The 230,686-nt window shown below is 37.2% G+C and carries 205 protein-coding genes and 1 tRNA gene (2 of these 206 only partly in view); 100 read left to right on the forward strand and 106 right to left on the reverse strand.

All coding sequences use genetic code 11. The features are described from left to right. From ACKWCD_RS01455 to ACKWCD_RS01515, 13 genes are all read right to left on the reverse strand, one after another. A protein-coding gene (locus ACKWCD_RS01455; RefSeq protein ID WP_413982143.1) for an amidohydrolase crosses the window boundary here: on the reverse strand, positions 1-1,231 show its 5' portion. It extends 497 nt beyond the left edge of the window; 1,231 of the gene's 1,728 nt are visible here — the first part of the coding sequence; the start codon lies at positions 1,229-1,231; its stop codon lies beyond the left edge, outside the window. A gap of 199 nt (positions 1,232-1,430) precedes the next feature. Beyond that, a complete protein-coding gene (locus ACKWCD_RS01460; RefSeq protein ID WP_413982144.1) occupies positions 1,431-2,540 on the reverse strand; it encodes a serine hydrolase domain-containing protein in 1,110 nt (369 codons plus the stop codon). Between the two features lie 129 nt (positions 2,541-2,669). Next, positions 2,670-3,224, reverse strand: a complete 555-nt coding sequence (locus tag ACKWCD_RS01465; protein ID WP_413982145.1) for a DUF4252 domain-containing protein — start codon at positions 3,222-3,224, stop codon at positions 2,670-2,672. 135 nt (positions 3,225-3,359) lie between these two features. Continuing rightward, the gene (locus ACKWCD_RS01470) at positions 3,360-4,058 is read right to left on the reverse strand and encodes an RluA family pseudouridine synthase (protein WP_413983001.1); all 699 of its coding nucleotides are present in this window, start codon (positions 4,056-4,058) and stop codon (positions 3,360-3,362) included. 23 nt (positions 4,059-4,081) lie between these two features. Continuing rightward, on the reverse strand, positions 4,082-4,435 hold the full coding sequence (locus ACKWCD_RS01475; protein ID WP_413982146.1) for a four helix bundle protein: 354 nt from the start codon (positions 4,433-4,435) through the stop codon (positions 4,082-4,084). A 44-nt stretch (positions 4,436-4,479) separates the two neighbouring features. After that, positions 4,480-4,965 carry a signal peptidase II gene (gene lspA / locus ACKWCD_RS01480; RefSeq protein WP_413982147.1) on the reverse strand — a complete coding sequence of 162 codons (486 nt, stop codon included), beginning with the start codon at positions 4,963-4,965 and terminating at the stop codon, positions 4,480-4,482. Position 4,966: 1 nt separating this feature from the next. Next, positions 4,967-5,785: a 3-methyl-2-oxobutanoate hydroxymethyltransferase gene (panB, locus tag ACKWCD_RS01485; RefSeq protein ID WP_413982148.1), complete on the reverse strand. Its 819-nt coding sequence runs from the start codon at positions 5,783-5,785 to the stop codon at positions 4,967-4,969. Between the two features lie 186 nt (positions 5,786-5,971). Continuing rightward, positions 5,972-7,306, reverse strand: coding sequence for a Gfo/Idh/MocA family oxidoreductase (locus ACKWCD_RS01490; RefSeq protein ID WP_413982149.1), 1,335 nt, complete (start codon positions 7,304-7,306; stop codon positions 5,972-5,974). A 14-nt stretch (positions 7,307-7,320) separates the two neighbouring features. Continuing rightward, a complete protein-coding gene (locus tag ACKWCD_RS01495; protein WP_413982150.1) occupies positions 7,321-8,079 on the reverse strand; it encodes a 3-keto-disaccharide hydrolase in 759 nt (252 codons plus the stop codon). Between the two features lie 31 nt (positions 8,080-8,110). Continuing rightward, a complete protein-coding gene (locus tag ACKWCD_RS01500) occupies positions 8,111-8,482 on the reverse strand; it encodes a VOC family protein (RefSeq protein WP_413982151.1) in 372 nt (123 codons plus the stop codon). Positions 8,483-8,527: 45 nt separating this feature from the next. Next, the gene (locus ACKWCD_RS01505; RefSeq protein ID WP_413982152.1) at positions 8,528-9,955 is read right to left on the reverse strand and encodes an L-serine ammonia-lyase; all 1,428 of its coding nucleotides are present in this window, start codon (positions 9,953-9,955) and stop codon (positions 8,528-8,530) included. Positions 9,956-9,994: 39 nt separating this feature from the next. Further along, positions 9,995-10,894 carry a 3-keto-disaccharide hydrolase gene (locus ACKWCD_RS01510; RefSeq protein WP_413982153.1) on the reverse strand — a complete coding sequence of 300 codons (900 nt, stop codon included), beginning with the start codon at positions 10,892-10,894 and terminating at the stop codon, positions 9,995-9,997. 51 nt (positions 10,895-10,945) lie between these two features. Next, complete coding sequence (locus ACKWCD_RS01515) at positions 10,946-11,380, reverse strand: DUF1801 domain-containing protein (protein ID WP_413982154.1); 435 nt, start codon at positions 11,378-11,380, stop codon at positions 10,946-10,948. A gap of 127 nt (positions 11,381-11,507) precedes the next feature. Between ACKWCD_RS01515 and dnaK the strand changes: the two genes are divergently transcribed. Further along, entirely contained in the window at positions 11,508-13,409 is a 1,902-nt protein-coding gene (dnaK, locus tag ACKWCD_RS01520; RefSeq protein ID WP_413982155.1) for a molecular chaperone DnaK, read from the forward strand. Positions 13,410-13,596: 187 nt separating this feature from the next. Then, positions 13,597-14,517: a hypothetical protein gene (locus tag ACKWCD_RS01525; RefSeq protein WP_413982156.1), complete on the forward strand. Its 921-nt coding sequence runs from the start codon at positions 13,597-13,599 to the stop codon at positions 14,515-14,517. A 2-nt stretch (positions 14,518-14,519) separates the two neighbouring features. Here the strand turns inward: ACKWCD_RS01525 and ACKWCD_RS01530 are convergent, their stop codons facing one another. The 3 genes from ACKWCD_RS01530 to ACKWCD_RS01540 are packed head-to-tail and all read right to left on the reverse strand — an operon-like array spanning position 14,520 to position 16,307. Further along, entirely contained in the window at positions 14,520-15,083 is a 564-nt protein-coding gene (locus ACKWCD_RS01530) for a GNAT family N-acetyltransferase (RefSeq protein WP_413982157.1), read from the reverse strand. Continuing rightward, positions 15,083-15,661, reverse strand: coding sequence for a GNAT family N-acetyltransferase (locus ACKWCD_RS01535; RefSeq protein ID WP_413982158.1), 579 nt, complete (start codon positions 15,659-15,661; stop codon positions 15,083-15,085). The genes ACKWCD_RS01530 and ACKWCD_RS01535 overlap by 1 nt, the downstream gene beginning before the upstream one ends. A gap of 1 nt (position 15,662) precedes the next feature. Then, positions 15,663-16,307 (reverse strand): alpha/beta hydrolase, encoded by a 645-nt coding sequence (locus tag ACKWCD_RS01540; RefSeq protein ID WP_413982159.1) that lies wholly within the window; start codon positions 16,305-16,307, stop codon positions 15,663-15,665. Between the two features lie 70 nt (positions 16,308-16,377). Here ACKWCD_RS01540 and ACKWCD_RS01545 point away from each other — a divergent pair, with 70 nt between their 5' ends. From ACKWCD_RS01545 to ACKWCD_RS01585, 9 genes are all read left to right on the forward strand, one after another. Next, complete coding sequence (locus ACKWCD_RS01545) at positions 16,378-16,800, forward strand: PaaI family thioesterase (RefSeq protein WP_413982160.1); 423 nt, start codon at positions 16,378-16,380, stop codon at positions 16,798-16,800. Positions 16,801-16,807: 7 nt separating this feature from the next. After that, positions 16,808-17,917: a chorismate-binding protein gene (locus ACKWCD_RS01550; protein WP_413982161.1), complete on the forward strand. Its 1,110-nt coding sequence runs from the start codon at positions 16,808-16,810 to the stop codon at positions 17,915-17,917. Between the two features lie 47 nt (positions 17,918-17,964). Then, on the forward strand, positions 17,965-19,704 hold the full coding sequence (menD, locus tag ACKWCD_RS01555) for a 2-succinyl-5-enolpyruvyl-6-hydroxy-3-cyclohexene-1-carboxylic-acid synthase (protein WP_413982162.1): 1,740 nt from the start codon (positions 17,965-17,967) through the stop codon (positions 19,702-19,704). 35 nt (positions 19,705-19,739) lie between these two features. After that, positions 19,740-20,078, forward strand: a complete 339-nt coding sequence (locus tag ACKWCD_RS01560) for a DUF2853 family protein (RefSeq protein ID WP_413982163.1) — start codon at positions 19,740-19,742, stop codon at positions 20,076-20,078. Positions 20,079-20,176: 98 nt separating this feature from the next. Then, the gene (locus ACKWCD_RS01565; protein ID WP_413982164.1) at positions 20,177-21,013 is read left to right on the forward strand and encodes a CvfB family protein; all 837 of its coding nucleotides are present in this window, start codon (positions 20,177-20,179) and stop codon (positions 21,011-21,013) included. Between the two features lie 187 nt (positions 21,014-21,200). Next, positions 21,201-21,803 carry an SPOR domain-containing protein gene (locus tag ACKWCD_RS01570; RefSeq protein WP_413982165.1) on the forward strand — a complete coding sequence of 201 codons (603 nt, stop codon included), beginning with the start codon at positions 21,201-21,203 and terminating at the stop codon, positions 21,801-21,803. Between the two features lie 2 nt (positions 21,804-21,805). Further along, positions 21,806-22,708, forward strand: coding sequence for a 1,4-dihydroxy-2-naphthoate octaprenyltransferase (menA, locus tag ACKWCD_RS01575; protein WP_413982166.1), 903 nt, complete (start codon positions 21,806-21,808; stop codon positions 22,706-22,708). A gap of 36 nt (positions 22,709-22,744) precedes the next feature. Next, positions 22,745-23,503, forward strand: coding sequence for a LytR/AlgR family response regulator transcription factor (locus ACKWCD_RS01580; RefSeq protein WP_413982167.1), 759 nt, complete (start codon positions 22,745-22,747; stop codon positions 23,501-23,503). A 496-nt stretch (positions 23,504-23,999) separates the two neighbouring features. Further along, positions 24,000-25,967 (forward strand): histidine kinase dimerization/phosphoacceptor domain -containing protein, encoded by a 1,968-nt coding sequence (locus tag ACKWCD_RS01585; RefSeq protein ID WP_413982168.1) that lies wholly within the window; start codon positions 24,000-24,002, stop codon positions 25,965-25,967. Positions 25,968-25,970: 3 nt separating this feature from the next. Here ACKWCD_RS01585 and ACKWCD_RS01590 read toward each other — a convergent pair whose 3' ends face one another. After that, the gene (locus tag ACKWCD_RS01590; RefSeq protein WP_413982169.1) at positions 25,971-26,759 is read right to left on the reverse strand and encodes an SDR family oxidoreductase; all 789 of its coding nucleotides are present in this window, start codon (positions 26,757-26,759) and stop codon (positions 25,971-25,973) included. A gap of 48 nt (positions 26,760-26,807) precedes the next feature. Here ACKWCD_RS01590 and ACKWCD_RS01595 point away from each other — a divergent pair, with 48 nt between their 5' ends. From ACKWCD_RS01595 to ACKWCD_RS01605, 3 genes are read left to right on the forward strand one after another with little or no spacing between them, the layout of a single operon-like run. Beyond that, complete coding sequence (locus tag ACKWCD_RS01595) at positions 26,808-27,860, forward strand: o-succinylbenzoate synthase (RefSeq protein ID WP_413982170.1); 1,053 nt, start codon at positions 26,808-26,810, stop codon at positions 27,858-27,860. Continuing rightward, positions 27,851-28,861, forward strand: a complete 1,011-nt coding sequence (locus ACKWCD_RS01600) for a CPBP family intramembrane glutamic endopeptidase (protein ID WP_413982171.1) — start codon at positions 27,851-27,853, stop codon at positions 28,859-28,861. Before ACKWCD_RS01595 ends, ACKWCD_RS01600 begins: the two co-directional genes overlap by 10 nt. Then, on the forward strand, positions 28,848-29,933 hold the full coding sequence (locus ACKWCD_RS01605) for an AMP-binding protein (protein WP_413982172.1): 1,086 nt from the start codon (positions 28,848-28,850) through the stop codon (positions 29,931-29,933). The genes ACKWCD_RS01600 and ACKWCD_RS01605 overlap by 14 nt, the downstream gene beginning before the upstream one ends. A 16-nt stretch (positions 29,934-29,949) precedes the next feature. Here ACKWCD_RS01605 and ACKWCD_RS01610 read toward each other — a convergent pair whose 3' ends face one another. Next, positions 29,950-30,702 (reverse strand): DUF4886 domain-containing protein, encoded by a 753-nt coding sequence (locus ACKWCD_RS01610; protein ID WP_413982173.1) that lies wholly within the window; start codon positions 30,700-30,702, stop codon positions 29,950-29,952. A gap of 64 nt (positions 30,703-30,766) precedes the next feature. On the opposite strand from ACKWCD_RS01610, the gene ACKWCD_RS01615 reads away from it, so the two are divergent. From ACKWCD_RS01615 to ACKWCD_RS01645, 7 genes are all read left to right on the forward strand, one after another. Next, positions 30,767-32,113: a M24 family metallopeptidase gene (locus ACKWCD_RS01615; RefSeq protein WP_413982174.1), complete on the forward strand. Its 1,347-nt coding sequence runs from the start codon at positions 30,767-30,769 to the stop codon at positions 32,111-32,113. A 57-nt stretch (positions 32,114-32,170) separates the two neighbouring features. Continuing rightward, positions 32,171-34,396 carry a TonB-dependent receptor plug domain-containing protein gene (locus ACKWCD_RS01620; RefSeq protein WP_413982175.1) on the forward strand — a complete coding sequence of 742 codons (2,226 nt, stop codon included), beginning with the start codon at positions 32,171-32,173 and terminating at the stop codon, positions 34,394-34,396. A 113-nt stretch (positions 34,397-34,509) separates the two neighbouring features. Then, entirely contained in the window at positions 34,510-36,381 is a 1,872-nt protein-coding gene (locus ACKWCD_RS01625; RefSeq protein ID WP_413982176.1) for a carboxypeptidase-like regulatory domain-containing protein, read from the forward strand. 119 nt (positions 36,382-36,500) lie between these two features. Further along, entirely contained in the window at positions 36,501-38,252 is a 1,752-nt protein-coding gene (locus ACKWCD_RS01630; RefSeq protein ID WP_413982177.1) for a hypothetical protein, read from the forward strand. Between the two features lie 128 nt (positions 38,253-38,380). Next, on the forward strand, positions 38,381-40,123 hold the full coding sequence (locus ACKWCD_RS01635) for a DUF2135 domain-containing protein (RefSeq protein WP_413982178.1): 1,743 nt from the start codon (positions 38,381-38,383) through the stop codon (positions 40,121-40,123). A 7-nt stretch (positions 40,124-40,130) separates the two neighbouring features. Then, positions 40,131-41,885 carry a carboxypeptidase-like regulatory domain-containing protein gene (locus ACKWCD_RS01640; RefSeq protein WP_413982179.1) on the forward strand — a complete coding sequence of 585 codons (1,755 nt, stop codon included), beginning with the start codon at positions 40,131-40,133 and terminating at the stop codon, positions 41,883-41,885. Next, positions 41,885-43,021 (forward strand): carboxypeptidase-like regulatory domain-containing protein, encoded by a 1,137-nt coding sequence (locus ACKWCD_RS01645; RefSeq protein WP_413982180.1) that lies wholly within the window; start codon positions 41,885-41,887, stop codon positions 43,019-43,021. Before ACKWCD_RS01640 ends, ACKWCD_RS01645 begins: the two co-directional genes overlap by 1 nt. A gap of 6 nt (positions 43,022-43,027) precedes the next feature. Here ACKWCD_RS01645 and ACKWCD_RS01650 read toward each other — a convergent pair whose 3' ends face one another. Then, positions 43,028-44,656 carry an acyl-CoA carboxylase subunit beta gene (locus tag ACKWCD_RS01650; RefSeq protein ID WP_413982181.1) on the reverse strand — a complete coding sequence of 543 codons (1,629 nt, stop codon included), beginning with the start codon at positions 44,654-44,656 and terminating at the stop codon, positions 43,028-43,030. Between the two features lie 287 nt (positions 44,657-44,943). Here ACKWCD_RS01650 and ACKWCD_RS01655 point away from each other — a divergent pair, with 287 nt between their 5' ends. The 3 genes from ACKWCD_RS01655 to ettA all read left to right on the forward strand — a co-directional run bounded on the left by ACKWCD_RS01655 (position 44,944) and on the right by ettA (position 47,959). After that, on the forward strand, positions 44,944-45,927 hold the full coding sequence (locus tag ACKWCD_RS01655; protein ID WP_413982182.1) for a Gfo/Idh/MocA family protein: 984 nt from the start codon (positions 44,944-44,946) through the stop codon (positions 45,925-45,927). An 83-nt stretch (positions 45,928-46,010) separates the two neighbouring features. Further along, positions 46,011-46,193 (forward strand): CAL67264 family membrane protein, encoded by a 183-nt coding sequence (locus tag ACKWCD_RS01660; RefSeq protein ID WP_413982183.1) that lies wholly within the window; start codon positions 46,011-46,013, stop codon positions 46,191-46,193. Positions 46,194-46,267: 74 nt separating this feature from the next. Beyond that, entirely contained in the window at positions 46,268-47,959 is a 1,692-nt protein-coding gene (ettA, locus tag ACKWCD_RS01665; RefSeq protein ID WP_413982184.1) for an energy-dependent translational throttle protein EttA, read from the forward strand. A 130-nt stretch (positions 47,960-48,089) separates the two neighbouring features. Here ettA and ACKWCD_RS01670 read toward each other — a convergent pair whose 3' ends face one another. Together ACKWCD_RS01670 and ACKWCD_RS01675 are read right to left on the reverse strand one after the other, a co-directional pair. Continuing rightward, on the reverse strand, positions 48,090-48,908 hold the full coding sequence (locus ACKWCD_RS01670) for an MBL fold metallo-hydrolase (protein WP_413982185.1): 819 nt from the start codon (positions 48,906-48,908) through the stop codon (positions 48,090-48,092). 13 nt (positions 48,909-48,921) lie between these two features. Next, on the reverse strand, positions 48,922-49,392 hold the full coding sequence (locus ACKWCD_RS01675; RefSeq protein WP_413982186.1) for a GNAT family N-acetyltransferase: 471 nt from the start codon (positions 49,390-49,392) through the stop codon (positions 48,922-48,924). 174 nt (positions 49,393-49,566) lie between these two features. Between ACKWCD_RS01675 and ACKWCD_RS01680 the strand changes: the two genes are divergently transcribed. Further along, positions 49,567-50,454 carry a hypothetical protein gene (locus ACKWCD_RS01680; protein ID WP_413982187.1) on the forward strand — a complete coding sequence of 296 codons (888 nt, stop codon included), beginning with the start codon at positions 49,567-49,569 and terminating at the stop codon, positions 50,452-50,454. Between the two features lie 155 nt (positions 50,455-50,609). On the opposite strand, the gene fumC is transcribed toward ACKWCD_RS01680, so the two are convergent. Continuing rightward, on the reverse strand, positions 50,610-52,007 hold the full coding sequence (gene fumC / locus ACKWCD_RS01685) for a class II fumarate hydratase (RefSeq protein ID WP_413982188.1): 1,398 nt from the start codon (positions 52,005-52,007) through the stop codon (positions 50,610-50,612). A gap of 146 nt (positions 52,008-52,153) precedes the next feature. On the opposite strand from fumC, the gene ACKWCD_RS01690 reads away from it, so the two are divergent. Beyond that, positions 52,154-52,327, forward strand: a complete 174-nt coding sequence (locus ACKWCD_RS01690) for a hypothetical protein (protein WP_413982189.1) — start codon at positions 52,154-52,156, stop codon at positions 52,325-52,327. 121 nt (positions 52,328-52,448) lie between these two features. Here ACKWCD_RS01690 and ACKWCD_RS01695 read toward each other — a convergent pair whose 3' ends face one another. From ACKWCD_RS01695 to prfB, 4 genes are all read right to left on the reverse strand, one after another. Continuing rightward, on the reverse strand, positions 52,449-54,968 hold the full coding sequence (locus ACKWCD_RS01695; RefSeq protein ID WP_413982190.1) for a TonB-dependent receptor: 2,520 nt from the start codon (positions 54,966-54,968) through the stop codon (positions 52,449-52,451). A gap of 1 nt (position 54,969) precedes the next feature. After that, positions 54,970-55,506 (reverse strand): hypothetical protein, encoded by a 537-nt coding sequence (locus tag ACKWCD_RS01700; RefSeq protein WP_413982191.1) that lies wholly within the window; start codon positions 55,504-55,506, stop codon positions 54,970-54,972. Between the two features lie 123 nt (positions 55,507-55,629). Beyond that, the gene (gene arsC / locus ACKWCD_RS01705; protein WP_413982192.1) at positions 55,630-55,971 is read right to left on the reverse strand and encodes an arsenate reductase (glutaredoxin); all 342 of its coding nucleotides are present in this window, start codon (positions 55,969-55,971) and stop codon (positions 55,630-55,632) included. Positions 55,972-56,084: 113 nt separating this feature from the next. Next, positions 56,085-57,186, reverse strand: a protein-coding gene (gene prfB / locus ACKWCD_RS01710; protein WP_413982193.1) for a peptide chain release factor 2 whose coding sequence is annotated in 2 segments (ribosomal slippage) — positions 56,085-57,119 and positions 57,121-57,186 — 1,101 coding nt in all. Because the reading frame shifts where the segments join, the coding sequence is not laid out codon by codon here. 94 nt (positions 57,187-57,280) lie between these two features. Here prfB and ACKWCD_RS01715 point away from each other — a divergent pair. Next, positions 57,281-59,683, forward strand: a complete 2,403-nt coding sequence (locus ACKWCD_RS01715; RefSeq protein WP_413982194.1) for a zinc-dependent metalloprotease — start codon at positions 57,281-57,283, stop codon at positions 59,681-59,683. Positions 59,684-59,773: 90 nt separating this feature from the next. Further along, entirely contained in the window at positions 59,774-60,796 is a 1,023-nt protein-coding gene (locus ACKWCD_RS01720) for a threonine aldolase family protein (RefSeq protein WP_413982195.1), read from the forward strand. Between the two features lie 12 nt (positions 60,797-60,808). Here ACKWCD_RS01720 and ACKWCD_RS01725 read toward each other — a convergent pair whose 3' ends face one another. Next, a complete protein-coding gene (locus ACKWCD_RS01725) occupies positions 60,809-61,114 on the reverse strand; it encodes a YegP family protein (RefSeq protein ID WP_413982196.1) in 306 nt (101 codons plus the stop codon). 217 nt (positions 61,115-61,331) lie between these two features. Between ACKWCD_RS01725 and ACKWCD_RS01730 the strand changes: the two genes are divergently transcribed. Then, complete coding sequence (locus ACKWCD_RS01730) at positions 61,332-62,432, forward strand: OmpA family protein (RefSeq protein WP_413982197.1); 1,101 nt, start codon at positions 61,332-61,334, stop codon at positions 62,430-62,432. Between the two features lie 70 nt (positions 62,433-62,502). Here the strand turns inward: ACKWCD_RS01730 and ACKWCD_RS01735 are convergent, their stop codons facing one another. Next, the gene (locus ACKWCD_RS01735; protein ID WP_413982198.1) at positions 62,503-62,955 is read right to left on the reverse strand and encodes a thioredoxin family protein; all 453 of its coding nucleotides are present in this window, start codon (positions 62,953-62,955) and stop codon (positions 62,503-62,505) included. A 116-nt stretch (positions 62,956-63,071) separates the two neighbouring features. After that, positions 63,072-63,398, reverse strand: coding sequence for a YbaB/EbfC family nucleoid-associated protein (locus tag ACKWCD_RS01740; protein WP_413982199.1), 327 nt, complete (start codon positions 63,396-63,398; stop codon positions 63,072-63,074). 71 nt (positions 63,399-63,469) lie between these two features. On the opposite strand from ACKWCD_RS01740, the gene ACKWCD_RS01745 reads away from it, so the two are divergent. From ACKWCD_RS01745 to ACKWCD_RS01755, 3 genes are all read left to right on the forward strand, one after another. Next, a complete protein-coding gene (locus ACKWCD_RS01745; protein ID WP_413982200.1) occupies positions 63,470-65,596 on the forward strand; it encodes a S9 family peptidase in 2,127 nt (708 codons plus the stop codon). A 76-nt stretch (positions 65,597-65,672) separates the two neighbouring features. Next, entirely contained in the window at positions 65,673-66,713 is a 1,041-nt protein-coding gene (locus tag ACKWCD_RS01750) for a PLP-dependent cysteine synthase family protein (protein ID WP_413982201.1), read from the forward strand. Positions 66,714-66,831: 118 nt separating this feature from the next. Next, positions 66,832-68,091, forward strand: coding sequence for an aminotransferase class I/II-fold pyridoxal phosphate-dependent enzyme (locus ACKWCD_RS01755; RefSeq protein WP_413982202.1), 1,260 nt, complete (start codon positions 66,832-66,834; stop codon positions 68,089-68,091). An 83-nt stretch (positions 68,092-68,174) separates the two neighbouring features. Here ACKWCD_RS01755 and ACKWCD_RS01760 read toward each other — a convergent pair whose 3' ends face one another. Continuing rightward, positions 68,175-69,296, reverse strand: coding sequence for a GTP cyclohydrolase (locus tag ACKWCD_RS01760; protein ID WP_413982203.1), 1,122 nt, complete (start codon positions 69,294-69,296; stop codon positions 68,175-68,177). A 90-nt stretch (positions 69,297-69,386) separates the two neighbouring features. Further along, positions 69,387-70,496 carry a transporter gene (locus tag ACKWCD_RS01765; RefSeq protein ID WP_413982204.1) on the reverse strand — a complete coding sequence of 370 codons (1,110 nt, stop codon included), beginning with the start codon at positions 70,494-70,496 and terminating at the stop codon, positions 69,387-69,389. 86 nt (positions 70,497-70,582) lie between these two features. Between ACKWCD_RS01765 and ACKWCD_RS01770 the strand changes: the two genes are divergently transcribed. Genes ACKWCD_RS01770 through ACKWCD_RS01785 form a run of 4 tightly spaced genes read left to right on the forward strand, consistent with a single transcriptional unit; the run spans position 70,583 to position 76,055 of the window. Continuing rightward, complete coding sequence (locus ACKWCD_RS01770) at positions 70,583-70,846, forward strand: DUF4834 family protein (RefSeq protein ID WP_413982205.1); 264 nt, start codon at positions 70,583-70,585, stop codon at positions 70,844-70,846. 33 nt (positions 70,847-70,879) lie between these two features. Then, on the forward strand, positions 70,880-73,327 hold the full coding sequence (locus ACKWCD_RS01775) for a YfhO family protein (protein ID WP_413982206.1): 2,448 nt from the start codon (positions 70,880-70,882) through the stop codon (positions 73,325-73,327). Continuing rightward, on the forward strand, positions 73,327-74,598 hold the full coding sequence (locus ACKWCD_RS01780) for a glycosyltransferase family 4 protein (RefSeq protein ID WP_413982207.1): 1,272 nt from the start codon (positions 73,327-73,329) through the stop codon (positions 74,596-74,598). The genes ACKWCD_RS01775 and ACKWCD_RS01780 overlap by 1 nt, the downstream gene beginning before the upstream one ends. Further along, on the forward strand, positions 74,598-76,055 hold the full coding sequence (locus ACKWCD_RS01785) for an oligosaccharide flippase family protein (RefSeq protein WP_413982208.1): 1,458 nt from the start codon (positions 74,598-74,600) through the stop codon (positions 76,053-76,055). Before ACKWCD_RS01780 ends, ACKWCD_RS01785 begins: the two co-directional genes overlap by 1 nt. A gap of 123 nt (positions 76,056-76,178) precedes the next feature. Here ACKWCD_RS01785 and ACKWCD_RS01790 read toward each other — a convergent pair whose 3' ends face one another. Both ACKWCD_RS01790 and uvrA read right to left on the reverse strand, forming a co-directional pair. After that, the gene (locus tag ACKWCD_RS01790; RefSeq protein WP_413982209.1) at positions 76,179-77,378 is read right to left on the reverse strand and encodes a hypothetical protein; all 1,200 of its coding nucleotides are present in this window, start codon (positions 77,376-77,378) and stop codon (positions 76,179-76,181) included. A gap of 122 nt (positions 77,379-77,500) precedes the next feature. After that, positions 77,501-80,281, reverse strand: a complete 2,781-nt coding sequence (uvrA, locus tag ACKWCD_RS01795; protein ID WP_413982210.1) for an excinuclease ABC subunit UvrA — start codon at positions 80,279-80,281, stop codon at positions 77,501-77,503. Between the two features lie 355 nt (positions 80,282-80,636). Between uvrA and ACKWCD_RS01800 the strand changes: the two genes are divergently transcribed. Both ACKWCD_RS01800 and ACKWCD_RS01805 read left to right on the forward strand, forming a co-directional pair. After that, positions 80,637-81,218 carry an RNA polymerase sigma factor gene (locus ACKWCD_RS01800; protein WP_413982211.1) on the forward strand — a complete coding sequence of 194 codons (582 nt, stop codon included), beginning with the start codon at positions 80,637-80,639 and terminating at the stop codon, positions 81,216-81,218. Positions 81,219-81,844: 626 nt separating this feature from the next. Continuing rightward, positions 81,845-82,426 (forward strand): RNA polymerase sigma factor, encoded by a 582-nt coding sequence (locus ACKWCD_RS01805; protein WP_413982212.1) that lies wholly within the window; start codon positions 81,845-81,847, stop codon positions 82,424-82,426. Positions 82,427-82,657: 231 nt separating this feature from the next. Here ACKWCD_RS01805 and ACKWCD_RS01810 read toward each other — a convergent pair whose 3' ends face one another. Further along, positions 82,658-83,320: an endonuclease III domain-containing protein gene (locus tag ACKWCD_RS01810; protein WP_413982213.1), complete on the reverse strand. Its 663-nt coding sequence runs from the start codon at positions 83,318-83,320 to the stop codon at positions 82,658-82,660. A 56-nt stretch (positions 83,321-83,376) separates the two neighbouring features. On the opposite strand from ACKWCD_RS01810, the gene bcp reads away from it, so the two are divergent. Further along, entirely contained in the window at positions 83,377-83,829 is a 453-nt protein-coding gene (bcp, locus tag ACKWCD_RS01815) for a thioredoxin-dependent thiol peroxidase (RefSeq protein ID WP_413982214.1), read from the forward strand. A 76-nt stretch (positions 83,830-83,905) separates the two neighbouring features. Here the strand turns inward: bcp and ACKWCD_RS01820 are convergent, their stop codons facing one another. After that, on the reverse strand, positions 83,906-85,360 hold the full coding sequence (locus ACKWCD_RS01820) for a TonB-dependent receptor (RefSeq protein ID WP_413982215.1): 1,455 nt from the start codon (positions 85,358-85,360) through the stop codon (positions 83,906-83,908). Positions 85,361-85,526: 166 nt separating this feature from the next. Here ACKWCD_RS01820 and ACKWCD_RS01825 point away from each other — a divergent pair, with 166 nt between their 5' ends. After that, positions 85,527-86,303 (forward strand): MBL fold metallo-hydrolase, encoded by a 777-nt coding sequence (locus tag ACKWCD_RS01825; RefSeq protein WP_413982216.1) that lies wholly within the window; start codon positions 85,527-85,529, stop codon positions 86,301-86,303. Between the two features lie 53 nt (positions 86,304-86,356). Beyond that, positions 86,357-86,851, forward strand: a complete 495-nt coding sequence (locus tag ACKWCD_RS01830) for a hydrolase (protein ID WP_413982217.1) — start codon at positions 86,357-86,359, stop codon at positions 86,849-86,851. On the opposite strand, the gene ACKWCD_RS01835 is transcribed toward ACKWCD_RS01830, so the two are convergent. The 11 genes from ACKWCD_RS01835 to ACKWCD_RS01885 form a co-directional block, all read right to left on the reverse strand. Then, on the reverse strand, positions 86,848-87,507 hold the full coding sequence (locus ACKWCD_RS01835) for an alpha/beta hydrolase (protein WP_413982218.1): 660 nt from the start codon (positions 87,505-87,507) through the stop codon (positions 86,848-86,850). The genes ACKWCD_RS01830 and ACKWCD_RS01835 overlap by 4 nt on opposite strands. 6 nt (positions 87,508-87,513) lie before the next feature. Then, a complete protein-coding gene (locus tag ACKWCD_RS01840) occupies positions 87,514-87,840 on the reverse strand; it encodes a hypothetical protein (RefSeq protein WP_413982219.1) in 327 nt (108 codons plus the stop codon). A gap of 90 nt (positions 87,841-87,930) precedes the next feature. Beyond that, complete coding sequence (locus tag ACKWCD_RS01845; protein WP_413982220.1) at positions 87,931-88,248, reverse strand: DUF4870 domain-containing protein; 318 nt, start codon at positions 88,246-88,248, stop codon at positions 87,931-87,933. A gap of 47 nt (positions 88,249-88,295) precedes the next feature. Then, positions 88,296-89,549 (reverse strand): dihydroorotase, encoded by a 1,254-nt coding sequence (locus tag ACKWCD_RS01850; RefSeq protein ID WP_413983002.1) that lies wholly within the window; start codon positions 89,547-89,549, stop codon positions 88,296-88,298. Next, positions 89,549-91,468, reverse strand: a complete 1,920-nt coding sequence (locus ACKWCD_RS01855; RefSeq protein WP_413982221.1) for a BatA domain-containing protein — start codon at positions 91,466-91,468, stop codon at positions 89,549-89,551. The genes ACKWCD_RS01850 and ACKWCD_RS01855 overlap by 1 nt, the downstream gene beginning before the upstream one ends. Before the next feature lie 74 nt (positions 91,469-91,542). Beyond that, on the reverse strand, positions 91,543-92,550 hold the full coding sequence (locus ACKWCD_RS01860; RefSeq protein ID WP_413982222.1) for a glycosyltransferase: 1,008 nt from the start codon (positions 92,548-92,550) through the stop codon (positions 91,543-91,545). A gap of 8 nt (positions 92,551-92,558) precedes the next feature. Next, positions 92,559-93,644, reverse strand: a complete 1,086-nt coding sequence (locus ACKWCD_RS01865) for an aromatic ring-hydroxylating oxygenase subunit alpha (protein ID WP_413982223.1) — start codon at positions 93,642-93,644, stop codon at positions 92,559-92,561. Continuing rightward, entirely contained in the window at positions 93,637-94,938 is a 1,302-nt protein-coding gene (locus ACKWCD_RS01870; protein ID WP_413983003.1) for an amino acid permease, read from the reverse strand. The genes ACKWCD_RS01865 and ACKWCD_RS01870 overlap by 8 nt, the downstream gene beginning before the upstream one ends. 213 nt (positions 94,939-95,151) lie before the next feature. After that, positions 95,152-95,775: a response regulator gene (locus ACKWCD_RS01875; protein ID WP_413982224.1), complete on the reverse strand. Its 624-nt coding sequence runs from the start codon at positions 95,773-95,775 to the stop codon at positions 95,152-95,154. Between the two features lie 513 nt (positions 95,776-96,288). Then, positions 96,289-97,935 (reverse strand): PorP/SprF family type IX secretion system membrane protein, encoded by a 1,647-nt coding sequence (locus tag ACKWCD_RS01880; RefSeq protein WP_413982225.1) that lies wholly within the window; start codon positions 97,933-97,935, stop codon positions 96,289-96,291. A gap of 76 nt (positions 97,936-98,011) precedes the next feature. Then, a complete protein-coding gene (locus ACKWCD_RS01885) occupies positions 98,012-99,265 on the reverse strand; it encodes a TolB family protein (RefSeq protein ID WP_413982226.1) in 1,254 nt (417 codons plus the stop codon). 254 nt (positions 99,266-99,519) lie between these two features. Here ACKWCD_RS01885 and ACKWCD_RS01890 point away from each other — a divergent pair. From ACKWCD_RS01890 to ACKWCD_RS01930, 9 genes are all read left to right on the forward strand, one after another. Then, a tRNA-Ser gene (locus ACKWCD_RS01890) sits at positions 99,520-99,604 on the forward strand. A 228-nt stretch (positions 99,605-99,832) separates the two neighbouring features. Further along, a complete protein-coding gene (locus ACKWCD_RS01895; RefSeq protein WP_413982227.1) occupies positions 99,833-100,234 on the forward strand; it encodes a hypothetical protein in 402 nt (133 codons plus the stop codon). 14 nt (positions 100,235-100,248) lie between these two features. Continuing rightward, complete coding sequence (locus ACKWCD_RS01900) at positions 100,249-100,857, forward strand: hypothetical protein (RefSeq protein ID WP_413982228.1); 609 nt, start codon at positions 100,249-100,251, stop codon at positions 100,855-100,857. A gap of 33 nt (positions 100,858-100,890) precedes the next feature. Beyond that, positions 100,891-102,126: a phospholipase effector Tle1 domain-containing protein gene (locus ACKWCD_RS01905; RefSeq protein WP_413982229.1), complete on the forward strand. Its 1,236-nt coding sequence runs from the start codon at positions 100,891-100,893 to the stop codon at positions 102,124-102,126. A gap of 80 nt (positions 102,127-102,206) precedes the next feature. Further along, positions 102,207-104,294, forward strand: coding sequence for a phosphate acetyltransferase (gene pta, locus ACKWCD_RS01910; RefSeq protein WP_413982230.1), 2,088 nt, complete (start codon positions 102,207-102,209; stop codon positions 104,292-104,294). Positions 104,295-104,299: 5 nt separating this feature from the next. Then, the gene (locus ACKWCD_RS01915) at positions 104,300-105,490 is read left to right on the forward strand and encodes an acetate/propionate family kinase (protein ID WP_413982231.1); all 1,191 of its coding nucleotides are present in this window, start codon (positions 104,300-104,302) and stop codon (positions 105,488-105,490) included. A 130-nt stretch (positions 105,491-105,620) separates the two neighbouring features. Further along, positions 105,621-106,283, forward strand: coding sequence for a hypothetical protein (locus tag ACKWCD_RS01920; RefSeq protein WP_413982232.1), 663 nt, complete (start codon positions 105,621-105,623; stop codon positions 106,281-106,283). A 9-nt stretch (positions 106,284-106,292) separates the two neighbouring features. Then, complete coding sequence (locus tag ACKWCD_RS01925; protein ID WP_413982233.1) at positions 106,293-107,303, forward strand: S1C family serine protease; 1,011 nt, start codon at positions 106,293-106,295, stop codon at positions 107,301-107,303. 403 nt (positions 107,304-107,706) lie between these two features. After that, positions 107,707-108,102 carry a hypothetical protein gene (locus tag ACKWCD_RS01930; RefSeq protein WP_413982234.1) on the forward strand — a complete coding sequence of 132 codons (396 nt, stop codon included), beginning with the start codon at positions 107,707-107,709 and terminating at the stop codon, positions 108,100-108,102. A gap of 99 nt (positions 108,103-108,201) precedes the next feature. Here ACKWCD_RS01930 and ACKWCD_RS01935 read toward each other — a convergent pair whose 3' ends face one another. The 9 genes from ACKWCD_RS01935 to ACKWCD_RS01975 all read right to left on the reverse strand — a co-directional run bounded on the left by ACKWCD_RS01935 (position 108,202) and on the right by ACKWCD_RS01975 (position 117,274). After that, on the reverse strand, positions 108,202-109,188 hold the full coding sequence (locus tag ACKWCD_RS01935; RefSeq protein WP_413982235.1) for a lipid A-modifier LpxR family protein: 987 nt from the start codon (positions 109,186-109,188) through the stop codon (positions 108,202-108,204). 98 nt (positions 109,189-109,286) lie between these two features. Continuing rightward, entirely contained in the window at positions 109,287-110,435 is a 1,149-nt protein-coding gene (locus ACKWCD_RS01940; RefSeq protein ID WP_413982236.1) for an acyloxyacyl hydrolase, read from the reverse strand. A 30-nt stretch (positions 110,436-110,465) separates the two neighbouring features. Continuing rightward, the gene (locus tag ACKWCD_RS01945) at positions 110,466-111,080 is read right to left on the reverse strand and encodes a trimeric intracellular cation channel family protein (protein ID WP_413982237.1); all 615 of its coding nucleotides are present in this window, start codon (positions 111,078-111,080) and stop codon (positions 110,466-110,468) included. Positions 111,081-111,107: 27 nt separating this feature from the next. Then, a complete protein-coding gene (locus ACKWCD_RS01950) occupies positions 111,108-112,235 on the reverse strand; it encodes a porin (protein ID WP_413982238.1) in 1,128 nt (375 codons plus the stop codon). Between the two features lie 14 nt (positions 112,236-112,249). Next, positions 112,250-113,320, reverse strand: coding sequence for a type II asparaginase (locus ACKWCD_RS01955; protein ID WP_413982239.1), 1,071 nt, complete (start codon positions 113,318-113,320; stop codon positions 112,250-112,252). A gap of 43 nt (positions 113,321-113,363) precedes the next feature. Further along, positions 113,364-114,785, reverse strand: a complete 1,422-nt coding sequence (aspA, locus tag ACKWCD_RS01960; protein ID WP_462037253.1) for an aspartate ammonia-lyase — start codon at positions 114,783-114,785, stop codon at positions 113,364-113,366. Between the two features lie 17 nt (positions 114,786-114,802). Further along, complete coding sequence (locus tag ACKWCD_RS01965) at positions 114,803-116,104, reverse strand: anaerobic C4-dicarboxylate transporter (RefSeq protein ID WP_413982241.1); 1,302 nt, start codon at positions 116,102-116,104, stop codon at positions 114,803-114,805. Positions 116,105-116,159: 55 nt separating this feature from the next. Continuing rightward, positions 116,160-116,579 carry a hypothetical protein gene (locus ACKWCD_RS01970; protein ID WP_413982242.1) on the reverse strand — a complete coding sequence of 140 codons (420 nt, stop codon included), beginning with the start codon at positions 116,577-116,579 and terminating at the stop codon, positions 116,160-116,162. 173 nt (positions 116,580-116,752) lie between these two features. After that, complete coding sequence (locus ACKWCD_RS01975; RefSeq protein WP_413982243.1) at positions 116,753-117,274, reverse strand: DUF4251 domain-containing protein; 522 nt, start codon at positions 117,272-117,274, stop codon at positions 116,753-116,755. A 416-nt stretch (positions 117,275-117,690) separates the two neighbouring features. Here ACKWCD_RS01975 and ACKWCD_RS01980 point away from each other — a divergent pair, with 416 nt between their 5' ends. From ACKWCD_RS01980 to ACKWCD_RS01995, 4 genes are all read left to right on the forward strand, one after another. Continuing rightward, a complete protein-coding gene (locus ACKWCD_RS01980; protein ID WP_413982244.1) occupies positions 117,691-117,894 on the forward strand; it encodes a hypothetical protein in 204 nt (67 codons plus the stop codon). A 22-nt stretch (positions 117,895-117,916) separates the two neighbouring features. Further along, the gene (locus tag ACKWCD_RS01985; RefSeq protein WP_413982245.1) at positions 117,917-118,558 is read left to right on the forward strand and encodes a hypothetical protein; all 642 of its coding nucleotides are present in this window, start codon (positions 117,917-117,919) and stop codon (positions 118,556-118,558) included. A gap of 130 nt (positions 118,559-118,688) precedes the next feature. Beyond that, positions 118,689-119,810, forward strand: coding sequence for a sensor histidine kinase (locus tag ACKWCD_RS01990; RefSeq protein WP_413982246.1), 1,122 nt, complete (start codon positions 118,689-118,691; stop codon positions 119,808-119,810). 5 nt (positions 119,811-119,815) lie between these two features. Next, complete coding sequence (locus tag ACKWCD_RS01995) at positions 119,816-120,577, forward strand: LytR/AlgR family response regulator transcription factor (protein ID WP_413982247.1); 762 nt, start codon at positions 119,816-119,818, stop codon at positions 120,575-120,577. Positions 120,578-120,621: 44 nt separating this feature from the next. On the opposite strand, the gene gltS is transcribed toward ACKWCD_RS01995, so the two are convergent. Genes gltS through ACKWCD_RS02010 form a run of 3 tightly spaced genes read right to left on the reverse strand, consistent with a single transcriptional unit; the run spans position 120,622 to position 123,371 of the window. After that, complete coding sequence (gene gltS, locus ACKWCD_RS02000; RefSeq protein WP_413982248.1) at positions 120,622-121,824, reverse strand: sodium/glutamate symporter; 1,203 nt, start codon at positions 121,822-121,824, stop codon at positions 120,622-120,624. A gap of 3 nt (positions 121,825-121,827) precedes the next feature. Then, positions 121,828-122,484, reverse strand: coding sequence for a hypothetical protein (locus ACKWCD_RS02005; RefSeq protein ID WP_413982249.1), 657 nt, complete (start codon positions 122,482-122,484; stop codon positions 121,828-121,830). Between the two features lie 50 nt (positions 122,485-122,534). After that, positions 122,535-123,371 (reverse strand): MBL fold metallo-hydrolase, encoded by an 837-nt coding sequence (locus tag ACKWCD_RS02010; RefSeq protein ID WP_413982250.1) that lies wholly within the window; start codon positions 123,369-123,371, stop codon positions 122,535-122,537. Positions 123,372-123,480: 109 nt separating this feature from the next. Between ACKWCD_RS02010 and ACKWCD_RS02015 the strand changes: the two genes are divergently transcribed. From ACKWCD_RS02015 to ACKWCD_RS02025, 3 genes are read left to right on the forward strand one after another with little or no spacing between them, the layout of a single operon-like run. Continuing rightward, a complete protein-coding gene (locus ACKWCD_RS02015; protein WP_413982251.1) occupies positions 123,481-124,176 on the forward strand; it encodes a hypothetical protein in 696 nt (231 codons plus the stop codon). Continuing rightward, on the forward strand, positions 124,176-125,291 hold the full coding sequence (locus ACKWCD_RS02020) for a BamA/TamA family outer membrane protein (RefSeq protein WP_413982252.1): 1,116 nt from the start codon (positions 124,176-124,178) through the stop codon (positions 125,289-125,291). The genes ACKWCD_RS02015 and ACKWCD_RS02020 overlap by 1 nt, the downstream gene beginning before the upstream one ends. 10 nt (positions 125,292-125,301) lie before the next feature. Beyond that, positions 125,302-125,940 (forward strand): outer membrane protein, encoded by a 639-nt coding sequence (locus tag ACKWCD_RS02025; RefSeq protein WP_413982253.1) that lies wholly within the window; start codon positions 125,302-125,304, stop codon positions 125,938-125,940. A 34-nt stretch (positions 125,941-125,974) separates the two neighbouring features. Here the strand turns inward: ACKWCD_RS02025 and ACKWCD_RS02030 are convergent, their stop codons facing one another. The 14 genes from ACKWCD_RS02030 to ACKWCD_RS02095 form a co-directional block, all read right to left on the reverse strand. Further along, the gene (locus ACKWCD_RS02030) at positions 125,975-126,343 is read right to left on the reverse strand and encodes a DUF7009 family protein (RefSeq protein ID WP_413982254.1); all 369 of its coding nucleotides are present in this window, start codon (positions 126,341-126,343) and stop codon (positions 125,975-125,977) included. A 12-nt stretch (positions 126,344-126,355) separates the two neighbouring features. Next, positions 126,356-127,603: a sulfate reduction electron transfer complex DsrMKJOP subunit DsrP gene (gene dsrP, locus ACKWCD_RS02035; protein ID WP_413982255.1), complete on the reverse strand. Its 1,248-nt coding sequence runs from the start codon at positions 127,601-127,603 to the stop codon at positions 126,356-126,358. Between the two features lie 16 nt (positions 127,604-127,619). Further along, positions 127,620-128,843 carry a 4Fe-4S dicluster domain-containing protein gene (locus ACKWCD_RS02040; RefSeq protein ID WP_413982256.1) on the reverse strand — a complete coding sequence of 408 codons (1,224 nt, stop codon included), beginning with the start codon at positions 128,841-128,843 and terminating at the stop codon, positions 127,620-127,622. 19 nt (positions 128,844-128,862) lie between these two features. Continuing rightward, complete coding sequence (locus ACKWCD_RS02045) at positions 128,863-129,480, reverse strand: cytochrome c3 family protein (protein ID WP_413982257.1); 618 nt, start codon at positions 129,478-129,480, stop codon at positions 128,863-128,865. After that, positions 129,477-130,172 carry a nitrate reductase cytochrome c-type subunit gene (locus tag ACKWCD_RS02050; RefSeq protein ID WP_413982258.1) on the reverse strand — a complete coding sequence of 232 codons (696 nt, stop codon included), beginning with the start codon at positions 130,170-130,172 and terminating at the stop codon, positions 129,477-129,479. Before ACKWCD_RS02050 ends, ACKWCD_RS02045 begins: the two co-directional genes overlap by 4 nt. A 2-nt stretch (positions 130,173-130,174) precedes the next feature. Then, on the reverse strand, positions 130,175-132,505 hold the full coding sequence (locus tag ACKWCD_RS02055) for a molybdopterin-dependent oxidoreductase (protein WP_413982259.1): 2,331 nt from the start codon (positions 132,503-132,505) through the stop codon (positions 130,175-130,177). A gap of 4 nt (positions 132,506-132,509) precedes the next feature. After that, a complete protein-coding gene (locus tag ACKWCD_RS02060) occupies positions 132,510-132,746 on the reverse strand; it encodes a hypothetical protein (protein ID WP_413982260.1) in 237 nt (78 codons plus the stop codon). 5 nt (positions 132,747-132,751) lie between these two features. Beyond that, positions 132,752-134,014, reverse strand: a complete 1,263-nt coding sequence (locus ACKWCD_RS02065) for an alginate export family protein (RefSeq protein WP_413982261.1) — start codon at positions 134,012-134,014, stop codon at positions 132,752-132,754. A 292-nt stretch (positions 134,015-134,306) separates the two neighbouring features. Beyond that, positions 134,307-134,720 (reverse strand): hypothetical protein, encoded by a 414-nt coding sequence (locus ACKWCD_RS02070; protein WP_413982262.1) that lies wholly within the window; start codon positions 134,718-134,720, stop codon positions 134,307-134,309. Between the two features lie 75 nt (positions 134,721-134,795). Continuing rightward, a complete protein-coding gene (locus ACKWCD_RS02075) occupies positions 134,796-135,479 on the reverse strand; it encodes an ion channel (protein WP_413982263.1) in 684 nt (227 codons plus the stop codon). A gap of 3 nt (positions 135,480-135,482) precedes the next feature. Further along, positions 135,483-138,593 (reverse strand): efflux RND transporter permease subunit, encoded by a 3,111-nt coding sequence (locus ACKWCD_RS02080; protein ID WP_413982264.1) that lies wholly within the window; start codon positions 138,591-138,593, stop codon positions 135,483-135,485. Positions 138,594-138,614: 21 nt separating this feature from the next. Beyond that, complete coding sequence (locus tag ACKWCD_RS02085) at positions 138,615-139,730, reverse strand: efflux RND transporter periplasmic adaptor subunit (protein WP_413982265.1); 1,116 nt, start codon at positions 139,728-139,730, stop codon at positions 138,615-138,617. Continuing rightward, positions 139,720-142,062, reverse strand: coding sequence for a TolC family protein (locus tag ACKWCD_RS02090; RefSeq protein WP_413982266.1), 2,343 nt, complete (start codon positions 142,060-142,062; stop codon positions 139,720-139,722). Before ACKWCD_RS02090 ends, ACKWCD_RS02085 begins: the two co-directional genes overlap by 11 nt. A 9-nt stretch (positions 142,063-142,071) precedes the next feature. Beyond that, positions 142,072-142,482: a hypothetical protein gene (locus tag ACKWCD_RS02095; protein ID WP_413982267.1), complete on the reverse strand. Its 411-nt coding sequence runs from the start codon at positions 142,480-142,482 to the stop codon at positions 142,072-142,074. A 387-nt stretch (positions 142,483-142,869) separates the two neighbouring features. Here ACKWCD_RS02095 and ACKWCD_RS02100 point away from each other — a divergent pair, with 387 nt between their 5' ends. The 3 genes from ACKWCD_RS02100 (at position 142,870) to ACKWCD_RS02110 (ending at position 145,576) form a co-directional block, all read left to right on the forward strand. Continuing rightward, a complete protein-coding gene (locus ACKWCD_RS02100) occupies positions 142,870-143,628 on the forward strand; it encodes a sulfite exporter TauE/SafE family protein (protein WP_413982268.1) in 759 nt (252 codons plus the stop codon). Positions 143,629-143,705: 77 nt separating this feature from the next. Next, on the forward strand, positions 143,706-144,344 hold the full coding sequence (locus ACKWCD_RS02105; protein WP_413982269.1) for an NAD(P)H-dependent oxidoreductase: 639 nt from the start codon (positions 143,706-143,708) through the stop codon (positions 144,342-144,344). Between the two features lie 35 nt (positions 144,345-144,379). After that, the gene (locus ACKWCD_RS02110) at positions 144,380-145,576 is read left to right on the forward strand and encodes a DegT/DnrJ/EryC1/StrS family aminotransferase (protein WP_413982270.1); all 1,197 of its coding nucleotides are present in this window, start codon (positions 144,380-144,382) and stop codon (positions 145,574-145,576) included. A 67-nt stretch (positions 145,577-145,643) separates the two neighbouring features. Here the strand turns inward: ACKWCD_RS02110 and ribB are convergent, their stop codons facing one another. The 8 genes from ribB to ACKWCD_RS02150 form a co-directional block, all read right to left on the reverse strand. Beyond that, a complete protein-coding gene (ribB, locus tag ACKWCD_RS02115; protein ID WP_413982271.1) occupies positions 145,644-146,786 on the reverse strand; it encodes a 3,4-dihydroxy-2-butanone-4-phosphate synthase in 1,143 nt (380 codons plus the stop codon). Next, complete coding sequence (locus tag ACKWCD_RS02120; protein ID WP_413983004.1) at positions 146,783-148,237, reverse strand: LptF/LptG family permease; 1,455 nt, start codon at positions 148,235-148,237, stop codon at positions 146,783-146,785. The genes ribB and ACKWCD_RS02120 overlap by 4 nt, the downstream gene beginning before the upstream one ends. Before the next feature lie 31 nt (positions 148,238-148,268). Beyond that, entirely contained in the window at positions 148,269-148,913 is a 645-nt protein-coding gene (locus ACKWCD_RS02125) for an outer membrane lipoprotein periplasmic chaperone LolA1 (protein WP_413982272.1), read from the reverse strand. Positions 148,914-148,917: 4 nt separating this feature from the next. Beyond that, positions 148,918-151,287, reverse strand: coding sequence for an FtsK/SpoIIIE family DNA translocase (locus ACKWCD_RS02130; RefSeq protein WP_413982273.1), 2,370 nt, complete (start codon positions 151,285-151,287; stop codon positions 148,918-148,920). 63 nt (positions 151,288-151,350) lie between these two features. After that, on the reverse strand, positions 151,351-151,719 hold the full coding sequence (locus ACKWCD_RS02135) for a diacylglycerol kinase (RefSeq protein WP_413982274.1): 369 nt from the start codon (positions 151,717-151,719) through the stop codon (positions 151,351-151,353). Continuing rightward, positions 151,712-152,218, reverse strand: coding sequence for a thiol peroxidase (tpx, locus tag ACKWCD_RS02140; RefSeq protein WP_413982275.1), 507 nt, complete (start codon positions 152,216-152,218; stop codon positions 151,712-151,714). The genes ACKWCD_RS02135 and tpx overlap by 8 nt, the downstream gene beginning before the upstream one ends. A gap of 96 nt (positions 152,219-152,314) precedes the next feature. Continuing rightward, a complete protein-coding gene (nhaC, locus tag ACKWCD_RS02145) occupies positions 152,315-153,787 on the reverse strand; it encodes a Na+/H+ antiporter NhaC (protein WP_413982276.1) in 1,473 nt (490 codons plus the stop codon). A 68-nt stretch (positions 153,788-153,855) separates the two neighbouring features. After that, complete coding sequence (locus ACKWCD_RS02150; RefSeq protein WP_413982277.1) at positions 153,856-155,076, reverse strand: aminotransferase class I/II-fold pyridoxal phosphate-dependent enzyme; 1,221 nt, start codon at positions 155,074-155,076, stop codon at positions 153,856-153,858. A gap of 156 nt (positions 155,077-155,232) precedes the next feature. Between ACKWCD_RS02150 and ACKWCD_RS02155 the strand changes: the two genes are divergently transcribed. From ACKWCD_RS02155 to ACKWCD_RS02170, 4 genes are read left to right on the forward strand one after another with little or no spacing between them, the layout of a single operon-like run. Beyond that, the gene (locus tag ACKWCD_RS02155) at positions 155,233-155,691 is read left to right on the forward strand and encodes an Lrp/AsnC family transcriptional regulator (RefSeq protein WP_413982278.1); all 459 of its coding nucleotides are present in this window, start codon (positions 155,233-155,235) and stop codon (positions 155,689-155,691) included. Positions 155,692-155,741: 50 nt separating this feature from the next. After that, a complete protein-coding gene (gene lpdA, locus ACKWCD_RS02160; RefSeq protein ID WP_413982279.1) occupies positions 155,742-157,148 on the forward strand; it encodes a dihydrolipoyl dehydrogenase in 1,407 nt (468 codons plus the stop codon). 16 nt (positions 157,149-157,164) lie between these two features. Beyond that, a complete protein-coding gene (locus ACKWCD_RS02165) occupies positions 157,165-157,959 on the forward strand; it encodes a zinc metalloprotease (RefSeq protein WP_413982280.1) in 795 nt (264 codons plus the stop codon). Positions 157,960-158,007: 48 nt separating this feature from the next. Continuing rightward, complete coding sequence (locus ACKWCD_RS02170) at positions 158,008-158,934, forward strand: hypothetical protein (protein WP_413982281.1); 927 nt, start codon at positions 158,008-158,010, stop codon at positions 158,932-158,934. 46 nt (positions 158,935-158,980) lie between these two features. On the opposite strand, the gene ACKWCD_RS02175 is transcribed toward ACKWCD_RS02170, so the two are convergent. Together ACKWCD_RS02175 and ACKWCD_RS02180 are read right to left on the reverse strand one after the other, a co-directional pair. Continuing rightward, positions 158,981-159,232, reverse strand: a complete 252-nt coding sequence (locus ACKWCD_RS02175; RefSeq protein WP_413982282.1) for a CDGSH iron-sulfur domain-containing protein — start codon at positions 159,230-159,232, stop codon at positions 158,981-158,983. Between the two features lie 66 nt (positions 159,233-159,298). Next, positions 159,299-160,474 (reverse strand): acyltransferase family protein, encoded by a 1,176-nt coding sequence (locus ACKWCD_RS02180; RefSeq protein WP_413982283.1) that lies wholly within the window; start codon positions 160,472-160,474, stop codon positions 159,299-159,301. A 149-nt stretch (positions 160,475-160,623) separates the two neighbouring features. Here ACKWCD_RS02180 and ACKWCD_RS02185 point away from each other — a divergent pair, with 149 nt between their 5' ends. From ACKWCD_RS02185 to ACKWCD_RS02260, 16 genes are all read left to right on the forward strand, one after another. Next, positions 160,624-161,157: an NADPH-dependent FMN reductase gene (locus ACKWCD_RS02185; RefSeq protein WP_413982284.1), complete on the forward strand. Its 534-nt coding sequence runs from the start codon at positions 160,624-160,626 to the stop codon at positions 161,155-161,157. 5 nt (positions 161,158-161,162) lie between these two features. Continuing rightward, positions 161,163-162,464 carry an aminodeoxychorismate synthase component I gene (gene pabB, locus ACKWCD_RS02190; RefSeq protein WP_413982285.1) on the forward strand — a complete coding sequence of 434 codons (1,302 nt, stop codon included), beginning with the start codon at positions 161,163-161,165 and terminating at the stop codon, positions 162,462-162,464. Positions 162,465-162,557: 93 nt separating this feature from the next. After that, positions 162,558-163,379 carry an alpha/beta hydrolase gene (locus tag ACKWCD_RS02195; protein WP_413982286.1) on the forward strand — a complete coding sequence of 274 codons (822 nt, stop codon included), beginning with the start codon at positions 162,558-162,560 and terminating at the stop codon, positions 163,377-163,379. Positions 163,380-163,391: 12 nt separating this feature from the next. Next, complete coding sequence (tilS, locus tag ACKWCD_RS02200) at positions 163,392-164,699, forward strand: tRNA lysidine(34) synthetase TilS (protein ID WP_413982287.1); 1,308 nt, start codon at positions 163,392-163,394, stop codon at positions 164,697-164,699. Beyond that, entirely contained in the window at positions 164,696-166,669 is a 1,974-nt protein-coding gene (locus ACKWCD_RS02205; protein ID WP_413982288.1) for a protein-disulfide reductase DsbD family protein, read from the forward strand. The genes tilS and ACKWCD_RS02205 overlap by 4 nt, the downstream gene beginning before the upstream one ends. A gap of 96 nt (positions 166,670-166,765) precedes the next feature. Next, positions 166,766-169,159 (forward strand): penicillin acylase family protein, encoded by a 2,394-nt coding sequence (locus ACKWCD_RS02210; RefSeq protein ID WP_413982289.1) that lies wholly within the window; start codon positions 166,766-166,768, stop codon positions 169,157-169,159. Positions 169,160-169,388: 229 nt separating this feature from the next. Beyond that, on the forward strand, positions 169,389-172,166 hold the full coding sequence (locus ACKWCD_RS02215) for a TonB-dependent receptor (RefSeq protein ID WP_413982290.1): 2,778 nt from the start codon (positions 169,389-169,391) through the stop codon (positions 172,164-172,166). A gap of 17 nt (positions 172,167-172,183) precedes the next feature. After that, positions 172,184-173,497 carry a DUF4249 domain-containing protein gene (locus ACKWCD_RS02220; RefSeq protein WP_413982291.1) on the forward strand — a complete coding sequence of 438 codons (1,314 nt, stop codon included), beginning with the start codon at positions 172,184-172,186 and terminating at the stop codon, positions 173,495-173,497. Positions 173,498-173,501: 4 nt separating this feature from the next. Then, positions 173,502-174,785: a DUF4249 domain-containing protein gene (locus ACKWCD_RS02225; protein ID WP_413982292.1), complete on the forward strand. Its 1,284-nt coding sequence runs from the start codon at positions 173,502-173,504 to the stop codon at positions 174,783-174,785. A gap of 7 nt (positions 174,786-174,792) precedes the next feature. Further along, positions 174,793-176,043 carry a DUF4249 domain-containing protein gene (locus tag ACKWCD_RS02230; protein WP_413982293.1) on the forward strand — a complete coding sequence of 417 codons (1,251 nt, stop codon included), beginning with the start codon at positions 174,793-174,795 and terminating at the stop codon, positions 176,041-176,043. Between the two features lie 7 nt (positions 176,044-176,050). Then, positions 176,051-177,298, forward strand: coding sequence for a DUF4249 domain-containing protein (locus ACKWCD_RS02235; RefSeq protein WP_413982294.1), 1,248 nt, complete (start codon positions 176,051-176,053; stop codon positions 177,296-177,298). Positions 177,299-177,311: 13 nt separating this feature from the next. Next, entirely contained in the window at positions 177,312-178,577 is a 1,266-nt protein-coding gene (locus tag ACKWCD_RS02240; RefSeq protein WP_413982295.1) for a DUF4249 domain-containing protein, read from the forward strand. Positions 178,578-178,583: 6 nt separating this feature from the next. Beyond that, the gene (locus tag ACKWCD_RS02245; RefSeq protein WP_413982296.1) at positions 178,584-179,843 is read left to right on the forward strand and encodes a DUF4249 domain-containing protein; all 1,260 of its coding nucleotides are present in this window, start codon (positions 178,584-178,586) and stop codon (positions 179,841-179,843) included. Between the two features lie 25 nt (positions 179,844-179,868). Further along, positions 179,869-181,614 carry a hypothetical protein gene (locus tag ACKWCD_RS02250; RefSeq protein WP_413982297.1) on the forward strand — a complete coding sequence of 582 codons (1,746 nt, stop codon included), beginning with the start codon at positions 179,869-179,871 and terminating at the stop codon, positions 181,612-181,614. Positions 181,615-181,685: 71 nt separating this feature from the next. Further along, the gene (locus tag ACKWCD_RS02255; RefSeq protein WP_413982298.1) at positions 181,686-183,221 is read left to right on the forward strand and encodes a YifB family Mg chelatase-like AAA ATPase; all 1,536 of its coding nucleotides are present in this window, start codon (positions 181,686-181,688) and stop codon (positions 183,219-183,221) included. 66 nt (positions 183,222-183,287) lie between these two features. After that, the gene (locus tag ACKWCD_RS02260) at positions 183,288-184,733 is read left to right on the forward strand and encodes a TIR domain-containing protein (protein ID WP_413982299.1); all 1,446 of its coding nucleotides are present in this window, start codon (positions 183,288-183,290) and stop codon (positions 184,731-184,733) included. Positions 184,734-184,752: 19 nt separating this feature from the next. Here ACKWCD_RS02260 and ACKWCD_RS02265 read toward each other — a convergent pair whose 3' ends face one another. From ACKWCD_RS02265 to ACKWCD_RS02290, 6 genes are all read right to left on the reverse strand, one after another. Continuing rightward, positions 184,753-185,412, reverse strand: a complete 660-nt coding sequence (locus tag ACKWCD_RS02265) for a class I SAM-dependent methyltransferase (protein WP_413982300.1) — start codon at positions 185,410-185,412, stop codon at positions 184,753-184,755. Between the two features lie 511 nt (positions 185,413-185,923). Continuing rightward, positions 185,924-186,748 carry a hypothetical protein gene (locus ACKWCD_RS02270; protein ID WP_413982301.1) on the reverse strand — a complete coding sequence of 275 codons (825 nt, stop codon included), beginning with the start codon at positions 186,746-186,748 and terminating at the stop codon, positions 185,924-185,926. Between the two features lie 109 nt (positions 186,749-186,857). Further along, entirely contained in the window at positions 186,858-187,970 is a 1,113-nt protein-coding gene (locus tag ACKWCD_RS02275) for a pyridoxal phosphate-dependent aminotransferase (RefSeq protein WP_413982302.1), read from the reverse strand. A gap of 84 nt (positions 187,971-188,054) precedes the next feature. Beyond that, on the reverse strand, positions 188,055-188,462 hold the full coding sequence (locus ACKWCD_RS02280; RefSeq protein WP_413982303.1) for a hypothetical protein: 408 nt from the start codon (positions 188,460-188,462) through the stop codon (positions 188,055-188,057). 124 nt (positions 188,463-188,586) lie between these two features. Beyond that, positions 188,587-189,150 carry a hypothetical protein gene (locus ACKWCD_RS02285; RefSeq protein ID WP_413982304.1) on the reverse strand — a complete coding sequence of 188 codons (564 nt, stop codon included), beginning with the start codon at positions 189,148-189,150 and terminating at the stop codon, positions 188,587-188,589. Positions 189,151-189,165: 15 nt separating this feature from the next. Next, on the reverse strand, positions 189,166-189,609 hold the full coding sequence (locus tag ACKWCD_RS02290; RefSeq protein WP_413982305.1) for a hypothetical protein: 444 nt from the start codon (positions 189,607-189,609) through the stop codon (positions 189,166-189,168). A gap of 274 nt (positions 189,610-189,883) precedes the next feature. Between ACKWCD_RS02290 and ACKWCD_RS02295 the strand changes: the two genes are divergently transcribed. The 20 genes from ACKWCD_RS02295 to ACKWCD_RS02390 all read left to right on the forward strand — a co-directional run bounded on the left by ACKWCD_RS02295 (position 189,884) and on the right by ACKWCD_RS02390 (position 215,387). Beyond that, a complete protein-coding gene (locus ACKWCD_RS02295; protein ID WP_413982306.1) occupies positions 189,884-190,993 on the forward strand; it encodes a DUF2891 domain-containing protein in 1,110 nt (369 codons plus the stop codon). 1 nt (position 190,994) lies between these two features. After that, on the forward strand, positions 190,995-192,188 hold the full coding sequence (locus ACKWCD_RS02300; RefSeq protein WP_413982307.1) for an Nramp family divalent metal transporter: 1,194 nt from the start codon (positions 190,995-190,997) through the stop codon (positions 192,186-192,188). After that, the gene (gene pxpA, locus ACKWCD_RS02305) at positions 192,189-192,935 is read left to right on the forward strand and encodes a 5-oxoprolinase subunit PxpA (protein ID WP_413982308.1); all 747 of its coding nucleotides are present in this window, start codon (positions 192,189-192,191) and stop codon (positions 192,933-192,935) included. Further along, on the forward strand, positions 192,928-193,665 hold the full coding sequence (gene pxpB / locus ACKWCD_RS02310; protein WP_413982309.1) for a 5-oxoprolinase subunit PxpB: 738 nt from the start codon (positions 192,928-192,930) through the stop codon (positions 193,663-193,665). The genes pxpA and pxpB overlap by 8 nt, the downstream gene beginning before the upstream one ends. After that, entirely contained in the window at positions 193,658-194,503 is an 846-nt protein-coding gene (locus tag ACKWCD_RS02315; protein ID WP_413982310.1) for a 5-oxoprolinase subunit C family protein, read from the forward strand. The genes pxpB and ACKWCD_RS02315 overlap by 8 nt, the downstream gene beginning before the upstream one ends. A 347-nt stretch (positions 194,504-194,850) precedes the next feature. Then, positions 194,851-198,363, forward strand: coding sequence for an SdrD B-like domain-containing protein (locus tag ACKWCD_RS02320; protein ID WP_413982311.1), 3,513 nt, complete (start codon positions 194,851-194,853; stop codon positions 198,361-198,363). Between the two features lie 415 nt (positions 198,364-198,778). After that, entirely contained in the window at positions 198,779-200,455 is a 1,677-nt protein-coding gene (gene ilvD, locus ACKWCD_RS02325) for a dihydroxy-acid dehydratase (RefSeq protein WP_413982312.1), read from the forward strand. A 55-nt stretch (positions 200,456-200,510) separates the two neighbouring features. Continuing rightward, positions 200,511-202,244, forward strand: coding sequence for a biosynthetic-type acetolactate synthase large subunit (gene ilvB / locus ACKWCD_RS02330; RefSeq protein WP_413982313.1), 1,734 nt, complete (start codon positions 200,511-200,513; stop codon positions 202,242-202,244). Positions 202,245-202,260: 16 nt separating this feature from the next. Next, complete coding sequence (locus tag ACKWCD_RS02335; RefSeq protein WP_413982314.1) at positions 202,261-202,704, forward strand: PaaI family thioesterase; 444 nt, start codon at positions 202,261-202,263, stop codon at positions 202,702-202,704. 4 nt (positions 202,705-202,708) lie between these two features. Further along, on the forward strand, positions 202,709-203,290 hold the full coding sequence (locus ACKWCD_RS02340; RefSeq protein WP_413982315.1) for an O-methyltransferase: 582 nt from the start codon (positions 202,709-202,711) through the stop codon (positions 203,288-203,290). Positions 203,291-203,322: 32 nt separating this feature from the next. Beyond that, entirely contained in the window at positions 203,323-203,847 is a 525-nt protein-coding gene (gene ilvN / locus ACKWCD_RS02345) for an acetolactate synthase small subunit (protein WP_413982316.1), read from the forward strand. A 138-nt stretch (positions 203,848-203,985) separates the two neighbouring features. Then, entirely contained in the window at positions 203,986-205,455 is a 1,470-nt protein-coding gene (gene ilvC / locus ACKWCD_RS02350; protein WP_413982317.1) for a ketol-acid reductoisomerase, read from the forward strand. A gap of 229 nt (positions 205,456-205,684) precedes the next feature. Further along, a complete protein-coding gene (locus ACKWCD_RS02355; RefSeq protein ID WP_413982318.1) occupies positions 205,685-206,377 on the forward strand; it encodes a hypothetical protein in 693 nt (230 codons plus the stop codon). Between the two features lie 10 nt (positions 206,378-206,387). After that, the gene (locus tag ACKWCD_RS02360; protein WP_413982319.1) at positions 206,388-207,500 is read left to right on the forward strand and encodes a helix-turn-helix domain-containing protein; all 1,113 of its coding nucleotides are present in this window, start codon (positions 206,388-206,390) and stop codon (positions 207,498-207,500) included. A gap of 1 nt (position 207,501) precedes the next feature. Next, positions 207,502-208,323, forward strand: a complete 822-nt coding sequence (locus ACKWCD_RS02365; RefSeq protein WP_413982320.1) for a DUF2911 domain-containing protein — start codon at positions 207,502-207,504, stop codon at positions 208,321-208,323. A 259-nt stretch (positions 208,324-208,582) separates the two neighbouring features. Beyond that, complete coding sequence (locus tag ACKWCD_RS02370; protein WP_413982321.1) at positions 208,583-209,824, forward strand: serine hydrolase domain-containing protein; 1,242 nt, start codon at positions 208,583-208,585, stop codon at positions 209,822-209,824. 154 nt (positions 209,825-209,978) lie between these two features. After that, the gene (locus ACKWCD_RS02375; protein ID WP_413982322.1) at positions 209,979-211,355 is read left to right on the forward strand and encodes a hypothetical protein; all 1,377 of its coding nucleotides are present in this window, start codon (positions 209,979-209,981) and stop codon (positions 211,353-211,355) included. 141 nt (positions 211,356-211,496) lie between these two features. After that, positions 211,497-212,870: a family 4 glycosyl hydrolase gene (locus tag ACKWCD_RS02380; RefSeq protein ID WP_413982323.1), complete on the forward strand. Its 1,374-nt coding sequence runs from the start codon at positions 211,497-211,499 to the stop codon at positions 212,868-212,870. A gap of 37 nt (positions 212,871-212,907) precedes the next feature. After that, on the forward strand, positions 212,908-214,704 hold the full coding sequence (locus tag ACKWCD_RS02385; protein ID WP_413982324.1) for a sodium:solute symporter family protein: 1,797 nt from the start codon (positions 212,908-212,910) through the stop codon (positions 214,702-214,704). Beyond that, positions 214,701-215,387: a galactosamine-6-phosphate isomerase gene (locus tag ACKWCD_RS02390; RefSeq protein WP_413982325.1), complete on the forward strand. Its 687-nt coding sequence runs from the start codon at positions 214,701-214,703 to the stop codon at positions 215,385-215,387. The genes ACKWCD_RS02385 and ACKWCD_RS02390 overlap by 4 nt, the downstream gene beginning before the upstream one ends. A gap of 7 nt (positions 215,388-215,394) precedes the next feature. On the opposite strand, the gene ACKWCD_RS02395 is transcribed toward ACKWCD_RS02390, so the two are convergent. The 18 genes from ACKWCD_RS02395 to ACKWCD_RS02480 all read right to left on the reverse strand — a co-directional run. Further along, positions 215,395-215,808 carry a ribosomal protein L7/L12 gene (locus ACKWCD_RS02395; protein WP_413982326.1) on the reverse strand — a complete coding sequence of 138 codons (414 nt, stop codon included), beginning with the start codon at positions 215,806-215,808 and terminating at the stop codon, positions 215,395-215,397. 36 nt (positions 215,809-215,844) lie between these two features. Continuing rightward, positions 215,845-216,666: a tetratricopeptide repeat protein gene (locus ACKWCD_RS02400; protein ID WP_413982327.1), complete on the reverse strand. Its 822-nt coding sequence runs from the start codon at positions 216,664-216,666 to the stop codon at positions 215,845-215,847. A 3-nt stretch (positions 216,667-216,669) separates the two neighbouring features. Next, a complete protein-coding gene (locus tag ACKWCD_RS02405) occupies positions 216,670-217,176 on the reverse strand; it encodes a hypothetical protein (RefSeq protein WP_413982328.1) in 507 nt (168 codons plus the stop codon). An 82-nt stretch (positions 217,177-217,258) separates the two neighbouring features. Beyond that, positions 217,259-217,828, reverse strand: coding sequence for a hypothetical protein (locus ACKWCD_RS02410; protein WP_413982329.1), 570 nt, complete (start codon positions 217,826-217,828; stop codon positions 217,259-217,261). A gap of 68 nt (positions 217,829-217,896) precedes the next feature. Further along, positions 217,897-218,370, reverse strand: a complete 474-nt coding sequence (locus ACKWCD_RS02415) for a hypothetical protein (RefSeq protein ID WP_413982330.1) — start codon at positions 218,368-218,370, stop codon at positions 217,897-217,899. Positions 218,371-218,471: 101 nt separating this feature from the next. Beyond that, entirely contained in the window at positions 218,472-219,014 is a 543-nt protein-coding gene (locus tag ACKWCD_RS02420; RefSeq protein ID WP_413982331.1) for an SRPBCC family protein, read from the reverse strand. Positions 219,015-219,037: 23 nt separating this feature from the next. After that, positions 219,038-219,418 carry a DUF1428 domain-containing protein gene (locus ACKWCD_RS02425; RefSeq protein ID WP_413982332.1) on the reverse strand — a complete coding sequence of 127 codons (381 nt, stop codon included), beginning with the start codon at positions 219,416-219,418 and terminating at the stop codon, positions 219,038-219,040. Between the two features lie 136 nt (positions 219,419-219,554). Continuing rightward, positions 219,555-220,106 carry a DUF6090 family protein gene (locus ACKWCD_RS02430; RefSeq protein WP_413982333.1) on the reverse strand — a complete coding sequence of 184 codons (552 nt, stop codon included), beginning with the start codon at positions 220,104-220,106 and terminating at the stop codon, positions 219,555-219,557. Between the two features lie 185 nt (positions 220,107-220,291). Next, on the reverse strand, positions 220,292-220,735 hold the full coding sequence (locus ACKWCD_RS02435; protein ID WP_413982334.1) for a nuclear transport factor 2 family protein: 444 nt from the start codon (positions 220,733-220,735) through the stop codon (positions 220,292-220,294). A 166-nt stretch (positions 220,736-220,901) separates the two neighbouring features. Beyond that, entirely contained in the window at positions 220,902-222,803 is a 1,902-nt protein-coding gene (locus ACKWCD_RS02440) for an Ig-like domain-containing protein (RefSeq protein ID WP_413982335.1), read from the reverse strand. 537 nt (positions 222,804-223,340) lie between these two features. Further along, positions 223,341-223,841 (reverse strand): hypothetical protein, encoded by a 501-nt coding sequence (locus ACKWCD_RS02445; RefSeq protein ID WP_413982336.1) that lies wholly within the window; start codon positions 223,839-223,841, stop codon positions 223,341-223,343. Between the two features lie 135 nt (positions 223,842-223,976). Next, entirely contained in the window at positions 223,977-224,846 is an 870-nt protein-coding gene (locus ACKWCD_RS02450; protein WP_413982337.1) for a DUF5694 domain-containing protein, read from the reverse strand. A 230-nt stretch (positions 224,847-225,076) separates the two neighbouring features. Continuing rightward, a complete protein-coding gene (locus ACKWCD_RS02455; protein WP_413982338.1) occupies positions 225,077-225,967 on the reverse strand; it encodes a hypothetical protein in 891 nt (296 codons plus the stop codon). Between the two features lie 121 nt (positions 225,968-226,088). Beyond that, on the reverse strand, positions 226,089-226,772 hold the full coding sequence (locus tag ACKWCD_RS02460) for a hypothetical protein (RefSeq protein ID WP_413982339.1): 684 nt from the start codon (positions 226,770-226,772) through the stop codon (positions 226,089-226,091). Between the two features lie 69 nt (positions 226,773-226,841). Next, a complete protein-coding gene (locus tag ACKWCD_RS02465; RefSeq protein ID WP_413982340.1) occupies positions 226,842-227,681 on the reverse strand; it encodes a hypothetical protein in 840 nt (279 codons plus the stop codon). A 143-nt stretch (positions 227,682-227,824) separates the two neighbouring features. Continuing rightward, positions 227,825-228,274, reverse strand: a complete 450-nt coding sequence (locus ACKWCD_RS02470; protein WP_413982341.1) for a hypothetical protein — start codon at positions 228,272-228,274, stop codon at positions 227,825-227,827. Further along, positions 228,267-229,133 (reverse strand): hypothetical protein, encoded by an 867-nt coding sequence (locus tag ACKWCD_RS02475; protein ID WP_413982342.1) that lies wholly within the window; start codon positions 229,131-229,133, stop codon positions 228,267-228,269. The genes ACKWCD_RS02470 and ACKWCD_RS02475 overlap by 8 nt, the downstream gene beginning before the upstream one ends. Before the next feature lie 210 nt (positions 229,134-229,343). Then, positions 229,344-230,686 carry the 3' portion of a mannitol dehydrogenase family protein gene (locus ACKWCD_RS02480; protein ID WP_413982343.1) on the reverse strand. Its footprint extends 142 nt past the window's final position, so 1,343 of the gene's 1,485 nt are visible here — the last part of the coding sequence; the start codon falls outside the window, past its right edge; the stop codon is at positions 229,344-229,346.

Consider the following 230,686-nt stretch of genomic DNA (forward strand, 5'->3'; position numbering starts at 1 on the left):
AATGTTGTGCGTGCTCTATACGAAACCGATGGTCTGTTTTTAAGTCAGGTAGTTCTGTAAAAGCTGCTTCATAACGATCTAGAATTTCTTTGTTAGCACGATCGCCGATAGCATGAGCGCAAACTTGAAAACCATTTCGTAATCCATTTAGAGCGGTTTCTTTGACAACTTCCATGGGAAGTGTTTCATGTCCGAAATGTCCTGGTCGGTCAGTATATGATTCTAATAGCCAAGCACCACGGGAACCTAAAGCCCCATCACAGTTTAGTTTTATCGATCGAATCGTCAAAAGGTTATCTGGATCGACCATGGGGCCTTTTTTGTACCACTCCTCAATCAATTCCGGGTCCCATCCGGTAAGCATGGCATACAAACGCACATTGAGTTTGTTTTCTGCTTTCATTTGTTCGTAGAGAGCAATGGTTTCTTTTCCTATGCCAGCATCATGAAAACCGGTAATACCATGTCTATGGCAAGCTGCCACTGCTAGTTCAAATGCTTTTCTGTCTTTTTCTGGAGTGTTCTCGGGAATATGCTTTCGAATTAAGCTTTGGGCACGCTCATTAAAAATACCAGTGGGTTGGCCTAGTTTATCACGCATGACTTCGCCACCTTCTACTTCAAGTTTGTCAATTCCATCTTTCGCTAGTACTTGCAAGCCTGCAATTTCCATTGCTCTCGCATTAGCGAAACCTGCATGGCCACTGGCATGACTCAAGTACACCGGATTATCAGGAGAAACCTGACTTAATTTGTAATGTGTTTGAAAACCATTAATAGCATCTTCAGGCAGCGCATCCCATTTGCTTTGATGCCATCCTCTTCCTAGAATCCATTCGCCTGGTTCAGCTGTTTTGACAGCTTCAGCGACGATATCTACAATTTCTTGATAGCTGGTGGTATTGATTAAATCGACGTTCAATTCATTATAACCCAGACCCATAAAATGTCCATGCCCTTCAATTAAACCGGGGGTCATGGTTTTGCCTTGTAAATCGATGATTTCAGTTTCCTCAGTTTTATAGGCTTCAGCTTCTACCAGACTTCCTGCAAAAAGAATGGTATAACCTTTTGTAGCTACGGCTTCCACTGTAGTTCGGGTTGAGTCCACCGTATAAATGGGACCTCCATGAATTAATAAGGTAGCGGATGTTTTCTTTGGATTTGAACAGGAACATAAAATAAGAAGCCCTAGGAATAGGGCATATAAGCTGGAAATTCGTAATTGCATGTGTATTCGGTTTTAGGAATGCCTGAATTTACGATTTTAAAAATGTATTGGAAAGTTAGTTCGGGTTTTGAGTAACGTCTAGGCTATGAGTAGTTACGTGGGTTAACACTTAACTTGGCAAGTACAGACCAAGTTGGAAATTCCGCAGGAATTTCCAAAGTAGGCAAGAACCAGCAATTACTTATAGCCATTGTTGTGCCTAGTTGCTCCTGTTAATATATCTAAAAAGGTCGAATCCAAAATCATAAACTTCATTTGCGTTATTGAATTGAATCATACCCCATTTTTTATCCTTGTCAAATAGAAAAAGGGCATTAAACCCATCATTATTCCCTTCATGTCCTAAGACTACATGGTTGGAAATATCATACTTGGCAAAACCTAGGGTCCACCCAATAGCACCTTCTTCTGATAAGATAGTTGGGGCAGTTGATACATTGATTTCCTCTTTTAACAGGGCTATGGAAGTATTTTCTGAAAGTAGTTTATCTCCCATAATAGCCATCAACCATTTTGCGAATTCTTTAGATTCGGTATGTAAGGCAGAAGCGGTATTAAATTCCTTAGCTGCCCAGTAATTTTTTTCATTTTTTATACCATTGAAATGGGGATAAGCCTTATTATTTCTGTTGTATTCATCTTGGACAAACTTAGTGTGAATCATTCCTAACGGTTGTGCGATGTGTTTCTGAAAATAACTTTCTAAACCCTGATAATCGGTTTGTAAAATTGATTCTACGACTTTAACTAAGAATTGATACCCTTCTCCAGAATAACTAAAATCAGTTCCAGGTTCAAAAGATATAGTCAATTCCCCATTTCCTCGCCAATTTGGGAAACCTGTCGTATGAGATAACACCATTCTAGCCGTAACTTTTCGATATCTGTCATCATAATCAAAATTATCTCGAGCATCTTCATTAAGATAAGTATAGAGAGGTGTGTCCAAATCTAATTTTTTGTCTTCTACCAATAGCATTACCATTGAAGCGAATACAGGTTTTGAAGTCGAAGCAGCTTCGAAAATAGTCTCGCTGTTTACGAGTTCTTTAGTTTCCAAGTTCGTATAGCCCAATGCATTGTGAAACACTAACTGCCCGTTATTAATAATGGCATAGGAAACCGCTGGAATGTTCATTTCTGACATTCTGTATTTTATATACGAATTTACTGAGTCAATTGACACTTCTTTGTTGTTTAAGTTTTGTACGGTTTTGACATCACTTTGCAACGAATTTTGTTTTGGCTTTTTATTGCAGCAAATCATTAATACCATTATTGGCAATAAGAGAATGTATTTAATTTTCATTGAAGTATTGTTTTATTCTTTAAGGACAAAATCAAAATTAAATTGTTACAGTATGTTTCGAGTTCAATTAGGCACAACAATTGCCTAAGAGTACCTAGGTACTCTTATATCTTTTTTACCCGTAATTATCTAATTCTCCTTATTCTCTTCCTTTACCTGATTGATACCTGGTGTACTTCCCATGTTAAATTGGTTGATGAGTCCATCGCCTAGTTTTTGGAAGTCTTCGTTTTTTGCCATTTCACGCACTTTTACAGGGTCAAAATTGCCATTGAAATAGAGGAAAGAACCTCGTGTAGTATTGTTGTTGTAAATCAAAATCTCTTTGACGGCGTCTCGCTTTTCACGAATAGAGACTACGTTGCGTTTTTGATTGTCATTCTTACGGTAGACTTCGATAAAGGAGCTGCCCGTCATGTTGTTCATTGAATTGTTTAAGAATTTTGTACGTTCGGGAGTAGCGCTTGGAAACTGCATATAACGCAAGTCTTTGGTGTTACCAATAAGAGAATTCATTTCGGGGGAAATGTTTCCAAGAAGTGAAAGCATAAATCGAGGTACTCGAACGGCGGTTACCTGGTCGTCGTTTTTATGTGCTTCGTAAAAGGAGTCGATAGAGTTGTAACTTCCGCAGGAAGAAAGTAAAATAAGGCTCAATAAAAAAAGTGTTCTCTTAATCATCATGTAGTGTTTTGGTTTCTAAATATAAGTATTTTATGAAGGCTTAAGAGCCTTCGGAATTTAACTTGAACTGGGTTTTTTGGAATTTGATATTTGTTCTTTGGAATTTTAATATGCTTTGATTTTCTCAAAGTATATTTAGCAACAAGCATTCCAAACTGAATCATGGGGTGGGGGAGCAACAAATTCAAGCATTTCCTTTTTTACAGGATGAACGAAAGAAAGGCTCCGCGCATGTAAATGAATGCTACCATCTTTATTACTTCTGTCAAAACCATATTTTAAATCTCCCTTGATGGGACAACCAATCGCAGTCAATTGCGAACGGATTTGATGGTGCCGCCCCGTTTTTAAATCTACTTCGAGTAAATAAAAGTTATCTAACTTTTTGATGACTTTGTAGTCTAGAATTGCCTTTTTACTGTCCGGCACTTCTTTTTTATTGGCGTACGATTTGTTTTGTTTTGGATTTCGCTTCATCCAATGCGTCAATGTATCCTCTTGCTTTTCGGGCATATTTTTGACCACCGCCCAATACGTTTTTTTTGCTGCCTTTTCGGCAAACAACTTATTCAAGCGAGGTAAGGCTTTTGAGGTTTTAGCAAAGACTACAATTCCTGAAGTAGGGCGATCCAAACGATGGGCAACTCCTAAGTAAACATTACCAGGTTTGTTGTACTTTTCTTTGATGTATTGTTTTACAATTTCGCTCAAGGGAAGATCTCCCGTTTTGTCTCCTTGTACAATATCACCTGGGCGTTTGTTAATTACAATGAGGTGATTGTCTTCGTAGATTACTTGAAGATTTTTTGAAGTAGAATGTTTGTTATTTTTGATTGTTAGATTTTTAGATTATTGGATTATTTGAGTGTGGCCTTAAATTTAGAAGTCATTTTTACAATCTTGTTTAGTTTTTGACTTAATTCAGCCAACTGATTATCAGATATGAACCCTAGGTCATTGGCGATAAGTAATTGTGTTTCAATTTCATACAATGACCCTACAGCAATTTCTAAAAATCTACTGAAATCTTTGTTTGATTTTCTGGAAGAGCCCTCCGCAATATTTGAAGGAATGGATACCGAAGCGCGCCGCAGTTGATTGGTCAATCCAAATTTTTCCTCATCAGGAAAAGTGGAAGTAGATTCATAAATATCAGAACAGTACACTCGACTTAATTTCCAAATTTCCAAGTCTCTAAATCGATGTGCCATAAAACTCTAATAATCCAACAATCCAATAGTCTAAAAGTCCAAATTTATAATTCCAATTTACGGTACCGGATACTAAGAAATAGAATTAATATAACTCCCATGGTAACAGAAACGTCAGCCATATTGAAAATACCTGTTTTAAAATATCCACCTAGATCAATATGGAAAAAGTCGGTTACTTCACCGTAAGCAATACGATCAATGAGGTTTCCAATACCTCCTCCAATAACACAGGCAAAAGCAAAAACCAACCATTTATTCATATCTGATCTGCGTAAAATTCTAAAAAGCAGTACTAACAATACCAAGACAGGTAAAGCTTGAAGAAAAATGAGTTTTAAAATAGGGGAGAGTTCTGAGCCAAAACCTAACATCGCTCCGCTATTTTCTACCTTTGTTAAAATGAAGTTTTTGCCAACTAATTCTATCTGTTCGCTCGCGTCGATGTTATTGCGAACCATGTTTTTTGAAACCTGATCACAACCAATATTCAATAGTACTAAAGCGATTATGGCAATTTTCTGAATCATATTAGTATTGTTCATCGTCATTTGGAAAGTCCCGACTTTTTACATCAGCAACATACTGCCCGATAGCAGTTCCCATTTCTTCGTATAAGTTCATATACCTTCTTAAAAATCTAGGATTGAACTCATGCGTCATTCCTAAAAGGTCGTGAATAACTAATACTTGACCGTCTGCGTGTTTACCTCCTCCGATTCCGATTGTGGGAATTGAGATACTATCGGATACCTCTTTAGTCAATTCTGCGGGAATCTTTTCTAATACCATTCCGAAGCATCCTAATTTTTCTAAGAGTTTAGCATCTTCCTTGAGTTGTTCAGCTTCTTCCTCTTCTTTGGCGCGAACGGTATAGGTTCCAAATTTATAGATGGATTGTGGGGTTAGACCTAAATGCCCCATAACGGGTATACCTGCTGCTAAAATCCGCTTAACAGATTCTTTTATTTCCACACCACCTTCAACTTTAATGGCATGTGCGCCACTTTCTTTCATGATGCGAATGGCAGAGCGCAAAGCTTCTTTAGGATCACTTTGATAACTGCCAAAAGGAATATCAACCACCACCAAAGCGCGATTAACGGCCCGAACAACAGATTGTGCGTGATATATCATCTGATCAAGGGTAATGGGTAACGTAGTCTCATGACCAGCCATTACATTACTTGCGGAATCACCAACTAATATCACATCTACATTGGCAGCATCTACAATTTTTGCCATGGAGTAATCGTAAGCGGTAAGCATGGAGATTTTCTCTCCATTTTTCTTCATTTCTACAAGGGATTTTACGGTAACCCTTTTATACTCTTTCTTGGCAGTCGACATTTGTGCTTTGTAATGTTTAGTTCAGGGATAAATGTAAGGAGATTTCCTCAGAATGTTGAAGTATTAGATTTTTCGATTTCTACAATATTTGATATTTCTTTTGTTTTCAAGAAAATTAAGCCACAGCTAATTTGAGCTTACTTCTGGTAAGCTCAAATAGTTCTGGCATTCAAGATGTAAGTCCAATTAAAACTCTCGATAAGGAGAATCTAAATATTGATTTGCTTCCTCCTCTACAAATTTGGCATTTGCACTGTCCCAATGTAAGGTTTGATTTGGAAAACGACCAGCAATTACGCCTAGAAGAATAGTCTCTGTGAGTCTAGAAGCGTATGAAAAAGGAGCCGTAACCTTATCTTTGCCCAAACAAGCATCAATGAATTGATGATAATGTTTTGGACTTTCCGCTGCATAATCACGAACGGGTTCCCCTAAATTTTGAGCAGCAATTTGTTCACTAATATCAATGAATTCTCCATCAATAATCAACTGTGGTAACTTTTGAAAGTGTGGTAAATAAAATCTTCCTTTTTCCCCAATGAACATTGCTCCTTGGTCATTTAATTTTTCACCGCCTGGTAGCATCAAATCTTCACGTTGCTTATCGGCATCGACACCATCATACCAAACCCATTTTAAAGTATCGGCGGTGTATTTGGTACCTGGGAATTCATAGGTAACCATATTCTGTTCGGGATACCCAAAGCCATTTGGTTTTCTACAATTTGTGGTAATGGTTGTGGGTACATCTAACTGAAGTGCATTATATGGAGTGTCAAAAATATGAACACCCATATCCCCGAGCGTTCCACAGCCATATTCTACTAGCTTTCTCCAGTTGCCAGGATGGTATACGTCTTCTTTATAGGGTCTTTCTGCTGAAGTACCGAGCCAAAGATTCCAGTCTAAAGTCTCAGGTACTGGGTCACTTCCTTCAGGAGCAGGTCCGTCATAGCCCCAGTTTTTAGGTGACCAGGCGCGGACGGTATGTACTTTTCCTATGATTCCGGATTGAATCAATAGCGTTGCCAATTTATAATCGTAAAAGGAATGCACTTGGATTCCCATTTGGGTAACCAAACCTTTTTCTTCAGCTATTTTACGCATCGCTCTTGCTTCACTCACATGGTGGGTGAGGGGTTTTTGGCAGTATACTGGTTTATTCATTTTCATAGCCATCATTGAAGCTGGGGCATGGGTGTGGTCGGGAGTGGATACAATAACGGCGTCAATTTTCTTGTCCATCTCCTTGAGCATGACCCGATAATCAGAAAATGTTTTTGCCTTTGGATGTAGTTTCAAAGCAGCAGCTAAATTACTTTTATCAACATCGCATAAGGCAACCACATCGACTTGGGCGTGCGAAGAAATAGCACCTAAATCTTCACCACCCATATTGCCAACACCAATGTGGGCCGTACGTATCCGTTTATCTTTTTTTGAAAAAGCCAAAGTTCCGGCGGGAAGCAAAGCGAATGAAGATGCCATAGCTGTTTTTTTTAAGAATTCTCTTTTATTCATTTTCGTATGATTGGTTATAATCTTTTGATTTTTATGTTGCGAAACCATAAGGGACTATCATGATCTTGAATCGCAATATAGCCTGATTTAAAAGTACCATATTTTGGAAAATCTTTCCACTTACCTGCTTTTTTTCGATTTTCCCAGTCTTCAGACCAGGGAACAAATTCAAGTAGTTTCTTGCCGTTTAGCCAATGTTCTACTTTTTCAGCGGTGAAAATGATTCGAGAAGTATTCCATTCCATAGCTGGTTTGACATCTTTTTGAGTATCATCAGGAACATACATAGCGTAATCAGCACCTGTTTTCTGCCATGGTTCTAGCGTTGCATTATTGATTTCTTCCCATTTCAAATCGTCGAGCATTTGGTATTCAGGAGAAACCTCTGGTGGACCCCAATCTCCTTCCTTCAGATGATACAACATTCCACTATTGCCACCTTCAGGAAGTTTCCATTCCCAATACAATTCAAAATTATCAAACTCTTCGGCTGCATAAATAATATCTCTACCGCCCTTGCGATTTGCTTCCGAACGTTTTTCAGTGTCAAAAGTGAGTTCACCATCTTTTATGATCCATTGGGGAGGTAAATCTTCACCATTATAGGCGCGCCAACCTTCAGTGCTAGTTCCATCGAAAAGAAAAAGCCATTCGTTGGTAGTGGTAGCAACTTCGGTTGTATCAGTTTTATTTTGAGCTATTTCTTTTCCTTTGTTCTCTTTACAAGCCGACAAGACCAAAAAAAGAAGCAGTATTCCTATTTGTTTTTTCATTTGAAGTGATTACTAGGCTAACGATTGATGATTAAACATGTTGGTCAATGAGAATAGTATTTCCATCAGGATCAGTCAAAACGATACTAGCAGGCCCGGTAGAAGTAGTATCTGCTTCTCGATCTAGTTTCATTCCTTTTTGCACCAGCTCTTTTTGAATATCGCGTACATCATCAAAAGAATCTAATTGGTTTGCGTTTGCATCCCACCCGGGATTAAAAGTCAATATATCGTGTTCAAACATGCCATGAAACAGTCCGATAAGGGAATCTTCATTTTTCATGATGAGGTAATTCTGTTCCATGCTTCCAGCAAAAATTGTAAAACCAAGGTTTTCGTAAAAATTTTGAGAAGCTTTTAAATCTTTTACTGCAAGACTAACGGAGAATGCGCCAAGTTTCATTTTTGTATAGGTATTGGTTGTTCCTATAAATATAGCGATTTCTTGTTAGCAATCACTTAAGAAAACTCCGACTGCAAGTCCACCTTCTGAAGTTTCTTTGTATTTGGAGTTCATGTCTTTTGCAGTTTCCCACATGGTTTGAACTACTTTGTCTAAAGGTACTTTAGCATCTGCAGGGTCAGAGTCTAGAGCTAATTCTGCGGCATTGATTGCTTTGATAGCGCCCATAGAGTTGCGTTCGATACAGGGAATCTGTACTAGCCCGCCAATAGGATCACAGGTAAGACCTAAATGATGTTCCATAGCGATTTCAGCCGCCATTAAGACTTGTTCAGGTGTACCACCTAATAGTTCTGTTAAAGCCCCCGCAGCCATGGCTGAGGAAACCCCGATTTCTGCTTGACACCCACCCATAGCGGCTGAAATCGTAGCACCTTTTTTAAAGATGCTACCTATTTCTCCTGCAACGAGCAAGAACTTTTTGATATGTTCGAAATTCGCTTTATGGTTTTCGATAACCATATAATACATCAAAACGGATGGAATAACTCCTGCACTGCCATTTGTAGGGGCCGTAACAACCCTACCTAAAGAGGCATTCACTTCATTAACGGATAGAGCAAAACAGCTTACCCATTTTAAAATCTGTCGGAACTTGACTTCGGTTTTTCGAATGGTCTGCAACCAGTTCTCAGGTGTATCATACGAACCAGCTGTAACCATTAAATTTTGATGTATTTCAAAAGCTCTGCGCTTTACATTTAATCCACCAGGTAGTTTGCCTTCTGTATGACATCCAATATACATACACTCAAGCATGGTGTTCCAAACTTTTTGAAGTTGACTGTCTATTTCTTCAACTGTTCGCAATGATTGTTCGTTTTCAAGAACTAATTCAGAAATTGATTTTTGTTCTTTTTGGCAGTAAGCCAAAAGTTCATCGCCTCTATGAATCGGGAAGGGGAAAGTATTGAAAGATTCAATTTTCTTTTTGGCATTTTTACGCTCTTCTTCAACCACAAAACCACCACCGATGGAATAGTATTTTTTAGACTTTTTGGTACCCTCTTCAAGGGTTGCTTCGAATTTGAGCCCGTTAGCGTGAAATGGTAAAAATTTTCTATGGAAAAGAATATCTTCAGTTGAGTTGAAAGGCAGTTGCTTTTCGTTCCCAAAATGCAGCAGTCCATTTTCTTGGATATCGGCGACAATCGTTTGAATATTTTCCACAGGAATTTCTACAGGATCTGCACCAGAAAGGCCAAGCATGATGGCATAATCAGTAGCATGGCCTTTTCCCGTCAGGGATAATGAACCGTAAACATGCACTTGAATTTTTTGAACGGATTCAAATTGCTCTTTGCTTTTTAAGTCAGCAATCCAGCGCTCAGCAGCTCTCCACGGGCCTAATGTATGCGAACTTGAGGGTCCGATTCCGATTTTCAGCATATCGAAGATACTGATACACTCCATTGATTTGGTTTTGGTAAATTAAAGGTAAATGTTTTTCACTTAGAAATACGCTGTAAATTCATTAGAAAGTTTTTCAAGTGGCCGAATCTTGATGTCCTTATAAAATAGCTCCGCCGCTTCACTTTGAAGTTGGATCTTACCTGAGGTTAAGGGAATGTTTTCACCCTTTTCATTTAGATATCTGGAGTTTTTAAGAATCATTACTACTTCACCATTTACAATATGAAGGCTTTTCCCCTCGAAACAAATTAAATCTAAGGTATTCCATTCGCCATGCGCGTTCTCGTTATTGTTACTTCGCAAACAATAGTTTTTATTTAGTTCATTGTCACCAACCGAAACAAAATCTTGACTTTCATGTGCCATTAAGTTCATGCCAGATTCTTGATTATAGGCTCTAATATCAATTGCAGATGTGGCTTGGCTCCAAAAATCGCCTGTATGACCTTCCATGATTTGAAATTCCTGAGATAACATCCATGAACGCCAATATTCTGCTCCCATTGGGCCAATAGAGTGGTATAGTACGCCCGAGTCTTTTAGTTTGTCCAATCTTGGCACCCATTTCTTTTCACCCCATTTGAATTTTAGTTGGAAATGATAATTTGAATATTCCTCCTTTGTGATGATACAACCATAGTACTCTCCACTGACTTTGATGATAGGTTGTTCATCTTCTTCAATGGTTGTAAAAACATCATAACCTGTTTTGTTTAAACCTATAGGTTGGATTAAGTTTCCTTCTTCATCTTTAGGTGCAGTACCGTCATATCCTACTTGATGTTGAAAACTTAAATAAGTATCCCAATTCGAGAGGTCTTTATCAATTAGGTTTGTCCAATTTTTCTCTTCTTTTTGCTCTGTTTTCGTTTGGTTTTTGCATGCAAAAAAAACCGAAAGAAGAACTGCGCTAAGTACTACATTTTTTAGTGTTTTCATAAGATTCTTTGTGGAATAAATTTAGTGCAAATTACGTTTTCGAAGATAGGGTTACTTACCCAATAATGGCAAATGTTTTAGCGAATGATAATTCAATGCCAACCGAATACATTCTTTTAATTCTTCCTTTGGAATTTTATCCTCAAGGTTAAACAGAATTGCCCGATTCTTCTCATATTTAAAAGTATCCCCATAGACTTCCCTAATGGTTTCAACTAATTTAGAGGTGCATTTAAAATATAGGGCATATTGGTCAGGAGTTTTTGCTTTCCAGTCCATTCGCAGCGTACTTCCCTTTTTTGCCAAATAACTGGGTTCGCCCCATTTTAGGGTTTCTTCGAGTTCTTCGATTGAGTCTTCGTTGGCAACCTCGAGAATCAGCTTCCGAAGATAATTTAGTTTGGGTTTTATTTCTTTTGGATAGGCATTAAACTTAAGTTCCACGGAAGGATCCTTCTTTAAGACAAGTTTAGCAACGATATTCATATCGAACAAGTTATAAAAACTTTAGCGGATGGAAATGACATCCTGTCAGTTTTATATCCTTGGCATATTGTTTGTCATTCCCTTAGCGATTGTAAAAAATTAATACGCACAAATAAATACATATAGAATGAGTAAAATTATAGGAATAGATTTAGGTACGACCAACTCTTGTGTCTCTGTAATGGAGGGTAATGAGCCAGTGGTTATCCCTAATGCGGAAGGTAAAAGAACTACGCCATCCGTAATCGCATTTGTTGAAGGTGGTGAGATTAAAGTGGGTGACCCTGCCAAAAGACAGGCGGTGACTAATCCACATAATACCATTTATTCCATCAAACGATTTATGGGGAACAAGTTCTCGGAGTCTAAAAAAGAAGCCGACCGTGTTCCTTACAAAGTAGTAAAAGGAGATAATGATACCCCAAGAGTTGATATCGACGGGCGTTTGTATTCTCCGCAAGAATTATCAGCGATGATTCTTCAGAAAATGAAGAAAACAGCTGAGGATTATTTAGGTCAAGATGTGACAAGAGCTGTAATTACAGTTCCTGCATATTTTAACGATGCACAGCGTCAGGCTACGAAAGAAGCTGGTGAGATTGCAGGTTTGACGGTAGAACGTATCATCAACGAACCAACGTCAGCGTCATTAGCTTACGGAATGGACAAAAAGGATACCGACCAGAAAATCGTTGTTTTTGATTTTGGTGGCGGCACACATGATGTTTCTATCCTAGAATTGGGAGATGGGGTTTTTGAAGTATTGGCTACAGACGGAGATACGCACTTAGGTGGTGATGATGTTGACCAAAAGATTATCGATTGGTTGGCTGATGAGTTCAAGAAAGATGAAAGTATAGACCTTCGAGATGATGCAATGGCATTGCAACGTTTACGTGAAGCTGCTGAAAAAGCAAAGATTGAATTGTCTTCTTCTGCACAAACAGAAATCAATTTGCCATATGTTACCGCAACGGCTACAGGACCAAAGCACTTGGTACGTACCTTGTCAAGAGCAAAATTCGAGCAATTGATTGAAGACTTGGTAAAAAGAACAATCGAGCCTTGCCAAACTGCAATGAAAGCTGCTGGTTTATCAAAGAGCGACATTGATGAAATTATCTTGGTAGGTGGTTCAACACGTATTCCGGCAGTTCAGGAAGCCGTTGAGAAGTTCTTCGGAAAAGCACCTTCTAAAGGAGTGAATCCTGATGAGGTAGTTGCCGTTGGTGCTGCTATTCAAGGTGGAGTTTTAACGGGAGATGTAAAAGATGTTTTGCTTCTTGATGTTACCCCACTTTCTTTAGGAATCGAAACAATGGGTAATGTATTCACCAAGTTAATTGAGGCGAATACAACCATTCCAACAAAGAAATCACAAGTATTCTCTACGGCAGCGGATAATCAACCATCGGTTGAGATTCATGTATTGCAAGGAGAACGTCAAATGGCTGCGGATAATAAAACTATCGGACGTTTCCATTTAGATGGAATTCCACCAGCACAAAGAGGAACACCTCAGATTGAAGTAACTTTCGATATCGATGCTAACGGAATTATCAAAGTTTCTGCAACGGATAAAGCAACAAATAAAACGCAAGATATTCGTATCGAAGCATCTTCAGGATTGACCGAAGAGGAAATCCAAAAAATGAAAGCAGATGCTGAAGCTAATGCGGAAGCGGATAAAGTCGCAAGAGAAACTGCAGATAAGTTAAACGAAGCAGATAGCATGATTTTCCAAACAGAAAAGCAATTGACGGAATTCGGAGATAAACTTTCAGATGACAAGAAAAAGCCAATCGAAGAAGCTTTGGAAGAGTTGAAGAAAGCATATGAAAGCAAGGATGTTGCTGTTGTAACTCCTGCTTTAGAGAAAATCAACGAGGCATGGAAAGTTGCTTCAGAAGAAATGTATAAAGCACAAGCTGAAGCACAGCAAGGTGGAGCGGCTCCTGAAGGAGATGCAACAGCCGATGCAAGTGAAGGTGATAATGTTGAAGACGTAGATTTCGAAGAAGTGAAGTGATACTTTTCTAGAATATATTTTTAAACCCGCAAGTCGAAGACTTTGCGGGTTTTTTGTTTTTATGACCTAAGTAATTGTTCCTTCCCCTTTCTGGTGAAGGACCAGTTACACTAGTTTTATTACTGCGGTACATCGATTTGGCATTCCTTTTGTTCATAGTTGTTAGATTATCAAGTAATTTTGTGTCATGGTAAAAAACTACGTTATCTTATTTCTTATCGCATTGATTTTCCTTCCGTTAGGAATGACATCTCAAGAAATTAAAATTTTTACAATTGAGGATTTTGATTTAAAGGGAAAAGTCAAATCCTGCTTGGTAAGCACCAAGTACGGAAAAGAAGAGTACGAGTTTAATGAAGAGGGGTTACTAACCAAATCTGTAACGCGCTATAGTGATACAGATTATGACATTACCTATTACAAGTATTCACAGGGAATGTTATTAGAAAAACGTTTGGAGAATTATCGAGATAACGTTTTTGAAAAGACCACTTCACTGGCGAACTTCTATGTTATTGATTCTTTATTGAATTTAAAAATTACTGAGAAGATTATTTCGTATAGCAAGGAATTCTTAGATCAGTATGAATATTTCTATAAGCATGATTCCATTTTTAAAATTGTTCGTACGAATGATAGCGGTATTGATGAAACACTAATTTCCTATACTAATGTAAAAGGAGAGCAAACCAAAACCTATACCTTAAATGGCGCAGTATATCAATCTATTAGGACATCAGAAAAAAGGGAAAATGATAGCCTACTTTCGAGAAATGTATTGACGAAAAAGTTTCTCGATGGAAGGGTTAATTCTGCTTTAGAAGAAAATTTTGATGGATTAGGTAAATTAATGTCATTTACCAAATTCTTTGCAAGTCAGTCAACAAAAAAGCTAACAAAGGAAGAAACGGCTATGTTTTCCTATGATGAGGCCGGTGTATTGTCAAAAAAAGATATACAGGTTGGAAAAAACTCTGAAACAAAGGAGTACATCTATCAATTCGACGAAAAAGGAAATTGGATAAAAGAGATAATCACGCCTGACAATACCTACAAGACAAGGAGAATAAGTTATTATGAGCGAATGGATGAAGTAGATGAGGATTAATTTTATCCTTTAATAGCTTCCCATTCTCTTTTCAGTAGCCCATAACAGCATGTATTTCTTTTGAAACCATCTAAGAGATAAACGTTCTCACGAAGAATTCCCTCTAAGGTAAATCCCAGTTTTTCCGCGGCCTTTCTTGAGGCAATATTCCGTTCATCGATTCGAAATTCGACTTTTTCAAATCCCATTGTATTAAAAGCATGATTCAACATTAAAAATTTCATTTGGGTATTAAGTCCTGTTCCTTGAAATTCTCTACCAATCCATGTAGAGCCGATTTCCAAAGTCTTGTTTTTAACATGAATATTCATATATCTCGTACTTCCCGCATATGTCTTTTTTTCTTTATCGAATATGATAAAAGGAATGCTTGTACCTTTGTCCTTTTGGTTTAGAGCAATCTCTACATAGTTTTTCAAGCTTTCTAGAGTTTCTATATCTGAAGGTGAATACTGCACTAATTTTTCCTGCGACGCCACTGGAATTAGCTCATGGAAGTTATCCATATTCAAAGGCGAAAGTTTTACAAAATCATTTTCTAAAGTAGGAGTGTAGTCGATTTTCATTAGCGTTCAACTTTGAATAATTCATATTCGCTCTTCAAAAGACGGTATTGAATAAGAGAAACATATTTTCCGTCTGCAATCGTATGTCCCCTTTTGACATCATGGTCCTTGAATTCCCCTTCTTTAATCATTCCGTTTTTAACCATCACCTTGCCTGAGGCCTCATTTGTGGTTAGATATACCGCTATAATTTTGTTGAGGTCGATTTCTTCGAATCCAAATTTTAAAATGCTCTGCACTGCCTCTGTAGTATAACCATTGTTCCAAAAAGGTTCTGCTACCCAATAGCCCAATTCAGCTCTATTATCTGCTACCTCTAAAGTCAAACCAATACCACCAATGAATGCTTTTGATTCTTTCAGACGTATTGCGAACATAAATAGATTCATTGCTTTAAACCCCTGATTTGCCATATTCATCCAGGCAATAGCATCTTCTTCAAAGTAGGGGTGGGGCATAGTTCGAGTATTGTCGGTGATATTTGAGTTTCCCGCATAGCTTACAATTTCAGGTATATCGGCCGGCTGTATTTGGTTGAGAATCAAACGTTCGGTTGTGAGTGTAGGATAATTGAGCATGTTATACTTGTTTGTTTACAATTTCTTTTTTCACTTCGTGTCCGCCTTCAAAAATCTGTTGTTTGGCATTTCCATGGAATAATTCAATAATTCTGTGATTTTCAGAATTCATGACCTCTGGAGTTAAATATTGATCTTTATCCCCAACGATAACGGTAACTTTTGTTTTTGTATAATCCAAAAAATCAAAATCTACAGCATTAAGTTCTTTGGGAATTCCCCCTGCATAGAGAATAATATGGTCACATCGTAATTTTCGAGAAGCGATCCATCTTGTCGCAATAGAAACACCCTGAGAGAATCCGAAGATGATTAGATTACAACCTGAAGGAAATTCCTCAGCATCATAGACTGCATCTAAATAATTCAAAACGTTCGTAGTTTCTAAAACCCGATTTTCTTTTGTCAACCAGCTAGCACCAACATATTTATATTCATTTTTCAAATAGTATTTGGCAGGCGCTTGAGGAGCAATAATATAATTTTCATCAGCGTTTAACTCATCAAAATAGCGTATAAAATACTTGCTGAGGTAGCCTATACCGTGAAGAACAATCCAAATATTCTTTGTTTGGGTTGTTAAAGTATTTAAGGTTTCGTAGGTGTTTGTTGTCTGGTAAGTAGCTCGTTTTTCTTGTTTGTTCATGATTTGAAATCTAATATAAAGTAAAACCTTTTGTTGGAAACCAATTGCTTAATTTTACAAAAAAACTTTCATGAACGAATACAAAGAGAAAATTCTTAAGGTGTGTAATGAATCTTCAAAAAATACTTTAATGGAGACATTGGAGATTGAATACATAGATGTTGGAGAGGATTTTTTAGTAGCAAAAATGCCTGTAAATCCTCGAGTACATCAACCAGATGGGGTTTTACACGGTGGTGCAACGGTAGCTCTTGCCGAAAGTGTTGGAAGTACTGCTTCTTATATTTTTATGGATGCTCAGAAAGTATTCGTCCGCGGAATTGAAATTGCTGCCAATCATGTAAAAAGCATCAGACAAGGCGAAGTGTTTGCAAAGGCCACTTTCATACATAAGGGGCGAACGACTCAGCTTTGGGAGATTAAGGTTACCGATGCTGAAGACAATCTTATTTCGCTTTGCAAGTTGACTACTATTTCTTTACCTCGAAAATAATATATCTTTGGAATTGCTTCAACAGGTTTCTAGACAATACACGAACAAATTACCTTTTGTGGTGTATCGAAAACCTAAAGAAACTTCGGTTCAGGCAATTCTTCAAAAAGATACTGTCGTTCATTATGTAAAAGACTTTACGGAAACAGGATTTGTATTTGCCCCTTTTGATGATCAGAATGCTGTTGTTTTAATTCCGGCTGATACCTTTATGTTAGAGCCGTATTTGCCTGATGTTAGAACTACTTACAGTTCTGAAAACCCGATTGCTATCTATAATTCTCAAAAGGAATTTCATATGAATTTGGTGGAGAAAGGAATCAGCCAAATTCGCCAAGGTGACTTCAAGAAAGTTGTGTTGTCCCGAAAAATCGAATGGGAATGTTCGACAAATCCACTAAATATATTTAAAGAACTTTTAGACTCGTATCCCACAGCTTTTTGTTACCTATGGCATCACCCTGAGGTGGGCACTTGGTTAGGTGCGACTCCTGAGATTTTATTGAAAGTAAAAAATCAACAATTTACAACCATGTCTTTGGCAGGAACACAGAAATATGCTGAAGATGTCATTCCCGAGTGGGAAAGTAAAGAGCTCGATGAGCAGCAGTTGGTAACTGATTATATATCAGACATCCTACAGAGTTCGGTTTCAAATTTGAATATAGGAGAGAGAGAGTCTATTCGAGCGGGTAATTTGTGGCATTTGCGAACAAAGCTCACAGGAAGACTTGAAAAGGGAAGCTTAGGGCAAGTAGTAAAGGTATTACATCCAACACCGGCAGTATGTGGATTACCTAAGGATGATACAAAGAAATTCATTTTAACGAATGAGAACTACAACCGCGAGTACTATACGGGTTTTTTAGGAGAATTGAATTTTATAACTGAAAAAGATAGAACTTCAAATTCTAGAAATCAGGAGAACAAGGCTTATCGTTTGGTGCGAAAGGCAACGACACTTTTTGTAAATCTACGCTGTATGCAACTCAAAGATTCTAAAGCCTTCATCTATGTGGGTGGGGGAGTGACTCAAGATTCAGATGCTGAAAAGGAATGGCAAGAGACTGTAGCAAAAAGTAAAACCATACTTCGTGTACTAAGAACTGATTCATAGTCTATTTTATTGGTTTAAGAACCCATTGCTTCGTATTTTTGTTCGCGATGAAGTACTCCAGTATTCCTGCTGCACAAACCGTTGTTGCGCATTGTAAATCAAAAGGTGTTCAGAATATTGTGATATCACCAGGCTCACGTAATGCTCCCTTGATCCTTGGTTTTACTGAAGACCCGTATTTCAATTGTTTTAGTATCGTTGATGAACGTTGTGCTGCTTTTTTTGCCTTAGGAATAGCGCAACAACTTCGAGAACCTGTTGCGGTAGTTTGTACCTCAGGTAGCGCTTTACTAAATTATTACCCCGCAGTTTCGGAAGCCTTTTACAGTGATATTCCCCTTTTGGTAATTTCTGCTGATAGACCTAGCTATAAAATTGATGTTGGTGATGGACAAACCATCCGGCAGGATGATGTTTTTCATAGACATATTGGGTACTCTGCCAATCTAAAGCAAGACGTTAATCATGCTAAAGATAGAATTGAACGTTACGCACCAGAACTCTTGAAAGATACACAACAAGATATTCAGTTGTATAATGATGATGAATTGAATAAGGCACTCGAAAAAGCCATAACCACAGGTTTACCAGTACATATTAACGTTCGGTTTGAGGAGCCATTATACGATACCCTACAACAAGCTTCGGTTGTGCCTAGCACCCATAAGATTCAAGAACCTGAAATTAAGGGTATCGAACATATTTCTGAATGCGCAGAAATCTGGAATGCTTCCTCAAAAAAAATGGTTTTGGTGGGTGTAAATGACCCCAACAAAGTAGAACAGAAATTTTTAGATAAGTTAGCTAATGACCCTTCAGTTATCGTGTTTACTGAGACAACCTCAAATTTACATCACGCTAACTTTTTCTCAAGTATTGATAGCATAATAGCGCCAATTGAGAAATCCAACGAAAAAGAAAAATTATTCACCGCCTTGCGACCAGATGTACTTTTAACCTTTGGTGGGTTAATTGTTTCAAAAAAAATAAAAGCATTCCTGAGGGAATATAAACCGAGGCAGCATTGGCATATTGATGCGGTAAAATCGTATAATACTTTTTTCTCTTTGTCGCATCATTTTAAGATGGATGTCAATACATTTTTTGGAAATTTCAGCGAAGAAATCAAAGGTGTACAAAGTGAATATTTTTCCTTCTGGAATTCAAAACAGAATGCTTATGAGCTTAAACGGAAGCAATATATTCAGCAAATCGATTTTTCAGATATGCTTGCTTTTCAAGTTATAAGTGAGAATATTCCTGAGAATTACCAGTTACAATTGGCAAATAGTTCAACGGTAAGATATGCTCAACTTTTCGATTTGAAACCAAGTTTAAAAGTGTTTTGTAATCGCGGAACAAGTGGTATCGATGGCAGTACTTCCACAGCAATTGGAGCATCAATTTATAGTGAAAACCCTACTTTGTTCATTACCGGTGATTTAAGTTTTCTATACGATAGTAATGGGTTATGGAATAATTATGTCAGGCCAGACTTTAGAATAATTGTAATTAACAATGACGGTGGAGGTATCTTTAGAATACTTCCGGGGAAAGAAGATACATCGAAATTTGAAAGATTTTTTGAAACTACACATAATCTTCAAGTAAGAAAATACTGCGAAACATTCAATTTTGAATATTTATTTTCTGACTCTGAAAAAAGCCTAAAGTTTGCCATCTCTGCTTTTTACGAACCTTCCGAACGCCCCAGAATATTGGAGGTTTCAACTCCTAGATTATTGAATGATAAAATTTTGCTTGGTTATTTCGATTTTATATCTTAGAGTTTTATTAACCATTATATTGAACACTAACTATTATGAGTAAAAGAGACGATTTAATCGTAAAGTACGTTGCGGACATTAAAGAAAAGTTTGGAGAATCCCCCAATATGGATTTACTTACAAAAGTTACCATAGGATTAGGACCATCTATCTACAATTTAGATGCTTCTAAAGTTTCAGGAGCTGATGAAAAAGAATTAGAAACTGTAAAGAACAATTATCTTATTAAGAAGTTGGGAATGAGCGATAGCCCTAAGCTTATGGATGGTATTAAGTCTGTAATGGATAAGTACGGTTCATCTAATAAAAACAAGCATAGAGCCGTTGTTTATTATATGTTATGTAAACATTTCAAAAAGGAATCTGTTTATTAATACGCTCCCTCTTTAAAATTATTAAGCCATTCTTGCTACAAGAATGGCTTTTTTAATATCCGATAGTCTTAATCGGGTATTAAATGTATTTTTGCCAAATGATACGACTAGGAGAATATAACACCCTTGAGATATTAAGGAGCACAAGTGTTGGTCTGTTTTTGGGTGATGATGAAGGTAATGACATACTTCTTCCTAATAAATATGTGCCTGAAACTTATAAAATAGGGGATAAGTTAGATGTTTTTTGTTACCTCGATTATGACGAGCGTCCGGTATCGACTAATCTCGAGCCGGGTATTTTGGTTAACGAGTTTCAATTGTTACAGGTAGTTGATGTAAGTGAATATGGAGCATTTTTAGATTGGGGATTAGAAAAACATCTTCTCGTACCATTTAGAGAGCAGCGAAGTAAGATGAAAGAAGGGCAATGGTATGTTGTTTTTTGTTATTTAGATAAGAAAAGTAATCGCCTAGTAGCTTCTAATAAGTTAGATAGGTTTTTGAGCAATGAAAAACTTACCGTTCGAGTTCGTGAAAAGGTAGAGCTTATTGTAACAAGACAAACAGATTTAGGTTGGGAAGTTATTATCAATAATGCGCATAAAGGACTGGTTTATTTCAATGAAGTTTTTAAAGATATAGCCATTGGTGATTCAATGCCTGGTATTATTAAAGGTATCAGAGGAGATAATAAGATTGATATTTCTTTACAACCATTGGGGGAAAAGATTTTAGAACCCGCCGCCAATAAAATTTTTGATACGCTTGAGGCGCATGGTGGATATTTACCTTTGCATGACAAGTCAGACCCGCAAGCTATTCGAGAAGAACTACAAATGAGCAAAAAGACCTTTAAGAAAGGTATAGGAACATTATATAAAGCCAGAAAAATTGAAATCAAGGAAGATGGAATCTATATTTTTGGAGATTGACAATAAAATTTGAGTGCGGTTGGTCGATAAGCGAATGGAAATCAACGGGCTAAAACAGATTTAACAACGTTTTTTCTTTGATAGACCACTAAAAATTCTATTTTTACAACATTGATAGAAACAATTTAAATACAGTCCCTGTATTTTGTTTAACTTTAACGAGGTACACCCCCTAAAACTCAACTAAATGCCATTTATAGAAGAAAGCGATTTACTTGAATTGCATAAAGATATTGACAAGGCACAAATTATTAATGAGCGTCTTTTAGATCAAATTAAGATAAAGAACAAAGAGCTAAAATCAAGTAAGATTCAGCGGAATGTATTGGCCGGTATCACTGGTCTTTTTTTAATTGGCACATTGGCTATAACCTCTTTCACAGCAGGCTTGTCTAGTAGTACTAGTGGCATAGACAATCAAAGTAATTTACTAGTTTCTATTGATAGCTTAGATGCAATAAAAACACGCATCGATAATCTTAAGGAACAAAATCAAGAGCTAAGCTTGGTTAACGAATTTTACCTCGCTAAAAAGTTTTTGGATAAAGAAAAAATCTACTCAGTTCAAGTTAAATCTTTTGTTGATAATAATGTGACACTTGCCTCAGAGGCGCTTACGAATACACTATTTGTTAAGACCAATCCATTTTATTCCTATTCATTAGGAAATTTCGAGACACTTAAAGAAGCCCAATCGTTTAGAAGACAATTGGTTGACATTGGCTTTAAAGATGCTTTTGTGGCGTCTTATAAAGAAGGGAAGAGAATTCAAATCGAAGATCCGTATTAATTTTGACCAAGTTTGCTGCATGGTTAAACGCGGCTAGATTAAGAACGCTACCATTATCAGTTTCAGGCGTTGTTGTCGGCACAGCACTTGCCAATTTCTACGGAAAAAATGACTTACTAATATTTGTACTTGCTTTGTTAACAACAATATGTTTTCAGGTTACATCAAATTTCGCTAACGACTACGGCGATGGAGTTAAGGGTACCGACAATTCTGACAGAATTGGACCTAAACGAGCATTGCAGAGCGGCATTCTAACTAAAGAAGAGCTTAGAAACGGTATTATAATTTCTATAATTATTTCTCTCCTACTGGTGGCAGCTGTACTATTTTTTTCATTTGGTTTAGAAAACATAGAATATTTTGCATTATTTGGCGTTCTAGGATTTCTAAGTATTTGGGCGGCGATAAAATACACAGTAGGTGAATCTGCATATGGATATAAAGGACTAGGCGATATTTTCGTTTTTCTCTTTTTTGGATTGTTAGCAGTTTTAGGCTCTTTGTTCTTGTTTACAAAATCTATTACCGTTTCAGCCTTGCTTCCTGCGTTTGCCGTTGGATTGCTTAGTACTGGAGTTTTGAATCTGAATAATCTCAGAGATTTTGAATCGGACAAAAAAGCAAATAAGAACACCATGATTGTAAAAATGGGATTTAAAAATGGTAAGAAATATCATTATACCCTCTTACTTGGTGCTTTTACTTGCATGTTAATTTTTATTGTTTTAAACGCACAGCATTGGTATAATTACATCCCTTTGGTAGCTTTTGTACCTATTTGTATTCATGCTTTGAAAATTCACAAAATTGAAGAACCTAAGTTGCTGGACCCGGAACTAAAAAAATTAGCACTGAGCACTTTTTTGCTATCCGTACTATTTTATATAACATTAATTAACTAGAACTAAATAAAGTCTAACCACCTAAACTACAAAACCTTGGAACAACCTATTAGAATTCTTATCGTTGAAGACAATGTGATCATTGCGGACGATATGCAGTCTATGCTAGAAGAAATTGGGTATGAAATCGTGGACAACGTTATCGTTTACGAGCAAGCTGAAGAAGTATTAAAAACTCAAAAAGTAGACCTTGTATTAATTGATATTATTCTTGCATCTGACAAAACAGGTATCGATCTGGGTAAACATATTCGTGAAAATTATGATATTCCTTTCATTTTTGTAACGTCAAATTCAGACAGAGCAACTGTTGAAAACGCAAAAACAGTAAAGCCAAATGGCTATTTAGTAAAACCCTTTGAACAACAAGATCTTTACACTTCGATTGAAATTGCTCTTTCTAACTTTACCTATGGTACTGGTGAAGGTAAAGGTGGAGATCATGAGACGGCACAAGAAGATGTGCCAATGTCGAACTCTGTTTTGAAAGATTCTATTTTCGTTAAAAAACAACATTTGTACTACCGAATACAATTTGGTGATATTCAGTTTATAAAAGCAGATAATGTCTATTTAGAAGTGAATACAGTAGATAAAAAATTCTTGGTACGATCGCCTTTAAAAGACTATTTAGAGAAACTACCCAAGAATAAATTTTATCGAGCTCATAAGTCTTACATTGTAAATGTTGATCATATTGATGCGATCAACTCTAAGGATATTATGATCAATAATAATTTAATACCCATCTCAAAAGATTTCAAAGAATTTATTATTTCGGCAATGAATTCTTGATAGAAATCTACATAAAAGCAAAGAAAAGAGCTCTAATTGGGCTCTTTTTTTAGTTCATATCAAAGATTTTTATCAAAAATCGACCACTTTCAAAAACCCCATGAAATGCACATAAATCGGTTGAAATACCCGCCTTTGTCCCAATATTGATTTTCACAACAAAAAACAGCCCTTACACAACAATATTCTAGGAATTTAATTGCATTATAATATTTTTGATAACCTTAAAGTAAGTGTCCCAAACCTTATCTTCATTTTAGTTGAATTTATTTCTAAAGGCTGTGTACATGTTGTACGGCTTTTTTTGATTGACAAAACTTTGAAACTAGTCAATTAAGCTTGGAGGTCGATTCATATCGATCTAAATTAAAAAGAGAACAATCGTTGGTGTATTAATACGTTTTAAAGTGAGACCAAACCTTTTAAACGCATTGACGAACTATAAAATTACCGATAATTGAAAATTGATTTACACTCGATTTTTTCGGAATAGAATATGATAAAATTGCTCTGCAAAATTTTTAGCTTATTTCTTATTTGCCTTTTTGGCACAAGCTCCTTAGTTGCCCAAGCTGACTTTCAAACTGATCAAAATTATTTTCAGGAATTTCAAGGTACTAAAAGTGCCGAAGAGCGGTTTGAGTTCTTTTTTAATACACCCAATCGTTACAATCAAAACTCAGGATTTGACTGGTTAGATGAAGTGAACGTATATCTTGATAACTCTGAAAAACTTAGTGACTCGCTAGCCATAAATTTCTACAAACTTGTTCAATCACAGATTTTTCACGATATAGGTGACTATGATAAAAGTTTGGCAATTGCCAGAGAACTTTACGCTGAAATGGAAACTTGGGACCTTGGAACAAAGACGATTCTTCTTGATTTGATGGATAAGAATTACTCACAACTCGGTTTTTATAAAGATCAAATTGATATTAGAAAAGAGAAGAGGGAGTTGGGTATTACAGAAAACGTTGTTTTTTATGATATCTATTCAGATCTAGGTCTTCATAGAAGAGCAATGGATGATTACATTTTTTCGGAACAGAAAAATATTGGAGATAAAGACTATTATGGCTTAGCTATATTTAATAATAATGTTGGAAATTATCTTCGATTAGATAAGTCTTACCCCACTGCACTAACAAGATTTAATAAAGCAGCTGGTTTTATAAAAATTTATCTAAGTGATGTTACTCAGGTTAAAAGTGATAAGGAGTTAACAGAGAGTCAAATTCTTAAAGGTATAATAGAAGGTAATGTTGGTAAGTGCTATGTGCATCTAAAGCAGTATGAAGAAGCTATTCCGCTTCTGGAAAGTGCTATTAAAACAATTGAAGAATTTAATAAAGGTAAATTTTCTTCGGATTTAATCGAAAATAGATTGGCCATTGCGGAATGTTATTTACAATTAGGTGATTATAGAAAAACCACGGATTATTTGACTGTAGGGGAGCGGCCAAAAAAATTGGAAAATATTCTTAAAAAAAATCGACTATTTGCCTCCTATTACGATAGGACTGGAGATTATAGAAATGAAACAATTTATTTAAAGCGAAATATAGGTATCCAAGACTCTATTCAATCGAATAAAACAGAGTTGCAAGACCAACAAGTGGGAACCGTAATTGCTGAAGACAAGGCATATACCAAAACAAGAATAGAGGAACAAAAAACGGAACTTGAAAATCAAAGAACTGCCATGGTTAACAAAGAAAACCAAATACAAATGGTTTTCATTTCCTTGATCTTTACACTTTTAGGTTTTGCAGGGCTAGTTTATGCGTATTTGAAAAGCATCAAAAACCAACGGTTAATTGCTGAACAAAAACATATTATTGAGAACTCTCTAATAGAAAAAGATTCACTGCTCAAAGAAATCCACCACAGAGTAAAGAACAATTTGCAAATGGTATCTAGCCTGTTGAGTTTGCAGACCAAAAACACTCGAAGTAAGGCGGCCATAGAAGCATTGGAGGAAGGTAAAAGTAGGGTGAAGGCAATGGCTTTAATTCATCAAAAACTGTATCAAAATGAAGATCTTTCGGTTATTGAAATGCAAGGCTATATTGAGAGTTTGATTAATAGTGTACAGTCCGTTTATAAAAAAGGAGGGCACAATATTAATATTACCATTGATGCCGAGGGCGTTGAATTAGATATTGATCGCGCAATTCCTTTTGGTCTAATTTTAAACGAATTGGTTTCTAATTCATTTAAGTATGCTTTTCCGAAAAACGATGATGACGGTAAAATCTATATTCATTTACGAAAAATTGCAGAACAAGAAGGCTACTTTGAATATACAGATAATGGAGTAGGGCTTCCTGAAGACACTGATGATAGAGCTAATTCTTCAATGGGTATTCGTTTAATGAATCGTTTGGTAAATCAATTGCAATCTTCTTTGAATATCGATAAAACTGCTGAAGGAGTTCGATTCTGGTTCAACTTCAAATAAAGACTACCTAACGGTGCTCTTAAGTACAACTCTGTGAAGTAATTTCGGAAAAAATCGAAGATATACTCCAATTTTTTCTCTTCTAGCTATATAGGTTTCAAATTTTTCCTTTTCAATAGCACGAATCATTTTCTTTGCAAAAACTGCAACGGGTAAACCGTTTTGGGTAGCTGTGTCTTGTAAGTTTTGAGAACTACCATCTGCTATAAGTGCATTCTTGGCTACATTCGTGTTCACGAAGCCAGGGCAGACTAAAGTAACAGAAATACCATCCTTCTCATGTTCCATACGGAGCACATCAAAAAAGCCGTGAAGCGCGTGTTTGGCACCGCAATAACCAGAACGGTAAGGACTGCCGAATTTTCCCATAAGGCTTGTTACAGTTACAAAATGTCCTTTTTGATTGTTGATGAAATAGGGTAGTAGGGCTTTGGTTAATGCTACAGTTCCTAGATAATTAACTTCAATCAATTTTTTATAAACATTGAAATCTGTTTCGGCAATTAGCGAGCGTTGACTGATACCGGCATTATTGATGAGTATATCTATACTACCGAATGCATGAATAGCTTTTTCGATGTAGTCTGGCATTGTATCAAATTGAGCTAAATCAACAGCAATTATTTGAATTTCATTTTTACGGGTGCAATTGTTTCTAACGCGTTGAAGTTCGTTTTCATTTCTAGACGAAATGATGAGATTACAGTTTTTCTTATCTAATGCATAAGTAAGGGCTTCACCTATTCCTGATGATGCTCCTGTAATCCATATTGTTTTGCCATCTATCTTCATTTGCTTTTGATTTAAGAGCTAAAATATAGCTAAATTTGAAGGTAGCGAATGAATGCATCTTATCAAAAATATATACTTGATTTTAAACGCCCCAGCGGAACTTCACGCGGTGTGCTTACCCAAAAAGAGACTTGGTTTTTAGTACTTGAAGAGAACGGTAAGTATGGTATTGGAGAATGTGGACTTTTAAAAGGCCTAAGTTTTGATGATACTCCGAATTATGAAGAAAAATTACAATGGACTTGCGATAACATTTCTATTGGAAAAAATAAACTTTGGGATCAATTAAAAGATTTTCCTAGTATTCAATTTGGCGTTGAGCAAGCTTTTTTATCCTTAGCATCGAAAAACCCATTTGAACTATTTCCTTCGGATTTTACTGCAAAAGAAGAACCAATCTCCATTAACGGATTAATCTGGATGGGTAATGAATCCTTCATGCATGAACAAATACAACAAAAATTACAGGAAGGTTTCCGATGTATCAAAATGAAGATTGGAGCAATCAATTTTGATACCGAAATTGAGATGATAGCATCCATTCGAAGAAAATATACTAAAGATCAAATTGAATTACGGGTTGATGCCAATGGAGCATTTTCCATTAATGAGGCTTTAACTAAACTAAGTATTCTTTCGGAATTTGAGTTGCATTCTATTGAGCAGCCCATAAGACAAGATAACATCCTAGTAATGAAGCGACTTTGCGCTCAAACGCCTTTAGATATTGCTTTAGATGAAGAGCTTATTGGTATTTCAGATATAAATAAAAAAGAAGAATTACTACTAACAATTCGGCCACAATACATCATTTTAAAACCAAGCCTTATTGGTGGTTTTAAAGGAAGTTTAGAATGGATTCGCTTGGCTGAAAAATATAATATAGGCTGGTGGGTAACAAGTGCTTTGGAAAGTAATATTGGTCTTAACGCAATTGCACAATGGACGTATACCTTGAAAAATAAAATGCCTCAGGGCCTAGGTACAGGTGGCCTGTATACCAATAATCTTGAAAGCCCTTTGACAGTTGCGGCAGGAAGGCTATATTACGATTTGAATAAGCAATGGAATAAAAATTTAATTAAAGAATTATGTTTATAGAACAGGCCTACAAGAGTTTAAATGAAGGTTGGCGTTATATTTTAGGAATTTTAGTCGTCTTTATTGGCTGGCAAGTATTTGGTGGAATACCGCTAATTGCTGCCGTATTCTCAAAATCAAACTCTTTAAATGAACTAGCGGGTGGAGATTTGGGAGTCATGGCTAGTCTTCTCGGTTCAAATATATTTTTATTTCTAATGTTATTGACCTTTGCTATCGGTCTTGCATGTTTATTTTTTTGGACTAAGGTTGTTCATCAACAACCCATTAAAGAATTAACCACTTCTCGAAAAAAAGTAGATTGGAATCGTATCTTTTTTGCATTCATTCTTTGGGCAATTGTTTCCATTGTTTTTATCATTATTGATATTAAAATGTCACCTGAAGATTATGTGCTTAATTTTAAACTAAAGCCCTTTCTGATTCTTGCTGCGATATCAATTGTTATGATTCCAATTCAAACTAGTATGGAGGAATATTTTCTTCGCGGGTATATGATGCAAGGAATAGGTATAATTGCGAAGAACAAATGGTTGCCTTTGATATTTACGTCAACGCTTTTTGGTTTGATGCATATTCTTAATCCTGAAGTAGAGAAATTAGGGTATGGGATTATGGTTTTTTATATAGGAACGGGTTTCTTTTTGGGAATATTAACCTTAATGGACGAAGGCCTTGAGCTTGCTTTGGGTTTTCACGCGGCGAACAATCTTACTGCTGCGCTTTTAGTTACTGCGGATTGGACAGCCTTTCAAACAGATTCTGTCTATCGAGACGTTTCAGACCCTGTCTTAGGTTGGGATGTTTTAGTACCTGTACTTATTATCTATCCTATTATCTTATTTGTTTTTTCAAAAAAATACAAATGGACTGATTGGAAGGAACGTCTAACAGGAAAACTTATTGAACCTTTAAAGGAAGCTCAAGCAACTAGAACAGAAACATCTGACTCATTAATTGAACACGATTATCCAAAATCGAATTCTGATGACCATCGGTGACTATAAGATCCACACAAAATTTAAATTAAACGGTGTTTCATACTCCAAATCTGAATTAAAAGATTTAGGCTATGACCTAGTTAAAGAGGGAAGTCTTTATGAAACAGCAATCGGAGAGTTTTTATCTGAATGGTTAGATGATAAGTCTTTTGTAGAAGTCCAAACTTCGGGTTCTACTGGAAAGCCAAAAACTATTGTTCTGCAAAAGCAGCAGATGGTCAATTCTGCCCAAGCTACAGGTAGTTACTTTAATTTGAAATCAAGCAATTCAGCACTTTTATGTCTGCCTGCAGAATATATTGCTGGAAAGATGATGTTGGTAAGGGCCATGATTTTAGGTTTAGAGCTAGACTATGTCGAACCTTCTTCTAGCCCTTTGCTCAAAGTTTCTAAAAACTATGATTTTGCGGCTATGGTACCATTACAATTGGAAAATTCCATCAAACAGATAGAAAGAATTCGAACCCTCATCATTGGTGGAGCAGCAATATCAAATTCTTTGAAAGATAAATTGCAAACGCAGTCCACTAAGATTTTTGAAACCTATGGTATGACAGAGACCATTACCCATATAGCGGTCAAAAAGGTTAATCATATACCGAATGAAACTGAGAACTGTTTTAAAGCTTTAGCTAATGTAGTTTTTTCAAAAGACGATAGAGATTGCTTGGTCATATCGGCTTCCAGAGTTTCAAATGCTCCTGTTATTACAAATGACATCGTAGACCTGATATCAGAAACCGAATTTGAATGGTTAGGCCGTTATGACAATGTTCTTAATTCAGGAGGCATAAAACTCTTCCCTGAGCAAATTGAAGCTAAGCTCGGAAGCCATATTGTGAATCGATTTTTTGTGGTGGGAATTCCCGATGAAAAATTAGGAGAGAAGCTAGTTTTGATAGTTGAGAATGAAATTGATGCAAGAAGGGTAGTTCAAGAACTTAAGGATAGTCCGTTCTTCAATAATTTTGAAATTCCCAAACAGGTTTATGTGGTTGACAAGTTTGTTCTTACGGATAATGGTAAAATTCGTAGAGCGGAAACTTTAAAATTAATTGAGAATAAGCAGTGAAGATTTTTTAGATGAGTTAATCTGCCCTAGTTTTTAAGTAATTTGAAACTTCGTTACCCAAACCTGCCTGATATGAATTATCAGAGGGCGATTTTTTATAGATAGCCTTGTAGAACATTGCAGCTGTGTAAAAAGAACCTTCTAAGCTCGGATGCACGCCATCTTGATCATATAAATTGATGTCAACTTCCGTATTCTGTTGTATTGAAAGCCAATCTTCACCAACGGGCACCAGTATTCCTCCTGTTTCTAGTCTTCCATTTTCATAAGTCTGTCGAATGCTAGTGAGCATATCAGGATTGTCTCTATAAGGCCAAGTCATAAACAAGAAGATTTTAGTGCCTTTTTGCTTTACCATTTCTGCAAAAGATGCCATTGCAACCTGGGTAGAGGGTAATTCATCGGCTGCAATTGAGGTGTTTTCTTGCAGTATAATTGCATCCCAAGAACGTTCATTTAACTTGTTTAAGGTCGTTTGATTTTCTAGGTGGTCTTGCAAAGTGAATCCGCCAAATGCCGCATCTTGAATAATTAATTCTATATTCAAATTATCATTTTCTCTGAATCTTTTTAGATGAGTGGCAATTCCTTCATTGTAGTAAGTATGACTATTTCCTATAAAAAGTATTTCTTCTTTATCTAAAGAGACAGTGTTCTCTTCTTCATTTGATAATTTGCTATTATCATTCTTTTGCGAGCAGCTCAGAAGTATAAATGATAAGAGTAAAACCAGTTTGAAGTTTCCTAAAAAAAAATATTTCTCATTCATTTGATTTAAAGATATGATGTATTTTTAAAAGAATTAGTTTTTAACCTCCAACCATTTTCAAATTATGAGAAATACACTGACTATTTTACTGCTCATTTTTAGCTCATACGGAATTTCTCAGCAGATTCTTCCAGAAATGGAACGCGCTAGAGTAGTAGATGAAATACTTGCCGACCGTTTTAATAACCTATTGCCAAAATTGATGGATCAGACCGAAATTGATATGTGGATTCTCATTTCAAGAGAATATAACGAAGATCCGGTGTTGCGAACCATGCTTCCTGCTACTTGGTTAAATGCCAGAAGAAGAACCATTCTTTTGTTTTATAGAGATAAAGCAAAAAATACAATTGAGAAATTGGCAGTTGCAAGGTATAATGTTGGTGAAAATATTGAATCTGCTTGGGATAAAGAAAAAGAACCCAACCAATGGAAACGTTTGATGCAGTTGATATCAGAAAGAAATCCGAAGAAAATCGGATTAAACTTTTCAAAAGATCACAATATAGCAGACGGACTTGATAAAACCGATTTTGATGAGTTTATGAAAAATATTCCCAAGAAATTTGAATCAAAAATAGTTTCTGCGGAACAGTTAGCTGTTCGATGGATCGAGACCCGTACATCACGCGAAATGGTTATTTATGACCAATTAGTTGATGTAACTCATGACATTATTGCGGAAGCTTTTTCTGAAAAAGTGATCACTCCGGGCATAACTACAACATCTGAAGTAGAGTGGTGGATGCGTCAGAAAGTTACTGATATGGGACTAGAAACTTGGTTTCATCCCACGGTTGATATTCAACGTTCTAGTGAGGAATTAGTGGGGCATTTGTATTCTTTCTCTGGAAGACCTGATGATTTGGTAATACTACCAGGCGATTTATTGCATTGCGATTTCGGAATTACCTATTTACGATTAAACACCGATTGTCAAGAATTGGCCTATGTACTCAAACCGGAAGAAACCAAAGCACCAAAGTTTTTGGTAGATGGGCTAAAAGACGGTAATAGAGTCCAAGATTTCCTTACTGACAATATGATCAAAGGAAAAACAGGAAATGAGATTTTGGCAAAAGCGCTTCAAGAAGCAAAATCAGCGGGATTACGCCCCGCAATTTATACGCATCCTTTAGGGATGTATGGACATTCAGCTGGGACAACAATTGGTATGTGGGATTCTCAAGGTGGAGTTATGAAAGATGATGGTGAGAATTACCCCCTGAATCCGAATACGGTTTATGCAATTGAATTAAATACCACAATTACGATTCCTGAATGGAAGCGAGATATTCGTATCATGTTAGAGGAAGCAGGGTTTTATGGTGAAGGTGGATTTCGATATGTAAATGGTAGACAAACAGAATTGTTATTGATTCCCAGAGTAAAAGGGCATCAGGGCAACTAAAAGCTCATTTGTAATTGTATGCTTTTTAATATAACTTTAAAGGAAACACCGCTAACTATGAAAAAAATACTTTTAATCTTCGTTTTCTTATTCGCACTTTCGCCGACTTTTTCTCAGGAAACTCAGAATAACAATACCACAATTTGTTGGGATATTTCTTCCTCTATGGCTGATCGCGATTTAGAAAAGGATCTTTCAGTATTAGAAAAAGTCTTTCAACGAGGTAAAAATCAAGAAGTACAATTATTATTATTTGGTATCAATGTAGAAGAAAAAAACTACAGTATCAAAGAAGGTGACTGGACATCTCTTAAAAATGATCTTCAAAATGTTGCGTATGACGGAGGAACAGTTTATGCGAATCTAAAAGGCAAAATTAAGAATCCGAATGTTTACGTTTTTACTGATGGTCAGAAAACGCTCTCCAAAGATCTTCTGGCATTAAATGGGAAAAGCTTTTTGGTTAACAGTAGTCCGAGTAGAAATGCTAAGTTTCTTGAACGAACCGCTTTGTTAAACAAAAGCCGTTTGATGGACTTTGCCGCAATGCTTCCGGAAAATGTAAAGGCGCTTCAACAAAAAACAGCAAATGAAGTACCACAGCAGAGGCCTCAGATAAAAGGCACGGTTTATATAGACAATAAACCCGCCTCAAGCGCAAAGGTTACTATCAAAGGAATATCCGATAGTTTTCTAACAGATGCTTCAGGTGCGTTTTCTATTCCCGCTCAAGTAGGTGATACTCTTGTGGTTACTAGCAGAAAAAGTAAGACGATTAAAATGTTGCCCGTTGAATCGATGACCCATTTAAATGTTTTTATGGCCTCTAACATTGTCGCATTAGATGAAGTTGTGGTCATAGAACAGCAATTAGAAGAAGAAGCGAAGGTTATGACAGGCTACCGATTACAAAATCAAAAAGAAATCGGTTACACAGTTTCAACGATTGACGCTGAAGATATTTCTGAAGTAACACTTACTGCTGGTGATGCAATTAATACAAAGATTCCAGGTGTAGAAATAAAAGGACAAAATCCTTTAAGCCGAGAAAATGGAGGCATTGGAAACACCAGAATAAGAGGCAATGCCAGCATAAATATGAATGTGGATGCTTTGGTTGTTATCGATGGCGTGCCTATGCAAAGAAGCGATACATCTGGAAGCAATTATGCAAAGACCAGCTTCAATATGGATTACGTCGATCCTTCTAATATTGCAAGTATCACAGTATTAAAAGGCTTGGCAGCAACAAATGCATGGGGTAGTGAAGGAAGAGGGGGGGTTATTTTAATCACAACCAAAACTGCCCAATCAGGTGGAGGTAAAGGAGGAAAGCCTGTTGATCAAGCCCTCTTGAAAAATAATGTTTACAACGAATCTCAAGGCGAATTAGCTTCTAGTACGAGTCCAACTCTAAACGCTCTAAATGGAAGTAAATCGTTACAAGATGCTTATGACACCTATATGGCTTTAAGGAATTTGAACCAAACCAATATCAAATTCTTTTTAGACGCTTTCAGTTATTTCAAGGATAAGGATAGCCAGATTGCAGGAAAGGTTATTTCAAATCTATTAGAATGGAATACAGATGATATTGATGTGTTAAGAGTAGTTTCTAAGGCCTTTTCTACTATTGGTGATTATGAAAATGCAGTTCATGTCAATGACGAAATTATCGCACTTTCTCCGAATGACGTTAATGCCTATTTTAATAGAGCCTTAGCTAAGAAGGGACAGGAGAAATATCAAGAGTGTTTGAATGAATTGATAGCTCTTGATAAAGGAAACACCTATTTTTCTGTAAATGCGTCTGGTATAAAAAAGACTTTGAATCGTGAGATAAAAAATCTCATTTTTGAACACAAGAGCGAGCTCAATGTTACTTCGATAGATTCCAAATATTTAAACAACTTAAAATATAAAGTTCGTTTGGTTTTCGAATGGAACACTCCAGCTGAAGAGTTTGAATTGCAATTTGTAAACCCGCAAAAACGCTTTTTTAATTGGGTACATACCAACTCAGAGATTAAACAACGCATTGAAGACGAATTGAAAAACAATTACCGTATTGAGGAGTATGAATTCTATGGTGATGTAGCCGGAGAATGGGTGATTAATGCAAAGTATCTGGGTGAAACTAAAATAGGAGACGAAGCTCCTTTAGTGTTAAAATGTACAATTTTCACCAATTTTGGATATCCAGAACAATCAAAAGAAGACGTTTTAGTTCATTTTTCTCAAGCCAATGAGAAGAAGAACTTAAAGAAGCTTTTTGTGAATTAAAGTATATTTTACTGCCTTTAAAATATGTTTTGTTTTGACAAATAGGCTTGACTTAGATGTATTTAACAGTTAAGTTTTAAGTAAAATTTGTAACTTTAAGTAAAACTGAGGCTATGAAAAAGTTACTATATCTATTCTCATTCGTTTCTTGGGTAGGTTTTGCGCAAGAGACAGACAAAACTATTTTTGGTAAAGTTACTGATGGAGTTTCTCCCCTTCGTAACGTTGCGATAACTATAAATGATAGTCCGAAAGCAATATTCACAGATGAAAGTGGTAAGTACCGTATAGAGGCTAAGACCAATGATAATATTACTTATTCCTTTCAGGGTTTCAAAACTATAAAAATAAAAGTTGAGGACGTTACAAGAATTCTTAACATTAATATGGTTCTTGATGTTCAAGAATTAGAAGAGGTAACTGTACTAGGTAGCAATCGAAAATCTCAGCAGGAGTTAGAATTAGAATATGGTTCGAATTTAAATATCATACGGACAGCATTTGGTTATTTAAACGCAGATACTGCTGCGGGTAATATTCGATTCTTGAACAGTGAAGAAATAAATCCGGTTACACTCTGTATACTTGATCTTTTAAGAAATCAATTCAGTGGTATTCGGGTTCAGGGTGAATGTAGCGGTGCTTTTGGACCAACTTTTACAAGTTTGAGCGAGGGTGGTTCGAATTTGACAGGTCGTGAGAGTGATAATGATGCCGGAGTTATTGGTCTTATTACGGCATCTGGTACAGGCGTAAATTCTAATTTGAATCAAGGTAAAGTTTTTGTTAGAGGCAATTCTTCATTATTAAACCCAAGATCAGCGATTTTTGATTTGGACGGTCAAATTCTAAATGATCCACCGTTGTGGTTAGATATTCGAAATATCAAGCGATTGGCCATATTGAATAATTTTGCAGCTTCAACCCAATACGGTAACGCTGGTGCGGGGGGTGTCATTGTAATTAATACAATTTCCGCAAGTCCCAAGTCCAACAAAATCTATGATCAGGCAAGATTGCGTAATAATTTTGCCTCAAAAAACATGATTTCTAAAGAGGATTTAAAAAATAATTGGCCGAGCTATCTTTCTGAAATATATGCCAGTGAATCTTTAAGCGATGCGAAAGGGCGTTATGAAAAATATGCATCCGCGTACAAAGGACACCCTTACTTTGCTTTAGATATGCAAAAGTATTTTAAGGAACGCTGGGGCGATTCGAACTTCTCAAATGAAATTATAGAAAATAGCTCCAATCTATTTGAAAAGAATCCTGTTTTACTTAAAGCGCTCGCATATCAACTTGAATCTTTGGGGGAATACGAAGAAGCAAATAAACAATACAAAGAAGTTTTGAGATTACGTCCTACATATTTGCAATCATACCTAGATATGGCAAATAGCTATAGAGACACTAGAAAAACGCAACAAGCAGCATCAATTTATGCCAGATATAACTTTTTGATGGAGGAAGGGCTTTTAAAGAATGACTCAATTGGTTTTTCCGTACTATTTGAAAGAGAATATAATAACTTTTTATTATTAGATAAAAATTCAATTTTAGATGCTAACGCTGCGGATGACTTATATATAGCAGAGGAAGAGTTTCAAGGTACCCGACTAGTTTTTGAATGGAACGATAGTGAGGCAGAGTTTGAATTGCAGTTCGTGAATCCTAAAAATCAATATTTTATGCTGAAACATTCTTTAGCAGATAATGATGCTCTAATTTCAAGAGAAAAGGAGTATGGGTATAGTACTGCAGAATATTTAATTGACGGTTCGTTACCAGGCACATGGAAAGTGAACGTCAATTATTTAGGAAATAAAAGCCTAACCCCCACCTATCTGAAAGCCACTGTCTACTATAATTACGGAAGTTATGCCCAGCGTAAAGAAACTAAAGTCTTTAAACTCGACCTTAAAAATGTACCTCATGAACTGTTTACTGTATCAGTTGGTGCAAAGTTGGCTTTCAATGAATAAATATTGAAGGTGCATTCTGGTTTATGATTTTTATGTTTTTTCCCTCCCTTCTGAGAATACCTTAAATCGGCAAGGTTTTTGATATTACTTTTTATAATTTAACAGTTAAAGATCAAGCCATGAAAAGAATTCTCTACACTTTTGCAGCCCTCATTTTATTTACTTCAACTTACGCTCAGGAAAGCCTTAAAACTATTAAGGGTAAGATTATGTATCTCGATGGACCGGTTGCAAATGCTGAGATAAAAGTATCCAATTCAGATGCACTTTTCAAGTCAACGAAAGATGGCGCATACGAAGTTCAGGCTTATCAGGGTGATATTATTACTTTTTCATACCCCAGTCTGCGTGATATGGAAGTTGTTGTCGAAGATGTTACGCGAATATTAAACATAACGATGTCTGCTGATATTAATGAATTAGACGAGGTAGTGGTGGAAGCTAGTAAACGCAGAGGTCAACGAGAGATGGAGGAAGATTATGGCATAAACAAAAGAATTATTAAAACCGCATGGGGGTTTTTAGATGCTGATCGAGCTTCAGGTCAGATACGAATTTTGGAAAAAAAGGAAATTTCAAACGTATATATCTGCATTCTTGATTTACTCAAAAATAGGTTTGCGAGTATTGGAGGTACGGGAGATTGTATGCAAGGTGGATCTCTTTTTTTGAAAAGGGCAACAGGTTCTATCTCGCAAACAGGGTCCTTAATATATGATGTTGATGGTCAAATTTTAACTGGTGCACCTACATGGATAGATGTCAACTCTATTGAACGTATTGCAGTGCTTAGCAGCTTAGCTACCACCGCCACATATGGGTCTGTAGGTTCTGGTGGAGTTATAGTTATCAATACAACCGGAGGTACTGCAAGTATCAACTCGGTTCAATTACTTGATCGTGCAAGACTACGAAACAATATATATCAAGATAATGCGCTTTCGACAAACGAAGTTGACAAAAACTTGCCTACCTACCTTTTAGATTATCGCGCTAGTAGTTCAAGGGAAGAAGCCAAATTGCGCTACAAAGAAAATTTAAAAAAGTATTACAATTCGCCGCATTTCTTCATCGATTCCTATTCCTACTTTCTAGAGCAAGGAGAGGATGAATTTGCTGCAGATTTACTGACAAAAAATATACCCTTATTTAATAGAAATTCAGTTTATCTAAAAGCAATGGCTTATGCCGCTGAAGCAAATGATAAAGTAAAAATTTCAAGAGATTTATACGAACAGGTTTTCATATTACGACCGAATTATGGACAATCCTATCGTGACTTGGCTGAAAGTTATCGTGACATTAAAAATCATAAAAAGGCAGCAGCAATGTATGCGAGATACAATTATCTTGTCGATGAGGGCTTTCTTCAATCAGATAGTGTTGGTCTAGGGGCCATTATAGATCGAGAATCTGAAAATCTTTTGGCCCTAGAGGGAGATAAATTTATTGAAGGTAAAAAAGCGATAAAACGCCTAGCAAAGTATACTGACTTTAAGGGAACTAGATTGTTATTCGAATGGAACGATGGTGAAGCAGAATTTGAATTACAGTTTGTTAATCCGGAGAAACATTACTATACCTGGAAACATACTATGGAGTCCAATTCAAGTCGTATTATGGATGAAAAAATTAAGGGATATTCTTCTGAAGAATTTTTAATTGATGGTTCTCTTGCAGGTAAATGGCAGGTTAATATTGATTATCGCGGTAATAAGAAGTTGGAGCCAACCTATTTAAAGGTCACTACCTATTTCAATTATGGTTTAGCTTCGCAACGTAAAGATGTAAAGGTATACCGTTTGACTTTAAAAAATAACAATTACAAGTTGTTTGATTTGGTTAATTCAGGTAATAGCAACCCTAATTAACTATAGATAAAAAGGAATCTATGATGTAAATGTGCTACTCTTCCCGCAGGAACCATGAAGAAAATTTAACAAATTTGGCAAGGTTTTTGAGAGATAATTCCTATGTGTTAACCTGTAAAAACTAAACCATGAAAAGAATTCTCTTCACCTTCGCAGCCCTTATTTTATTTACAAACACCTACGCTCAAGAAAATTTTAAAACAATAAAGGGTAAAGTATTATATCTCGATGCGCCTGTGGTTAATGCAGATATTAAAGTCTCCGGATCAGATGAAATTTTTAAATCTAACATTGATGGTGTTTACAAAGTAGAAGCTCGTCAGGGAGATGTCATTACCTTTTCATATCCCAGTTTAAGAGATATGCAAGTTGTAGTTGAAGACGTTACACGTATATTAAACATTACAATGCAGCCAGAAATCAATGAGTTAGATGAAGTGGTTGTAAAAGCCAGTAAAAGGCGCTCTCAAAAAGATTTGGAGTTTGAATATCCTGCAAATGAAAGTATAATCAACACTGCTTGGGGATATTTAGATACCAAGCGCGCACCGGGTCAAGTTTGGCTAATGGGCGAGGAGGATATCAGTCCGGTTCGACTGTGTATTCTTGATTTATTACAAGGAAGATTTCCAGGAGTTCAGGTCAATGGCGATTGTATAAATGGTGGCTCGGTGACCTCTAGAAGATTTAGTTCTTTAACCCAAGGGCGTTCATTTGTATTTGATGTAGACGGTCAATTGTTTGGTGATGCTCCAATATGGCTTCCTTTGCCAGCCATGAAGCGCATTGCTATTTTTCCTGGCTTGGCAATGTCGGCACAATATGGAAGTTTTGGAGCAGGTGGTGTAATCGTTATTAACACAATTAACGGAAATCCACAGATCAATAAACTTGTGGACATGGCTCGACTAAGAAACAATATTTATAAAGATGATGCGCTTTCTAAAACCGATCTCCTTAAAGACGAATCGACTTATCTTGCCGATTACAAAAGAGCAGCAACTACTGAAATTGCTAAAGACACCTACAAATTAAACCGAGAGAAATATAGCAACTCCCCATATTTCTTAATCGATTCCTATGCTTATTTTATGGGTATAGGAGAAGAAGAGTTTGCATCCGATATTTTAGAGAAAAATTTACTTCTTGTAGATAAAAATGCAGTTTATTTAAAGGCATTAGCCTACTATGCTGAGGCCAATGGAGATGCGAAACTTGCAAAAAAATTATATGAACAGATATTTATTTTGCGACCTAATTACACGCAGTCTTATCGTGATTTGGCTGAAGGCTATCGTAATGTTAAGAAGTATAAAAAAGCGGCCTCAATGTATGCCCGTTATAACTATTTGGTCAAAGAAGGTTTTTTAGAATCAGACAGCTTAGGTTTGGGTAGTATTATCGATCGTGATGCAGAAAATCTTTTGGCCCTAGAAGGAGACCAAGTAATGGAAAGTGCGAGTCCACAGACTAGGCTTGCAAAATATACCGAATTTGATGGTACACGTATGCTTTTTGAATGGAATGATAGTGAGGCAGAATTCGAACTTCAGTTTGTTAATCCTGAAAATCACTACTATGTCTGGAAGCACACTTCAATCGCAAATGCCGATCGTATTATGGATGAAAAGTTAAAAGGATATTCTTCTGAAGAATTTTTAATTGACGGATCTCTTGCGGGCAAATGGCAAGTAAATGTGAACTACAGGGGTAATAAAAAGTTAGAACCTACCTATCTAAAGGTAACTTCATATTTCAACTACGGATTGAACTCACAACGAAAAGAAGTTAAGGTATATCGTTTGTCTTTAAAGGATACAAATTATGAATTGTTTGATTTGGTGAATTCAGCGCGTATTTCGACAAACTAAATAGCCTATGAAAAATTTCATTTTCTTCTGGTTTCTTTTGAGTTATGTTATTGGACAGGCTCAGGAGAATAAGCAAATTATCTGGGGGACCGTCACCGATGGGCAAGCTCCTATTGAGGCGGTTAATATTACTGTTTCTGGCACCGAAATTGGCACAACGACTGATAACAATGGCAAATATGAGATCAAAGCTAAATCTTCAGATGTACTGGAGTTCTCCTATGTCGGCAAGAAGACGGTCAAGATCATTGTTGAAGATGTGACTCGAATTTTAAACATTGAGATGTGGCCAAAATTCGAGGAATTGGATGAAGTAGTGGTAACTAAATCAAAACGAAAAACGCAAAGGGATTTATCTATTGATTATGAAGTAAATAAATCAATCGTGTTTACTTCCCTCGGGTATTTGAGTCCGGAGTCAACTGCGTATAGTTTTGGGGTAATAGATGGAGGTGAGCTTAATAACGCCGCTATTGATATCTTATCAGCGCTTCAAGGAAAGTTTCCTGGAATGCGCATCGGTACTAACGGACTAGGGGAACGTGCTTTGTATGGCAGATCTAGAGGGTCTATAAGTGGCGGAACACCATTTATCTATGAAATTGACGGCGCCTTATTTTTACAAGCTCCTACCTGGTTAGATATTAACAATGTAAAAAGGGTAGGTATACTTGGCGGTTTACATGCTACCTGGCGCTTTGGAAGTATTGCTGCTGGTGGCGTCGTATTTATAAATACAAAAACAAGCTCTTTTGGTGCAAAAGAAGAGGGTACAAATTTACCTTATGACCGGGCAAAACTTCGTAATAATATTTTTGAAAATGATGCGCTAGATGCCGCTTCGATATTGCAAGCGAATCCAATGTTCTTGCGTGAACTTCATGGCAGTAAAACGGTTTCAGCAGCAGAGGAGGTTTTTGAAAAAAACAAAGAAAAATATCAAAACTCCCCATATTTCTTTATCGATTCCTATGCCTATTTTATGGAAAAGAACCATCACAAATTTGCTAAAAACATAGCTGATGAAGCTATTAAAAAAGCAGAACGTAACCCTTCATTATTAAAAGTTTGGGCCTACTATTTTGATGTCAATAATCAAGTAAAAGATGCCGAAGCCATATATGAAAAAATCTTTGTTCTTAGACCAAATTATGTGCAATCTTATAGAGATTTAGCGGAAAGTTATCGGACCTCAGGTAACTTTAAAAAATCGGCAAGCATGTATGCTAGATATCAGTATTTAAAAGATGAAAATCTCTTACGGCTTACTGATACTACCAAAATTCACACAATCTTAGAACGTGAATCAGACAACTTATTGACATTAGAAGGCAATAATGTACTTGATGGCGGAGAAGGTATCGAACGTTCTGATAAGTTTGTGGAATTCGATGGTACTAGACTTGTTTTCGAATGGAATGATAGTGAAGCAGAATTTGATCTACAATTTGTTAATCCTCAAAAACACTATCTAAATTGGGAGCATACGATGTTTGCTAACAATGAACGAATAAATGAGGAAAAAGTTATTGGTTACTCATGTGAAGAGTTTTTAATGGATGGTTCTTTACCAGGCATTTGGAAGGTTAATGTTAATTATAAAGGCAATAAGCGTTTAGAACCTACCTATCTAAAAGCAACTATTTATTATAACTATGGTCGACCCGCTCAAAAAAAAGAGATAAAGGTGTTTCGATTGGGACTTAAGAATGTAAATCAAGAGTTATTTGAATTATATAACACTTCTAAAGTCTCTAATTAATGAATTACGAAAGAGTTTTGTTTTTATCGTTCTTCTTTTTTTGCATCCATATTATTTCTGCTCAACAAGACTACAAGGGTCAAATTCTAGATTCTGAAACTAAAGAGCCCATACCTTATGTAAATATTGGCGTTTTTGGAAAAGGTATCGGTACCGTATCTGATGAAGAAGGGCGATTTAACTTATTTATAGATAAATCTAAACTTTCGACCTCAGATGTCATACAATTTTCTTCAATTGGCTATAAAACCTTAAAAAAAATAGTTTCTGGTTTACAATATGTTAGCAACGAATATCCTAAAATTTTGATGCAGGAGGAAAGTGTTGTACTTGATGAGGTAATTGTAACCAATAGGGGAGCGTTTGAAGTCAGTGATGTCGTCGGCTATCAAAATTATGGTGAAAAAACTTTTGGTTATTGGAAAGATAATATAGCCCTAGGCGGTGAGCTAGCAACAAAAATAAAAGTTAAGAAAGGTGTTCGAAGATTAAATACTTTGTTTTTTGAAGTTTTCGCCAACCCATCCGATAGTGTGCTGGTCAGAGTGAACATATATGAAACCGGTAAGTCGAGAACTACGGTAGGAAAAAAATTGAACAGTTCAAATAAAAATATACTTTATACTATTCGACCTGGTACAAGGTTAGCCGTAGTAGATTTAACACCTTATTCTATCTATATCAAAGATGATTTTTTTGTCAGCTTAGAATTGTTGAAAGTATATGGCGATAAACCTATTGGTTTGGTAATTGCTGCTTCTGCGGATAAAAACACATACTCACTGGGTAAATATGCAAGTTTGGATAAATGGGAGCAATTGAATCATTCCGCAATGGCATATCATTTGAATACTACTTATTTTTCTGATAGTAAGCGAGCCGAGAGCAAGGTTGCAAAAGCACAAAAATCGAAAAAGAATATTTCTGGTTTTATTTTTTCATCACGAAGACCACTACGAAATATCAAGGTTACTAACCTTACCACCAATCAAGAAACTTTCTCTAATGAAAAAGGCAGATATCAAATTCTCGGAGAGAAAGATGATGTTATTTCTTTTGAGGGAAAAGGATACAAAAAAATGACCGTAAAACTACTCGCGAAAACAACAGTCAATATGAATTTGCTTCGTAATTAGTGGTGTTTACACCTGCAAAACCCCCAAATTAAACGGCTTCTCAATTGGTGCATGATTTGCAGCTTCAATGCCCATAGAAATCCACTTTCTGGTGTCTGTTGGTTCTATTATGGCATCTGTCCATAAACGTGAGGCTGCATAATATGGGGAGACCTGATTGTCGTAACGATTTTTAATTTTATCAAAAAGTTCTTTTTCTTTTTTGGGAGTGATTTCTTCTCCTTTTTTCTTTAAAGAAGCAGTTTCTATCTGCAATAAAACTTTTGCTGCAGAATTTCCGCTCATCACCGCCAATTCAGCACTAGGCCAGGCTACAATCAACCTAGGGTCATAGGCCTTGCCGCACATGGCATAATTTCCTGCGCCATAACTATTTCCTATAACAATAGTGAATTTCGGAACTACAGAGTTACTAACGGCGTTCACCATTTTTGCTCCATCTTTGATAATACCTCCATGTTCGCTTTTGCTTCCTACCATGAATCCGGTGACATCCTGAAGAAAAACTAGTGGAATTTTCTTTTGATTACAATTGGCGATAAAACGAGTGGCCTTATCCGCGGAATCCGAATAGATTACTCCTCCAAATTGCATTTCACCCTTAGCATTCTTTACCACCTTACGTTGGTTGGCAACAATACCTACGGCCCATCCATCTATGCGGGCATACCCCGTGAGTATGGTTTTTCCGTAGTCTCCTTTATATTGTTCAAATTCAGAGTTATCTACAATGCGATTGATAATTTCAAGCATATCATACTGATCATGTCGCATTTTTGGTAAGGTTCCGTAAAGTTCTTTCGGATCTAATTTTGGATTTAGAGATTTAATTCTGCTGTATCCAGCTTTATCAAAATCTCCAATTTTATCTACAATGTTTTTAATAGTATCTAGAGCCGCCGCATCATCTTTCGCCTTATAGTCCGTTACACCACTAATCTCGCAATGTGTACTAGCACCACCAAGAGTTTCATTATCTATGGATTCTCCAATAGCGGCTTTCACAAGATAGCTTCCCGCTAAAAAGATACTCCCAGTTTTGTCAACTATTAAAGCTTCGTCGCTCATAATAGGCAAGTAGGCGCCACCAGCTACGCAACTTCCCATAACAGCTGAGATTTGGGTAATACCCATACTACTCATCACTGCATTATTTCTGAAAATGCGGCCGAAGTGTTCTTTATCTGGAAAAATTTCATCTTGCATAGGCAGGTAAACACCTGCGCTATCCACCAAATAAATAATAGGGAGTCTATTCTCAATGGCGATTTCTTGAGCTCGTAAATTTTTCTTTCCTGTAATAGGAAACCATGCACCAGCTTTTACTGTTGCATCATTCGCCACCACGATACACTGTTTGCCTTTTATATGTCCTATTTTAATAACCACTCCTCCTGACGGGCATCCGCCATGTTCTTCATACATACCTTCGCCTACCAATGCCCCAATTTCAATGCTTTTGGCATCATCATCTAAAAGATAAGCAATACGCTCTCTAGCGGTCATTTTGCCCTTGGCATGCTGTTTTTCGATGCGACTTTTACCGCCTCCCAGTTTCACTCGGGCAAGTCGTTTTTTAAGTTCTGATACAAGTAGTTTATTGTGATCTTCGTTTTTATTGAAGTTGAGATCCATATAAAAGATTATTTCAATTATTTCATAAAGATAAGTACTAAAATTGACCCTTTTTTGAATTTTGATTAAAAGCTAATTAAAATTGAGTATTGCTAATAATACCTTTTAGGTTTGTGTTAAATGGAAGAAATATTCTCAGTGCTTTCTACCTTCTAGGGAGTAAACAACCTCGAGGCAAGCTGCGAGGCATTCGAAAAGAAAAGACCTTTAAGTGTTGAAGCGCTTTGGAGTATTTTAAAACTCGATTATCAAGTAAAATTACTAGTTTTGATAAAGAGGATAACTATATGAAGAATGAAATTGGATGGGGTATTCTTGGCCCAGGTAAGATCGCGCAAAGTTTTGCAAATGATTTAAAATTGGTTGATGAGGGTAATCTTGTTGCCGCAGCTTCCCGCAATTTAGAACGTGCTGAAACTTTTGCAGCTGATTTTGGAGCTGAGAAAGCTTTCGGTAGTTATGAGGAGCTATTTACTTGCGATGAAGTCGACGTTATATATGTAGCGACGCCTCATACAGGTCATATGGATTGGGCTGTTAAGGCTATGCAAGCCGGAAAACACGTATTGTGTGAAAAGCCCTTAGGAATTAATCTTTCAGAAGTTGAAAAAATGATTTCCGTCGCGAAAGAAAGCAATGTTTTTCTGATGGAGGCATTATGGAGTCGTTTTAATCCGTCTATCCAGAAAGTAAAAGAATGTATTGATTCTGGAGAACTTGGTAAGGTCAGTTATATTCATGCTGATTTTGCCTTTTACGGATTAGATCGCGATGAGGGCGGACGTATTTTGAACCCTGATTTGGCGGGAGGTTCTATTCTTGATATTGGTATTTACCCTATATTTTTGGCGTATTTAATTCTTGGGAAACCCGAACGTATTCAATCTACCTCTAACTTTCATAAGACCGGTGCTGAGATTCAAACCTCCATGATTTTTAATTATGAAAGTGCCCAAGCTATTCTTTATAGTGGATTGACAACAAACTCTGAGATGCGAGCAGAAATTCAAGGAGATAAAGGTTCTATTTTTATCGACCCACGATGGCATGAGACTCAAGGTTTTTCTTTCATAAAAGGGGAGTCTAAAGAAAGAAATGATCTTCCAACTCTTGGTAAAGGGTACTCATATGAAATTGAGGAGGTTCACGCATGTTTAAGGGCTGGTAAATTGCAAAGTGAACTATGGAGTCATCAGAATAGTATTGACCTTATTGGCTTGCTAGACGAAGTGCGTCGTCAGTCGGGAGTGGTTTTTCCGTTTGAGGAATAAAGTGTTAAATCATCAAGATACTTCCTGTATTTTTTACGATATTTGAGGCTACCACAAACCAAACCAACCAAAAAAAATAAACTATGGGAATGAACAAAAATACCGTACTTGCTTGGGCAACTTTTATAATGATAGCGGTAGGTTGTGCCTTAATTGCGCTAGGTGCTTTTAGATATGACGATGTTGCAGGATGGGGTTTTGCCTCTGTGGGAATCGGATTTTTTGCTATCGCATGGGTTTTTAATGCCCTAAAAGGAAGAGTTTAGAAATTAAGAATTGAAACTTGTCAATACTTGAAAATTTACCACCGAATAATTCAATAATCCAATAATCTATTAATATGTCGGATGATAAAAAGGTGATTTTCTCCATGTCAGGAGTTACCAAAACCTTTAAAACTGCAAATACCCCTGTACTTAAGAATATTTATCTCAGCTTTTTTTACGGAGCAAAAATTGGTATTCTCGGACTCAATGGTTCCGGTAAATCGACTTTGTTAAAAATTATAGCTGGAGTAGATAAAAACTACCAAGGTGATGTTGTTTTTTCTCCAGGATATAATGTCGGATACCTTGAGCAAGAACCGCAGTTAGATGAGAACAAAACCGTCTTAGAGGTTGTTAAAGAAGGGGTTGCTGAAACTGTTGCCATTCTTGATGAGTACAATAAGATCAATGATATGTTTGGCCTTCCTGAAGTCTATGAAGATGCTGATAAGATGCAGAAGTTAATGGATAAGCAGGCTGGTTTGCAAGATCAAATCGATGCTTCAAACGCTTGGGAACTCGACACGAAGCTTGAAATTGCCATGGATGCACTTCGTACTCCTGATTCGGATAAAAAAATTGGTGTTTTATCTGGGGGAGAAAGAAGGCGAGTGGCCTTGTGCCGTTTGTTATTGCAAGAACCAGAAATATTACTACTAGATGAGCCTACCAACCACTTGGATGCGGAATCGGTGCATTGGTTAGAACATCACTTGGCGCAATATAAGGGAACTGTTATCGCTGTGACGCACGATAGATACTTCTTAGATAATGTTGCTGGCTGGATTCTAGAATTAGATCGAGGAGAGGGTATTCCCTGGAAAGGAAACTATTCTAGTTGGTTAGATCAGAAATCGAAACGTTTAGCGCAGGAAAGCAAAACTGCGTCGAAACGTCAAAAAACTTTAGAACGAGAGCTAGAGTGGGTACGTCAAGGTGCTAAAGGAAGACAAACAAAGCAAAAAGCACGTTTGAAGAATTATGATAAGTTGATGAGTCAAGATCAAAAACAACTTGATGAAAAGCTTGAAATATATATTCCAAACGGACCACGCTTAGGAACCAATGTTATTGAAGCCAAAGGAGTTAGTAAAGCATATGATGACAAATTGCTATATGAAGATTTGAATTTCACTTTACCGCAAGCGGGAATTGTTGGTGTTATTGGTCCGAATGGTGCTGGTAAGACTACAATTTTTAGAATGATAATGGGTGAAGAAACTCCAGATAAGGGAGAATTCGAAGTAGGTGACACGGCAAAACTAGCTTATGTAGACCAGAAACATTCCAATATTGATCCAGAAAAAACGATTTGGCAGAATTTTTCTGATGAACAAGAATTGGTTATGATGGGAGGGCGCCAGGTAAATTCAAGAGCCTATTTAAGTCGTTTTAATTTTTCAGGCAGTGAGCAAAATAAAAAAGTATGTATGCTTTCAGGTGGAGAAAGAAACCGTCTTCATTTAGCAATGACATTGAAAGAAGAAGGTAATGTTTTACTTTTAGATGAGCCTACTAATGATTTAGATGTCAATACATTACGAGCATTAGAAGAAGGTTTAGAGAATTTCGCAGGTTGCGCGGTGGTCATCTCACACGACAGATGGTTTTTAGATAGAATTTGTACACACATCTTGGCTTTTGAAGGTGATTCACAAGTATATTTCTATGAAGGCTCCTTCTCTGATTATGAAGAGAATAAAAAGAAACGTTTGGGTGGAGATTTGATTCCGAAGCGAATTAAGTATAAGAAGTTGATACGATAGTATAAGAGTAATAAGTATAAAGTAGATAGTACAAAGTAAAAGCTTCTAAGAAATTCTTAGAGGCTTTTTTTAGCTGTTTTAATCTCGTGGTAAAACGAAATATCTTTATACTTAGGACTATTTACTTATTTCAATAGGCATCATTTGGATACCAATCCAATTGAATTACTTCCAAATCAGGATTTCCTGCATATACCATCGCTTTAAATTTTGCTACATCGCTTACCTCTGGTCTTCCTCTATAATGATAGGGATATACTTGTTTGGGGTTGAATTCTAAAACGGCATCCGCAGCACTTTCAGGGGTCATAGTATACGGCAAGTTCATACAAACAAAAGCTTTGTCAATATTTTGTAAAGTCCTCATTTCAGGAATATCTTCGGTATCTCCCGAAAAGTAAAGACGTTCTGCGCCGATATTAAGAACATACCCATTTCCTCTACCTTTGGTATGGAATTTTAAAGCTTCTTCTCTCAGGTTGTACATAGGTAGGGCTTCTACTGTAATTCCGTATCGTTCTTTAGAATCTCCATTATTTAAAACATCAATTTGTGGCGTGAAGTTTTCCGGAATCTTATCCGCTACGGCCTGCGGCACCATGATTTTTGCCTTTTCCGTATTCAAAGCTTCAAGCGTTTCGATACTTAAATGATCTCCATGAATATCAGTAATGAGAATTAAATCGGGTTGTTTTTGTCCTTCAAAAGCTTCAACACCACCAACAGGGTCGATATATATGATAATGTTATTCCATTCTAAAATGGCTGTGGCATGCTCGATAGGAATGATTTTTATTTCTGAATCTAATTGCTTTAGGTTTACTTCTTCTAGACTTAAGTTCTTTGTTGGGTCCTTAATATCTGAATCAAGCAAAGGTTTTTTGCTTTGATTTTCTTTACATCCAATCAATAGAATACATCCTAAGAATACAAATACTACTTTTTTCATAATCTTTATATTTTTAATTCTCAATCAAATCTAGCCTCATTTTTACATCACTTCTAGCATAAGGTAAATCTTTTTCAAGTTCAATGTCTTTAAATCCGTATTTGCGATAAAGATGTAAAGCAGTAGGTAATTTGGTGCTAGAATAGAGGGTTACTGCTTTCCAGCCGTTCTTTTTGGCAAAATCTAAGGCGAAGCATAGTAGCTGCTGTCCGATTTTCAAACCTTGAAATTTTGGATCAACTGCCATTTTTCCGAGTTCAAAGTGATCCTCCTCATAGGGTATCAAAGAAAAGCATCCGACAATAGTATTTTCATATTCTGCCATGAAAATATATCCGCCAATACCCAATATGGCATTTTCGCAATCTCCTAAAAGGACTTCATCCTTTGGTTCAACATAGAAGTATTTCTCAAGCCAAGCGATGTTTAAATCCTTGAAAATAACTGCATGTTCAGACTCAAAAGGAATTATTTTAAGAGACATAGATTTTTTATATAAACGTATTTCATCGATAAAGTTAGGGCTTTCAACCGATTGTACACTTGATCGATTTAATTTTTTTAGAGCAAAAAATCTAAACTGAAAATCCAGCCGTATATAGACTGATACAAACAAATACTTATTCACTATTTAACGAGAGTAATTAATTTTTACATTATGACTGAAACAAAAAGTAACAACGGATTAAAGGTATTAGCTGGCTTGCTTGGCGTAGTACTATTAGGTGTTATCATCTATACAGTTAGTCTTTATCAAGAGAAGAAAAAGAACGAAGCTGTTTTAACAACAGAAAAAGAATTGGTTGTTGAAGATCTAAATAGCTTAAAATCTGAATATGATAAAGCGATTTTAGAGAGCAACGCTACTAACGAAGAGTTAGTTTCTGCAAGAGATAATATTGCAAAGTATATCGATTCTGTAAAAGCTATGAAGGCTGATATTTCTTCTTTGTCAAGATATAGAAGACAAGTTAGTGTTTTGAAAGCTGAGAGAGAGCAATTATTAAAGCAGGTTGATTCTTTGAAAACATCAAATACTTTGATTGCTATGCAACGTGACTCTACGTATACAGAGTTAGAAAAGCAAACTGTTTTTAACGATTCTTTAGTTGTTCAAAATACGCAATTGGCTGACGTTGTTGAAAAAGGTTCTGCTTTGAACTTAACAACATTTAATGTTGATGCAGTAAAAGAACGTAACAGTGGAAAATTAGTTTCTACGTCAAGAGCAAGATCTACAGATAAATTTAAAATCTGTTTTACAGTGGCAAATAATGTAATTGCAGGAGCTGGTGATAGAGAATTTTTCTTAGAAGTACTTGATCCTCAAGGTAATGTTTTAGGTGAGAGCTATTCTAAAACTAACGATGCTGGGGCTTCAGTAACATATAGCAAAGGAACAAACTTCTACTATGAGAATAAAGCTTTAGATGTTTGTGATTATATCAGTAAGCCAGCTGGAGATTTCCAAAAAGGAAATTATATGGTGAACGTTTATGATGACAGATTAAAGTTATTAGGAACTTCTAAGTTCACATTGAAGTAAGATACACACACTATCCATTAATAAAAAGGGGTCAATCTTTAACGATTGACCCTTTTTTTATGCTTCAATTTGAGAGTTGGTTGCCCTAACGCTAATGGGTGTATTTTACTAAGGGTAAAGATTTTTCTCTTTTAAGGTTGGGGTAAATCTCGGTTTTACTTCAAACTCCCAACCATATCTTCAGGTTTTACCCAAGCATCATATTCCTCTGCAGTAACATAACCTAAATTAACGGCCTCAGTTTTTAGAGTAGTTCCATTTTTATGCGCAGTATTAGCAATTTCGGCAGCTTTGTAATAACCGATTTTAGTATTTAAAGCGGTAACGAGCATTAAAGAGTTATTCAGAAGCTCTTTAATTACTTCGCGATTAGGCTCTATACCTGCTGCGCAATTCACATCAAAACTAACACAAGCATCGCCAATCAATTCGGCTGATTGTAAGATATTGGCAGCCATCATTGGTTTGAATACATTTAATTCATAGTGCCCTTGGGTACCTCCGACGCTCACAGCTACATCATTACCCATTACTTGTGCGCAAACCATCGTTAATGCTTCGCATTGTGTTGGATTCACTTTTCCAGGCATGATAGAACTTCCAGGTTCATTGGCTGGAATGATGATCTCGCCAATTCCTGAACGTGGTCCCGAAGCCATCATTCGAATGTCATTAGCAATCTTGTTCAATGATACTGCCAATTGTTTTAGAGCACCATGACTTTCTACAATAGCATCATGTGCTGCCAAAGCTTCAAATTTGTTATCTGCTGTTTTAAACGGTAGTCCTGTAAACTCAGCTATATATTTAGCTACTATAACATCATATCCTTTTGGGGTGTTTAATCCGGTACCCACCGCTGTGCCGCCGAGCGCTAGTTCGCTTAGGTGGTCTAGGGTATTTTTTAAAGCTTTTAAGCCATGGTCCAGTTGCGATACGTAACCAGAAAATTCCTGACCTAAGGTTAGGGGAGTGGCATCCATTAAATGGGTGCGACCTATTTTAACAACGTCTTTGAATTCTTCGGATTTTTTAAAGAGCGTGTCTCTAAGTTGAGTAACTCCTGGAATAGTAGTTTCTACAATTTTCTTGTAGGCAGCAACATGCATTCCCGTTGGGAATGTATCGTTTGAAGACTGCGACTTATTGACATCATCATTAGGTTGAATGGTTTTTTCGCCTTCTCCGATTACTTTTCCTGCCATTTCATGGGCTCGGTTAGCAATTACTTCATTAACATTCATATTACTCTGAGTACCTGACCCAGTTTGCCAAATCACCAAAGGGAACTGATCGTCAAGTTTTCCGTCTAAAATCTCCTCACAAACCGCAGCAATCATATTGCGTTTTTCTTCGGATAAGATGCCTAATTCACAATTCGTGTAAGCAGCCGCCTTTTTCAAATAGGCAAAGCCGTAAACTACATCCAATGGCATGGAAGCAGCAGGTCCTATTTTAAAGTTATTTCGTGAACGCTCAGTTTGTGCTCCCCAATATTTGTCAGATGGGACTTCAACTTTGCCCATCGTATCTTTTTCTATTCTAAAACTCATGTCGCGGTGATTTTTTCTTTGGTACAAAGTTAGCGGTTTGAAGTTTTATTTCCTTTCGGGAATAAAATAAATCAATATTTTTTTTGACTTTGATTTGCAGTATTTATCCTTTTCAAAGTATCTTTGCAGTAATAAAACAGACATTCATGTTCGAATTCGATCAATATTTAGGGTTTTTAGCTTTCTTGACCATTCTTACTATAGGATTTTGGTTAATGATTTTCTTATTGACTTTTGTAGTGCCGTATTGGTTGATCGGAAACATCAGAGAACTCTTAAAAGAAAAGCGCGACAAGAAAAGAGCAGCGCGTAATGCATAAAAAATTAAAAAGCCGTTTGAATCTTCAAACGGCTTTTTAATTTTCAGTAATCAGTAATCAGTAATCAGTAATCAGTAATCAGCAATCAGCAATCAGTAATTTTGCCAACTGCCAACTGAATTTATCCTTGTTCTTCAAAGTCCCCATCATCGCCTCCTCCTCGTTGGCCGCCTCTCTGTCGCTGATTCTTCTTCTGATTAAATCGATACAGGAAAGATAGGTTAATCTGTCTTTGCCGCCATTGAAACTCACTATATGTAAATACATTATCTGTTCTGGTTTCGCTTCTACGTTTTCTTGAGTTCAATAAATCACTAATATTCAAAGAGAGTGTCGCCTTGTCTTTTATTACATCTTTACTAAATGCTAAGCTAATTGTAGAAATTCCTTTGCTTTTTGATTGTGCATTTCTTCGTGGGCCGAAGTAGAAGAAATTTCCTTGAAAATCTATTTTTCCTGGTAAAGGTATTTTTGCGCTTGCCCTTGAGAACCATCCTAGGTTATTTGCATCAAAATTTTGAGTAATTGTCTCATTTTGAAAGTTTGTATAGGTATAATCACCACGCAGCTCCTGTTGAAACATATTTAGATTCCAAGTCAAACGCCACCCTTTTTTAGGAGTGTATGTGGTGGTTAGTTCTCCACCATATCTGCTATCGGTCGCTAAATTAATAGGTGTTCTAGCCTGTACGGGAACTACCACCGGATTTGATGAATCATTAGGATTATCAATAGTTACAAAATCTCCAGTTTCTTGTGTAATAAATTGGAATACCCCAGTAGATCTATTAAAATAGAGAGAGCCATTTAATGATAATTTATCCCATCTTTTAATATATCCTAAATCATAGGCATCGGTATACGTAGGGTCTAGATTTGGATTACCCTGAAATAAATTGGTATTACTTGAGCGCGACGGAAACGGATTTATAAAACGAGATCGAGGTCTGCGAAGTCTTTTGCTATAGCTAACTGTAATTTGTTCGGTTTCAGAAAATTCATATCCTAAGAAAATAGAAGGAAACCAGTTTGTATATTTCTTATTGGTAATCTCATTGGTGTCAACCAATTCTATGCCAATATCTGAGGCTTCAACGCGAAGCCCACCTAAAACATTAAACTTGCCAAACTTGCTTCCGAGCTGCGCATAAGCAGCATTTACATATTCTTTATAGTTCAATTCATTACTAAAGTTTGGGTCACTATCTAGAATGTCATTTTCAAGAATTCCGAAATCAAAATCTGTATTGAAATTGTTGAAAGTACCGCGATAGCCTAGTTCAAATTGCGATGTGTTGTCCTTTCCGAAAGGAAGCACATAATCCATCTGAAGCAATTGATTTTTTTGAGTTTCGTCGTTAATAGTTTGTTCTGTGGGAAGATTTGAATTATCATTCAATACGATTTCATTGATTATTGAATTTTCAAGCTCATTTCCTGTTGAATACTGATAATCTATTTTAAGTTCATGCCCGTCATCATTGAATTTTTTCTGATAGTTTACGGAGTATTGAATATCTTGTTCATCTTCCGCTTCATTGGTAAATCGGTTTCTTTGGATTGTGGGAACGCGATTTGTATCAAAATTTTCAAAGTCTATATCAGTGGTATTATTGCCATCAGATTTTCGGTAAACAATTGAATTTGTAATACTACTTGTTGAATCTATAAAAAACTCAAAACCAATATTGGTATTGAATCCTCCGCGCTGTCTTTGAGTTTTTCTTACTTCATCTTGAAAGCTTGCGGTACTTCCATCAGAATTAAAATTTTCTTGTTCGAATAACGCATTTCCTGGTCCTTTTCGATAGCGGTAAGAGGTATTTGTGAAGATATTGAATTTGTCTCTTCTTAAGTTGAGGCTCACATTAGCGCCATAGCTTGTTGGAGTTCCAACATTAACAGTGACTGAACCATTAAGACCAGCTGTTTTACTTTGTTTTAAAATAATATTCAAAATACCGGCCGTGCCTTCAGCGTCATATCTTGCTGAAGGATTCGTAATAACTTCAACTTTTTCAATAGCTTCGGCAGGTAGTTGCTGGAGCGCCTCAGGACTCAATCCGGAGAGGGCAGAAGGTTTTCCATTGATAAGAATACGAACACTTTCATTGCCCCGAAGACTAATATTTCCTTCTACATCAACAGAAACAGACGGCACATTATCCAAAACATCGGTAACGGAACCTCCTTTTACCGTAAGATCAGAACCTACATTATATACTTTTTTGTCTAATCGGAGTTCCACCGTAGTGCGTTCACCTACAACTTCAACAGCTTCTAATTGTTCAACATCTAGCGCTAATTTGATGGTTCCTAAATCCGTAGATTCTCTATAAGCTTGTTCAGCAAGCTCATAGGACTTGTAAGTGATGTATTCAATACGAACATTATATTTACCTGGGAAAGTTTCTACCGAGAATTTACCGGTAACGTCAGTAATTCCACCCGTAACCCGGTCAGGGTTTCGAACACTTTGTAATACTAGGGTGGCATATTCTAAAGGTTGGTTTGTTTCTTGATCTAAAACAATACCTGATATAATAATTGGATTTGGTCTTTGTCCTCCTCGACCTTGTGGTCTTTGCGCATGTATAAAAAATACTGAAAGGAAAGTTACTAGGGTAAGGAGTTTCGTCATATTATTCTTTAGATTTCTTTTTCTTCTTCTTTTTTCGCTTTTCTTCTTTCTTCATTTCTTTTTGCATCTTAGCGACACCATCTTTTTGCATCTTCACAAAAGCCTCATATTTTTCAAGAGGAAGCCCTGCTTTTAGATCTTCATCTTGGCGTATCGTAATCTTTTCATAAGCTTCCTTCATTTTATCTCTCGGAAGCTTTAAAATTTGTAACTCAATTCGCTCTTGAACATATTTTTTTAAAGTGGTACTTAAAACTGCTTTTTCAAATTCATCTAAGCCTAAAGTCTCAGCAATCGCTGGCATTTCTCCATCTACTATTTCTGCAGCAGTTTTAGGTTTTGGGGCTTCAGCTGGAGTTTGTGATTGGGGAATAGCACTACCATAGCCTCTGCCTAGACCTCTTCCACTGCCACCATATCCGCCACCGCCATAACCGCCGTATCCGTATCCTCCTCTGTTTCCAAATTGGGCTTGAAGTTCAGAGGCTCCTAATAATAAAATAAATAGAACGATTAAATTTTTAATATGGGTTTTCATAACAGTGACTTTTATATGATTTCAAAATTAGATTACGGTTTAACCGAGTTAGGTTAAATATTTGTTAAAAACAGAACAGCAACAAATGTACCAATTATCCGAAAATGAGTACAAATTCAAAATTTATAGAATGGAGTTGATGTTTTCAGGCGGTCTGCCTATCACAGCTTTCCTACCATTACTAACTATAGGTCGTTCGATTAATTTTGGATGTGTCAGCATTGCATTTAAAATCTCATCATCTGAAAGTGATCTTCCTCGATAGTTGTCCTTCCAAATTGCTTCGTTTTTTCTGAGCAAATCTTCAGGGTTTATTCCTAACAAGGCGATTATTGAAAGCAGTTCTTCTTTAGTTGGAATATCCTCTAAATATTTAATTATTTCATAGTCCTTTCCCGATTCTTCAACAATTTTTAACCCCTCACGAGACTTTCCGCATCTTGGGTTGTGGTATATTTTAATCATGATTTTGGTTTCTAATATTTCAAGTTTCAGGTTGTTCTTAATCTTGTTTGAAGCGTTTCAGACAATTTTTGTCTACCACATCGTGCACCTAGCACCTAACATCTAGCTATTTGTCAATCTTCATCCTTCTGTCCCATGGCCATTAGAAATGCTTTCAAAAAGCGGTCAATATCCCCATCCATAACCGCATCAACATTTCCAGTTTCTTCAGCAGTTCTGACGTCTTTTACTAATTTATATGGATGCATTACATAGTTTCGAATTTGAGAACCCCATTCAATTTTCATTTTTGAGGACTCGATTTCTTGACGAGCTTCCATTTTCTTTCGAAGTTCGATTTCATACAGTTGCGATTTCAACATCTTCATTGCTGTAGCCCTGTTATCATGTTGACTTCGGGAGTCTGAACAAGAAATCTGTATGCCGGTTGGATGGTGTACCAACTGCACTTTCGTTTCTACCTTATTTACATTCTGGCCACCAGCGCCACTTGAACGCGCCGTGGTAATCGTAATATCTGCAGGATTCACATCTACTTCAATACTATCATCTACAAGAGGATACACATATACCGAAACAAATGAAGTGTGCCTTTTTGCATTGCTATCGAAAGGAGAAATTCGAACCAAGCGATGTACTCCGTTTTCACCCTTAAGCCATCCGAATGCAAAATCACCATTGATTTCTAAGGTTACCGTTTTGATTCCTGCTACATCGCCTTCTTGGTAATTGAGTTCTTTAACCTTGTATTTGTTCTTTTCTGCCCACATCATGTACATGCGCATAAGCATAGCTGCCCAGTCACAGCTTTCAGTTCCGCCTGCACCTGCAGTAATTTGTAGTACTGCTGGGAGTTCATCACCCTCTTCAGAAAGCATGTTTTTGAACTCCAGTTTTTCAAGATGGTCAAGAGTTTTTTCGTACTGAGCGTTGACCTCTTCTTCAGTAACTTCACCTTCTTGTTGAAATTCAATAAGTATTTCAAGGTCTCCAACGAGAGATTTTGCGGCATTATAATCATCAACCCATTGTTTTTTGGATTGAATGAATTTCATATGTGCTTGTGCTTCTTGGGGGTTGTCCCAGAAATCGGAAGCTAAGGTTTTTTCTTGCTCGTTTTCTATTTCAATGAGTTTCGCATCAACGTCAAAGATACCTCCTTAACGCACCGAGGCGATCTAAAAGACCTTTGTAGTGGTCTGTGGTAATTGTCATTCGAATTCCTTTTCGGCAAAAATAGGGTTTAACTATGGTTGTGCAACCAAATTTATCTAAATTTAAGGCTGACTAACTTCTGACTAAAATTATTATGAGACGCTATTTCTTACTCGGTTTTTTATTCTTTTTCTGCACACTTACTACTTTTGCTCAATTTGATGAAAAGAGTAAAAATTTTCAAAAATTTAACGGACTCTTCAATTTTCAATATGACGAAAAAACTGATAAGATTTATCTTGAGGTTAGTGATTTGGAGAAGGAGTTTCTTTATGTTTCTTCATTAAGTAGTGGAATCGGAAGTAATGATATTGGTTTAGATAGAGGGCAACTAGGAAGTACCCAGGTAGTTTTTTTTAGAAAAGCAGGAAATAAGTTGATGCTAGTCCAACCGAATCTAAGATTTAGAGCTTTAACAGACAATGCACTAGAAAAGAAATCTGTAGAACAGGCCTTTGCGAAATCTATACTTTACGGATTCAAAATAGAGGATGAAAAGAATGGAAAATATACTATAGATATTACCGATTTCCTAATGCAAGATACCCATGGTGTTGTTGGCCGATTAAAAAGAAATAAGCAAGGTTCGTATAAGTTAGATAAAACGAAGAGCGCTATGGCCTTGGATCGTACGAAGGCCTTTCCAAAGAACATCGAGTTTGATATCACCTTGACTTTTGCTGGAAATCCCGAAGGAAGAAATATTCGGTCGGTAACGCCAAATGCAAAGTTGGTTACGGTGGCGCAACATCATTCTTTTATTGAGCTTCCAGATGATGGTTACAAACAACGTGAATTCGATCCGCGTTCAGGTGCTTCTCCTTTTATGTATTACGACTATGCGACTCCGGTTGAATCCCCAATTTTAAAACGTTTTATCCGAAGACATCGTTTGGAGAAAAAAGACCCAACTGCTGCGGTTAGTGAAGCTGTGGAACCTATTATTTATTATCTAGATAATGGAACGCCAGAACCCGTCCGTTCGGCTTTATTGGAAGGGGGGAGATGGTGGAATCAGGCTTTCGAGGCAATAGGATACAAAGATGCCTTTCAGGTGAAAATATTGCCAGATGATGCTGACCCGCTTGATGTTCGTTATAATGTAATTCAATGGGTACATCGTTCCACACGTGGATGGAGTTATGGAGCAAGTGTAACAGACCCAAGAACAGGAGAGATTATGAAAGGCCATGTGAGTTTGGGAAGTCTGCGTATTCGTCAGGATTTTTTAATTGCTCAGGCATTAATGAATAAACCTTATGCCGAACGTGATGACAATCACCAACCGATGCTAGAAATGGCAATTGCACGTATTCGCCAACTTTCAGCACATGAAATAGGTCATACTTTGGGCTTTGCTCATAATTATGCGGCAAGTACAACGAACAAGGCTTCGGTGATGGATTATCCGCATCCGCAATTCTCTCTAAAAGATGGCGCAATAGATTTTTCAAATGCTTATGCTGTAGGAATTGGAGATTGGGACAAAGTTTCGGTAGCCTATTCCTACGAGACATTTTCAGCAGGAACGAATGAAAAAGAAGGCTTGAACAAAATATTGGAAAAATCCGTATCTGACGGATTACGATTTATTACGGACCAAGATGCACGACCGCAAGGGAGTGCACATGTATTGGCGCATTTATGGGATAATGGTAAGGATGTTAGCACCGAATTAAATGAGATGCTTAAAATAAGAGAGACTGCAATTTCTAATTTTTCAATGGATAATATTCCGTCAGGTCAACCAAACACCGTTTTGGAGGATGTTTTCGTGCCATTGTATTTTTTCCATAGGTATCAAACGGAAGCCGTAACCAAGGTAGTTGGCGGTCTGGAATATAATTATGCTGTAAAAGGTGATGGGCAAGAAATAGTTCGTGTAGTAGATAAAGCAATGCAGGAAAAAGCTTTAAAAACTATTCTAAAAACTTTAGACGCCTCAATAATAGCTATTCCGAAGCAAAAATTAAATCTATTCCCACCAAGAGCTTTTGGGTATGGAAGAACAAGAGAATCCATTAATAGTAAAACGGGGGTTTCTTTTGATGCACTTTCTGCTGCTGAAACTGCTGCTGATATGACTTTGGGATTGTTGTTGCACCCTGAAAGAGCAAGCAGATTGATTCAGCAAAAATCTATTGACCCATCTAATTTAGGATTGTCGGAAGTTTTAAATGCTTTGGCTAAAAAGACTAGTGGATTAAATTCCAAAGATCCATATATCCGTGAGGTACAACAAAATATTAATTTCAGAGTGTTGTTTCACTTGATGAATTTGGCTGCACATAAAAACGTACATCCACAGGTAAACGCGATAGCTAATCAACAGTTGATGGAATTAAAATCTATACTGTTGACATCTGGAAAAAATGCAAATGCCATGGAAATGGTTCGCAGGATAAATGCTTTTTATGCACATCCCGATAAATTTGAAGTAATTCCCGCTCCCAAACTTCCAGATGGTTCACCTATTGGAATGGACTGTTTTCACTAAAAAAACACAAACACAAACTCAAAAATCAAATTCAAAGCTATAGTAAGTTGTATTTGAATTTGAATTTGATTTTTGAATTTGAATTTTAATATGGAAATAAATCTAATCAGTGATACGGTAACCAAACCAACAGCGGGCATGCTAGACGCAATGATGTCTGCGGAAGTAGGTGATGATGTTTTTAAAGCAGACCCTTCTATAAATGCTTTGGAAGAAAAGGTTGCAAAGATGTTCAATAAGGAAGCAGCGCTATTCTTTCCCTCGGGCACAATGACGAATCAAACCGCAATCAAATTGCATACAAATCCTGGAGATCAATTGATTTGTGATAAATATGCTCACGTTTATAATTATGAAGGGGGAGGAGTAAGTTTTAATAGCGGGGTGTCATGTAAATTAGTAGATGGTCATCGGGGAATGATGACCGCTGAGCAAGTTGAAGCGGCAATCAATCCTCCTGATTTTTATCACAGCCCCTTGACAACATTAGTTTGTATTGAGAACACAACCAACAAAGGTGGCGGCGCTTGCTGGGATTTTGAAGAGTTGAAACACATCAAATCTGTTTGTGATAAACATGATCTAGCCTATCATTTAGATGGAGCCAGACTTTGGAATGCCTTAGTCGCCAAAAATGAAACTGCCGAACAGTATGGCAATTTGTTCGATACCATTAGTATTTGTTTGAGTAAAGGTTTAGGATGCCCCGTAGGATCTGTTTTAGTTGGGAGTAAGGCTGACATTCAGAAAGCCCTTCGAATTAGAAAAGTGTTCGGTGGCGGTATGCGTCAGGCAGGATTTTTAGCGGCCGCAGCTACATATGCCTTGGATAATCAAGTGGATCGTTTGGCAGAAGACCATAAAAAAGCCAAAGAAATAGGTAATACTCTGGAAGGTCTTTCTTTTATAAAGAAAGTAGAGCCTATAGAGACGAATATTATCATTTTTGAAATTGATGAAACTAAAATGAGTAGCGAAGCTTTTGTAGAAGAACTAAAAAAGAAAAACATACTTATTATTGGAATGGGGCAGGGGAAACTTCGTATCGTAACTCATTTGAACTACACAAAGGAAATGCATGAAAATTTCTTGCAAATTCTAAGAAAGTTATAATGGACTTAAGTCTTACAAGGAATTAATTCGGTTACGAAGATTTCTTATTCCATTTTCCATACCAGCTTCTGATTGATATGGTTGACTACTGCCGATGAGTCCTCCAAATTTACTTTTTATGCTAAAAAGAAATTCCCCATTGTGATTAGTCTTTCTTTCAAAAGAAATTAGGGGAGTTTTAAGGTTTTTTAGATTTTTTACTGCTTCTTCGGCTTTTGATTTATTCGCAAATCCAACGCTATTGAGTAAGGTATTACCGTTTTCTGTTTTTAGAATGAATTCGTAAGTTTTTTCTTTCTTTTTGTGTATTTCTATCATTTGATTGATTATAGTGGTAATATGGTAAGTAAAATCTTAAATTTTTATTATTCCTATAAATTAGATAACAATTTTTTACTTAGTAAATAACTTATATATATGAAATTACCATTTTATTCGATGAACTGCACATATTCCAATAGGTAAAATCTTAATAATTCGTTAAAAAAACATACATTAGCGCTAACTTTTTTAATAATTTAAACACTGACAAAACATGAAAAAAGTTTTATTTTTATTTGCAGTAATGACTGCATCGATCACATGGGCCCAAGATTTACCAACAAATCCGGAGCCAGGTAAATGTTATGTACGCTGTACCACCCCTGATGTTTACGTTAACGAAACAATTACGTTAACCGTAAAACCAGCTTACAAAGTTTTAAAGACAGTACCCGCAACTTACAAGACGGTTACGGAACAAGTAGAAGTTAAAGCAGCTGGAAAAAAACTGACTGTTATTCCTGAAAAATGGGGAACTGAAACAGTTTCTTATGTTTCTAAGGAAGGCGGAAATACGTTACGTATTACTCCAGCAAGCTTCGGAAAAGGATCAGAAACGATTGAGACTAGACCAGCATATGCGCAATGGGAACTTGGAGCTGCTGCACCTGATTGTGCATCTGGGAATCCAGATGACTGTAGATACTGGTGTTACAAAGGTTACCCTGCTGAATTCACTACTATTGAGACGACTACCTTGGCTGGAGATGCTTCTGTTAGCAAGACTCCAATTGCTTCAAAAAATGCTTCATATACGAAAAGAGTTCTTTTAGAGCCGGCTAAAGTTGTTGAAGAAGTTATTCCAGCAGAATACAAGACAATTACTAAAACTGTTTTGGACAAAGATGCTTACACAACTGAAGAAACAGTAGCAGCTCAAACTAAATCTTTTACAAAAGAAGTTTTAAAGGAAAAAGGTGGTTTAACTACTTGGAAAGAAGTAGAGTGCTCTTTGGTAGAGTATCAAGCATTACCAATCAATTGGAATTCTGGTAGCGCGACTTTAACTGCTGCTGCAAAGTCTATTATTGATACGAAATTAATGCCAGTTTTAGCTCAAAATCCAGGTGTGAAGGTAGAATTGGCTTCTCATACTGATTCTCAAGGGAATGATGTTTCAAATCAAGATCTTTCCGAAAGAAGAGCAAAAGCAGTTGCTGACTACTTAATTTCTAAAGGGGTTAACTCAAGTCTTTTAGTTGCAAACGGCTACGGTGAGACAAAGTTATTAAACAGATGTAAAGATGGAGTTCCTTGTACTGCTAGAGAGCATGCAGCGAACAGAAGAACTCAGTTTAGATTGATTAACAACTAAACAAATTAATTAACCAACCAAAAAGGGCTTTCCAATTCTGGAAAGCCCTTTTTACTTATATAATGTGGTCTTATTGATATTTCTTAATAAGGTCTAAATGGTATCTCGTTTCGCCATTCATGCTGTAACCAGAATATTTATCCAATTCTTTTCCTTTCTTGTCTAAGATTTTAAGAAGAGGTACGGATCCTTTTTTATTCAATTTTGAAGAAAGAGCCTTATTATGCTCCAATTGCTCTGGTGTTAAAATATCTTTATTCATTGGAATGTCAATATAAAGAAGCACATATTTATCTGAAAGCGCTAAAAACTCAGCTGACTCAAACAAATCTTTTTTCAACATTTTACATGGGGGACACCAATCACTTCCTGTAAAATATACAAGAACATTTTTGTCATTTTTCTCAGCAGTACTAATTGCAGAATCATAATTGGTTAGCCATTGGCTATCTGCAACTACTTCCATTTCCGCTTGAGCGGACATAAAAATGGGTAAAATCAAAAATAAAAGTAGGTGTTTCATATTTGTATTTTTTTGAGATAGAGCAATTAGCTTGCCAAAATTGTTGAGTTAGTTTATAATCCGTCTAATGCTAACGGAAAGAAATCAAAGTTTAGTATACCTTTTAACACTTTGAGTTACTTAAAAAAATTATCCATTCCTGGTATATTAGGCATTCCGTCTTTTGCTACTGCAGCAAGCTCAGATTCATTTACTTGAGTTGCTTTCTCGATGGCTTTATTCATCGTTAGAATTAGATAGTCCTCCAATTTTTCTTTATCAGAAAGAAGGCTATCATCAATATGAATCTCTTTAATAACTCGGTTAGCGGTTATAAGCACCTTTATAAGCTCTTCTGGAGAGCTTTCTTGCAAACTTACTGTATCTAGGCGCTTTTTGGTCTCCTCAACCTTTTGTTGGGTTTCTTTAAGCTTTCCCATCATTCCCATCATATCTCCAAACATAATTCGCTTTTAACTATTTATACTATGCAAAATTACTAAATTGTACGAATAATCACATATTTATGATACAAATGGATAAATTGAAAGTTGTTCTTTTAGGATGTCTTACTTTTGCGGCTTCGTGCCAAAACCAGAATAAAGATATGAGTAAAGCGGAAGCTCCAGTTGCAAAAAAAGTAGCAAAAGAACTAGTAAAACACGATGATGTTCGAGTGGATAATTACTACTGGATGAATGATCGGGAAGATCAAGAAGTGATCTCTCATCTTGAAAGCGAAAATGCCTATTACGCCAAAATGACGGCGCATACCAAAGATTTTCAAGCATCACTTTTTGAAGAAATGAAATCTAGAATTAAGGAAGATGATTCTTCTGTGCCCTATAAGCAAAACGGTTACTGGTATATTACGAGATATGAAATAGGAAAGGAATATCCCATATATTCTAGAAAAAAGGAGAGCTTAGATGCTGAAGAGGAAATCATTTTTGATTGCAATACAATGGCAGAAGGGCATGAGTTCTTTAATCTATCTAGTTTCTCAATTAGTCCAGATAATACATTGGCAGCCTTTTCAGTAGATACTGTATCTAGACGAAAATATACGCTGCAAATTAAAAACTTAAAAACCGGTGAAATTCTTGCAGATAAGGTAGATAATACAGCTGGAAATTCCGTCTGGGCAGATGATAATCAAACCATTTTTTACAGCAAGCAAGATGATGTAACCCTGCGATCAGATAAAATATATAAGCATAAACTTGGAGATACTGAAGATACTTTAGTTTTCAATGAAGAAGATGAGACTTTCGGAGCTTACGTTTATAAATCAAAATCAAAGAAATATATCATTATTGCTTCTTACAGTACTTTAACAACAGAGTTTCGTACGTTGAAAGCAAATAATCCTGAAGGGAAATTCGAGGTATTTTCGCCTAGAACAAGGGGGCTAGAATACGGAATTGCACATTATGAAAGTGATTTTTACGTATTGACCAACAAAGATGAGGCTACTAATTTTAAATTGATGAAAGTATCTGAGGGAGGTGATACTTCTGCAGAAAATTGGAAAGAATTTATTCCTCACAGAGCAGATGTTTTATTAGAAGGTATTGACATTTTTAAAGATTATTACGTGATTTCAGAACGTAAAAATGGATTAAATGAATTGAAGATTGTCCGATGGGATGGTACCGATAGTTATTACCTGCCTTTTGATAGTGAAACCTATACAGCCAATGTCAGCACAAATCCTGATTTTGATACAGAAACATTGCGCTATCGCTACAATTCAATGGCTACGCCAAGTTCCATTATTGATTTCAATATGAGCACTAAGGAAAAGGAAGTCAAAAAGGAGCAAGAAGTTTTAGGTGGAAAGTTCTCCAAAGAGAATTATATAGAGAAACGTATTTGGGCGACTGCTAGAGATGGAGTTAAAGTACCGATGTCAATAGTTTATCATAAGGATACGAAGTTAGATGCAAATACTCCAATTCTTCAATATGCATATGGTTCTTATGGGGCTACAATTGATCCCTATTTTTCTACCGTTCGTTTAAGTTTATTAGATAGAGGATTCGTTTATGCCTTAGCTCATATTCGCGGAGGTCAATATTTAGGAAGACCCTGGTATGAAGATGGTAAACTCTTAAAAAAGAAAAACACATTTACTGATTTTGTCGATTGTTCGAAATTCTTAATTTCTGAAGGATATACAGGTGCTGATCATTTATATGCCATGGGTGGCTCTGCTGGTGGTCTCTTAATGGGTGCTGTTGTTAATATGGCGCCGGAATTGTATAATGGAATTGTGGCTTCAGTACCATTTGTTGACGTTATCACTACTATGCTAGATGATTCAATTCCTCTTACAACCGGCGAATATGACGAATGGGGAAATCCGAATGAGAAAGAGTCTTACGATTATATGAAGTCCTATTCCCCTTATGATCAAGTCGAAGCCAAAGCATATCCTAATATGTTGGTTACAACAGGACTGCATGATTCTCAAGTGCAGTATTTTGAACCTGCGAAATGGGTAGCCAAGTTACGAGAACTTAAAACAGATGATAATATTTTGCTGTTTGATATTAATATGGATGCCGGTCATGGCGGAGCCTCTGGTCGTTTCGAATCTTTGAAGGAAGTGGCAAAGGAATATGCATTTTTACTAGATTTAGAAGGTAAAACGGACTAGTTTAAAAAAAATGCTAATTTTGTAGCCGAATTTCATATTCCCAAATCCGTATGAAATAAGAATTTAGACCCCGTTTATGGAAGATAAAATAAAAGCTTGCGATAATATCCTAGAACTTATAGGAAACACCCCATTAATCAAGCTCAATAAAATATCAGAAAATTTAACTGGTAATTTTTATGCTAAAGTAGAGGCATTTAATCCAGGTCACTCTGCTAAAGATAGAATCGCTCTTCATATTATTGAAGAAGCAGAGCGAAAAGGCATTCTAAAAGAAGGTAGTACAATTGTTGAAACTACATCTGGTAATACAGGATTTAGTATTGCCATGGTTAGTATGATCAAAGGCTACGATTGTATTCTTGCAGTAAGTTCTAAATCTTCCCCAGATAAGATTGATATGCTGCGTTCTATGGGGGCGAAAGTTTATGTATGCCCAGCACACGTTAGTGCAGACGATCCACGCTCATACTATCAAGTAGCTAAAAGGCTGCATGAGGAGACCAAGGGTTCTATTTACATAAACCAGTATTTCAATGAGCTGAATATGGAAGCGCATTACAAATCAACTGGACCAGAAATTTGGGAACAGACCAACGGAAAAATAACGCACTTGGTAGCTTGTAGCGGAACTGGAGGAACGATATCTGGTACTGCTCGGTTTTTAAAAGAGCAAAACCCTGAAGTAACAATTATAGGTGTGGATGCTTTCGGATCGGTACTAAAAAAGTATCATGAAACAGGTGAATTAGATACTAATGAAATTTACCCATACCGTATTGAAGGTTTAGGTAAGAACTTGATTCCTGGTGCTACTGATTTTGAAGCAATTGATGAATTCATCAAAGTTACTGATGAGGAAAGTGCGCATACTGCAAGAGAGATATCCAAATCAGAAGGCATTTTTGCAGGGTATACCTGTGGCGCGGTAATGCAAGCCGTAAAACAGCTCAATGAAAAGAAAAAATTTGGGAAGGATAGTAATGTAGTACTTATTTTTCCAGATCATGGGTCGCGTTATATGAGCAAGATCTACAGCGATGAGTGGATGGAAGCTCAAGGATTTTTAAACAATAGTAGTGTTGAAGAAACTCCGCAAATACAGGTGATACGATAAGAATAGTTAATAACAGTATTGAAAAGGGCAATGACTTAAAGAGTTATTGCCTTTTTTTCTGGCTGAAAATCTATATTTTTGCAGAACCGTAAGGTATTCAAAATCTTAACCATACTCGATGAGAGACATATTTGATAGAATTATAGAGAATAAGGGACCATTAGGCAAATGGGCTTCTCAAGCAGAAGGATATTTTGTTTTTCCAAAATTAGAAGGGCCAATTTCAAATCGCATGAAATTCCAAGGTAAGGAAGTAATCACCTGGAGTATTAATGATTATTTAGGCTTAGCGAATCTCCCCGAAATTAAAAAAATTGATGGTGATACAGCGGCTGAATATGGAGCTGCTTACCCAATGGGTGCTCGTATGATGAGTGGTCATACTGAATTTCATGAACAACTTGAGCAAGAATGTGCTGCCTTTGTAGAAAAAGAATCAGCTTATTTATTAAATTTTGGCTATCAAGGTATTATGTCTGCGATCGATGCTCTTGTCGCCAAAGATGATATTATTGTTTACGACGTTGATTGTCATGCTTGTATTATTGATGGTGTTCGTTTGCACATGGGCAAACGTTTCACTTTCAAGCATAATGATATAGAGAGTTTAGAAGTAAACCTTGAGCGAGCTACGAAAATGGCGGAGCAAACGGGTGGAGGTATTTTGGTGATTTCAGAAGGTGTTTTTGGAATGAGAGGTCAACAAGGTAAACTTAAAGAAATTGTTGCTTTAAAGAAAAAATATAGCTTTAGATTGCTTGTAGATGATGCTCACGGTTTTGGAACTTTGGGGAAAACGGGAGCTGGAGCAGGTCAGGAGCAGGGTGTTCAAGATGACATAGATGTCTATTTTGCAACATTTGCAAAGTCTATGGCAAGCATTGGAGCTTTTTTAGCTGCAGATAAGGAAATCATTGACTATCTAAAGTATAATTTACGTTCGCAAATGTTTGCTAAGTCCTTGCCAATGACATATGTCAAGGGAGCCTTAAAACGTTTGGATATGTTACGTACAATGCCAGAGTTGAAAGAAAAGCTTTGGGAAAATGTAGATGCACTTCAAAATGGACTAAAAGAAAGAGGTTTTGATATTGGAACTACAACCAGCTGTGTTACTCCTGTCTACCTAAACGGTAGTATTCCAGAAGCTATGGCGCTAGTGAAAGATCTTAGAGAAAATTATGGAATATTCTGTTCGATAGTAGTTTACCCAGTAATACCTAAGGGATTAATCTTATTGCGTATGATTCCAACAGCGACCCATACCTTAGAAGATGTTGCGATAACCTTAGATGCTTTCTCTGCAATTAGAGAGCGTCTTGAAAATGGTACATATAAAAGACTATCTGCGGCAGTTGCTGCAGCAATGGGTGAATAAAAAAAATCTTTGATTTTGTAAATTCCAAAATCCTATTTGACTATAAATGTCTACTAGGAATTTGGAATTTTTTTATTTGGGATTTACCGCAGGTTTTTGCGGTAAGTTCTTCTCCGTTTATAGACCACAGGATCAAAATGCTTCCACATTTGTTTGATGGCAATATTCTCCTCTAATTCTGGTGTTCTATAGCACATGTCAATGCCTTTTTTTGTAAAAGTACTGTGGTATTCATTAAACACTATCGCGGTAACTCCTTTGTTTTGGTAATCAGGATGTATTCCTATCAAATAAAAATAGACGTCTTTACTTTGCTTTTTTGCTTTTAGAAGATGGAATATTCCAAAGGGAAATAGTTTTCCTTTGGCTTTTTGAAGCGCTTTTGAAAAAGAGGGCATTACTATTGAAAAAGCAATGAGTTTATCTTCTTTATCAACAATAAATTTAATGTATTCGGGGTTGATAAAACTGATATATTTTTTCTTAAAATATGCCTTTTGAACATCTGTAATGGGAACAAAAGAAGAAAGTTTGGAGTAAGTTTCATTAAACAAATCAAACATCTGATCCGCCATAGGCATCACGTCTTTTGTTTTGGTAAAGTTCACCTCTTTAAGTCCGTATCGTCGTTTGATCAGGCTGTTTAATTTGGTAAAAAGCTTTGGGTCTGCATTTCGGGCTGGAAATTTGTTTTCCATATACTCTTTCTCCTTAACAAAACCCAAGCGCTCATAATGCGACTGATAGTAGCTATGATTGTACCAAGTAATCATACTGCCGATATGATCGAAGCCTTCCGTAAGTACACCAACTTTGTCCAAGTTTGAAAACCCTACAGGACCTTCCATATACTCTAAGTGCTGCTGATTTCCAATTTCAGCCACTTTTTGAAGCAAAATTTCTGAAACTTCATAATCATCAATAAAATCAAACCAGCCAAAACGCATTTTTTTAAGCTTTTGCTGATTAATTTCTAAATGATTAATAATAGCCGCCACGCGTCCGACCAATTTTCCTTCTTTAAAAGCAAGAAAGAAGTTAGCCTCGGCATTTTTAAAGGCAGGGTTTTTAGTCTTGTCAAATGTTTCCAATTCATCATTGATGATTGGAGGAACCCAATATCGGGAGTCTTTGTAAAGGGAAAAGGGAAACTTTACAAACTGCTTAAGATCTGATTTTGTAACCGCCTCTTTGAGGGTGACCATGATTAGTTTTTTCTTAGATCAATATTAGGGATATTAATCATTAGAAGAAAATTAGTATCATTTTAAAATAGAAGCAAATTTGATTTTAGCTTAAAACTCAATTACGCCATCATCTTTCTTTTTCTTCTTTTTACCCTTGTTTTTGCGTCTTTCTTCTTTTTTCTTTTTTCGAAGTTCTTTTTTCGAAGGACCTAAATCAATATCCTCAGCACCAGAGCCTTTATCTTTGCCTTTTTTCTTATTTTTCATGGCGTTCTTTTTGATTGCTTCCCCACCATTTTCGCCAGCCTTTTGATCTTCGATAGCTTTAATTGGTGGATCTGTATGCATATCAAAACGATATGACATACCTGCGGCAACAAAGATTCTTGAAGGTGTATTTTTAAAACTTGCGCCCATACTTAAATCTACTTGTAAATCTTCGCTGAGTAAATGAACAGCTCCGGCTCGAAGTAGCACATCTGAATAGCGATCACTTTTGATGCCTTGATTTTCAAAAAATGTACTCCATTTGGGATTTCGGAAAGCATATGAAATAGAAACTAAATAGCTCAATTCGGGAAAATCAGTCGAAATTCGGTCATATGCAATATTCGAAATAAGAACAAAGCGAGGAGTAAGTCTGCTTTGTGTCGCTACCATCGCACGATAGGATACTGTTGGATCTCCAACGTAAAAAGGATTCTCTCCCAAATTAAAGGTAGCACCACCATAAACCGAAACTGATGGAATCAAATTTTTCAACTGAAAAACATTATTTGCTCTCCAGCTACGAATATTAGGTTTGTTACGCTCAGGATCTTTATATCGATCATAAACTAAATACTTTAGACCTAATCGATTTCTTGAGAAGTTCCAGAAAGAATCTTCCAAATTTGTATTGGTAAATGTGGTCTTCTTATTCTGAAAAGTACCCTCGTAATTAATTTCTAGGGCTTCGGAAAGTAATCCGTACCGTAAAGAAAGATCCGCACCCCAGAGGTTTGCTTGGGTATTTAAAAGAGAGTGATCGCTTTGCTCATAACGCAACCCAGTCTCTACTTGAATCACATTTTTTCCCACTGCATAGGCACTAACAGATAAACCCGGTCTATTCGAATTAATAACATCTGTATATTGAGATACACCAACCAATGGAAGAAGTATTGCTAATACAAATAGTAATTGTTTGCCTACTAATGCTGCCCTGACACTACTCATAAATGCTATTTTATTATTATTTTAAGACTTTCATCTCTCTTATACAACGTGAGAATTGTATTTTTGATATATCTACAGTAAAGAATATGGCCTTTTTAAAAACCCTATTAATAATCATTCTCTGCTATTATCTGTTCAAGATATTGGCGAAGCTTTTTGCACCAAAGATTATCAATTACGCTGCTAAAAAGACAGAAGCTCATTTTAAAGAAAAATTTGGGGACTTTGCTAACCAAAACACTACTCAGGAAGAGCAAGTGGGTGATGTTATTATTGAAAAAAGACCAACTAAGAAAAGAACTACTTCAGAAAAAGTTGGTGATTATATTGACTTTGAGGAAATTGATTGATTATTTTAGCGTAATCAACCACTACAACATTTCATGAAAACAGGTTTTAAAGCGTTCCTAACCCACTTTTTTGTGGCAGTATTTTTTGTCATTGTAGCTTTAGCGTATTTCAGTCCTGTTTTACAAGGTAAAGTCATTAGCCAACATGACATCAAGCAGTTTGTAGGTATGGCTAAAGAGCAGAACGACTTTCGAAAACAGAATGATGGACAAGAACCCTATTGGACGAATAGTTCTTTTGGAGGTATGCCCACCTATCAATTAGGAGCATATTATCCCCATGATTATGTCAAAAAACTAGATATTCTTACTCGCTTTCTGCCCAGACCTGCAGATTATCTATTTCTTTACTTTATCGGATTTTACATTCTTCTATGCTGCATGAAGGTTGATTGGCGATTAGCCATAGTAGGAGCTTTGGCCTATGGTTTCTCTACATATCTCATTATTATCTTTGGTGCTGGCCATAATGCAAAAGCTCATGCGCTCGGGTATTTGCCCATGCTTTTAGGGGGAATTATTCTAGTCTTTAGAAAAAAGTACCTCTGGGGGTTTGTTCTTACCTCAGTTGCTATGGCTCTTGAAATACGAGCAAACCACTATCAGATGACTTACTATTTTATGTTGTTAGTTTTGATATTGGGAGTTGTTTACTTAGTAGATGCTATTCGAAAGAAATATATAAAACATTTTCTTGCTTCTGTGGGGATTTTACTAGTTGCAGTCTTCCTCGGAATTGCCGCCAACGCAACAGGTTTGATGGCCACCAAAGAATATGCAGATTGGAGCACACGTGGTCCTTCTAAGTTGACTATGAAACCAGATGGAAGTCTTAAAGAGGAATCTACAGGTTTAGATAAGGCATACATTACAAGATGGAGTTATGGGGTTACAGAATCATTGAACCTCTTTGTTCCGAGACTCTTTGGTGGCGCTAGTTCTGAAGACTTAGGAGAAGATTCGAAAACATTTGATTTTTTAATTGATCAGGGACTGCCCAAGACAAGAGCGCTTGATTTTTCTAGTCAAATTCCTACCTATTGGGGAGATCAACCGGTTACTTCTGGTCCTGCCTACATTGGAGCTATTATCTTTTTCCTATTTATTTTAGGTTTGATATTGGTGCGAAAGAAAGCAAAGTGGTGGCTCTTGGGAGGAGTGTTAATGTCGTTATTTTTATCGTGGGGTAAGAACTTTGGTTTCTTAACCGACCTTATGATCGACTATTTTCCACTTTACAATAAGTTTAGGGCGGTTTCTTCTATCCAAGTGATCTTAGAACTTTGTGCTCCAATACTTGCTATTTTGGCCTTGGCAGCACTTTTTAATCCGTCTATAGAAAAAATTAAAAAAATGAATGCTTTAAAGATTGCATTCTTTTCGGTAGTAGGTTTATGTGTTTTGTTATTTGTTTTTAAAGGAACTTTTTCTTTTGAAGGCCCAACAGATCGAATTCTCAAAGAAAATTATGGAGTCGAGCTATATGCTTTGATAAAGCTAGATCGCGAAGCGATTTATAATAATGATTTATTTCGATCATTTATGTTTGTGCTATTAACCGCAATAGCACTCTGGTTCTTTTTAAAGGAAAAATTGAAGCAGAATGTTGTTACTGTTGTTTTAGGAGCGTTAATCGTATTTGACTTGGTTGGCGTGAATTTACGTTACGTGAACAATGACAATTTTGTCTCGAAAAGAGCTATGAACCAACCTTTTAAAGAAACTATGGTCGATAGAGAAATTAAGAAGGATAAAGGTATTTATCGTGTTTTTGATCAAAGTCAGGGGTTTGAAGGAGCAAGAACTTCTTATTTTCATAAGGCTATAAGCGGATATCATGCTGCAAAACCAGCTGGCATTCAAGATTTATTCGAGTACCAAATTGTAAAAGGGAACATGGAGGTTCTGAACATGTTGAACGTTAAATATGTAGTTCAACAAGATGAAGAGGGCAGGAGCTACCCAGCGATGAACCCAGAGGCAAATGGGAATGCATGGTTTGTTTCTGAATTGAAAAAGGCAAATGACGCTGATGAGGAAATTAAACTTCTAGAGGGGTTAAAATCTCAAAGAGAGGCCATCATCAATATAAAGGACTTTCCGAACATTAATCGTTTTGCGTTTCGAACGGACTCTACCGCAAATATCTCGCTTAAAACATACCAGCCTAATCACTTGACGTATACCTCAGCAAATACGAATGCTGGAGTTGCAGTTTTCTCTGAAATGTATTACGCCAAGGGGTGGAATGCTTATATCGATGGAATGCTGCAAGATCATTTTCGAGTAAATTACGTACTTCGTGCACTGAGAATTCCTGAAGGAGAACATACCATAGAGTTCAAATTTGAACCCGAAGTTGTAAAAATCGGAAGCCAAATTACTCTTGCAAGTTCCATTTTACTGGGTCTGATTATTCTTGGTGGAATAGGGTTCACCTTTTGGAAATATAGAAAGGAAGAAGAAAAACCACAAGCCTAATGCGAAAAGTGCTTGTCATCACCTATTATTGGCCGCCTGCAGGTGGACCTGGGGTGCAGCGCTGGTTAAAGTTTGTAAAATACCTTCGCGATTTTGGTATTGACCCTATTGTTTATATTCCTGAAAATGCCAATTACCCTCTTATTGACGAAAGTTTTAAGAATGAGATTCCTGATGATATTACTATCTATAAAAATCGCATTTTTGAACCCTATCAAATCGCAAGTCTTTTCTCAAAAAAGAAAACGAAACGTATAAGTTCTGGAATCATTCAAACAAAGAATCAATCTGTCTTAGAAAAAATAATGCTTTGGATTCGAGGAAATTTTTTCATTCCCGATGCCCGAAAGTATTGGGTCCGACCTTCGGTAAAGTTTTTATATGAGATTATTGAAAATGAGGAAATAGAAACAGTAATAACTACAGGTCCACCACACAGTGTTCATCTCATTGGTCATTACTTAAAAGAATTCAAAAAAGTTAAATGGATTGCAGATTTTAGGGACCCATGGACGTCGATTGGGTATCATAAAAAACTAAAACTCACTTCAATGGCAAAAAGTCGTCATAAAGAGCTAGAGCAATTAATTTTGACAAATGCAGATAAGATTGTGGTTACGAGTGAAACTACCAAGAACGAATTTCAAAAGATTACCAGGCAACCTATAAAAGTGATCACGAATGGTTTTGATACTATTGTTGCCAGTAAGGTAACTTTAGATGAACAATTTACAATAGCTCATATCGGTTCCATGTTGTCAGGGAGAAACCCGAAAAACCTTTGGAAAGTGATTACCGAAATCATTTCGGAAAATGAGGCATTTAAGAAGGCGTTACGATTGCAATTTTTGGGCGTGCTCAGTGATGATGTACTGCAAACGCTCAAAGAGTCTGGCTTGAAAAATTATGTGGATGTGCTTGGTTATGTTTCCCATGAAGAAGCTCTAAGATACCAACAAAAAGCACAAGTGCTATTATTGGCCGAGATAGATTCAGCGGAAACAAAAGGAATAATTCCTGGAAAATTATTTGAATACATGGCAGCTGAACGTCCAATACTAGGTGTAGGCCCTCAAAATTGGGAAGTAGCTCAAATGGTAGCAGCTACTAAAACCGGAGCAATATTTGATTATAAGTCTCATTTCCAACTGAAAAATGTACTTTTAAATTGGTTCGAACAATACCAAAGAAATCAGTTGAGGGTTTCATCACTACATACAAATCAATATAGTAGGAGGGAACTTACCAGAAAACTAGCCGAATATATCTAATGGGTATTGTATTTAAACAGTCGTTAAACAATACCTTGGTTACCTATATAGGGTTTGGTATTGGCGCGATAAATCAGCTTTTTCTCTATACGCAATTTTTAGAAGCGGAATATTTCGGTTTGGTTACAGTAATGTTCTCTGCATCCTTAATTCTTATGCCTTTGATGACTTTTGGTGTTCAAAACACACTGGTTAAATATTATAGTAGTTTTAAAGAGGAACAAGAATTAAATGCATTTTTAACACTAATGCTGTTGCTTCCAATAGTAATAGTATTGCCACTGGCAGGTGTTGCTTATTTTGCCAACGAAACTATAGGTGACTTTTTGTCTAGTACAAACCCTATAGTAAAGAACTATGTATGGTATATTTTTTTGATAGGATTTTCCCTAGCCTATTTCGAAATATTTTATGCTTGGGCTAGGGTACGTTTAAAATCTGTTTTTGGAAATTTCATGAAAGAGATTTTCACTAGGGTTGGTACCATGATTCTATTGGTGCTTATATATTTAGATGTAATTTCAGTCGATTTCTTTTTAAAGGCAATGGTGGGGGTTAATTTGCTTCGAGTTTTTGTCATGAAGCTATACGCCTATAAACTTCAGATGCCTAAAATAGATTTTAAATGGCCAGAAAACACCAGAGAAATCTTAAGTTATAGTACCCTTATCGTTCTTGGTGGGTCTGCTGCTATCATTTTGCTTGAAATTGACAAGGTGATGCTTAATCAATACATTTCTATTGAAAATGTAGCGTATTATGGTATCGCAACCTATATCGCAATGGTTATCATTGTGCCTTCACGTAGTATGCATCAAATTACTTATCCTTTAACTGCTGAGTTAATCAATAGTGGTAATATGATTGGTCTTAAAACCTTGTATCAAAAAAGTTCATTGACTCTTTTTATAGCTTCAGGAGTTTTATTTCTATTGATTATTTTGAATTTAGATCAGCTTTATCTTTTACTTCCGGAGGAATATAGGGGAGGTTTTACTGTTGTTTTCATAATTGGTTTGATAAAGGTTTATGACTCGCTTCTTGGAAACAATAACTCCATTCTTTACAATTCAGAATATTATCGGGCTGTACTAGTGATGGGTATTCTTTTGGCCGTTATAACCATACTATTTAATTTGTGGCTGATTCCTAGGTATGGGTTAGAAGGGGCTGCTATTGCCAGTTTTCTTGCTTTCTTTATTTACAATACAGTAAAACTTATTTATGTCAAAGTGAAATTTGGAATGCTTCCATTTACAACAAGTACTCTAAAAGTACTAGGTGTGCTTCTTTTAATTGGAATTCCCTTTTATTTCCTCAATTTTACTTGGCATCCTATTATAAATATTATTTTGAAGGGGACTTTGATGGCAGTACTTTTTGGATTTGCTATATATGTATTTAAAATTTCTGCGGATGTAAATGGAGTGATTGACAAGCTCATAAAAAGGAGTTAAACATCCCCATAAAAAAAACCTCCGCAGTAGACGAATCCACTACGGAGGTAAACAACTAACCAACCTAAAAACTATCTTTATTCTGAACTCGTTTCAGAATCTGTTCTGAAACTTTGTTAAGATTTACTGTCTTCCTCTACTTCGTACAGAGGTTGAGCGACTATTGCTGCTTCTTGAACTTCTCGTCGGTGCTTTTTTCACCGATCTTGAAGATGAACTTCTGCTAGCTGTACTTCTTGAAGTTCTTTGCGTAGGTCTTGTAACAGACCTTTGCGTTCTGTTTGTTGTACTTCGAACTGTTCTATTCGTACTTCTATTTACAGGCTTACGAACTGTTGTACTTCGTTTTACCGTTGTTGTACGAGGTGTTCTTTTTACAACTTCTCTTTTAGTTACAGTTCTACTATTTGAAGCATTTCCTTTACGGGAATTCGATCGCTTAATAGTACTATTGCTACCTTTTGATCTTGTTACCGAACGTGAATTACTTGTTCGCGCTATGCTTCTGTTTCCTCTTGTCGCATTACTTCTTACAGCAGTTCTGTTAGTTCTACTTGAACTATTTTTAGCCAAGTTTCCATTACCTCTGCTTGAATTGTTACGAGCTACAGTTCTATTACTTCTACGTACACTGTTATCTCTTACAGCTACTCGCTTATCATTTCTGTAGATCGTAGATCTTTCTCTTCGAACTTTGTTATATCTATGCTCACGACCAATTTTAGCGTAACGATTTCTATTGTTAAATCGATATGGGTTGTAGAAGGTATAACGAATAGGGTTATAGTATCTTCTATATGGTCTCGTGTTCACAAAACAGAATCCTAAAGCTGGTCTTGCAAAGAACCCGTGAAAAGGTCTGTATACATAGAATCTATTCCATCTGTTGATGTACCCTGTATGATAATCGTAGAATCCTCTATTGTTATAGTATACATACATATTACCAACGCTACGTACTCTACCGCGACGGTAGCTTAAGTCAACATCTCCGATTTGTATTACTCGTCCGTAGTTATCGTAATAGATAGGAACGTTCTCAACTTGAATCACCGCTCCGTAATCATCATACTGTGCATAAGCACTGTAGTCGAATCCAGAATTAAAGGTTACATTTCTTCTACGGTTTCCAATTCTATTGTCAATGTAAAAATCAAATTCTCCATCGGGATATACTGAAAACGTAACGCCGTTTTCGACAAATATGAAAGAGTTGTCGTTACGATAAGCATTGCGTTCTGCAACCTTATCATCTGCTGTACTAGCCATAATGCTAGTGGTACCTAAAATAAGTGCTGTAAAAAGTAGTACTAATTTTTTCATGATATAAGGTTTTAATTAAGAGTGGAAATATTTTCACTCGATTAGTATATACCAAACAGCGTGCCAGAAAATTAGAGGTAGATCTAATTGACTGAAAAACAGTATATTAAATTAAAATGAATTTAGAGTAATTTTTCTCTAAGGTATTTTGCAGTATGTGAATCTTTACTTTTAATAATTTCTTCTGGAGTTCCAGAAGCGAGCAATTGACCCCCATTTTCTCCTCCTTCTAGACCTAAATCAATAATGTAGTCGGCGCATTTGACTAATTCAATATTATGCTCAATGACTACAATAGAATGTCCTTTAGAAATTAAAGCATCAAAGGATTTCAACAATTTCTTGATATCGTGAAAGTGAAGTCCTGTCGTAGGTTCATCAAAAATAAAGAGTGCTTTGTCCTTGGAACTTCCTTTTACTAGAAAAGAAGCTAATTTGATACGCTGCGCCTCGCCACCTGAAAGGGTTGAGGAGGACTGGCCTAAAGTAACATAACCCAAACCAACGTCTTGTAAGGGTTTTAATTTCGTTACGAGCTTCGTTTGTGTATGGGTTTCAAAGAAAGCAATCGCATCATCAATGGTCATGTTTAGAATATCATCGATGCTTGCATCTTCGAATTTGACTTCGAGTACTTCTTTTTTGAACCGTTTGCCTCCACAAGTATCGCATTCCAGATGAACATCGGCCATAAACTGCATTTCTACAGTAATTTCTCCTTCACCTTTACATTTTTCGCATCTTCCACCGTCAACATTAAAAGAAAAATGTTTGGGTTGATAGGCTCTAATTTTACTTAGTTTTTGAGATGCAAACAAACTTCGAATATCATCATATGCTTTGATGTAAGTAACCGGATTTGAGCGTGAAGACCTGCCTATCGGGTTTTGATCTACGAACTCAACATGCTTGATATCTTTATATTTTCCTTCAAAAGAAGTGAATTGTCCTGCTTTTTCCCCGTAGCCTCCTACTTCCTTTAGAATAATTGGGTATAGTATCTTTTTGACTAAGGTGCTTTTCCCACTTCCAGAAACCCCAGTGATTACGGTTAGCATGTTCAAAGGAAAAGTAACATCAATATTTTTGAGATTATTTTCACGTGCTCCTTTGATATCAATGAAATTTTTTGACTCCCTTCTTTTTTCAGGTACGGCAATTTCTTCGCTACCATTCAAGTAGCTTGCCGTAAGTGAAGATGATAACAATACTTCATCAAGTGTACCATGGGCAACTACATGACCGCCATGAGTACCTGCTTCAGGACCTATATCAATCACTTCATCAGCAGCCTTCATGATATCTTCATCATGCTCAACAACGATTACAGTATTTCCTAAATCCCGCAAAGACTTTAAAACTTCAATAAGATTTTCGGTATCCTTAGGATGTAAACCAATACTTGGTTCGTCTAAAATGTACATGGAACCCACCAAGCTACTTCCCAACGAAGTTGCTAGATTAATACGCTGACTTTCTCCACCAGATAAGGTATTCGACTTTCTATTCAGCGTTAGATAACTTAAGCCCACTTTGTTTAGAAATCCTAAACGTGCATTGATCTCTTTTAATAAACGGGAAGCGATTTGTCCGTCATGCTCATTTAGCTTAATTCCTTCAAAAAACAGGGTTAGTTTTTCAATAGGGAGTTCTACCAAATCAGAAATCGATTTTCCATCAACTTTTACATAATCTGTTTCTGACCGCAGACGTTTTCCTTTGCATACGCCACATCTAGTTTTCCCGCGATAGCGAGAAAGCATCACTCGGTTTTGAATTTTATAGCTTTTCTCTTCTAATTGAGTAAAGAACTTATGTATTCCTATAAAATGATCATTTCCGTCCCAGACCAATTGTTTTTGGTCTTCAGATAACTCAAACCACGGCTTGTGAATGGGAAAATCAAATTTGTAAGCTGAATTTACCAATTGATCGCGATACCAACCCATACTTTCACCTCTCCAGGCAAAAATCGCGTTCTCGTAAATCGAAAGTGCGGTATTCGGAATCACCAAATCTTCATCAATACCAATAACATCACCATAGCCTTCACATTTCGGACACGCCCCATACGGATTATTAAAACTAAAAAGATGCACATTGGGCTCTAAGAAAGACATTCCGTCTAACTCAAATTTATTGCTAAAGAGAGTTTGTTTCTTTGTTTCAAGCTCTTCGATCAAACATTCTCCTTTTCCTTCGAAATATGCCGTATCTATGGCATTGGCTAATCGGTTGTAAAAATCTTCATCATCTTTGGTGATGATTCTATCAATAACTAGATCGAATTCCTTTCCAATATCCTTGGGGGCAGCATCAATACGCAGAACATCTCCTTTGTATTTTATTCGGGCGTATCCTTGTTTTGAAAATAATTCTAATGATTTTAAAGAATCACGATCTTCTCTAATTTTAATTGGTGCTAGTAAGAGCAGTTTAGTTCCCTCTGAAAAAGCTTTCACATGCTGCACCACATCAGTAACCGTATTCTTTTTTACTTCGTTGCCTGAAACTGGAGAAATTGTTCTGCCTATTCTAGCAAACAATAATTTTAGATAATCATAAATCTCTGTAGTGGTGCCGACCGTGGATCGAGGATTTGTCGAATTCACTTTTTGCTCTATGGCAATAGCAGGTGCTATTCCCTTTATATAGTCAACTTTTGGCTTATCTAATTTTCCTAAAAACTGTCTTGCATAAGAAGAGAGGCTCTCCACATAGCGCCTTTGTCCTTCGGCATACAAAGTGTCAAAAGCCAAACTTGATTTTCCAGAGCCCGATAAACCTGTAATCACTACCAATTTATTCCTAGGAATTACTACATCAATATTTTTCAAATTATGCAATTTTGCACCTTTGATAATGATATTTTCCTTTGGATTGACATCGAGAATAGAACTCATAAGAAAATTTAGAGAATGTAAAGATAACAATAGGACCTTACAATAGCCAGCAACCTTTGATCATAAAATAGGGTATTTGGCTCTATACCTGTTATTAAAGTAATCTACTTATTTATTGAGGTATTATTAGATTTGAACTGAAGAAAACCTGCGACTGGTTTACGGGTATTTTTTATAAAAAAGGGGCCTGATGATTAGATTTTTTTTCGAAGTACATTATTTTATCTATATTTGGGTCTACTAAAAAGTCAATAGCCTATAGCAACAAGATTACTTTTTTAAAATTGGAAGAATAACCCACAAGACCTTTTCATCTTTGAAAAGGGCTCAATGTTTAACCGAAAAAGTAATCGTTATGGAAGTAGAAATTGACGACCCAATACTTATTAAGCGCTATATTAACGGAGATGAAAGAGCTCTATCTACACTTATTGATAGACATAATCAACGTATTAGTAGTTTTATCTATTCTAAGATTGGTGATAGAGGAATCACGGAAGATATTTTTCAAGATACCTTCATTAAGGTTATCAGAACCCTGAAGAGAGGAGCCTATAATGAGGAAGGTAAATTTTTACCTTGGGTGATGCGAATAGCGCACAACCTTATTATTGATCATTTTAGAAAAAACCGCAGAATGCCGATGTACAATGGTTCTGATAGTTTCAATATTTTTTCTGTGATGGGTGATGAAAAATTAAATATCGAAGGTCAAATTATAAAAGACCAGATTGATTCAGATTTGACCTTACTTATTGATGAGTTACCCGGCGATCAGAAAGAGGTATTGATCATGCGTATATATAAGGATATGAGTTTTAAGGAAATTTCTGAGAATACAGGAGTGAGTATTAATACAGCTCTAGGCAGAATGCGATACGCTCTTATTAACTTAAGAAAGATTATTAATGAGAATGATATTGTTTTAACGAATTAATAGACCATAGGTCGAGTGAATTAATTACATTGTGGTTTAGTTGCGTTATCTTAGAAAACAATACCAAACTAGAATATGGAAAAAATTTACTCTAAAGAACAGAAACAATGTAACTTAGTTCAAGCAAAGCCGGAAACAGTTAAATTTCTTTTAGACTTTTCAAAGTCTTTAAAGATAACTGAGGCAAAAGGAATTCAATTTGAATCGAATTTGAACTAAAGCACACTGCAATACAAGAAAAGCCCCGACAATTTAAATTGTCGGGGCTTTTCTTTTTTGGTTTTGATACTAATTATTTTAGAAACCTGTATTTGAATTGATAAAAAAGTCTCAAAAGGATAAAGTATACGAAAAAACTGATGAATGTAATCTATACGGTTAGACGAGAGCAACGCATCATGTTGTATTTTATTTTGTTGAAAAATAGAAAAGTAGGGTTTCACATCAAAAACTGAGGGTTTGACAACAATGTTTTTTTCTCTCGCCCCGATATATCTAGTTTTAGGTCATAATTGAAAATCGAAGCAAAATCGCAAGATTTAAAATTAAACTCAAAAAATAACTAGATGACTCTTAAAAATCTTTCTAACAGAAAGTCCCAAACTTTAACGAAAAAGCCTACTTACATGAAAAACCAGATTGAAGATTCAGTATTAGTACGAGACTACATTAGTGGAGATGAAAAATCTTTGGAGGTTTTAATTAACCGACACAACCAAAGGGTAACCAGTTTTATTTACTCTAAAGTCTTAGACCGAGATATTACTGAAGATATCTTTCAAGATACTTTTATTAAGGTTATTAAGACCTTAAAGAAAGGTTCATATAGTGAAGAAGGTAAATTTTTACCATGGGTAATGCGAATTGCGCACAACTTGATCATCGATCATTTCAGAAAAAACAAAAGAATGCCGAAGTTTGAAGGCAATGAAGATTTCAATATCTTTTCTGTAATTGGAGATGATAAGCTAAATGCTGAGAAACAAATCATAAAAAATCAAATTGATTCTGATTTAAGAGATTTGATTGAAGAGCTTCCAGATGATCAGAAAGAAGTGCTTTTGATGCGTATTTACAAAGACATGAGTTTTAAGGAAATCTCTGAGAATACGGGAGTTAGCATTAATACAGCTCTAGGAAGAATGCGTTATGCATTAATTAACCTTAGAAAAATTATTGAAAAGCATAATATCGTTTTAACGAATTAACATTCTGCTAAGAGGAGTAAAAACAATATTTCCATTTTAGTTGCGTTATTCTTACATAACAAGACTATACCAAATATGGAAAAAATTTACTCTGAACACCAAAAGGAATGCACACTTGTTAGATCTGGAGCCGAAACTATACGGTTTTTGCTCAATTTTTCGAGATCACTTCATGTGATTGAGTACAAAGATCTCAAGTTTGAAAACATTTTAAACTAAAAAAGCCCGCTCTTAGCGGGCTTTTTTAGTTTTATAGTAGTTTTCTAAGACCGTTTTTCTCCCAATTGTATTTGTAATGATATCTTTTTCAAGGTCCCAGCCTCGCGCGGGTGAGTATTCACGGCCATACCAAATAATTTGCAAGTGTAGGTCATTCCATAATTCTTTGGGAAACAATCTTTTGGCATCTTTTTCAGTCTGAACAACATTTTTTCCATTTGTAAATCCCCATCTGTACATTAGTCGATGAATGTGCGTATCTACAGGGAAAGCTGGAATTCCAAAAGCTTGTGAAACTACAACACTGGCGGTTTTATGACCCACGGCAGGAAATTCCTCAAGTAATTCCAATTCTTGAGGAACTACACCATTATACTTTTCTACCAACATCTTTGAGAGCCCGTATATTCCTTTTGCTTTCATAGGAGATAAGCCAACAGGTTTAATTATTTCGCGAATTTCTTCGACGGAAAGCTTGATCATTTCATAGGGGTTATCTGCTTTGGCAAACAATAGTGGAGTAATTTTGTTAACTCGAACATCGGTGCTTTGCGCCGACATTAGTACCGCAATTAATAAAGTATAGGGGTCTTTATGGTCTAATGGAATGGGAATTGTTGGATATAGCTCCTGTAGTGTATCGATTACAAAATTTACTTTTTCAGATTTTGTCATTTTTTTGTTTAATTTTATCTCAAAATCATAAAACATTAATTTAATTAAAATTTTATATGAACACACTGAAAGTAGGGGATACTGTTCCTGCGTTTTCATCTAAAGATCAAGACGGCAATACTATAAATTTATCTGATTACTCTGGAAAAAAATTAATTGTTTTTTTCTATCCCAAAGCAAATACACCCGGTTGTACTGTTGAAGCATGCAATTTGAGAGATAATTATGCGGAATTACAAGCTCAAGGTTTCGACTTATTAGGAGTGAGTGCGGACTCCGAAAAGAGACAAGCAAATTTTAGAAACAAATTTGAGTTCCCTTTTCCTTTACTTGCTGATGAGGATCATACCGTTATAAATACTTTTGGTGTCTGGGGACCGAAAAAATTTATGGGGCGTGAATATGACGGAATTCACAGAATGACTTTTGTAATTGATGCTAATGGTGTTGTTGAAAAAATAATAGAAAAGGTAAAAACGAAGGATCATGCGGCTCAATTATTAGACTGATATTCCTAACTTATCTAATAAAAAAGCCCCATGTAAATGAGGCTTTTTTTTATTTAATTATTTGATTATCAGCGTTTTATTTTTGTTCTTCCTGAATTAACTTTTTGGTGAACAAATCCTTCTCCTTTATTATTTCTGAAATACCTTCAGGTAGTTGTTCTTCCCAGCCATCTTCTCCATTCATTATTTTTTTCAGCACATCCCTAGAGAAAATATGCATAATTTCAGGGTCGTAGTCGATAATGTCCATCACCTTACCGTTATATTTAAAGAATTTATACAATTCCTTCATTCTCGGATGAACCTTTACATTATTACTCGTCATGATCTGACCCGTTTCAGGACTTTTCATTGGGTATAAATACACTTGTAGATCTTTAAAGAATAGCTTTCCAAAAGCTTCTAAAATACCTCCGCTTAAATGACGATAGTATTTTTCATCAAATACATCTACCAAATTGTTAACGCCCATGGTGAGACCAATACGCTGCTTGGTATAGTTGTTAAAATATTCAACCAATTTATAGTATTCTTGGAATTTCGAGATCATTACATGCTGACCTAGTGAACAAAGTAACTCGGCTCTGTCCATAAAATCTTGTTCATCGATTTCACCTGAGGCTTTTAAATTCGATAAAGTAATTTCAAAAATTACAATGGTTTTATCGAGATTAACAGCAGAATCTCGCACAAAAATATCATAAGACTTTTGGTACATGTCGAGATTTACCTTGGTGACCGGTCTAAAACTTCCTCGAAGTGCGAGAATGTTCTTTTTGTAAAGTACTGCTGCCGGTAATAAGTTATTTCCATCAGGACCGAACATAACCGCATCAGTCATATCATTTTTGATCAATTGAAGACTCATCAATCGATTATCTACATCTTTAAAGTTTGGACCAGAGAAATTGATCATGTCGATTTCTATCGTATCCTTATCGATATGATCATACAAGTATTTCAACATCTTTTTGGGCTTATGGTACTTGTAAAAAGCACCATAGATTAGATTTACACCTAATATTCCCAAAGTTTCTTGTTGTAGCCTAGCTTCATTTTGTTTGAACCGAACGTGTAAAATAATTTCGTCTAGCTCTTTTTGATCAGGATCTAGCTGAAACCGAATTCCGATCCAACCATGACCTTTATATCTTTTTGAGAAATCAATAGTAGCTACTGTATTGGCATATGAGAAAAACAAACGATCAGGATTGTTATCTCTGCTTATACGTTCTTCCATCAAACGCATTTCATGAGCCAACATGGTTTTTAATCGTGGTTGTGTTACATACCTACCATCTTTTTCAACACCATAAATCGCATCACTAAATTGCTTGTCATAAGCACTCATTGCTTTAGCAATGGTGCCTGAAGCACCACCAGACCTAAAGAAATGACGCGCAGTTTCTTGCCCTGCACCAATTTCAGCAAAGGTACCGTAGATATCAGGATTTAAATTTATGCGGAGTGTTTTAGCCTTAATCGAAGGAATATTTTCAAAAGCAGTATCCCTTTTTAAAACAGAAGCCATGGAGTGTGTTTTAGTTGTAACAAAAATAAGAAGTTCACATAGTTTCTAGGTCATAAACGATTCAATTTTTTATAAATTATTTTTTATTCTTTTAATGTTGTGAAAACGCTACTAATGTGGATAAAAACAGTATTGATGTCAAGAAATAGTTATAATTTTGAAATCAATGGCAAGTAAATTAAAAGTTACTTTTTTGGGAACGGGAACCTCACAGGGAATTCCTGTAATTGGTAGCACACACCCTGTTTGCTTGAGCGATAACAAGAAAGATAAGAGACTTCGTGTTTCTGTATTGCTTTCTTGGGATGATTTCAATTTCGTAATTGATTGTGGTCCCGATTTTAGACAACAAATGCTCACTAATAATGTGACCAAGTTAGATGGTATTCTTTTTACTCATGAACATGCTGATCATACCGCTGGTATTGATGATATTCGACCCTATTTTTTCCGCCAAGGAGACATTCCGGTTTATGCACATGAACGTGTTGCAAAATCTTTAAAAAGGCGTTTTGATTATATTTTTGCTGATGAAAACAGGTATCCAGGTGCTCCGGCTGTTGACTTGAATATTATTGAAAACAATCAGATTTTTACTATCGGAAACACTAGTGTAACCCCCATAGATATTGATCATAACAGATTGCAGGTATTCGGATTTCGTCTAAAGGACTTCACCTACCTAACCGATGTAAAGCGAATGAATTCAGAAGAAATTGAAAAAGTAAAAGGTTCAAAAGTTTTGGTCGTCAATGCGCTTCGAGAAGAACCGCATCATTCGCATTTCAACCTTCAAGAAGCCTTAGATTTTGTAAAAGAGGTGCAACCAGAAGTCACCTATTTTACCCACATTAGTCACTTACTTGGTTTTCATGATGAAGTAGAAAAAAGGTTACCCAAAAATGTACATTTGGCCTATGATAATTTGGTGATTACTGTATAGTTTTAATTGAACGGATTCCCGCTTTCGCGGAAATGAAAATAAATTAATTATTGATGAAAAAAAATATATTCCTTTACTTATTTGTTTTTGCAGGATTGATAGCGTTGTACCTCTTTGTGAGTAGTGGAACACTTGCAAAAACAATGAATGATAAAATAAACAAACTAGAAGCCGAAAAGGTAAGTCTACAAGATTCGGTGCAAAAATCGCAGCTGAGCATATTAGATATGCAATATTTTTCTTTGGAGAATAATGACGATGCTTTGGCGTATTACGAGCATTTGAACATTAAAAACCCTTCACGATATATTGCAGATAAACTACTAGAAACTAACGAAAAAAAAGGGAATAATCCTTTAATTCCCTATGAGGGAATGGAGAATGATTTTAAACTCAATAAAATCAAAATACTAAATCACAAATGGATTGTCGTTGATTTTTCCGATGGAAAATATTGGGGAGAATTACTTCTTAAATACGAACTGAAAGATGATATGGGAGTAGATTTCACTTTAGTAGATCACTTACTTTATACAAGAAGTAATTAAATCTTATCGTCTAACCATTTTTTGAAGGAGTAAAAATTCTGAGGACCTACACCATGGCCCACAGGAAATTCTTCGTAGATATGCTCAATTCCTAAGTTTTGCAGAAAGCCTGGAGCTCGCTGTGCCCATTCTGGTGGAATCACCTGATCCACTTGTCCATGAGAGGCATATACTTTTAAATTTTGATGTGTTTTATCGGCATAACCTTCCGTTAGAATATTTTCATTGATATAACCACTAAGGGCAATTATATTTTTTACTTTTTCCGGATAGGATATACCAACTGCATAACTCAAGATAGTACCTTGACTAAAACCTAAAAGTGTTACTCTATCTGTGTCTAAACCATATGTTTTACAGGCTTCATCAATAAAATTCACGATTTTTTCTATGGAACTCTTGGCCTGTTCATCGTCGCTCCATTTGCCATTTTCAGCATCAAAATTAATGGCGTACCAGGCATTTCCGAAAGGCTCCATAGGGTAAGGCGCGCGGACAGAGATAACACAAAATTCAGCTTGCAATTCTGGAGCAAAAGAAAATAAATCTTCTTCATTGCTTCCATAGCCGTGAAACATAAATAGAACAGGTGGTTTTCCAACAGTACTATTAGACGGTCGAATTAAATGTTCTAAAGATAGGGGGGCGGTAGTCATAAAATTTTATTGAATGAAAGTAAACCATTTTTGAAAATAGGGGCCTAATATGGGGACAGATTGTTTTTTGTTACTAAGGGCTCCAATAAACCCATACCCCCATAAAACAAGATAAAAAGCATATAGTCCATACCAGGCATAAGGGCTGAAAGCATAACTTAAAAACAGAGCGCAGCCAATAAAGATAATATGTAAACCAAATGCTTGCCTAGTATGAAAACGTGCGAATTCATTTTTAGGCTCCATATTCATACTTATAGCAATTAATGCACCTAGCAGGGTAAAGTATGCTACTATTGCCGTTGTTTTTCCCTCTTTTACCGATTCGCCCATCTTTCAAAGTTAGGTGAACTTCAGATTATGGACAAAAAAAAGAGGCTCCCATGCGAGCCTCTTTTAAATATTACTATCATCAGAATCAGATTATCCGCCAATTGTACCGATTACAGGAAGCGGTTCATCTTTTAAATTCATGGCATTAATAATGCCTAAAACGATAAGAATCAAAGGGATGTATGATATGTATGACAGAACTCCTAAGCCTGTAATACTCACTAAAATAGTTACAGCTACACTTATAACTATACCTAAAATAAAAATTCGCAATGATTGGCCAATGTGAAATTTCGCGAAAGCATTGTCTTTGTCTTTGTTCATAAACCAAGCAATGATAAGCCCGATGACTGTCACATAGGCAATTATCGCCATTGTTTTACCTTCTTCTTTTACTGATTGTTCCATAATTCTAAAATTTAGGGTTGGTTAATTATATTCTAACAGAAAATTAATCAAATAATTGCTTTATTGTTACAAATAACCCCGAAAACTCTGCCTTTCATTGATTTTTCAAGAAACGTGCTATTTTTTGAAGTCGAAATAACATCCTTCTTTGTGAAAGTGTATTCTTCTTTCGGATCAAAAAGTGTTAGACATGCGACTTCTCCTTCTTTTAAGTTTGGGGTTTTCAATTGATAACGATCTCTCCCATGGGTTAAGAGCTTGATAGTAAATTCAAAATCAAAAATCTGATTCAGAATTCCGAAAGAGGTTTCTAAACCAATTGCTCCATACGCTGCATTGTCAAATTCTACTCTTTTCTCCTCAATATTCATTGGAGTATGGTCAGAGCAGACAAAATCTATCACTCCGTCCTTCACTCCTTTAATTAAGGCTTTTGCATCTTTTTGAGTTCTAAGTGGTGGCATTACCTTAAAGTTTGTATCATATTCCTCTAAGGCATCATCGGTCTTGTATAGGTTATGAATTGCCACACTACAACTAACATCTAATCCTTTTTTCTTGGCATCCGCAATTAATTTTACTGAATTAGCGGAAGAAATTGTGGGTATATGCAATTTCCCTCCTGTATATTCCAAAATAAATAAATCTCGTACAATCCGAAGTTCTTCCGCTAAAGCAGGAATTCCTTTTAACCCCATCTTGGTGGAAACCTCTCCTTCACTTACCACGCCTTTTCCAGCAATTTTGGTATTCAAGGGAAAGGAATGTACAAGCCCATCAAAATTTTGAGCATATTGTAATGCTATCTTTAAAAGATTTGAATTTTCAATAGAACGTTTAAAATCATAAAAACCAACAGCACCAGCATTTTTCATATCGAACATTTCTGCAAGATCTTTTCCTTCACTTTTTGCGGTCAAGGTTCCTAAGGGATGGAGATTGGTGACCGAATCTTTTGCTGCATTTTTCAAAAAAACAATATCCGAACTACTATCAGGAACCGGATTTGTATTCGGATTCAAAACAATATCTGTGAATCCGCTTCTAGTGGCCGTTTTTAATCCGTTTTCTATGGTTTCACGTTCCTCATAACCAGGTTCACCAAAACTAACGCTGCTATCAAACCAGCCAATTGAGACATGTAAATTAGGATACTCAACAACCTTATCTTTGCCTGAAGGAACTATTCTAGCGGCAATCTTGTGAATAATACCATTTTTGATATGTATATCTCGTTTCTTGAGATGTAGGCTTTTGTTACTCGAGTCTACAATGGTGGCATTCTTTAAGAGTATGTTCATCATAAGTATTTTTGTATCAGCACCTCAATCAACATAAATAACACGGCTAAAATAATAAACCATTTCCAAAGGGCATTTATGGTGTCGTCATTTTGCATTTGTTGAAAAAGTGCGGTGATGGACTCATTTTTAGTACTGGCGTTCAAATTTGAAATATCCATATAGCTAAGATCACTCTCAGATCTTGAGTAGTTAAAACTCAAATTTTTGTAAAAATTATCTTGGTCGTAAATACTGTAAATGCCATCTTTTACAGGGTTTTCATAAAATGATAGGGAAATCTTATTCGCAAATAATTTTTGCTGAGGAATAAATTCATATCCTTCTTTTGTCATCTTTAAGATATGATCTTTAGGTAGTTGAGTGGCAATATCTACTTTTTGATTATTCCCTATGGTATAATACAACTCCGGCAGTTTCAAACTGTTTACCCCCATATTATAAAATGTAGGTACAATTAAAGGAGAATTTTTAAAGTTTGAATTTTCTGAGGATAGAGAAGCAGAAAAAATAAATACTCCGTTAGAACCTACTAAAAATGGATCTTTATCTTGATAAGAAAGCACATTTGGATTTCTAGTTTTTAAACGAAAATATTGGTTCACTTTCGGAGATTGAAAATTTGTTACGTTTTTCTCGAACACGTTACGATAAAGGGGATGCGAAAACGAAATATCAGTAATCTTTCTTTCGTAATTTACCCTTTGTACAAAGCTCGTTGCATTGTAATTTGACAAGAATGAATTATAGGAATTCATATCAATTTTGACCCCTGGTGTAATAACTAAATTTCCGCCATTCGTGGTAAATGATTTTAAACTAGTTGCCAAAGCATTTGGAATCCTTTCCAGTTCATTGAGAATAATTAAGTTTTGCTTATTAAGATCGCTATAGTTTAAGGCATTCAATGTCACAGAAATAAACTCAAACTCATCTGTTGTGAAGATCCGTTTCAAATAATTACTATCAGCATTCCCAATAACCAAGACTTTGATTTTCTCTTTTGAGTCAATATTAAAAAAGAGTTGATTGTCATAGGACAATCCGGAATCTGAAATTTCAATTTTCCCTTGTATTACTTCGTTTTTCGGAAGCGTAAAGCTAACTTCTGCTTGTTTGTTCTTATTAAAAGTTGCTGCTGTTTTCGCAATTAGCTTTTCTCCATTAAAAAGAGATACTGGAGTACTTTCGGTGTCCACACTAGATGAAAGTACTGCGATTAATTCCAAATTATTACCGTCCATAGCGCCTAGATAAACAGAGTCAATAGAAATGTTTTCTAATTCATCAACTGCAAGACTAACCAAATGTTTTTCAAGTGTCTGAGTCGAATCAACTTTCGACAACGCCATAGATTGCTGAAAATCAGAAATGACAATTAGGTTTTTGATAGACTTTTTTTCAGCTTCAAAAAAAGTATTTGCCTTCAGGTATATCTCATTCAATTTTAGTTGTTTGGAAGTAGGAGAAAGCTGCAAAAGATCGTTCCGAATATTTTTGAGTGTTACATTTTTAAACACTTTTTCATTGGTCAAAAGACTAAATGTTTGGTCTTCTGGAATGGATTGGATAAGATTTTGAACCGCTTCCTCAAGCAAAGTGCTGTTATTCGTTTTTGCCTGCATGCTAAATGAATCATCTAGATAAATAACGGTTTCCTTTTCTTGTAAGGCGTTCTTTTCAGCAATGAAAGGCTGTGCAAAAGCAACAATCAATGCCGCTAGTAAAAGCATTCTTGTAAAAAGAAGTAACCACTTTTTTAGCGAATTACTTCGTCTAGATTCTGAGACTACCTTTTTTAAAAACTTGACGTTCGTAAATGGTGTTTTCTGAAATCTACGGAGCTGGAAGAGGTGAATAAAAATAGGAATCAGAAGAAGAAATAAGGCCCAAAGAAGTTCTGGATGTTTAAACTGCATTCCTGATTTTGATTTGGCAAATATAATTTAAAAAAGACAAAAGACCGCTACGCTTTAAGATAAAAGCGGACGGGTCAACAGAAGAAAAAGAAATCTTCCATTGATTTTTGTTCTAGCCTATCTAAATACAAACGGATGGCTTTTTGAGCTTCTTCATTCGCTACTGTAATAATACTCTGCGGATTTTTCAGTTCATTGAGAAATTCAAAATGCAGCATTTCCATCCCATATATTTCTTTACCTATTTTCTTGGGATTGTCGCATAGCCAGTAGAAATCGATTTGTTGGTCTAGCAAAGCCTTGGCAATTGTTTTTCCTTTAGTTCCTGCACCCCAAACTATTAGAGGTCTATCAGTGTTGTAATTTAATTTCAGAAAATAGTGCAGTTTGATATCTAAAAAATAGTTTTGTGCATAGTGCTCGCTAGTGCGGGAAGTCCTTGTATCATAATCACGCCAGTAATGGAGTAGCTCGTTGCATGGAATGCATTTCAAGCTATTTTCATAAAATCGGAAAGTCAAATCATAATCCTCGGGATATCTATCGGGTTCGAATGCATCACATTTATCTAAATCTTCTCGACGGACCATCCAACAGGGAGATGGAATAACACATTCTTTATAGATTTCGGAATAGTTGCTTCCTGTTTGTGTCAATTGATTGAGCCAAGCTTCGTAGCGTTCATAGCCATTACTGATTCCGAGTTCCGAGAAGTATTTTACTTGTCCGACAGCCAAATGACCTTTTCCTGATTCTAAAAGGGAATTCGTCATTACTTCCAATTTATGGGGAGTCATAATATCATCTGAATCCATTCGGGTGATGAAAGTTCCTTTGCTTTTTGAATATGCTGTTCGTAGGGCTTCAATGATTCCGGAACCTTGATTTTGAAACGCTTGAATTCTTGAGTCTTTTTCCGCAAATTCATGGACAACTTTTAAACTTTCATCGGAAGAGTGGTCGTTGACGGCCAAGACTTCCCAATTTGTATGGGTTTGTTTGAGAATGGATTCCAGACATTCCGTTAGGAATTGAGCTGTGTTTTTAAAGGGAATGAGAATGCTTACCAAAGGCGTATCCATAGAAAATTTTATAAGCGCTCCGCTAACATCCTATGAAAATGATGTACGCCCTGTTCTCGGGTAGGAGAGAAGCGGCCTGCTTTATAGAAGCGTGATTGCAGACCTTGGTGCACGCCTTCTACAACAAATTCATCCTCGCGTTCTACCTTGTCCATTGCAGCGCTGGCGGCTCCTTCAAACCGATTTTCTCCGTGTAAATAGGAAATGAACGATACCTTTGTTTTTGAAGGAGAAATAGGTTTCACAACGTTTACGGACAATCCCCAAGGATAAAAATTCAACATGATATTAGGAAAAATCCAAAAATAAAAAGCCGCTACTTCTTTTCCGTAACACGGATGTTTCTCAGGCAACTTATAAGTTTCTTCGGCACCGTCTGCATAACCTATCTGCAACGTACCATAGTCAAATAACTCTGTAGCGTATTCTTCATAACTAAGCGCTGCATTCAAGTCAGGATGCACAAAAGGAATATGAAATCCCTCCAAATAATTATCACAGTACAAAGACCAATGGCAGTTTACCAAATAGTCTTTGCTGCTCACGGAATCATATTTGAATTCGTTCAAGGGGAGGAATCCGACATACTCGTCCAGAAAGTTTCGAATAATTGAAAAATTAACTTCAGGGTGTAATCCGGTAAATAAGAAAGGTCCCCATTCTTCTAATTTGAATTGATGCAAATGGTCACAAGGTCTGGGGAAGTCTTTTGCATCCTGAAATTCGGGCATGTGTTTGAATTGTCCTTCTAAATTCCATTGGCGGCCGTGATACATACAACGTAATCCGCGGTTGATGCTTCCTGCATTATGAGCAATAAGGTTTCCGCGATGGGTACAAACATTACTCATACAGCGAATTTTACTCTCCTTATCCCGCACCAAAACCATCGGTTCGTGTAAATAGTTCTCCATATATGAGAATGGATGCGCAAATCCCTCAAGCGGAACCAAGGACGGACTATCACCAACAAACTGCCAAGATTTCGCGAAAATATCCTCCTTCATCTGCTCGAATACTTTGGTATCGCGATAGAAAGCGGCGGGCAAGGTTTCCGCCCTAGTAATATCCGGATTTACATAAAAGTTACCCATTGCTCTTATTTTTTCTTTTTAAAACAAAATAGAATGGTAAGCTGATCAAAAATAAAATCAGTCCATAAATTACAACTTCGTAACCACATCCCATAATAATCCATATGCAAAACAAAAATGCCAAAACGGATATCCATATCAGCGGGTTGGTCAATTTCTTATCACGATTATAGAGGATGAAACCCAAACTAGCAGCCGAAAACAAATACGGAACAATCACGGAAAGTGTCGATAAGGTCATCATAAAGGTAAATGCATCTACCAAACTTTTGGAGAAGTTTAACATCATTAAAATGGAGGCTAAAAAACTAGATAATATGATTCCGATAATGGGAGAGCCATTGCTATTCTGCTTTCCGAAAATTTTCGGAAAAAGTCCGTCTAAAGCTGCCGCCATTGGAATTCTCCCTTGCATTAGAATCCAGCCATTTAAGGCACCCATAGTTGCGATAACCGCGCAGCCAGCTACAATATATTGGGCAGAACCACCCCAAAATAAGTGAGCGGCATCGGCAAAAGGAGCATTCGAATTTTTAAGAACTTCTGGGGGAATGATACCCATAATCGCTAACGAACTACTGAGATAAACTACAATGGTAATCAGAGTGCCGCCTATGGTTGCTTTGCTTACCGTTTTGGCGGCATCTTCGGTGTCAGCGCTTACAATTCCTGCGCTTTCCATTCCTAAAAAGGCAAACAAGCTAAGTGTAGCCGTTGCGGTAATGGCTCCGAAGGTAGTTGCGTCACTTCTGTTTAGCGGAATAAAATTCTCCCAGTTAATGTAGAAAACACCAAATACACCAATAGCTAAAATGGGAAGCACTTTAAGTATGGTTGTAATCATCTGAATACTGGCTACGGTTTTGAGCGGTTTGGAATTGATATAGGTAAAGCCCCAGATAAACCCGAGTCCCGTAAAAATTGAAATTAAAGAGGATTCACCAAGAACTGGAAAAAACACTTCCAAATAGCCTACAAGGGCAACGGCGATGGCGGCATTGGTCGCCCAAATGGCAACCCAATAGCCCCACGCCACCAAATAGGCAGGAAAATCGCCAAAACTGATTCTTGTATAAATATAGGGCCCTCCGAGGGTGTCTGGCGCAATTTTACCTAAGGCACCATAAACATAAGCGATAAGAATTGCTCCAATTGCCGAACAGACCCAGCCTAACATTCCGATACCACCATAGACAGCAAGCGATGCTGGTAATAAAAATATACCGGAACCAATCATATTGCCGACAACTAATGCTGTTGATGACCAGAGACCTATTTTGTTGGAGTTGGCGATGTATTTGAGTTTTTAGGTTGGTTTGCAAAATCAATGACCTAAAATACCACTAATTCAGAGAAACCAATAAAAAAAGTGCCCGCTATCCAAATCATATAGCGGGCACAAACATGACCTACAAACCTCATTTTTAAAGTCGTTATTGCCTTAAGGGCTTAATAATGAGGTTCGAGTAGGCTAGGGGGAGAAATTTGAGGGTCAAGCACAGTATTTTCATCCTATTTCCTGAAGCTTTAATAGGGCTTCAGACTTTGAGTTCACATTGAGTTTTAGATATATGTTTTGAATATGAAAGTTTATGGCGCTGGTGGTTACAAACAGCTTGTCCGCAATGGTCTTATACGTTGCACCTTGACTTAGATAATCAATAATCTGGTTTTCACGCTCCGAAAAAGATTGGTATGATTTCGGCTGAAACATGGAGATAATTTTTTTTGCAATATCATTGCCAATTACCGCTCCTTCATTCTTAATTGAATTGAGGGCATGGTACAAACGTTTGCGCGTTACCGTCTTCGTCAGGAAACCATTTGCGCCATATTTGAACGCTTTTTTAATGATTTCAAAATCATTGTTCGTACTTGCCATAATGATATTTACATTGGCGTCTTTTTTACGGAATAATTTGATTCCGTCTAAGCCATTGATAATCGGTAAGGTTACCTCTGATACAATGATATCAGGCTGTACGCTATCGAATTTGTTTAGAGCATCTTCTACACTATTGTAAATTCCGCTTAAATTGAAATCGCCGTACTTCTCAAAATAACTTTTGTAAGAAGCATGTAGTTGCGTGTCATTGTCGATAATAATCACTTTTAGAATTTCTGAGTTCATAGTCATGTGGTTTGTAGGTTCGGCCATGGAGGGTCATAAGCTCCAAGGCATTATAATCGTAATTTTTGGGACGTTGTAGTTCTTGCGGAGTTGTAAACTCTGCAGTTCATTTTAAAGCATACATAGCTAAGGTCAGGCTTTTAAGCTGACAAAAAAGTCATGTCTTTAAATAAAATTTCCGGGATTAAGCACCGATTTTTACACAAGAAAAAATCGCCGATTCTTTAGATGCTATTCGAAATAGCATTGAAAAGTTTTGTGCTTATTTGGCTAACAGTCTAAGCCATCTTTGGGTCGAAAAAAAGTGGGAGCACCGTAGTTCGCGAGTAAAAAAGATTTTCGTTTTGAGGACGTGTTGAGGTTCATAGTAGGTTTCATGTAGTAGGGGATTTGAGGGTTTTAAGTAGTAGTTATTTAATAGTATAAATTTAGTAAAATCTTTCGAAAGCCCCTATTTTAAAGGGTTTTTTTCGTTCAAATGCATTAAATTTTAGCATTTGAAGCTCAGTTTCGTCAATCATTATATGAATTGTGAACAATGGTGGAGTGGTTAGCCACTTCCATAATCCATTTCTCTTTTTGGTACTTTCCATTAAGGTTTGAAGCATAGGCGTCTTTAGCTTTTCCTTTAGCATCGTAGTCCGCTAGGTATACATAATGGAGTCCGTTTTCCTTGTTATAGAATTGCTTTGGTTTTAGACCTTTTTCTTTTAAGTCTTTGACAAAGGCGTTCAGGTATTTTTTATTACTATACACATTAGCGATAACGTAATACCCAGAATTTGCGCCAACAATATTTGCTTGATCCAATTGTCGTATCGGAAGCTCTTTAAAGTCCCGACGTTTTTGAATTTCGTCCGCAACGTTTTTGACTTCGGTACTAGCAAGTCTCGTATTTTTCTTGGGAGTGAAATCCTTCAAATTTGATTTGATACTGTTCTTTATATCACTTCGCACTGCGCGGACAATCATCTCGAAGCGTTTTTCGAAAGCTGCGTTGCGCGCATTTTCTATGGAATCCTGTCGTAAAATGAGCTGATCTAGAATCATACGGTTTTCATGTGCCAAAGTATTCATGATTTCTTTGTTTGTTTCTTCAGTCGTTAGTGGAGCATCACCTTTTTCTTCGGTTAAGGCCAAGATCTGTTCTTCATAGTTTCTGATTATCTGATCTATTTTTTGATCTTGAGAACTGTCTGCCGTCAAGTTGATATTGAGCTTATCATTTTTAAAGGTATAGGCGAGACTCACTTCGTGGTTCCATCCTAAGTCAGCTTCCTTTTGAAGGATGTCCTTTTCTAGTAAATATCCTAGGGACATTTTTTTGCTGATGTTGAAACCTAGTCCTAAGGACATTCCATATTCATTATCAAAATTTGTTTGCAACCATCCGTATTTCGGAAGGTCTAGTACCATGGAACCTACATAGATCAATTCATTGTTTTCGTTTTTACCTAATTGTACAAGAGGCATCAATCGTGCGTCTTCGAACAAACCTCTTGTTGCATTAAAAGAATGCGTATACTGCAATGAAGCGCGAACGCTTTTCTCTGAAAGATTAGTTACAAATTCATTTGTCGTCTGATTGTATTTCAAGAGGTCTTTAGCGTACAGTCCGAAATCGAATTTACCAAGGGACAAAGTAATGGCAGGTTGAATGGCGATTTTGCTTTCTTTTCTAGCTTCGGAAAGGGTAGGGTCATTCTCAATGACGGTAATCCGATTTTTGTCCAAACCTTCATTGAAATAGGTCAGGTTTGTTCCGAAGCTCAACTTGCTTTTTCTTCCCAGTTTAACGGAAGTAGCGTAGTTGGCGTTAAATCCGAATTCTTGTACAACACCAGACCATTGGCTATATACTCCGATTCCCAAAGCTGTATGATCATTCACTTTATTACTAAATCCGAGGAAATAATTCTGACGATTATCTTCGAAAGAGGTGTATTGATTTCTATGCAGTATATTCAAATACGATTTGTTTTCTCGCACCAATGAAAAGGTAGGGTTGATAAAAAATCGATTGAAATACAACTGATTGTGATAACTGCTTTTGGTTCCTAATTCGGTTGGTGTTTCTTCTTGCGAATGCGTGCTTTGACAAAAGACAATCGTCAAAATCAAGCACAAGAATATTCCTGATATATTGTTAGTATAGCTCATCTTTATGGGATTTGGGGTTAAACCATCAGGCTTACGCTCAATGGAATTTTGGTTAAGATTTCGAACTATGATTTTCTTATTTATCTTCAAACATTGAAGTGGTATAATCTATTTGCAATTTATTGTTCAAAGCAGCACGGAGGTTTGAGTCTCGTTGGTCTGCTTTTGATTGCTTACCATTTTCATACGAGAAAGCCACTTCTTGTATTTTATCCTTGTTTTTCCCTCGGTTGGAGAGTACATATCCAATACCTCTTTCAGCCATTACGTACATAGAGAACTCATCTTTAGAACTGTTGATCGGGCTACCTAAATTTGTGGCGTAGTCAACGTTATTTTGTCCTACTTGAGTCATGTATAAGTCGAGTCCGCCGTAACCTTCTCGCCCTTCAGAAGCAAAGACCAAAGTGTTGTCTTCCATAATACGTGGATATAGATCGTTCTTTTTAGTGTTCACTTTGGTTCCCAGATTTTTAGCTTTTCCCGCATTTCCTTTAAAGGAAATGTCAGCCACATAGATATCATATTTTCCAAAAGAACCAGGCATGTTTGAGGCAAAAAATAAGCGTTTGCCATCCTCAGATATTGCTGGATGCATAGCCGAAGCATGTTTCGGCGCCACAGCCATTTCACGAACGTTTTTCCATTGTCCATTTATTTTGTCCGTACGATATATTTTATGGACGAGTTCTTTTTTAGAGAAAATACCTTTTACGGGTTTAAGGTAAATCGCCTTGCTGAAGTACGCAGTTTGCCCATCTGAAGTAACGGCAATAGGGGACTCATAAGTTTCTTCCATATCAGACCTTTTGGCGTGGGGAACACCGATAAAGGCTTTGTTTCTTTCATACTCCACCAAATATTCTAAAGACTGTGATCTATAACTGGGATTAAAATCGAATTCCCGGCGATTACTAGCCACACTTTGATTCGCTTGGCGTGCGTCAAATGCTCTTTTTACTTGGTAATCTTCCTTGATTTGTTGCAACCAACCTTTATCATTTGAAGCCACTGTATTTATATGTGCTGTTTGCTCTAGAGCGAATTGATAGCGTTTTTGATAATTGGCACTTAATGTTCTGCCGTTTTGAAGTTCACTTAGTTTCTTATACCAAAATGCAGCGTTTTCATACTTTTCTAAAAGAAAGTTGGCATTACCTAAATCTTCATAGATTTCCTTTTCGGTATACCCTAAGCTTTTTAACTTTTGATACTGGCTGTCTTTTTGAGGTTCGAAACTGTTTTCATAAGGTTCTTGTGCTGTTATTACCAAGCATACTAAAAAAAAGATACTGGTTAAGACCATTTTGTAGGTAGGGGAATTTTTCATGAGAGTAGGATTTTGAGGTTTGTTACTGGGCCAAAGTTGAAGAAATGTTTTCATGCGGTACTTAATAAAAATTCATAGGTTTTGCATTTAGACCCTTAATTGATGTATTTCATCGATGTTTTTTTGAAATTTCATTGAATTTGGGACTCTATTGGTATAAAAAAGGACAGAATAAATTCAATAAAACGTTGTATTGAATAGAAAAAGCTTTCTATATTTGCACCCGCATTCAGGGAATACCTGATGAGACACTTGGAGAAATGGCAGAGTGGTCGAATGCGGCAGTCTTGAAAACTGTTGAGGGTCACACCTCCGGGGGTTCGAATCCCTCTTTCTCCGCTTAGAGCAAAGCTCGATTTCTGTATGGAAATCGGGCTTTTTCTTTTCACGCACGTCGCGAGCGTGCTCGTGTAAGTAAGTGAAAAGAAAAAGCACAGATATCGCCTGAGCGACATTGAGTTTTATTGTAAGGAGGGGAGATTGTAGGGAACACCGAAGGTAATCCTTCTTTCACCACTGTCACAGTTTCCTTATATTTAACAAATAATAAAAGCAACTTTTATTAAAATGAAATTGTTACGTTGTTTCTTCTTTTTAATATTTCTTTTGGCAGCAAATTCCATAATTGCCCAAAGCAGTGAAACTGAAAACACTCAACCATCACCAATTTTCACTAAAGTGGAATCCGAATATATAGACCAATGGTTTTCAGAGTTTGTACAAGAAATGAATTTGTCGGATGAGGTTGCTTTGAAGTATCAGGAGATAACAAGTAAATACTCTAATAAAATGGAGAGTATTGGCAAGGACAACCCTGATATTACCAAAACACAGGTAAAAGAACAGTTCAAGACTTTGATGCAAGAACAACACCTAGAGGTGAAATCTATTCTAGGTGATGAGCAATATGAAATGTATTATGATACTATGAAAAAGGTAATATGGTCTATTAATCAGCGTCTTAAATAATTATAAAACATAGTATGAAAAATAAAAGTTATTATTTGATTTTCGGTGTATTTCTTGTACTGTCAAGTTGCGCTTCTACTAAGCTAATGGACTCCTGGAAATCCCAAAGTTTTGATTCCCTTTCGAAGTCAAAAATTCTGGTAGTTTCGGAAAGCCCAGAAACAGATGTTCGAAAATCCTATGAAATAGCCATAGCGAGTAAATTACGTGCACAAAACCTAGATGCTATCGAATCGCATATACAATTCCCTTCGCTGAAAGAAGCAGACACCCCGGAGGAAACAGCTCAAATAGTTCAAATGTTTAAAGACGCTGGTATCTCAGGCATCATTTTAACTTCTCTAAAACAAACCATAGAGACTCAAAATGGAAGTATGGCCTCACAAACTGGCATTCCTGCAAGTTATAAGGACAAAGCAAGTTTCGGTCCTAATGCAGGCAGTTCAGATGCTCCTATGGTATCTACTTCTAAAACCTATGTACTTGAGGCGCTAACCTATGATTTAACTCTAGAAGAAGGTAAACAATTAGTTAATGTATGTCTGGTGGATGTAACCGACCCTGATGCACCTGATAAAATACAAAAAACCTTCACCAAGATAGTAGCCGATCAGTTCAAATAATTAACGATTCTATTCATAAACCAACCTTATTACATGTTTATAATCCAAAAAATATTTGTAAATCGCATTGCGGAATGCTGTTTGGTTCTGATAATTCCAATCGTCTTTTCGGCCTGTGGAAGTAAAAAGGCAACGGTACATAAACCCGTTTCTTTTGAGGTCGCTCCAAAAAAACTAGCTGTTTTTATGGATGGAACAACCAATAATGAGAGTAGTCATACCAACGTCTCAAAACTTTATAATCTAGTTACACTTCAAAACAATCCTAATGTGGGTGCTGCTTATTTAAGGGGAGTTGGTAACGGAGCTGATTTTGTTGGCATCCTAACGGGTTCGGGAATCCGTGGCGAAGTTTGTAATGGTTACTTATACCTTGCCGAACACTATAACCACGAACGCAAAGATGAAATTTATCTCTTCGGATTCAGTAGAGGTGCCTATGCTGCAAGAATTCTGGCAGGAATGATTCATTCTGCAGGAATTGTTGATGTTAGTAAAATCCCAAAGGACAAAAGGTTAAAGTTCATTAAAAAAATATATAACGCACACAAAGGGAACAAAACCTTGCAGGAAAGAAGGAATGCCGTTTTTGAAGTAACCCAACAACGTGTAGATTATGATGATTATAAAATAGAATTTATGGGGCTGTGGGATACTGTTGCATCTTTGGGAATCCCAGATTACAAAGACGATTACTATGTTGAGGAAACCAAATATCATGACCAGCTTTGCAACGTCAAAAGGGCGTCGCAAGCCCTATCCTTAAATGATAATAGAGGTTCGGTTTTTACACCATCCATCTTGACGGATGATTACTTGGTGCAAGAATGTAAAGAAGTAAAGCCTAAAGAAATCGTAAATGAAGTTTGGTTCTTTGGAGCACATTCTGATGTTGGCGGTGGTGCTTTAAATACCAATATAAGCGGGGTTTCTTTGAATTGGATGATTGGGCAATTGAAAGAATTTGAATTGTTACCACCTTCAGCCGCAGTTTATGAAAACCGTATGGATATTACCAACAATCCGATTGGTGGAATGATGAAACTCTTTTACCCTAAAAAGGGACGAAAACTGGTTTTCTTCACGTCTAGGAACGGATATAAAAAAGAAAAACTAAAGATACATCAGTCAGTTTTAGACAGGCTTGAAGGTTCACTGCAAACCTATGAGGTCAATTTGATTAAACTTTTTGGAGAGTGTTTTGAAAAGAACAATAAAGGAGGGTATGATTATCTGGAAAGCTCAGCCTGTTTCGATATAGAGAATTAATTCACAAAACGCTCCATTAGTTTATAGCATCTCAAAAGACGAAATCCATACCTTTATTGCATTAAAATTACTATTGAATTATGACGAAAGCGCTTTATGTTGCTACTTTAGAATCCCATAGTGGTAAGTCTTTAGTGGTTTTGGGTTTGATGCAACTCTTACTAGGTAAGATGGCCAAAGTTGGTTATTTCAGACCTGTGATAGATGATATCAAGACTGGAGGGATAGACAATCACATTAATACCGTAGTATCACATTTTGGTTTGGATATTCCAGTTGAAGATGCCTATGCCTTAACCCAAAGTCAAGTGGTTGATATGTTCAACGATGGAAGGCAGGGTGATATTTTGGACACCATTATTTCCAAATACAAAGGACTCGAAGAGCGTTTTGATTTTATCCTAGTGGAAGGAAGTGATTTCTCTAGTGACGGAAGCATTATCGAATTCGATTTGAACATTGATATCGCTAAGAATCTAGGTATTCCTGTAGTTTTAATTGACAATGGAAAAGGAAAAACCCTTGAGGAATTTTGTGGTAACCTAGAATCTGCGGTAAACACCTATCTTCAAAAAGAAATTGAACTTCTTGCCGTTGTGGCGAATAAAGTACGTCCCGAGAATGTGGAACTGGTCAACCAACGTCTGGAAAAAGAATTGAAGGATAAAACGGTTGCCTTCACGGTGCCTAGGGTAAAGAATTTATCGCATCCTACACTAAACGAAATTGTAACATCCTTAAATGGAAAAGTGCTTTTTGGTAAAGAAAATCTTGATAATCAAACAGGAAGTTTTGGAGTGGGTGCAATGCAATTACATAACTATTTGACGCATTTGCGAGACAATAGTTTGGTTATAACTCCTGGTGATAGAGCTGATATAATTCTTGGCGCTTTACAAGCAAACCTTTCGGATAACTATCCAGCGATTTCGGGTATTGTGCTTACAGGGGGAATTCTTCCCGAACCATCTATCTTGAAATTATTAGAAGGTTTTGAAACGCATGTCCCCATCATTTCTGTGCAGCATGGTACTTTTGATGCTGCAAATTCCGTCGGTAATATTAAATCGAAAATCTATGCGGAAAGCAAGCAAAAAATAGCAACTTCGATATCCCTTTTCAATTCCCATATTGATGGCGAATTATTGCTAGAGCGTTTGGAAACTTTTGAACCCAAAGGCCTTACTCCTAGAATGTTTCAGTACAACCTCTTGCAGCGTGCCAAAACACATAAGAAGCATATTGTACTTCCCGAAGGAGAGGACGCCCGAATTCTGGAGGCTGCTAGTGAATTAAGTGCTTTGGGCATCGTTGATATTACCCTTCTAGGAAATCAAGAACAAATAGAGAAAAAGGCCATTCAACTTGGTTTTGATATTTCGCATTTAAATATTCTAAATCCAGCAACTGCAAGGAATTTTGAAAGCTATGCCACTACATTTTGCGAATTACGAAAACATAAGGGCGTTAATATGGATGTTGCTAGAGACACCATGCTCGATGTTTCCTATTTCGGGACAATGATGGTCTATAAAGGTCATGCAGATGGAATGGTTTCAGGAGCAGTACATACCACTCAGCACACGATTCGACCTGCGTTACAGTTTGTAAAGACCAAACCAGGAATAGGTGTGGTGTCATCTGTGTTTTTTATGTGCTTAGAAAATCGGGTTTCTGTTTTCGGGGATTGTGCTATCAATCCCAATCCGACAGCGGAGCAATTGGCGGAAATTGCCATATCATCTGCCGCTTCTGCGGAAGCCTTTGGAGTCAAAGCTAAGATTGCGATGTTATCCTATTCCTCTGGAAGTTCAGGAAAAGGCGAAGATGTAGATAAGGTTCGAAGGGCCACTGAAATTGTGAAAAGCACACATCCGCATTTACAAATCGAAGGCCCTATACAGTATGATGCGGCCGTTGACCCCTTGGTAGGCAAAAGCAAATTGCCGGATTCTGAAGTTGCGGGGGAAGCATCAGTATTGATATTTCCCGATTTAAATACGGGAAACAATACCTACAAAGCTGTACAGCGCGAAACAGGGGCATTGGCGATTGGTCCAATGCTACAAGGACTAAATAAACCTGTAAATGACTTGAGTAGGGGTTGCACCGTCGAAGATGTATTCAATACGCTAATCGTCACTGCTATACAAGCACAAGAAAATTAAGCACTATGCAGATTCTGATTATCAATTCTGGGAGTTCTTCTATAAAGTTTCAGGTCATTGAAATGCCCTCTGAAGAAGTTATCTGTAAAGGTTTGGCAGAACGTATCGGTCTCGAAAATGCAGAGCTCCATTATGAAGCAAAAGGAAAGTCGCATTCCGAAGTACTGGCTTTAGCAAACCACGAACAAGGATTGCTGGCAATTACAGATATGCTGATGCACCCTGAAATCGGCGTTTTAAAACACCCAGATGAGATTGATGTTGTAGCGCATCGTGTCGTACATGGCGGAAATCGTTTTGACCAACCTACCAGAATTGATAAAAACGTATTGGACGAAATTGAACGCTTGGCTTCTTTGGCGCCGCTGCACAATCCTGCGAATGCGATAGGAATAAAAGTAGCTTCGGTTATTTTTAAAAATGCAAGTCAAGTTGCCGTTTTTGACACGGCTTTTCATCAAACCCTACCTGAAAAAGCATACAGATACGCAATGCCTAAAGCACTTGCAGACGAAAACCATATTCGTGTATACGGATTTCATGGTACAAGTCACAAATATGTTTCCGAACGGGCAATTGCTTATCTAAAAAAAACATCGAGCAAAATTATAAGCATCCATTTAGGGAATGGCTGCAGTATTACGGCAATAAAAGATGGAAAAAGTATAGACCACTCCCTTGGTTTTGGACCTTCTAACGGACTCATCATGGGTACCCGAAGTGGTGATATAGACCAGTCCGTAGTTTTTTATCTGATGGATAGTTTGGGAATGTCATCCAAAGAAGTAAACCAACTATTGCAAAAAGAAAGTGGACTTCTAGGTCTAACTGGATATTCCGATTTACGGGAAATCCAAAAAGCAGCAGGAGAAGGTAACAACGATTGTCAGCTGACACTGACCATGACTGCCTATCGCATCAAGAAATTCATCGGAAGCTATATCGCAGCACTCAATGGGGTAGATGCCTTGGTTTTTACTGCGGGTATTGGCGAAAATTCAAGTGTACTTCGCGCTATGGTTTGTGAAAATATGGAGGCTTTGGGTATTCAAATTGATGCGAAGAGAAATAGCCAAAGAACGACTTCCATTTTAGATATTCAGAAGGACAATTCCGAAGTTAGAATTCTTGTTATTCCTACGAATGAAGAATTGGAAATTGCGAAGCAGACGTTTAATTTAATGTTGGTAAGCTAGTCTGTTATTCGACCATCTACTTCCTTCCAAAATTCAATGCCAGGGAAGTATTTAAAGTAGGAATATAAGGTTGGATAGTTGTGCTGTTTGAGAAAATTAGCTTAATTTTCATGCTTAAAATAGACAGTCCATGAAAAATATTTTCCGCTCTTTATTCTTACTTGTTTTAACCGCAATTTTCTTATCCAGCTGCTCTGGTATGCAAATAGCAAGCTCGTATAAATCAGATGATTTTGAGACGCTGAGAAATAAAAAAATGTTGGTTATCGCCAGAACTCCGATGGAGGATGTGCGTAAAGCCTATGAACTAGATTTGGTAAGTAAATTAAAAGCCAAGGGTGTCAACGCTGTTGCTAGTCATGTTGCCTTTCCTGATTTGAAACGTATTGATAATAAAACTGCCGAACGAATAACAGAGGTGATTGCTATGTTTAGAAAAGAAGGATTTGATATTCTGACCTTGACTTCTCTTAAAGACGTGCAAGAACTAGATGTGATGCGAAGAGAAGGTGGGTATAATTCTTTCGATGAATTTTACGGAAATAAATACATAACCTTAGTAGCTTATTATGACGACGTGACTGCCCCGCCACGTTTAGGACCCAAAGAAATGGATGAACAGATTACCTATACTACAGAAACTACCTATGTGCTAGAGGCGGTAACCTATAATTTAAGCCTTGAAGAAGAAAAGAGATTATTGTCGGTTAGTACGGCTGAAATTACCAACCCTGATACGGGAAAAGGCGTTCGGAAGGCATTTGCCAAAATTGTAGCTAACGAATTAAAATAGAAAACCGCAATGCGTTACTTTATTCTAAGCTTCTTTTTTATACTATATACTTCGGCAAAAGCACAAGATTTGTCTGCCTTGTATGAGAAGGTGAAGCCAGCGGTTGTAGTGATTTATACCGAGGAACGAAAGTTACAAAGACTAGGAAACACCACAGCAATGGTAAATGCTCAGGGATTGGGTTCAGGGTTTCTAATTTCTGATACCGAAATCATAACCGCAGCTCATGTTGTTGACGTGGCAGAAAAGCTTTTTGTACAATTTTTAGATGGTGAAACTATTGAGGCCAAAGTGGTTTCTACGTTTAATGAAGCTGATGTTGCTCTAATTCGTTTGACGAGACCTAAAAAGAATGCCGTATTGGTATCTTTAGGAGATTCAGACAAGAGTAAAGTAGGTGAGCAAGTCGTAATAATAGGTGCCCCGTTCGGACTTGCACATTCCTTGTCTTCAGGTTATATCAGTAGTAAAAAAAGTAATACAAAAGATGCCAATCCTTATACAAATACGGAGTTTATTCAAACAGATGCTGCAATAAATACTGGAAATTCAGGAGGCCCTATGTTTAATTTAGGCGGAGAGGTAATCGGTATCGTAAGTCAAATTAAAACCGTCACAGGAGGCTTTCAAGGAATTGGTTTTGCGGCAACATCAAACATTGCAAAGGCTCTTTTGATTGATAAAAAGATTCCTTGGACTGGAGCTGATTTTCTTCCCCTTTCAGGAAAAAGTGCAAAACTATTAAACATACCACAAAATTCAGGTTTGTTGGCGCAACGCGTAGTTTCTACTTCTCCGTACGGAAAAATGGGATTACGTGGCGGTACTGTTGAGGCGACTATAGATGGTACCGATGTGCTATTAGGCGGGGATATTATTCTTGCTTTTAATGGTATTCGCTTTGAGATGAATGACGAAACATTAAAGAAGCTAGGAGATTTTGCAAGCAGTCTTCAATCTGGTGATGCTGTGGTGTTGGAAATTCTCAGAGGTGGTAAGATTTTATCACTTCAAAATTAGAATGATTTAGGTAATCTTACTTTCAAGACAGTTTAAACACCCAATTATTGCTTTAATAAGGGTCAAACTACTATTGACATTAAACCTGTGCAGTGCTATCTAACACTTCCACTTTTAAAACGGTTAAATCTCTTTGCTAATGGCACTAAGATAGAACTTCTCTTATTTTCAATCCATTTGATGTCCGTTTCTAAGAGTTAAAACATTCACAACTATTAGTCATATACTACCAATACTATTAGCGTAATGCGACTAGTAAATACTTCAAATATATTTTCGGCTACTTCAAGTTAGAATTTGGGCGGTTCGCATAAAATGTACCAATCTAAATTCTAAAGCGCAGGTATATTTGAATAGAAATTTAAAACTAAACAAGATGAAAAATTTTAAGTATTTACTAATTATGATTGTAGCCCTAACCATGTCAGTATCATCATGTAGTAAGGATAACTACGAGAGCCACGAATTCCGTTTAGAACCAATAAATATTGTAAGCGCAGAACTTCCAGATGAATTTGATTATGGAAGAAGATATCGAATTGGAGTGACCATTGAATTGCCTAATAGTTGTTATTTTTATTATGACCAATATGAGTACATCTATGATGGAGATACAAGGCTTATTTACCCTATAGTACATATCGACGAAGGTATTTCTTGTAATCAACAAATTACAGAAATTAAATTTTCAATACCAGTACAGGTGCTACAGAAGGAGCCTTATATTTTTAAATTTTATCAAGGCAAAGATGCTGATGGAGAAGATACATTCTTAACGATTGAAGTTCCTGTTAATTAAAGTCTATAACATACATAAGAAACCGCTCACTATTTGAGTAGACTGAGCGGTTTTTTTATGTGTTAAAAATCTTAATTCAAACCAAACTCTTTTTAAAATTCAAAATCGATACTTAAAAATTGTTCGAGCATAAGAATGTTGTTCTTTAGGCACCACTTTTCCGAAGGTAAAGTAATGCTCAATTCCTAGAGAGAAACGTCTTGAGGAAAAATAGATACTTTGAGTCAATGTAGTACTTATTGTATTTAGTTCATCCACGGCATATTCGAAATCACGATTGAAAAGGTTTCCTTGAGCCGTGCCGTCAAAAATGTTTATGGAACTGCTAATCGACGATTGCAGAAAGAGTTCTATACCAGAAGAAGTTGATAAGATATTGTTTTCCATTCCAACGGACTCGGATAATATATTGAACTTGCCAAGTCGCAATCCTAATGTTGGCGTAGCATCAATATAAAGATTTCCTAATCGTGTATTAAACATGCCGTAGACATCAATCCATTTTTGTTCTGGTGTAAAGTCGTGAGCATAGCTAAGGTCTATGTTCATTACTAGTTGATTAGGCACTTGAAACCGCCATTCTTCAAAAACGGGGTCGTTGGTCACCTTATCATGAAACCAACCTTGAAAATTTCCTGCTAAGGATGCAGGCCCCATAACGCCAAGTATTACACCGCTTCTCACAAATGAACGCTCAAAGGCATAGGTGACTTTAAAAGTTGCGAATGACAAACCAGCATAGGGTCTATCAAAGGAAATGTTGTTTTCCTGTATCTGAGTTGGAGTTACCGTTTTATTTGTTGGGGTGTAGCCTTCTAAGCGTAATCCAATTTCAAAAAAGTAAGCTTCTTTTTTAGGAAAATATTTTTGCAAGCCGAGCAATTTTTCTTTTTGAAATTTTAAGTTTAGACCAACACCATAACTATAAAAGCGGTCAGAATTTTGCCAAATAACATAAGCGTCATTTGCTGAAGAAAATGAAACCTCTTTAGAAAAAGTATCGGGTTTTTGCGCATAAGCTCCAAGCACACTAAACAAGAGAAGTATAGAAAATAAGAGACAGCCACTTGATTTGCTTTGATTCATGTGGTCTTCTTCATAGTGCTATTGATTTAAACCTTAGTAAACAACTTGATGATTTATTTAAAATACACCAATTGGTTTGAACTCCTTATACTTAAGAATTACCATTTAAAAGGTTTAAACCCAAAAGCAAATTCAAGATAATCTGCGGCTCCTCCGTCAAGGGTCTTTAGACCAAATTGTGCAAAGAGCGTTTTGTTGATGTTATAGCGAATTGCAGGTCGCATAAAATAGGCGCCTTTTCCTAAATCATCGGTAATATAGGTTCCTAACTGTGCTTTTATGACCATTTTCCAAAAGTTGAAGTCGTAACCTGCATGTACGCCAATGGCTGTTCTATCTCCCGTTTCTTCAAATTCTTGAAAGGTATTGTCATAGAAGAAATCAATACCGCCTGTTATACCATGAATTTCATTAAAGCGATGTTCATAATCTAGAACTCCCGAAAAAACACCGAATTGTCGGCCTGTTCCACCATCCTCTTTCGTTTGTTTTCCTCCCGCAGCCAACATAATAGAAATTGAATTTTCATTGATTTTAGTCATTTTGGTTTTCTCGGGGGACTTAAAACGAGCCTGAACCAGATTTTTGGTGTACGGGTCATTGTCAACCACTTTTTGGGCTGCGTTATAATTATATTTTACACCAAGATTTATCCCCCATAGGTTTAGACCTAAGTTCGGTTGATAGCTACTTCCATTACTGAAATGTGTAAAGTCAAATCCGTAGGTTAAATCCAACTCTCGTGTAAAACGGTATTCAAATCCGAAATCAAGTCCGAAGTATACAGCTGCTCTAGCACCAAAGGCATCATTTATTGGATTCTCTTCAGCATTGAATTCCTGTAAATTGAAAGTTACACCTAAGGAAGGTTCGATGCTAAATTTGTTCCTCCTGTTCGGATTTCCTATGGGAAAATCTATAAAACCATACACCGCACTTGGGTTTCCAAAAACTTCTGCATTGCCTAAAAACCCTGAATACAAACCAATTCCATAAGTGGGATACTTGTAATACCCCGCCCAGCTTTCCGTATTACTAGATTGCCACCCTATTTTTACGTTGATTGCCCCGTAACCTGCGTCTAAGAAACCTGCTTCGCTTAATGCTGTTCCTGTGTATAAATAGCTTCCATAGTTAGATTTTACTTCTATTGAGCGAAATTTATTTGGAATTTCCTCACTAGCTACATTTTGAGCCTTCGTGATGAAGAAAGAAAAAAGGAATACAACGGTAAAAAATCTAGTCATAAGGATACATTTAAAAGTGCTTTTCAATTTTTATTTTTTTTTGATGGAGTAGGTTGGTAATGAAATACTGAATCGTACAGCTAAAACACGTATGACAACTACCAGTAAAATTGTGCTTATATAAGATATGTTTTTGTCGAAATTCATTGAGTATAGAATGATAAAACATACGCCTCCGGCAAGTGATGCCAAGGCATAGATCTCTTTTCGAAAAATAATCGGAATTTCGTTACATAAAATATCACGAATTACTCCTCCAAAACATCCCGTCATAATTCCAAGTACAACGCTTACGGCTGGGTCAAGGTCCGCGGCAACTCCAATTTGTACACCACTAATGGTAAATATGGCAAGACCTACGGTATCGAATATAAAAAGGGATTTCACCAAAAAGTATATTTTATTTCGAAAAACAATAGCCAGAAAAACAGAGATGCTTACAAAATGAACGACATAAAAGTGCCCCATCCACCAAACAGGGGTATTACCGATAAATACATCTCTTAGAATACCTCCACCCAAAGCAGTAACAAAGGCAACTATAAAAATGCCGAAAACATCCATTTCCCTTTTAATGGCCATTAATGCACCTGATATTGCAAAAGCAATCGTACCTAGAATATCGAGAACATCGAAAAAACCCATTCGTAATTTTTGGTAAAGATAATTAGATTAGAAATCAAATTTAATTCCAATACCAAACACGCTTTGATTTCTTCTATCCCCAGTAATAGTTTTACTTTGGTCAATCTTGGTGGCTGCGAATATTTTACTTGATTTTTTAAAGGTATAACTCACTTCGCCAATGGCAAAAGCGGTATTGAAATCACCTAGGCCTTGATCATCATCCGGAGTTAAGTAGTTGAAACCTGTGGCGGCCTTCCAACGTTTGTTTTTGGAAAAGACATAACCCAAATAAAATTCGACTCCCGTTGCATCACAAAAATCATCTCCCAACCTTTGGTGTTGTTTTAAATTGGAGTATGAGGCCGCTACCGAAAACCGGTTTTTTTCGTACGAGGCTGATGTTACAAAAGCTTCATCACCATCTTTGGCTTGATTGGGCAGTGGGTCGTCAACCCCGTCGAGGACTTTGTTGTATCCCAGACCTATTGCAAACCCATCAATCGTGTAACTAGCTCCGAAACCATAAGTGTCCAAAGACTTACTATTGACAGAAATATTCCGTGCTTGCCCTTGAAGACCAATTTTCAAACCTGAATTGGCATAGGTTAGTTTTAAAAGTTGATTGGCCCTTCCTGTTCCTGAAACACCACCGTCGGAAATATTCCATACCCCGATAGCGGCTCCACCGAACGCCGAGAATTTATCAATTTGGTTGGCACCCAATTGGTAATACACTGAGTTTTGCTTCCCAAAAGTAAATTCCAAATCCCTGTAAGAGAAACCGGCATAACCCAATCTTGCAAAGACCGCATCACCTACTTGTGCAATTCCAGCTCCTGGGTCTACGGCAAATTCAACGGTTTCATCTCTTGCGACTAGGTTTAGGCCTAATTCTATGCCTCCAATAACATTAAAATTATCGTCTTCATTTTTAGATAGTGCATGTTTCACTTTGATACCAACCCTTGGAGCATTATTAGAAATTCCGATTTCACCTTCTTCGGCAAAACCGGTACCGATTCTTAGGCTTCCATAAGGAGTCACCCTAGATGTAATTGCATCTATCCAATTCGTGTCATCTTTTTTATTTTGCGGTGTCTGTGCTTGTATTTCTTGACCAAACCAGAAGAGTAAGAAAATGAATATTATTCTTCTTTTATAAAGTATATCCATGGTTTTTGATTGAATTAATAGGTATCGAAGAGCCCTTGCATTTCACTTAGTTTTTCGCCTTTGGAAAGTGCTAGCATTAATAAGATTCTCGCTTTAGCGGGATTTAAATCCCCTGACGCAACCGTATGATAATCGTCGTCTTTAAATTCATTATCCCGTAAAACCCATCCCGTTGCTGCACGGGTACTTCTGACTATAATAACTCCATGCTCTTCGTAAGCTTTTTTCGCCGCTTTCAATATGGCATCGGTCATATTACCATTGCCAACCCCAGCTATTACGATACCTTTGGCTCCGGCCTTCACATGCATATCAATCAAATCGGGAGACATATCCGCATAGGCATATATAATATCTACACGAGGCAGTTCCTTAATTCCTTCTATTGAAAATGTACTCGAGTTTCCAAATTTGGTGTTGGGTTCACGAAAAAAGCCTAGTCTACCATAGAATACTCCACCTAGCATTCCTTTAATAGGCGATTGAAAACTATTCACATTGGTAGTATTCATTTTACTGACATCACGAGCAGCGTGAATTTGGTCATTCAGCGAAACCATAACTCCTTTTCCTTTAGATTGGGAATCGGCAGCTATAGCGACCGCATTGTATAGATTCAATGGGCCTTCAGCACTTATAGAAGTAGACGAACGCATAGAACCGGTAGTAACCACGGGCTTGTCACTTTTAATTACCAAACTCAAAAAATAAGCAGTCTCTTCTTGTGTATCCGTGCCATGGGTAATCACGATACCATCTACATCATCGGAGGCCAGTAATTCATTAATTCGATTCGCCAGCTTCAACCATATTTCGACGGACATATCTTGCGAACCGACATTAGCAATTTGTTCTCCAGAAACATCTGCGATTTCTTTGATTCCGGGTACGGCATTAATCATGGTTTGAATACCTACTTGACCTGCGGAATAGCTACCTGAAGTTGCAGATGAAGCCGAGCCGGCTATAGTGCCTCCAGTAGCCAGAATTTTAACATTTGGAAGTGCTGTGTCTTGCCCGAAACCCATAGCAGTTATAACAACTACCATCAGAAAAGCTATCATTTTCATTTTTAGTGCTCTCATAATAAAAGAATTTATGTGTAACTATAGTGTTTTATAATCAGTCTCATTTGTGAAGAGTCGCTGTATATTTTGGATTCATCAGATTTTCTACGCTCAAAATTTTATCCAATTCCTCTTCGGAAAGCAACTCTTTTTCAAGTACTAATTCGCGGATATTCTTGCCAGTAGCAACAGCTTCTTTTCCTAAAACATCGCCCATATGGTGACCGATATAAGGGTTCAAGAAGGTGATGATTCCTACCGAATTGAAAACCATTTGTTTGGTATGTTCTTCGTTAGCCGTAATCCCATCAATGCATTTTTCAGCAAGGGTAACACAAGCATTCGAAAGCAATTCAACCGACTCGAACATACATTGTGCAATTACCGGTTCCATCACATTGAGTTGTAATTGACCTGCCTCTGCAGCAAAGGAAATGGTCACGTCATTTCCAATAATCTTAAAACACACTTGGTTGACTACTTCAGGAATTACCGGATTTACTTTTGCTGGCATTATGGAAGAACCTGCTTGCATTTCGGGTAAGTTGATTTCATTCAGTCCACAGCGTGGTCCAGAGGATAATAAACGTAAATCATTACATATTTTAGAGAGTTTTACCCCTGTTCTTTTTAAAGCTCCCGATATCATCACGTAAGCACCGCAATCGGAAGTAGCTTCTATCAGATTTGCAGCGGGCACAAAACTCCCTTTGGTATATTTTTGAAGGTATCCAATAGATAACTCTGTAAATCCATCGGGGGCGTTTACACCTGTTCCAATTGCAGTTGCCCCTAAATTAACTTCTAAAATAAGGTCGCGAGAGTGTTTTAAGTTTTTTGTTTCTTCTTTAAGGTTTGTAGACCAAGCACCAAACTCATCACCTAAAGACATGGGTACTGCATCCTGTAGTTGCGTTCTTCCCATTTTGATTACACTTTTAAACTCTGCGGCCTTTCTATCTAGACTTGTGGTTAAAACATTGATACGCTCTAACAATTGATTCATATAATAATACACGGCAACCCGAAAGGCTGTAGGATAGGCATCATTGGTAGACTGCGATTTGTTGACATGGTCGTTGGGATGCAGAATATCATAGCTTCCCTTTGCATGACCATTCAATTCTAACGCAACATTGGCAATGACCTCATTGGCATTCATGTTTACCGAAGTTCCTGCACCACCTTGGAAAACATCCGAAGGAAAAAACTCAGAATACTTTTTCAAATTGTCAAGTATATGGTCACAAGCCTGTAGAATCATATCCGCTTTTTCAGCCGGAATAGTACCTATTTCCTTATTGGCAGCTGCACAGGCTTTTTTAGTCAACATTAGACCTTTCACAAAGATGGGAAAGTCACCAATTTTGGAATTCGAAATTTTAAAATTATCTACAGCTCTTTTTGTATGCACTCCGTAATAGAGTTCATCATAGAGCTCCATTTTTCCTAATAAATCTTCTTCCGTTCTTGTTTTCATGATAGTATTCTTTTCTTGATTTATAATACGATGCTTCCTATGAGAAATCCGAAGATTACACTTGACGCTATGGTCACTGTACCCGGAATAATAAAGGAATGATTAAAGACATATTTGCCAATTTTTGTGGTTCCTGTATCATCCATTTCTACCGCCGCCAAGAGCGTTGGGTAGGTAGGTAACACGAACAAGGCACTTACTGCTGCGAAAGAGGCTATTGCGGCAATCGGGCTAACACCCAAAGCTAAAGCTGCTGGCATTAAAGCCGTTGTAGTGGCAGCTTGCGAATACAATAGCATACTGGCAAAGAATAAAACTACAGCAAGTAACCAGGAGTATTGGTTAAGCATACCTCCGGCTGCTTCTTTGATTTCTTCAATATGATTACTGACAAAAGTGTCGCCCAACCATGCTACGCCCAATACACAAATCGCTGCACTCATGCCCGATTTAAAAGTTGACATGCTTGGGATATCGGCCATTTTGAGTTTACAAACCAATGCAATAACCGTAGCTGCCAAGAGCATAACTGCCATGATTGCCTCATTGCGCGGAATTGTAGGATTTTCAATCAAGCCTACTTTCTTGGAAATAAGGGTAGCATAGGTGACTATAATGGCTATCGCAACTAAAAAGATGCCGACAGACCGTTTAGCTTCTTTAGTGTCTTTATGCGTTTCAGTGCTTTTTTCCTTTACCAAACCGGCTTTTAAGCGCTCCTCATAAATAGGGTCTTGGTCCAGTGGTTTTCCTAATTTATTTGCGACAATAGCCCCTACCACACAGGCTAAAATCGTGGAAGGAATGGCTATGGCCAATAGTTGCAGATATGAAACCCCTAACGGTTCTAAAAAACTGGCAAAAATCACAACCGCAGCCGAGATAGGTGAAGCGGTTATTGCAATTTGCGAAGCCACTACTGAAATACTCAAGGGTTTTGAGGGTCTCACATTTCCTTCTTTTGAAACTTCCACAATGACTGGTAAAGCGGCATATGCCGTGTGCCCTGTTCCTGCGAACAATGTCATGAAATAAGTTACTGTAGGTCCTAAAAAAGTAACGCGCTTCGGATTTTTACGAAGTAAGGACTCAGAGAGATGTACTAGGTAATCCAACCCTCCTGCTTTTTGCATTGCGGCTATGGCCGAGATAACGGCCATTATAATGAGAATGACATCTACAGGTACTGAACCGGCATCTAAGCCAAAAATCAAGGTCAATACCACAACACCGGCACCACCAGCGTAGCCGATACCAATACCTCCCATTTTGGAACCAAGGAAGATAAAAAAGAGAACGACGAGTAATTCTATCCAAATCATAGTAGCTAAGTTTAATTGTTATCTTATGTATTATTAAATGAAATCAGTATTTGTATTATTTTACATTCAAGCCTTCTCTAAGAATGACTGCCTTGATGATGGCTTTCCAAGTTTTTTGATGTATTACTAGCTGATTCTGGTCTAGAACATCTTTGACATCAACTTCCATAAGTTGTACACGCTCTTGCAACTTCGACTTCATTAGGTCAGCACTGCTTTTGAATTTGATTCCTCTGAGTTGTTCCATTTTTAAAGCATGATACTTTACCATTTTGAGATAATCTTCGCGTAACTTTCCTTGAAGTTTCATTTTATCCACGCGGTCTTCATACCATAGGTCTTGAAGTTCTTTATCATTCGATAGAAATACCGATACCTTGTATTCGAGTTGTTCTTTTTGTTCTTCTGTCAAGTCTTGCGCATTGATATTTGACAGAGAAAAAATCATTAGTAGAACGGATAGTACTTGTTTCATGACTTTATTTTTTTTGTGTTCAAAAACCTTCTTGTTTCCTAAAAATACTTATTATTTTAAAGGAACTAGGTTAAACAAAAGCGTTAAAAAGTGTTAAGTTTTTTAAATAAATTGTATTGATGCAATCTGACCTCTATGCACCTTTAAACTTAATTAGGATGCTTAATAAACATCTATAGCAAAAGGGTTTTGCTGACTAATTTGCCCGAGTAACTAATTGTGCTTCGATGCATAGATTGTAACGTAATATGACAACTTCCATTTTTGAATATCGTTATTACCATTTCAATGTTTTCGTTAGTGGTGTTAGTTGTGAGGCCGATTTCAATTTTCTTCTTGTCATCATTGACTGTAACTTGAAAATCTTCTAGTTCACTTTCAAAACTAATTCCACTTTCCGTTCCATAGCCTACACCAGAATATACTCTGCCGAAATACGGAAGATAGGTCTGTATACTATCAGAGGTGATTTTCACCAAATAACCATCCCCATTGACATTAATAGATGTACCACCCATGGGTAGTACCCAAACAATATTGAATTCATAAGTATCAGATTCGATAACTTCTTTTACTTGCAGATACTCTTTTTGAGATTTTTCCTCTTTTAGTTGTTTCCGTTCCAATCGTGATTGTCCTACGAGTATATTTAAACTTAGTAGCAAGGTGATAAATAAAATAATCTTGGTTCTCATGATTTCTAAGGTTTTAAATGTTATTGTTCTTCATTGGTTTTGTTTAACCCGCCTATCCCAATTCCGATTAAAATTAAAAGGGGAATAAACAGTTTTAAAAATGATATGCATAATTCCATGTTTTAAGTTTTAAATATTGGATTGCGTTTATTTTATACCACAAAGATGTCCCAAAGTGTCCACGGAAAAGATGCGTTTTTAGGTGAAGCGCCCAAAATAATACTTGAAACGACTTTTCTTTTGGATGAAGTAATTCATCAATAAACATGGGCATTCTTCTCTACTTTTTTCTAGAAAAATCACCTCGCTTTTCAAAATAGCCGTTTCACTTTCGATTTTAGTCACTTGGGGTACAATTATCATATTTAGCCTCAGTAATGGCTATACTTTTGGGGTATAATTAAAACCTAGAAGTCATGAAAAATTATAACATAAGTATTAGCGAAGGACATGTAACCGGATACGGAGTTGGTCCTATTTCAAATGAAAATACCTTAATCAAGTTTGTTATTAAAACCAGTAAAACATTGAACACTTGGTTCAACGAATTTGTCAAAAAGAACAGTATCAAACCTGATAAGAAGAGACTAAAGGAAGAGACACCTCCTTTGTTTATTTAGCCACTTGTAAAATCTAGAAATCATGAGAAACTTAAAAACAGTATTTAGTATTAGTATTATAGTTAGTTTGTTATTCGGATGTTCATCCGTCAAGATAACCGACTCTTGGAGAGGTCTTAAAACCTTAGATGTTAAGAACAAGAATATTATGGTGGTCAGTAAAACGGAAGACCGAAGCATACAAATTCGCTTTGAACGCGATTTGGTTGAAGAACTTCAAGAAAACGGATTTACCTGTATTGAGAGTCATGTAAGATTTCCTTTTAGTGACCCAACGGAGAAGGTTGGGAAAGATAAAACCAAGGAAGTGATTAAAAAACTGCGGGACAATAACATTGATGTAGTCATCATATCACATTTGGTAGATTCGAAAAGGTATACTACCCTGATAACTACCGGAGAAACGATGTATCTAGACCCCTTTCCCTATCGTTATCGGCGCTATAGAAGCTTTTATGGGTACTCAGACTCGTATTATACCCAATATCATACAACAGAACAAGAAGGCGTAACCTATGTACTTGAAACCTTGGTTTATGATTTGACTTTACCAAGTGAGAACCAGTTGATATCAGTAATTACCTCGGAGGTAGATAACCCAAGTAAATTGAGTGTGACATCAGAAGATTTTTCAAAAGTAATTGTCAAAAACTTAATTCAATAAAAATTAAAACTACTTATGGTTGGTTAGGGTTATGTAGATGGATGATGTTGTTGGTTAACTGCTGGAGATTTCCCCCAAATAACTCCAGCAGTTTTTTTGCTTTTAAGTAACCTGTTTAAACTCATTGAAAATGAAACTATTTAAAACTATGGTGAATTTGTTCAAGCGAATTCCTTTAAATTCGTATCCAAGCTTGCAGGTCAAATTAACAAAAATTCGAATCGCGTTGAAGTTTAAAAAAGTAAAACAAAGGGTACTTTTTCCTATTGCCTTAGTGGTAGCATTGCTACTTACGTTACCTAGAATTTTGACACGTTATAGCATCACCAAAGAGCTGACAGATTCCTTTACTTCAGCTTCCATTAATGATATCCTCTTTCGCTTCGTTTTTGCCACCGCACTTTTTTGGTCCGTACTGCAATTGAACACCAATTGGAAGTATGCCTTTACGAACAAAAACAAGCCTACTGGAATAGCGATTCTCGTGTTATCAAATTTGGTCCTTTTTACCCTTTTTGTTGGCCTATTCAATTATTGCTATCCGATTTTAGTAAATCAAGAGATTTCTGAAAATGAGTTGGGCCTCGTACACTTCATATATTTTATTGTTGCAGCTATTCTTGTTTTTGTATCTGGTGTGCTTCGCTATCAACTCATACATAAGGAAGATGTACTAGAGAAGGAAAGGTTGAAGCAAGAGAAATTAGAAAGTGAGCTTGCCGCGCTCAAGAATCAGATAAATCCACATTTTTTGTTCAATTCTTTGAACTCCTTAAATACCTTGGTGCGCGGTAATGAGGAGGCCACCACTTTTGTAAACAAACTATCAGCGCTGTATCGTTATATTTTGCAAAGTGGAAGTCAAGATTTGGTGCCGCTAAGTGATGAACTGACCTTTTTAAAAAGTTATGTTCATTTGATACAAACAAGATATCGAGACCGGTTTTCAATTCGTATGGACATTGATGAGAAATGGCTTTCGGCTAAGATTCCCGTGTTATCGCTGCAATTACTGGTTGAAAATGCGGTGATGCACAATGAGATTTCAGAAAGTCTACCTCTGGAAGTACATGTTGTTACAGACGATAATCACCTGATTGTAGAAAATAAAATACAGCCCAAAAGCACCTATGTGGATAGTACTGGAAACGGATTAGCCAATTTGGCAAAACGCTATGATTTATTAGAAAACAAGAAAATCGTAATTTCGAACACAAATAATAGCTTTAAGGTGAAACTCCCCTTGAATTGAAACATATGAAGGTTGTAATCGTAGAAGATGAACTTGCGGCAAGCGATAATTTAAAGTATCTGTTAAACGTCATTGACCCTGATATTGAGGTAGTGACCGTATTAGATACCGTAAAATCATGCATCGCCTACTTTTCGAAACCAAGTGATGCGGCTTTGATTTTTATGGACATTCATTTGGGCGATGGTCTTAGTTTTGAGATTTTTGACCATGTTTCCGTAAACATTCCCATCATATTTACGACCGCTTATGATGAATATGCACTAAAAGCCTTTACCGTAAACAGCATCGATTATATTTTAAAACCGGTACTTCAAGAAGAACTCTCCAAAGCCCTGGACAAATTTAGAAACCTTACTAATGCACAATCCTTGTCCAAGACAGACCTTACGGATGTGCTACATTTATTAAAAGGGCAGCAGAAAACGTACAAGGCGAATTACTTGATTGCGCATCGTGATGAATTGATTCCTATTAAAACGGAAGACATCGCCTACTTTTATATTGATACGGGAATAGTCAAAGTCGTAACCCATCAGAATAAAGTGTTTTCGATGGATAAAAAACTAGAGGACTTAGAACATGAATTAAACCCTGCCCAATTTGATAGAGCGAATCGTCAGTTTATCATCAATAGGAATGCCATCGCAAAAATCAAAACCTATTTTGGCGGAAAGCTCATTGTGAATGTAAATCCACCTACTTCAGAACGTATTGTAGTGAGCAAAGCTAAAGCGACGCAGTTTAAGAATTGGGTGAATTCTTAGAAACGTATTTCATCATTTCTGTGATTAGCAAACCCCATTAACAATCATCCAAAAACACCCAATAAGAATTTAATAATCAAGGCATTGGAGAGGTCTATAAAAAAAGCACCAACCAGTGGCACCACAATGAATGCCTTAGGTGAACCACCGAACTTTTTGGTAACTGCCGTCATATTTGCAATTGCAGTGGGAGTAGCTCCTAGCGCCAGTCCAGCGTATCCCGCACTCATCACCGCCGCATCGTAATCTTTGCCCATAACACGGAAAACAACCACGATTACGAAAGTGGAAATCACCACGAGTTGTGCAAAAACAATGAGAAGTAATGGGCCTGCCAAATCGGTGAGTGTCCATAATTGAAGACTCATTAGTGACATTGCTAGAAAAAGTCCCAAAGACAAATCAGATGCCATGGCAAGGGCTTTTGATTTTTCAGGTTGCCAATCGAATTTTTTGAAAAAGACAGGAATCAAATTCGTAACGATAATACCCGCAAACAAAGCTGTGACAAAAGAAGGAAGGGAAAGCCCCATCCATGTGAGTAGTTCATTAATGGCTATACCTAATCCCGCAGTTGAGAAGATGAAGTATATCATCTGCAAAACATTATTGTAATTCATCTCAACGTTATCGCCTTTGCCATGACGAACACCTACAGCAACGGGCTTTTCTTCGGTTGGTTTTAACTGGTATCTTTTTATTAGAAATTTGGCGATGGGGCCTCCTATGAATCCACCTAAAACCAAACCAATCGTTGCGCAGGCGATACCCATTTCCATGGCATTCGAAATGCCAAAATCATTTTGAAAAGTAGGCACCCAAGCAATGGTAGTGCCGTGACCTCCACTAAAGGAAACTGAACCTCCCAAAACACCTGTTACACTTGGTAACTCGGTAAGATACGCAATACCCACACCCGTAAGATTTTGGATAAAAAGATAACTTACCGCTAACACTAAAAGCAGCACTAATGATTTACCTCCTTTTAATAGGGTTTTCAGTCTTGATGAAAGTCCAATAGTTATAAAAAAGATGATGAGTAGGGCATCTCTTAATTCCAATGCAAAGCTGACCTCAATGCCTGTCGCGGCATATAACATACCAAAAAATATAGAAAAGATAACACCCCCCGTTACCGGCTCAGGAATATTGTAGGCTCTAAAAAAGGAAATTTTCTTGTTGAGATATTTTCCTAAAAATAAAACCAAACAAGCAATGACGATGGTGTCTCTGGGGCCTATTTGCATAAATTATTTGGGAGCTATAATTCCGTCCGTAATCAATTGGTTCACCATTCTTTTGGTAAAACTTTCAGACGCATTTTGCAACGAAGCAGGTTCTATAAGTGACGATTGTCCTGTCCAGACCATGGTTTCTTTTCCTTTGTGCAAATCACCTTTTACATTGTAAAGTATGGCTTCTATCAGATATGATTTTTCGGTCGTATAGTACCCTGGCGTATTAAAACTTTGGTATCCTCTAACAATATATTCGCCAACTCTGTAATACGAAGGCACATAAAGCGTCTCTCCAGGTTTATATCGGTCCGTTTCTTTTGAATTGATAAGCGCCATGGTGATAACGCCATCCAAATTATTTTCTTTTATGATTTTGATGTACTCCTCAGCGGTTCTTATTTCTTCAGTTCCACCAGGAGGAAACATCAAGATGCCTTCTACTGCATTTATGCCTTGCTCTTTTAATAAGGCAACCGCATCTTTCTCAAAAGTATTGCGCGCGGTAAGGTCTTTACCGATACCAATTACTGCTATTTTGGAATAGCCTCTATCTTGATAGGTTTCTTTGGTCCAAGTAGAACCCATTTTAGCGGGACCACATGCTTGCTGTAAGCCCATTGCAAACAATATACTTAAGGCAGCAAGCGTTCGTAGAAATTTCTTTTTCATTTTGTTTTTTTTGCAATTTAGGTCGTGAATTGAAGCTTTGCAAGATTAATTCAAATTTTGATTTCATCTCCTTCACGAGCAAAAAAGCAATTTTTAAATATAGCCTGACATTTCTTTTCTTCCGCCCGAATAAAATCGTCATTATGCTCTGGGTCATGATGGGTCATATATAGTTTTTTGACTCCGGCCAATTGGGCAACTTCGATAGCCTGTTCCCAGCTACTGTGTCCCCAACCTCTATAGTTCGGGAGCTCTTCGGGCGTGTATTGTGCTTCATGAATCAGGACATCAGCATCTTTTGCAAAATCGATTACATTTTCATCTAAGCTATCTCCATGTTCAATATCAGTACAATAGACAAAGATTTTTCCATTGACCTCTAAACGGTAACCATGAGCACCTCCGGGGTGCGAATGTGCATTGGAGAGTAATCTACCCGTGCTACCATCTTTAAATACTTCTTCATTGGTTTTCTTCAAATGAAATCTAAAATTTGCACCCATATTATCAAGATTAACCGGGAAATAAGTGCTTTCCATTTGATGTGAGAAAATTGATTTAAGGTTAGTGATATCTAAATCGGCACCCATAGCAATAATATCGATATTTTTAGAAGCATCATAGGCTGGACCAAAAAAGGGAAACCCTTGTATATGATCCCAATGGAAATGGGAAAAGGCCATTACAATTTTATCTTCGGGATTGAAAGCGCGTTGCATTAACTCCTTTCCCAATTTTCGAATACCCGTTCCGGCGTCAAAAATCAATACATCACCTTCCTTACTATCATCCATAACCGCAACGCAGGTGGTGTTGCCTCCAAATTCTTGAAATCCACTTTCACAGACGGGTATGGAACCCCTTGCGCCATAGAATTTTATTATCATTAGTCCGAATTTTGAATTGAAACCTATTATATAACAAGATAAAAATTTATATGGGGATACCATAGTTCTTATTTTCGTAGCATCATTGATTTAACTATTTTTACAGGGTATGCAAGTCGATTCCTCAAGAATTCCTCATTTCTTAAAGTTCCATTTTTGTTTTTCATTGCTGTTGTTTGGCATGTTTGGACTTCAGGCTCAGGACACTTCCATCACTAGTGATTCGCTAACAACTCCCTTTCGAGAAGGAAGATGGCTAACGGGACTATCAGGTAGTATAAGCTCAAATACCAATAAAACAGACGCATCTGAAGCGAAAACAGTTACCAATGAATTTGGGCTGAACTTTTCCACAGGAAGGTTTATCAAAGACAGATGGCTTTTAGGAGGAAAAATAAATGCGGATAGGGCAAGTTCAGCAGGTAGTGTTGACCGTACTACCGAGTCTTTGTTTATTGGTCCATTTGTTTCCCATTATTTATCGGCTAATGACCGTGGGTCGCTATTTACGACCTTATCTACTGGGTATGTGCGCTATCGTGAAGAAACACAATTGAACACACTTCTAGCACCTACTGAACTTTCATCAGAAGGGGGAGGTTTCGGGGCACTTGTAGGTTTGGGCTATTCGTATGTCATTCACGACAAAATTGCTTTTGATATTGGATTTAATCTAAACCTCTTTTGGATTGGAGTTGACCAAGAAGAATTACCATCGGGTATGGTGAGTTCTCAAGATTTAACGGTCAGTAATATCGCGTTCACTTTTGGGTTTAATGTTCTTTTAGATGATTTCTTTTTTTAATGAAAAACGTTTATAAAATATGCTTTTTCTTAATGGTATTCCCCGTGTTCTTAATTGGTCAGGGAAGGGAAGAAGGTTTCATACAAACTGACACCATTGGTAAACAAAAAAACATAAAGCTCATTGCGCTACCAATAGCTTTTTACACACCAGAAACAAAATTTGGAGTAGGTGGTGGTGGACAATTATTTTTACTGAACAATACCAATCAATACAATCAGAGACTTTCTAATATTTTGTTTAGCGGAATCTATACCACAGCTGGGCAGATAATGTTCAATATAACACCGCAAGTCTATTTAGGAAAAGGAGATTACTTTATAGATGCAGATTACTTGTTTGAAATCTACCCAAATTCCTTTTGGGGTATTGGACCAGAAACACCTGAGGAAAACCTAGAAAATTACAACCAAACCACACATAAGCTGAAAATTAGTTTTTTGAAACGATTACCACCTGATTTGAACTTTGGCTTTACGTATAATTTTGCCAATCATCAGGTTACCGAAGTCCAAGAGGATGGCTTGCTCGATTCTGGAACTATTTTAGGTTTTGACCGCACCGTTATAAGTGGCTTGGGTGCCGAATTCAATTTGGATACAAGAACTAATACCACTTCCCCTACCGATGGACAGTTATTTCAAATTGGCGCGCATTTTTCGAGCGAAATATTAGGCGCGACACATAGTTTCAATAAGTTCACACTCGATTTACGTAACTATGAACCCTTGGGCAAAAGGAGCACCTTGGCTACACAAGTTTATATTGAGAATAATTATGGGGATGTCCCTTTTCAAGGGATGGCGTTTTTTGGTGGAAGCAGTAGTGCCAGAGGTTATTTCTATGGGCGTTTCTTGGATAAGAACATGTACGTTATTCAAGCGGAATACCGCTATCGTTTAAAACCAAGATGGAGTTTAGCGGCCTTTGGATTAGTAGGCAGTGTAGCTGGAGATGCTTCGGACCTTTTAAAATTTAATTCGGTTAAACCGGGCTATGGTGCCGGTGTTCGATTTAAGATATTAAAGGAACAGAACACTTGGCTAAGATTAGATATCGGTAGTGGAAAAGATGGTCAAAATGGAATTTATTTTGGAGTTAACGAAGCTTTTTAAAAAATGAATTATGAAAAATACACTTAAACTTATTTTACTATCCTTAGTATTTCAATCTGCTTTTTTAGTTAACGCACAAGAAATCGACCTAAATTATGGCTATCAATTCGGTACCAAGTTTAGTGGAGATACTGATTATTTGAGTATCGATGCAGGAAACCAATTAGGGGTCTCTTTCGGATGGTCATTTTTAGACAATACTGTTGCCCAGATTACATATAATCGTCATTCTTCTGCTTTATTGATTAAGGATAGTGATGTAAGTCCTACGGAATCAAAGCTTGCCGATTTAACAGCAAACTGGATTATGTTAACAGGTGTCTATTACTTCTCTGATGGCAGTATTACTCCATTTGTAGGCGGCGGAGCGGGCTACGCTTTCGTCAATTTTGAGAATGAAAACAGAGCTATAGTTGATGGAGGTATTGATACCGCCACGAGAATTGCTTTTTCTTTGAAAGGTGGTGTAACTTTTTGGCTAGGCGAGCACATCGGTTTAAAGGCTCAGGCTGATTTATTTCTCCCCTTAAACGGCTTTAATTTAGATGCCATCTTCAATGAAGACTATGAAGGATTTAAATCTGCAGAAAATATTAGACCTATATCACCCTATCTTGGATTAAATGCGGGTCTGGTTTTTAGAATTTGATTCGCATTACAAAAGATAGATGTATGGGATTTTTCTATTTTAGCATCTTCGGATTCGGATAGTTATCAGATTGGTCTTCAACTGTTTCGTCCATACAGACAAAATCTTTTTCAAGTTTTAGTTCTAGCTTTTCACCAAACTCTAAAGTTTGTGAATGGTAAAAACCTACTTGGTCGTTCAAATGCCAATCGCTTAGTATGGATTTAGGAATGAATAGGATTATTCCTAAGTTTAAGAAAGAGGCATGTAAATTATCGTATTTATCAGAAACCTTAACGGCATACACGAAATTCGATTCATCAAATGCGGTTTTCTCTCGTGCTATTCCTTTTTCGCATAAGTTCTGAACTTCTGTTTTGGCCAGTCGAAAGCGAACTGAATTTCCTTTTATTCTAATTTTCATACGGTTGCAGGTCTATTTGGCCGTTTCAGTTTTTACGGCCTCTTTTTTCTTATAACGCAATTTACCTAATTCAATGCCAATAGAGGTCTTGGCAAGCATTGTAAAAATAAAAGCACCCATTGCCCAAATGCCTAAGGAAACCCAAATCTCTACCCATGTAGGCGTATATTCCGCAATTTTTCCATAAGGTCCAGGGATGAATCCTGGGACGATAAGTCCAAAACCTTTTTCTATCCAAATGGCAACAAATAGCATAAAGCAGCAGACGTAAAGTACGTTCAAATTATTCCGAAGTTTATGGAAGGTCAACATCACCGTTGCTAATACATTTAGAGGAATAGCCGTCCATATCCAAGGTAATAAAGCTGTTTTACCATCCAATCCGAAGAAAAGATAATACGCACTTTCGCTATGATGGGTAGGGGCATAGAACTCTTTAAACAGTTCTGAAACCAACATGATAAGGTTGATTTGCGCTGCAACCGTAACGATTAGTGCTATTTTTTTGATGGTTTTGTCTTCAATTTTAAATTCTGAAAATTTGCGAATAGCTGCCAATACCAAAATTATCAGCGCAGGACCTGCAGCAAAAGCAGAGGCTAAAAAGCGAGGACCTAAAAGGGCATTATTCCAAAACGGTTTGGCTTGAAGTCCTTGATATAAAAATGCGGTAACTAAGTGAATACCCACAGCCCAAAGTACAGACAGAATTGCACCAGGAATGTACACCCTGGCTTTGGCTTCTTTTCCTTGATAATGCCGAAATAGAATGTACAAAGGAATACTGATATTAATAAAAAGGTATCCGTTCAATGCAATTACATCCCAAGCCAGCATAGAACTTGGAAAATTAAAAACACCAATCCCCGGAAACATATGCCATAATACAGAAGGTCCTCCCATATCGGCAACCACAAAAGCCAAACACATCACTAAAGCCGCAACGGCAAGCCCTTCTCCAATCAATACTGCTTGTTTAAAATCAATATCATGTAAAACATAGGTCGGCATGACTAACATAACGGCGGCGGCGGCAACCCCTACCAGAAAAGTGAAGTTAGAAATGTAAAGCCCCCAGCTCACCCTGTCTGTCATTCCAGTAGCGCTCAAACCTTCATCTAATTGTATGGAATAAAAGTACATGCCAATAAGCATAATCAGCGTTAGAAAAAACATCCAAACATGATATGCCCTTGAGCCATGGGTTAAGTACCCAAGGCTATCTTTTACCATACTTATAAAAGCTCTAAATGTTTCCATTTACTTTACCTTTTTACTAATCCATAAAATACCAGAACTTAGGTTCTGTACCTAAATCCTCTTTTAATCGAAACACTTGCTTATTTTCTAAAACCCATCGAATCGTACTGTCTGGGTCGAGTAAATTTCCAAATATTCTTGCTCCCGTTGGGCAAGCCTCCACACAAGCTGGGTCTTTTCCTGACCTAGAGCGTTGAATACAAAAAGTACATTTTTCCATAACACCCTTTTTTCGCATACGGTTACCCAAATAATGTTGGTTTTTATTTACTTCCGCTTCAGGTACTTCGGGTTTACTCCAGTTAAAGCGTCTACCATCGTAGGGGCAAGCAGCCATGCAATAGCGGCAACCAATACACCAATCATAATCGATGACCACCAGACCATCTTCTTCGCGCCATGTAGCTTCTACTGGGCATACATCAACACAGGGTGGTTCATCACAATGAAAACACTGCGTTCCCATATAAAAATGTCCCGCAGCGGGTACTTCATGATAAAAATTATCATCAGCATCATGGAACTTAAAACCCTGACCATCTTTCATTTCATGAATTCGGATATACTCCATCTCTGAATTCCGATCCTGATTATTTTCTTCTACACAAGCACTGACACAATTCATATAGCCTTGACACTTGGAAATATTAAAGGCATAACCAAAGAGTACATCTTTTGCAGCGTCAGTAGCGGACATTTTTATGTTTTCCTTTTTTCGGAGTTGATACGAGCGCACCAATCGGTCAACAGTCGCTTGTTTCTCTTCCTGGGTCATGAGTTTGTAGTTTCCTTTAAACTGCTCCTCCCAATCTATCTGTGCTTTCTCTTTGGTTTCATCTCCTGCAATTGGGCTACACGAAGTTTGTACTGCTCCAGCACCTATGAGTAAACTAGCGGTTAGTTTTCGAAAGGCAGTTCTTCTATCCATTTTGACATCAAAAACCTGTTGAAAACCATCCTTTTTGGTTTCACCAACCATAGTACCTTCCACGGCTGCATCAAACTCATCTGCCGTAATGGAATATTCACTTTTTGGCATTGTAGTTTTTCCGTGAGACCCACAGCCACCAGACGTACTACCACAACCACAACTAGAAGCTACAGGTTCTTGTTTTGGTGGAGCACTATGAGAGCCGCAACCACCTGAAGTACTCCCGCAACCGCAGCCCGAAGTTTCCGCAACTACTGCTCCCTTCTTTAATCCGAAATCCATTGTAAACCATTTCTTCTTCTCTGCCATGTTGCAATTTTTTTGGTAGCTATTCTCTTTGTTTTTCTTTTTTGGTACTAAACCTAACCGGCCATTTCGATGCTATTTGTGGAGCATGCGGATTATGACAATTTACACAGGTCATCGCCGCTCTTGGTGTTGACCAACCTCCAATATTTTTACCGTGTGCGCCTCCTTTCCAATCTTCAAACTGACTGGAATGGCATTGAGCACATAGTTGATAACTATTATTAAAATCAATATTGTTCCCTGTTAGACTGTTTAAGTTATTCATGTCATTACCATTGTGGCAACTCGCACAATTCATAGCATTTTCATTGGCATGATTTAGTTTGATATCCCAATGGGCTTTCTGAATTTCCGAACCATTTTGCATTGTGCTCAAAGGCTTTGAATGGCATTCAATACAAGCGTATGATTTGATTTGACTCTTACGTTCAGGGATTAAAAAAGTATGGTCACCTTCGGTAATTTCAATGGTATTGATATCACCGATATAGCTTTCAGAAGAAATATCGGTACCGTGATACTTCTTGCTTTCTTCCTCAATTTTTTCATTGAGGCTATGGTATTCTCCTTCTTTGTGCTTGCATGAAAAAACACAGCAGATGATTACCAATCCATATAGTAGTCTTCGTACTTTCATTGTGTATTGGTATTTGTTCGTACGAACAGTTCTACATTTTCAATTTCTTGCTTCAATGGTACATGACATTGACGACAATTCACACGCTCAGGGTGGTCGACCCAAAGCTCCTTTACTGCTGCAGGACCAGCATGGCAAGACAGGCAATTTTCTCGCATTTGTAATTGATGAGGTATCGCCGGTGGACTTCCAGGCAACGCATTATTGTTACCAACCTCTGGGGCGGATTTCTTGTAAAAATTATTTGCTGCAAATAGCGTTTGCGTTTGCTGCTCAGCATGACATTGCTTGCAATTGACCATTTCAGGATGCGGCGTAACTGGTGCATAGGCATTGAACTTTTCTACAAAACCTCCATTTTGATGGCACTGCAGACAGACATTACCGCCCATACCGAGCTTTTCTTTTACAGGATGCGGAATACTAGGTGGTGCACCAGGGTATGCTCTATTGTCATAATAGGTTTCTAGGGTTCGTTGATGATTCTCATCTCTAGGCATGTTTAAATAATCTAGCGCATATTCAGCCCGTTCAAAAACTTTCTTCTCCGATGGAATGATGGGAATTTCTTTTACATCTCCAATAGGAATGTAAGCTTCTTCCAAACCTTTGTAGTAACTATAGGTCCAATTGATTAAAAACCCAATGAACAGGAGAACCAAAATCGATATGATGCCGAGTCTTTTTTTCACAGTTAGGCTTTTTCAATATTTACAGCACATTTCTTATAATCAGGCTCTTTGGAAATCGGACAAAAAGAGTCTAAGGTGATATCATTGATAAGCATTTTTTCATCAAAAAATGGCACGAATACTTGCATTGGCGCAGGCACTCCTCTTTCATTGACAGAGGCTGGTAGAGTAATTTCCCCACGTCGAGTGGTCAATTTGACCATATCTCCTGTTCGTATTTGTAGCCGTTTTGCATCCCCAGGATTCAACTCTACATAGGCATGTGGCATGGCTTGATGTAATACCGGTATTCTTCTGGTCATCGAACCGGTATGCCAATGTTCAACAACACGACCTGTACCTAACCAGTATGGATATTCGGCATCTGGTTCTTCCGCTGCGGGTTCATATGGGCGTTGCCAGATGACTGCTTTACCATCTTTTTTTCCATAGAAATGAAAGTCCTTACCATTGGTACAAGCGGGGTCATATTTGGCATTAAATCGCCATTGGGTTGATTTCCCATCTACATAAGGCCACATTGCTCCGGATTGTACTTTTAATACCTCTAGTGGCGCCATATTATGTTTCTTACCCTCATGATGCTTCCGATATTCGGTATATATTTCTTCAATATGGGTTTCATCTTTGTAGTAGAATTGCTTTTCAAAGCCCATTCGTTTTGCGACTTCCAAAAGCTGCATGGTATCGCTCATAGCTTCCCCAGGAGGTTCAAGCATTTGTTCAAAATATTGGGTTCTTCGTTCGGAATTTCCATACATTCCTTCACGTTCTATCCACATAGCAGATGGTAAAATAACATCCGCGATATCAGTTGTTGGAGTAGGGTAGATATCTGAAACTACAATGAAGCGACCTTCCTTTTTAGCACCATCGCGATAGCGTTTTAATTTCGGCATAGTCACCATCGGATTGGTCACTTGAATCCACATAAAACGAATATCACCTCTATCCAAGGCACGAAACATTTCCACAGTATGGTAAGTGGGTTTCGGGTCAATATTTTCTACAGGAACATCCCATATTTTGGCAGCAAACTCGCGATGTTTTTTATTCATGACCACACCATGTGGTAACTTATGCGTTAAGGTACCGACTTCGCGAACCGTTCCACAAGCGCTGGGTTGCCCTGTTAATGAGAATGGACTATTGCCTGGACTTGAAATTTTACCAGTTAACAGATGAATATTATAGATGATGTTATTCATCCAAGTACCGCGAGAGTGTTGATTTGGGCCCATACACCAAAATGACATCACTTTGGTATTAGGGTCACCGAAATGTGTAGCTAAATATTTGATATCCTTAATGGATACGCCCGATATTTTTGAAGCCTTTTCTGGAGTATAATCTTCTAAAAAAGTTTTGTAATCTTCAAAGGCAATCGCTTCTGGCTTGTCTGTGAATTTGTAATTATCTTCAAGACCATAACCCATTTTAGTGAGTCCTTTGCTAAAATTACAGTGCTCTTCCACAAAGGCCTTATTCATCCAGCCATTCTTGATGATTTCATAGCAAATGGCATTTCCAACGGCTAAATCGCTTTGCGGATTGAAAATTATGGATTTATCCGCAGCCATACTAGTACGTGTAGTGCGCGTAGCAAAATCAATGATTTTCACGCCTCGTTTTTGGCGTTGGTCTAATAGCCTTGAGAACAATACCGGATGCATTTCAGCCATATTATTTCCCCAGAGCACAAAAGTGTCTGCATAATCGATATCCTCATAACAACCCATGGGCTCATCGAGACCGAAAGAAGTCAAAAAGCCTGTAACCGCTGTTGCCATACACAAACGCGCATTCGCTTCTACGTTATTGGTGCCAATACAACCTTTAAAGAGTTTGGAGGCTACATACCCATCCGGAATCGTCCATTGTCCTGAGCCATAAATGGAAACAGCATCTTTGCCATGGTCTTTGATGGTTTCCTGCATTTTGGAAGCCACCAAATCCAAAGCTTCTTTCATAGAAGTCTCTACGTACTTCCCATTCTTTTTGACCAAAGGTTTGGTCAATCTGTCCTCACCATATAATGCTAATATGGAATGATATCCTTTCACGCAGCACAATCCCTTATTAACTGGGGATTTTGGGTCTCCTTTTACAGCAATTGCTTTACCATTTTCAGTTCCTATTAGCACGCCGCAACCTACTCCACAAAAACGGCAGGGGGCTTTTTTCCAATCCAGATTAGCGCCTGCCGGAATTCCTCGTTCTTGCTCTTCAGCAAATACGATTCCTGGAAACATTCCTGCAGCAGCAGTCATGGCAGATAAAACAGCCATTTTTTTAATAAAATCGCGCCTATTTGTGTGAACGGATTTGTACATAATATTACTTTTTTGGAGTATCAAAGCCTGAAACCAATGCCATAAGCTTTACCTCGTTAATGCTATCCAATTTTTCTTTAAGTACTTCTTCTTCCTGTTTTGAATCAGTTTCGGTTACCAAAATCAAAACATCTTTATTTTCTGCGGGAAGCACTTCGCATTGTTCTATTTCTGAGAGAACATTTGCCAACTCCATCTTTTTTCCTTCCTGAGGATGTACCAAATAACTTTTTATTGGCATAGTATCTACTCTTTTTTGGTTTGAAATAGGGTTGGTTTTATGGTAACCATTGCCCACGCCCAGTAATTTGAATTATCATCAAAATTATTCTTCAAAAATTCCATTCCCTCGGACGCGAATAAATGGGAATATCCTGCTTTAATATTGATGTCTTTTTTAAAATTGTAGTTCAATACAAAATCAGCTTCAACACCCAATTGGTTAGTGTCTGTTCCTTGCAAATCTGCAGCGGTTGAAAAATTATGGATACGGGCGTTTAGAGATGTTTTCTCTCCCAAACCTAGTATTGCACCGACATATAAATCCGTTAGGCCTACATTATTGCCATGATTTCCAACGAAAAAATAATCCATTAAACCATTGAATTTATGGTTAGTGCCATAGAATGGGGTAAATGCTTTATTCTCTCCGTTGGAAGGTGCTCCGTTATCATTACCACTCAATACTTCTCCACCAACAATTAAAGAAAACTTTGGCTTTAACTTATAACTAGCTTCTAGTGAAAGTAAATATGCACTTACGTCATTATTGTTTACGTCGTTTCCAAATTGATAATAGAGGTTAGAGGTAAGTCCTAATTTTTGCTTGTTATACTTTAGATGTGAGCCTATGGTTTGGCTATAACGGGTTTCGCTATTATCTACATCCACCACATCAATAAATTGCAAGCCATTATTTAGAAAAAGAAAACTAGCCGAGAATGATTCCCAACCTTGGTGAAACCATCCATATTGAAGACTCTTATATGTATTTGCCGTGGTAAGAATATTACCCGTATTTGATTCGCCATCTTGATTAAAAGCAGCTCCTATTTGTAATACTGAGTTATTCTTGTGATACTTAAATACAGCCATATCATGACTTCTGGCCTGTTGCGCCCACGCTACACTTCCAAAAATGCGCTGGTCGTCTAAATCCAAAGCCTGTCTTCCTAGTTTAAGTGATGTTTCTGGAGAAAATAACAGTTCACCCCAAGCCTGAAAAATACCGAAACCATTACGGTCTGCTCGATTCAATTGCGGTACATCGCCCCAAACACGTATATCTTGTACACTTAAATAAAAGTTGAGATAGTCGTTTTTGTAACCTGCGTTTAAACGCGTACGCTGTGATACAAAAGCAGAAGCATCAGTATTGTTTGGAAAAAGACTTCCAAAACCATGACGATATTCAAACCGTGGCCGTAATTCCGCATCTATTTTTACTTGCGCAAGCGCAGAAGTACAAAATGATAGTGAAAAAACAAGTAGTGCTAAATAGTGTTTCATTAATTGGCGGTTGGTAATCTGCGGGGAGCCTTTAAGATAAGAAATTTCCATGATTTATACTTGATTTTTGGATTACATTCTTCAAATGTAGAAGTCCGTTTCAACTATAAACATGACAAAAGTCAGCTTTCGAAAACAGCTTGAAAATGCTCGAATTAGTTAAAAATAAATCTGAAGTTGCTTTAGCAAATTTTAAAATAGAATCTACCTAGTATAAAGCTTGTGCTAACTACGAAAAATAGTTTTCACACTTTGCTAAAACTTATTTTATGACCAAATATAATCTAGAAACTTATTGATTGATATTGGTAATACCATCCACAAAAGCATCAAGGTCAACACCTTCTTGCATCATTTTTATGGACTTATCAGCGATATAAGAAACGTTTTGATGGGTAAAGCCCATGCCTTTTCCCATACGTTCTAGCCATGACTTTTGTTCAGCGCCTGTAATGGAATCATCTTCACATACCAATTGCGTTAAAGTATATAAGTTTTGCAATTTCATTTTGTTTGTGGGTATCATTTCTAATGGATAGGACAGGTAGTTGGCCATAATACCATCATATTCAGAAACTGACATCCCTAATTTTGTGGCGAGATGGCTTAGAAAGCCTTTTTCAGATTCAGTAGCATCTCCATCGCGCATGGTGATTTTTACAAGGGCAGCAAATTCATTGTGGTATTGATTCTGTTCTTTATCCATAGCGTGTTTCTTATTTCTACTAAAAATAATAAATATCAAATCGTTTTAAAAAGTAAGGACGAAATATTTGACTCTCTATGAGTCGTTTTTGGCACTTTTTTGATTGATGAACTTCCCCACAACAACGGCGGTAATCACAACAAGATAAAACTGACCTATTAAGCCGATTAATATGGAAGCTTTCTGGGCAAGAGGCGTGATTGGCAAAATATCTCCATAACCAATAGTCATCATGGTAATGAAACTAAAATACATGAGTTGCTCCGTAAGGGTATTTGGCAGTGTTTCTTGTTGACTTAACAAGCCGCCCCGAAAAGAATCTGGGTTTGCTATTTCAATACTCATACAAATGAAAAAACCTATCAATCCAAGCGATATAAAACCACTTACCATACCGTAGATTACTTTTTTATCGACTGTATCCGATTGCCAAACCTGTTTGATAATTTCGTAAGTAACCGCCAAATAGAAAGCAAAATAGATTCCGAATTGCATATAGCTCGTAAATAGCGGCATTTCACCACTTGCCTGAGTTAAGGCGAAAATCACACTACTGGCAATCAATAAAATCAAGAAAAACCAGAACAAATCCTTTCGCTTCGATATCAAAATGATACCGGCAATTAGATTTAGCAAAAAAAAGATAGGTCCAATACTTTTTTCAAAAACTTCCCCTTGAATGAACAATGAACCAAATAAGACCGCTATCTGTGTGATGAAGAAAAACTCAAAACGATATGAATACAGTTTTTTGAACATCTCTTAGTCTAATAAGGCTTCGTTAAATTGGTATCCTTTGTAATCGACTTTATACAGTACACTATAAAAAGCGGGAATAAATAATAAGGTAATCACTGTTCCAAATAAGAGACCTACCATAATAGTTACCGCCATAGGTTCCCACATTTCGCCTCCTCCTAAATACAATGGGATTAAACCCAATACCGTAGTAAAGGTTGCCAACAGTATCGGTCGAAAACGTTGCAAGCAGGCGGCGATAATAGCGTCCTGCGGTTTGCGTTTGATTTCGTTTTCTTCTATTTCTATTCTATCTACCAATACAATGGCATTGTTAATTACAATCCCCGCAAGGGAAATTACTCCTAAAAATGCCATAAATCCGAAGGGGACATTGAAAATTAGAAGACCCAATACCATACCAATAACTCCCAAAGGAATGGTGCAAACAATCATTACTGTTTTACGGAAAGAGTTAAACTGAATAATCAATAACATCACAATAATAAAAGCGGATAAGGGCAGATAACTAGCGACTGCACCCATATTTTCAGCAGTGCTTTCAGCATCACCCCCTAATTTATAACTGTACCCTTGACCCCAAGATGCAGCCTGTTCTTCTAACCATGGACTAATTTCTGCTGTGATAGCAGAGGCATTTCCATCTGCATTTAACTCACTTGTAACGTTTATTGTGCGCGTCAAATTCAAGCGCTTAATTCTGGTGTACTGCCATTGCGGAATTAGGGAGGCCACTTGCAGCAACGGTACACTTTTACCTGAACTCTGTGCATAAATATTTAGCGTTTCCAAGGATGCCAAAGACTGTTGTTGGTTTTGGTCGCTTAGCATTACGATTGGAATGGACTTGTCATTCTCCCGATATTCACCTGTTCTAAAACCGTCTAATACGGTTTGTAAAGAGGTGGCAATATCTTGATTGGTCACTCCCGCAAGCTGCGCCTTATTTTGGTCGATATCAATTATGAATTTCTTTCCTTTTGGTCCCCAGTCATCTTTGATGTTCTTGGTACCCGAAATACTGAATAGTTTTGACTTTATGATTTCAGATATTTCCGCTAATTTATCGGGGTCATCACCAGAAACCTTTATTTCTATTGGCGTTCCACCACCACCAGAGCCTAAAAGGCCTACTTTAATATCTGCATTTGGGAAGGATGCAAAACTGAAAGAATCCAGCTTTCTAACCATTTCATTGTTGACCAAGAAATTAGAGGTGTTGATTAAGATGTGCGCATAATTAGAATTCGCTTCATCAGGATTATAACCTAAATCATAAGCAGATGGTCCCTCACCAATATAGGCTGACCAATCTACAATTCCGTCAGATGCAGTTTCAGAAACTTGAAGTTCATTTTTCATAAAGGCCTCTATCGCAGCAACCATTTCTTGGGTACGTTCAATTTTGGTGCCTTCAGGAAGGTTGATATCTGCCGTTATCATATTCCTATCACTGTCTGGGAAGAATACAAAAGCCAATAAACCAAAGCCTAAAATGGATAAAACGAACATTCCCACAATGGCAACAAGAACGGTGCGTTTCCATGACAAAGCGACGAGAATTAAATCCTTGTACTTGGACTTTAATCCATTAATCATTCGGTCAAGGAAACTAACTTTTCCATCTTCTTGTTTCTTTACTTTAAGGAAGAAAACGCAGAATAGAGTTATAATACTTAGAGCGATTATCCATGAGGATAATAGGGCTATGGTAATGACCACGAAAATGGGTCCCATAATATCGCCCATCACGGATTCGGCCATATAAAAAGACAGAAACGCTGCTGATGTTGTCAGCGTAGAAATTAATAGGGGCGTAAAGAGTTCGGAACAGGAATCAATAGCTGCTTTTTTGACATCTGCACCATTTTCCAGTTTCACCATGACGGACTCCGCCACTACAATGCCATTATCGACCATCATTCCTAGGGCCATAATCAAAGCCGCTAAAGTGATTTGATTCAATCCCACATCAATTAAACCCATAATAAATAAGGTGGTAATCGTTACAATAGGAATCAAACTCGCAATTACCAAACCTGTTCTGAATCCAAGGAAAATGAGCATAACTGCTAAAACAATGCCTATGGACTGCAATAGGTTTCCAATAAAGTCGCTGATTTTTACCTCAATATAGGTATCTATAGAAGCTAATCTATTTACCTCAAGACCAACGGGAAGTTTATCTCTCCATTCGTTAAGTACAAAATCAAGTTCTTCCCCCAGTTTGATAATATTTGCACCTTTTTTCAATGATACATGAAGCGACAAGGCATCGGTACCATTGATACTTACAATTTGAGTGGGTGGATTAATATAACCCTTTCTAACATTTGTGATGTCTTTTAAGGGCACAACTTGGCCACCATCCCCAACAGGGATCAACATCTCTTCGATATCAGAGACATCATCAAAATTTCCGGTAGGTTCTAAAATGATACGTTCATCCTCAACATTGATTTGACCTCCAGAGCTTAAAATATTTGTAGTGCTAATTAAGTTTTTTAGACCATTAGAGGTCAGTCCGTAACTCTTTAGTTTGGTATTATCAAATTCTACAAATACACGTTCCTCCTGATCTCCGTTGATTTCAACCTTTGCCGCATCGGGCAGTTTGATTAAATCATCACGCATGTCATCTGCATACTCTTTCATTTCAGCAAATGAGAAACCATCGCTCGTTATACCGACCGCAATACCAAAAACCTCACCAATTCCATCATCTTTGAGCTGTGGTTGTACTCCGCTGGGTAAGCCTTGAATACTACTTAGTTTTCTTCGAAGTCTATCCCAAACAGCTTGTAAATCTTGAGGCTCAACTTGCATCACTAATTCTACATTAACTACTGAAAGCCCAGTTCTAGAAGTACTCGTCACCTTTTTTAGCTCAGGAAGTTCTTGGGCAACCTTTTCGATTTTATCCGTCACCAACTCCTCAACACGCTCTGGACTAGCACCAGGAAATGAAGAGACAATAGAAGCTACACGAATGGTATATGGAGGCATACTATCACGAGAAAGACTTTGATAACCGACCAATCCCATTAGCATTACCACTCCGAGAATGCTTAAAACAACACGATTATTATTAATTGAAAACTGCGTAAGATTCATAGGTTGGAAGTTTTAAGTTGGTTACTGCAATCTTACTTTTTGTCCATCTAAAAGTGTTTGCAGGCCTGCGGTGGCAATCTTTTCTCCACCACTAAGACCGCTTTTAATTTTAAAGCCGTCGCCTGTTAGTTCCCCAACTTCGATGGTTTGTTTTTTTGCGGTTCCTGTCTTGTCATCTTCCGATTCTATGATGAAAACAAAATTACCGTTTCCATCTTCACCAACCGCTTTTACGGGCACTACCAGACTATTTTCTGTAGTTTCCTCGCCTGTGCTGAAATTGAAAGTTACGTTGGCCGCCATACCCGGTTTGACTGCGGTAGTAGGCGTAACAATATCTATTTTTACTGGATAGGTAGATGAATTGGCATCAACTACGGGAGATACTTCCAAAACGCTTCCTTTAAAGGTTTCTCCTAAAGATGAAAGTGCAATATCTACATCCATTCCCGATTGTACTTTGTTGATGACGTTCTCGGGAAGGCCTACCATTATATTAATCTGCTCTCCAGCATTGAGCACCGCAATTGCTTGCCCAGCACTCACATTGGCATTTAGGGTGCCCGGTCGGCTGGCAATAGTACCATCTTTTGGAGCCTTGATATAGCCATAACTAATTTGTGATTGTTGAATGCTTTTGTTCCGTCGTGCTGATTCATATTGGTCTAAAGCACTTTGGTAACTATTTTTGGCGGCTTCATAATCACTTAAAGATTGACTTCCACTTTCATAAAGTGACTTCACTCTGTCCATAGCAGATCTGGCCGTTTTCATGGCCGAATTGGCACTATTCAAAGCAGAAACCGACTGTTCGTAAGCCAAATTGGCCTGAACATTATCCAGTTTGGCAATGAGATCTCCTTTTTTTACTTTTTGGCCAACGGCTACATTCAATTCCGTAATAATACCATTGCTTCGAAAACTCAATTCAATCTCATCGCCGGCTCTGGCAACTCCACTGAAAGAGCGGATTTTTTGTGCATCTGAAGTACCCACCACTTGAAAGTTTACCGGACGTAATACTTCTTCTTTTGCCTTGACTTCTTCCTTACAGGAATTGAATACTAAAAGAGTTAAAAGAGGTAAAATGATGTAACTGAAATATTTCATAACTACGACTGATTTTTTAATTTTCATTCAAAATGAATTCGTTTGCTCTTTGGATAAATGCTTGGTTACTTTCTTCTGAATTTAGTAGAAAGAAATAACCGATGGCGCGCTCTAGTTGCATCGATGCCAATAGATAATTGTAATTGGCTGTAGCACTTGCCAGTTGTGATTGAAAGTAATTAGTTTGTGCATCAATAAGTTGAATAAGCGGAACAGCGCCTTCGCTATAAGCAATCTGAGTTAAATCAAGACTTTCCTTAGCAGCTTCTTCAGCTATTTTCGAAATTTGAATATTGGCAATCTCATTCGTCAAGTCCAAAACAAGAGCGTTGATATTAGTTTCTATATTCAAATCGATATTACTCTTTTGAACGTTTAACTGGTCTTCTTGAATCTTCGCTGTTTGCTTATTGATATTTCGTAGGTTTTGATTAAAAATCGGGAGAGATACGTTTAATCCAAAGTTGTAAGCTCCATCGGGAGCAACAGGAAAACCAGCAGGTGCTTCTGTGCCTACCCCTGACCGTGATAACTCTAAATCATATTGACCTTGTAAAGCCACCGTTGGCACAAATCTTCCAGAGGCATTCAATCTATAACTCCGTTGGGTTGCGGCCAAGTTGTAGCCGATATTCTTTAGTTCGGGTGCATTGGTTTTTGCTTCTTGTATCAAAAAATCAACGAGGTTTGGCCTTAATTTGGGATTATCTAAAATCTCATAAAAATCTTGATACCTATAATTAGAGAACAAACCCTCTGCGATTACGGCATCTTCAACATCAATTTCTGTAGCAATGGGATTGTTCATCAACTGGTTGATGGTATAATACGATTGGTCTAGTTGATTGCCAGCCTCAATCAAGGTCTGCATATTCTGAGCCATTTGACTTCTAAAACGCAGGACATCCGATTTTCCGGAAGCGCCTGCCTGAAAATTTTGTTCTGAAATCTCAAGGTTTTTTTTGGTTACCTCTAAGTTCTGTGCTTGAATCTGCGCATTGGTTTTTAAAATCAGCGCATTAAAATATGCCACTGAACCATTAAGAACGGCATCTAACTCTGCCGCATTATAGGTCTCTTGTTGCGCTTTTTGTATATTTTCTTGAATGCTAATACCAGCTGCTGCACCTTCGGAATAGATAAGCTGTTGAAAGCCAACGGTTCCCGAAGTCGAAAATTCGGGATTTGCACCATTTGCTATTTCTGCGACCTTGGGGTCTAGATATATTCCTGTAGCCCCAGCAGATACATCCGGCAGAAAATTGCTTTTTGCCGTTTTTACATCTTGAGAACTCAAATCGATATTTTTGCGTTCCGCTTCCAATCCCAAATTACGACCTATTACTCCGTTCATAATATCCAAAAGGGAATAGGCATTTTCAAGAATGTAATTGCTTTCACCGCCAACAATATCAACTGTGCCTAACATACTATACCGAAGCGGGAATTTAATTTCCTTAGCTGTATTGAAGTTTAGCGAAAGTCTGTTTTTATATTCCAACAACATGGGCAATTCTGACGGATTGGTGCCATTTACAATCGATTCCACATCTAAAGCCAAGCGTCTAAAAAATTGGTCTATATTGGATTCCGGTTGGTTGGTGGCGAGAATTCCTTTCTCTACATCTTGTTTTCTATTGGCAGAGAAGGAAGGTAATTGATTCTTATTGATGGTAGAAATCAAAGTCCTTAAAGCGGCTTCAGACAAGTCAAACCCTCCAGCCAAATACACCGCATCAATATCTCCTATCATACTTGATATATCTCCATTTTCCGGAAGATTAATTAGGGTATAGGTCGCGTCCTTATCTGCAAAATAAGTATCAAAGAGTTCCTTTATGGGCAAAGCTTCAGGAAGGTAATCGTCGACTAGAATTCCCACTTTTTTGTATTCATATAGGGAATTAAAAGCATCCAAATCCTTAGAATACGAAAGGGGAGCAATGATATAGGCGATATTGTTAATTCCAGAAGTCTTTTGGTCCGCAGGTAAATCGATGAAATCACTATTCACCGAACCGAAAACAATGACTGGTTTCGCGTAGGTCTTTTGTTGGTAAAGTACAATATTATTGATGACTCCGAATGCGAGGATGATATCGACATCACTAGATTCCACTTGGAGGTAATTTGCTTTTGCGGTATCTAAATCGAAGTTGTTTTCGACAGGGTCTTTAAAGATGACCTTAGCATCTTGCCCAACTACAGCGGTAATTTCATTTTGCAGCTTTTCAAGCAAGGGAGCATTCTCAACGGATGCTTCATCGGCAAGAATGCCTATAGTTACGGTTTTCGAGCGTTGCGCAAAAGAAATTGCAGTTCCTAAAAGGAAAAGTAGTAGTATGAATTGTTTTCTCATGTTCTTAAGTTATTTCCAACCTTTTCTTTCATAAACACCTTTTAAAATCTTGTCATAGGTGTCTAAGTAAACAGCATATTGTTTTTCATCTAAAATCGCTTTGATTTCAGCATGTTGCTTTTGCACAAGAGCATCAAATTTAGAACGGACTTCTTCCGGGGTATAGCCTTTGTCTTTCTTTTCAAGGCGAGTCATTTTAAAAGTGTGGTACAGAATGATGTTGTAGTATTCCTCTCTATCTTCTCCTTTGAGCCCCATGGCGGTGGCCCTATTATAAAACCATATCTGCATGCTATCTTTCTCCTTGCTTATAAAGAGATTTTCAGGTTCTTGTTTTCCCTCAGGGGTTTGAGCATACATGAAGTCAGAGGAAGCCAATGAAACTGATGCGAAAATAAAAAAGAGGGATAGGAATTTCATCTTTTGGATTTAGGGATTTAAATAAGTGTTAAATATAGGGAAATGTATAGGAATTTGTTTTGATATTTAAAGTACAATCATATTTAGTTATAGAAATAGGGAATGTACTTTATATCTCGAATGAGGAACAGAAGAATGGATTATAAAATGAGTCAATTCTTGATAAATCATCGTCTAAAGCATCTTGATTTGTTAAATTACTGTTAAAAAGGGGCGGTTTCGGGGTCAGTGGTTTTCTAGCCCCAAATTAAACCCTCAAAAACAAGGTATTTTTCGAAATATGGATAGTTCCTCTTTCTCCGCTGAAAAAAGGCTTCGCAAAACGCGAAGCCTTTTTATTTTGGTAGTATTCAATCTAAATCTCTTTTTACCTTCTATTTTTACCATATGGAAGAATGGTACCACTATGTACTTCTTATTGCAACGGGCTTTGCTGTAGGTTTTATAAACACCGTAGCTGGCGGTGGCTCTTTGCTTTCGCTTCCCGTTTTGATATTTTTAGGATTGCCTTCTAGTGTAGCAAATGGTACGAATCGCGTGGCCATTGTTATTCAAACAGCAATCGGAACGGCAGGTTTTAAAAGTAAGGGAGTTTCTACAGCTCCATTCAATATATATTTAGGTATTTCAGCTTTGTTAGGCGCTATTATTGGGGCACAAATCGCGGTTGATATAAAAGGGGAAACTTTCAATCGTATCCTGGCTATCATTATGATTGTGGTAGTACTGATTATCCTATTTAAACCAAAGATGAAGTTGGTTGAGATGGAAGAAAGGCTTACAGGCAAATATCTATGGATTGGCATAATCGCTTTTTTCTTCTTCGGCATTTATGGCGGATTTATTAATGCAGGTCTAGGCTTTATAATTATACTATTTTTGCATTACGTTAACCGAATGACCTTAGTTCGCTCAAATGCCACAAAAGTCGCGGTTGTTTTTATTTATACACTATCAGCTTTGGCTGTTTTTGTTTGGAATGATAAAGTAAACTGGACCATAGGTTTAATTTTAGCGATAGGAAATGGAACAGGAGCTTGGATAGCAAGCCGAGTTTCTGTTAATAAGGGTGACGGATTTATAAAGACATTCATAGTAGTTATGGTGGTTGCACTTTCCATAAAACTGTGGTTTTTTCAAGCCTAATAATTTCGTCATTATTCAAAGGAAGAGCATAAGTAATTTAATATCAATGCCTTAAATTCAGGAATTTATATACAATCATGAGCGAACCAATACAACAATTAGAATGGCGCTATGCCGTCAAAAAGTTTGATTCAGAAAGAAAACTTTCCGATGATAAGATCAATACCCTGAAAAAAGCATTTAATCTAACTGCCACCTCATACGGACTTCAACCTATAACACTTTTGGTATTACAAAATAAGGCCTTGCAAGAGAAACTGGTAAAGCACTCTTTTGAACAATTGCAAGTAGCTCAGGCATCACATATTTTGGTGATATGTATTCAAAATGAGATAAATGCAGAGTATATCGCTAGTTATTTTGATACCGTGAAAAAGGTTAGAGGAACGAGTGATGCTATTTTGAATCCTTTTAAGGAATCGATGATTGAGAGTTTTTCTAATAAAGAAATTCAAGAAATAAAAAGTTGGTCAAAAAATCAAGCCTATCTAGCTTTGGGAAATCTATTGACCATCTGTGCTCTAGAAGAAATAGACTCTTGCCCCATGGAAGGCTTTCAGCCCGAAGCTTATGACCGGCTGCTGGATTTAAATTCGAAAGGACTGACATCTGTATTGGTTTTGCCAGTGGGATATCGTGCTGATGATGATGTGTTTTCGACTTTTAAAAAAGTAAGAAAAGACATGGCTGAAAGCATAATTGAAATTCAAGAGTAAAACACTTTCCATTAACCTTATAACCCAATAATTAAATGCCAGGATTTGAACTTTTTGGAGAACTAGAGAAAAAACAAGTACAGGAAGTATTAGAAACGGGTGTTTTAATGCGCTATGGTTTCGACGGAATGCGAAAAGGCCAATGGAAAGCCTTGGAGTTAGAAAAGGCTTTAGCGGAACGTATGGAGGTAGCACATGCACAGCTGGTCAGTAGTGGCACTTCTGCTCTAACGGTAGCGTTGGCAAGTGCTGGAATAGGGGCAGGCGACGAAGTTATTATGCCGACTTTCACTTTTGTGGCATCTTTTGAATCTATTTTGGCTATTGGTGCAGTTCCTGTTTTGGTAGATGTTGATGATACCTTGACTTTGAATCCTGCTGCGGTAGAGGAAGCAATTACGGAGAGAACAAAAGTGGTGATGCCCGTGCATATGTGTGGGTCAATGGCCGATTTGAAAGCCTTAAAATCCATTTGTGGAAAACATAATTTGTTGTTGCTGGAAGATGCTTGCCAAGCTATCGGAGGCACTTTCGAAGGAAAACCACTAGGAAGCTATGGCGATCTAGGATGCTTTTCTTTCGATTACGTAAAAACAATTACTTGCGGAGAAGGTGGTGCGGTCATCACAAACAACGAGAAGTATAAAATGAATGCTGACCACTATTCTGACCATGGGCATGACCATATTGGTAAAGATAGAGGGGCGGAAACCCATCCGTTTTTGGGATATAATTACCGCATTTCTGAATTGAATGCGGCTGTTGGTCTAGCCCAAATAGCACGGTTGGATGATTTTTTAGCCATCCAAAAGAAAAATTATACCATCTTAAGGGAAGCCTTATCAACCATTCCTGAAGTAACCTTTCGAAGAGTTCCCGAAGGTGGTGAAGAGAGTTATGCGTTTTTAAATTTTTTCCTGCCGGATGAAGATTCTGCTAAAAAAGTACACACCGCTCTAGGAAATGGGGGAGTAGACGCTTGTTTTTACTGGTATGATAATAATTGGCATTACTATAAAAAATGGGAACATTTAACAAATTTAAAGTCCTTGGGAAAACTCCCGCAGGCAATTTATGACCAACTTCCAGATTATTCAAAAACAGATTTTTCTGCCTCGGACCATTGGATGGGGAGAACAATTTCTTGCTTAATCAAATTAGGATGGTTAGAAATTGAAGTCCAAGAAAGAGCTCAGAAAATGGCGGATATCCTTCAGGAAGTATGGAAGTAGCTTTTTTTAAGTTATGAGTTCTACCAAATCTGAAACATCGCGCGCCAGACATCAAACATCTCACCTTTTAATACTTCACGTAATCCACGATTTCTAATCCGTAGCCTACAATACCAACACGTTTGGTTTGCTGTCGGTTGGTCAGCAGTCGCATTTTAGAAATATTCAAATCGTGTAAGATTTGTGCGCCGATACCAAAATCTCTAGTATCCATATCTATTTTTGGCGCTTTGTGAATACCTTGCTTTTGGAGCTCCTTCAATTCCGCTAGGCGGGATAATAGATTAAGGGATTCCGAATCTTGATTAATAAAGACGATAGCACCTTTTCCTTCGGTATTAACGGCCTGAAACATATCTTCCAACTTCTTATTAGGATTATTGGTCAGTGTACCGAGAACATCATTATTTACTAAGGTAGAGTTGATTCGTGTTAGTACTTTTTCATCTTTATTCCAGTCTCCTTTGGTAAGTGCTACATGAATGTGATTGTTAGTGGTTTGTTTATACGCTCTCAATCTAAAATCACCAAAACGTGTGGTGATATCGAAGTCTTCCTTTTTTTCAATTAGGCTATCGTGTTCCATGCGATACGCCACCAAATCTTCGATGGAGACAATCTTAAGATCGAATTTCTTTGCAACTTCAGTTAATTGAGGAAGTCTTGCCATGCTTCCATCTTCATTCATAATTTCCACAATGATTCCTGCAGGTTTTAAACCTGCTAAACGAGCAAAGTCAATCGCAGCTTCTGTATGGCCAGTTCTTCTTAGAACGCCACCTTCTTTTGCAATTAATGGGAAAATATGACCAGGTCTGGCCAAATCATGAGGTTTCGTAGTATCATCTGTTAGCGCACACACGGTTTTTGCCCGATCTGAGGCTGAAATACCAGTGGTAACTCCATTTCCTCGTAAATCTACAGAAACGGTAAATGCAGTCTCTAAAGGATCTGTATTGTGATTAACCATCATGTGAAGTCCTAAGTCTTTACATCGCCCTTCAGTAAGTGGAGCACAAATTAATCCTCTACCATGTTTGGCCATGAAATTAACTGTCTCAGGGGTTGCGAGTTCTGCCGCAGCTAAGAAATCTCCTTCATTTTCACGATTCTCATCATCGACAACAATAATGACCTTTCCAGCGCGAATATCTGCTATAGCTTCTTCAATGGTATTCAATTGTGTACTTTTCTCCATGCTTGTTATCATGACGGAATTTTTTTCTTTTTTGGCAGGAATTTCTTAAAAAAGTCAATAACCTTACCAAAACTCATTAAACCTTTGTCTGCTGTCGCTCTTTTGGTTAAAATCACACCCAAAGGTAACATTACTAGCGTAGATAACCATGCGCCAAGCATAGGATGTATATTTCCTTTCTTTGAATAATTCTCTGCAAATACACCTAAGAAATAATAAACTAAGAATAAGACGATTGCAATAACCATGGGTAAACCTAAACCACCTTTGCGAATTATTGCTCCCAAAGGTGCTCCCACGAAAAACAAAATAATACAGGAGAAGGCTAAGGCGAACTTTTTATGTAAAGAGAGTATATGTCTTCTATGAAATTCATAGCGTTTATTCATTTCTTTCTTTTTTCCTTGAATTGAAGTCAGAACATTTGTTGTTGAATTTTTTGCCGAATTCAATAATTGAACCCGCTGCCAATCAGGGAACAAATTTGTAATTGTGTCTTTACGGAGATCAAAATCTTTTTGAAGCAGCGAATCTTTAGGTGTTTTTTGAGTTACCATATTCGAATCAACAGCGGGCATTGCGGTGAAAACCCCCATGCGTTCTGAAGTGACTTTTGAAAACGAGGTGACGCGCCTAATGTTATCTTGCTTGATTGAATCAATATCTTTGGTTAAGCGAGAAATATTTTTCATTTTCTCTGTCCGCAAATCTTTCTCTTCCTCCAAATCCACATTATTGAATTCAGAAAGATCAATATTCATGGTATAGGTTTCGAAATTTGATTTTGCAAAGGGATATTTTTTCTTTTCACTTTTCGAGCTTTCTACCGCTTGATAAAGATGTCCGTCATATAAAACCAACTGAATTATATTTGATTTTTCACTGCTTTTTAATTCCCCGGTTTTGGCTTTGATAACCCGATAATTGATATTGGTTTTTGTTTTTTGATGAATAATGACATTCTCTAAAAAGTTATCATTATCGCCATATTTACGATCTACCTTAATGTTCATGTCTGCGGACTCAAAATCACTAAAAACGCCTTCTGCTATTGCTATAGCAGGTTTTAGTTTGGCAATGTTTCTTCGTAAGTAAAATATTTTTTGTTCCGAAGCGGGTATCACGTTATTAGCGAAATAGAAAGTAACACCCCCCAAGCCCACCATAAATATAATGATGCCTAGCATGGCACGTTGCAATGATATACCAGAGGCTTTCATAGCGGCAAACTCATAATGTTCAGCAAAGTTTCCGAAAGTAAGAATGGAAGATAAAAGAACAGTAAGCGGAAGTACCTTCTCAGTAAGTTCAGGCATCTTGTAGAAGAAGAACTTGCCAATGATCATCATGTCCAGTCCTTTTCCCGCTAAATCATCAATAAACAACCATATCGATTGAAAAATGAAGATGAACATCATTATGACAAACGAACTGATTAAATTGAATAAAAACCTTGATAAAATATACTTATCGAGAATTCTCAAAGGCTTGGTCTTAATTGCTTATGATGTAGTACCCGTCGCTTTTGTACTTACTTTCATCAAAAGTAAATAAGGTTTTTGATAAAGGTTGATTTGTTTTAAAAGAATTAACAGTAATCGTAGTAGTTGTGCTGTTCTTTCCTGTGTAAATCAATTTATAAATGTGTTTTGTTTCTGCATCAACACCCATTAAAATACTTTTAATTTCTGCATTGGTGTCAATAGGTACAAGCTTTACATACTGTATTTTGCGACCTTGAACGTTTTGGAGAATATCCCAGGCATAGGTATGTCCGTCTTTATAAAAAGTGAGCATTTTCGAAGGAGTTAATGCATTTTCCTCTTCTGTTTTATCTTCAATAGTCACTTCTTCATTTTCTGGTACGATTGTATATACTTTGTTGCCATCATATAATTGCTGTGTACCTAAGTAGTTAAAAAGATATTTATCGCCTTTGAGCGTAACGTCACCTCTAGTTTCAGAATTTATATCGGCCTCCGCGTTGTTCAGCACATATTTGAAATCAACGAAAATATTCTCATAGCCTTGAACCTTATTATATACCTCGTCCAATAATGCTTTGGCTTTTTCTGAGTTTTGTGCCATACCTACATTTGCAGTAAACACTAATACGAATACTAAAACTAATTTCTTCATTTTATTATAGTTCATTGTTAAGTAATTGATCTAAAGCAACTAAATCGGGGACTAAAACCTGCCGCGCTTTACTGCCTTCAAACGGACCAACGATACCGGCGGCTTCCAATTGATCAACAATTCTTCCTGCTCTGTTATACCCCAATTTCAATTTTCTTTGGATTAAAGAGGCAGAACCTTGTTGTGCTGTTACGATAACTTCAGCTGCCTGTCGAAACATCGCATCTCTGTCCGATATATTATTATCAAGACTTGTGCCAGATTCTTCTCCTACATACTCCGGTAACTGATGTGCTTCCGCATAGGCTCTTTGCGAACCAATATATTCTGTGATTTTTTCCACTTCTGGAGTATCGACAAAGGCACATTGTATTCTCGTAACATCATTCCCTTGGGTATACAACATATCACCTCTACCGATTAATTGATCTGCGCCTGATGCGTCTAAAATCGTTCTTGAATCGATTTTTGAAGTTACACGGAAAGCGATTCGAGCAGGAAAATTTGCTTTTATAAGTCCGGTTATTACATTTACTGAAGGACGCTGAGTCGCTATAATCAAATGAATTCCAATAGCTCTTGCCAGTTGCGCCAAACGAGCTACGGGAGTTTCTACTTCTTTACCTGCCGTCATAATCAAATCGGCAAACTCATCAATAACAAGAACTATGTAAGGTAGGAACATGTGGCCGTCATTCGGATTCAGTTTTCGCGCCTTGAACTTATCATTGTATTCTTTGATATTACGAACCATAGCTGTTTTCAATAGTTCATAGCGGTTGTCCATTTCAATACAGAGGGAGTTCAAAGTGTGAATCACTTTTGTATTATCTGTAATAATAGCATCTTCTGAATCAGGTAGCTTTGCCAAGAAATGTCTTTCTATTTTATTGAAGAGTGTTAATTCTACTTTCTTTGGATCAACCAGAACAAATTTCACCTCCGCTGGATGCTTTTTATAAAGCAACGAGGTAAGCACGGCGTTTAGTCCTACAGATTTACCTTGCCCTGTAGCACCCGCCATCAAAAGGTGCGGCATTTTTGCTAAATCAACTACAAAAGTTTCATTGCTAATTGTTTTACCAAAGGCAATCGGTAATTGCATTTCCGCCTTCTGGAATTTTGTGGAAGCAATCACAGATCGCATCGATACGATAGTGGCATTCTTATTCGGGACTTCAATACCAATAGTTCCTTTCCCTGGAATAGGAGCAATGATACGAATACCCAAAGCGGCAAGAGATAAGGCAATGTCGTCCTCTAAATTTTTAATCTTAGAAATTCGAACTCCTGCTTCAGGAACTATTTCATAAAGTGTTACTGTAGGCCCAATCGTTGCCTTAATCTGGGCAATACCAATCTTATAGTTTTTGAGCGTATTTACAATTTTGATCTTATTCTCTTCAAGTTCCTCTTGATTTATCGTAATACCACCGGTAACACCATGTTGGTCTAATAATTCTATTGTTGGAAATTTATAGTTACCCAGTTCGAGCGTCGGATCAAATTCGCCAAAATCATCAACTAACTTATCGGCGATATTCTTTTTCTCCTCTTTTTCTTCAACAATTTTTTCAACCTTCATGGTGAGATCTTCAGTTTCCTCTTCGGAAGGGATTGTAACTTCAAAATCATCAACAGTATCTTCAACCAAAGGAGGGATATCTTCTTTATGGGTATAGGTATCAATAATAACCGGAGTTTCATCTTCTGGTTCCAAAGAAAGTGTCATTGAAGGTTCAGTTTCTTCAACCTTGCCGCCTCCTTTAAATTCTGATTTTAAAGAACTGGTTTTCCCTTTAAACCATTTGGCCATATCTTCAGGTGAAAATTTGAATAAGCGCACTAAGATGAAAATTAATCCGAATAATAAAAGTAGAAGCACTCCTATTTTTCCGATATAATCTTGCAGAAAATCATTCATCTCATACCCAATGAGTCCCCCTAATAAAGGTTGTTCATAAGCAAAGAATCCTAGAGCAATTGATGTCCATATCATAAATATGAGACCCCAAATCCATTTTTTGAGCATTCCTTTTTGGTCCAGAGCTAAGAACATATAAAGTCCTTTGAAGCACAATAAAACTGGAATTATCAAGGCTGTTAATCCAAAGCCTTTGTACATAAAGAAGTGACTTACCGCGGCGCCGAATTTATTGAGAAGATTTTTTGCTTCCTCATTTCTATCGTTGAATTCGCTTAAGGCACTTTGATCATCTTGCCAATTAAAGTAGAATGAGATAAAAGAGAAGAACAGCGCAATACTTAGGAGCATAAGTAAGCTACCCAGTATAATTTTATTCTGTTTGGATAATTTATAAGACTTCGGCTTTTTTGTAGGTTTCGCCTTAGTCTTCTTTGCCTTCTTTGCCATTCAATAGGGTATTGCTGGGGATAAAAATACAAATTTCGAACGGAAGAAGAACCGCTAAATTTTTCAAAAGATTTTTGGTAAATAGATGATGCATCCGATAATGGTTGCGGCAATAGAAACTATCATTACCGCCCCAGCAGATACATCTTTGATAAACCCGATTTTTTTGTCGAATTCGGGCTGTACGAAATCTGAAACTTTTTCAACAGCTGTGTTTAGACCTTCAGTACCCATAATAACGGCAATAGTCAAGATTTGAATACACCATTCTGTTGCAGAGATCTCAAAGAAGAATCCGGCTGCAGTCATAACAATAGCAATAAATACCTGCACTTTGATGCTCGCTTCGGTACGAATTAAAAGAAGGGCCCCACGTAATGCGAAGCCCACACTTTTTATTCGATTTACTAAGAAAGATTCTTTTTTAGGCATTTGCTAAAGCTTCTAATGCTGCAGTATAGTTAGGTTCGTCTACGATTTCACCAACTTGCTCTGTGTATACAACATCTCCATTTTCATTCAGAACAACAACCGCTCTAGAATGCAAAGGTGTTAAAGGGCCATCAGAGAAAGCCACTTGATATGCCTCACCAAAATTACCATCTCTAAAATCAGAAAGCATTTCAACATTTTCGATACCTTCCGCGCCACAAAAACGTGCTTGCGCAAATGGAAGATCTTTTGATACACAAAGCACCACCGTATTTTCTAATGCAGAAGCATCTTTGTTGAATTGACGTACAGATTGTGCGCAAGTACCGGTATCAATACTTGGGAATATATTCAAAACGACTTTCTTTCCTTTATAATCAGAAAGGGTTGCGCCGGACAAATCGCCTTTCGTTAAATTGAAATCTGGGGCAGCACTGCCGTTTGCAGGTAAACTACCCAAAGAATTTATAGGATTTCCGTGTAATGTTAATGAAGCCATGGTGTTGTTTTTAAATTCGATGTGAAATTAAAAAACATGGAGCGTTTTTAACAATGAAAGTTGACCTAATTTTAGAAATTCACAAATACTTAACGATTATGCTTTTGCAGAGGAGGTTGTCATCATTCGTATTTTTATTTTAAATGCTGCAAACAATAAGGTTGTGAATGGACTGAGCCAGTTGAAAATAGCGTAGATAAAGTACTCCCCAACACCAACACCGAGCACTCCAGATTGATAAGCGCCACAGGTATTCCAAGGAATTAATACGGAGGTTACCGTACCTGAATCTTCTAGCGTTCTGCTTAAATTTTCTGGAGCTAAGCCTTTGTCCTCGTATGCTTTTTTAAACATCTTCCCTGGAATTACTAGTGCCAAATATTGGTCACTGGCGATAACGTTTAAGCCTAAACAGCTAACTACAGTACTTGCAAAAAGACCAAATACGGTGGTTGCAACTGAAAGTAGGGCCTTAGTAATCCTAGATAAGGCACCAATACCATCCATAACACCGCCAAAAACCATGGCGCAAATAATTAAGAAGATAGTCCATAACATGCCTTGCATTCCTCCCGAGCTAAAAAGCTCATTTAAACTTGCATTTTCTGTTACGACTTGTGTGTCAGTAAAAATTGCTTTCATCAATGACATTGTCTCTGACTCGGACAATTGTAATAATATCTCGGATTGGAAAACCATAGCAAAAACACCCGCTAAACCTACTCCTGCACCTAAGGCGATTAACGGTTTAGTTTTAAATAAGATTAAAACCACCACCATTATGGGAACAATAAATAAATATGGTGTAATATTAAAAGTACTTTCTATAGTACGAAGTAAATCATCAACATTGGTGGTACCGGTAGCATCAATATTAAAACTCAATATTGAAAAAACAATTAGAGTAATCACGATAGATGGTATTGTAGTAAATGCCATGTATCGAATATGCGTAAACAAATCCGTTCCCGCCATTGCTGGGGCAAGGTTTGTAGTGTCACTCAAAGGAGACATCTTATCCCCAAAATAGGCTCCTGATATCACAGCACCAGCAATCATTCCTGCGGGAATTCCTAGAGCAGTACCGATTCCGACTAAAGCAATACCAACGGTTGCCGAAGTGGTCCATGAGCTGCCTGTAGCAATTGATATCAAAGCAGCAATTATCACGGAAGCAGGTAGAAAAATACTAGGGCTCAATGCCTGCAATCCATAATATACCATTGCTGGTATAATTCCGCTCACTAGCCATGTACCCGCCAGAGCACCCACCAAGAACAAAATAATAATCGGAAGGAAAACACTTCTTAGGTTCTCCCAGATTTCGGTAAGCATTGTTTTGATGGTAACCTTATTGAAAAAGCCAACAATTGCAGCAATCACACCGCCAATTAAAAGTATAATTTGATTGGAATAATCACCCAGTGCAGCGCCATCCGCGAAGAAGATGTTATATGCTAACATTAGCATTAAGAGAACAACAGGAATTAAAGCCTCCCATATATTTAATTCTTTGTTCTGAACTATATTTTCATCTTCCCGATGTTCGAAATACTCTTGGTTATCCATGTAAAATCAGTTTGTCTATCCGTAATATTACGATTTTGGATACGGCTGTGCAAGCAGTTTTTTAAGACCTAAACAGGAATATGTATCTCAGGCGTGATATTTAGTTGTGTCATGCACTCCTGCATTTTTCGATAAGTTCGCTCAATATCATTATCCAATCCTATGGAGAAACGAATGAGTCCGTTGGAGAGTCCCATCTCCATTAGTTCCTCTTCAGGAATCTCAGAAGAAGTAGAGGTGCCGGGTGCACTAAACAAGGTTTTATAGAAGCCAAGACTTACGGCAAGATAACCTAGTTTTTCAGTTTGCATGAGTTCCATAAAGGCATTTGCATTTTCTAAAGAACCAACATCTAAAGTTAGCAAGCCACCAAAACCATAATTCGTGTTCATTTGACTTTTCATAATCTCGTGACCGATGTGAGATGGCAATCCGGGGTAAACCACACGGAATCCGTCTGCTTCAAATCGCTGCGCAAGAAATAAGGCATTTTCACTATGTTTTTGCATGCGAATATGAAGCGTACGCATATTCTTTAAAATGGATGCCGCTCTCAAACTATCTAAAGTGCTTCCGAATAACATTCCAGCTCCGTTATTTACATCCTTTAGGCTTAGGCAAAATTCTGTAGTTCCGCAGACAGCGCCAGCAACACAGTCACTTGTTCCATTAATAAATTTTGTCAAACTATGAATCACAATATCTGCCCCGAGTTGAGCTGCGGGAATAGAAAGTGGAGAAAATGTATTGTCCACGACTAAGGGAAGATTATATTTATTAGCAAGTGTAGCCAAGGCTTTAATGTCAGCCACTTCAAGTAAAGGATTACTCACGGCCTCACAATAAATCATTTTGGTTTGAGAAGTAATGGATGACTCTACAGCTGCTATATCGGTAATATCTACAAATGAGGTGTCGATAGCGAACTTCTTAAGGAAGTTTTTCAAAAAAGCATAAGTACCTCCATAAATGGTTCTGCTGCTAACAATATGTTCTCCGGAATCACAAAGCTGCATAATTACAGAACTGATGGCACCCATTCCACTCGCATACACATTGGCCGTTTCTGTGCCTTCTAAAGCAGCCAATGCTTCTCCTAAATATAGATTGGAAGGGGAGGAGTGGCGTGAATATAGATAACAACCTTCGGTATTTCCTTCAAAGGTATCAAACATGGTTTTGGCGTTCAAAAATGTATAGGTAGAAGAATCGGATACTGAAGGATTAACTCCTCCAAACTCTCCGAAATACTGTAAATCTTGTAATTGATTAGCGGAAGTATTGCTCATGATTGAAATGATTTAGAACAATAAAACTAGGTTGATATAGTTTTAAAAACAATTGATATTTAATTATTTAGAATATAAATCTATAATTTTAAATTAATATAGATTTATTATAATTAAATTGCTTAAAACACACAGTGGAACAGAAAATAGTACAGTATGAAACTTGATGAAATTGATAAGAAGCTTCTTTCTTTATTACAATCAGATTGTAAAATGACCACTGCGGCATACGCTAAGCAATTGCATCTTTCTACTACAGCGGTTTACGAGCGTATCAAACGTTTGGAAAAGAACGGAGTGGTGGCAAGTTATGTGGCCTTGATAGATAAGAAAAAAGTAGATAAGGCCTTTACGGTTTTATGTCACATTAAATTGATACAACATATCAAGGAGAATGTTCTGAAATTTGAGCAAGAGGTATTGCAGTTAGATGAAGTGGTAGAGTGTTATCATATTAGCGGCGATTACGATTATATATTGAAAATTCACGTTCGTGATATGCAAGCCTATCGTGATTTTATGGTCACTAAACTTACAGCAATTAGCAATATTGGAAGCACACAAAGTTCGTTTGCTATAAATGAAGTGAAGCATACGACTGCTGTACCTATTTAAAACCAGAAAATAGTGCTAATTTTGTAATTCATTTTTAAGATAACAGATTTATGAGTTCATATGATGTAGCCGTTATCGGCTCAGGTCCTGGAGGATATGTAGCAGCAATTCGTTGCGCACAATTGGGAATGAAAACCGCAATAATCGAAAAGTATAGTACCTTAGGCGGAACTTGCCTTAACGTGGGCTGTATTCCGTCTAAAGCCTTATTAGATTCTTCACATCACTATGAAGATGCCGTAAAACATTTTGAGGAGCATGGTATTGAAATTCCCGGTGAAGTAAAAGTGAACTTAGAAAAAATGATTGCTCGAAAACAGGGAGTTGTTGATACGACAACCAAAGGGATTCAGTTCTTAATGGATAAAAATAAAATTGAGGTATTTGAGGGATTGGGAAGTTTTAAAGATGCGACCCACATTTCCATCAAAAAGGGGAAAGGGAAAGCAGAAACGATAGAAGCTAAAAATATCATTATCGCGACAGGTTCAAAACCATCTACCTTACCTTTTATCACTATTGATAAAGAACGCATCATAACTTCTACGGAAGCCCTTAAGCTCAAGGAAATTCCCAAGCATATGATTATTATAGGGGGTGGCGTTATCGGATTGGAATTAGGTCAGGTGTACAAAAGACTCGGTGCTGAGGTAACCGTTGTTGAATATATGGATAGAATTATCCCTACAATGGATTCTGGACTTTCCAAAGAGTTGATGCGTTCCATGAAAAAGCAGAAAGTAAAATTTGCGCTTTCACATGGCGTAAAATCTGTTGAAAGAAAGGGAAAAGAGGTCATTGTCAAAGCGGATAATAAAAAGGGTGAAGAAGTAACTTTCACAGGAGATTATTGTTTAGTTGCCGTCGGAAGAAGCGCCTATACAGAAGGCCTAAACCTTGATGCGGCCGGAGTGAAAACAGAAGAACGAGGTAGAATAGCGGTAAACGCTCATTTGCAGACCAATGTGCCGAATATATACGCGATTGGTGATGTTATTAAAGGAGCGATGTTAGCACACAAAGCAGAAGAAGAAGGGACTTTAGTTGCCGAAATTATGGCGGGTCAAAAACCGCACATCGATTACAATTTGATTCCCGGTGTAGTCTACACATGGCCTGAGGTTGCCGCAGTAGGTAAAACCGAAGAAGAACTCAAAGAGGCAGGTGTGGAATACAAAGTAGGTCAATTCCCCATGCGAGCTTTAGGACGTTCAAGAGCAAGTATGGATATTGACGGATTTGTGAAAATCCTAGCAGATAAGAAGACTGATGAGGTTTTAGGAGTTCATATGATTGGTGCGCGTTGTGCGGATTTAATCACCGAAGCCGTAACAGCGATGGAGTTTAGAGCTTCTGCTGAAGATATTGCTCGTATGAGCCATGCGCACCCAACCTATGCTGAGGCCGTAAAAGAAGCTGCACTTGCGGCAACCGAGGATCGTGCTTTGCATATTTAAAAATTAAATTTTTACTATGAAGCTTTTAAAGACTAGCATTAGGTGGTTTTTTCTAATCTTAGTCTTTTCATGCTCTACTGACGCGGAGAACGCAATTGCATTAGGGGAGGAGCCTGAAAATATGGTGCCAATGGAGGAGGAGCCTGAAGATATAGTTCCTGCCAGAACCCTCAGTGTCAAAGAACTGGAATTCATAGAAGAATATGAATACGTTACTTTTAATCTTGCACCAGATTCATTCGGTGCTTCGGTAAATGAAAAATGGGTTGTTGACGGTAGAATCTTTCTTGACGGAGCTATTTCAGAAACATACAGTGCCGAGGTAGAAACAGCATTAACTCAATTTAATAATTTGTTCAATGCCAGCATAGCTTTTGAGCTCGTGCCTACAGTAGAAGAATCGAATATACATCTGATTTTCGGTAAAAAAGAGGATATTCGAGAGATTTGGCCCGATATGTTTGAAGCCATTGGTGATATTAACTTTAAAGGTTATGCGCTCTACAATCAGGATGAAGACTTCAATATTACTAAAGGTCGTATTTGGGTAGAAAACGAAAGCATTCCCTTATTTCGACATGAGTTAGGTCATGCGATTGGACTTGGTCATGCTAGTGGTAGTTATTGCGGAGGAACTATTGAAAGCAACCAAAGTTTTATGTGTTCTTTTTTAAAAGAGGAATTTTCAGTCTTTGATAAAGCAATTATTCAAACGCTTTACAATCCTCAAGTTGAGGTAGGATTTACTTTTTCGCAATTGAAGCCTATTATTGTAGAATTGTTGTTGACCGGAGTCATTTTGATTGAATGAAGGATTTTTAGCGCAAGAAATATTTACTTTTAATTAAAATTAAATATTATGAGTTACAAGACTAATAAGTATATCAAGAATAGTTTTGGTATTGTACCAGAATTCGCTCCAGGAAAGAAACTTACTTACGAAGTTAAGGATAAGAATATTTATATAGTTGGGTATTCAGGAGTGCCAAAAGTTATTCCTTTGACCGATAATACTAGCGTTGAACCTGATACTGAAAACGGGCTTGGAAGCATAATAAAAGGCCGAATGGGTTTTGGTAATGTGATCATAAAGAATAGCTCTGGAGAACATCGTATTGAAGGTTTAAAAAATATCAATTCTTTTATTGAGGCCATTTTTAATGAAATTAATGGGGCTTTAGATGAGATCCCAAAAAAAAATCAAAATACAGAAGACTCAAATTATTTTAACGAGAATGATTTGAGTGATGTTATAGTATATTATCCTCATATAGCTAAAACCGTTAATGAGATATTCGTTTATCGATTAAAACGGAATATTTTTAAAAAGAAGCCGGTTTATAGAAATTTAATGAAAAATGGGGATATAGTCCGTAAAGGAGATGTTATAGCTGAATACGGAACAATTGAAATAACATCTGCGAGTGATGGAAAAATTGTTTTTCTAAGCAACGAGCAGCCAGGTAAATATGAGTGGCCACAAAACGCTGATAGTATATTGGAATTTCCAAAAGATTTAGACAATGAGGATTGTTATTGTGTTGGGATTAGAATACTTAACAATAATCCAGAGTCAAGCGAGTTTAGAATAAAAAATTTCTATAATAATGGTAATTGGTTTGCTGGTAATGACAAAAAAATCGCGGAAACTGTTTTTAGCATTATTGATGAGGCATATTCTAACACGATAGAGATACCAAAGCATTTGAGAAAAAATCCAATACTAGAGAAATATTGGAGATTAATAGAGGATGGAAAAGGTTATATTGAGAAAATCAACTCCTAGGAGGAGCTCAAACCAAGTTTCAAAAAGGGAGAATTAAAAAAGGCTGTCAATTGACAGCCTTTTTTAATTTGTTCTTATGCGACCCATCACAATACGGCGGGTTACTTGTCTTTTTACAAGTGCACAAATATGCTTCTTTGGCTTCGTCAACTTCAAAGGTCAAAGGTGGTGTAGCTTTCGCAGCTCTGTGAGAACCGTCGCAAAAGGGTTGATTTGTACTATGGCTGCAGGTGCACCATGAATATTTTTTATCTTTTTCTAAATCGCAGGCTATTGGGGAATATTTTGTATCGCTCATGTATATTGATTTTAGTCTATGAACGCTAAAAATAGAAGAAACTTGCGGGAATGTGTAAAGAGCAGACTAATTTTTAACCAGTCCAAATAACTTGAGAAGCAATACTTTTGCCTTTCCAAAAAGAAACTTTAGAAACACTTCTCCATTTACGAGAAGATACTTGAAGGCTATGGAAATGTTGGTTTTGATACTTGCTTTGTGTTTTTCGTAAACAAGCGCAGTAAAGGAGCAAACAACCATAAAGGCGATGGCACTTGCGATAACTACCGTCGGAGATAGCGAGTGATGAAAATATTGATACAAGCCTAAGCCTGTGAAGCTTCCGTATAAAATGATAAAGTGAATGATATAGATGGATAGGGTGCTCTGACCTATTTTGAGTAATGTGCTATTTGTCAACCACTGTCTTCCCATCATGAATACTGCAAAAGCAATAAACACATCCCCTAAACGGATGAATAAATAATTGTTGAAAAAGATATCGGCGAACATTTGTAGTCCTGTTGCTCTTGAGACTGCTAAGAAGAAATCCGAAGAAAAGAAAATTAGGACAACACCAAGAACAGCAGCGATTGAAATTGCCGCAGGGTAGAGGTGTTTGAAATTTTTATAACGTGTAAACAAAACAGAAATGAATGCCCCAAAAGAAGCGTAACCAAACCAAGGGAATATGGTAAATACAGAGCCATTGGTTTTGGTGAAATAGTTGGCCAAGGCATCTGGTAAGAAGCCATACGTCCATTTTTGATATTGTGGTTCGAAAAGGAATAAAAGCATGGTAATAGCAACCAGTACCGTCGGAAATAAGAATTTCTTCTTAGAATAGGTCAGCAAGTAAATTCCAATAATTCCTAGAATAGATAATCCGATACAATGCAGCACATCAACCAGATAGGTTGAACTGTAAATTTCTCCGTTTAGGATGCCCATGAGGTTCATCCTGAGTAAATAACCAATGGCAAGGAGCTCCAAACCACGGCGAATACCTTTCTTTACTCTTGGGTTTTCAAAGCCCTTTTCAGGTACTCGAATGAGTAGATAGGTAAATATAAATCCGGAAACGGTAAAGAAAACAGGAGCCGTCATCCCTCGGAAATACTTCCAGGTGCTATACACGAAATCAGAATTGTCGCGAAAAGCATTGTCTAGAAGTCCATCTATAAAATGCCCCTGCAACATCATGAGAATCGCCCATGCGCGCATCGCATCAATAAAATATAGTCTTGTCGTTTTCTTTTCCAAAGGAAAATTCTCTAGTTAGGTCTAAATAACATCTCTATATACTTGTGCAACAGGATGTTTGGACGTTTCACTGTGCGAAATTAGCCAAAATACTCGCATCTCAATAGTATTTGAGGTATTTTCGTTTTACAAATCTATCAAACGTAATTATGGGTACTATATTGGCATTTGCCGGAAGCAATTCATCCACATCAGTAAACTATAAATTAGTGAAGTATACCGCTTCTTTGATTGAGGAGCATAAGGTTAGCCTAATGAATATGGCAAATTATCCGTTTCCGATGTATAGTGAAGACCACGAAAAAGAAAATGGATTTTCGAATTCGCTTGTTGAAGTTATGAATGATATCAAGAGTTCTGACGGAATTATGATTTCCGTAAACGAACATAATGGAAACGTTTCTGCCTATTTTAAAAACTTTTTGGATTGGTTGTCGCGTTTAGATAAACGATTTCTAGATGGTAAAAAAGTGCTACTAATGTCTACTTCCCCAGGAAAAAGAGGAGCTATTGGTGCTTTCGAGATTGCCAATAGCATTTTACCACGATTTGGAGCAACCGCAGTAATAGGGTTCTCATTACCTTCTTTCCATAATAATTTTGAGGACGGCAAAGGAATAACCGACACGGAATTGTCAAAAGCTCATGAACAAGCGCTATCTAAATTTTTAGCTGAAATTTAAGCATCTTGCGAAAACAGGTTTCCTTTCAACTTACCGATAGTGCTATTTTTAAGGAAGCACTTCTATGCTGGTCCCAGCAGTTTGATGAAGTGGTTTGGCTAGATAGTAATTGCCATTCTGGAAAGTATAGTTCTTTTGACGGAGTTTTGGCAGCAGATGCCTTAACCGCTAAAGTCACGGATGCTCAAAACGCTTTTGAAGACCTAAAAGAGTATCAGAGCGAAACCAAGGACTGGATTTTTGGCTATCTTTCTTATGACCTAAAAAACGATGTAGAAAGGCTTTCTTCAAAGAATCATGACGGACTAGAATTCTCTGACCTGTATTTTTTTCAACCCAAGAAAATCATAAGTATCACAGGAAATGTGGCACATTTTAACTATCTGAATATGGTAGATGATGAAATCGAATCGGATTATGAGTCCATCATCGATTGTTTTCAAAACGAGGTGATTGAAGAACCTGCAAAGACCAATATTGGCATTAAAATGCGAATATTTAAGGATGAATATTTTAGAAAGGTCAGGCAAATGCTTTCCCATATTCATCGGGGAGATATTTATGAAGCCAACTTTTGTCAAGAATTCTATGCCGAAGAAACCCAAATAGATGTTTTAAAAACCTATCGGAAGTTAAACCGAATTTCAGAAGCTCCGTTTGCTACTTTTTTAAAACTCGGAGACAAATACCTCTTGTCAGCTTCGCCAGAACGCTATTTACGTAAAGAAGGCACGAAAATCATATCACAGCCCATTAAAGGAACCGCAAAGCGTTCACCCGATGCCTCAGAAGACGAAAAACTGAAATTTGATTTAAGTTCTGATGAAAAAGAACGTGCTGAAAATATAATGATTGTTGACCTTGTTCGGAATGATGTATCAAAAAGTGCTCTAAAAGGTAGTGTGACTGTAGAAGAACTCTGCAAAATTTATTCGTTTGCACAAGTACATCAAATGGTTTCAACGATTACTGCGGAAGTTGCGATGGATAAAAATCCTGTTGAAATCATAAGAGAAACCTTTCCCATGGGAAGCATGACAGGCGCTCCTAAGATTTCTGCCATGCAAATTATTGAAGAATTGGAATCCTTTAAACGCGGACTATACAGCGGTGCGGTTGGGTATTTTACTCCTGAGGGTGATTTTGATTTTAACGTGGTTATCCGCAGTATTCTGTATAATGCCTCGAAACAGTATGTATCGTACTCTGTCGGAGGTGCTATAACCGCAAAGGCAATTCCTGAGAAGGAATATGAGGAATGTCTGTTGAAGGCGAAGGCCATGCGGGAAGTGTTGGAACATGTTTGATTGTTTGGGAGAGATGACGGATGATGGATGACGGATGACGGAAGGTGTGAAAATCCTTAGCCACTTAAGAATTACTTGTTGTAAATTGAGACCATGAAGGAAGTAGAATTTAGATTTCATCTCCATGGATGTGAGGTATACGGATTCCAAGCCATACCCAATTCGGTTAAAGGTGTGGTAATACTTGTACATGGGTTTGGTGAGCATTCAGGGCGTTACAAGAATACAGTAATTCCCATGTTGGTATCCGCAGATTTAGCTGTTTTGACCTATGACAATGTGGGGCATGGGAAATCTAGTGGTAGAAGAGGACATTGTCCAAGTTATGAGGCTTTATTAGATATTTTAAGAGAGGTAATTGAGAAAGCAGAAGCTAGATTTCCGAATTTGCCGGTCTTTTTGTACGGACATAGTATGGGTGGGAATTTAGTCTTGAATTATGTTTTGAAAAGAGAAGTTAAGCTAACAGGAATAGTTGCTACGAGTCCATACTTACGATTGGCTTTTAAACCACCGAAGTGGAAGATTTTTATAGGAAGAAGGTTGAAAGGGTCGGCAATAACCCTTCCTTCTGGTTTAGACCCTAGCGGCATCTCGCGAATTCCCGAAGAAGTTGAAAAATACAAGAATGACCCTTTGGTGCATGATAAAGTGAGCCCCATGTTTTCTTTTCCTGTTATGGACGCAGGGGAGTGGGCAATTCAAAATGCAAATCAGTTGAAGGTAGATACATTATTGCTGCATGGTACAGCAGACCAAATAATCGACCCCGAAGGCACAAAAGCGTTTCATCAAAATTCTGCTAAAACTACTTTAGAGTTGTTCGAAGGAGGCTATCACGAACTACACAATGATAGCTGCAAAGTTGAAATGTTGCAGACGATTTCGAATTGGCTGCAACAGCAATTAGTTTGATACCTTTGCAAAGTGCTTAACGAATTCAAAAAACACTTAGAAACGAACTTTCCGAACCTAATTTCGGAGCACTTTCTTTTGGCTTGTAGCGGAGGACTTGATAGTGTTGTTTTGACACATCTATTTCATAATTTAAAATTAGATTTAAGCATTGCACATTGCAATTTTCAACTGCGGGGAGCAGAAAGCGACTCTGATGAAGAATTTGTCACGCAGCTTGCGAAGAGATTAAACATTAAATTAAATGTAAATCACTTTGAGACAACTGATTATGTTGCTAAAAATAAAGTAAATGTTCAAATTGCTGCAAGAGAGTTAAGATACGCTTGGTTTGCTGAATTGATGGAGAAAAATCAAATCAGAACACTAATTACGGCCCATCATGCAGACGACAATTTGGAGACCTTCTTAATTAACCTTTCTCGCGGAACAGGTATTGATGGATTAACGGGAATTCCGGCAAAAACGGAAACTATTTCAAGGCCATTACTTGCTTTTTCCAGAGCACAAATTTTGGACTATGCAAGAGCAGAAAACTTGGAATGGAGAGAAGATTCGAGCAATGCCGATGTAAAATATTTACGCAATAAGATTCGACATGAACTTATTCCTGTTTTAAGGGAGTTACATCCTACGTTTTTACAGAATTTTGAACTAACACAATCCCATTTAAAAGGAGCAATTGCGGTTTTAAACAATCATGTGGAATTGCTAAAATCAAGAATCTTTGAATCCCATAATGACGGATTTCGAATTTCAATCGAAGAATTGGCAGTTTTACATCCGCAAAACGCTTATTTACATGCTTTGCTCAAGGATTACGGTTTTACTGCATGGAAGGATGTTGAACGACTTCTAAATGGTTTGAGTGGTAAGGAAGTCCGGTCAAAAACGCACCGTTTGGTAAAGGATAGAGATTATCTTTTACTGGAAACCTTAAAAGCAGCAGTATCCGAAAGCTATACAATTGAGGAGGAGCAAAGTGAAATTAGGATTCCAATTAAGATAGAAATGGAAGCGGTTGCCGAGCTAAAAGAAACAAGCGAGAACATACTTTATGTAGATAAAGATTCGTTAAATTATCCTCTAGTCGTTAGGAAATGGGAAAAAGGCGACTACTTTTATCCTTTTGGTATGTCAGGAAGGAAAAAACTTTCCAAGTATTTTAAGGATGAGAAGGTTGATGTCATTTCCAAAGAAAAACAGTGGTTATTGTGTTCAGGAGATGACATTGTTTGGGTTATCGGAAGACGCTCAGACCAACGGTTTTCAGTAAATGAAAAGACAAAACAAATCGTAAAATTTACAATTCCCCAATGAAACAATTTGTATTAGGTATTCTATTGGTTTTAAGTGCATTATCTGTTTTTGGTCAAACTGATGATGAACCCGTACTTTGGTCTCATGAATGGAATAAGATTTCAGATACTGAGTATGAGTTGATTGTTAAAGCGCAAATCTTCGAAGGTTGGCACGTATTTTCACAACACACACCTGAGGGTGGTTCTAGACCAAGTGAATTTACCTATAAAAAAGTGGGTATTGATTACGAGCTTGTAGGTGAAACTTCAGAGAGTGAAACCACTAGCAAATACGAAGAGGTTTTTGGAATTGATGAAGTTTTTTTTCTAAACAAGGCTCTCTTTAAACAAAGAATAAAGCTTCTAAAACCGGATGTGAAACAGATTGACGTTAATCTTGATTACCAAGTCTGTAAAGAAGTTTGTATTCCTGAAAATAAAGATTTCAGTTTTCGATTAGATGGCGGTGAGGCTACAGCAATTGCTCAAAAAGTCGATGAGCGTAGTCTTACTATGACCAATGATTTAAAAAAAGACTTTAAAAACAAAGAATTACTCGCTGATGCAGAAGAAGTTGTCGAAGGCGGTTCTGGAATCTGGGGTATTTTCGGATTAGGTTTTTTAGGCGGACTAATTGCACTCTTAACGCCTTGTGTATTCCCAATGATTCCATTGACAGTTTCATTTTTCACGAAGCAGTCACAGAATAAATCCAAAGGAATTGCAAATGCTATTCTCTACGGATTTTTTATCGTCTTGATTTATTTTTTATTGAGTTTACCCTTTCACATATTCGATTCGGTTGATTCGCAAATACTAAATACAATTGCTACCAACGTGTGGTTGAATATCTTGTTCTTCGTAATTTTTGTATTCTTCGCCTTTTCATTTTTCGGCTACTATGAGCTGACCTTACCAAGTTCATGGGCAAATAAGATGGATGAGGCTTCTACCAAAATAGGAGGTTTTATCGGCATTTTTTTCATGGCGGTAACACTTGCTATAGTTTCTTTTTCTTGTACAGGACCAATTTTAGGAGGTTTACTCGGCAGTACGGCACTTGCTGAAGGTGATGTAGCAACTAATCTATCCGCAGGCATGACAGGCTTCGGAGTTGCTTTAGCATTGCCCTTCGCGTTATTTGCACTTTTTCCAGCTTGGTTGAATTCATTGCCGAAGTCCGGTGGGTGGATGACTACTGTAAAAGTTACATTAGGTTTTCTTGAATTGGCCTTAGCTCTTAAATTCCTTTCAAATGCCGACTTAGTAAGTAACTGGGGGATTTTCAAACGAGAAATTTTCATAGGAATCTGGATTGTTCTTTTCATTCTATTAGCTTTGTATTTATTTGGAGTTTTCAGATTCCCGCATGATGGACCAAAACAGAAATTGTCAGCTGCCAGAAAGGGAATTGGTTTACTCAGCGCAGGTTTTTCTTTATATCTCATTTTAGGACTTACCAATGTACTTGATTTAAAACTCTTCGGATTTCTTCCGCCAGACTTTTACACTTTAGCCGAAAAGGAGAATGATTGTCCCTTGGGCTTGAATTGCTTCAAGGATTTTGAGGAAGGGGTGGTTTATGCCAAAGCAGAAAACAAACCTATTTTATTGGACTTTACCGGTTGGGCCTGTGTGAACTGCCGTAAAATGGAAGAAAACGTATGGAGTGAATCTGATATCTATCCCATCCTGAAAGAGGAATATGTTTTGATTTCGCTGTATGTAGATGATAGAAAAGAGCTTCCTGAAGACCAACAGTTTGACTTTCAGTACGCGTCAGGAAGAGTAAAAAGCATAGAAACCGTAGGGCAGAAGTGGGGTACTTTTCAAACACTAAACTTCAATGCTGCCTCGCAGCCTTATTATGTTTTACTATCTCCTGACTTAGAAGTGCTGAATAATGCGGTTCAATACACCGACCGCGATGCTTACAAAGCTTGGTTGAATTCCGGATTGGAAAAATATAAAGTTTTAGCACAGAAGTAGAGCTCCTTTTTCTTCGAGCAATATGATACTTCGAGATAAAGTGGCTCTTTTTTTATTTCTTAAATAGAACTATCTTTTCAACTTAAATAAGTTAGTTTGAAAAAATTGAGAAAATTGGGCCTTGTTCTTTTGGTCATCATTAGTGTCATAGTCATAGTTGGAATTATTTTTATGATAAGTATGAAACCTGAATATTCAGGTAAAAAGTCACTCTCAAACCTTTCTGAAAATGTAGATGTTTATTTCGATACCTATGGAATTCCCCATATTTATGGTAAAAGTGAGGAAGATGCGCTGCGTGCTTTAGGTTATGTACATGCACAAGATCGACTTTGGCAAATGGAATTGCTACGAAGAATTGGAAAGGGTGGACTCTCAGAGGTTTTTGGAGCTGATTTATTGACTACAGATAAATTCTTTTTATCCTTAGGAATTGATGAAAATTCAGAACAGACAGTAGCCGAACTAGATTTAAATAGCCAAGAAGTAAGGCTGTCTCAAGCCTATTTAGATGGAATTAATCAATTTATTTCAGACGGCAATAAACCCATCGAATTCTACCTTACCGGTTTAGAGCGTGAACCGTTTACGCTCAAGGATATTTACAATACCATGGGTTATATGGCTTTTAGCTTTGCTCAAGCCCATAAGACCGATCCGTTTTTGACCACTATTAAAAACAAACTAGGTCCCGAATATTTAGTAGACCTAGAAATAGATATTGATCCAAATACCACTTTGATTAAAAATTATTCTCAAAATTCTACTGATTCCATACGGAATAACATCACTGCAATGGTCACAGATGCTTTAGATGCCCTTGCTATTCCTTTATTTGAAGGGAGTAACAGCTGGGTTATTGCTCCAGCAAAAACAAAAAATGGAAAAGTCATTTTTGCCAACGATCCCCATATTGGTTTTGCTCAACCTTCAGTTTGGTACGAAGCGCATGTAAATGCGCCTAATTATGAGAAATATGGCTATCATATTGCAGGCGTTCCTTTTCCATTATTAGGACATGATAGAGATCTAGCTTACGGAATGACCATGTTCGAGAATGATGATGTGGATTTTTACTATGAGGAAGAAAATCCCACAAACAAAAACCAATATAAGATTAATAAAGGTTGGAAGAACTATAAGTTTGTTACCAAAATTATAAAGGTCAAAGATGCTGAAGATGTTGAATTTACCTTTAAAAAGACAGATCATGGACCTGTTTTAAATGGAATCGCAGATCAAATCACTGAGGAGCGTCCGATAAGTATGTCTTGGATGTACACAAAAGGTAAGAACAAGGTGATGAAGGCGGTTTACGGTATGACGCATGCCACGAATATTGAGGAGTTTAAGGCCGTTTTACCGAATATACATGCACCAGGTTTAAATATCATGTACGGTGATGCGAAGGGTAATGTGGCATGGTGGGCTTCTGCGCAATTATACCAAATTCCTGATAGTGTCAATACCAAAATGATTTTTGAGCCAGAAAACGAATTGCCTGAGACTAAAAAGCTTTTGCCTTTTTCAGAAAATCCACAGGCGATTAATCCGCCATGGAATTATGTCTATTCGGCTAACAATCAACCGGATTCCATAGCTGGAATGAAATATCCAGGATATTATTTACCCGAAAACAGAGCCAGACGTATTGTCGAAGTTTTAGAACCCAAAAATGACTGGGATAGGAGAGCTGTTGAAGAGATGATTACCGATGTTACTTCTTCGGTAAATCCATTGGTCATTAAAGATTTAGCGAAAGAGATAGAAGTAAAGGAACTTTCAGAAGATGAATTAAGGATTTTAGATCGATTGATAAACTGGAAAGGAGATTATCCTTTAGATAACATTGAAGGTACAGTATACCACCGCTGGATATATCTTCTTTTAAGAAACACATTTAGTGATGAATTAGGTTTGCAGGGTTTTGAAGATTTTCTGTCGACGCATATGAGTAAACGTGTTATTGCGCCGTTAATGCACAAAGAAAATTCCATTTGGTGGGATGATATTAAAACAAAGGAGATCAAAGAATCCAAAGCGGAAATGATTCAAACTGCTTTTAAAGAGGCATTGGCATCTTTAATTAAAGATTTTGGTGAGAATGAGAATGAATGGAGATGGGAGAGAGTACATTCTATTGAACATGAGCATCCTATTGGTAAAGTTGCGGCGTTGCGTTCCTTTTTTAATGTTGGTCCCTTTCCGATAGAAGGTTCACGAGAGGTAATTAATAATTTAGGGTTTGGGTACAATTCTGATGGGTTTTATAAGGTGGGTTCTGGTCCTTCAACCAGACGCGTTATTGACTTCTCCGATATAGAGAATAGTCGAAGCATATTGCCAACAGGTCAATCTGGAAACCCTTTTAGCAAGCACTACAAAGATCAAGCTGAAATGTTCGTTAAGGGTGAGTTTCGAAAGATGATGATCAATAAAACAGAGATTATGGAAAATGCTGCATCAAAATTAGTCTTGCAGCCCGAGTAGAACTTAATGGGCTCTTTCACAATTACTTAATTAAGCATGAAGAATATTTCTTCTGTTTTAGAACCCTGCTTACCGCTTGAATAATTTCGTTAATACTAGTTTTTCTTACGTTTTCGCGAGTTTTTTTCATATCTTCAAAATAAAAATTGTACCAACCAAACCTTTTGACTTTTTGAAATAATGCATCCCCTGCATGGTGTTTAGGGAGTCAATTAAACCATCTTTAAAGATGAAAAATACAATCCTTGCTTTTTTATTACTTCTATCTGTCAATTTTTTACTTGCTCAAGATGACACGGAAAGAGTGTCTTTGTCATTTACAGATTCGAGCATTCAAAATGTACTGAGTACTCTTGAACAAAGTACCTCTTATCAATTTTATTACGTAGACAATTGGTTAGGCGCTAAGCTAGTTTCTGGTTCTTATGAAGATACTCCAGTTACCGAAGTTTTAAACGATTTGTTTCAAAATACCACGCTCAACTTTTATATTCTTGACAATGAGAAAATAATTCTGACGCAGAATAATATTATTTATGATCAACTTCCAAATCGGTTTTTTGAAAGATCAGGCGAACAAACTACAGAAATTGTTGATGATACAGAGGATACTGAGTCTCTAAACCCTGTATTTGTGGCTGAAGAGCGACTTCCAAGACAACGAAACTTAGAGACGGTTCGAATTGGTAAGGAGACCCTAGATGGTCAAAAACGGAGATATACCCTTTCTGGTGTTATTAAAAATTCAAAAACTGGAAAACCGATTCCCGATTTATCGTTAGTAATTCGCAATCGAAAAATAGGAACGGTAACTGATGAGAATGGCTTCTATGAGATTACCGTTCCCGCAGGGGAAAACCTTTTGGAAACCAAGGCTTTGGGTATAGAGTCGCAACGAAAAAGAGTTTTGATTTACAATGACGGTACCTTAGATTTTAATCTAAATGAAAGTATAGAACAATTAGATGAGGTTGTTGTTGAGGCTGATAAAGCAAGAAATGTGGAAGACGAAATAACAGGTTCAACTACCATAGAATCAGAGGAAACTAAGGATATTCCTATGGTTTTAGGGGAACGAAATATTTTATCAGTTGCCACAACATTACCTGGCATCACAAATGCGGGTGAAGGTGCTTCTGGACTGAATGTTCGCGGGGGTAAAACGGACCAAAACTTAATTCTGTTAGACGATGGCGTGGTTTACAACCCTACACACTTTTTTGGAATTTTTCAAGCACTGAATCCTTTTGTAACGAAGGGTGTAGATATTTATAAAGGAAATGTTCCTGCCGAATTTGGCGGTCGTTTATCTTCTGTGTTTGACATCACGACAATTGATGGAAATGTAGAAAAATTTTCAGGGGAAGCTTCCATCGGTCCAGTTACAGGAAACCTGATGCTGGAAATTCCTATAGTTAAAGATAAATCGTCATTGGTTTTAGGGGGAAGAGGAGCCTATTCCGATTGGATACTTCGTTCATTAGATGAGGAATCCTTAAAAAATAGCTCCGCTTCGTTTTATGATGTGGTTGCCAATTATACGCACAAGGTCAATGAAAACAATCAGATTAAAGCAACCGGATATTATAGTAAAGATGCTTTTAGTATAACTTCAGATTCCTTATACGGCTACAGCAATCGCCTGGTAACGCTTGATTGGAAACATAAGTTCAATGAAAAAAATAATGGGAGTCTAATTCTTACCAATAGTGAATATGCCTTTGGAATCGATTTTGACGGACAATCAAATAATGACTTCAATTTGGGTTATAGCATTAACGAAACCGAAGCGAAACTAAAATTCAAATTCCTTTGGAATGAAAATCACACGCTTGACTATGGAATATCAAGTAAACTCTATAATGTAAAGCCTGGCTTCATTGAACCTACAGGTCCCGAATCAATTATAAGGCCTTTTGATATTGATGAAGATCGCGCTTTAGAAAGCGCCATTTTTCTCGGAGATAATATCAAAATAGGGGATAAGGTCGGCATCGAAGCAGGTATTCGATATTCTTTCTATGCGGCTTTGGGAGAATCAACTCAAAGAGTATACGCACCAGGGCAGCCTAGAAATCAGGCGACTTTAATAGACAGTGTTGCTTATAAAAACAATGAGGTAATTGAAACCTACGGAGGCCCTGAGTTTCGATTATCGGGGCGATATTCGTTCTCTGATGATTTTTCAGTTAAGGCGGGTTTTAATAGTATGTACCAGTACATTCATACCTTATCTAACACAACAACAGTATCACCAATAGATACCTGGAAATTATCAGATTCTAATATTAAACCCCAACGTTCGAATCAAGTCAGTTTAGGCTTTTTCAAAAATTTTGAAGATGATATGTATGAGTTAAGTTTGGAAGGGTATTATAAGACCTCTCAAGATATACTAGATTTTAAAACTGGCGCCCAACTATTATTAAATAATAATATAGAACAAGAGGTTTTGCAAGGTGAAGGGCAGGCATACGGGGTTGAATTTCTTGTGCGTAAAAACTCTGGCAAATTAAATGGTTGGCTCGGTTATACGTACTCGAGATCACTTATCAAATTTGCCAGTGATTTTTCTGAAGAACAGATTAATGGGGGTAATTTTTTTCCTTCCAATTATGATAAGCCCCATGATGTGAGTTTGGTTGCCAATTACAAGTTTACAACACGCTATAGCGCATCTTTAAACTTTTCATATCAAACAGGCCGCCCAGTGACTTACCCTATCGGTCAGTATAATTTCAACAATTCTGAATATGTCTTTTATAGTAACCGAAATGAATTTAGAATTCCAGATTATTTCCGCTTAGATATTGGAGTAAACATTGAAGGAAATCATAGAATCAAAAAATTCGCTCATAGTTTTTGGAATATTTCGATTTATAATGTCTTAGGAAGAGCTAATCCGTATTCGGTATTTTTTGTATCCGAAGGAGGAGAGGTAAAAGCTTTCAAGAGTTCTATTTTCGCCATTCCGATTCCTTCGATTACCTATAATTTTAAATTTTAGAAAGTAATTTGAATTGAATGCAGCTTTATACAGCACATACCGCTTCCCTTTGTTTAACACTGTTTTTGGTGATAGGAAGTTGTGTAGAGCCATTTGATCTGGTTACCAACGACTTTGAAGAGCTACTAGTAGTCGATGCAAAGTTTACCGATGAATTCAAGAGACAACATGTGATGCTTTCAAGAACTAGAACCTTTGAAACAGATAGTATTTTAGCAGAATCAAACTCTATTGTGAAAATTGTAGATGATTTAGGTAATACCTATGATTTTATGGAGGAAGAACCGGGAAACTATTTTTCTAATTTACCATTTGCAGCTGAACAAAATAGGAGTTACCAATTACTGATCAGTACTGCGAGTGGTGTATCTTATGTTTCAGAATTAGTTGAAACGCCTAGTAGGTTGGGTATGGGAGAACTCTCTTTTGAAAGAGGGGCAAATAATAATGGGGATGAAGGGGTATCCTTTTTACTTAATAATTCGGAAGAATCTATCTCAAAATACCGACGTTATGAATATGAGGAAACCTATAAAATAATCGCCCCTTTTTATTCTCCTTTAGAATTTAATATTATTGATTCGACATTTGCCAATATAAATCCTGGTTTTGACGATGACGGCAGAGGTTTTGTTGTTGAACTCAAGGCAAGAACAAAAGATGTTAGTACGTGTTATAATACTTCGAACTCTACTAAGCTAATATTGGGAGCCTCAGATGATGCTCTTCAAAATAGTAACCGACTCATTATCAATTTTCTTGGAAAAGACGATTTTAAAATATCACATCGTTATAGCATTTTGGTAAAACAACATAATTTGACCTCAGATGCATATTCTTATTATAAAAGCTTAGCTGATTTTTCTTCTTCGGAATCTGTATTTAGCCAAATACAACCTGGTTTTTTAGAGGGAAATATTTTTTCTCAGGAAACAGATTCTCAGAATGCGATCGGGTTTTTTGAAATTTCATCAGTCTCTGAGAAACGCCTGTTTTTCAACTATTCAGATTTGTTTCCGGATGAATCTTTACCACCTTACATTATTAATTGTGAACCCACAGGAGCACCACCTTTAATTTTGCAAGGAGGTCACGCAAACGTAAATGAACAAGGGGAGTATGTGGTTGATGCATTAGCAGTGCCATCGCCGCTAATTGAAGGAATACAAGCAGGACTCATTGTATACTACGATACAAACGAAGATTTTGGCCGCATAGTTATGGAGACTGATAATTTTGAAGGTTTAGCTCCATATTATACTAAAGCGACTCCATGTGGAGATTGTACGGTTTTGGGTAGTCTTGAAAAACCAGATTTTTGGATAGATTAAAATTATGAAAAAGGTTCTTTGCCTCATATTCGGTTTTTCTTTTCTTCAAGGTTGTGTTGAACCTTTTGAAGCGGAATCACTTGCCTTTGAAAATGTAATAGTAATAGATGCAAGAATTACAGACGAATTTAAGAGGCACAAAGTTAATTTAAAACGTGCATACCCTTTCGAAAGAGAGAGTTTTGAAGTTGAAAGAAATGCATCTGTTCAAATCAATGATGATTTAGGTAATACATTTAATTTTCAAGAATCTACTCCTGGGAATTATGTTTCTGTTTCTGAGTTCGCGGCTCAACCAAATACTGGATATAGGCTTATTGTAACAACTTCTGATGGAAAATCTTATGAATCTGAAACTACGGTTACGCCAACAAGCATTCCCATAAAAGAAGTGAATGCGGATATCGTTTTTAATGACTCAGGAGAAGAAGGTGTACGTATTTCATTAACCAATGAAACTACCGACATCGCTGCCAAATACTTTAGATTTCAATATGAAGAAACCTATAAAATTGTTGCTCCATATTATAGTCCACTTGAATTCGATATTATCGATTCAATCTTTTTTGGCCCTGGAGATTTTGATAGCATAGAGATTGGTCTGAAGCCACGAACTGAGGAAGCTCGTGTTTGTTATAATACTTTATCGAGTGCCGATATTGCTTTGAATGATACTGAAGGAAATATTGATAATGAAATTACCAATAGACCCATACGTTTTTTAAAAAGTGATGATTTTAAAATATCACACCGTTATAGCATTCTTATCAAGCAATTTGGACTAACGCAAGATGCACATAGCTATTATACCAATTTGAATGATTTTAACTCCTCCGAAAGTGTATTTACTGAAACTCAACCTGGATTTTTAGAAGGTAATATCAAAGCTGTTGGTACTGATGAATTGGTGCTTGGGTATTTCGAAGTAGCGGCGTTAAACCAAAGGCGTTACTTTTTTAGCTATGAAGACTTTTTCCCCAATAGAGATTTACCTCCTCACATAATCAATTGTGAGCTTTCATCTTCACCTCAGCTTATTCGATTTGCTCCTCATGTAGGACCCAATTATGTTGCTGATAGTGGTGTGTTGATTTCTCCATTGCTAGATGGAATTCAAGCAGGGGTTTTTGCTTATTTCGAGATTAATGAAGATTATGAAACCCCTCTTAACGATCCTAACGATCTACCATCTGATCTTGAAATAGGTCCATATTTTGTTAAGGCTACTGCATGTGTTGACTGCAGGGTACTAGGCAGTAATGTAAAACCTAATTTCTGGATCGACTAAATTAATTATGAAAAAGAGTTTTTATTTCATATTAAGTTTTTATTGTTTTCAAGGTTGTGTCGAACCTTTTGATGCTGAGACACAAGTATTTGAAAATGCATTGGTTATAGATGCAAGGTTAACTGATGAATTCAAAAGGCATCAAGTATTATTGACACGGGCGAGACCATTTGAACAAAATGCTATTGATGTTGAAAGAAATGCAATTGTCAAAATTATTGAAGAAATGGGCGTTGTACATGATTTTGAAGAAGTGGAACCAGGAAAGTACGTTTCAAAAAATGTTTTTAACGCTAAAGAAAACAATAAGTATAGATTAGAGGTCATGACTACAGATGGTAAATCATATACATCTGAAATAGTTATTGCTCCAGAAAAGGTGGCGATCGAGAATTTGTATGTTGAACGTGAAATTAATGATTTTGGAGAAGAAGGAGTTAGTATTTTTTTAGATAGCAAGAGTAGTACAAGCGATGCAAAGTATTTTCGATATGAATTTAAAGAAACTTACAAAATTATTGCACCAACCTGGGACCCTTTTGAGTTTGAGGTGATAGATAGAGAACCATGCGCTGATGGAGATGCCTATGAGGTTGGTATTAAAGTTAAAGAGGAGCAAAATCGTGTATGTTTTGGTTCAGCTTTATCCAAAAATGTGATTCAAGCTTCAACTAAAGGGTTGGAAGACAGTGAAATATTTCGATTTCCAGTACACTTTTTAAAGAGTGATAATTATATTATTTCACATCGTTACAGTATTCTAGTGCGACAACATTCTCAGACCCTAGATGCCTTTTCTTATTACCAAAATTTGAATGATTTTACTTCTTCAGAAAGTGTTTTTTCTGAAACCCAACCTGGATTTCTGGCAGGTAATATTACCTCAAGTGAAGCCGATGAAAATGTAATAGGATATTTTGAGGTGAGTTCTGTGAGCCAAGAAAGAATATACTTTAATTATGAAGATCTATTTCCAAATGAACCTTTACCACCTTATGCAGTTAACTGCTCATCTTTTGGTAGCCCTTTATTAATTACTGAAGGTTTTGTTTGTGACCTGGAAAATGGCGTCTGTGCAGGCAGCTGTGAATCCCCATTAATTTCCGCAATTGATGCAGATATTATATCCTATGTTGGCACGAATGAAGACTATATTGAGTCTGATTTTTCACTGGGGCCCTATTTTACAAAACTTGCGGAGTGTGGTGATTGTACGAAATTAGGAAGTAATGTAAAACCAGATTTTTGGGTTGATTAAATTAATTATGAAAAAGATTCTTTACATCATATTGGCTTTTTGTGTTCTTCTTGCTTGTATTGACCCTTTCGAGGTGGAGACTCAGGCTTTTGCCGGAGTACTGGTTGTCGATGCTAGATTGACTAATGAAGTAAAGCAACATCGGGTTTTGTTGTCACGGGCAAGACCATTTGAACAAGATAGTATTTCTCCTGAGCGAAATGCGACTGTTTCTATCATTGAAAATTCAGGTGCTAATTACGAGTTTGAAGAGACAACACCTGGTATTTACATTTCGAATATTGCTTTTGCAGGGGAGCCTGGTAAAGACTATCGACTATTAATCACCACTGCAAATGGTAATTCATATGCTTCAAACATCGAAGAGATGCCTGAGAACGTTCCAATTGCTAGCCTGTCTTTTGAGCGTCAGACGGACGATTTTGGTGAAGATGGTGTCGCAGTAGTTTTAGATAATAGTAGTTTGGGCAATCAACCAAGATTTTTTAGGTATGATTATGAAGAAAATTACAAAATAGTTGCACCCAATTGGGATCCGTTTGAATTTGATATTATCGATAGCGTTGCATGCATCGATGGTGATGCTTTTGAAGTTGGCATTAAGGCTAAAAATTCTCTTAAGGGTCGCATATGTTATGGACGACAGTTTTCAACTAATATCAATTTAGCTTCTACAGCCAATCTAGAAGACAACAACTTATCAAAATATTTGATTCGTTTTGTTAACCGTGAGAATTACATACTCATGCATCGTTATAGTATTTTGGTGAAGCAGTACACCCAATCTGTAGATGCACACTCCTATTATCAAGACTTGGAATCATTTAGTGCTTCAGAGAGCGTTTTCTCAGAAACGCAACCTGGTTTTTTGATGGGAAATATTATTTCCGAAACAAATAATAATGAAAGTGTTATTGGTTATTTTGAGACCGCTGCAATAAGTTCAAAACGTATTTTCTTTGATTATAAAGATCTCTTTCCTGACGAACCCTTACCTGAATATCCTATTACCTGTTCTAGGCTAGGTGATCCAAGATTGATTCCTCGCGGGTATCATTGCACTTTGGGGTCGGGGGGTGTTTGTGATGGCAATTGTGAATCTCCATTAATTAATCAAATACAGGCGAATTTAATAGTATTTGCTGGGGAGAAAGAACCTATTGATTTTACGAGGCCTTTTTTCACCTTACCTGTTGGTTGCGGTGACTGTACGGTTTTAGGAAGTGATATAAAACCAGATTTTTGGATAGACTAATGTGAAACGATTTATGCTAAACATAACGCTTTTGGTTACTGTTACGGGATGCATTGAACCTTTCGATTTCGAAACGCGCAACGCTGAAAATGTTTTGGTTGTAGAAGCTACAATTACTGATAAAATGGAAACACAACAGGTATTTTTGAAAAGAGCTTCAAATCTTGGAGAGGTTAATCTTCTTCCTGTTGACTATAATCCAAATATATCGACAATACCAATTAGAGATCTTACTAAATACGAAGAAAATGCAAAGGTTAGCATTATTGATAACATGGGTAACGAATATGATTTTACGGAATCTGATTCAGGTACCTATCTATCAGACTTAGCTTTTGCTTCTCAACCAGGAGTTGCATATAAGCTTCAAATTACAACAACATCAAACGAAATTGTCGAATCTGATTTTCAAAGTGTACCAGGAAAGTCTCAGATTAATGACCTATATGCTGAACGAACTATAAATGATGAGGGTACAGAAGGTATGGCTGTTTATTTAGATGGGGAAGATGCCAATGGAAGTACAAACTATTTCAGATATGTATATGAGGAGACTTATAAGATTATAGCACCGAGATGGACGCCACGAGAGTTTCATGTGATTTATGAGGGAAACAGTGACATTGGTGAAATACCCATAATTGAACTTGTACCTAGAGCTCAGGAAGAAAAAACTTGCTATGGCTCTGCGAATTCCAGTGACATACTTTTGGCAAATACGCTAAACCTTGAATCACCAAAAATTCAAAGAAATCTGGTACGTTTTATTGATCGCGATAATGCTATTTTATCACATCGATATAGTATTTTAGTAAAGCAGTTTTTACAATCTCAAGAATCCTATCAATATTATGAGCGACTTAAGAGTTTTTCAAACAGCGAGAGTGTTTTTAGTGAGATTCAACCTGGTTTTTTAGAGGGTAATCTGAAATCTTCTATGGAAGGGGAGCCAATTATTGGGTACTTTGATGTGGCAAGTGTGTCAGAAGATCGAATCTTTTTTGATTATATCGATTTTTTTGAAGGTGAAGACTTGCCACCTTATTTTTTTGGGTTTAATTGTGATAGATTGTTAAGTCCGCCCTTGATAAGACAATTAGGGTGCCCAGAACCCTTACCAGTGCAAATACGTTGGGAGATTATCGAATATTGGGATACAAATGATGGAACTGCCAATATTGTTGCTGCTTGTCCTGGTCCTTATATAGTGACTCAGAGAATTTGTGGTGATTGCACGGTTTTAGGCAGTAATATAAAACCAGATTTTTGGATAGATTAATTTAATATGTATAAATTTTTAATATTGACATTTGTTTTTTGCGTTCTAGGGTCCTGTATTGAACCTTTCGAGTTTCAAACAGAAACAGAAACCTTTGAAGACGCATTGGTAATTGAGGCTTCATTGACTAATGAAATGAAACAACATAAGGTAAAACTATCTAGGGCCTTACGGTTTGAAGATTTAACTTCAACTCCTGAGCGAAATGCGCGGGTTATCATAATTGATGATTCACAAAACGAGATCGTATTTCAAGAAACCGAGGAGGGCATTTATCTTTCAGATCCTTTTGCAGCTCAAAAAGGAATTAAATATAGCTTAGTAGTAGAAACGAATGATGGAACGGTTTACAGATCTGATCCTGAAAGTTTTGAATCAGAATCAGAAATTCAAGAGGTGTTTGCAAATCGAGAAACCAATGACGAGGGTGAAGATGGAATTTTTGTTTACACCGATAGTTTTGATAGTTCTGGAGATTCACAATATTATCGTTATGAGTATGAGGAAACGTATAAAATAATAGCACCAAACTGGACTCCCCTTGACTTCCAATTGACCAATTACGAGCCATGTAATCCTGATTTTAGTTCGACTGCGATTCTATATGATTTGGAAATTGTTCGAAGAGATCAAGAAGAGCAAACCTGTTACAATACGATAAGTTCTAATGATATTATTCAGACCAGTTCAGCGGGTCTCTCTGATTCTAAAATTGAACGTTTTCCTGTTCGCTTTATTCCTGCTTCTGATTTTATTTTAACCCATCGGTATAGTATTTTAGTAAAACAGTATGTGCAGTCAACCGATGCATTTTCGTATTATCAAAGCTTGGAGAACTTCTCATCTTCTACTAGTGTTTTTTCTGAAATTCAACCTGGCTTTCTAGAAGGAAATATCTCAGCTGAGAATGACAGTGACAAAAAGGTGTTAGGGTATTTTGAAGTAGCTTCGGTTTCGGAAAAACGTATATTCTTCGGTTTTCGTGATTTTTATCCTGAGGCACCATTTCCACTTTATATCAAAAACTGTGTGCCCTTTTCAACTCCTCTCGAACATATTTCGTATTGTTATAATGGACCAGCATCAGGAAATACCTGTCCTGAATCTTTGATTGAACGTATGGCAAGAAATAGTATTACCTACGTTTCTGTCAATGATGGTACTGTAGGTCTAACTTGTCCGGGAGAATATGTTGTTGTTGAGCGTGAATGTGGTGATTGTACCGCATTGGGTAGTAATATAGTTCCGGATTTTTGGATCGAATAAATTAATTAATTTAGAAAAGATGAAAATGAATATTAGATTTTTAACGGTTATGGCTTTTGCTTTTGTAGCAATGAGTTATGGTCAAAAGCAAAATAATGTTCTTGATCAATTTAAAGATGTACCTCGTGAAAAGGTATTTGTAAGTGTAAATTCATCCTTACTTTTTACCGGGGAATACATTTTTTATAAAATGTATTGTATAGATGATAAAACCAAGCAACCCAGCAATACTAGCACTATTGGCTATGTTGAATTGATAAATGAGGATAAAGAAGTTATTTTTAAACACAAAATTCGCCTAGAAAAGAGTCAAGGACAAGGTGATTTCTTTGTTCCTACCACTGTTCCATCCGGAAATTATAAACTCATGGGCTATACCAATTGGATGAGGAACGGAAGCGTCGACTTGTTTTTTCAAGAAGATATAAGTATCATAAATCCCTATAGAAGTAATCAAGATGTATTATTGCCTAATTTAGTTGATAAAGAGACTGCCAATACTGAAATGATTGACCTTATAGCTACTGAAGACAAGCGTTTTGTTCTTTCTACTGATAAGGAAAATTACGCAAAGAAATCCAAAGTAAAAATCGGAATTCAGAATTTTAGAGGGGCATCAGGTTATGGCAACTACACTGTTTCCGTTAGAAAAAAAGAAACTTTAAAGAGTGCCAATAAGCATACCCCAGAGTCCTATATACAATGGCATCAAAAACAAGGAGCGAGTTTAGGAGCTTTTTATGAAAAGATTAGGTTTGCTCCTGAGTTAGATGGAGAGCTGATAAAAGGGCAGGTCGTAGCTAAAAATACATCAGCAATAAGTACTCCAAAGAAGATTGGTGTTTCTATTCCGGGTGAAGACTTTCAACTTAAAGTTGTAGGCACCGACAGTTCGGGCGTTTTTTATGTGAATATTGACAAAGACTACACAGAACCGTATGCCTTGTTTCAAGTACTCGATCAACCCAAAGGAGAATTCAGTATTACAATTGAAGAGAATGATCCAATAGACTATTCTTCGGTTAAGTTTAAAAAGTACTTCCTTTCACCTGAAATGGAAGAGGCGATTGTGAAACGTAGTGTTTATAATCAAATAGAGAATGGCTATTACGAGGTAAAGCCTGATACCGTTCGTTTAGACCTATTGAATGACCCCTATGGAGGAGCTTTTGTTGAAACAATAAATCTTGAAGAATTTACACGGTTCAAAACTTTAGACGAAACAATAGTAGAGCTTGTACCAAATGTTTGGACAACAAAAAATAAAGCTGGCGAAAGAGTTTTCAAAGCACGTTCTTTTGATGAAACCTATGAGGAGTCAGAATATGATGCCTTAGTATATATAGATGGTGTTTTTATTGCCCGACCTGAAGAGGTTTTAGAATTTGATACCAGAACAGTGAAGACTATAAATACAGTAAGAGAAAAGTACCGAATAGGTGGAAAATATTATTTCGGAATGATCAATATTGTAACGAACGAAGGCAACTACTTTGACCAAATTCAAGATACTAATATTATGAAGTACGAATTGGAAAGTCCACGCCCAATAAAAAATTATTTTCGTCAAAATTATATAGAAGGAGTAGGTAGTAAAATTCCTGATTTTAGAGATCAATTGCTATGGCAACCAACAGTTCTGTTTGAGGGAAAGGAATGGGGACAATCATTTTTCACCTCTGAAGTAGCTGGCGAATACGAAGTGGTTTTAGAAGGTTTTTCGATTTATGGTAGACCAGTTTTTGCTAGTCAGTCCTTTACGGTAAAGTAGTGTCGATTATTTGTAATCCTTTACTTCAATAATTGAAATATTTGCTTACATTTAAAGCATAGAACATTAGTATGCTTTCAAAAGTTTATGGCAGCGCTGTCTTTGGCGTTGAGGCTCAAACAATAACCTGCGAAGTTAATGTAGATAAAGGGGTAGGATACCATCTTGTTGGCCTTCCTGATAATGCTATTAAAGAGAGTAATTATCGAATCGCAGCTGCTTTATTGAATAATGGTTATAAAATTCCTGGTAAGAAGATAACTCTTAACCTAGCTCCTGCGGATTTACGCAAAGAAGGTTCTGCATATGACATGACTTTGGCTTTAGGAATACTTACAGCTTCAGGACAAATCAAATCTGAAAATTTAGAGAAATATGTGATTATGGGTGAGCTTTCATTAGATGGAAGTTTACAGCCCATCAAAGGTGCTTTGCCTATAGCTATAAAAGCTCAAGAGGAAGGCTTCGAAGGTTTTATTTTGCCCAATCAAAATGCCAAAGAAGCAGCCATCGTTGGCGATTTAAAAGTTTATGGGGTTAAGAATATTAGTGAGGTCATAGAATTCTTTGATAAGGGAACTCCTTTGGAAGAAACTATAATAGATACCCGAGCAGAATTTTATAAAAGCTTAGACTTTCCAGAATTTGACTTTTCAGATGTAAAAGGACAAGAAAGTATAAAACGCTGTATGGAGATCGCTGCGGCTGGCGGACATAATGTGATTCTTATTGGCCCACCAGGTGCGGGAAAGACCATGCTGGCCAAGCGATTGCCATCTATTCTGCCTCCAATGACTTTGCATGAAGCTCTTGAAACTACAAAGATTCACAGTGTAGTTGGGAGGGTAAAAAATACAGGACTGATGAGCCAGCGTCCATTTCGAAGTCCACATCATACAATTTCAGATGTGGCGTTGGTTGGAGGTGGCTCTTATCCGCAACCTGGCGAAATTTCACTTTCTCATAACGGTGTGCTCTTTTTAGATGAGTTGCCAGAATTTAAAAGGGGCGTTTTGGAAGTACTACGACAACCGTTGGAAGATCGTGAAGTAACTATTTCACGGGCGCGCTTTACAGTGACATATCCCAGTAGTTTTATGTTGGTGGCCAGTATGAATCCTAGCCCTGGTGGGTATTTTAATGACCCAGATGCACCAGTAACTTCTTCTCCTGCCGAGATGCAACGCTATTTGGGTAAAATCTCAGGGCCTCTCTTAGATCGTATCGATATCCATATTGAAGTGACCCCCGTTCCTTTTGAAAAACTAAGTGAAGACCGGAAAGGAGAGGGGAGTGTTGAAATTCGAAAACGAGTTACAAAAGCGCGAGAAGTGCAGACGAGACGTTTTGCAACATTAGAAAATGTACACTACAACGCCCAAATGAATACCAAACAGATTCGAGAGTACTGCCAGTTAGATGCCCCTTCCAAAGCATTATTAAAAAATGCCATGGAGCGTTTGAACCTTTCTGCACGTGCTTATGATCGTATTTTAAAAGTAGCTCGGACTATTGCTGATTTAGAGAATGCTTCAGAAGTGAACGGCAATCATATTGGTGAGGCCATTCAATATCGCAGTTTGGATCGTGAAGGTTGGTTGGGGTAATTAGCGATCAATCTTCATCACAAAACATGCTCCTATTTTCTCGATATTTATTAATTTGTGAAGGTAATGGGCGAGAACCTAAATATTTTTGCAGTTTATACGGCGGAAGATAAAGATACTATGCTCCGCCTTTTAAGTGGTTTGGAGCCTTTTGATGCTGATTTTAATGTTTCCCTATGGAATGACAACCCCATTCTTCAGGGGCAGCAATGGAAGCCTCAAATTGAGGCTCGTTTAAATCAAACGGATATATTTCTTCTTTTCGTGAGTGACGCTTTAATGCACTCTCAATTTGTTCAGCAGATAGAATTTAAGTGGATTATTGATCGGTATAAGGAAGATAAATCCGTTGTAATTCCAATACTTGTTGAAAAATGCCAGTGGAATATTGCCTTTGAAGCTGATGATTATACCTTTAGCTTTAAAGAATTAAACGTTTTGCCAGAAGGTGAAAAACCAATAGGTGATTGGAATCCGCAAGAGCAAGCATATGCTAATATTGTTACCAGCGTAAAAGAAGTAATCAGCTCATTTAAAGTCGATGATAGTCCTGTGGAGCTTGAAGCTGATGAAGAAGAAGGCGTAACCAATATTAAAGCTGATGATCAGATTACCTTAGATTTTAATGAAGAGGAAGCCAAAAAACAAGAGGCATTGAAGCTGCAAGAAGAGATAGAATCTAAAAGAAAAGCGGAGGAGGAGCGAAGAGCGAAGGAAGAAATTGAGGCTAGACGAAAAGAGGAAGAAACTAAAAGAATTGAAGCGGCAGCGGAAGAAAAAAGAATAACTGAAGAAAAGAAAAGGACCCAACAAGCGGAAATCGATAAAAAAGGGGCTGAAGAAAATAAGCGATGGGAAGAAGCAGAAGCCAAAAGAATTGCAGAGGAAGAAAACAAGAAATGGAAAGCATCTCAAGAAAAGGAGAAGAAAAAAAGTATAGGTAGTAAAAAAAGACTGCTGCTATTGGCTTTGGGGGCAATTCTTGCTTTCGTTGGTATAAAGACCCTTCTAGGGCCAGAAAAGAGTTCAGAAAATACTGAAACAGCTTCTCCAGAGATTAAGCCATCTGAAATAAAGGATTCAGTACAGATCGAAGAGACTAAAATTAAACCCTTTAAAAAGGAAGAATCATTTGCTAAACCAGCCATTGGCGAAAGCTATGAAGGAGGTATTGTTTTTTCGATTGATTCATCGGGTAAAAGTGGTAAGATTGTGCAAATAGGTGATGCTGGTCCCATGCCATGGCAAAAGGCGATAAAAATACATGAACAATTAGGAGAAGGCTGGCGCTTACCAACTTTCAATGAATTGGTAATGCTTTATCAGACGGTGGGACAAGGTGCTGATAACAGTGCTGAATTTTCTAATGGATTATATTGGAGTGCTACAGATTATGATGAATATCAAGCGCGTTTGTTAAGGTTTAGAGATGGGAATACCTCATATCACTATAATAAAAATGTAGAGACTCGTAGATTTCTTGTACGGGCAGTACGCGATTTTAGCAGATAGTCCGTAATACGTAGTTCTATTAAGTATTCGGAATCAATTCCAACGCCGTATATAATTTTATGAGAGAAGCCCCAGTTTTAGGGTAAGTCAATTCTTGTTTTACCTTGAAATGTCTATGTAAAGTAGGTAAAATGATCTCCCGCCGGTCAGCAAAATCTTTTTTGGCGCTCTTGCCTGTCAAAACCTTAAGTCCAAAATCTAGAATTGGTGATTGGCCAGGGGTCACCACCATAAAGCTACCTGAAGGTTTTAAAATTCTTTTAACCTCTGAACAAACAGCATCAAGATCAGAAACGAATTCCAACGCACTAACAGCTACCACAAAATCAAAGGAATTATCTTCCCATTCCATTTTTTCGGCACCACTTGAAATAAGATTCGCTTTGATATCAAATTCAAGTAGTTTTTCTGCCACTTCTGAAGGCTTATCGTGAATATCTACGCCACAGATTTCATCCGCGTGTTTAGATAGCTCTGGAAGAAAAACTCCGCTTCCGTAGCCAATCTCAAGCAAGCGTTCGCCATGTTTTTCAACAAGGAGCTTTTTAATCAATCGAAACCGAGAACATGAAATTGTACCAAGAAATGGACGGTAATTCCAGTCGGCGTGATCAACATCACCAGTTTTAATTAAATCCTTTAAGGGGAGTAAATTTAAATTTTTAGCGTCTGTTTTCATATGGATTTATAGTAAACAAAGACGTGAGGAAGTGCAAAGTACAAAAAAAAATATTCACCCTAAATTTGAGTACTAAAAAATGGGTTAAGAAGGCATAGTATTTCTTAACCCATTTAGATAACATTAAACCATAACGGTATTTTGCCTAATTATAAATCCGCAATAAAGAGGACATACAATGACCATAAAAAGCAAAAGGCGCAATACCCATAAACCAAATAATCATTAATTGTAGTTTTTTTATCCATACCATAAGGTTTGAATATAAAACGGGATGGTAGGAGATAGGAGTGATCTCATTCGTGCAACGAACTGAATACTCGATTTGCGGTAAAATACCCGATTAGTGGTATTTTTTGTTCTTTGAAAGGGAAAAGAGAAATTACTGTATATCTTTGAAAAATAGCATTTTAACCTACGGAAAAGGGAGTGTTATGCTGTGAAAAGTCCAAATGTTTGTTGGTTGATGGGTTTATTTTGTTATTAATGGCGGGAGAAGAAAAGGTCTATCCTACTTATTGACGTTAATCAAGACCGCCTCGCAGCTTTTCAAATCGGAATTAAGGATAATATTTTCAGAAACTTCTCCATCTGTAATTTCAATAGAGACCGTATTAGGTGGGTATTGCCCGAGGTTGTGGGCGTAGAGAAAAAGGTCATTGGGTTTTGAAGCATCTAATTTTACTTCAAAAACCCGTTTCGTGTATTCTAGTAAATATTTAGAAACAACAGCTTCGCCGTTTAAGTAAATAGAAACAACATCACCATCTTTTCTACCATGATCCCAAAGGTGAATACGAATGTTCTCCCCGTTTACATTCAGTTCATTTACATAGTTAATATTTCTTCCATCAAAGGTTTCTCTGATAACCGGTTTTTCTGGAGTTGTCTCTGTAATAACGGATTTGACTCTTGGCACTTTCTTAATGGTGAACATTGAAGTGGCAAATTTTGCAATACTGTATTTGTCTTCAGGGAATAACTCGATACCGAAGACACGATAATTATCGCCCTCCATACCGGGGTCGAGCTTTATTTTATCTATAAAACTCGTGTTTGTGAAAATACCTAACTCTTGTACCACCATATCGTCTTTAGACAAATAGAATTGAATGGTTTTGTTTGCTGGAATATTCTCCGTAGACCACTCTAGTTTGGCTATTCCTGGTGACATCCAGACTGTTTTGCTGTTCGGGTGGCTAATTTTAATTGCCGTTTTCAAAAAAGACTGTTCCAATTCTTTGGTGCATAATGGTGTATTATCATTACTTGCAGCATGCAGTTGATTGGATATAAAAAGGCAGATTGGTAAAAGAAAAAGGACTAAATATTTCATTATTAAGATGTTACTGGAGGATAATACGTCCAGCATGGGACTCAAATACCTAACGAAAAAAAAAACCTCATATTGTGATGAGGTTTTCTGTGCTTGTAAGTGTAAAGGTCTAACTCATTACTCTTTTAAGTGCTTTCCCGAATTGTTCAACCTCTTCAATTTTTCCGGTACTAATACGAGCCCATTCATAAAAAGGTGGAAAAGGTCTACCAATTGAAACATTTTCTTTTTTCATATCGGCTATCAAACCATCAATATGTCTTCCTGACTTAAAAAACACAAAATTGGTATGTGATTTTACATATTCTAATCCAAGATCATCCAAAGTTCTGTATATAAGCTTTTTTCCTTCAGCAGCTTTCAATATGCTAAATTTATAAAACTCATCATCTTGTAAAGCTTCTTTGGCGGCAGCAATAGCCAACATATTTGTCCTAGCCATTACACTGCTTTTTAAGCGAGTAGCAATGTCTGGACGTGTAACTAAATACCCGATTCTTAGTCCCGCCATTCCATATACCTTTGAAAAAGTTTTGGAAACGATCACATTGTTTCCTTCTTTAACCAATTCAACCATAGATGGGTAGTCAGGTTCAGTAATGAAATCATAATATGCTTCATCGCTGAATACAACAGTTCTCCTGCTTACCGAATTACAAAAATCTCGTAATTTGTTTTTCTCTATGATAGTCCCGGTTGGATTATTTGGATTGCAGATGTAAACCAAACTAGTTTTACTAGTAATTCGTTTCTCCATAGCGTCCAAATCATGATTCATGTCTTTATCTACCGGTACGCGGTGTACAAAGGAACCATGTACTTCGGCATATCTCAATATTTGTTGGAAAGTTGGGTCGGCAGCAATGATTTCACCACCCGCCATTCCATATATAAGCCCCGCTGCGCATAAACCTTCGCCAGAACCACCAGTAACGACAATATGGTCTTTGGAAACACCTTCTTTCTCGGCTATCATCTGTACAAGTTCTGCTAAGGCCAGAGATGGATACCTACAAGCCATATTAAAGTTATTCGTAATTGCCTTGCGAACACGTTCAGAAGGACCGTACGGATTTTCATTGGCACTTAAACGAATGGGTTTGTTTTTAAGGTCTAGAATTTCTGGCGTTTCAAATGCCAAAGCCTCTAAGCCACCGAGCATGGCAAAACCTCCTGATAGGCCTACTGTTCTCAACCATTTACGGCGATCTATTGTTTTCATAAGTATCTCATTTTCTTTTCATAAGATACGAATAAAAGCGTTTAAATGGTCAGGGTAAATTCTGGCGAAAAGGAGAATATGAATTTATTGCTTTAAAAGTTCCTCCGCTTTTTTAATGCTAGAGTTGATTTGATCGTGAAGCGCTTTTATTTTTATTTCTTCCTCATTAAGCCATACCTTCTTTTTGTCTGAAAGAGTTTTCCCTTTCATCATTTCATCAGCAGTAAAACGTTCACCAAAACCTTGCATCCAATTCATCATAGATTTGTTGCTTGTTTTCAGGTCGTCGATAGCTTCTTGGTTTCTTTTTCCAACTTGGGTGGAGTCAACCAAGGGATTGAGTTTGTTTACCAGTTTAACCAAATGCGGCATCTTATCCATTGCTTCATCATGAGCAGTAATTACGCGTTGCATTTGTGTTGCTTCTTGGGCATATCCCAGAGAAGAAAAAATAAGTGTAAAAACTAAGAAGATTAATCTTGTAAATTTCATAGCAACTCTATGCGTTTAGAATCTTAAACAAAGATATTGCTGTGTGTTGTACGTTGCAAATTGAAAAGTCAGCTTTGGGCGATAATTTTATGGGCTATAACGAAAACTAAAAATAGAAAAAGGATTACAGCTGAAATTCTTCGTGATTATGTTCGTCTTCCTTCGGAGTTTCTGGTACGAAAACATCTTTAAGAACATAAGCAGCAATCATTGTTATACCAAGGGATAAAAGGTGAATTGAGTAATCCCAATGCAAGATTTTAAGTAGGCTTCCAGCAATTACTCCTAAAGTTCCTAGTACTAATGCGAAGTTCCATAAAATATGATACAGGCTATTTTTTGCACGACGATCTTCGTCTAAGAAATATGCAGTTCCTTCCATAACAAACCAAAGTACAAAGGCAATTGCGGTCATGATTAGGAAAAATAGGGTATAGGGAAAATTCAAAATTGTAAAAACTCCATATAAAGACCAAAAAGAAACAAGTGCTAGTTTATTAAAATCTATGAACTCTTTCTCCTTTTTATTAAAGAATCGTATCGTATATAGAATACCTAAACTTGCAAAGGCCACTAAAAGCATTTTTGAAGCGAAAGGCATTTCAAACATCTTAGCTAAAAAGCCTAATAATAAAACGACTAATGAAATTCGTAAGGGTAGTTTCAAAATTTTCTTATTTGGGAACATAACAATAAATTTTGGTTAAATGACCTTAATGTTGGCACGAAGCCCTTCCATAATACCTAATATATTATGTACAGTTTCCTTTAAATAATGCTTAATTAAAACATGGGGAATACGAATGGTTGTAAATCCATTTTTAAAAGAATGCATTGCTTCTTCTAAATCATTAATGGCTTGTTCATGCGTCATCATATGATACTCACAATCCACTATTATATTTAGTTTCACTCTTGAAATGGCTATATCTATTGACTTTTTGCCATCCCACCATTCCAGCATTGCGCTTACGCCTACCTCCTTCAAACCGTAGTATAACTGTATGGCTTCAATGGGGGTGCCGTTTTGGTCAATCAACTTTTCCATTCGATTTCTATGCTGGTGGCATAGTTCAATTCCGAGGGAATCCATCGAATTTTTGTGGTCGACATAACCGAGTTCTGTATTACATTCTAAACAGGTCATTAAGTAGGTTAATTTTGATTTGGGATTGTTATAACCATGCCATTTTTGAATTATTATACAATTCCGATGTATGGTATAGCACTTTTAGACGAACTGCAATTTTTTAGATGAACTACACAAAATTTGTTAAAAATTCAAAGAAAAACTCTAAATGGTTTATTGAGATGTAAACGGAAACTTTACTACGATTTGCTAAAACATAAGTTAAAACCAAAACTCAATTTCAGTTCATTATATTTACCAAACGAACTCTTAAAATAAGTCCCTTTTGGATATGCGTAATTCAATTATTCTTTTCGTAATTCATATTACCTTATTTACAGGTTGTAAAAATGAAGTAAAACCTGAAACGGTATCCGTTGAAGATCATATTGCTCCTAAATTAACTTTTGCTGAAGCAAATCGATTGGCAAAACTTCCTTTGGAATGTGTTTCTATAGAATATCCGAATAAATTAAACCAGTCTTTAAAGGACGCTACTTTTATCGGGGAACCAAAAGAACTGCATCCAGCTTTTTACGGATGTTATGATTGGCATTCGGCAGTACATGGTCATTGGTCGTTGGTTTCTTTGCTAAAGCAATTTCCTAGTCTTAACCAAGCTGCTAGTATACGCGAAAAATTAGCTGCTTCGCTTTCAGAAGAAAATATTTTGGTCGAAGTGGCTTATTTCAAGATTCCGGGTAATGCTTCTTATGAACGAACGTATGGCTGGGCATGGATTCTTAAATTGGCTGAAGAGTTACATACTTGGGAGGATCCTTTGGCAAGAGATTTAGAAAAAAAATTACAACCTTTAACCGATTTAATGGTGCAGTCTTATTTGGATTTCCTTCCAAAACTGAATTACCCAATTCGTGTTGGAGAGCATTCTAATACGGCATTCGGACTTTCATTCGCACTAGATTATGCAGAAACCTTGAATGTTACGACTTTGAAACACGAGATTGAAAGAACAGTGAAGCGTTTTTATGCAAAAGATAATGCAATGGACGGTTGTCCATTGGAATGGGAACCGAGTGGATTTGATTTTTTATCGCCTTGTTTAGAAGAAGCATACCTAGTTAGTAGAGTTTATTCTACCTCTGAATTCAAAGTTTGGTTCGATACTTTTTTACCGCAATTGAAAAATCAGGAATTCAAATTGGCTCCCGGAAAGATTCTTGATCGCACCGATGGTAAACTAGTCCATTTAGACGGACTCAACTTTAGTAGAGCTTGGTGTTTGTACGGAATTGCGGAGGCCTTGCCTGAATATGAACATATTAAAAAGATAGCAAAAGAGCATATTGAATATTCTTTGCCAAATATTGTTGATGATAATTACGGAGGAACACATTGGTTAGGGTCTTTTGCCATTTACGCCTTAAATAAAGCCGAATAGTATGTTTAAAAAAATAGGTCCGGGAGTTTTAGTAGCGGCTGCTTTTATTGGTCCAGGTACGGTTACGGCTTGCACTTTAGCCGGTGTGGAATTTGGTTATACACTGTTATGGGCAATGCTACTTTCCGTATTGGCAACTATTATTTTACAAGAGATGTCTGCCCGTTTAGGGATAATTACTCAAAAGGGACTCGCAGATGTAATCAAACAAGAACTAAAAACTCCTTGGATTCGAAATACAGTAGTTGCTATAGTCCTTGGAGCTATCGTTGTGGGCAACGCAGCCTATGAAGCAGGTAATATTGGTGGAGCTACCTTAGGTCTTGAGGCTATTTTCGGTACAACCTATCTTTCGTTCTACCCGTGGATTATTGGTTTTTGCGCTTTTGTCCTATTATATATGGGGAATTATAAGTTATTGGAAAAAGTATTGGTCTCTCTGGTCATCATTATGAGTCTCTCCTTTTTAGTCACATCAATTATTACCAAACCAGATGTTCTAGCAATTTTAAAAGGTTTATTTGTTCCAACAGTACCTAGCGAGAGTATTTTGACCATAATTGCGTTGGTAGGTACTACAGTGGTGCCGTATAATTTATTCTTGCATGCCTCTTTGGTAAGTGAAAAATGGAAATCTCCCAATGACCTTAAAGCTGTTAAAAGAGATACTTATTTATCCATAGCTCTTGGTGGACTCGTTTCGATGTCCATTATTATTGCTGCGACGACTATTCAAAGCGGTGAAGTAAAGAATGTGATGGATTTGGCCAAAGGTCTTCAACCCTTGTATGGTGATGCAGCAAAGTATTTCATGGGCATGGGTCTATTTGCTGCAGGAGTTACCTCAGCAATCACCGCACCCTTAGCCGCTGCTTACGTTGCGAATAGCTGCTTTGGCTGGAAAGTTGGCTTGAAACACATGAAATTCAAATTAGTCTGGATGATTATTTTGGGAGTAGGTGTGCTATTCATGTCGTTTGGCATTAAACCAATCGAAGTGATAAAATTTGCCCAAATCGCCAACGGCATTTTACTCCCTGCAATTGCTGTTTTCCTCTTATGGGTTGTGAACCGGCCAGCAGTTATGGGAAAATACAAGAATACATTGCTCCAGAATATCTTTGGAATTCTAATTATCGCTTTGGCCATAATGTTAGGAGCAAAGAGCATTTTTAAAGTAATGGGATTGTTGTAGATGAAAGCATATACTATCGATATCAACTGCGATGTAGGTGAGGGAATAGGAAACGAAGCAGAATTGCTACCTATGATTTCTTCCTGTAATATAGCTTGTGGCGGGCATGCAGGTGATGTTAATACAATGACAAAAGTTGTGCGATTAGCGAAAGAAAACCAAGTTAAGGTGGGTGCGCATCCGTCTTATCCTGATCCTGAAAATTTTGGAAGAATTTCTATGGATATTTCTTCGGATGTTTTAATAACAAGTATTCAAAATCAAATGGAAAGTTTTACTTCCATATTGAAAAAAGAAAAGGTAAAGATGCATCATATCAAACCCCATGGTGCTTTGTATAATGACATTGCGAAAGACGCTAGCTTAGCGAAAATCTTTTTAAAGTCCATATTAAATTTTAAGGATATTATATTTTTGTATGTACCTTTTAATTCGGTAATTGAGAATGAAGCTTTAAAGCAAAACTTTAAGATCAAAAACGAAGCTTTTGGAGATAGAAACTACAACGAAGATCTTTCTTTGGTTTCCAGAAAACTTCCAAATGCTGTTCTAGAAAAACCTGAGGAAGTGCTTCCCCACTTACTATCTATGGTAAAAGAAGAACAGTTAAAAGCTAGCGATGGTAGCATAATAAAAGTAAAGGCAGATACCTATTGCATCCATGGGGATACACCCTCTGCTTTGCAAATATTGACGTACCTTTCAAAGGAATTACCAAAACATAACATTGCTATAGCCCGTGGATAAGTTTCAGATCTCAATAAGACCCTTCGGTGTTCACGCTATTTTGGTAGAATGGCCTAATCAAGTAGATGAGGCTATTTTAAATGATATTCTAAAGTTCACCAATTACCTCGCAACGAATTGTCTTGATGTAAGCAAATGGGAAATAGTACCCGCTTACAATTCTGTTACCCTAATACTTCGAAAGGAACCTATTGATTTCAATAGATTAATACCAAGATTAAAACAGTGGCATGGGGAATGCGTTGATAGCAAACCAAAACAAAAGTACCTTTGGAAGCTTCCAGTTTGTTACGATGCTGACTTCGGAGTTGATTTGGAAGAAGTTGCTGAAAAGCTATCCCTAACTATTCCAGAGTTAATAAAACAGCATACTGAAAATGTCTACACGGTATATGGAATAGGCTTTTTGCCTGGTTTTATGTATTTGGGCGGGTTGCCAAAATCCTTGGAAATACCAAGAAGAGCAACACCTCGGTTAAAAGTTCAAAAAGGAGCGGTAGGCATTGCAGGAAAGCAAACTGGTATCTATCCCCAAGAATCTCCTGGAGGATGGAATATTATTGGTAATTGTTCTGTACCTATGTTTAATCCAAAGGAAGAAAACCCTTGTTTTGTAAGCGTGGGTGATAAAGTACAGTTTTATGCTATAGAACGTGCGGAATATGATTTACATACCATTGAGGGTGAAGTAGGTATTTTCAAACTTGATAAAACCGAATGGGATGCTTAAAGTTTTAAAATCAGGTTTTTTCACTACAATTCAAGATAGCGGTCGCTTTGGGTATTTGAACAAAGGTGTTCCTGTGGCAGGGTATATGGATTCTTTCTCTGCTTCTAAACTCAATAAATTGCTTGATAATCCTCAAAATGCCGCGGTTATGGAGATTACCATGACAGGTCCGACCCTTTTATTTGAAGAGCCAACTTATATCTGTCTCGGTGGAGCCAATATCTCCGTCACTTTGAATAACAACCCGATTGAACAGTATAAGATTTATAAGATTGAAAAGGGCGATATCATTTCCTATGGTCGCTTAAAAAAGGGTTTCCGTAACTATTTAGCGATAAAGAACGGCTTCAAAAGTGACGAGGTAATAGGGAGTCGATCCTTTTATTATCCCTTAACAAATAGAAGCCATTTAAGCGATCGTACAGAGCTACTCTACGAACCTCACGAGGATTACGAAGCCAAAATTTCGGAACTTAAAGTAGACTCTTTCTTAGACGAAAAAGTACTGCACGTTGCTATCGGTCCAGAATTCGGCCTATTAGACGACAAGCAATTAGAACAATTGTTTTCAAAAGACTTTTCGGTGGCAAAAGAATACAATCGCATGGCATACCAGATTGAGGAAAAGATTCATGGACATTCACATTCTATGCTTACATCGGCGACTTTGCCAGGTACGATGCAACTCACTCCATCGGGAAAATTGATTATTCTAATGAAAGATGGGCAAACTACTGGTGGGTATCCACGTATTCTTCAGCTCTCTGATAAAGCCATTTCTATTTTGGCCCAAAAGAAATATGGCGATGTCATTTCATTTAAGTTGGTAAAGACTTAAGTGCTTGATTATAAATATTTTCTAAATACTACAAGTTGCACTTCGTCTAAAATCACATTCGATAAACTGTAGACAAGCTTACCGTTTGTAGGCCTTTTTTAATCCCTTGTCGAATATCTTTAATCTCACCTTTAGGGCATTCCAATACTTTCTATGTTTATAATCTCTTAACCTAAATTTTATAACCTATGAATGTCCCAAATCCTAATGCATCGATTCTAAACTCTTCTCTAGAATCCAAAAATTAAAGTCATTTCTATATCTAAAAAAGTACTGGACAATTCAGTGACTTGATGACTATCAATTTATTAAACTCAATCGAACCTAAGTCTATAAAACCATTAAATATGATTAAAAAACTACGCAACAAACTTAATTTAGAAACTACTTCGACATCTCGAAGCTCTAGCTTTCTAGCTCCTATTCTGATAATTCTACTTTATCTCGGAGGTTTTTCGAACTTACACGGTCAAAGCTTTACAGATGCAACTGAAGCTTTGATGTATGATTTTAATGCTTGTGCATCTTTTGCACATGATGAATCTTTTAAAGATTATTCGGAGTTTACTCCAATTTCAGGAAATTCTTGTGCTGCTATTTCTGGCGGACAGATTTACAGAGTAACAGGGAATCATTCTTGTACAAGTGATGAGCATGGTATTGCAGGTGATGCAGCTTGTTTCCAGTCAAGTACGGACAGTCATTACACCGCTGATCATGAACTAGCCATTCGATTCGATATTGAGGTCTCTGGAAGTAAGGACAAGGCAAGTCGATTAGACGGAATCTCGTTTAAGCAGTTGGCACCCCTACAATACTTATGGAATAATACAGGAATTACAGGCTCTACGGGCCCAAATAATTACCCAACAAAATTCGGAATCCGTGTTTCAAAAGATGGTACAGAAATTATGATGATATCAGATTTAGCTACTACACAATCTTGGTATACTTCTGAATTTAATTTTAATCATAATGAACATTTTGTGGTTGCTGCTGATACAACCAGCACTTTCACATTTGAATTATATAGCTATGCCCCAGTTGGTAACGGTGCTTCCGTTTCTGCTTGGGATTTAGACGATTTAAAGATATTCTCTTCTTGTGAGGAGCGATGTAATCTTACTGTAGATGCAGGAGAAGATCAAAGTGCTTGTAAAGAAGGCGAGTTTGTTCTAACAGCGAATGCTTCTAATGAGTCCGTTTGTACTGAAATTATTTCTTCTTATAAAATAACGGATTCGAATACGGAGGCAGGATGTTTTACTGCAGATCCTGGTGTGATTTTCCAAAAGGGCGATGGTTGTCAAGGTATTGATTATGTATGGAGCGCAGGTGATGATTTAATCCTTAATGAATATGCTGATAATACAGCGACGATTACTGGTAGCGTGATTGACCAAAACGGTCGTGTTGCAACTGTGAATATGGAGTTGTCTGATAAAGAAAATTCAGGTACTACTTGGAATGCCTCTTGTTATTTAGATGGAATTTCTGGTCCGGAGACCTATTACCGTTCATTTATCGGAGCGATTACAGTAGATGGTGTCGCGCAATCTGTGGGAACACGATTTAACGCACATTATATTTTAGCGAATGGTGCTGGTTTTGATTCTAGCCAATATGGTTTAGGAGCATGGACAGGTGGTGCCTTTGGAGAATGTACAGAATGGTTTGGTAATCTGGTTCCTATGCAAATAGAGAATCCGACTCAAGAGATAGAATACCTATGGTCAACCGGAGAAACGACACAATCTATTACAGTAACTGAAGCAGGTGAGTATACCGTGACAGTTTCAGATTGCAAAGGCTGTACTGAAACTGATGCGGTTGCAATAGAAATAATTAGGCCTAAGGCTTACGAATTAACTGGTGGAGATACTTTCTGTATTGATGGTGAAGCTGATTTTCTAACGGATAATACGATTCAGGTTTCAGGTAACATCATGGGCGCCAATAGTACTTTTGTTGTAACAGATTTAGATGGAAAGATTCTTGGACTTCCAGGAACCTTAGAAGCTGTAAAAGGAATCAATTTTGATAGTGCTGGTGCCGGTACATGTTTGATATGGCATTTAGCTTTCGAAGACGGATTGCAAGGCGCAGCTATGGATGCTAACGCCAATGATTTAGAAGGGTGTTTTAGTCTTTCAAACCCTATTAAAGTAGAGCGTTATGAAGGTCCAACTGCGAACGCTGGTGATGATGTTACCGTTTGTGCCGGTGAAGAAGTAATGTTGACAGCAACGGGAGGTGGAACATATTTATGGTCCACAGGTGAGACTACAGCTTCTATAAAAGTAACTCCAACCGCAAAAACTACCTATTCAGTAACAGTAACGTCTGATGGAGGGTGTGAGGCTACTGATGAGGTAATGGTAAATGTTGATGATAAAGTGATAATCGGAGATTATGTATGGTTAGATGACAACCGTAACGGACTTCAAGATGACGGATTAACAGGAATGAATGATATAAAAGTCACTTTATTCCAATGTGACGGTGAAGAAGTTGCTTCAACGATGACTGCTAATAATTCAGAGGGAGAACCTGGCGCATATAACTTTGAAGTTTGTCCGAATTCTGGCGAATATTATGTGGTTTTTGGAGATATTCCTGACGGATTAGAGTTTACTTCAAGCAACACTGGTACCAACGGTGCTGTTGATTCTGACGCAAACGCAGATGGACGAACGGATTGTTTCGAAGTTACGGATGAAGATGATCTTAGCATTGATGGTGGACTGATAGAGTTGTGTGATATTAAGATTGATGCAGGTGATGATGTAGATATTTGTGATAATGAAGTTATTGAAATTACTGCAGATATTATTGATAACACCGCGGATTGTCCTGGTGTATGTGTATACCCAATAAAGGATCAAGAACGTTGCTATGGACCGACTGGTAATTTTGAAATCTATTTAGTTTCTAATGGCGGACTTGAAAATTACAAGTTTAAGGCTTCAGAGCAGAACTTTGAGCGATATGCTGATAACACTGCGAGGTATACAGCTACTGCCTCCAACGGTAAAGATGTAATCAAGGTTGATGCACTATACACAGGGTATAGCACAGTAGCACCGTTAAATAGTCCAAAATCAAACCGTTGTCAGAGTTATGATACTTCTGATTGGGAGTATTGGACAACTTGGTCTGGTACTATTACCTCTGAAAACCATGGTGTGTTTAATCTTTCGGTAAAAGAAGCTGCATTCCAAATGGGAGATGGCGCCGATATGATGCGAACAGGTTTCGGTGCATCAGGTTGGTTCTATGTTGATGGTGGTGACGGATTCTATTCTGAAGGAGATGTGAACGTAACTCTAGACCCATGCGTAGAGAACAGTGTGTCATTTAAATGGACTACTGAAGATGGAGCTATTGTAGGCGATGCAAACCAAAAGACAATTAAAGTCAGCGAACCTGGTACATATATCGTGGAGGCTGTGAATTGTATTGATTGCTATACAACCGATACCATTGTAGTATCAAGAGGTTCTTGTAATATCGGTGCTAAAAAAGCTGTTACTCCTCAAATGTCAACGGTATTTCCTGTTCCAGTTCAATCAGGAGGTACATTAACTGTTGAGTTTGACATCTCAAATGCAGCAAATGAAAACTCAGATGTCAACGTAGTTTCGCTGCAAGCGACTGTTGATTTCCCTGATAGACAAGAAGATGTTACAATGCTATTATACGATATGACAGGTAGAGTGATAAACATTCCAAGGACATTTAAAATTGTCAACGGAAAAGCACTCATCTATCTTGATTTAGATTATATCCCTTCAGGTAAATATATCTTAAGGGCGCAAGGACCGAATTGGTCTGATGCTAAGAATGTTCTGGTGGAATAACCCAGACTAACTCAAACTCGAAAAAGCTGTAACCATATTTGGTTACAGCTTTTTTTATGCATAGTTTTGAATGCGTATGAGAACAAATATCATTTTAGTCAATGTCATTCTGATTGTCCCTCAAAGGGGATGATATAGATTTTCAATGACTTAGAAAGCCTGTATCAGATATATTTGATACAGGCTTTTTTCATTGATAAATAAGTGTCATTTCAGCACAATCGAGTGGTCATATATAACCAATGAGTATGGTAAAAATAAGCACTTATAATTCTGACAATCAATTAATTGAATTGAATTTGATTGAAGTGAATTTGTATCTGTGAGGTATGTTAAAAATACAGAGATTTCGAAAAATATATATTTGTTAGTAAGGAATGAACAATCGCCTTTTTAGAACACAACAAGAGCACCTATGGAATTGAACAAATACAGTAAGAATGTCACCCAAGACCCTACACAACCCGCTGCACAAGCCATGCTTTATGCTATCGGTCTCACGGAAGACGACCTTAAAAAACCGCTTATTGGAATAGGAAGTACGGGCTATGAGGGCAATCCATGTAATATGCATCTGAATGATTTGGCCCAAGAGGTGAAAAAAGGAACTAATGAAGAGGGATTAGTGGGATTGGTTTTTAATACGATTGGAGTAAGTGACGGAATTTCAATGGGTACCTATGGTATGCGATATTCTTTGCCTTCAAGAGATATTATTGCCGATTCTATGGAGACTGTAGTTCAAGCTATGAATTATGACGGATTAGCAACAGTTGTTGGCTGTGATAAGAATATGCCAGGAGCCTTAATGGCCATGATTCGTTTAGATCGACCTTCCGTACTAATATATGGGGGAACCATTGCTTCAGGTTGTTTCAAAGACAAAAAGCTAGATGTAGTTTCTGCTTTCGAAGCCTGGGGAGAGAAGGTAGCGGGTACAATGAACGAGAGCGATTACAAAGGTGTAATTCAAAATGCATGTCCAGGTGCTGGAGCTTGTGGAGGTATGTATACTGCAAACACTATGGCTTCTGCAATTGAAGCATTAGGAATGGCGATGCCCTATAATTCATCCAATCCAGCAATTGGCAAAGAAAAGCAGAACGATGCAATCAATTCAGGAAGGGCTTTGCGCCAACTTATAGAAAAAGATATTAAACCCAGCGATATTATTTCGCGAAAGTCTCTAGAGAATGCCGTTCGCTTGTTAACACTTTTAGGTGGTTCAACGAATGCAGTACTGCACTTTTTGGCTATTGCTAAGGCCGCTGAGGTGGAGTTTACACTTGATGATTTTCAGAAAATTAGTGATACGACTCCGTTTTTGGCAGATTTAAAACCAAGCGGTAAATTCTTGATGGAAGATGTACATCGCGTTGGTGGTGTGCCCGCTGTTATGAAATTTATGTTGGAGAACGGTATGCTGCATGGCGATTGTTTAACAGTAACTGGAAAGACCATAGCCGAGAACTTAGCAGAAGTACCAAGTCTATTAAAAGGGCAAAAGGTAATCAAGCCCTTAGATGCTCCTATTAAAGAAACAGGACACTTACGAATACTTTATGGCAACTTAGCGCAAGATGGGGCTGTTGCAAAAATTACAGGAAAAGAGGGCTTGCATTTCTCAGGACCTGCAAAAGTATATGATGATGAATTTTTAGCAAATGCTGGTATCGGTAGAGGTGAAGTAAAAAAAGGGGATGTAGTAGTTATTCGCTATGAAGGTCCTAAAGGAGGTCCTGGGATGCCTGAGATGCTTAAACCAACCGCTGCCATTATGGGAGCAGGTTTAGGGAAGGAAGTTGCACTAATTACAGATGGCCGTTTTTCAGGAGGAACCCACGGTTTTGTGGTTGGGCATGTATGCCCCGAAGCACAAGAAGGTGGAACGATTGGTTTATTAAATGATGGTGATATTATAACGATCGACGCTGAAAAAAATCAGATTTCTGTGGAGTTGTCAGACGAGGAACTGGCAGAAAGAAGAGCTAATTGGAAACAACCCGCTCTTAAAGTTAGAAAAGGCAGCTTGTATAAATATGCAAAAACAGTTTCATCTGCTTCTCAAGGCTGCGTAACTGATGAATTTTAGCACCTCGATAAAATGTTTTGAATTTGCGCTTGGCGCTTGAATTTGAATTTGAACTATGGAAACAGTAAAAGAGAAAATGACAGAAACAAAGACAAAAGCTACAGTAAAGATTACTGGAGCTGAGGCAATTATCCATTGTTTATTGGCTGAGGGAGTAGACTTGCTGTATGGATATCCCGGTGGTGCTATTATGCCGGTCTATGATGAGTTGTACAAATTCCAAGATAAACTAACACATATTTTAACACGTCACGAGCAAGGAGCAACCCATGCCGCACAAGGCTATGCCAGAGTCTCGGGTAGAGTAGGAGTTGCTATGGCCACCTCTGGACCAGGAGCAACCAACTTAGTTACGGGTTTGGCCGATGCTCAGATTGATTCAACACCAATGGTTTGCATAACAGGTCAGGTACCAAGACATTTGTTGGGGTCTGATGCTTTTCAAGAAACAGATATTATAGGAATTTCAACTCCTGTAACAAAATGGAACTATCAAATTACGAAAGCTTCTGAGATTCCCGAGATTATGGCGAAGGCTTTTTACATCGCAAAGTCAGGTCGCCCAGGACCGGTCTTGATAGATATTACTAAAAATGCACAATTTGAGGAGTTTGATTTTTCATATAAAAAATGCAAAGGTGTACGGAGTTATATTCCCACACCAAAACCAAATATGGGTTCGATTGAAGCTGCTGCTGAATTGATCAATAAGGCTAAGAAACCATTCATTGTATGGGGTCAAGGTGTGATTTTGGGTGAAGCTGAAGAAGAATTGAAAACCGTAATTGAGAAAGCTGGAATTCCTGCGGCATGGACAATAATGGGAGAGTCTGCCATTCCCACCAGTCACCCGTTGAATGTGGGTATGGTAGGTATGCATGGTAATTATGGACCAAATATGTTGACCAATGAGTGCGACTTGTTGATTGCTATTGGAATGCGATTTGATGACCGTGTAACAGGTAATTTAGATGCTTATGCTAAACAGGCTAAAGTCATTCATTTTGAGATTGACCCTGCCGAAATTAACAAGAATGTGAATGCTGATGTTGCAGTTTTAGGAAACTCAAAAGAAACATTAGAACTTCTATTGCCCTTGCTAAATGAGAACAAACATGAGGATTGGCACAATGAGTTCAAGAAAAAACATCAAATTGAATTTGAACAGGTAATCAAGAATGATATTCATCCGACCAAAGAAGGCTTGACAATGGGCGAGGTGATAGAAGAGATCAACCTAGCATCAAAAAACAAAGCGGTAATCGTTACTGATGTTGGTCAGCATCAAATGATTGCCTGTCGTTATGCGAAGTTTGAACAATCAAAAAGTAATATCACCTCTGGTGGATTGGGTACCATGGGCTTTGCCCTCCCTGCCGCAATTGGAGCGAAACAAGGCGCTATGGATCGTGAGGTGGTGGCTATTATAGGTGACGGTGGATATCAAATGACCATTCAAGAGTTAGGTGTTATTTTTCAACATCAGATTCCGGTTAAAATTGTGGTATTGAATAATGATCACTTGGGAATGGTGCGTCAATGGCAAGAATTATTTTTTGACAAACGCTACGCGTCAACTGTTATGGTGAATCCTGATTTTGTTAAAATCGCAGAAGGGTATCATATTGAATCGAAACGTGTAAGTAAACGAGAGGATTTAAAAGCTACAGTGCAAGAGATGATCGCTTCTGATAAGCCTTATTTCCTAGAAGTTAAGGTAGAGAAAGAAGATAATGTGTTTCCTATGATTCCCTCTGGTGCTGCAGTTTCTGATATTCGATTGAAGTAATAAATGTGTTGATACGATGGAAATGAATGATGTCCATTATAAGAAATTAGAAAGAATGTATTTGCAGGCCAATGTCAACACGATGTTATTTGACACAACCACTTGTAAAATAGGAGAGGGTGTTGCAGAAATTGGACTGGATGTGTCTGAAAAATATTTTCATGCTCTAGGAGCAATGCACGGCAGTGTATACTTTAAACTACTGGATGACGCCTCTTTTTTTGCGTTGAGTTCTCTAGTTGAAGATTTTTTTCTTGTAACCACATCATTCAATATAAACTTTATTCGCCCCGTAAATTCGGGACTGATAAAGGCGGTTGGAAAAGTAAAGTATAAGTCAAAACAGGTTTTTGTAGCAGAATCTATTTTGTACAATGAAGAGGGTAAAGAAGTTGCGTTCGGAACAGGAAATTTTGCAAAAAGTAAAATCATGTTGTCGGAAGATATAGGGTATAATTAAGAATATGGACGATTCAAACATTCACGACGTACCAATTATTCATTCAGTGATAGAACGCAAATCCGCTGAAATCGGATTTACAATGCCTTCTGATATTTACATCGGGACTTTGTTGAAAACTCTGATTTCAAGTAAACCTGGTGGAAAGTTCTTGGAGCTTGGTACCGGTATAGGATTGTCTTTATCATGGATGATTGATGGAATGGATATAGAATCAGAGTTAATGACTGTTGACAATGACCCGAAATTGACAACGATTGCTGAGCAATATTTTGGAAATGACGAGCGTGTTGAAATTGTATGTGAAGATGGAACAAAGTGGATTGAGAACTATGCTGGAGATAAATTTGATTTGATTTTTGCCGACGCTTGGCCAGGAAAGTATAGCGAAATAAATGAAATATTAAGTCTGGTTAAGGTTGGAGGGATTTACATTATTGATGATATGACTGCTCAGCCCAATTGGCCAGAAGGACATGATAAGAATGTAGATAGGTTGGTTTCGTATTTGGAAAATAGAGCGGATTTCAATCTTACAAAAATGAATTGGTCCACGGGAGTAATCATTGCAGTAAGAATAAAGTAAGAACAAGAATAGTAGCATACAGATAAGAACTCATGGAAAAGCAATGGTTTACCATCTCAGTATACTCCGAAAATAATGTCGGATTACTGAATAGAATATCAGGGATATTCTTAAAGAGACACATTAATATAGAAGGTTTAAATGTTTCTAAATCAGAAATTGATGAAGTTTCAAAATTTACAATAGTTGTATACACTACGGAAAAATGGGTACACAATATTGTGGGGCAAATCGAAAAGCAAATCGAAGTGATAAAGGCTTTTTATCACACCGATGATGAAACAATTTATCAAGAATCAGCACTTTTTAAAATAGCTTCTGGTTTGTTATTTGATGAACGTCAAATACAGAATATTATAAAGGATAGTAATTCTCAAATCGTTACAGTATCGCGTGACTTTTTTGTTTTAGCAAAGTCGGGTAGACGAAACGAAATTGATGAAATGTATGATCAGTTAAAACCTTTTGGTATTATGCAATTTGTGCGCTCAGGTCGTATTTCGGTATCTAAAGATCAAATGAAAATTTCCACTATACTTGAAGAATTTCAAGAATAAAAACATTTCATACTAATACGAAGGGATTGCGAGAAGTGTTCCTCTCAAATTGAATCAAAAGACTGTAAAGCAATAATTAAGAACCAATATTTATAAAGATTTCCCGCTTTAGGGAAATGAAATTAAAACACTATTTAAATGGCAAATTACTTTAATACACTATCACTTAGAGATCAGTTGACCCAATTGGGAAAATGTAGGTTTATGGAATCTAGCGAATTTTCTGATGGTGTATCCGCATTAAAAGGAAAGAAAATTGTAATCGTAGGTTGTGGAGCACAAGGTCTAAATCAGGGACTCAACATGCGTGATTCTGGATTAGATATTTCGTACACTTTACGTGAGGCGGCGATCAAGGAAAAAAGACAATCCTATTTGAATGCATCTGAGAATGCGTTTACTGTAGGTACTTATGAAGAATTAATTCCGAATGCTGATGTGGTCATCAATTTGACCCCAGATAAGCAGCACACGGCAGTTGTAACTGCAATTATGCCTTTGATGAAACAGGGGGCAACACTTTCGTATTCTCACGGGTTCAATATTGTGGAAGAAGGAATGCAAATACGTGAAGACTTAACGGTCATTATGGTTGCGCCTAAATGTCCAGGTTCTGAGGTGCGCGAGGAATATAAAAGAGGTTTTGGCGTACCAACACTTATTGCTGTGCATCCGAATAATGATCCAGAAGGAAAAGGCTTGGAGCAAGCGAAAGCCTACGCTGTCGGTACAGGTGGACATAGAGCAGGCGTTTTAATGTCATCTTTCGTAGCAGAAGTAAAGTCCGATTTAATGGGAGAACAGACCATTCTTTGTGGTTTGCTTCAAACGGGGAGCATCTTGTGTTTTGATAAGATGATTGAAAAAGGAATTGACGCTGGTTATGCATCAAGACTAATCCAATATGGATGGGAAACTATTACGGAAGGTATGAAGTATGGGGGGATCACCAATATGATGGATCGTCTATCCAATCCGGCGAAAATCAAAGCTTTTGAATTATCCGAAGAATTAAAAGATATTATGCGTCCCTTGTTTCAAAAACATATGGATGATATCATGACGGGTCATTTCTCAAAAACTATGATGGAGGATTGGGCAAATGATGATAAAAATTTATTGACCTGGCGAGCAGCTACTGGCGAAACTGCATTCGAAAAAACTCCCGCAGGTTCAGAAGAAATTAGCGAACAAGAGTTTTACGATAATGGTGTATTAATGGTTGCTATGGTTAGAGCAGGGGTGGAGTTAGCCTTTGAATCAATGACCGAATCAGGTATTATAGCGGAATCGGCTTACTACGAATCTTTACATGAAACACCGCTAATCGCAAATACAATTGCAAGAAAGAAATTGTTTGAAATGAACCGTGTGATTTCTGATACTGCAGAATACGGTTGCTATCTGTTTGATCACGCTTGTAAACCTTTGTTGGCGGATTTCATGAAAAATATCGATACAGATGTTATCGGGAAAGCATATGGCACAGGAAACGGTGTAGACAATGCAAAACTAATTGAGGTGAATAAAGCCTTACGCGAGCATCCTGTTGAAATTGTAGGAGCTCGATTGCGAGAGTCCATGACCGCTATGAAACCTATCGTATAAAAACTTAATCCCTGAGAAATCAGGGATTTTTTATTACCTTTTTTTGAATAATTCTTCTTCTTCTTCACCAAGTAGTTCTTGCTTCCCATTTAAAATCTACATTCTAATATAATTTTTTTTTGGTGTTTCAAGAACACATACGGTATGCGTACTCTTCTCGAGCTTAAAAATTTGATAACTTGAAATGGTCGTTAGTTCTTTGCTTCATAAATCAATAAATTATTTTTCTATGAAGTTTTCAAATTTAATTATCCTGTTAGCGGTCCTGACTTTTTCTGTGAGCACTGCACAGGAAAAAATCAAATCCTATGATTTTAAAAAAGGGGAGGTGCTTGACATCATTCTCTTAAATCAAGCCGAAAATCCAGGAGAACTATTCGAACGGTACAAGAAGACAGCTTTTCCTGTTGCCTTTGAATATGGCTATCAACCACAACCTGGTTTCGGTATTTCAAAATTGACTTTAGGAACCAATAAGGCACAAGCCTTCTTAATTGGGAAATGGGAGAATCTAGAAAAACGGGAAGGGTTTCTGGCTAATATTGCCAAGCGCGTACCTGATTTTCATCAACAACGACGAGACCTTTTCCCTTATTTCGGATTAACCTATTACCCAATGTTAGCAGACTTAAAATTTTCAGTAGACACTTCAAAGTATAACGTGGCGACCGCTTTATGGAATAAGCCTTCAAAAAAGGATGTATCATTTTTTAAAAAATGGAAATCAGAAGTAGAAAAGTCTGGTGGAAAAGTTATTATAACGCTTAAAAACGGCAAGTCGCCATTGGGGTATTATTACAATGCTGATGTATTGTGCATCGTAGAATGGCAAAATGAGAATGCCTTTAATACCTTTACAGAAAAGCATCCATTGGCTTTTTATGAGGCTTTGCGCAATGTACATCAATTTGTGATTCAGTAAATTGCACTCCATGCAGACACTTTTAAATCAACTGGTCTATTTTGGCTTCTTTCAGAGCTTATTGCTGCTATTTATTTACGGGCTTTCACCTAAAAATAGACAACGAATCAATGGTTATATGGCTTTTTTTATTGGTGTTGTGTCCTTTGGTTTAATAGGTAAAGTGCTGTATACGGCAGGCGTTGGTAATTATAACTTTAGATTGATTTCGTTATCTGAGCTTTCAGCCTTGCTTTTTGGTCCAACGATATTTTTGTTCACACGTTCGATAGTCCAACGAAAATCATTTTCAAAACAAGATTTGACGCATTACATTCCAGCTTTGGTATATATCATTTTTGTTGCAGTTTATTTTGTGATTCCAAGTAATGAAGTGCTCGTAGCTCGCGATAAAACGGGAGAATTGATGCGGGTCATTTATGGGTGTCATGCCGTGGGATTGGTAGTGAATATATTTTATTGGGTAAAAGGCTGGCAATTATTAAAAGTCTTTGAAATTGATGTTCAAAACGAGCTGTCTTACGAGCCTCAAACTAGTTTTCTAAAGAATTTCCTAATCATAATAGGAATTTGTCTTTTGATATGGGCTGGCTTATTGCTAACCAGTTTTTTTGGGTTCGATATGCTCGAACGAAATGCTCGACCTTACATATGGCTGCTTTTGGTCTTGATAATTTTGTTTATTACCTATTATGGAATGATAGCACCTCAAGTATTGCAATTATTACCCTTAGGAAAACAAAAAACCAAAAAGTATACTCAATCGAAATTGAGTGCATCTGATCTAGATCGTTTAAAAGAACAACTCGATACCTTGATGCTTGAAAAGAAACCCTATTTGAATAGCAAGCTGTTAAAAACGGAATTAGCAGAAATGTTAGGCGTTAACGACCCTGAATTGGCACGTTTGCTTAATGAGAATATCGGAATGAACTTTTTTGAATACGTTAATTACTATCGTATCAAAGAGTTTGTCGCTTTGGCGAAAACGGAAAAGGCGCAGCAATTGACTTTTTTCGGCTTAGCGCAAGAAGCTGGTTTCCATTCCAAAACAACATTTAATAAATCATTTAAAAAGCTAATGGGTTCTTCACCATCAGCGTATTTCAACAAAAACTTATAATATGAAAAACTATATTTTGATTATGGCCCTTTTTGTGGCCCTGACCGCGCATGCACAATTAAGCTTGCCTGCGCAAAGTCCTTCAGCTAATATAAAACAGACTATCGGACTTACTGAAGTAGAAATTTCCTATTCCAGGCCTAGTGCTCGTGAGCGAACAATATTTGGGGATTTATTACCCTACAATGAATTTTGGCGTGTTGGTGCCAATGCCGCTACTAAGATCACTTTTTCTGGGGATGTATTTGTGGGTGACCAACTTTTGAAAAAAGGAAGTTATTCTCTGTTAGCAAAACCTGGAGTACAGACTTGGCAATTGAATTGGTATACGTATTCCTCAGGGGATTGGAACGACTATGTTGAGGCCCAACCCGTGGTGAAATTGCAGGTACCTGTAAATAAAAGGGGTATAGTCCTAGAGAGTCTGGAACTGCACTTTCAGGATATTACTATGGAAAGTACCACATTGCTATTGGAGTGGGAGCAAACCCGCTTAGAAATTCCTATACGTGTTGACGAGAAAGAACAAATTTCGGCTGACATTATTAAAACTTTAGCCGGACCGGATATTTTCGATTATTATGCTGCAGCTTTGTATTTACATGAAAATCAAACTGAATTAGAGCGAGCCTTGGAATATATTCAGAAAGTTACCGAATCTCCAAAGGCAATGTTTTTCGTTGTAACGCGGGAAGCGCTCATTTTGCAGGATTTAGGAAAAGATCGAGAGGCTAAAAAAGTCGCTGAACGTGCTTTGGCACTTTCTAAAAAGGCGGAGAACAAAGATTTTATTCGAATAAACGAAAAAATCATCAATCAGTAAACGAATAGTTTACACTAGAAAACACTCTGGGTCTTTCTTGATTCAGGGTGTTTTTAAATAAACTCTTCTCTGCTCATTTCTGCTGGCGGGGAGATTCTTTACATGAAAGTAATTGTAGTGGTTAAAGGATTAACTTAAGCTTTTAATTCCTTAATTTAGAAAAGTCTTAAAGTTTGAGATTAGCAAAATAAATAGAAGAATTATCAGTTATGACTGTAGTACCCCAAAATTGACGTCCCAACTTAACCAAAAATAGTCCGTGCAATTTCTTAAAATTATAATAGGCCTCACAATCCTGATGTTAGCTTTTTTAGGGCTTACCTCTTCAAAAGTAAGCTCAAATACACTTGAAGCTAACGTATCAACTCCCACAGAAATAAAGATTGTTGATGAAAAGGCTAGATTAGCCTACAAAGTATATCAACAAAAATTACACACCGCTTTACAACAGTATTTTGACCAAGCCATTGCTTCTGGTGATATTGTAGGAGCTGGGGTAAGTATTGTTCGTGGTGATTCTATTGTTATTTCCGAGGGATTTGGCAAAAGAAGTATCAAAGGGACTGCTAAAGTTGATGGAGAAACGGTATTCCGATTAGGTTCTTTGTCGAAAGGTTTTGCAGGTGTTTTGGCAGCTAATCTTAAGGCGGAAGGCAAATTGTCATGGAACGATAAAATCACGGATTACATTCCTCAATTTCAATTGGGGGACAAAGCAAATACGGCTAAAATCAGATTAGGCCATATTTTATCCCATACTTCAGGAACACCCTATCATAGTTTTACCAATTTAGTGGAAGCAGGATTATCTATGGAGACGATTGCTGCTCGTTTTAATGAAGTAAAACCTATCAGTAAACCGGGACATCAATATAGTTATCAAAATGCCATGTTTTCACTGAGTCAAGAAGTCATGCGAAAAGCAACTGGGAAAGATACCAAGACCTTATTGTCTGAACGTTTTTTTAAGCCTTTGGGTATGACTAGCGTTTCTATGAATCACAAAGACTTAATTACTACAGAAAATATAGCGATGCCGCATTCTCGAAGACGCAGTGGATGGAGAACCCTACCATTGAGAGATAGATATTACAATGCAGTCGCAGCTGGTGGTATCAATGCGAATGCTGAAGATATGGCCAAATGGATGCGTTTTTTGTTAGGCCACAATCCTGAAGTAATGCAAGAAGATGCTTTACAAGAAGTTTTTAATCCTTTTGTTGCAGTCAGTTACAATAACAAATATTATCAACGTTGGCCCGGACACAAACAATCACATTATGGTTTTGGTTGGCGAATTCACAACTATCAAGAAAGTGATAATACGGAGGAAAAAACCATGTGGCATCACGGCGGTAGTGTCAATAATTATCGAAATGAAATAGCCCTTTTTCCTGATACAGATACTGGTATTTGTGTACTTCTTAATGGCAATTCAAGATTAGCGCGTAATGTTATTCCTGATCTATATCATTTGCTAAAAGAACTGGATAAAAAGTAGTTTCAATAAAGATCTGGTACTTTACATTTCCTATGATCAATTTTAAAATCTTCTTTGGGTCTGCTTTTCACTAGATGGAGCATAATAATTCAGTTCGATGCATACCGAACGCTCTTTTTTTGCGTAAATATCTAAACCCCAAAAGATTGCGAAAATGAATACCCCAAAACTATTGGCCCTTGTTTTAACTTCACTTCTACTTTTTACACATTGCAAAAGTGATGATTCTTTAATTCCAACTGATAGTATAGATCAACAAGAAGAACCTGATGATACTATTGATTCTGCCGATGATGACAACGATACGAACGATACCACCGATGACAATTCTGATGACGATACCGATACGCCAAGCACCGATGTAAGCCTCGAGCTTGTAGCAAACGATTTAGAGCCTCACCCTATGCAAGATATTCCCAAACCTGAATATCTTCAGACCATCACTGATCCTTCTTTTGGTACTACTATTCGACGTATTTCAAATGCTGGTGACGGTAATGTCATTAAACCAATGTATAGTACCATACAGGCTTGGAATGCCAATGAAAGTTATATGATTCTTTATGATCAATCGAATGGTGTTCATCAGCTTTTAGATGGCATAAATTATAGTTTTATTAGAAACCTTGATGATGTCAATCCTGATGATATTGAGCAGATTTTTTGGGATTTTAATGAACCTGATATTTTTTTCTATGTAGATCGAAACAATTCGGACTTAATAAAGTATTCCGTTGGAAGTATGACTAAAGAAACACTTGCCAATTTAAGAGATTTATCCAATTGCACAGGCAACATTGGCTCTGGTAACGATGTGCAAATGATGTCTTGGGATTCTGATGTTATCGGATTTCGATGTGATAATAGCACGGCCTATTATTATCGCATTTCTACTGAGGAAGTAGTTCAGTTTGATATTGCTGATATCGAATATACAGCGCCTATGCCAGCACCAAGTGGTGAACGTTTTTATCATAGTCAAACCGTCTTTGGAGCGGATGGAAAAAATATGCGTAACCTCAATGAAAGCAAAACCGAACATTCTTGTTTGGGTAAACTAGTAGGCGGTACAGATGCGCATTTTTCAATCGCATTTGCGGAAGGACCAGAAGGCGGTTGTTTAGGAGACATCATTGCACATGATTTGACTACAGGCGAATGTTTTCCTGTAATTAGTCAAAGTTTGGGCTACGACTATCCGCAATCAGGGACCCATATTTCTGCAGTAGCCCATAAAAATCCGGGATGGATAGCTGCTTCTATGGTAGGTTATGATGAAAACGGACAAACCTTATTAGACCAAGAGTTGGTATTAGCGAGAGTAGAAAAAGGGAATGTACAAGTATATCGTATTGGTCATCATCGTGCTGATGAGAATGAATTTGAATATTGGGGTGAACCTCATGCTGTTATTAGTCCCACAGGAACACGGGTATTATTTGGTTCTGACTGGAGTGGGGCAGAAGACGGAAAATCGGTTGATTCTTATGTAGTGGAACTTCCAGCTTTTATGAGTGCTATGCAGCCTTGATTGATTTTCTGAAGCATTTGTACTATTCGCATGAAATTTTTCTTCAAGTATTTTATCTTCTAGATAGCTCATGCTGACTAATTTGTTTCCGCAGTAAAATCCTTCTATATTTAGATTTTACTAGATATAAAAGCATACTCCATGGTTAAAATCGCCTATATCGGTGCTGGCAGTTTACAATTCGGACCGATTATCGTGCAAGATATTTTGATGAGCACTACACTTTGTCAAAATGGTTTGGAAATCCATTTGATGGATATTGAAAAAAGCCATTTGGACCATGTAGTCAAACATGGTGCGTATGTGAATGAGAAGCTAAATCGCCAGGCCAAAATCATCGCAACTACAGATAGGGATGAGGCCATTAAGGATGCCGATTTTGTCATTTGCGCCCTAGAAAAAGATCGCAATGTCTATTGGGCTCAGGATTTTCATATCCCAAGAAAATATGGCTTTAAACAGGTATACGGGGAGAATGGGGGAGTAGGTTCACTTTTTCACGCCTTACGGAATATCAAGGTTATTATGGATCTAGCAAGGGCTATGGAAACCTTATGCCCCAGTGCGATGCTTTTGAATTTCTCCAATCCCGAACATAAAATATGTGAGGCGGTAACACGCTTAACTTCTATCAAAGCTGTGGGATTATGTCATGGCGTTTTTATGGGCAGAGAGCAATTGTCGGAATTATTGAATGTTCCATTAAATGATTTGCAAACGAAAGCCTGCGGCATCAATCACTTTACTTGGTTCCAAGAAATCACACAAAGGTCCACCGGGGAAGACCTGTACCCAAAACTGCGTGAGATAGAACAAAAAGGGGATTGGTTGGCCAAATGGCACGAATTGGCCTTAGGCAGAATTCTGTTCAGACGCTTTGGACAATGGCCTTCGCCGGCATCAAATCATTATGGAGAATATATTCGTTGGGCCGAAGAGTTTGTGATTCCGCAGTTGCAATTTTTCTATGACCCCGCAGAAGGACATCCATGGGAAAATAATCAAATTCCTGAAGGAGTATATACAGTTGACCGTGTCGATTACGAACGAGAATGGACGAAAGATTGGAGCAAGAAACTGCTGCCAGTAGGAAGCACCGAAGAAATACAATTAGAAAATGATGATGGAAGCTTTAAAAGTTCTGGAGAAATAGCGACCCAAATTATGGAGTCCGTGGTAAGCAATGAAAAGCAATGGCTTGAAGCTGTGAATGTTCCGAATAAAGGAGCGATTCCGAATTTACCTGATGATTTGGTGGTAGAACTTCCTGCCTATTGTGATACCCAGGGAATTCAACCGATTTCGATGGAACCCATTCCAGAAGGCATTGCGGCGACCATTCGTTTACATGCCAGTATTCACCAACTCTTGGTGGAAGCCTATGATGAACAATCTAAAGACAAACTTTTGCAGGCCATTTTAATTGAACCTACGGTAAACTCCTATAGAAACGCTGTTGATATGTGCAATGAAATGCTGACCTTACAAAAAGAGGTTTTGCCTCCGCTGAATTAAATGCAAATAAACCAACCACAACAAAAACTACAGGCCTATGGGACTTGAACCCCTAGATTGGGCCGTCATCATTGCCTATCTGCTCTTATCGATAGGCATCGCCTTTTTTGTCGCGAAACATAAATCAAAGAACATTACCGATTTTTTTGTCGCTGGGCGCAATTTGCCTTGGTGGCTTTTAGGCACTTCGATTGCTGCAACTTGGTTTGCTACGGATGCTCCATTAGCTGTAACTGCTTTGGTGCGAAGCAAAGGCATTTATGGCAATTGGCTCTGGTGGTACTTGGGAACAGGTATTATGATGATGGTCTTTTTCTATGCGAAATACTGGCGCAGGGCTGAGATACTGACCGATGCTGAAATGATTGAATTGCGGTATAGCGGTAAATCGGCTTCGGTACTTCGGGGTTTTACAGCTGCTTTCTTCGGAATATTTAAAAACTGCATTTCCATGGGATGGGTAATTCTCGCCATGCTCAAATTTTCTAATATCATGTTAGGATGGAGCGCTGAATTTGCGCTTGGAATAACCTTAACCTTTGCACTTGTGCATACCTTAACTTCAGGAATCAAAGGAGTGGTCATCTTAGATATGCTGCATTTTTCCGCAGGTACCATTAGTACTATGATACTCGCTATTTTGGTAATGGTGCAGGTCGGTGGACCGACAGAACTGGCCACTCAAATCGCTGCAAGAGCTGATGCACCGGCAGGTGTATTGGATATGCTCCCGGATTTATCGCATATTGGTGCTACTGAAATGATTGCTTTTGTTTGCCTTATCGGTGTCCTATGGCTCGGGCAAGCACAAGGTGATGGATATATTGTGCAACGTCTGTTTTCTGCGAAGAACGAAAAGCATGCGATCAAAGCTTCACTTTGGTTTGCTGTTGCTGGAGTGGTTATTTTGACTTGGCCATGGATTGTAGTTGGTCTTGGTTCTATTGTGATTTTACCCATTTCCGAGGCTACACCAGCTTTATTGGCAGACCCTGAATTGGCCTACCCGATGATGATTCATGAGGTCTTGCCCGTCGGATTGAAAGGACTTCTAGTAGCAGCTTTTATGGCGGCCTTTATGAGTACGATTGATACCCATTTGTGTTGGGGAGGTTCGTATATGGTCAATGATATTTACAAACGCTTTATCAATACCAAAGGCAATGATAGCCATTACTTGATGGTTTCCCGAGTGAGCATTACCTTGCTATTAGTGCTATCTGCAGCAGCTGCCTGGCAGATGGATAGTATTGCAGGAGCATGGATTTACATTATCGAAATAATTTCCGGCATCGCCATCATAGTAATGCTGCGTTGGTTTTGGTGGCGCATCAATGCATGGTCGGAAATTGCAAGTATGCTATCAGCTTTGTTCTTGGCCAACGGATTTTTATGGATTAAATGGATCCATAACTTCGGATGGGTCAACGATGCCGTTTTAGCGCAAGTGAATGGCTGGTACGAAGATGATGTTGCACTGATTCGCGCAACGGTGATTCTTTTGTTGTGCACTGCCATAAGTCTGATGGTAACCTTCGCTACAAAACCGGTGGACAATGAAAAGCTAGTTTCGTTCTATAAAAAAGTCCGCCCGAAAGGATGGTGGGGACCCATAGCGGCCCAAGTTCCTGAATATGTTGATACGAGTAGTTCACGTGATTCTTGGCTCGGATTTGTTTTTGGCGTCATCTTTTTAAATAGTATTTTATTTAGCGTAGGACATTTAATATTAGGAAGTTACACTATTGCATTGATATTAATAGTTATAGGTGGAATCACAGGTTGGTTGACGCTTAAATTAGTGGAAACGGCAAAAACACAGGAGGTCACATGAACATCAGTTATTTCTCGGATACAGAAGCGATGAGTCAACGAGCGGCGGAGATTGTACTTGAAGAAGTTCGACAAAATCCGAATGCCTTACTATGCACCGCAACCGGAAACTCTCCAACAAAACTTTACCAAAGCTTAGCGCAATGCGCCTCGCTGTTTGAAAAGACACGTATCATTCCCTTAGACGAATGGGTTGGTCTGCCTACGCTCGAAGGTTCGTGTCACGCGTATATCCATGAGCACATCTTAAAACCCTTAAACATTTCTGAGGAACGGTATTTTGGTTTTAACACCAATGTCATTGAGCTTGAAGAAGAATGCAATCGCATACATACCGTTTTAGAACGCGAGGGACCTATTGATATCTGTACTTTAGGTTTAGGGAAAAACGGACATCTAGGCTTTAATGAACCTGCAGAAGAATTGCAAGCACATTGTCATATCGCAAACTTAGCAATACAATCACAAGATCATAGCATGATTGGAAGTAGTGAAACAAAGCCCACTCAAGGACTTACTTTAGGAATGCAAGACATCCTAGCAGCAAAAAAAATACTGCTATTGGTTTCAGGTGAGGGTAAACAAGAGGTTACAAAGTACCTACTTTCTGGCACTATTACGAATGATTGTCCTGCTTCTTGGCTCTGGAAACATGACAATGTACATTGCTTACTAGTGAATTAGTCAAAGACTAGCTTCCCGCAAAAGGAGAGCCAAAAATACCCACACTAAGTTCCGCCCAAATTAGAAATAGTAGAATAGCCAAAAAAAGTATTCCAATAATCAAGGCTCTTTTTGATGGATTAGCCTTTAATACATGAGCGCCAGCATTCCTTCCTTTTGTTCTAGCGGAGTTTGTCGAAGTGCCATTTTCAATACTTACCTGAAATTTTCCATTGTCAATAGCAGTTCTTTTCTCTTTTATGATATGTTTTGAATCATAGCAATTAGGGTCATTTGCTAAGTCATCAATAATATCTTTTGCATCTTTCAAACCAATATTCGTAGCTTCAAGAACCATTTTTATAGCCTGAATTTTACTTTCCCTGATAAGTTTTAGCAGTTCTTCTTTAGGAAATTCGATATCGTTAATGATAATCTTCATAAAGTTTTAAAATAGCAAGTGTATTATTTGTGAGTCTTATAGTGCTGCGTCAGCCAAAGGTATTCTCTCCAGCTGTTCTTTAAATTCAAGAACCTCCCATAAATAAATTTCATTCAAATACTCATTGTATTCATCATCTCTTTTATAGACCATGCTTTCTTCAGTCTTTTTAAGATGCGTTTTGGCAAGTTCAACATTACCTATTTTCAAATACGTTTGAGCCAAGCCAAAATGCGCTTCACAAATGGAAGCTGATTGTGCTAAGGCCCTTTTGAATTCTGAAATAGCTTTTTCATAATTCCCGAGTTGGTATTGACACAAGCCCAAATAAACAAAGGTTTGCGGGTCGGCCCAATCCTCTTTTTCATTCGCTATAGTGCGATTAAAAGCTTCAATGGCTTTGGAGTATTCTTTTTTGCCATAGTAGCATTCGCCTCTTAAAAAGTCGATGTTTTCACCCCAAGGCGCGTCTACGACATCAGGGGTCAATTTGTCTAATCTGTCGAAATCTTCTAAGGCATTATCATAAGCACGAAGTTTTCGCAGTTTCATCCAACCACGATACCCAAGATGCAATGCCGGGTCACGTTCAACCGCTTGGTCGAGGAGTTCAAATCCTTTGGCAAAATTTCCATATTTGTTCCATGCGACGGACTGTTCAAAATAGACCTTTGAATAATCAGGATATTCTCCTTTTAATTGATTGAACATTTTTTGAGAAAGCAACGAGCCTTGAGGCCCTGCTAACATAAAACGTGTTTCTTTTGGAGCAAGGAATACAAAGTAAACTACTACTAAAATGAAGATCAGAAAAAATGACGAGAACCCTATTTTTAATATTTTAAGGAATAATTTCATAGCTTAAAAGATGTCGGTAATTTGTCCGTTTTCAATTTTAAAATTGATGTAATAGTAACTATCGCGTTTTTCACTGTTTATGCTACCTGGTTGCCAATCTTTTAATTCGCTGATAGCCGAGATTAGAAAATCAATCTTGTTTTTATCAAAATCACTGGCCTTAATACTTTCATCCGTTCCTTTGGCTCTAAAAAGTCCGATTTCACCATGGCAGTTCACAATAAAGCGAATAGCGATATTGCCATTTTTGTTATCAAAAGAAAGGGTTTCTTTTTCAATGATCGGTAACAACTTGTTTTTTAATGCCCTTTCGCCACCAGTATAACCTGTTGAGATCATATAATATTGGGGTATATATCCAGTGGCGCATAGTTTTAAGTTTTTTTTGTCAACTGCGCTATCATAGGTAATCGGCTCAATATAGCTTTTAGCCCAATGCCGTATACATAAGAAAAGTACTAGGGCTAGGGTAGCGGTAGTTAGTAAGAAGATGTTCCAGAAATTTTTCAATGTTATGTTTTAGTTTATTGCCAGCTTAACCTTTAATGACTTTAGCAAAACACTCCAGTCATTCGAGAGTTTAGGCGGAGGATTACTCTGTTACCTTGGTTTGGCGCTGTTGATATAAGTCTATTGCTTTCAAATAATTTTGAGCACCTTTCATGGTTAAGTCATTCATGAAACCATCTAGCTCAGGATGATTTGTTTGCACCCAATTCACCAAAGCCACCTTTTCTTTTTCCCATGTATCCCAATTTACATCGATAAAATCTACGGTTTTAATTTTGGATATTTTCCCTTTCGTAAAATAGAATTGGTGTCTCAATTTCAAAGGATTATTTTTCAAAAATTCAAACTTTGAGGAATGAACGGTAATCGTAGCGACAGGATGCTCTTCTTGATTTTCAATAGAAATCAATTTATAGACCGGTTTAAAGACAGAATCCCATTTAAATTGTTCGTGGTAGCTTTCCCTTGAAAAGGCCATGATATAATCTCCTTCGGTAGTTATCAGACTATCGGCTAAGGTTCTTTTTACTTGATTGTAATCTGAATTTTTATAGCCTTCATAATAGGCTTTGATCTCCTTTGATGTGTTCTCTTTTACAGGAGTACAAGCAGTAAAGGCTATTAAAAAAAATAGGAATACAATTTTTGTCATCGGTTTCAATTTCTTGTGATTGGTAGTATCAGCGGTACTGAAAGTCACAAGTTACTATATTTTAATCATTAGAAATTCAATGACAAGCCTATACCATTTATGTTCCCCACTATTTTCAATTCTGTTTTAGAAACATGAGTCCTTGGATCTAGTGAAGAATTGTAAATGTCTACAGACTCTTTTATTTTCTTGTCGGCACTGGCAGCAAGAGGGAAGGCAACAGCCAAGCAACCCACACCTATACCAGCTAATGTCCAGTTAGGTTTGCCTCCTCCTAGGGCAGTTCCAACAGGATATCCAGTTAAACCTCCACCTATACCAGCAAAGACATAACTAAATACTGCTTTTGTTTTCGCTTTTTTATAGGTTTGAAATGATTTGGTATTGGTTTTTAAAACCTTGGATAACTCGGAAAGTGATAAATCATTTCCGTTTTGAGCGTACTTATAACCCCCGAATACTTTTTGGGACTCAATTTTTTGAGCATTACAAAGTGATAAGCTTAGTGCTGAAATGATAAGTGTAAAAAGTATTTTATTCATTTTGTGTTGGTTTAAAGGACTAATGAAACTGAGTAAATAGCCATCCAACCACTTATTGTTGTGACAACTAGTTGTAACTATGGGCATCTACAGGTAATAAACTAGTTTTCAATTGTAGAATAATTCTTTGAATTTTCCTCAATGGTTTTTTTTAGACTAGTCAGATTTGTCTCTTCCTGAGTTTTGAGAGCACTTGACATCATAGCCATTATAGATTTCGAAACCATTCCATTTCCTGTGGCAGTTGTACTTGAACTGATTTTTGTTTTGCCATCAACGGATTCCATAGCTAGTGTATAATCCATATCCATAAAGTCTGAGGTAAATTTCATTGATACCGATTCGTTGGGTACGATATCGGTAATGGTTTCTCGAATGGTCATTTCCTGCCCATCAGTAATAAAATATACATCTGATACCGCACCTACCGTATTAGGCGTGCCGCTGACATGTTCAAATTTTTGAAAACCTTCCAACCATTGTGACATTTTAGATGCATCTTGGCTAATGGCCCAAGATTCAGCTAGTGGCTTGTCGACTAGTATTTCACAGTCATAGGACTGTTCTGATTTGATGATTCCTAAAAGAAAAAAACCAATAATCAGGAGGACTAAAATTCCGAGGATGTATTTTAAAATTTTCATGAGTCTAATTTTAGTTGATTACATTATGTAGTTGTTTGTACAAGAGCTTGAAATCCCCCATAAATCATGCGTTTGGCATCAAAAATTATTTTTGATGGATTGGTCAATGGGGCAACTATATCGGTCATTCTTGGGTCTGCTGCTACGCGCTCATTTGCTAGATCGCGCGCCTCTCGTGAATCAAAAATAACCCAGCCGAATATGATGGCTTCATCTTCTTTTGCAGCTACAAATTCAGGGAAAGAACGGGTGCCTTCAAATTTTAAATCTTCACCTACATACTCAAAGTAATTTAGCGCACCATGTTCCTTCCAAATTTCTGCTATGGTTTCAGCTACCTGTTTATAGGTGTCAAGGTGATTTCGTGGCACGGGAAGGACGAAACCGTCTATGTAATTTGCCATGCTTTTAAGTTTAAATCAATTTTCTGTTTTCAGTATAATTTAGGCTATCGCCCAAAAGTTGTTGTCGAATTTTCCTAAAAAATTTGATCATAAATTAACGTTTGGTCAAAGTGAAGCGTAACAGTTTATAGGATAACTACTCATTACGGCTAGCAGGTTCATTGTTTAACAAGGCTTCGATTTCAGCTTGCAGTTCTTTCTCGGCACCAACCATATCTCTAATGGTCATCATGAGCATTTCCTTCTTTCCTCTATCCGTCTCTTCCATGTTCTTGAACATAAAATCCATCTGTTTTTCAAGTCTCCATTTCAGGTTTTCTTTTCTTTCTTCAATATCAGCTAATGCAGATAGTTTTTCATAGGCTATCAATTCAATCTTGGAATTGGCAATAGCATTCCACGCATTCGTTTTTATACTTGGAGCATGAACACCATCAGCCTTTATAATTATGTCATATATCGATAATTCTTCAGTATTCAAGTAAGCTTGTAAGCTGTCTGCAGATTCCAGTTGCTTGGGAATTACTCTTTCTATATCTGTAAGGCTTTCCTCTAATTCCTTGTCGATGGACGAAAATATTTGATCCAGATACTCCTTATCCTTTCTATCTTCGTTCCAATTGTTAATGAATAGGGCAACCAATATTCCGATGATTACCGATACAATTTCTCTAATAAATTGCTTCATTCCTTTGTATGTGTTTGATTTTTGTTTCCAAGTTAACATTTATTTTCTTGCTGACCGATAGCTTTGGTCCCAATGGTTATCAGGAGTAACAAGTTACTACGTTTCTTTAAAAGTTGACGGGCTTACTGTTGACGGCACGAGCAGGATTCTCGAACTAGCGGGGGAAGAGTGGCAGAAAGGGGTATTTAGCTTTTGTCCGTAATGCTTTTAATTTTACCATTCTCGAACTCAAATTCAGATACGCCTTTCAATTCCAAAGTTTCGCCGGTTTTCATTCCGTTTGGTAGGTTAATTGCTAAAGTTGCTTTATAGTCAATTTCAACAGTAACCTTAGAATTATCGAATTCCCACGACTCAATAGTTTGTTCTCTTTGCGTAAAATAGGATGTTGCAGCTTCAGCTTGTTTTTTAAATTCGGTTATGCCTTCTGTTCTCAATTCCACCTGTCCATTTGAAACATTCTCAAAAACAACAGCTTCCGACAGATTTTTTGTCATGCCGGTTATATCAAAATCATTATATGATTTGATATAGTTTTCGATGATATCTTTTTGTTGTTCTTTCATACCATCTTTTGTTTGGCAACCTAAAGTCAAAATTAGTAGTACTAGTAGCTTCAAATTTTTCATATCAGCGTTTTCAATCATAGGGTACGCCACAACCGTAGGAGGTAACAAGTTACTATATTTCTTTAAAAATTGACGGGCCTAATGTTGCGGCCACTAGTTGCAAACTAGTGGTAGCGAGGAAACTTAGGTCTATTACATTTGTTCGCTAGTTTTTCTATTTTGAGCATTACTTCAAAATAATATCTCTTGCTACTGATGTGTTTGCTCCATTTGTAAGATTCATTTCTACACCATCTTTCCAAACTTTGGCTTGTGTTCCACCATTAGAAATAAACCCGGCTACGTAGACCGTTCCATCTTCTACATGAATAGCATTAGCACCAGAACTAACGAATTGGCCTGTTAATTCAGTTGGCACACCATTCTTCCATATCGTAGCTTGATTGCTTCCATTTTCACCGGCAACATATACGTCTCCATTAACTACATCAATATCATATGCGTCTGCAGTAGAAGTTCCATCAGTTAGAGCGGTGGGTATATTGTTCTTCCAAACTGTTGCAACAAATCCGTCATTTCCAACCACATAAACATCTCCATTTGAAACATCAAGTCCAAATGCTTCGGCATTGAATGATCCGTCGGTTAAATTCGTGGCTACTCCATTCGTCCAAACTTTTGCGATGGACTTGCTACCTTCATACTCAAATCCCACTACATAAACGTTTCCGTTCACAACTTTTATTGACCGGGCTTGTGCTGTATTTGAAGGGTTGCTTAGTGTTGTAGAGACACCGTTAATCCAAACTTTGGCTACTGATATGCTATTTGAACTGAACTCAAAGCCTGATACGTAAGTATCTCCATTCACTACTTGAATATCAGTTGCATAAGCAGATTTAGTTCCATCACTAAGATTAGTTGGTGTACCGTTTTTCCAAATTCTTGCTACGAGTTTGCTTCCATTGAACTGATTGCCGGCTATATAAATATCTGTACCATCAATATCAATTGCCCAAGCTTGCGCTATTGAACCGCCAGTCAATTCGTTTGAAACGCCGTTCTTCCAAATTTTAGCTACAGAACCTTCTTCACCGACTACATAAATATCTGGATCTGAATCCGAATCTGTAACTGTAATGAGACTTGAAGCAGTTGCATCGCCTACTTGAGCGATAATTTGAGCTTCACCAACTGTAAGTGCTGTTATCAAACCTTGTTCATTTACCTGTGCTACTTCAGGATTATCACTTGACCAGTTTACTTCTAGTTCCCCAACCTCAGAAATTACCGATAGGTTTTCCATTTCTCCTATTGCCAAATTGATTTCGGTCTTGTCAAGTTCTATCTGGTTCGGATAGACTATGACTTCAATCGAAACTGATGCTTCCCCAACTCTTGCTGTTACTGTTGCAATCCCCGCTGATAATGCCTGAACAATACCGTTCTCGACGGTAACGATATCGGTATTATCACTCGACCAGTTTACTGCTAGTTCTCCGACTTCAGGAATTATTGATAAGGTTTCCGTTTCTCCTATTACCAAATTTATTTCGGTTTTATCAAATTCAATTTGATTAGGATAGACTATAACTTCAGTGGAAACTGACGCTTCCCCAACTTGTGCAGTTACTATACAACTTCCTACTCCTACTGCTTGAACATCTCCATCTATTACTGTTGCAACATCTGTATTATCACTCGACCAAGTAACTTCAAGTGTACCGATTTCTGAGGTAAGTGAAAGTGATTCAGACGCTCCTAACTGAAGTTCCAGAGTTGAAATGTTAATTTCTAGTAGTGTTAGAAACACCTCTGTATTACAAATTGCCATTACATCTCCCGCCTTTGCAGTTATGGTACAATTTCCTGGTTTGATAGCCTGAATAACACCGTCTTTAACTTGGGCAACTTCGACATTGCTACTTTGCCAAGAAACACTCAGCCCTTGGGTATCTGATGTAACCGCTATAGATTCTGTTTGACCAACTCCAATAGAAATTTCCGTTTTATTTAAGGTAATATTTGATAGAACAGTGGCTTCCTCCATAGGATCATCACTACAAGAAAATAGTGTTGTAAATGCTAAGATGATTATTAACGAATTGAAAATGCTTGAATGCTTCATAATTATTAATATGAAAATTTTGGTATTAGTTCTTGAATTAATTGGTTAAGTCTTTTGTAGTTGAAAAGTAGTGGATTCTTAAAATGGAACTTTCAACTTAGGTACTAACCTTAACTAATATTTTTTAGATATATTGTTGATATTAATTTATAGTCTTTGAAGAGAAAAAAGCAACCTTGGTACTTCATTATCAGTAATTTAATCAAACGCTCTTTTAATTCTATCTGTTCAGATTCATTTTTAGTCGCTAAGCCTAGGTATGCCGAAGTACTTAAACGTCTAATTATGCAGTGTCATTTTCAATTTCTTAACCAGCTTTATTAACCGTATATTGTTTACCGGTCTCGGCCAATAGGCACTTTTGGATTTACCACTATTAGCGCAAGATGCTCGCGCTTGAGGAGGAAATGGATAGACCTGATATTATTGATAAGGTGGAGTAAGAAGAAATCGATATCAAGTATTGAAGTCTTGGGGTATTGTTGTTTCCACTAGTTGCAAACTAGCGGTAGCGGGGGGAGACGAGTGCCAACGGGCTTACTTTTTTCTAGTATACCTAAACTCACTTCTTTTTATCCAATCAGCCAGTTCTGCAAATTGAACTTCTTTTAGAATTACAAACACATTTTTCTCAATACTATAGGTGTATCGTATACGTGCCTTTTTACCATCATCTTTAGCATCATGTTCCGTTTGAATTTGAATGCCACCGTTTTCAAGCCCTTCTCTTGATGTCACGGCATGCTTATTTAACAGCAACCCGTTTTTCCCAATTTTAATTTTATCTGAATTATTCGCTTTTGGTTCGTTAGGGTAGCTATTGTTTAATACAAGGGTGTTTGAGTTATTACCTTCTTCAACTAGAAGATTAGCTGGCATTGTAAAAGGTGTATTGCTTTGATAATCGAGATAGGTAATACTACCTTCCCAATTTCCGACAGCTAATTTCAAATCTTCTGAAGTGATTTTTGTTTGACAATAACTATTCAAAGAAAATATCAGAATAATTGCGGTTAGAATAAATTTTATCATATTCATAGTGCTATAATTTATGTAAAGACTATCAGCATTACCCAGTGTTACAGTTTTTACTGTTCGCTTACAAAACATTTTCTGTTTTTGTTGAATTCTTTCGATAGCTGGGGTTCTATAGTATAAGGTACTGTTAGTCTTCTATTCTAGGCTACTAAACTCAACAAAATCATATTGCGGTGAGGCTTCAAAGAACTGACGTAGTATAGCAGCGTGTCCGTTACCAAAAATTACCAAGATACGATCATCAGGTCCTTCGGTGATATTTATAATATTCGCAAATATTCTTGCATTACGATTATACCACCACATTGAAAAGTAATCAGCCCCTTGTACGCCTCCGGTGGCAAAGGAACCCGTTAGATATAGACCAAAATTGGTGTTATGACCTTCACGGGAGTTCATGTTTTTAAATACATCAAGTAAATGGGTGTTTTTGATTTGCTGCTCACGGTAATTGAAATATTCTTTGGCAATGGTCATATACGGATCATCGATTTCCCAATCAATTTTATAAGTGAGTGAATCTAGTAGTGTTGAATCACGCATATACAAGTCGCTTCGTAAGTTCTCTGCATCAACGGTGTATAAGGTATCAAGATTGGTATCTGTGGCTATACGCATGGCTAGTTGGTAGCGCTCACCTCTTTCGTCGTGATATTCGCCCTTTTTATATGCTTTAAATTTATCATTCCAACCATAACCCGGATGCGCTTCAATAGCAATCTTGGTGGGCTTGAATTTTTTGATGTATTCTACAAGGTCGGTGACTTCAGACTTTTTAGGTTCTTTAAGTACGTCAATCTTATCGCTTTCTTTGGACTTAAAATCATCAAGACCCGGATAATCAAAATGGAAGGTACCTACTACAAGTACCTGTGCACGTTCTTTCGAATAAAAATCTGAGGCTGATTTTAGTACACTTTTGGTTTCGGCTACCGTTGAAGTGGTTTCTGTTTCGTGGCACGAAATCAATAGTAGGGCTGATAAAAGAAGCAAGGAGTTTTTCATAATTAAGCAGTATTGGTTTAATGAAAGAGTCCCTTTTTCTAAAAGTGTTACAGTTGATGGGCTATTTCAAAGGTGATGCTTTCGTAATTTCGCTACCGCTAATTTGCAACTGGTGGCCAGCATGAGTGAGAACTTATTCGATTTCCAATTAAAAAACTTTGCTTACGGTTGTGTTAGTAGTTGTGCGCTTACTCTTACCGCCACTAGTTGCAAACTAGCGGTAGCGGGGTTTACTTTGTTATCATTATTTCGATAGGATACTTTTTATAACCAAAAATGCTTATTTGTTTATCTAAGTCATCATATCTTTCCTCAAATCTTTCGAAATTTACCGAGTAACCAAATGAGCCTGTTTTTTTAAGTCCGTCAATGATGTTTACCGAACCTATTCTTTCAAAAGAGTCTTTAAATTTTAGCAAATCTTTGTGCTCAACAGCATCAATTACAAATCCAAAAAAGAACTTAGGATTTCCGCCAACATAATCCCAAATAATTTCAATTCCTGGTTGTTCTTTTCTAGTTGTTTCTTTGTCATAACCAGAGCCAACAGTTCTTCCTAAAATCATTTCTTTGGTTATTGATTTTTCTGTTGGTTTTTCGAAACTTTTATACATAGTCGGTACAAACCAATAATTACAATTACCTCTATATTGGTCTATTTTCATACAGATTAAACTTCTGTAGCTATTGTCTTTAAGCTTAAATGACAAAATATCATTTTCGTTAAATATGAAGTTTGAAATTTTACGATACTTTTTTGGCTTTCTTATTTTAGTGTTTTCTTTTTTGATTTTATTTAGAAATCGTGTTAAAACACTTTTTCTTGATTTACCTTCTTTCTCAGATAACTTTGTCCATTCGTCTACACAAGCATTTTTTGATATAATATGCTCAATATATTCAATTCTTTTGGAGGTCATTAGTCCGATTTCCCAATAGGCAAGTCCGCAACTTGTAACATAAATTTCATTATCGAAAGCATCAAAATAATCAGGTTGTTCTAGCGGGTATTCATTAAGTATCATTTCTGATGCGGCTTCACTATCATACAAGTCCATAATTCCCCAATAGGTATCGTTAGCTGTATCTCCGTCGATTATCTTAGTTCCATCTGTTGCCATTCCCTTTTTTTAATTGTCTATAACAACTATTATATAATAACAAGTTACCATATTTCTTTAATAAAGCAGATGGCTTACTGTGGACGTCACTAGTTGTAAACTAGCGGTAGCGGGGGATACTTTATTCAATCTGTTTATTTTTTACAAAATTAATATGCCAAATAAGTCTTTGAAAAGAGCCATTGTCTAAAGCTCTTTGGCCTGTCAACATACTCGTAAAAAAGAAAGCATTATTCTTATACACATATGTTCCAAAATCTTCATTCCAAATAAAGTCGTAGCCAATCCAATGAGTACTTTTAATCTTTGGTTTTTCAGTATGATAATTCCCTAATAAATCTCGTGCTAAAGTATTATTTACAACAAATATCCTTGGGTTTTTTTCATCGATTATTCTATCAAGCACGATTTTTGTTATCATACATTGCTTATAAAGAAAGTCTTTTCCACGTTCTGTTTTTAATAAACCTGCCACTTTTTTCTGATTCGTTTCTCTATTATAAAGCAAATCTAAATGGCCCCAATTTAGTTCAGTTTGTTCCGAGACATCAAAGAATTTTTTGAAATAACGATAATTTGTATTCTTATCATAAGACAGTTTATAGAATTCGCAATCCGTAATGTTGTCTTTAACTAGTCTTTCTTTTACTGTATCAGTCAATGAAGGGTTAATTCCAATAAATACTAATCCATCGTCTGGAATTTCAGCAATAGAATTTGGCGCAAATTGACAATACTCTTCTTCACTAAATTCTTTCCAAAGCGCATTTACTTTGTCTTGAATTAAAATTTCAACGTCAATCACAATATTTCTTGTTTGTATCTTGTTGCCTTACTGTTGTGGCCACTAGTTACAAACTAGTGGTAGCGGGGGCTATTTCGCATTAATGTTTTTAGAAACTGCTTTTCTAACTTTTTGTTCAACACTTAAATATGCTTCTACTATTGAATCTTTTTGTTCAAGTTTAAGAGAATCAGTATTTTGATTAGATTGAATTAAATGGAAATATCTAGAAAAATCAACTAAAATTTTTTTATGGTCAGAACTATCAATATATGGTGCTAATTCAGAAAGAGCTCTTTGCGTTTGAATCATTTCTTTGGTGATAGGAATATGCCTATTAGCATCAAATTTTTCCATAGTTTTGAAAAATGAAGAAACAAACTTCTTATACTCTGGAATAATTATTTCTCTGTTCAATTTTAGTTTTTCAATTTTCATTGATTCTAGTTGTAACGAAGAGCTATTTTGAATAGAATATCCAGCAATTAGAAGAGATATTAATGGTAAAACAATTGTCCCGATTCTTTGCCAGGTTTTATTTTTATTTCTTTCCTTTTTATTGAAATATTCGTTTATGTAATTTATTCCCCATTCTATTAAATTATAACTTACGGGTTGAGCGTCGATAGAATTTCTAAATCTATTACGAAATAAATCTGAAGTTTTAAGATTTTTAATATCTTCTTCTTGCGAGGAAGATTTTGCTATCCATTTTGGTCTATTTAAACCTTGACTCATTGAGCTTTTCCAATGGTCTAATTGTTTGGTTGGGATTTCTTCTTGGAATAGTTCAGGAAATTGTCTTACTATGTTTTTTACTTCTTCTTCGCTAATACCATTTATTCTTTCCCCTATGCCCTGATAGGTTATTTGAGGAATACTGTCGTTACAACTTAAAATCCATATCGCTGTCACGTTTTTAATTTCCATTTTACTTGAAGTATTCGTTTTCAATAAGGTTCAACAATTGTGTATAAGTACTTTTAATTTATTTCTCAAATACTAAGCTTCTTTGTTGTTTCGGCCACTAGTTGCGAACTAACGGTAAATTGGAGAGGGAGTACTTAGGTTTTCTAATCATTTTTTTTACTTAATTCAATCACTATATTAAATATAGCTACTCCAGTATCCCTCAATATATCTACAGCATAGACCAATATCGTTGCTAATAATATGTTTATTAAGGTGTCAAAGTACTCAACTTTGGTTTCTAAAACCTTACTATCCTCAATGATTAATAGGATTACAGCCATTATTATTAGAGCTATCTGCTCAACTAAAGAGAATTTAATCTCTTTAATTACATCCGCAAAATCTGCTCCAGTTCTTTCTGATATTTCTTCAAGCTTTCCGGAAATAACGGTACTAGTAGCTGTGTTTATAGCCATTAGAGTTAATAATAATCCTACTAGATTTTCTTTCAAGAATAAAGACAAGAAACTACTCTCAAGAAAGTATTCAAAAACTATCAGAATAAATGCAATTCCAAAACTAGCGAATATGGTTTTAAATCTGTTAGCCATCCATTGTGTTTATAAACGATTCTAGTACTTGCGAAACCTTGTTGAATGGCACGTTTTCAATCGTAGCTTCATCCACCTCAAAAGTAACTTGTTTCTTTGAGGTTTTTATTTTTTTCCTACTTCCTTTTATTCTTATAGTTGCATTTCCACCACCCTTAGCTTGATAATCCACCAAATCAGATATTTCTTCATTTTCAGGTGTAATGTTCTCCAGCACCCCTTTTTTTGGAGCATTTAGTCCTAACGTGGTTTTATGGCTGTTTGATTGGTTTTTTAAAATTTTGATTGCATTTACTGCTTTGCCTGAAATATTAGCCATGTTTGGCCTAATAAAAGTAAAGTTCAAAGCCTTTATTTTGCCTTTATAGTACAAAATGGTATCCCAAAATTCGGATGCTTCTGTAATTTCACTAAAATAGGCTGTCAACCCCTCTTCTTTTAAATATAGATTCCACGTTTTTTCTATTATATTCTTGAGAGCTTTTGGTTTATAAAAAGCATTAAATTCATGTTCAATTAAAATCAATTGCTGTTCAGGGTCATTATTAATGTAGACTAAAGAATTAGGATAATCAAATTCGGTTTTACTTTTAAATTCTTTATCATGAATACTTAACATTTTCTCAACCCCCATTCTTAAAAAATGTATACCACCATCAGATGCTTCGTGTTTGCTTATCACATTATATCCTTTTCCACGGTAATTTGCTTTTTCATCGATAATAATTTTACCTAGAATCTTGTTTTTGTTTTCAATTAATTCGTCAATTGAATTATAGTTGGAATCCAATCGAATTTGTAAATTGCTTGAAATCGGTAAAATTTGATAGCGATAAACAAAAAATACTTTTTTACTCATTTTTAGTTAGTTAAAGGTTATACACCCAACAATGTTTCGAGTGCATAATTGTAAATGTTTGTATTGCAATATAAACAAAGAATAGAAATAAAATCGTACAAATACCGACGAAAGCCTGTCATAAAAAGGTCAGTAACGGTTGGCGGTTAGCTGTTAGCTATTGGAAGTTGGAAAGTTGGATTATTTGATTTCTGGATTGTTGGAATTTGGTTATAGTGGCCCTTGCATCAACTTTTTAATAGCTGCACCTTGATGCAATTCTTGTAGCAGCGAAGTATAGCTTGTCGCAAAACGCTCATTTTCGGCAAGCTCCCCAAAAAGCGATTCTTGTTGAATAAACGCTAATGGGTTATTCGCAGTTTCTTTCGCAGCATCATGCAATTTGCCGTGTATAGCGTCAATAATTTGCAAAGGCCGTCCATTTAGGTCTACTTGTTTATCGCTATAATAACACCAAGCCGCAATAACCAAGGTGGCGAATTTGATACTTCCTCCAGTGGCTAAATTTTCATGTATTGTAGGAATCAAAAATTTAGGCAGTTTGGCCGAGCTTTCCGAACAAATACGGCTGACGCTGTCTTTGATATTGGGGTTGGCAAAACGTTCTAAGAGGCTGTTTTTGTAGTCCTCCAAATCAATGCCTTTAATGTCTCCCAATATCGGTGTCGCTTCTTGGTCCAGAAAGGCACGTAGGTAGTTGGAGAAAAGCGCATCTTCTACACAGGCGTTGATGGTGGGGTGGCCATGTATCGCCCCTAGTAATCCTAAAACCGAATGCCCCGCATTCAATAATCGCAATTTCATTTTTTCATACGGCCCCACATCGGGTACGAATTGTACGCCTACCTTTTCAAAGGCTGGTCTGCCATTCGAGAATTTATCTTCTACGACCCATTGTAGAAACGGCTCGCAGGTAACGGGCCAGGCATCTTGTACGCCAAAGTTTTGCGCTAGGGTTTCGATATCTGCCGGAGTAGTCACCGGTGTAATACGGTCTACCATGCTATTCGGGAAACTGACTTCTACGGCTATCCATGCTGCCAAGTCCGGGTTTTGTTCTTCGGCAAAAGCGAGCAGCATCTTACGTGCCATGTCTCCGTTGTGTTCGATATTATCACAAGACATGATGGTGAAAGCAGGTAGGCCTGCATCCCGGCGTCTTTTTAGGGCTGCGGTAAGAAATCCGTAGACTGTAATTGGGTCATTCGGGTGGCGGAGTTCGTGTTGTATGTCGGGGTTGTCGAAATTGAATTCTCCTGTGGTGGGGTTGAAATTATAACCTCCCTCGGTAATTGTTAGCGACACTATTTTAGTGTTCTCATTTGCCATTTGGGAGATGACGGGTTCGGGGTCTGTGGTGCCCATTTTAAAATCTACTATCGACCCAATGACTTCGGGTTCGATTTTTCCGCTGGGGTGTTTGACCATCAAAGTGTAGAGGTGGTCTTGTTTTTTGAAAATATCATAGAGTTTTGCATCCGCATCGCGTAAACCAATTCCAATAATGTTCCATGCAGACACATCGCCTGACTGTTTTAGTTGATGCAAGTAAT

Origin of the sequence: Maribacter taeanensis, assembly GCF_047345145.1 — a bacterium.
In the GTDB taxonomy this organism is placed as follows: Bacteria; Bacteroidota; Bacteroidia; order Flavobacteriales; family Flavobacteriaceae; genus Maribacter_C.

Excerpts from the sequence above, each read along its gene's own strand:
- ACKWCD_RS01460 (WP_413982144.1), bottom strand. The coding sequence starts at position 2,540 with ATGAAAATTAAATACATTCTCTTATTGCCAATAATGGTATTAATGATT.
- ACKWCD_RS01465 (WP_413982145.1), bottom strand. The coding sequence starts at position 3,224 with ATGATGATTAAGAGAACACTTTTTTTATTGAGCCTTATTTTACTTTCT.
- ACKWCD_RS01475 (WP_413982146.1), bottom strand. The coding sequence starts at position 4,435 with ATGGCACATCGATTTAGAGACTTGGAAATTTGGAAATTAAGTCGAGTG.
- lspA (WP_413982147.1), bottom strand. The coding sequence starts at position 4,965 with ATGATTCAGAAAATTGCCATAATCGCTTTAGTACTATTGAATATTGGT.
- panB (WP_413982148.1), bottom strand. The coding sequence starts at position 5,785 with ATGTCGACTGCCAAGAAAGAGTATAAAAGGGTTACCGTAAAATCCCTT.
- ACKWCD_RS01490 (WP_413982149.1), bottom strand. The coding sequence starts at position 7,306 with ATGAATAAAAGAGAATTCTTAAAAAAAACAGCTATGGCATCTTCATTC.
- ACKWCD_RS01495 (WP_413982150.1), bottom strand. The coding sequence starts at position 8,079 with ATGAAAAAACAAATAGGAATACTGCTTCTTTTTTTGGTCTTGTCGGCT.
- ACKWCD_RS01500 (WP_413982151.1), bottom strand. The coding sequence starts at position 8,482 with ATGAAACTTGGCGCATTCTCCGTTAGTCTTGCAGTAAAAGATTTAAAA.
- ACKWCD_RS01505 (WP_413982152.1), bottom strand. The coding sequence starts at position 9,955 with ATGGAGTGTATCAGTATCTTCGATATGCTGAAAATCGGAATCGGACCC.
- ACKWCD_RS01510 (WP_413982153.1), bottom strand. The coding sequence starts at position 10,894 with ATGAAAACACTAAAAAATGTAGTACTTAGCGCAGTTCTTCTTTCGGTT.
- ACKWCD_RS01515 (WP_413982154.1), bottom strand. The coding sequence starts at position 11,380 with ATGAATATCGTTGCTAAACTTGTCTTAAAGAAGGATCCTTCCGTGGAA.
- dnaK (WP_413982155.1), top strand. The coding sequence starts at position 11,508 with ATGAGTAAAATTATAGGAATAGATTTAGGTACGACCAACTCTTGTGTC.
- ACKWCD_RS01525 (WP_413982156.1), top strand. The coding sequence starts at position 13,597 with ATGGTAAAAAACTACGTTATCTTATTTCTTATCGCATTGATTTTCCTT.
- ACKWCD_RS01530 (WP_413982157.1), bottom strand. The coding sequence starts at position 15,083 with ATGAAAATCGACTACACTCCTACTTTAGAAAATGATTTTGTAAAACTT.
- ACKWCD_RS01535 (WP_413982158.1), bottom strand. The coding sequence starts at position 15,661 with ATGCTCAATTATCCTACACTCACAACCGAACGTTTGATTCTCAACCAA.
- ACKWCD_RS01540 (WP_413982159.1), bottom strand. The coding sequence starts at position 16,307 with ATGAACAAACAAGAAAAACGAGCTACTTACCAGACAACAAACACCTAC.
- ACKWCD_RS01545 (WP_413982160.1), top strand. The coding sequence starts at position 16,378 with ATGAACGAATACAAAGAGAAAATTCTTAAGGTGTGTAATGAATCTTCA.
- menD (WP_413982162.1), top strand. The coding sequence starts at position 17,965 with ATGAAGTACTCCAGTATTCCTGCTGCACAAACCGTTGTTGCGCATTGT.
- ACKWCD_RS01560 (WP_413982163.1), top strand. The coding sequence starts at position 19,740 with ATGAGTAAAAGAGACGATTTAATCGTAAAGTACGTTGCGGACATTAAA.
- ACKWCD_RS01565 (WP_413982164.1), top strand. The coding sequence starts at position 20,177 with ATGATACGACTAGGAGAATATAACACCCTTGAGATATTAAGGAGCACA.
- ACKWCD_RS01570 (WP_413982165.1), top strand. The coding sequence starts at position 21,201 with ATGCCATTTATAGAAGAAAGCGATTTACTTGAATTGCATAAAGATATT.
- ACKWCD_RS01585 (WP_413982168.1), top strand. The coding sequence starts at position 24,000 with ATGATAAAATTGCTCTGCAAAATTTTTAGCTTATTTCTTATTTGCCTT.
- ACKWCD_RS01590 (WP_413982169.1), bottom strand. The coding sequence starts at position 26,759 with ATGAAGATAGATGGCAAAACAATATGGATTACAGGAGCATCATCAGGA.
- ACKWCD_RS01595 (WP_413982170.1), top strand. The coding sequence starts at position 26,808 with ATGAATGCATCTTATCAAAAATATATACTTGATTTTAAACGCCCCAGC.
- ACKWCD_RS01600 (WP_413982171.1), top strand. The coding sequence starts at position 27,851 with ATGTTTATAGAACAGGCCTACAAGAGTTTAAATGAAGGTTGGCGTTAT.
- ACKWCD_RS01605 (WP_413982172.1), top strand. The coding sequence starts at position 28,848 with ATGACCATCGGTGACTATAAGATCCACACAAAATTTAAATTAAACGGT.
- ACKWCD_RS01610 (WP_413982173.1), bottom strand. The coding sequence starts at position 30,702 with ATGAATGAGAAATATTTTTTTTTAGGAAACTTCAAACTGGTTTTACTC.
- ACKWCD_RS01615 (WP_413982174.1), top strand. The coding sequence starts at position 30,767 with ATGAGAAATACACTGACTATTTTACTGCTCATTTTTAGCTCATACGGA.
- ACKWCD_RS01620 (WP_413982175.1), top strand. The coding sequence starts at position 32,171 with ATGAAAAAAATACTTTTAATCTTCGTTTTCTTATTCGCACTTTCGCCG.
- ACKWCD_RS01625 (WP_413982176.1), top strand. The coding sequence starts at position 34,510 with ATGAAAAAGTTACTATATCTATTCTCATTCGTTTCTTGGGTAGGTTTT.
- ACKWCD_RS01630 (WP_413982177.1), top strand. The coding sequence starts at position 36,501 with ATGAAAAGAATTCTCTACACTTTTGCAGCCCTCATTTTATTTACTTCA.
- ACKWCD_RS01635 (WP_413982178.1), top strand. The coding sequence starts at position 38,381 with ATGAAAAGAATTCTCTTCACCTTCGCAGCCCTTATTTTATTTACAAAC.
- ACKWCD_RS01640 (WP_413982179.1), top strand. The coding sequence starts at position 40,131 with ATGAAAAATTTCATTTTCTTCTGGTTTCTTTTGAGTTATGTTATTGGA.
- ACKWCD_RS01645 (WP_413982180.1), top strand. The coding sequence starts at position 41,885 with ATGAATTACGAAAGAGTTTTGTTTTTATCGTTCTTCTTTTTTTGCATC.
- ACKWCD_RS01650 (WP_413982181.1), bottom strand. The coding sequence starts at position 44,656 with ATGGATCTCAACTTCAATAAAAACGAAGATCACAATAAACTACTTGTA.
- ACKWCD_RS01655 (WP_413982182.1), top strand. The coding sequence starts at position 44,944 with ATGAAGAATGAAATTGGATGGGGTATTCTTGGCCCAGGTAAGATCGCG.
- ACKWCD_RS01660 (WP_413982183.1), top strand. The coding sequence starts at position 46,011 with ATGGGAATGAACAAAAATACCGTACTTGCTTGGGCAACTTTTATAATG.
- ettA (WP_413982184.1), top strand. The coding sequence starts at position 46,268 with ATGTCGGATGATAAAAAGGTGATTTTCTCCATGTCAGGAGTTACCAAA.
- ACKWCD_RS01670 (WP_413982185.1), bottom strand. The coding sequence starts at position 48,908 with ATGAAAAAAGTAGTATTTGTATTCTTAGGATGTATTCTATTGATTGGA.
- ACKWCD_RS01675 (WP_413982186.1), bottom strand. The coding sequence starts at position 49,392 with ATGTCTCTTAAAATAATTCCTTTTGAGTCTGAACATGCAGTTATTTTC.
- ACKWCD_RS01680 (WP_413982187.1), top strand. The coding sequence starts at position 49,567 with ATGACTGAAACAAAAAGTAACAACGGATTAAAGGTATTAGCTGGCTTG.
- fumC (WP_413982188.1), bottom strand. The coding sequence starts at position 52,007 with ATGAGTTTTAGAATAGAAAAAGATACGATGGGCAAAGTTGAAGTCCCA.
- ACKWCD_RS01690 (WP_413982189.1), top strand. The coding sequence starts at position 52,154 with ATGTTCGAATTCGATCAATATTTAGGGTTTTTAGCTTTCTTGACCATT.
- ACKWCD_RS01695 (WP_413982190.1), bottom strand. The coding sequence starts at position 54,968 with ATGACGAAACTCCTTACCCTAGTAACTTTCCTTTCAGTATTTTTTATA.
- ACKWCD_RS01700 (WP_413982191.1), bottom strand. The coding sequence starts at position 55,506 with ATGAAAACCCATATTAAAAATTTAATCGTTCTATTTATTTTATTATTA.
- arsC (WP_413982192.1), bottom strand. The coding sequence starts at position 55,971 with ATGATTAAAATATACCACAACCCAAGATGCGGAAAGTCTCGTGAGGGG.
- ACKWCD_RS01715 (WP_413982194.1), top strand. The coding sequence starts at position 57,281 with ATGAGACGCTATTTCTTACTCGGTTTTTTATTCTTTTTCTGCACACTT.
- ACKWCD_RS01720 (WP_413982195.1), top strand. The coding sequence starts at position 59,774 with ATGGAAATAAATCTAATCAGTGATACGGTAACCAAACCAACAGCGGGC.
- ACKWCD_RS01725 (WP_413982196.1), bottom strand. The coding sequence starts at position 61,114 with ATGATAGAAATACACAAAAAGAAAGAAAAAACTTACGAATTCATTCTA.
- ACKWCD_RS01730 (WP_413982197.1), top strand. The coding sequence starts at position 61,332 with ATGAAAAAAGTTTTATTTTTATTTGCAGTAATGACTGCATCGATCACA.
- ACKWCD_RS01735 (WP_413982198.1), bottom strand. The coding sequence starts at position 62,955 with ATGAAACACCTACTTTTATTTTTGATTTTACCCATTTTTATGTCCGCT.
- ACKWCD_RS01740 (WP_413982199.1), bottom strand. The coding sequence starts at position 63,398 with ATGTTTGGAGATATGATGGGAATGATGGGAAAGCTTAAAGAAACCCAA.
- ACKWCD_RS01745 (WP_413982200.1), top strand. The coding sequence starts at position 63,470 with ATGGATAAATTGAAAGTTGTTCTTTTAGGATGTCTTACTTTTGCGGCT.
- ACKWCD_RS01750 (WP_413982201.1), top strand. The coding sequence starts at position 65,673 with ATGGAAGATAAAATAAAAGCTTGCGATAATATCCTAGAACTTATAGGA.
- ACKWCD_RS01755 (WP_413982202.1), top strand. The coding sequence starts at position 66,832 with ATGAGAGACATATTTGATAGAATTATAGAGAATAAGGGACCATTAGGC.
- ACKWCD_RS01760 (WP_413982203.1), bottom strand. The coding sequence starts at position 69,296 with ATGGTCACCCTCAAAGAGGCGGTTACAAAATCAGATCTTAAGCAGTTT.
- ACKWCD_RS01765 (WP_413982204.1), bottom strand. The coding sequence starts at position 70,496 with ATGAGTAGTGTCAGGGCAGCATTAGTAGGCAAACAATTACTATTTGTA.
- ACKWCD_RS01770 (WP_413982205.1), top strand. The coding sequence starts at position 70,583 with ATGGCCTTTTTAAAAACCCTATTAATAATCATTCTCTGCTATTATCTG.
- ACKWCD_RS01775 (WP_413982206.1), top strand. The coding sequence starts at position 70,880 with ATGAAAACAGGTTTTAAAGCGTTCCTAACCCACTTTTTTGTGGCAGTA.
- ACKWCD_RS01780 (WP_413982207.1), top strand. The coding sequence starts at position 73,327 with ATGCGAAAAGTGCTTGTCATCACCTATTATTGGCCGCCTGCAGGTGGA.
- ACKWCD_RS01785 (WP_413982208.1), top strand. The coding sequence starts at position 74,598 with ATGGGTATTGTATTTAAACAGTCGTTAAACAATACCTTGGTTACCTAT.
- ACKWCD_RS01790 (WP_413982209.1), bottom strand. The coding sequence starts at position 77,378 with ATGAAAAAATTAGTACTACTTTTTACAGCACTTATTTTAGGTACCACT.
- uvrA (WP_413982210.1), bottom strand. The coding sequence starts at position 80,281 with ATGAGTTCTATTCTCGATGTCAATCCAAAGGAAAATATCATTATCAAA.
- ACKWCD_RS01800 (WP_413982211.1), top strand. The coding sequence starts at position 80,637 with ATGGAAGTAGAAATTGACGACCCAATACTTATTAAGCGCTATATTAAC.
- ACKWCD_RS01805 (WP_413982212.1), top strand. The coding sequence starts at position 81,845 with ATGAAAAACCAGATTGAAGATTCAGTATTAGTACGAGACTACATTAGT.
- ACKWCD_RS01810 (WP_413982213.1), bottom strand. The coding sequence starts at position 83,320 with ATGACAAAATCTGAAAAAGTAAATTTTGTAATCGATACACTACAGGAG.
- bcp (WP_413982214.1), top strand. The coding sequence starts at position 83,377 with ATGAACACACTGAAAGTAGGGGATACTGTTCCTGCGTTTTCATCTAAA.
- ACKWCD_RS01820 (WP_413982215.1), bottom strand. The coding sequence starts at position 85,360 with ATGGCTTCTGTTTTAAAAAGGGATACTGCTTTTGAAAATATTCCTTCG.
- ACKWCD_RS01825 (WP_413982216.1), top strand. The coding sequence starts at position 85,527 with ATGGCAAGTAAATTAAAAGTTACTTTTTTGGGAACGGGAACCTCACAG.
- ACKWCD_RS01830 (WP_413982217.1), top strand. The coding sequence starts at position 86,357 with ATGAAAAAAAATATATTCCTTTACTTATTTGTTTTTGCAGGATTGATA.
- ACKWCD_RS01835 (WP_413982218.1), bottom strand. The coding sequence starts at position 87,507 with ATGACTACCGCCCCCCTATCTTTAGAACATTTAATTCGACCGTCTAAT.
- ACKWCD_RS01840 (WP_413982219.1), bottom strand. The coding sequence starts at position 87,840 with ATGGGCGAATCGGTAAAAGAGGGAAAAACAACGGCAATAGTAGCATAC.
- ACKWCD_RS01845 (WP_413982220.1), bottom strand. The coding sequence starts at position 88,248 with ATGGAACAATCAGTAAAAGAAGAAGGTAAAACAATGGCGATAATTGCC.
- ACKWCD_RS01850 (WP_413983002.1), bottom strand. The coding sequence starts at position 89,549 with ATGAACATACTCTTAAAGAATGCCACCATTGTAGACTCGAGTAACAAA.
- ACKWCD_RS01855 (WP_413982221.1), bottom strand. The coding sequence starts at position 91,468 with ATGCAGTTTAAACATCCAGAACTTCTTTGGGCCTTATTTCTTCTTCTG.
- ACKWCD_RS01860 (WP_413982222.1), bottom strand. The coding sequence starts at position 92,550 with ATGGATACGCCTTTGGTAAGCATTCTCATTCCCTTTAAAAACACAGCT.
- ACKWCD_RS01865 (WP_413982223.1), bottom strand. The coding sequence starts at position 93,644 with ATGGGTAACTTTTATGTAAATCCGGATATTACTAGGGCGGAAACCTTG.
- ACKWCD_RS01875 (WP_413982224.1), bottom strand. The coding sequence starts at position 95,775 with ATGAACTCAGAAATTCTAAAAGTGATTATTATCGACAATGACACGCAA.
- ACKWCD_RS01880 (WP_413982225.1), bottom strand. The coding sequence starts at position 97,935 with ATGAGCTATACTAACAATATATCAGGAATATTCTTGTGCTTGATTTTG.
- ACKWCD_RS01885 (WP_413982226.1), bottom strand. The coding sequence starts at position 99,265 with ATGAAAAATTCCCCTACCTACAAAATGGTCTTAACCAGTATCTTTTTT.
- ACKWCD_RS01895 (WP_413982227.1), top strand. The coding sequence starts at position 99,833 with ATGAAATTGTTACGTTGTTTCTTCTTTTTAATATTTCTTTTGGCAGCA.
- ACKWCD_RS01900 (WP_413982228.1), top strand. The coding sequence starts at position 100,249 with ATGAAAAATAAAAGTTATTATTTGATTTTCGGTGTATTTCTTGTACTG.
- ACKWCD_RS01905 (WP_413982229.1), top strand. The coding sequence starts at position 100,891 with ATGTTTATAATCCAAAAAATATTTGTAAATCGCATTGCGGAATGCTGT.
- pta (WP_413982230.1), top strand. The coding sequence starts at position 102,207 with ATGACGAAAGCGCTTTATGTTGCTACTTTAGAATCCCATAGTGGTAAG.
- ACKWCD_RS01915 (WP_413982231.1), top strand. The coding sequence starts at position 104,300 with ATGCAGATTCTGATTATCAATTCTGGGAGTTCTTCTATAAAGTTTCAG.
- ACKWCD_RS01920 (WP_413982232.1), top strand. The coding sequence starts at position 105,621 with ATGAAAAATATTTTCCGCTCTTTATTCTTACTTGTTTTAACCGCAATT.
- ACKWCD_RS01925 (WP_413982233.1), top strand. The coding sequence starts at position 106,293 with ATGCGTTACTTTATTCTAAGCTTCTTTTTTATACTATATACTTCGGCA.
- ACKWCD_RS01930 (WP_413982234.1), top strand. The coding sequence starts at position 107,707 with ATGATTGTAGCCCTAACCATGTCAGTATCATCATGTAGTAAGGATAAC.
- ACKWCD_RS01935 (WP_413982235.1), bottom strand. The coding sequence starts at position 109,188 with ATGAATCAAAGCAAATCAAGTGGCTGTCTCTTATTTTCTATACTTCTC.
- ACKWCD_RS01940 (WP_413982236.1), bottom strand. The coding sequence starts at position 110,435 with ATGACTAGATTTTTTACCGTTGTATTCCTTTTTTCTTTCTTCATCACG.
- ACKWCD_RS01945 (WP_413982237.1), bottom strand. The coding sequence starts at position 111,080 with ATGGGTTTTTTCGATGTTCTCGATATTCTAGGTACGATTGCTTTTGCA.
- ACKWCD_RS01950 (WP_413982238.1), bottom strand. The coding sequence starts at position 112,235 with ATGGATATACTTTATAAAAGAAGAATAATATTCATTTTCTTACTCTTC.
- ACKWCD_RS01955 (WP_413982239.1), bottom strand. The coding sequence starts at position 113,320 with ATGAGAGCACTAAAAATGAAAATGATAGCTTTTCTGATGGTAGTTGTT.
- ACKWCD_RS01965 (WP_413982241.1), bottom strand. The coding sequence starts at position 116,104 with ATGATTTGGATAGAATTACTCGTCGTTCTCTTTTTTATCTTCCTTGGT.
- ACKWCD_RS01970 (WP_413982242.1), bottom strand. The coding sequence starts at position 116,579 with ATGAAACAAGTACTATCCGTTCTACTAATGATTTTTTCTCTGTCAAAT.
- ACKWCD_RS01975 (WP_413982243.1), bottom strand. The coding sequence starts at position 117,274 with ATGAGAACCAAGATTATTTTATTTATCACCTTGCTACTAAGTTTAAAT.
- ACKWCD_RS01980 (WP_413982244.1), top strand. The coding sequence starts at position 117,691 with ATGAAAAATTATAACATAAGTATTAGCGAAGGACATGTAACCGGATAC.
- ACKWCD_RS01985 (WP_413982245.1), top strand. The coding sequence starts at position 117,917 with ATGAGAAACTTAAAAACAGTATTTAGTATTAGTATTATAGTTAGTTTG.
- ACKWCD_RS01990 (WP_413982246.1), top strand. The coding sequence starts at position 118,689 with ATGAAACTATTTAAAACTATGGTGAATTTGTTCAAGCGAATTCCTTTA.
- ACKWCD_RS01995 (WP_413982247.1), top strand. The coding sequence starts at position 119,816 with ATGAAGGTTGTAATCGTAGAAGATGAACTTGCGGCAAGCGATAATTTA.
- gltS (WP_413982248.1), bottom strand. The coding sequence starts at position 121,824 with ATGCAAATAGGCCCCAGAGACACCATCGTCATTGCTTGTTTGGTTTTA.
- ACKWCD_RS02005 (WP_413982249.1), bottom strand. The coding sequence starts at position 122,484 with ATGAAAAAGAAATTTCTACGAACGCTTGCTGCCTTAAGTATATTGTTT.
- ACKWCD_RS02010 (WP_413982250.1), bottom strand. The coding sequence starts at position 123,371 with ATGATAATAAAATTCTATGGCGCAAGGGGTTCCATACCCGTCTGTGAA.
- ACKWCD_RS02015 (WP_413982251.1), top strand. The coding sequence starts at position 123,481 with ATGCAAGTCGATTCCTCAAGAATTCCTCATTTCTTAAAGTTCCATTTT.
- ACKWCD_RS02020 (WP_413982252.1), top strand. The coding sequence starts at position 124,176 with ATGAAAAACGTTTATAAAATATGCTTTTTCTTAATGGTATTCCCCGTG.
- ACKWCD_RS02025 (WP_413982253.1), top strand. The coding sequence starts at position 125,302 with ATGAAAAATACACTTAAACTTATTTTACTATCCTTAGTATTTCAATCT.
- ACKWCD_RS02030 (WP_413982254.1), bottom strand. The coding sequence starts at position 126,343 with ATGAAAATTAGAATAAAAGGAAATTCAGTTCGCTTTCGACTGGCCAAA.
- dsrP (WP_413982255.1), bottom strand. The coding sequence starts at position 127,603 with ATGGAAACATTTAGAGCTTTTATAAGTATGGTAAAAGATAGCCTTGGG.
- ACKWCD_RS02040 (WP_413982256.1), bottom strand. The coding sequence starts at position 128,843 with ATGGCAGAGAAGAAGAAATGGTTTACAATGGATTTCGGATTAAAGAAG.
- ACKWCD_RS02045 (WP_413982257.1), bottom strand. The coding sequence starts at position 129,480 with ATGAAAGTACGAAGACTACTATATGGATTGGTAATCATCTGCTGTGTT.
- ACKWCD_RS02055 (WP_413982259.1), bottom strand. The coding sequence starts at position 132,505 with ATGTACAAATCCGTTCACACAAATAGGCGCGATTTTATTAAAAAAATG.
- ACKWCD_RS02060 (WP_413982260.1), bottom strand. The coding sequence starts at position 132,746 with ATGCCAATAAAAAGTTATTTGGTACATCCTCAGGAAGGAAAAAAGATG.
- ACKWCD_RS02065 (WP_413982261.1), bottom strand. The coding sequence starts at position 134,014 with ATGAAACACTATTTAGCACTACTTGTTTTTTCACTATCATTTTGTACT.
- ACKWCD_RS02070 (WP_413982262.1), bottom strand. The coding sequence starts at position 134,720 with ATGGATAAAGAACAGAATCAATACCACAATGAATTTGCTGCCCTTGTA.
- ACKWCD_RS02075 (WP_413982263.1), bottom strand. The coding sequence starts at position 135,479 with ATGTTCAAAAAACTGTATTCATATCGTTTTGAGTTTTTCTTCATCACA.
- ACKWCD_RS02080 (WP_413982264.1), bottom strand. The coding sequence starts at position 138,593 with ATGAATCTTACGCAGTTTTCAATTAATAATAATCGTGTTGTTTTAAGC.
- ACKWCD_RS02085 (WP_413982265.1), bottom strand. The coding sequence starts at position 139,730 with ATGAAAATTAAAAAATCAGTCGTAGTTATGAAATATTTCAGTTACATC.
- ACKWCD_RS02090 (WP_413982266.1), bottom strand. The coding sequence starts at position 142,062 with ATGAGAAAACAATTCATACTACTACTTTTCCTTTTAGGAACTGCAATT.
- ACKWCD_RS02095 (WP_413982267.1), bottom strand. The coding sequence starts at position 142,482 with ATGAAATTCCTATCCCTCTTTTTTATTTTCGCATCAGTTTCATTGGCT.
- ACKWCD_RS02100 (WP_413982268.1), top strand. The coding sequence starts at position 142,870 with ATGGAAGAATGGTACCACTATGTACTTCTTATTGCAACGGGCTTTGCT.
- ACKWCD_RS02105 (WP_413982269.1), top strand. The coding sequence starts at position 143,706 with ATGAGCGAACCAATACAACAATTAGAATGGCGCTATGCCGTCAAAAAG.
- ACKWCD_RS02110 (WP_413982270.1), top strand. The coding sequence starts at position 144,380 with ATGCCAGGATTTGAACTTTTTGGAGAACTAGAGAAAAAACAAGTACAG.
- ribB (WP_413982271.1), bottom strand. The coding sequence starts at position 146,786 with ATGATAACAAGCATGGAGAAAAGTACACAATTGAATACCATTGAAGAA.
- ACKWCD_RS02125 (WP_413982272.1), bottom strand. The coding sequence starts at position 148,913 with ATGAAGAAATTAGTTTTAGTATTCGTATTAGTGTTTACTGCAAATGTA.
- ACKWCD_RS02130 (WP_413982273.1), bottom strand. The coding sequence starts at position 151,287 with ATGGCAAAGAAGGCAAAGAAGACTAAGGCGAAACCTACAAAAAAGCCG.
- ACKWCD_RS02135 (WP_413982274.1), bottom strand. The coding sequence starts at position 151,719 with ATGCCTAAAAAAGAATCTTTCTTAGTAAATCGAATAAAAAGTGTGGGC.
- tpx (WP_413982275.1), bottom strand. The coding sequence starts at position 152,218 with ATGGCTTCATTAACATTACACGGAAATCCTATAAATTCTTTGGGTAGT.
- nhaC (WP_413982276.1), bottom strand. The coding sequence starts at position 153,787 with ATGGATAACCAAGAGTATTTCGAACATCGGGAAGATGAAAATATAGTT.
- ACKWCD_RS02150 (WP_413982277.1), bottom strand. The coding sequence starts at position 155,076 with ATGAGCAATACTTCCGCTAATCAATTACAAGATTTACAGTATTTCGGA.
- ACKWCD_RS02155 (WP_413982278.1), top strand. The coding sequence starts at position 155,233 with ATGAAACTTGATGAAATTGATAAGAAGCTTCTTTCTTTATTACAATCA.
- lpdA (WP_413982279.1), top strand. The coding sequence starts at position 155,742 with ATGAGTTCATATGATGTAGCCGTTATCGGCTCAGGTCCTGGAGGATAT.
- ACKWCD_RS02165 (WP_413982280.1), top strand. The coding sequence starts at position 157,165 with ATGAAGCTTTTAAAGACTAGCATTAGGTGGTTTTTTCTAATCTTAGTC.
- ACKWCD_RS02170 (WP_413982281.1), top strand. The coding sequence starts at position 158,008 with ATGAGTTACAAGACTAATAAGTATATCAAGAATAGTTTTGGTATTGTA.
- ACKWCD_RS02175 (WP_413982282.1), bottom strand. The coding sequence starts at position 159,232 with ATGAGCGATACAAAATATTCCCCAATAGCCTGCGATTTAGAAAAAGAT.
- ACKWCD_RS02185 (WP_413982284.1), top strand. The coding sequence starts at position 160,624 with ATGGGTACTATATTGGCATTTGCCGGAAGCAATTCATCCACATCAGTA.
- ACKWCD_RS02195 (WP_413982286.1), top strand. The coding sequence starts at position 162,558 with ATGAAGGAAGTAGAATTTAGATTTCATCTCCATGGATGTGAGGTATAC.
- ACKWCD_RS02205 (WP_413982288.1), top strand. The coding sequence starts at position 164,696 with ATGAAACAATTTGTATTAGGTATTCTATTGGTTTTAAGTGCATTATCT.
- ACKWCD_RS02215 (WP_413982290.1), top strand. The coding sequence starts at position 169,389 with ATGAAAAATACAATCCTTGCTTTTTTATTACTTCTATCTGTCAATTTT.
- ACKWCD_RS02220 (WP_413982291.1), top strand. The coding sequence starts at position 172,184 with ATGCAGCTTTATACAGCACATACCGCTTCCCTTTGTTTAACACTGTTT.
- ACKWCD_RS02225 (WP_413982292.1), top strand. The coding sequence starts at position 173,502 with ATGAAAAAGGTTCTTTGCCTCATATTCGGTTTTTCTTTTCTTCAAGGT.
- ACKWCD_RS02230 (WP_413982293.1), top strand. The coding sequence starts at position 174,793 with ATGAAAAAGAGTTTTTATTTCATATTAAGTTTTTATTGTTTTCAAGGT.
- ACKWCD_RS02235 (WP_413982294.1), top strand. The coding sequence starts at position 176,051 with ATGAAAAAGATTCTTTACATCATATTGGCTTTTTGTGTTCTTCTTGCT.
- ACKWCD_RS02240 (WP_413982295.1), top strand. The coding sequence starts at position 177,312 with ATGCTAAACATAACGCTTTTGGTTACTGTTACGGGATGCATTGAACCT.
- ACKWCD_RS02245 (WP_413982296.1), top strand. The coding sequence starts at position 178,584 with ATGTATAAATTTTTAATATTGACATTTGTTTTTTGCGTTCTAGGGTCC.
- ACKWCD_RS02250 (WP_413982297.1), top strand. The coding sequence starts at position 179,869 with ATGAATATTAGATTTTTAACGGTTATGGCTTTTGCTTTTGTAGCAATG.
- ACKWCD_RS02255 (WP_413982298.1), top strand. The coding sequence starts at position 181,686 with ATGCTTTCAAAAGTTTATGGCAGCGCTGTCTTTGGCGTTGAGGCTCAA.
- ACKWCD_RS02260 (WP_413982299.1), top strand. The coding sequence starts at position 183,288 with ATGGGCGAGAACCTAAATATTTTTGCAGTTTATACGGCGGAAGATAAA.
- ACKWCD_RS02265 (WP_413982300.1), bottom strand. The coding sequence starts at position 185,412 with ATGAAAACAGACGCTAAAAATTTAAATTTACTCCCCTTAAAGGATTTA.
- ACKWCD_RS02270 (WP_413982301.1), bottom strand. The coding sequence starts at position 186,748 with ATGAAATATTTAGTCCTTTTTCTTTTACCAATCTGCCTTTTTATATCC.
- ACKWCD_RS02275 (WP_413982302.1), bottom strand. The coding sequence starts at position 187,970 with ATGAAAACAATAGATCGCCGTAAATGGTTGAGAACAGTAGGCCTATCA.
- ACKWCD_RS02280 (WP_413982303.1), bottom strand. The coding sequence starts at position 188,462 with ATGAAATTTACAAGATTAATCTTCTTAGTTTTTACACTTATTTTTTCT.
- ACKWCD_RS02285 (WP_413982304.1), bottom strand. The coding sequence starts at position 189,150 with ATGTTCCCAAATAAGAAAATTTTGAAACTACCCTTACGAATTTCATTA.
- ACKWCD_RS02290 (WP_413982305.1), bottom strand. The coding sequence starts at position 189,609 with ATGACCTGTTTAGAATGTAATACAGAACTCGGTTATGTCGACCACAAA.
- ACKWCD_RS02295 (WP_413982306.1), top strand. The coding sequence starts at position 189,884 with ATGCGTAATTCAATTATTCTTTTCGTAATTCATATTACCTTATTTACA.
- ACKWCD_RS02300 (WP_413982307.1), top strand. The coding sequence starts at position 190,995 with ATGTTTAAAAAAATAGGTCCGGGAGTTTTAGTAGCGGCTGCTTTTATT.
- pxpA (WP_413982308.1), top strand. The coding sequence starts at position 192,189 with ATGAAAGCATATACTATCGATATCAACTGCGATGTAGGTGAGGGAATA.
- ACKWCD_RS02315 (WP_413982310.1), top strand. The coding sequence starts at position 193,658 with ATGCTTAAAGTTTTAAAATCAGGTTTTTTCACTACAATTCAAGATAGC.
- ACKWCD_RS02320 (WP_413982311.1), top strand. The coding sequence starts at position 194,851 with ATGATTAAAAAACTACGCAACAAACTTAATTTAGAAACTACTTCGACA.
- ilvD (WP_413982312.1), top strand. The coding sequence starts at position 198,779 with ATGGAATTGAACAAATACAGTAAGAATGTCACCCAAGACCCTACACAA.
- ilvB (WP_413982313.1), top strand. The coding sequence starts at position 200,511 with ATGGAAACAGTAAAAGAGAAAATGACAGAAACAAAGACAAAAGCTACA.
- ACKWCD_RS02335 (WP_413982314.1), top strand. The coding sequence starts at position 202,261 with ATGGAAATGAATGATGTCCATTATAAGAAATTAGAAAGAATGTATTTG.
- ACKWCD_RS02340 (WP_413982315.1), top strand. The coding sequence starts at position 202,709 with ATGGACGATTCAAACATTCACGACGTACCAATTATTCATTCAGTGATA.
- ilvN (WP_413982316.1), top strand. The coding sequence starts at position 203,323 with ATGGAAAAGCAATGGTTTACCATCTCAGTATACTCCGAAAATAATGTC.
- ilvC (WP_413982317.1), top strand. The coding sequence starts at position 203,986 with ATGGCAAATTACTTTAATACACTATCACTTAGAGATCAGTTGACCCAA.
- ACKWCD_RS02355 (WP_413982318.1), top strand. The coding sequence starts at position 205,685 with ATGAAGTTTTCAAATTTAATTATCCTGTTAGCGGTCCTGACTTTTTCT.
- ACKWCD_RS02360 (WP_413982319.1), top strand. The coding sequence starts at position 206,388 with ATGCAGACACTTTTAAATCAACTGGTCTATTTTGGCTTCTTTCAGAGC.
- ACKWCD_RS02365 (WP_413982320.1), top strand. The coding sequence starts at position 207,502 with ATGAAAAACTATATTTTGATTATGGCCCTTTTTGTGGCCCTGACCGCG.
- ACKWCD_RS02375 (WP_413982322.1), top strand. The coding sequence starts at position 209,979 with ATGAATACCCCAAAACTATTGGCCCTTGTTTTAACTTCACTTCTACTT.
- ACKWCD_RS02380 (WP_413982323.1), top strand. The coding sequence starts at position 211,497 with ATGGTTAAAATCGCCTATATCGGTGCTGGCAGTTTACAATTCGGACCG.
- ACKWCD_RS02385 (WP_413982324.1), top strand. The coding sequence starts at position 212,908 with ATGGGACTTGAACCCCTAGATTGGGCCGTCATCATTGCCTATCTGCTC.
- ACKWCD_RS02390 (WP_413982325.1), top strand. The coding sequence starts at position 214,701 with ATGAACATCAGTTATTTCTCGGATACAGAAGCGATGAGTCAACGAGCG.
- ACKWCD_RS02395 (WP_413982326.1), bottom strand. The coding sequence starts at position 215,808 with ATGAAGATTATCATTAACGATATCGAATTTCCTAAAGAAGAACTGCTA.
- ACKWCD_RS02400 (WP_413982327.1), bottom strand. The coding sequence starts at position 216,666 with ATGAAATTATTCCTTAAAATATTAAAAATAGGGTTCTCGTCATTTTTT.
- ACKWCD_RS02410 (WP_413982329.1), bottom strand. The coding sequence starts at position 217,828 with ATGACAAAAATTGTATTCCTATTTTTTTTAATAGCCTTTACTGCTTGT.
- ACKWCD_RS02415 (WP_413982330.1), bottom strand. The coding sequence starts at position 218,370 with ATGAATAAAATACTTTTTACACTTATCATTTCAGCACTAAGCTTATCA.
- ACKWCD_RS02420 (WP_413982331.1), bottom strand. The coding sequence starts at position 219,014 with ATGAAAATTTTAAAATACATCCTCGGAATTTTAGTCCTCCTGATTATT.
- ACKWCD_RS02425 (WP_413982332.1), bottom strand. The coding sequence starts at position 219,418 with ATGGCAAATTACATAGACGGTTTCGTCCTTCCCGTGCCACGAAATCAC.
- ACKWCD_RS02430 (WP_413982333.1), bottom strand. The coding sequence starts at position 220,106 with ATGAAGCAATTTATTAGAGAAATTGTATCGGTAATCATCGGAATATTG.
- ACKWCD_RS02435 (WP_413982334.1), bottom strand. The coding sequence starts at position 220,735 with ATGAAAAATTTGAAGCTACTAGTACTACTAATTTTGACTTTAGGTTGC.
- ACKWCD_RS02440 (WP_413982335.1), bottom strand. The coding sequence starts at position 222,803 with ATGAAGCATTCAAGCATTTTCAATTCGTTAATAATCATCTTAGCATTT.
- ACKWCD_RS02445 (WP_413982336.1), bottom strand. The coding sequence starts at position 223,841 with ATGAATATGATAAAATTTATTCTAACCGCAATTATTCTGATATTTTCT.
- ACKWCD_RS02450 (WP_413982337.1), bottom strand. The coding sequence starts at position 224,846 with ATGAAAAACTCCTTGCTTCTTTTATCAGCCCTACTATTGATTTCGTGC.
- ACKWCD_RS02455 (WP_413982338.1), bottom strand. The coding sequence starts at position 225,967 with ATGGCAACAGATGGAACTAAGATAATCGACGGAGATACAGCTAACGAT.
- ACKWCD_RS02465 (WP_413982340.1), bottom strand. The coding sequence starts at position 227,681 with ATGGAAATTAAAAACGTGACAGCGATATGGATTTTAAGTTGTAACGAC.
- ACKWCD_RS02470 (WP_413982341.1), bottom strand. The coding sequence starts at position 228,274 with ATGGCTAACAGATTTAAAACCATATTCGCTAGTTTTGGAATTGCATTT.
- ACKWCD_RS02475 (WP_413982342.1), bottom strand. The coding sequence starts at position 229,133 with ATGAGTAAAAAAGTATTTTTTGTTTATCGCTATCAAATTTTACCGATT.